Raw genomic sequence first — 226,034 nt, forward strand, 5'->3', positions numbered from 1 at the left:
GCTCTGGGCGGGCGTGCACATGTTCGCTTCCTGGCCGTCCTCGTACAGGGTATTCCACGCTCCATGAGGGTTACCCCAGACCTTGAGTCGGCTGAGGTTCCGTTAGGGCCGTTGGAGTTGGCAGCCGTAAAACACCAGAGTGAGATAGTCAAGATTCCCGATCTGATTGCGCTGGAAGAAAAGCTGGCTGAAATCGGCGTGATCTAAGCTCAAAGCCTGGTTTAAAACCAGGCTTTGGCATCTATTTTAAAAGTCCCCCCACAGCTGTTGAGCTACAGCGAGTGCTACAACAGGTGCTGTTTCAGTCCTGAGCACACGTGGTCCTAGCCGTGCAGAGACAAAGCCTGCACGTTTCGCTTCATTGACTTCATTATCAGTAAGACCACCTTCCGGACCAATCAGAAAGGCGAGGCTAGAAGGAGGCGTATGGGTGGTCATGGACTCTGCAACTGGATGGAGCACAAGCTTTAAGTCAGCCTCGGCCCTTTCAATCCATTCGGTTAGCGTGACGGGAGCATGAATGACCGGTAGGGTTGAGCGTCCGCACTGCTCGCAGGCGCTAATGGCGACCTGCTTCCAATGTAGAAGTCGTTTGTCTGCGCGTTCATCTTTCAACCGCACCTCACAACGCTCCGTCATGATGGGAGTGATTTCTGTGGCGCCAAGTTCTGTCGCCTTCTGGATTGCCCAATCCATTCTCTCGCCACGGGAAAGACCCTGCCCCAAGTGAATCCTGAGACTTGATTCGGCTAGTCCAGAAATACGCTCCTGTATATCTACCAGTACGGATCTTTTCCCTATATCGGTGAGCACCCCTTTGTACTCATGACCAGACCCATCGAACAGTTGAACAGCTGTACCGGGGGCAAGGCGTAGTACGCGTCCCATGTAATGAGCCTGAGCTTCGGGAAGCGTTTGTTGTCCGAGTGAAAGGGGGATGTCTACATAAAAGCGAGATAAGCGCATTGGGAGTCACAGATTCAGATGCAGTCACTGCCTATTATTACTGACCCACTGGCTGAAGGCACGGTCTGATTTGGTCAGGTAAAAGCTTGGGATGATGTCAGTGAAAGAGAGAAGAGCGTTGAGTGATACGGCTTAGAGACACGCCTTGACCTCGTCTGGCTCAAGGCGCAAGCGATAGGTTAAGCGGGCTGCTTGCCGGTTAGGGGCAGCTGGTTGAAATGAACACTGGCTAGACCATGTGTGATCAACGCACGAATATTGGCGTGATCATTTCCCTCAGGCGTTGCAATTACGCTGCGATAGTGTTCTCCAAAAGCCAATAATGCCTCTTGCGTTTGGAAGCCCTCCAACAGAGCTAAGGCCAAGGTTTTGCAAGAGCCTTCATTTTGACCGGCTGCGTTTTCCACTGGGCCGTTTACAAAGCCCTGTGGCGTGTAGTCATAGTGCTCCGTGATAAACGCTAATGTATCGGCGAATAGATGCTCACTACTGCGAAGCTGTGCGCGAAAGGCTTCCAGGGCAGTCATGGCTTAGCGTTCTCCTTGAAAGCAGCAGACTGTTCAGGGGTGGCCTCTTTTTGGTAGAGCGACTTCCACTCGGCATACGGCATTCCATAAATGGCTTCGCGCGCATCATCCATATTCAGCTCCATGCCTTTTTCGTCTGCTGCTGCTTTGTACCATTTGGACAGGCAGTTCCGACAAAAGCCTGAAAGGTTCATCAGGTCGATATTCTGCACGTCAGTACGTTTACGCAAATGCTCGACCAGTGTACGGAAGGCTGCAGCCTCTAGCTCAATGCGTTCTTGTTCAGTCATGGATTGATTCCTCCAGAAATGGATGCCTGTAGCAATCAGGCATTTTTTGAATGACGCAGGTGGCGGCCGCCATTGGCCGTAACCGTACTTCCTGTTGTATAGGTGGACTGCAACAAATACATCACAGCCTCAACGATCGGCGCTGCTCCAGGCTCATAAGGAAGCAATGCTTTTTTCAGCGTAGCTTCCTGATACTCAGCGCTGCTGTCTTCCTTGAAAATCAGGAGGCCGGGAGAGATTGTGTTCACCCTCACAGTAGGCGCCAGCCTTTCAGCAAACGAAAGGGTCATATTGCTCAACCCTGCCTTGGTAGCCGCATAAGCAATGTGATTCTTGCTGCCCCGAGAAGCACTATCGTCGCAAATGTGGATGATATCGGCACGGGAGCTGCTGAGCAGGAGGGGCTCCAGGGCCTGATTCAGGTGATACGGCGCTTCAAGGTGCACCTGATACATGGTCTGGAAATTCTGAAGTGAATCGTCCAACCACAAGGATGCATTATGGATAATACCGCGCAGGCTTTTGGCTTGGGTGACTACCTGATCGATAAGCCGTTGTCTGTCTTCGATAGACGTCAGATCTGCCTGGATAGGATAAACATTTTCTAGTGTTGTCAATTCGCCAGGATCGTTGCGGTAAGTGGCCACGATTTCATATCCCTGACGACTCAAGGCTTTGCTCAAGGCAAGACCGACTCGTTTATTAGCGCCCGTAATGATCAGCGGGGCAGCAAACGTGTGATGCATGGGATAGGGCTCCGACAGACGAAAGGACTGCCTGCATGAGGCTTCATACTCTGCAGACAGCTTTCGATTATCGCAAACCCTTTACTGTCGCGACATCATGATTGACGTGTCGTTACAGGACGAAGCGTCCTCTGGCGGACCTGTGAACCATTGCTATTCAGCCATCCAGAGAGCAGGCGTGTTACCCAGGGAATAAAAAGGCACACCATGATTGGGGTCAGAATCAGGGTGCTAAGCAATATTCTGGGTACTAGTGGTAAACCGGCCAACTGATCGCCTAACAGAGCATTGAATAACAGCGATACAGGAAAGAAAGCAAGCCAGACGGCAATGCTTTGCTTCCACCGAGGGGGCGCGCGGCGGGCGTCGCCAAACCAGGCATCAAGACCTTGTACGCGAAGCTCTTTTGGCCGCTCGAAGAGATCCTTGCCTTGCTCGAGCCAATGCTGGCGAGTAGAGGAATGTTCCCATTCACCCAGTGTCCGTTCATTCGAGAAGCGAAACACGATTTGGACTTCATTATCACCGGGTGGCGGGGTGAGGACACCTGACCCAAGATAGCCTTCGTAACACGTGGCCAAACGCTCACCTTCGCGGAGCCACTCCAAAAAATTGTCATAACAACCATCGGCTACGCGGCGAGCCACCATCAGAGTGACTGGGTGCGTCATAGAATTCTCCATATGCAACTGTCCGGGTAGGACGGTTCGATTACGCTAGTGCTGGGTAAGCGCTGCGGCTGAGAACTGGAAGCACTCGTTTTGGAGTGTTTCCATCACCTGAACATCAGGCTGTGCAAGCTTATACAAGGTTCATTCCATTTCCGTTAAACACAGATGAACTGGGCTAGACCTAAGTATTGGTTACCATTTCGGTGCAGGCTGCACAGTGTGTGAACAGAAAGGCAGCATGTTAAGGTTTAAATGTTCTAGTCATTAAGGAAAACTAATGAAAGTCGCCATCTTATGTGGCTCTGTCTATGGTACGGCCGAAGAAGTGGCCAGGCACGCCAAGCAGTTCCTGGAAGCGTCTGGACACGAGGTATGGCTTAATCCCCGAGCTGGCTTGGAGGAGCTTCTGGCTTTTGGTGCCGATGCTTTTCTGGCAATTACATCGACAACTGGAATGGGAGAGCTGCCGGATAACATTCAGCCCCTTTACTATGCTTTGCGCGATACCCTCCCTGATTGGCGTAATAAGCCGGCAGCTGTCATTGGTCTGGGAGATGCCAGTTACGGTGATACGTACTGTGGCGGTGGTATGCAGATGCAGGAGTTGTTTGCCGAGCTTGGGCTTCGGGAATTACTACCCATGCTAAAGCTGGACGCCAGCGAAACCGTTACACCCGAAACGGATGCAGAGCCATGGCTGGATCGTTTGAAGAGCGCCCTTATTAGCTGATCTGGAACCCATTACCACGCTTGCCCTTAGCGACAGACCTCTGTTTTGGTAGGCTCCGATTACTGCTGGATCATCCTGAGGAACGGCGCGCAGGTCTGGATCAGATATCGAGTTTTCCAAACGGCTCCAGACTGATCGCTTGCAGAAAGTCTAGCCAGGCTCCTGCGGCACGAGACAGGTACGCGCCACGTTGCCATATATAGGATGCATGCCCGCTGAGGTCTGGCTAGGCAAGAGGAGCGTGCACTGCGTTGGGGGCGTAGCAGCGTTGGCAAAATATAGGCTCAGCATATCGGTCTACAGCGTGGCCTGTATCGGTCTGTTGTAGGCAGGTCCGTGTTCGGCTCAACAAGCGTAGCCCCTAGGCTTTCTTCAAGAGAAGAATCTACTTGCTAGGGTTGGTTGGGTAGCATGAAGTACTCGAGTGCTTGCTGTGAGGCCGCCTTGGCATACGACTTCAACAAGCATACAAGTTGTTTGAACTCCATTTTGGAATGGTCCTGATCTTGAGAATTTACTATCTGAGATAGTAAAGCCGAGCGTATTCTTGAGGTCAGTTACATGTGATGGATGTCTTATGGTTCCCCGTTACATACGGACACTACTCGAATTAGCCGTACTGGTAGGCCTCTGGTGGCTAGGTGGGTGGTTGGGGCAGTACTTCGGTTTACCCATACCTGCTGGCGTACTCGGGCTGGCTATTCTTCTACTATTTCTTGCACTGCGTTTGATTAAGCCCGAGTGGCTGGAAAATGGTGCTCGCGTGTTGGTCGGCGAAATGCTGCTGTTTTTCATTCCAGCGCTCATGAGTCTGCTCGACTATGGTCCGCTCGTTCGAGAGGAGGGTATCCGTATTCTCATGGCCGTGTGTTTTAGTACGCTTTTAGTCATGATCAGCACAGCCTTGACGGTCGAGTGGATGTTTCGCCGCAGGAGTCGTCAGGATGCTTGATTTGTCTGGCGTGTTCTGGCTGGCGCTGACGTTGGGTGGGTATGTTCTAAGCCGGAAAATTTATAAGCGTATCAAGTGGTATGTGTTGGCACCTATTGTCTTTGTACCGACCATTCTTTATTTAATCGCCATTCCGACAGACACAAGTTATGCGCAATATTCTCATTACACAGGTTGGCTGATTAGCCTGCTTGGGCCGGCTACCGTGGCGTTTGCCGTACCGATTTGGCAACAGCGGCGTCTCTTGGTCCGCTACTGGCGCGCACTCCTGGCAGGAATTGTGGTAGGTAGCTTTGTTTCAGTCTTTAGCTCGTGGGCTTTGGCCCATTTGTTGGCTCTGGATGCGCCCGTCACGTTATCGTTGCTACCACGCTCAATTACTACGCCATTTGCCATGCCAATGTCCAAGGACTTGGGCGGGGTACCTGAACTTACGGCGGCTTTCGTTTTAATCACGGGTGTTTTTGGAGCAGTGGTTGGCAGCCTTTTATTACGCTTTCTACCTTTACGCTCTGCGTTGGCTCGTGGTGCGATGTTTGGCGTAGGCGCACACGGCGCAGGTACAAGCCGTGCTTATGAGGTAGGGATTGAGGAAGGGACAGTGGCAGGGCTGACAATGGTCCTGACAGGCTTATTCAATCTGCTGGGCGCTCAGTTGTTGATCTGGGTCCTTTGATAGAGTGGTGCGTCCTTGCACCGTGTCTATCCTTAAACTTTAAAGTGAGACACCAGGGTGTTCAGCTCTACGGCCAAGCGTGATAGCTCTTGGCTTGCGGCTGTGGTGTCACGAGCGCCCTCTGAACTCTGAACAGACAAGTCCCGAATGTTGACCAGGTTACGGTCCACTTCGCGGGCTACCTGTGCTTGCTCTTCAGCTGCGCTGGCAATAACAAGGTTACGCTCGTTGATTTCACTGATCGCGCGGGTGATCTCTTTCAAGGCTTCGCCCGCACGGCGAGCCACGTCCAAGGTAGAGCCGGCTCGGGTCGTACTGGAGTCCATGGAGCTTACTGCTTGTTCGGTACCACTCTGAATGCTCATGATCATCTGCTCGATCTCACGAGTCGACTCCTGGGTACGGTGTGCCAGGGCACGAACTTCATCTGCAACAACAGCGAATCCACGACCGGCCTCTCCTGCACGGGCGGCTTCGATGGCAGCATTAAGTGCCAGCAGGTTGGTCTGGTCCGCCAGGCCACGAATAACATCAAGCACCTTGCCAATATCACGTGACTGATTAGCCAGTTCGCCTACCAATTGTGCAGTGGTCTCGACTTCCGAGCTCATATGCTCAATGGATGAAACGGTTTCCAAGACACGGTCCTGGCCTTCCTGAGCAGAGCTTGCTGAGTGCTTAGAAGCCTCGGATGTGGTTATGGCATTACGCGCTACTTCTTCTACAGCAGAACTCATTTCAGTAACTGCTGTAGCCGCCATTTGAATCTCATCATTCTGCCGATTGAGCCCGCGCGCACTTTCGTCGGTGATGCTGCTGAGCTCTTCAGAGGCTGCAGCCAGTTGACTTGAGGAGCTGGAAATGCGCTCAAGGGTATGGCGCAGCCTTTCCTGCATCGTCCGCATAGCCATCAGGAGGCGAGCAGGTTCGTCCTTGCCCGTTACCTGGATCTGTTTGGTCAGGTCACCACTGGCAATGTCTTCAGCTGCACGTAGGGCCTGATCAACAGGCTGAACAATACTGCGTGTCAACAGCCAGGCCAGGATCACTGTCAGCAGAGCAACAATGACCAACAAGGTAATAGCAGTAGTGACAGAGGTTGAGTAACTTTTGGCTGCGTTCTGATTAGATTTTATCGTTGAGTCTGCATTAAGGGTGACGAGCTTGCCCAAAATGGTATTGATCGCATCAGAATTCTTTAGCAATTCTTCATTAAGTACGAGCCTAAGTTCGTCGAGTTGATTCGCAGAAGAGAGCTGCATCATTCGGTTCTTTAACTGAAGATAGTCACTCCACAGTTTTTGGAAGTCGCTGTACAGATTACGCTCATCCTCCGATGCAATCAGCTTCTCATAGCGTGTGCGTGCGGCTTCAACTTGCCCGGTACGCTGGTCAAACAGTGACAATGTCTTCTGCAGGTTTTCCGGCTCTCTGTTGATGAGCAGGCGATAGGAGAGCACGCGCAGGCGCAGGGTTAGCGATGTGATTTCATCCAGGCTGGTTACGCTGGGAAGCACATTTTGCTCAAAGTTAATACTGTTCTGGCGAATTTCACGCATCTGATAAAGCGAGAAAAGGCCCAGAATCAGGGTGAGTACGGCTATGAACGCGAACCCCAAAAAAGCGCGGGGTGCGATATTCAAGTTACGAAGAGTCATGGGATTGGTCCTGCCAGTCACAGCTTAAAGGAGATGTTTCGCTATCGGCTGTGCTTGTCAGGACTTGATGTCCGCTTGGCTGAGACGAGAGGTTTCTATCGTTAAGGTATGTTTCCACCGTATCAATGTAGACGGCGTCGACTGTCACCCAGGGCAGCCAGACGGCGGCTCAAGTGCAATTGCTCGGCTGGGTCATTGCTTAATAACAGCGCATGCTCAAGGTCATAGCGCTGAGCCTGGGGGCAGTCCAATCGGTTATACAGCTCGGCCCGAGCGAGATGATCCGAGACGCTGGGAGGGCCTATTTCCAGTACACGCTGCGCATCTTTTAGCGCTGCCAATAGCTGGTTATCAAACTCATGCAGTTGCCGGAGGTTTCGAGATAGCCTTTGAAGCAGCTCATGTGGCTGCGCAATATGCAGGTGCTGCGCTTGCAGCTGAGCATGTGGGCCAAACTGGTAAGCCAGCAGTCCGCGATAGTCCTTGGAGTAAAGCCGTCTTCCACTGGTAGGATCAAGCAGATGATCTGCATCAGGTACACGCAGTAAAAAATGGCCTGGGAAATTGACACCAACCAGGGGTATCTCCAGTCTACGGGCTAGCTCCATGGCAATTAGCGATAGAGAGAGCGGCTGCCCTCTACGACGGGCCAGCACCTTGTGTAGCAGCGCAGCCTGAGGCTTTAGCGGCCAGTCATCAGCATGAAAACCCAGCTCAATCATTCGACGCAGCAGCTGCTGCGCACGCTCGGCAGGCGAGCGTTGATCGTCAATGGCCGCATGGATAGAAGGAAGGATGTCCGCCAGAAGATGCTGAGCCATTTCAGGTTGAAAGGTCAGATCGTGTTCCGCAGCTATCCACAGTGCGGCTTCAAATACAGCAGGTGGCTCACGGTTGAGCGCATCCAGGCAGGCTTGGCGCGGTAATTCCATCGCAATCTCCCAAACCCATGCCCACAGCATGGCAAGCGCAGTCAAACAGTATCCAGATCACAAGGGATATGGAGCTTATTATGCTTAACAAGTTTAGACCGCTTCTCGGGATGCACCGCTCTGTTCGGATAAACAGAGCGGCAAGCGGCTCAAGGTCTATTTACCGAGCGGGGTGAAAAGCGCTTCGATATCGGCTTCTGACATCCGCCAGTCTGCTGCGTTTTCCTCTAGAATCCCTGCGGCAATACGAGATTTTTCATATTGTAGTTGCTGGATTTTCTCTTCCAGTGTGCCTCGCGCAATGAGCTTGTAGACAAAAACAGGTTTGTCCTGCCCTATGCGATAGGCGCGGTCTGTAGCCTGGCTTTCTGCCGCAGGATTCCACCAAGGATCGAAGTGAATCACTGTGTCGGCAGCGGTCAGGTTGAGTCCTGTGCCGCCTGCCTTAAGGCTTAGCAGGAAAACAGGAGCCTCACCGGACTGAAACTGCTCTACAGGGGTACGACGATCCTGGGTTTCGCCTGTGAGGGTCACATAGTCGATTCTTTTTTCGTCCAGAGACTGCTGAATTAAAGCCAGCATGGAGGTGAACTGGGAGAACAAAAGAACGCGGCTACCATTGGCCAGCAAGCCTTCCAGCAATTCCATTAAACCTAACAACTTTCCAGAAGACTTGGCTGGCGCATCGCTGCCGTTAACCAGTCGGATATCGCAGCAGACTTGGCGAAGTTTTAAGAGTGCGTCGAGTACAACAACCTGGCTCCTGGCCAAACCTCTCTTTGCTATTTCACTACGGACCTTCTCATCAAGCGCGACACGCACCGTTTCATAGAGGTCACGCTGGGGTTGGGTTAACTCAACCAGCTGGACAATCTCTGTCTTGGGCGGCAGCTCGCTGGCTACGCGTTGCTTGGTGCGACGCAGAATGAAAGGCTTCACACGTCCCTTTAATTGAGCAAGGCGCTGGGAGTCGCCATTTTTTTCAATAGGGGTGCGGTAATCACGCTTGAAGTCTTTTACATCGCCTAGCCAGCCTGGCATCAGGAAATGGAACTGAGACCAAAGCTCGCCCAGGTGATTTTCCAATGGCGTACCCGTCAGGCAGAGCCGGTGTCGCGTGTTCAGGCCGCGTGCTGCTTGGGCTGCTTTGGTTGCTGCATTCTTGATGGACTGTGCTTCATCCAGTACCAGGAGATGAAAGGAGAAGCTGGCCAGCTGCTCGGCATCGCGCGGCAATAGGGCATATGTAGTCAGAATAATGTCGTGCTCAGGTATCTGCTCAAACAGGCTACGCCGTTGGGCACCATGGAGTGCCAGCACCTTGAGTTCAGGTGTGAACTTTGCTGCCTCGTCTTGCCAGTTGGGTATCAGGCTGGTCGGCATGACGATCATGGCAGGGCTAGTCAGCCGGCCAGACGTTTTCTCGACGAGGATATGAGCCAAGGTTTGCAGGGTTTTACCAAGCCCCATGTCGTCTGCCAGAATCCCACCGACATCCAATTCGCGGAGTGCCTGTAGCCAAGCCAAACCATCGCGTTGATATGGCCTTAATTCAGCATGCAAGCTTTCAGGGATCTGTAGGGGAGACGCTGAGTAATGCCGTAGTCGCTGGGCAAAACTTCTGAGCTTTTCGCCGCCTTGCCACGTCAATGGAACGCTTTCTTCAAGCTCGGCAAGCCTTGCTGCATCCAGGTGAGACAGGCGTATCTGCTTGGTATCGGCTGGTAGGGATTGCCCATGTAGCTCCATGAGCGCTGCAAGCAACGGCTTTATTCTACCCAGAGATAAGGCAATGCGCGTCGGACGGCCTGTCTTGCGCGTGGCAGGGCTGTCTACCCGGAGCAACAGGCGCTCATCGTCAGAACGTCTGGCCAGTGCTCCTGGCTCGAATAGTTGAGGATCCCGTCGGATAAGATCGATCAGAATAGGTAGTAGGCTAACGCGTCGACCCTGTACAACGATACCAAGCTCCAGATCAAACCATTCATGATCAGGCGCCTCTTGAATCTCGCCATACCAGTCCTCTACCTTGGTAAGCTCGAAGGCAAACTCTGGACGAATATCTATCTGCCAGCCAGTCTCACGCAATTGAGGCAATGTGACCTCAATAAAGCGCAACCAACTTGAATCATCAGGCATTTCAAACATTTCGCCAGCCTCTTCAGGCAGTGCTGCGCTGCGCCGCGTTGCCACCCGAAGGCCTGCAGCGTGCAGTACCTGCCGTAAGTGCTGTTCGGCTTCATTATGGCGTGCCGGTAAGGTAGTCGAGGCGCTACGCCCTGGTACGGGTTTGCCAAATACCTTTTTGCCGTCATAGAGAAAGGCTAATGCGGCTCTATGGCGAGTGACAGGACGCATACGTGCGGTCTGACGGTCATAATCAACCTGAGTGTGACTACCCAAGGTCAGCAATGGCTTAGGCGGCTTGACAAGAGTGTCAACTGCCTCGACCGCTTCACGGCGTGGGGGCGGGTTGCCGGCCTGCTGGCGGCGTTCCAGCTCGAACAGCACCGCAGCCGTGTGCTTGCAGTTTCTACCGGCACCACATGTGCATCGGCCATCTACAAACCATGCTCTTAAGCCAGGCTTGAGCGTAATAGATTGGCGGTAATCCAATCCCGAAGGGCTGCTGCATAGGGCATAAATCAGCCCGTCAGCGGCCGATCTTATTTTGGCGTAGCCTTCCTGAGCATAGCGCCGCCCACGCTCATAGTTGCGCTCGGTAAAGGAGCCTTTCCAATCTTGCCAGTGCAGATGGTCGAAACGTAGACGCATATGAAGCCTGTAACACGAAGCACAAACGAGTAATTGTGCCACAGACAGAAAGCGTCTCCGTACTGAAGTCGCTCAGGTTGCTTAAATAGATACTAGGTGAGAAAAATAGTGCTGCCTATTTAACGGACCGGTCACTAATGAGCAGGTCTGTACTAGGCTTGGCTCAATCCTTCCACGCTTCAGGATTTACCAGATCGCGTGGTCGGCTACCGTTTAAGGCTGCTGTCAAATTGGAGACCGCACGCTCTGCCATCGCATATCGGGTTTCATGAGTGGCTGAGCCGATATGGGGGAGGGTAACTACATTTCTCAATGAAAATAAGGGTGAAGATGAGAGGGGTTCGTGCTCGAAGACATCTAAACCCGCACCTCGAATCTGCTGGTTGGAAAGCGCCTCTATCAGAGCTGCTTCGTCAACTACAGGGCCACGAGCAATATTAATGAGAATGCCGCTGGGTTTCATCAGCTTCAACTCTTGAGCGCCAATCATATGGAGAGTTGAGTCTGAGAGAGGTACTACTAGACAGACAAAGTCGGATTCCTGAAGGAGTGCTTCAAGGTCACGATATTCCGCCTGTAATTCGTTCTCTAACCCAGGTTTGCGGCTGGTTGCATGATACAGGATCTGCATGTCAAAACCGAAATGGCCGCGTTTGGCGATAGCAGCACCAATACGGCCCATCCCTACAATGCCCAGCGTCTTGCCGTAGACGTCCGTCCCAAAGTGTTCTTCACCTATACCTTTCGCCCACTGTCCTGACTTGGTATAGGCATCCAGCTCGGGTAGGCGGCGAGCCGTGCTCATCAATAAGGCGAACCCGAGGTCGGCTGTGGTTTGTGTAAGGACATCTGGGGTATTGGTTAACAGGATGCCTCGCTCTGACAGGTAAGGCACGTCATAACTGTCATATCCAACCGAGACGCTGGAGATTACTTCGATGTTTTCTGCGCTTTGCAGCTCATTACGGCCTAGCGTCTTGCTGGCGCCGATCAGACCATGGGCATGGGGAAGTGCATGGTAGAACTGCTCGTCAACATTGCCCTGAGTATCAATGATGGTAACGTTAAAAGCTTCGCTCAGCTGTTGAATCAATGGAGCAGGGAGGCGATTGTAGATAACAACATTCTTTCTCACGGGCAACAGGCCTCTAATCAAGTTTTATTTCTTCAGACTAGTCCAGCCGCAGCGTATTGAGGACGTATCGAGTAATCCGCCAGAAAATGCTCAAGCCGCTGTTGTTCTGGCAGCTCATTAAACGCAACGGCCAATGCTTCACGATGAATGCCTGTAGATGCTAACCACAGGCAGTCAATGTTGGCTGAAACAGCACCGGGTACGTCGGTTACCAATGAGTCACCAACAAAGAGTAATTTGGTAGCGCCTAATGTTGCCAGTTCGCGTTGAGCACAGAAAAAAGCATAGGGATCAGGTTTCCCGTACCAGCGTACGCTTCCTCCCAGCGAGGTGAAGTAGTCAGCCAATTTACCTGCCGCATAATAAGGCAAACCGCCCGACACTACGGTGCGATCGGGGTTAGCGCAGAGAAACGGCAAATGTGTAAAAGCCTTGAGTGGAGCTTGGCGAAGCGCCAGTTCTTCCTGAGGAAAGCTTCCAACACCTAATATCAATGACGCTTGTTGAATATCGGTTACAAAGCGGCTACGAATATGCTCGGGCCAATTGCTTTGACCTTCGCCTGGTCCCGTTAAGTAGATACCGCCATGAGCCAGCTCAGGCTCTTGATTAATGGCATCAATGGCTAGCTGTCCAGAGGTTGTTATGCCGGCAAATTGTTCTCGACCGATTCCCAGTTCGATCAAGTGATCCATCATGGAAGCAGCATCACGGGAGGCGTTACTCAGAAACCAGACAGGCTTGCCTTCGTTTACCCGTCTCATCAGCCAATTCTGCGCACCCGGAAAGGCATCATAGCCATCAATCAGTACCCCCCAGAGATCAAGAATGAAGCCATCGTACTGACCGCAAACAGCATCTAGGTCAGAATGGGAAATAACTTGCGGAAAGGAAGCGGAGGGCATCATGGAGGATTATGTCCTGATCGGGTTGCAAAAGCTAAAAGAGTGCAGAGTACCTACTTTAGCGACTGAGATCACTTAGGGTAGAAAGCACAACACCGGCGCTAGGCCGGTGTTGTTGAATCTGGAGACAAAAGAGTTCTTGTTTTTATTCGCTCTCTTGGCTCAGCTCAGAGCAATTAACGCGCTACCGCATTAGTGCTCTTGGTCTGTGGCGCGTCGACGCGACCGTAGACATCTTCGTAGCGAACAATATCGTCTTCGCCCAGGTAGCCACCTGATTGTACTTCAATGATTTCCAGCGGTACCTTGCCTGGGTTAGCCAGACGATGTACAGAGGTCATTGGCAAATAGGTCGATTGGTTTTCGGTCAGCAGGAACGTCTTGTCGTCGCAAGTAACCTGCGCTGTGCCAGAAACAACAATCCAATGCTCGGCGCGGTGGTGGTGCATCTGTAGAGACAGCTGAGCGCCGGGTTTAACAGTGATGCGTTTGACTTGGAAGCGCTGGCCCATATCGACAGAGTCGTAGGAACCCCAGGGGCGGAAGACTTCCAGATGGCTCTTGACCTCTTGGCGGCCTTGCTCTTCAAGCTTGTTGACCAGCTTCTTGACGTCTTGAACCCGGTCTTTATGTGCGATCATGACCGCATCTTTGGTTTCTACAACTACAACATCTTCAATGCCGATCAGCGAAACCAACTTGTTAGTACTGTGGACGAGGCAGTTACGGGCTTCGTGCAGAACCACGTCACCTTTAGTAACGTTACCTTCGCTATCCTTGTCATGCACATCCCAGATGGCCGACCAAGAGCCAACATCATTCCAGCCAGCAGACATTGGAACTACGCAGGCGCGAGTAGTTTTTTCCATGACGGCATAGTCAATGGAGTTGTCCGGGCAAACTGCAAAAGAGTTGCGGTCGATAATGATGTGATCGCCATCAGCTTGGCTGCGCTCAAGAGTAAGCAGGCAAGTATCATAGATGTCAGGATCGTGCAGTTTCAGCTCTTCCAGGAAGCGGCTGGCGCGGAAGATGAAAATACCGCTATTCCAGTAGTAATCGCCTGATTCCACATACTGAGTAGCACGGATGGCATCTGGCTTCTCTACGAAGCGTTCGACATGATTAACTCCCTCAGGCAGGTTAGCTGAGTGAGTAGCCTTGATATAGCCGTAACCGGTTTCCGGGCGTACGGCAGGAATGCCGAACAGCACCATTTCGCCTTTTTCAGCGGCTTCAGTGGCTGAGTTCAAGGATGCCTTGAATGCATCAATGTCTTCGATGACATGGTCTGCCGGCAAAACAAGCATCAGTTCATCTTTGCCGTCAGCGAGTAGTTTCATGGCAGCAATCGCTACGGCAGGCGCTGTATTACGGCCAAACGGTTCCATGATCAAAGACTGAGGTTTGCACTTAACGGCTTTGAGCTGCTCTTCAACAATGTAGCGGTGCTCGATATTGCAAACAATCAAGGGCTGCTGCATGCGTTCTTCGCAGGCCAGTCTTGAAATGGTTTCCTGAAATAATGTCTTTTCGCTTGTCAAAGCAAGAAACTGCTTTGGATACATTTTTCGAGATAGCGGCCAGAGTCGTGAACCGCTTCCACCGGAAAGAATCACTGGAATCATGGCATTCTCCTTCAGCGCATGCTGAGTTGTAGGTCGCAGTCCCTTCGAGCGGGACGAAGCGTCCGTGCTTCTAGTTCCTGCCTAGGCAGGGTTTGTGAAATAAAAATAAAAAGGTTAGCTAATTAATTAGCTGTTTTAGTTAAAAATTAGTTACAACTTATAGGCAGTACATCACCCGCAGGCTAATAGGCATTGAATTGCTATACCCAAATGATGCTCGGTACCGCTGATTGAATAATATTAAGGAAGATGGCTCGTTTGATTCCGTTGCGCCATCAGGGTCTTCATTGACAGAGTGCTCGTAAAAAAGTTCATTAACGCCTAGGCATTCAAAATGCCAAAGCAGGAATCAACTATAGTAACGCTAGTCCCTGTGAGACTTCATTTCCGTGAAACGTTCAGTAAAAATGATAACTTATTTTCCTTTTGTGATCTGGATCAAGCTAAGAGTAAAGGGCGGCTCATGGTGAAAGCTGCCAGGGTAGGAGGGATATTAGCCTTGAGACGCACAAAAAATCTTGACGGGCGTTCCGATGTAAGAAGAGGGAATCTGCTTGGTGGGTTCTATGGACGCAATGACTACATAAGTGCTACCAGCGGCCTCAAGTGTCAATGATGAGATTACTCCTGTCCTTGGTTCCTGTTCATTGAAGAGATAAAAGTCAACTGATGAGCCTGGTAGTACAAGGCGATACTCATCAAATTCAAATCTCCCTTCAATTTGTGAAAGAGCTTCGCTTCCTTTGATGATCCCGGCAGCCCCTTTGCCCAGCCGTTTTTGAGCGAATGCTGAGTCGATCATATGACTAACGGTAACATCGTCGTTGAAGCGATATGCCTCAATCAGATACTGGAGTGCAGATAGCTCTCTAGGCGCCAGATCGTAAAATGCACAGCCTACTCGACCTGTATCTCGATCGATGGATTTAATCTCAAATGTGACGTCAATAGCCAAACTAAGGGAGTTAATGGCAAAAAGCAGTTTGCCCTTTAAGCTATCGCCCGTATGGGCAGTAATTGCTTTTGAGGTAAAACTGAATCCGCCTGTGGAAAGCTCAAGCAATTGATGCTCCGTGCCTTCGCGATGAGCACCTTGATAACGGATCCTGGCGGGCAGCTGAACACGTAGATGCTGCCGTTGTGTAGAACTGGTGTCGGGCGCGTTCATTAGATCCATCTCCACTATAAAACCCTTATCTACGCTAACTAGAGCAGATAAGGGAAAAGTCAGCATGGTTAACATGCAACGTCAATATGGCTTAATAAAATTTTGTACTATCAACTTTTTAAACAGGGCTGTCTCTTAGGAAGACCAGTTTGTCTTGAGTAGAATACTTCTCGCTAAAGAAATAGCCCTCCAAATGAAAAGACTTTAGGTCAATATAATTTTTTAGTTGATTTTTTATAATATAACGCGTCATAAGTCCACGAGCTTTCTTTGCATAGAAGCTAATGATCTTGTACTGATCGCCTTTCAAGTCCCGGAATTCGGTATCGATAATACGGCCTTTGAATAATTTGCGTTTGACTGAGCTAAAATATTCATTGGAAGCTAGGTTAAGCAGGATGTCGTCGCCTTGGCTCTCTAATGCATGATTTAGCCACTGCGTGATTCGGATATCCCAAAAATCGTAAAGATCCTTGCCGCGTAGATTGTCTAGCTTGGTTCCCATCTCTAGCCGGTAGGGTTGCATGAGGTCTAAGGGCCTCAGGACGCCATAAAGACCAGACAGTATGCGTAGATGAGTTTGGGCAAAATCGAAATCAGCCTCGCTAAAGTCTTCAGCAGCCAGGCCGGTATACACATCCCCCTTAAAAGCAAGCAGGGCCTGTTTAGCATTTTCAAGCGTAAAGTCAGGAGACCAGCTGGTGAAGCGTGCGGCATTAAGGCCTGCAATCTTGTCTGACACGCTCATGAGCTTTGCAATATCAGCAGGAGAGAGTGTGGCGAGCTGTTTGATCAACGCTTGGGCATCGTCAAGATATTCAGGCTGTGTATAGCGCTGAGTGGCTGGAGGCGTTTCGTAGTCAAGGGTTTTGGCGGGTGAAATCACCATCAGCATAGCGTGGAGCTCCTTTCTATTGACCGCTCATTGTAGGCTGTGCCTAAAACGTAGCTCCAGTTGGAAAAAGCTATGCGGCATATGAAAGTAAGGGCGACGCTATAAACAGCGGACAAAACTTTAGCCCCAGATAGGCAACGTTTCCAGTGATATTGGTCGATAAGAAAAAAATGGTGCCTGTTTACATAAAAGGGGTTTTGCCTACTCAAAGATTAAGGTATTACCAAGATGTCCGCTGCACGAACGGGGTTGCCCTTGAGTTGCAGGCTTGGCCCTGAAACCCCGAGGTGTGGTGGCACCTTTCGCTGCGGAGCGCCGTATTGGCCTCCGTCGACTGGCCACAAGAATCCTGTTTGGATTCTCGATGAGGTGAACGAGTATGGATGATCATGGACGCTCCCGCCCCACCCAGCCCACCCTCTATGTGCTCGACACCAACGTACTGATTCACGACCCTAATGCGTTATTGAATTTTGAAGAACATCACGTCGCTATTCCAATGACGGTGTTGGAAGAGCTCGACAAGCTGAAAACCGGTAAACATAGCGTAGCGACCGAGTGCCGGCAGGCGATCCGGTTGATTGATACCGTTCTTGCCGAGGCATCACCTCAGGAGGTGGAAAAGGGTGTGCCGATACCTCGTGGTAAAGGCGAGGCAAAAGGTTACCTTTCTATCCTGATGAATAAGCGGGCAGCTCCCGTTACCTGGCTGCCTGATAACCACAACGATAACCGCATCATCAATCAGCTGGTTGAGCTGCGTGCTCACCATCCTGGTGAACGTGTAGTACTGGTTACTAAAGACATCAACATGCGCTTAAAAGCGCGAGGCTGCGGGATCGATGCAGAGGATTACCATACCGATCAGCTAGTCGATGATGTTGCCCTGCTATCGCGTGGATATCACACCCTGGAAGGGTCTTTTTGGGACCGCGTCAGCAAGGTCGACTCCAGGCAGGATGTAGGACGCGTCTGGCATCGGGTGCAGCTATCCGATAACTTGCCGCCAATCCATCTCAATGATTTTATCGTTGACGAGCAAGGGTTCGTTGGCTGGGTTAAAGCCATTCGAGACAATGAACTCATTATCCTCGATATGCATCAAGAGCCGTTACTGCATCAAGAGGCCTGGGGGCTTCGGCCTCGTGATATCTATCAGGGGCTGGCACTGTTTGCCTTGTTGGACCCTGACATTCACTTGGTAAACCTGACAGGGGCTGCAGGGTCAGGCAAAACCATCCTCGCCCTGGCTGCGGCTATTGAGCAGACCATGGTGACCAAGCGTTACCGGAGGATCATCGCGACACGTAGCGTCCAGGGACTGGATGAGGACATCGGTTTCCTGCCCGGTACTGAAGCAGAAAAGATGGAGCCATGGCTAGGCGCCATCACCGATAACCTGGAGGCACTGCATATGGACGATGAAAGTCCCCATGGTAGTGTTGATTATATCCTGAGCAAGGTGCCGCTTCAGTTCAAATCCCTTAATTACATTCGTGGACGTAGTTTCCAACAGAGTCTGATCCTGATTGATGAGTGCCAGAACCTCACGCCTCATCAGATGAAAACAATCATCACCCGTGCGGGTGCTGGATCAAAAGTAATTTGCTTGGGTAATCTGGCGCAGATCGATACGCCGTATCTGTCCGCTACCAGTTCAGGGCTGACTTACTTGAGCGAGCGTTTCAAAGGCTTTCCACATGGGGTGCACATTACATTGCAAGGCGTGCCTCGCTCGGTGCTGGCCGAGTATGCCGAAGCGCATATGTAATGCCTCTTGGCAGGAAACTGGTAAAGGACATGGCCAGTTTCCTGCTTATCCTGTTCGTCCATAGTAGAATCAATGGCCTCTGTATAACGGAAGGCCAAACATGCTGACCCATCTTGATTCCCAGGGCCGTGCCAACATGGTGGACGTTACTGAAAAGCAGGTAACGTTTCGTGAGGCTGTTGCTGAAGCACGAGTGCGAATGCTCCCTGAAACCCTGCAAATGATTCAGCAGGGCGGCCACCCGAAAGGTGATGTCTTTGCTGTAGCGCGGATTGCCGGCATCCAGGCAGCAAAGAAAACCCACGACCTGATTCCTTTGTGCCATCCGCTTTTGCTGACAGGCGTTAAAGTGGAGCTCATTGCATGCGAGCCTGACAGTGTTCACATTCAGGCGACCTGTAAATTGTCTGGGCAAACTGGGGTGGAAATGGAAGCGCTAACTGCTGCCAGCGTAGCGGCGTTAACGATCTATGACATGTGCAAGGCTGTAGACCGAGGCATGAGTATTGAGACGGTTCGTCTACTGGAAAAACGAGGCGGCAAGAGCGGCCATTTCAAGGTGGAGCATGACGCATGATCGAGGTGCACTATTTCGCGCGATACCGTGAAGCGCTGCAATGCGAGAGCGAGCGCGTTGAATGGCAGGAAAGCTTTGCCCAGTTGAATGATTTGCGTGCCTATCTGATCTCCAGAGGAGGGGTGTGGGCCGAGGTGCTAGGTGAGCGGAACCTGATGTGCGCGCGTAACGAAGAGCTATGCATGCCGGATGAGCCCTTGGTCGATGGTGATCAAGTGGCTTTTTTCCCGACCGTAACGGGAGGTTAAGCATGAGCATTCGAGTCCAGGCAGAAACTTTTGACCCAGGCGCCGAAACCGGTGCAATGCACGCGGCAAATGTGGGGGTTGGCGCTGTCGTAACCTTCATAGGCTACGTGCGTGATTTCAATGATGGGCTGGATGTGTCTGGTCTTTATCTTGAGCATTTTCCTGGTATGACGGAAAAATCACTTGCGAAGATCGCTCAGGAGGCAGCATCACGCTGGCCGCTGCTCAAGACCAATATCATTCACCGAGTAGGGCGCTTGGAGCCTGGCGAGCCCATCGTTTTTGTGGGAACTGCAAGCGCGCATCGCCAGGCTGCGTTCGAAGCCTGTGCGTTCATCATGGATTACCTGAAGACGAAGGCTCCCTTCTGGAAGAAGGAAGACACCCCCGAGGGCTCTCGTTGGGTTGAAGGCAAGAGTAGCGACGCCATTGCTGCCGAGCGTTGGAAGTAAGCTCAACGGCTTTGACAGTGCAAACCTGGAGGAGCCAATATGGTCTGGCTGTGTGCGATGGGCGCCATACTCGGGATGGTACTTGTAATGAGCCTTTGCCAGCTTTGGCAGTGGCTAAAACTGGCAAATAGTAATTTAGCCGAGGGACGGATCGTCCATCTGAAAGAAGACCAGACGTATCTGCTGACATTCAGCTATCAGGTGCAAGGCCAGCGCTATGACCTGAATTTCCTTGATACATTAATGGGATATTCTTCTTCCAGCTTGAAGGCTCTGGCCGAGCAGGTAAGCGTAGGCGACCGGATCAGGGTTTATTACTGCACCACCGATCCGTCGTTCTGCTGCGTGGGATTTAGGCCAACACACAAGAACATCGTTAAGGTCTGGTTGGTGAACCTGCTAGGGCCACTGGCGCCTTTCGGTTTCTGATCAGCGCACAGGGAGCAGAGCTTTTGACTCCGCTCCCAAGTCATCAGGAATGCTTGCGTGGAACCGGCTTAAGCAGTTCCGCTGGAGGCATTTCACATGCAATCTTACGACCTAGTAACGTTTCGATGGGCGGAAGGGCGAATGCGTCGTCCTCACCAGCAAAGCTTATCGACGTCCCGCTTGTACCCGCGCGACCTGTACGTCCAATCCGATGCACATAGTCATCCGGGTCCTCTGGAAGCGTAAAGTTGATAACGTGGCTGATGCCGTCGATGTGAATTCCTCGTCCCGCGACATCTGTTGCTACCAACACACGGATCTTGCCCTCGCGGAAGCCTTCCAGTGTTCTGATCCGCTTATGCTGTGGAACATCACCAGACATCTGTGCTGCGCTGATGCCGTCTTTGGTCAGACGCTCCTCGATATGGCGCACCTCATCCTTGCGGTTGGCGAAAACCATCACGCGCACCCAGTTATTTTGACTGATGAGGTTATAGAGCAGGCGATACTTATTATCGGAAGACACTGCGTATACGCGCTGGTCAACAGTCTCGCTGGCAACGTTTTCAGGCTCGATTTCCACAATAGCGGGATCGACAGTCCATTGCTTTGCAAGGTTCATGACATCTTCGGTAAAGGTGGCCGAAAACAGCAACGTCTGGCGTTCGCTCTTGTGAGGCGTCTGGCGGATGATCTGGCGGACCTGAGGAATAAAGCCCATATCGAGCATACGATCCGCTTCATCCAGAACCAGTACTTCTACCATATCAAGGTGGACTTCGCCGCGTTGATTGAAGTCTAGTAAGCGCCCAGGCGTTGCAACAAGGATATCGCAGAAGCGAGACTCAAGTTGCTTGAGCTGTTTGTCGAAATCCATTCCACCTACAAAGGCCATTACGTTGAGGCCTGTGTATTTAGTCAGGTCTTCTGCATCTTTTGCAATTTGTACAACTAGCTCACGGGTAGGAGCAATGATAAGTGCGCGTGGCTCCCCCATGTAACGCTCTTCAGGCGGTGGAGTAGTCAGCAACTGGGTAATTGTCGAAATCAGAAAGGCGGCTGTCTTGCCTGTACCTGTCTGCGCCCGGCCTATTGCATCCTGACCTTTGAGCGTAAAGCCCAGTACCTGTGCCTGAATAGGGGTGCAATAAGGAAAGCCCAGGTCATGAATAGCATGCATTAAGCTAGGGGCAAGGTTGAAGTCATGGAAGCGAACTTTGCCTTCTTTAGGATCTACTGCGAAGTCACCGAGCGCCCAGTTACTGACTGGAGGTTTACGCTCGCGTCGTGGTTTTGCGGATCGATTCGCTACAGGCCTTCCGCTCTCTTTTTTAGGCGGCCTGGGCTGACGTTCGATTGTCGCCTGAGTACTAGGTTGGGCCTGTTCAGGCTGTAGCGGGCTTTCGTCGCGCTGAAGGGGGGCGACCTTTTCAGGGGTGGGCTGAGGTGCTTGCGCATCTCCTTTGCCGAATAGTTTTTTTAGTGCCTTGAGCACGGTTTATCTCGTAATTTGAATAGGAATTAAGCCAGGAGTGTAAAGCAAGTTACGGGCCTGGCAAATGAGGCTTGATCGAGAGGAGGGGTGGGAGTGTTGCCTGTTTTAGCCGAACAGGCAATTTCTTCCGTTGCGCTTGGCTTCATAAAGCGCTTTATCTGCACGCTCTATGTGAGTCTCGAGCGTATCCTGTTTATGCATTTCAGCCAAGCCGATTGAAATGGTAACACCCGGTAATTTACCGGCAGGAGAGTAAAAGTCAGGAATGCTGGCAAGGCTTTCGCGCAGGCGCTCGCCAATCATGCGGGCTTCAGGCTTGTCCAGTTCGGGAAGCAGAATGACAAATTCCTCCCCACCGTAACGCGACATGCTGTCTTTAGGTCTTAACTGGGAGCGCAGAGTGTTCGCTACCATGCAGAGCGCATAATCACCTGCCAGATGCCCATAGGTGTCGTTATAGCGCTTGAAGTGATCCACGTCGAGCATTAGCAGGCAAAGTGGCTGCTGGTTGAATGCGCAACGTGTGCTCTCACGTTCATAGAGCTGTTCTAGACGTCTGCGGTTGAACAGGCCGGTGAGTGTATCGACATTCGCGTTGCGCTCGGTGTCCAGAATGATTCGGTTATTCTGGCGGACACGCTCGCACAGGATTTCAAGCAGATTCTGAGTGGTTTTCGGGGAGTGCTCCATCAGCTGGAACAAATCCTTACGGTGCAAGCCTATGACTTCGCAGACTTCATCGGCGATTACATAAGCCGTTGGCTTATGATTATCGAGAAAACTGACCTCACCTGCACAATCACCTTCGCTTAGAACCGATACAGGTTGATTGTCCAGCGACTCCAAATGAACCTTGAAGCGGCCTTGGACGATCATATAGAGATGGTGATTATGTTCACTAGGCGATAAAAGCATCTCACCTGGATTCAATACACGCTTGGTCAGTGTGCGCGCCAGTTTTTCAAGGTGCGAGAGATCGACATCTCGGAACAAGCGTAGATGGCGTATATGCTGAAGGTTTTCCTGCCACTGAGGAATAGCCATCATCAGCATGTTATTAAAAAGGTAAGAACAGCGCCAAAAGGCATAGTCGCTCCAAAACTACAGAAAGCGGACGTATAGAGATCACTTCTTGACTGAGATAAGTAAAGAAAGTTCTTTACCCATTGTTCGGTACTGTGAGCGTTATCTTGTTTTGTATATGAACTGGTACATAGGCTCAACAGTGATAGGTGTTGAGCCTATGTATTTAAGCTAGGCGCTCTTTTAGCCATTGGGCGATCAAAGCGATTTCTTCCTGAGTGACTTCGTGACCCATGGGATAGTCCTGCCATTGAACAGGTACCTGTTCCTTCGCGAGGAAGTCATAGGCTTCACGTCCCAGTCCCAGCGGCACGACATCATCCAGTGTGCCATGAATGCACAGCACAGGAATGTCTCGCTGAGCCTTATTATCTAGCGTTTCCTGAAAGCCCGGCGCATAAGTCGAAAGTGCCAACACGCCCCCCAAGGGCTTATGAGCAACAGCAAACGCAGTGTGAAACACAACTGCGCCACCTTGTGAGAAACCGGCCAATACAATGCGTCGGGCATCGATACCCATCTCCATTTGGTGCTTGATCAGTTCGTCCACATAGCGTGCTGATTCATCCAGCTGTGAATGGTCGATCGCACGTGCAGGGGACATGGCCAGGATGTCGTACCAAGACGGCATGGCCCAGCCACCATTGATACTCACCGGGCGTGAAGGCGCCTGGGGCAGCACAAAACGGGTCGTTGTGAGCGCTCGCTGCACTATTTCGGCCACTGGTTGAAAATCGTAACGATCTGCGCCCAAGCCATGCAGCCAGATAACGCATGAATCTACGGCGTTGGAGGGTTCAATGATCAGCGGAGTGATTTCAGGCATGTGTGCTCCATAAAAGTGCATTCTGATCGGCAGCGGTAACAAATGGTGCGTTAAAGAGATGTCGCATTTATATAACTTTCTGTATGGACTCAGTGGAGTTTACTAAGCCGCTTCGATTCTGCCATGTCGCTATAAGTGGTCCACCTTTTGCTATATCTGCAATGTGTGCTTTTCAATGCGCCGGCAGGTAACACAACCTTGTCATCTTGCTTGGTGTATTAAAGGCCACTCGGTCAAGCAAATAAAAACAAATTTTTCCAGCAGCGAGCCGAGAGCAAAGGGATTGAGCCTCTCAATTTCTCGAGAGTTCTTGCGATGTATACGTTGCTCTTGTGGCTGCGTACAAGCCCTAAAGGGCAAGCGGGACCGGATGCTGACTTTTATAACAACTGGAGGTTATCGATGAAAATGGTGAAATCCACCCTGGCGATTCTGACCACGGCAGCGGTACTGGGTGTCAGTGGCTTTGCCCATGCAGGTGCGACCCTGGATGCCGTGAAAAAGAAGGGCTTCGTGCAGTGCGGTATCAGTGATGGTCTGCCTGGTTTCTCCTATGCCGAGGCGGGTGGCAAATATGCTGGTCTCGATGTTGATGTATGCCGGGCAGTGGCGGCTGCCGTATTCGGTGATGCTGAGAAAGTCCGCTATTCACCATTGACTGCCAAGGAGCGCTTTACTGCGCTGCAGTCTGGCGAAATCGATATTCTTTCCCGAAATACTACCTGGACCAGTTCGCGTGACGCTGGCATGGGTATGAACTTCATAGGTGTGACGTACTACGATGGCGTTGGCTTCCTGGTTAACAAGAAGCTGGGCGTTTCCAGTGCCAAAGAGCTCGACGGCGCAACGATATGCATTCAGGCAGGTACTACGACCGAGCTCAACGTATCTGACTACTTCCGTTCCAACGGCATGAAATACACGCCGATTACATACGACCGTTCCGACGAGAGTGCCAAGTCGCTAGAAGCTGGACGTTGTGACGTGCTGACGTCCGACCAATCCCAGCTCTACGCTCAGCGTATCAAGCTGGCTAACCCGGACGATTACGTGGTTCTACCCGAGGTCATCTCTAAAGAGCCTCTCGGCCCAGCTGTGCGCCGCGGCGATGACGAGTGGTTTGCCATTGCCAAATGGTCCCTGTTTGCCATGATTGGGGCTGAGGAGCTAGGCGTGACTTCGGCTAACGTAGAAGAGATGGCCAAGAATGCCAAGAATCCAGACGTGGCTCGTTTGCTGGGCGCTGAAGGTAACTTCGGTAATGACCTGAAGCTACCAAAGGATTGGGCGGTGAAGATCGTGAAGCAAGTAGGTAACTACGGCGAGGTCTTTGAGCGCAATGTCGGCATGGGCAGCGCACTCAAGATCAAGCGCGGCCTAAATGCCCAATGGAACAACGGCGGCATTCTGTACGCACCGCCAGTGCGCTGATCTGCCTATCGCCGCGACCTGGTTAATAGCCAGGTCGCGGCGTTTTGTTTCATCGCATCTCGGAATACATCATGTCTAAATCTATAGGCACGTCTGGGTCGTTGATCAACGACCCGCGCGCTCGCGCCTGGGCGTTTCAGATACTCGCCATCGTGGTCGTCGCTGCGCTTGGCTGGTACTTGTTCAACAACACACAAACCAACCTTGAACACCGGGGTATTACATCCGGCTTTGCTTTTCTTGAGCATAGCGCAGGCTTCGGTGTTAGCCAGAGTCTGATTGATTACAATGAATCGGACTCTTATGGACGACTCTTTCTGGTCGGCCTGGCGAACACCCTTCTGGTATCCATCCTGGGTATCATCCTGGCTACGGTGCTGGGCTTTGTTATTGGCATTGCACGTCTTTCCCCTAATTGGCTGGTGCGCAAACTCTCTGCGATCTATATCGAGACCTTTCGTAATATTCCGCCGCTTCTGCAAATCTTCTTCTGGTATTTCGCTGTATTGCGGCTTGTTCCTGGACCTCGTCAGAGTCTCAGTTTCTTCGACGCGTTGTTTCTGAATAACCGGGGGCTGTACGTTCCAGCGCCTGTATCGGCAGACGGCATCGTACCCTTTCTAGTCGCGGTCGTTCTGGCTGTGGTAGCCAGCATTATCTTGGCTCGTTGGGTGAAGGTTCGTCGTGACAAGACGGGTAGAGGCTTTCCGCTGCTACTGACCAGTATCGTCCTGCTAATCGCTCTACCAGGTTTGGCAGCCCTGATATTTGGCGCTCCATTCCACTGGACCGTTCCAGAACTCAAAGGCTTCAACTTTCAAGGCGGCTGGGTAGTCATCCCAGAGTTGTTTGCTTTGTTGGTGGCGCTGTCCGTTTATACCGCAGCGTTTATTGCCGAAACGGTACGTTCAGGTATTCAGTCTGTGAGTCATGGCCAGACCGAGGCGGCTAACTCATTGGGTTTGAAGCCGAGCCGGACGCTACGCATGGTCATCATTCCTCAGTCCATGCGGGTCATCATTCCGCCGCTGACCAGTCAGTATCTCAACCTGACCAAAAACTCCTCACTGGCTGCTGGTATTGGCTATCCAGATATGGTGTCGCTGTTTGCCGGTACTGTGCTGAACCAGACCGGACAAGCGATCGAGACCATTGCCATTACCATGTCGGTGTATCTGGTTATCAGCCTGAGTATTTCGCTGTTGATGAACGTATACAACAAGCGAATGGCTCTGCGTGAGCGATAAGGGGCGATCATGAGTACACATACTTTCAAGCCGGATTTGCCGCCACCGAATCGCTCGATCGGTGCGTGGGCCTGGATGCGGGCTAATCTATTTTCCAGCGTGTTCAATACCCTGCTTACGCTGCTGGCTCTTTATTTGGTCTGGCTGCTGGTTCCGCCCATGATCAAATGGGCGTTTCTAGATGCCACATTCAGGGGAACTGAACGCTCCGATTGCACCCCGGGGGGCGCCTGTTGGGTGTTTATCAAGATGCGCTTTGGCCAGTTCATGTATGGGTTCTACCCACCGGAGCTGCGTTGGCGTGTGGATTTGACATTACTGCTTGCAATAGTCGGCACCGTACCGCTGTTCATCAAGGCCATGCCCAGAAAGGCAATTTATGGCATTGCTTTCTTGATCATTTATCCCGTCGTCGCCTGGGTACTGCTGCATGGTGGCGTGTTAGGCCTTGACGCAGTACCTACCAGCCGCTGGGGTGGATTGACGCTCACACTGGTCATTGCCTCCGTTGGTATTGCCGGTGCTTTACCGTTGGGGATATTTCTAGCGTTGGGACGTCGCTCGGAGATGCCTGCCGTACGCGTGCTATGCGTGACCTTTATTGAGTTCTGGCGGGGTATTCCGCTGATCACGGTATTATTCATGTCATCCGTCATGCTGCCGCTGTTCCTGCCGGAAGGCATGAGTTTTGACAAACTCTTGCGGGCGCTTATCGGTGTCATCCTGTTCCAGTCGGCCTATATTGCCGAGGTGGTGCGTGGTGGTTTGCAGGCGATCCCGAAAGGGCAGTACGAGGCGGCTTCAGCCATGGGATTGGGCTATTGGCGCGCCATGGGGCTGGTTATCCTGCCTCAAGCATTAAAGCTGGTGATCCCAGGCATCGTGAATACTTTTATCGCACTGTTCAAAGACACCAGTCTGGTGATCATCATTGGTCTCTTCGACCTGTTGAACAGCCTGCACCAAGCCACAGTCGACCCGGTCTGGTTAGGTATGTCGACCGAGGGCTATGTCTTTGGTGCATTAATTTATTGGGCTTTCTGTTTCGGTATGTCGCAGTACAGTCAGCGTCTGGAACGCCGTCTCGACACCAGCCATCGCAGCTAAGGAGCGAATCAGCATGAGTGAAAATGCCAAGTCTCTGGGCATCGGTGACAAGATCATGATCCAGATGCAGGACGTGAATAAATGGTACGGTCAGTTCCACGTACTTAAAGACATCAATCTAACCGTCCGTCAAGGCGAGCGAATTGTGCTTTGTGGCCCGTCAGGTTCCGGCAAGTCGACCACGATCCGCTGCATAAACCGACTGGAAGAACATCAAAAGGGCAACATCGTTGTGGACGATGTTGAGCTGAATGGTGACTTGAAAAACATTGAGGCTATTCGTCGTGAAGTCGGCATGGTCTTCCAGCATTTCAACCTGTTCCCCCACCTGACAGTGCTGGAAAACTGCACGCTGGCACCTATCTGGGTACGCAAGTTGCCCAAAAAGGAAGCCGAAGAAGTTGCAATGCATTATCTCAAACGCGTACGGATTCCAGACCAGGCTCACAAGTACCCTGGGCAGCTCTCGGGCGGCCAGCAGCAGCGTGTAGCTATCGCCCGCGCGTTGTGTATGAAGCCTAAGATCATGCTGTTTGATGAACCCACCTCGGCGCTTGACCCGGAAATGGTAAAGGAAGTGCTTGATACCATGATCGGCCTTGCCCAAGACGGTATGACCATGCTGTGCGTGACCCATGAGATGGGTTTTGCCCGGACAGTAGCAAACCGTGTGATCTTTATGGATAAGGGAGAGATTGTAGAACAGGCGCCGCCGGATCAGTTCTTCGATAACCCTCAAAACGAGCGTACCAAGCTCTTCCTGGGTCAAATTCTTCACTAATCAGCAGGAAACAAAAAAGGCGCCTCAGGGCGCCTTTTTATAGGGGTGTTCTTTTGATAAGAGAGGCACGAAAATATCTTATATTCCCTGACTAAGCGGCTTGCTGTACGTGGAAGCTTTACCTTCACCCTTGACCATGACTCACCCGCTACGCCCATGGTTCGTCTACCTGGTTCGGGCTGAGAATGGCTCGCTTTACTGTGGTATCAGCGATAATCCTCAGCGTCGCTTCAAGGCGCACCAGCACGGCAAAGGGGCGCGTTTTTTTCACTCAAGCCCTGCCAAGGCATTAGTCTATACAGAACCCTGTGTCGACAAATCTGCAGCGCTTCGCCGTGAGCGGGCTATCAAGAAATTGAAGAAGAGCGCCAAGGAAACCATGGTGGCCGCTCAGGAGGGGTAGGCCCTGAGGGTGAGTGCGGTTACTCTGGAGCTCTACAATAAGAGGAAGCGCTCATGACCGATCTCATCCTGCATCACTATTGGACCTCTCCTTTTGCTGAGAAAGTGCATCTGCTGATGGGCTTCAAGCAGCTGTCCTGGCGCTCTGTCATTATTCCTCGGATCATGCCAAAGCCCGATCTCACGGCCTTGACCGGCGGCTACCGTAAGACCCCTGTACTTCAAATTGGGGCCGATATTTATTGTGATACGGCGTTGATCGCGCAGCGGCTTGAACACGCCAAGGCCGCTCCTACGCTTTTTCCTGAAGGCCAGGAGTTTGCCTGTCGCGCCTTTTCGGCCTGGGCTGACAGTGTCGTTTTTCAGCATGCAGTAGCGTTGATCTTTCAGCCCGAGGTCATGGTGGAGCGCATGGCCAATGTTCCGCCTGAGCAAGCTCAGGCCTTCATGACAGACCGTAAAGCGCTCTTTGAGAAGGGGAATGCGCCTCGCGTCACGGCACAACAGGCCGCTCAACATTGGCCGACATTGATGAGGCGACTTGAAGAGCAATTAGCACGTAGTAGCGGCGAATATCTCTTCAATGCTCCGTCTATCGCCGATTTCTCACTCGCACATTGTCTCTGGTTCCTGAAGTCAGCCAGCCAGACTGCGCCCTTGGTAGACGCCTACCCTGAAGTATCCGCGTGGCTGGGCAGGGTGTTGGGTTTTGGTCACGGTACCCATTCCGATCTGAGTGCGGAGGAGGCCATACGCATCGCGCATGAGTCCGCACCTGCTCCTGTACCGGAGGGTGAGATGCTTTTGCCTGCTGGTCTGGTGCAAGGCACCCGTGTGGGCATTTCGGCACAGGAGTATGGGGTGGAAACAGTAGAAGGCGAATTGGTATACGCAGGAGTAGAGGAACTGATCCTAAGACGCGAAGACGAACGTGCCGGTACGGTACACGTTCATTTCCCCAGGATCGGTTTCAATATCGAGTATAGGACTGGCAGGCAGAGCAACCAAGGCTGGAGCTCTGCCTCGTGATTATTCCTTGCGACGCTTGATTTGATCTTTTAGCTGAGTAGGGACCTGTCGGATGATCAGGACGTCCTGAGACTCGTCGTACTCTACCTTTGAGCCGAGCAGGTGCGCTTCAAAGCTAATGGATAATCCCTCGGCGCGCCCGGTGAAGCGGCGAAATTGATTGAGGGTGCGCTTGTCGGCCGGAATTTCAGGCGCGAGGCCGTAATCCTTGTTACGAATGTAGTCATAGAACGCTTTAGGCTGTTCTTCGCTCATCAGCTCAGATAACTCATCCAGCGCAATCGGCTCACCGATTCGTGCCTGGGTGCTGGCATAGTCGACCAGTGTGTTGGTTTTTTCCTTGGCCTTTTCTTCAGGCAAGTCTTCGCTTTCTACATAGTCGCTGAAGGCCTTGAGCAGTGTGCGCGTCTCGCTGGGCGCGTCGATACCTTCCTGGCAGCCAATGAAGTCACGGAAGTAATCCGAAACCTTCTTTCCGCCTTTGCCTTTGATGAAGGAGATGTATTGCTTGGACTGTTTGTTGTTTCGCCACTCGGAAATATTGATGCGTGCGGCTAGATGCAACTGCCCCAGGTCCAAATGCTTGGCGGATGCCACGTCCAGCGTTTCGGTTACCGTAACACCTTCACTGTGGTGCAGTAGGGCAATAGCGAGATAGTCTGTCATGCCTTGCTGATAATGAGCGAGGAGCACATGACCGCCCGTGGAAAGATTTGAGCTTTCCATAAGTTGCTTAAGGTGCTCGACAGCCTGCTGACTGAATGCAACAAAGCTCTTGCCGCCGTCCAGGTATTCGTTGAGCCAGCCGCTAAAGGGATAGGCGCCGGACTCTTCATGGAAAAGCCCCCAGGCCTTGTTGGGCTTGGCGTTATAGCTTTCATTGAGGTCGGCCATCAGGTTTTCGATAGCTTGAGACCCCTCAAGCTCGGCATCACGAGCGTGCAGCGTGGCAGGCTGGCCGTCAGGTTTCTTGTCGATCAGGTGAACAATGGCGTGGCGAATGGGCATGGGACTCTCTATCAATGAAGCGCAGGCGACATTGCCGGGAAAATTAGATGTAGCCCATTAGTGTACCGCACCCGTGCGAATGGCTTAATTGGCATTCTTTAGCCAGCGCGTAAGGCGCCATTGCTGCTGGGTCTCTGGCGACAGAAATGTCCAGGCCACTAGGCGGCTGCGCTTCTGGCCTTGAGACATGTCAATCGTACGGATATCCACTGCGTTGGTACGTTTCAGGGTAGCTTCCAGTCCGTCGACATTGGACGCTTTGGAAACCAGCGTGCTGAACCAGAACACCTGTTGGCCATACCGTGCACTTTCTTCTGCCAGTGTACGTACAAAGCGCGCCTCACCGCCTTTGCACCACAGTTCGGCACCTTGACCGCCAAAATTGAGCACAGGCAACTTGCGCGTTGAGTCCAGTTTGCCTAGGTTTTTCCACTTGCGTCGGCTGCCGCTACGCGCTTCCTCCAAAGAGGTATGAAAAGGCGGATTGCAGAGGGTTATATCGAAGCGATCCTCTGGTGCGATGACGTTTTGGAACGTGCTGTTCGGTTCGGGCTGTTGCCTTAACGATATCGTCTTGGTCAACTGATTGCCTTGTAAAATAGCCTTGGCCGAGGCCAGAGCTGTAGCGTCTATGTCGGCGCCTACAAAGCGCCAGCCATATTCATGATGGCCAATCAGCGGATAGATGCAGTTAGCTCCAATCCCAATGTCCAGTGCCCCAACGTTCGCACCACGGGGGATGACGCCTCCGTTACTTTCGGCCAGTAGGTCGGCTAGAGAGTGGACATAATCGGCGCGCCCTGGAATGGGGGGGCATAAGTAGTCGTCCGGTATATCCCAGTGGGCAATTCCGTAATATTGCTGAAGCAAGGCACGATTAAAGACTTTGACAGCTGCCGGATCAGCAAAATCGATACTTTGCTTGCCGTAGGGATTGAGAATGACGAAAGATGCCAATTCCGGGCAAGCCTTGATCATCTTGGCGAAGTCGTAGCGTCCCTGATGGCGATTGCGAGGATGCAGGACGCCTTTATTGACGGTAGATGCGGCAGGGCGCTTGGGCGGCTGAGGCATGAAAAGGACTCGTACGATTAGGGATAGCCCAATAGGGTCTTTATGGCAGGGAGATTGGAAGTGATCCAGCGTTTGTCGATGGCGCCCCAGTTACGGATGACATAGCGCCCTGCCTGGTTGCGTGCGCCCTCGGTTTGCTCGAACACGCACTCAATGTCCAGATCACTCAGGGCGGCGAGGGTATCCTGTGCGGTACGCCTGGGCATGCCTGTCGTGTCCATTAGGGCGGGTACGCTCGTTGCAGTGCCAGAGTCGACCAGCCAGGCCACATACAGACGACGGTAGAAGCTCGTTTTGGTCTTGCTTACTTCCATTGTGCATTCCTTGAATGTCCATTGATAACAAACCAAAAGGCCCGCCTAAGCGGGCCTCCTGTGGCATTTAACCTTTACAGGCTGGCGATACGCTCACGCTGCTCGGCCAGTTTAGCGAGCGCCTGCTCGGCCTCGGCCAGCTTGGCGCGCTCCTTGGCAATGACTTCGGCGGGTGCCTTATCCACGAAACCGGCGTTGCTCAGCTTGCCTCCTACACGCTTCACTTCACCTTCCAGGCGCTGGATTTCCTTATCCAAGCGGCCTAGCTCGGCAGCTTTGTCGATCAATCCGGCCATTGGGACCAGCACTTCCATCTCGCCAACAAGCGCTGTGGCGGAGAGAGGGGCTTCTTCATCGGCAGCCAGAATGCGGATCGACTCGAACTTGGCCAGCTTCTTGAGCAGGGGCTCGTTTTCGCTCATGCGTCGCTGATCTTCAGCGCTGGCATGCTTGAGCAGAATGTCGATGCGCTTGGCCATGGAGATGTTCATCTCGCCACGAATCTGACGCACTCCTAGCATCAGCGCCTTGACCCATTCGATATCACCCTCAGCCGCGCTATCGATACGGGCCTCATTGGCAACGGGCCACGTCTGCAGCATGAGGGTTTCGCCCTGTTGGCCGGCAAGCGGTGCGATACGGTGCCAGATTTCTTCCGTAATGAAAGGCATGAACGGATGGGCCAGGCGCAGCGCAACCTCCAGCACACGTACCAAGGTACGGCGTGTGCCGCGCTGACGTTCAATGGAGGCGTTTTCATCCCACAATACCGGCTTCACCAGCTCCAGATACCAAGCGCAATATTCATCCCAGATGAATTCATAAAGCGCTTGAGTGGCCAAGTCGAAGCGGAACTGCTCCAACTGGCGAGTCACTTCAGCTTCAGTACGCTGCAACTGGGAAATGATCCAGCGGTCCACGGAAGACAGCTCAACCGGCTCATCATTGATTCCGCAATCTTTGCCTTCAGTATTTTCCAGAACAAAGTTGGCAGCATTCCATATCTTGTTGCAGAAGTTGCGGAAGCCTTCGACGCGACCCATGTCGAACTTGATGTCGCGGCCGGTAGAGGCCAGCGAGCAGAATGTGAAGCGCAGGGCATCGGTGCCGTAGCTGGCAATGCCCTCCGGGAATTCAGCCCGGGTCTGCTTGGCAATCTTTTCCGCCAGCTTGGGCTGCATCATGCCGCTGGTACGTTTCTGCAGCAGGCTCTCAAGGTCAATGCCGTCGACGATATCCAGCGGGTCAAGCACGTTCCCCTTGGATTTAGACATTTTCTGGCCCTGGCCATCGCGCACAAGGCCATGAACATAAACGGTTTTGAACGGAATCTGCCCAGTCAGGTGAGTGGACAGCATGATCATCCGCGCAACCCAGAAGAAGATGATGTCGAACCCGGTCACCAATACGTCGGTAGGGTGGAAGGTTTTCAAAAACTCGGTCTGTTCCGGCCAGCCCAGCGTAGAGAAGGTCCAAAGGCCCGAGCTGAACCAGGTGTCGAGCACGTCATCGTCCTGGCGCAGTACAGCATCGCCCAGGTTGTGTTTGCTGCGGACTTCCGCTTCATCGCGGCCAACGTAGACATTGCCTGCTTCGTCGTACCATGCGGGGATACGATGCCCCCACCAGAGCTGACGGCTAATGCACCAGTCCTGAATGTCACGCATCCAGGAAAAGTACATGTTTTCATACTGCTTGGGCACAAACTGGATAGCGCCGTTTTCCACCACCTCGATCGCTTTTTCAGCCAGCGGCTTGGTGGAGACATACCATTGATCAGTCAGCCAGGGCTCAATGACCGTGCCGGAGCGATCGCCCTTAGGCACTTTCAGCGCGTGGTCTTCAATCTTTTCCAGGAGGCCGGCAGATTCGAAGGCCGCTACGATGCGCTTGCGTGCCTCAAAGCGATCCAGCCCTGCGTATTCGGTAGGGATACCTGCGTCGACTTCGGTGTTTACGCTGCCATCCAGATTGAATATCTGTGCCGTAGCAAGGACGGCTGCATTCTTATCGAAGATATTGATCAGGGGCAGGTCGTGGCGCTTGCCAACTTCATAGTCATTGAAGTCATGGGCTGGCGTGATCTTCACGCAGCCAGTACCAAACTCCGGATCGCAATACTCATCACCCACGATCGGTATACGACGGCCTACGAGGGGAAGTTCGATGAACTTGCCTATCAACGCCTTGTAGCGCTCATCTTCAGGATGTACCGCTACAGCAGAGTCACCCAGCATGGTTTCCGGACGAGTCGTGGCAACGATCAGGTAATCCTTGCCTTCCGCCGTCTTGGCACCATCAGCCAGAGGGTAACGCAGATTCCACAATGAGCCTTTCTCATCGTGGTTTTCAACTTCCAGATCGGAAATGGCCGTATGCAGCTTGGTATCCCAGTTGACCAGGCGCTTGCCGCGATAAATCAGGCCGTCTTCATGCAGCCGGACAAACGCCTCCTTAACTGCTTCAGACAAGCCGTCATCCATGGTGAAGCGCTCGCGTGACCAGTCTACGGATGAGCCCAGTCGACGAATCTGGCGGGTAATGTTGCCGCCAGACTCGCTTTTCCATTCCCAGACTTTTTCCAGAAACTTCTCGCGACCTAGGTCGTGCCGGCTCACACCCTGCGCGCTCAATTGGCGCTCCACCACCATTTGCGTGGCAATACCCGCATGGTCCGTACCTGGCTGCCACAGGGTATTACGGCCCTGCATGCGGCGGAATCGGATCAGGGCGTCCATGATGGCGTTATTAAAGCCATGGCCCATGTGCAGGCTGCCAGTGACATTTGGCGGCGGGATCATGATGGTATAGGGCTCGCCGGAGCCCTGAGGCGCGAAGTATCCCTTGGATTCCCAAGTCTGGTACCAAGAAGTTTCGATGTCGTGTGGCTGGTAGGTCTTGTCCATGTACGTTGGCAAAGGCGTCTGAAGAGGGAAAGCCTTTGAGTATAACGGGGATAACGGCCAGGTGCGATTGATCGCAGCACTGACCATCTCGTGATCAGACAGGTTGGCGCTGTTTAATCAGCTCCTCAAGGCGAGCATCCAGGCGTTTTTGCAATTCAGCCTCAACTTTAGGCGCAAACTCATTAATGACCTGTTGAAGTATGAGGTGCGCCTCCCGGCGAAGGATGGCCTCTAAAGGCTCCTTGTCTTGAAAGGGGGCATGCTCCGGCTCGATCTGGTCGAGCAGGGGCGGAATAGCACTTAGCCGCTCGATAGACGGCACGACCACATCGGAAAGTACAGGAATACCATCCTGATCCAGTCGATCGGTAAGCATGGGAAGGTCGTGTTTATCCAATAACTGGCGGATCGATTCTAAGTCATTCATAAGGTGCGCTGGGCGAGGCGGGAGGTCTTTATCCATAATGATCAGACGCGCGGCAGACGATGGTCTTGTAAAGCATAGCCGCGCTCTCGATAAAAGCGGAAATTCTCACGAGCCGCTTTGCGTATTGATGCTTCTTCTATGACCAGTTCGGCAATTCTGCTGAAGCCGGCAAAAAAACTTGGGATACGAGTATCCAGGTTGATCAGCAATTCGCCTGTTCGCTCGTGACTGACATCGATGCCAAGTAAGACTGGGCTGTCTGGCTTGCTCTCAGCAAAATCGTGAGGCAGGAAGCTCTCAGGGCGAAAACTCCAAAGGCGCTCGTCCAATTGGCTGCGCTGCGCCTCATCAGTGCAGTGGATATAGGTTTGCATATCCTGCCGCCACGCTTTTTCAGCCAGGCGGCATGCAAACGTCAATCGGGCGTCGGGGTCGTCGCTGGGAAGAATGTAGAAGTCGACACGTGTCATGTCTGATTCCAGAGTATGGCTTGCAGCAAGTGCGCGACAGGGCTTGATAGTCCTGTCGCGGTGCGTTGAATCAGCCTTGGCTACGGTCTAGCAGATATTGCATTAGCAGCGGGACAGGACGGCCGGTGGAGGCTTTATCCTTGCCGCCGCTATTCCAGGCTGTACCGGCGATGTCCAGGTGGGCCCATTTGTAATTCTTGGCAAAGCGTGACAGGAAGCATGCTGCCGTAATGGTGCCTGCCTTGGGGCCGCCAATATTCGCGATATCAGCAAAGGGGCTATCAAGCTGCTCTTGATACTCATCATGCAAGGGCAGTTGCCATACACGGTCATCTGCCGCATCACCTGCTGCCTTGATCTGTTGAATCAGGTTTTCATCGTTACCTAGCAGGCCGGAAACGACAGAACCCAAGGCAGTGACGCAAGCGCCGGTCAGTGTGGCGATATCGATAACGGACTGCGGCTTGAAACGCTCGGCGTAGGTTAAGGTATCGCACAGTACCAAGCGGCCTTCGGCGTCTGTATTGAGGATTTCGACCGTTTGACCGCTCATGCTCGTGACGATATCGCCAGGACGCGTGGCTGTTCCGCTGGGCATATTTTCTGCACAAGCCAGCAGGCCTACCAGATTGATAGGCAGCTTAAGTTCCAGGGCTGCACGGAATGTACCCAATACGCTGGCCGCGCCGCACATGTCGTACTTCATTTCATCCATGCCCTGGCTGGGCTTGATGCTGATACCGCCGGTATCAAAGGTAATGCCCTTGCCAACAAGAACATGAGGGGCTACGTCTTTTGCTGCACCCTTGTATTGAAGAACGACCAGTCGGGGCGGCTGCTCGCTACCCTGCGCAACGGCCAGGAACGAGCCCATGCCCAGTTCGCGCATTTTCTTCTCATCCAGCACATCAACTTTCAGGCCGGTTTCCTTATGCTGCTTGCCTAATGCTTTTGCTTCGTCAGCAATGTAAGCCGGATTGCAGATATTGGGCGGCAGGTTGCCGAAGTCCTTTGCATAGGCGACACCCGCGGCAATAGCCTGTGCGTGAGCAAGTCCTCGCTCCATGTCCGCTTGGGATGCCTTATTTCCCGCCAGGATGATTTTCTTCAGGGCGCCAGATTCGGCCTTCTTACTCTTGAATCGGTCAAACACATACAAACCATCTGCCAGCGTCTCGACCAGCAGGCGGGCCTTTGCATAGCTATCACGTTGCTTGACAGGTACATCACCCAGGAAAAAGGCTGCATCAACGCCACCTAGGCCCTTAAGGACGCTCAATGCGGCGCTTATCAGTTTGCGATAGGCGCGATCACCCAATCCCTCTTCGGCGTTTCCAGTGCCTACCAGCAAAACGCGCTCAGCCTTGAGGCCTGCAAGGCCGGTCAGCAGAAGCGTCTGTCCCGGCTTGCCTGTAATATCACCGCGCTTGACGGCAGCACCCAGGGCGCCTGCGGTAGCGGTATCAACAGCGGCTGCCGAAGCGTCCATATAGCCATGTTCACCAACGGCCAGAACCAGCGTGGCTGTTTTCAATGTTTCCGGACTTGCACTTTTAACGAGAAATTCCATTACGAGAAGCTCCCCAAGACAAACGAGTAGGTTTGCAGGATAATGCCAGCTATTTTCGCCAGGGCCGCCTTGCGGGCTGCCTTGTGCGGGTCGGTTTAGCAACGGCGGCTAGTTTGAGCGTACGCGCCTGAGCCTGACAACCCTGGAGAGCCTTGTTTGATCGTCTTTCGTTATCTTGCACGTGAAGTTCTCACCACCATGGGCGCGGTAAGCGCCGTTTTGCTGGTGATAATCATGAGTGGTCGCTTCATTAAATATCTGGCTCAGGCTGCGCAGGGGATCCTGGATCCTGGTGCATTAATGATGATCATGGGGTATCGGATTCCCGGTTTCCTAGAGCTGATTCTACCGCTGGGCCTGTTTTTGGGGATTCTGCTTTCCTATGGTCGTCTGTACCTGGAAAGTGAGATGACTGTCCTCTCTGCTACGGGGATGAGCCAGCAGCGCCTCCTGGCCTATACCATGGCCCCGGCAGCGCTCGTTGCGCTCGTCGTGGCATGGTTGAGCCTGTCGTTGACGCCTATTGGCGTTCAGCGCGTAGGCGAGATCCTGAATCAGCAGGACGCCTTGACCGAGTTCGATACGCTAGCGCCTGGTCGCTTCCAATCACTGCGTAATGGCTCGCGGGTGACCTATACCGAAGCGCTTAGTAGTGATCGTACTCAGCTTTCAGGCGTATTTATTTCTGAAAAAAATGAAGCTAAGGGCGGAGCTGATAGTGGTATCGGCGTTTTGATCGCTGATAAGGGCCACCAGGAAATTCACCCAGATGGCAGTCGTTACCTGATCCTGGAAAATGGATTCCGCTATGACGGTACGCCAGGTCAGGCTGATTATCGCGCGGTTCAGTATGATACCTACGGGGTTTTGCTGCCCAAGCCGGAGGTCAGTACAGATGTAGGTGCACGTGAAGCGATTCCGACGCGTGACCTTATATCCAGTGACGATATTCGCCAGAAGGCTGAATTGCAGTGGCGGATTTCTATTCCGGTGCTGGTTTTTATCGTTACGTTGATAGCGGTACCGCTATCACGTGTCAATCCACGTCAAGGGCGCTTTCTCAAGCTCCTGCCGGCTATTCTGCTCTACATGGCCTACTTGTCCCTGCTAATTGCTGCCCGCGGCTCGCTCGATAAGGGCAAGCTTCCGCCTGCTATTGGCCTTTGGCCGGTTCATCTGCTGTTCCTTGCGTTAGGTTTACTGCTGGCCTTCTGGGCGCCGTTGCGCCTTTCCATGCGCCGCCGTGCTACGGAGAAAGGTCATGAGTAAGCTCGATCGTTATATAGGACGCTCGGTCCTTATCAGTATCCTGGCTGTTCTAGGCGTTATTCTGGGTCTGGCACTGCTGTTTGCCTACATCGACCAGCTAGGCGATCTCGATGATAACTATGGCGCTCTACAGGCCCTTACCTACGTACTGCTGACTGCACCTCGGCGGGCTTATGAGCTCCTGCCGATGGCAGCCTTGATTGGTTGTCTGATTGGTCTGGGCTCACTGGCCAGCAGTAGCGAGCTAGTTGTCATGCGTGCCGCAGGTGTCTCGCTGGCTCAGATTGTCTGGGCTGTGATGAAGCCCATGCTGTTAATCATGCTCGCTGGAGTGCTTATTGGTGAGTATGTTGCTCCTTGGTCTGAAAACGTTGCTCAGAGTAACCGTGCCATGGCGCAAGGGAAGGGTGATGCGCAAAGCTCCAAACATGGCTTATGGCATCGCCAAGGGCGTGAGTATGTTCATATCAACGCGGTGCTGCCCAACGGAGTCTTGTTTGGTATTACACGCTATCAATTCGACGAGCAGCGCCATTTGCTGTCAGCGAGCTTTGCCAAGCGGGCCGAGTATCAGGGCGATCACTGGGAGCTACAAACGATTTCCACGACTCACTTCCGTGATCGTCATACTGAAGTCGTAACAGCTCCCACAGAAAATTGGGACATTGAGCTGACGCCACAGATACTGGATACAGTCGTGATGGAGCCTGATGCCTTATCCATCTCAGGCTTGTGGTGGTATATCCATTACCTGGCGGAGCAAGGGTTAAATAATGCCTCTTACTGGCTGGCATTTTGGGGCAAGGTGTTCCAGCCGATAGTAACAGCAGCGCTCGTGTTGATGGCTATTTCATTCATCTTTGGCCCGTTGCGCTCGGTAACATTGGGTCAGCGTATCTTTACCGGGGTGGTGGTGGGGTTTGTATTCCGTATCGCTCAGGACTTGTTAGGGCCTTCCAGTCTGGTGTTTGGTTTCTCGCCAATGCTGGCGGTTCTGGTGCCCGCCGGTATCTGTGCATTGGCGGGTATATGGCTACTGCGTAAGGCAGGCTGACAAGCCCTTCTAAAAAGCCGAACACATAAGTGTTCGGCTTTTTTATGCGCGCTCTATTTGTACGGTTTATGGTCTGGCTGTTTGACGCCAAGTCAGACCAGCTTCGCTGGCGCTCATCGAGTAAAGACCTATCCCCAAGCATAAATACGAGAAAATAGCAGCTGCAAAAGGTAGGGCGGTCTGAGATAAGTTAAGGGTTGTGCCGCTATATTCGGATGCTCCAGATTTGCATGCCTAAGGTCTCACCCTGATGCATGAGGAAGCCCGAAAAAAGCAAAACTGATCGCCTGATTAGGCTTGTCAGTACAGGGTCTCTCCCTTAAATCTCCTCTTTCTCCCATGGCTTCAAGAGTGCTGCTACTGTCCAGGCAGCCAGTGTTCCCAAATAACCAGATGTCAGGCTGAAAAGAAGAATACAGTCATAGGTGCCAGGACTAGTTGTCTAGCAAGACTGGCAGGCGCCTATTCTTGGTACAGAAGAGCTGATGTGCGAGGCATGGGCGAGATGCAGGCGGCAGCTGTTACCGTTCTACTGCAGCATATGCCATGGCCTGATAGGTGCGATCTGCTTTGCCAGAGACTTACAGCAATACACCGTCCTGGGGTTTTAACGGTGGTGGTAGGTCGTGCTCACCCAGCAGTTCAAGCAGTGAAATTTCCAATCCTCTGCACATGGCGTTAAGCGGCAGATCATTTGGCATTTTGTCGAACGGGTCGGCTATCTGATCTCCAAGAGCATCAAGCCCGAAAAAGGTATAGGCCAGTACACATACTGCAAGTGGGGTGAACCATCCGATGCTATCTACCAGGCAGAACGGCAGTAGGAAGCAGTAGATATGGACAGTTCGGTGCAGCATCAGAATGTAAGGGTAGGGAATAGGCGTGTTTCTGATGCGCTCACAGCCGCCTAGTACATAGGAAAGGCGGCTTATTTGCTGATCTATGGAGCTTAGAAGTATCTCGCTGGTGTTGTGCTGGCGCACCATTCGACTGATATTCTGCCCAAGAATACCTAGTATCACGTTCGGTCTGTTGGTGGCTGCCAACACCTGCTTGCAGTCATGAGGCCCGAGCAGGCGCTTTAAATCAGCTTCTGGGTCATCGTTACGCAGATGATCACGTAGCGCATGGCTGAACGCGGTGAGCTGCAGAGCAATGGATCGTTGTTCGTCAGCTGTCAGGCCAGGTAAGAAGCTAAGTGTTTGCCGGACAAGGTTGCGCGAAACGATAAGTAGCTCTCCCCATAACGTGCGCGCTTCCCAAAAGCGTTGGTAAGCCACGCTATTACGAAAGCCCAGAAATATCGCCAGTGTCAGCCCCCAGAGCGTAAAGGGCGTAGCTGTCAAAATGACTTTGTAGTGATAAAGGGTGCCATGAGTCGCTACTACAAAGGAGCTAAGCAGTACTGTGTAGAGTACTCGCTTCCAGATAGCGGGGATGATGGAGCCTTTCAAGGAAAACAGCAGCACCCATAAAGACGGGGTCTGTGGGCGTACGATCATGCTAACCCTTCACGCAAATACAAATATAGGTAATCAAGCAGGTGACGCTAGCATTGGGAAATGTCACCGTAGAGACGTAAGGTTCTTTCCTGGATTTCTTCCTTTATCTCGTCAGCGACCGTCTTGAGTAAAACGGCATGATGCAGTTGAGAGGCGTGCAGATCCCGCTCGACAATAATGCCATGGGATGTCGTAACAATAACCCTAGCGAAATTCTCACCCCTTTCCAGGCATTCCACTTTACCTTCGCAGGCGAGTTGACTGACTAGCGCGGCCAGCAAGTTCTTCATGTCCATGTCCCCTGAGGTCTATCAGAATGACATGACTTCTGGTCCGTGAGTTCTTGCCGTTTAGCGGAAGAGAGTGGGAGAGGGATGCTTGGGAACTCATGCGGCGTAAAAAGCTTCGCTCAACATAATGTTTTTAGAAGGATATTGATAACCATAGCCTTAGTTCGGTCGTCTCAGCAAAGCGTGGTTTATTATAGGCGTACCGCTCACACGCCAGCATCTCCAAGGTATGAGTTTGTGCTACTAGAGTTATTTTCTCGGCTTGCTTGTATGTCACTCGCGAATAGCTTTCGCGCATCTTCATGACGCTCACAAGCCTTGGCCAGCGTAACGGCATGGTAGGTACCTAGCCCTAACATTTTGGCTTTACCGGCGAACCGGGACCGATAGCGCCAGAGCTTAGAGCCGTTGGGGTAATTCCGAGGCACAGCCCTGGTGCATCACCTGAGCATAAAGCTTCTCGCAAGGCTTAGCGTTCTTGATGGCGGTATCTGTGAGTGTCACAGTGATTGCCTTCAAGCTGCACCAAGCGTACCGCTCAGCTGAGAATGTGAGTAGAAAGTTTGACCGAACTCGATCTACTCACATTAGATTGGGCTTACAAGGGAAGGCTTGGGAATCATAGGCACAAAAAAACCGGCTCTAGGGCCGGTTCTTTTGATGTTTCGGGACTTGGTGGGAAGTCCTGAAAACTTTGTATGGTGCCTCGGGAGAGACTCGAACTCTCACTCTGTCGCCAGAAACGGATTTTGAATCCGCCGCGTCTACCGATTCCGCCACCGAGGCAATGGCGGCGCAGTATAGAGATGAGTTTGTTTCGAGTCAACGCTTTAAATGGTCATATTTCATCTCTTCCGGTAAGCTGTGCGACCTTTCGAGATGAGCCGGCATGCAAGTTTCTGATTTTTACTTTGAACTACCTGAATCGCTCATAGCACGCCATCCACTATCCGAGCGCCGCGCAAGCCGCTTGCTGGCACTGGATGGACCCTCTGGAGCGATCAAGCATCAGCAGTTTTCCGATCTGCTTGATTATTTGCGTCCAGAAGACCTCATGGTCTTCAACGATACGCGGGTCATTCCTGCGCGTTTGTTTGGGCAAAAAGCCAGTGGTGGAAAGCTTGAAATACTCGTCGAGCGTGTGTTGGATGAGTTCAAGGTTCTAGCTCATGTGCGTTCCAGTAAGTCTCCTAAGCCTGGCTCGTTGATCCATATCGAGGGCGGTGGCGAAGCGGAAATGCTGGCACGCCACGATGCACTGTTTGAGCTGCGCTTTGCAGAGCCTGTTCTAGGCCTTCTGGAGCGAGTAGGGCACATGCCGCTACCGCCCTATATTGATCGCCCGGATGATGAAGCGGACCGTGAGCGCTATCAGACCGTCTATGCTCGCAACGCAGGAGCTGTTGCTGCTCCTACCGCCGGATTGCATTTTGACGAGGCTATGCTGCAAGCCATTCGTGAAAAGGGAGTCGAGACTGAGTTTGTGACGTTGCATGTGGGAGCCGGTACGTTCCAGCCTGTTCGTGTTGATCGCATCGAAGATCATCACATGCATCGAGAGTGGTTACAGGTAAGCCAAGCTGTGGTCGATGCCGTTAAGCGCTGTAAGGCGCGCGGTGGACGGGTCGTTGCCGTAGGTACGACCAGTGTTCGTTCGTTGGAAAGTGCAGCACGTGATGGTCAGCTCAAGGCGTTCAGTGGTGATACGGATATCTTTCTTTATCCAGGAAAGCCTTTCCATGTCGTCGATGCGCTGGTTACCAATTTTCATCTGCCAGAGTCGACCTTGCTAATGCTTGTTTCGGCTTTTGCAGGTTATCGCGAGACAATGGCGGCATATGCCGCTGCCGTTGAGCATAAATACCGTTTCTTTAGTTATGGTGATGCCATGTTCATTACCCGTAACCCAATCGCCAAAGGGCCAGAGTCCTGAAATGAGCTTCATGAATTTTGAATTGCTGGCGACCGAAGGCCGGGCCCGTCGAGGCCGGCTGAGCTTTCCTCGCGGCGTAGTCGAGACCCCTGCCTTTATGCCCGTGGGTACCTACGGCACCGTCAAGGGCATGTTGCCACGGGATATCGAGGCGATTGGGGCACATATTATTCTGGGGAATACCTTCCACCTTTGGTTAAGACCCGGTGTCGAGGTTATTAACCGACATGGTGACCTGCATGACTTCATGCAATGGAAAGGGCCTATTCTCACGGATTCAGGCGGTTTTCAGGTGTTCAGCCTGGGAGCGCTACGCAAGATTAAGGAGGAGGGCGTCTACTTCGCCTCGCCGGTTGATGGCTCCAAGGTTTTCATGGGGCCAGAGGAGTCCATGGCGGTTCAGCGAGCACTAGGATCGGACATTGTCATGATCTTTGACGAGTGCACGCCTTATCCGGCCGACTTCGAAACAGCTAAGCGCTCCATGGAGCTATCGCTGCGCTGGGCTAAGCGATCACGTATTGCCCACGGCGATAGTCCTTCTGCGCTATTTGGCATCGTGCAGGGCGGGATGCATGAGGAGTTGCGCCTGCGCTCGCTTGAAGGGCTCGAAAACATCGGCTTTGATGGTTATGCCATTGGTGGACTTTCAGTAGGTGAGCCGAAAGAAGAAATGATCCGGGTTTTGGATTTTCTTCCGCCACACCTACCGGCCGACAAACCTCGTTACCTCATGGGTGTTGGAAAGCCGGAAGATCTGGTCGAAGGTGTGCGGCGTGGCGTCGACATGTTCGACTGTGTAATGCCTACGCGTAACGCACGTAACGGCCATTTGTTCATTGATACCGGTGTTCTCAAGATTCGTAATGCTGTTCACCGGCATGATGAATCACCATTGGACCCGACATGCGACTGCTATACCTGCCGTAACTTTTCCCGTGCCTATCTTCATCATTTGGATAAGTGCGGCGAAATGCTAGGGAGCATGCTGAATACAATCCATAACCTGCGTCACTATCAACGGGTGATGTCTGGTTTACGCGATGCTATTCAACAAGGTAAATTGGCCGACTTCGTCGATTCCTTCTACGCACGCCGCGGCTTGCCTACCCCGCCGTTGGCAGATTGATTTCCAGACTTTGCAACAGGAGTTATTGCAATGAGTTTTCTGATCCCCGCTGCCTATGCCCAGGAGACTGCTCCGGCGGCTGCCGCACCAGGTGGTGAATATATTCAGTTCATCTTCCTGATCGGCTTCGTGGTTATTTTTTACTTTTTGATCTGGCGTCCTCAAGCCAAGCGTGCCAAGGAGCATAAGAATCTGCTGGGCAATCTGCAGAAGGGTGATGAAGTAGTAACGTCCGGTGGTATTGCTGGGCGCGTAGTAAAGGTAGCGGACGATTTCGTAGTTATCGAAGTCTCCGATACTGTTGAACTCAAGTTCCAGAAAGGTGCAATTGCCGCTACGTTGCCCAAGGGCACGTTGAAAGCAATTTAATCCTACCTCTAGGTACATGTACGGGGCGCGCAAGGCGCCTCGTTTCTTAATCCGGGCGGTGTCATGCTCAATAAATATCCCTTATGGAAATACCTGCTGATTCTGGCAGTGCTGGTGATCGGCTTCATTTATTCTGCGCCTAATCTTTATCCCGATGATCCTGCTATTCAAATCAGTAGCTCAAGCACGGAACTGACGGTTAATCAAGCAGAGCTGGATAACGTTACCAAAGCTCTGGCCAGTGCCAATATCAACGTAAAAGCTGCCGGTCTGGCCGCTGATGGCAAGCGCGGCCTTATTCGACTGGCTAAGGCTGATGATCAGCTGCCGGCTCAGGATGTGGTGCGTAAAGCTTTGGGTGATGACTTTGTCGTTGCGCTTAACTTGGCGCCGACTACCCCCGAGTGGCTGCGTAATCTTGGTGCAAGCCCGATGAAAATGGGACTTGACCTGTCAGGTGGCGTTCATTTCCTGCTATCCGTTGATATGGACAAGGCTGTCGACGCACGCATAAAGGTCTATGACAGCGAGGTGAAAACACTGCTTCGTCGTGACCGCATCCGTTACCGCAGCTTGCCACAGCAGGGTAATGTCATACAGCTGGGCTTTGCTGACGCACAAGCTTTAGAGCAAGCGTCTGACCTGATCCGGAAGAGTTACAACGATTTTGTATTGACGAATGAAACGCGCGATGACCTTCAGGTGCTGCGTCTCGAATTGTCTCAGGCCAAGCTGACGGAAATTCGTGAATACTCTATCAAACAGAACCTGACAACTGTCCGTAACCGTGTAAACGAGCTGGGTGTTGCTGAACCGCTGGTTCAGCGTCAAGGCGCTAATCGTATTGTCGTAGAGCTGCCTGGCGTACAGGACACTGCCGAGGCGAAGCGTATTCTTGGCAAGACAGCAAACCTGGAGTTCCGTCTGGCTGCAACGCAAGATACGCCGCGCAGTGCAACAGAGAGCTTTGAGTTCCGTGAGGCGGGCCGTCAGTCCGTTCCGCTGGAACGTAGCGTGATTATTACCGGTGACCAAGTTACGGATGCCTCCGCAAGCTTTGATGAAAATGGTCGTCCGCAAGTAAACATCAAGCTGGATGGACATGGCGGTGATCTGATGAGTCGTGCCACGCGTGGCAACATCGGGCACAGCATGGCTGTAGTGTTTATCGAGCAAAAGCCCGTCACTCGCTATGAGCGTCAGTCTGTTAATGGTGTTGAAAAGGATGTGGCAGTCCCAAGCTTTCAGGAAGATCGCCGCATCATTAGCTTGGCTACCATTCAATCCACTCTGGGCAATAGCTTTCGTATTACAGGCCTGAACGGTCCAGGCGAGGCCTCTGAGCTTGCATTGTTGTTACGTGCCGGTGGTCTTGCGGCGCCTATGTATTTTGCTGAAGAGCGTACGTTAGGCCCAAGCTTGGGAGCGGATAATATTGCCAAGGGTATAGATGCTGCGCTTTGGGGGATGGCATTTGTATCCTTGTTCATTATCGTGATTTACCGCGTCTTTGGTGTAATCGCAACAGTGGCACTGGCTTTCAACATGGTTCTTCTTGTTGGCCTGATGTCTGTCCTCAATGCAACACTTACCCTGCCGGGTATCGCCGGTATCGTGCTGACAATGGGCATGGCGGTCGATGCCAACGTGCTGATCTTCTCGCGTATTCGCGAAGAGTTGGCTAATGGCATGCACGTGCAGCGAGCCATTCACGAGGGCTTCAGCCGGGCATTTAGTGCGATTGTTGATGCCAACCTGACCACACTGCTAGTGGGGGCGATCCTGTTTGCTATGGGTACCGGCCCGGTCAAGGGCTTTGCTGTCACTATGTCGCTCGGTATTTTCACCTCCATGTTCACAGCCATCATGGTGACTCGTGCAATGGTCAACCTGAGCTTTGGCGGCCGTAACATCAAGAAGCTGTGGATTTGAGGGAGCTGTGATGAAACGAACCATTAATTTTATGGGTATACGCAATATTGCGTTCGCCCTAACGCTACTGCTGACATTGATTGCCATTGGTAGTTTGTTTACCAAGGGGCTCAATCTTGGTCTGGACTTTACGGGTGGTACCCTTATTGAGTTGCGCTACGAAAAGGCAGCAGATTTGGGCAGCATTCGTACTCAGCTGGAGCATTCAGGCTTCAAGGATGCAGTTGTTCAAAGCTTTGGTGCGACCACCGATGTACTGGTGCGCATGCCCGGTGACGATGCCCAGTTAGGACAAAAGGTTGCGGCTGCGCTGCAGCAGGCCGCTAACGAAAATCCGGCTTCTGTTGTCCGCGTCGAGTTCGTAGGGCCTCAGGTGGGCGAGGAGCTGCGAGATCAAGGTGGCCTGGGCATGCTTCTGGCGCTGGGTGGTGTGTTGCTATACGTGGCCTTTCGCTTTCAGTGGAAGTTTGCGTTGGGAGCAATCCTTTCTCTCGTACACGACGTCATTGTTACTCTCGGCGTATTGTCCTTTTTCCAGGTAACGTTCGATCTGACCGTCTTGGCTGCAGTATTGGCCATTATTGGTTATTCATTGAATGACACCATTGTGGTGTTCGACCGGGTCCGCGAAAACTTCCGCGTCCTGCGTAAAGCGAGCTTGATCGATAACATCAACATTTCTACTACGCAGACATTGCTCAGAACCCTTGCAACATCAATCTCAACACTGCTGGCAATTACAGCATTGCTGGTTTTTGGTGGTGATAACCTCTTTGGTTTCTCTGTCGCCCTGTTTATTGGTGTGCTGGCAGGAACTTACTCGTCGGTTTACATCGCAAACGTTGTACTGATCTGGCTAAACCTGAACTCGGAAGACCTAATGCCTCCTGCAGCAAAGGAACTTGATGACAAACCTTGATGTCCAAGGCTTGGAATAAGGTGGATGCCTTGTTGGTAAATCAGGAGAGATGGACGTGAATAAATCGATGCTCGTAGGAACGGTATTGGGCGCAGTTCTGGTTACGGCTGGAGGTGCTGTTGCCTATGGTGTTTCAGATCGAGGTCCAAAGTTCGCTGAGGTCGTAACTGTCCAGCCGGTCAAGGAAACGATCAAAACGCCCCGTGAGGTCTGTAAGGATGTGGCGGTTACACACCGCCGCCCCGTACAGGATCAGCACCAGATTGCAGGAACTGCTATTGGTGCTGTAGTCGGCGGTTTGTTGGGTAATCAGGTGGGTGGAGGTAATGGGAAGAAGCTTGCCACTGTTGCTGGCGCTGTAGGCGGCGGTTACGTTGGTAACAAGACCCAGGAGCACATGCAGAACTCCGATACTTACACCACTACTCAAAAGCGCTGCAGTACTGTTACAGACACCAGCGATAAGGTAGTGGCTTATGACGTCAAGTATTTGCTGGATGGCAAGGTAGGACAGGTTCGCATGGACCGTGATCCTGGTAAGCAGATCCCTGTACAGGGCGGTCAGCTGGTATTGGCAGAGCAGACAGCTTCCGCTCAGTAAGAAAAACAGTATAAAAAAACCCGCCTCAAGGCGGGTTTTTTGTCGCTCACTATTAATCAATATATTCGAAAAGCTTCACTATTCTCTGAACGCCGGAAACGCTCTGGGCCACACTTGTGGCTAAGTTAGCTTCTTGGCGAGTAACAAGGCCAAGCATATAAACGATACCGTTTTCCGTGACTATCTTGATGCGCGAGGCAGGCACGTTGTTGTCGGTAAGCATCTTGCTTTTGATTTTGGTAGTGATCCAGGTGTCGTTGTTGCGAGCCAGTAAGGAAGAGGGCTCAAGCACCTGTATTTCGTTATGAACTAATTTTACGCGCTGTACATTGCGTGCAACCTGCTCAGCCTGGGCCTTTAGCTCCTGGCGCGGTGTCTGGCCAGCCAAGAGCACCACGCCGTTATAGCTGACTACTACAATGTGTGACTTATCCAGGTCGGGGTTGGCCTTGGATATATTTACTTTTGCCTTGGTCTCGATCAGCGAGTCATCGATTTTGCTGCCAATGGTTCGTGTACCCCGGTTGTCGGCTATGGGATCATCACGAGTAGCGCTTAAAACGCCACTGCAGCCGCTGAGTATGACGGTGAGGGCAAGGCAGGATAATGCCAAGCATTTTTTCATTCTTCACTCCCGAACAGTTGCTGATCTATCTGGTCGCACAGGCAGTGGATAACTAACAGATGCACTTCCTGAATACGTGCTGTCACCTTAGAGGGGACACGTATCTCTATGTCCTCTGGCAAAAGCAGTGAGGCCATGCCGCCTCCGTCTCGCCCGGTAAGCGCGACAACGGTCATCTCCCGGTCATGGGCCGCCTGTATGGCTTGAATCACATTGGCTGAATTTCCACTCGTGGAAATAGCCAGCAGTACGTCGCCTGGCTGGCCCAGTGCCCGTATCTGCTTTGAGAAAACCTCATTGTAACTGTAGTCATTAGCAATCGAGGTTATGGTTGAGCTATCAGTTGTGAGGGCAAGGGCGGGCAGGCTTGGGCGCTCACGCTCGAAGCGGTTAAGCAATTCTGACGAAAAGTGCTGGGCATCTCCTGCGGAACCACCGTTTCCGCAGGACAGGATCTTTCCTTCATTCAGCAGTGCATTGACCATTACCTGACTTGCGTGCTCGATATGAGGCACAAGAACGTCCACGGCTTGACGCTTGGTCTCAATACTGTCCAGGAAGAGTTTGGTAATGCGGGCTTGCGTGTCCATCGGGTTTGCTGACCTTGTGAAACTACTCAGGAATCGAATGCATTTTTGATCCATTCGAGATGTGAAGGTGTATTGCCGGCAGCTGGACTGAGCGCAACAACATCAAAGCGACAAGGGGATTTGGCCCAACGGGACTCGCTTTGAAGAAAAAGCTGTGCAGTTGCAATCAGACGTTGGCGCTTTCTCGCGTCAATGCTTTCAACGGCTCCGCCCCAGGCACTATGACGCCTGGAGCGTACTTCCACAAATACTACTGTATCCCTGTCGAGCATGACCAGATCAAGCTCGCCGCAGCGTCGAGACCAATTGCGCGTCAGCAATTTGAGCCCTTGCTCTTGTAAATAGGCAAGCGCCTGGTTTTCAGCCGCTTGCCCACTCTCGCGTGTTGTGATTTTCACAGCGTGCCGGGTTGTGAAACGGGCTGAACCTGTCCGTTAACAAACTGTGCCCAAGGCAGTTTGCGTACGACGCGCTGTGTTGGACTTAACGTCAATTCTCCTGAAAGCCCATTTATTTGCGTATTGGGTAAGGCTTTAAGCTGGGGTAGGCGTGTGGATAGCAAGTAGGCGTCTGCGCCCATGGCGTAGAGACGACCTAGGCTGCTAGACGCCTGCGGCCATTGAGTGACTACCTTGCGGCGAACGGGATCATTGGCGTTGAGTAGCCAGGGCGTTTCACAGAATTGAATTCCATTCAGATCCTGATCCTGGGCGGGATTACTGCTGCCGGAGTACAGGTGTGAAGTAGCATAGACGGGGATGTCGCCTGCGTATTGATACGCCAGGGTCGGCTTGATTTGACGAGCCTGCTGGGGCGTAGCGGCAAGAAAGATAAAGTCAATACTTTGCCCACCCTGACGGTTTTGCAGCAGACGCGTAATCTGGCGTGCCAACTCTACCGGCTGATCAATCCGCTCGGCGCCAAGCAGCATGCCGCCCTTTGCGCGCCACTCTTGATCGAAGGCCGCGAGTACGCGGTCGCCCCAATCGCCCCGAGGAACCATAGCTACTGCAGTATGCTTTCCTTCGTCGGCGGCACGACCAGCCGCTTCGCGCGCTTCGTCCTCTGCTGCCAGGCCGAACTGATAGAGCTGCTTCGGACCTGTCCCTTGGCTATCGCTATAGTTGAGCGCAAGGGTGGGTAAGGGGAGTTGCTGATGATCGCTCAGCTGCTTGACCAGATTCTTTTCTAGCGGACCAACTACCAGTTGAGCGCCGTCGGCCTTGGCTTGGCGATAAAAGTCGTCAATGGAGCGCACTTGGGTACTGTCGTAAAAGGATACGGCAGGAGGTGTTTGGCCGTTTTGCTGGCTTTCATAGAGCGAAGCCATGAAGCCGTCCTGTAGGGCCTTGGATACATTAGCCAGTTGCCCCTGTTGGGGGAGGAGCAGAGCGATATGCGTTAGTGGCTGCTGCTCTACAGTACGAAGCTTTTCGAGCGCTTGCGGAAGGCGAGAAGCAGCAGGGTGATTGGGGTTCTGTTTGCGCCAGTCCTCAATAGCGGCAAGCTGATCATCCAGCGAGCTATTTGAGAGAGTGATATTAGACAGGGCTAGCCAACCATTGAGCTCACTATTGCCTGGAACGGGTTGGAGTTGATCGGCTGGAAGGCTGGAAATCAAACTCCAGATGGCTTCGTGGTTAGCGCTGGCTTGGTCGCTTTTCAGGAGTGGGGCGATAAAGATGCGCTCTTTGGCTGCTGCCAGTATCTGATTATCGGCTTGCAGGGCGCGCGCTTTTACCATGGACACGCTGATTTGCTGTTCGACAGGCAGTTCGCCTAAGCGCTCAAAGCCTGGTTGCTGAAGTGCCTTCAGAGCCTCCTTTGGTTGATTTTCTGCCAGAGAAATTTCAGCACTCAGTGTGCCGGCATACACTTGAGGTACAGGCTTCAATTGTTGCAGTTGAATACTGCGTAGTATCTGTTTGGCCTGTGTAAAATTTTGCTGCTTATAGGCGATCTCGGCAGCCGAGAGGCGCAGCATATTTGCCTTCTCTGATGTATCGCTGCCCGCCTGCTCAAGCAGTTGCTGTATGTTGGCTTGGGGGATACGAGGCAGTTCGCCCAGCGTGTTGGAAGGCGAACTCGCACAGGCGGCGAGCAGGCTGATGAGTGGAACGCTAAGTAGCGTACGCAGGCGAACAGTCATGGCGTAATTCCTGGCGCAAATCAATTAATGGGCTGGATTGTAGCGAGTGCCGGTGAGCGGCGCGAATAGCGATGCCTCGAAACGCGTACAATGGATGCCTTTCTTGATACAAGAGTTTCATTATGAGTACTCCCGGCACGCTTTACATCGTTGCAACCCCCATTGGTAATCTGGAGGACATTAGCGCCCGGGCGCTGCGCATTCTGAAAGAGGTATCGCTGATTGCTGCCGAGGATACGCGCCATTCCTCGCGGCTACTTCAGCATTTTGGCATCAATACGCCGTTGGCGGCTTGTCATGATCATAATGAGCGCGAGCAGGGTGGGCGCTTCATTAATCGCCTGCTCGAAGGAGGAAGTGTCGCGCTTATCTCTGATGCAGGAACCCCGCTGATTTCCGATCCTGGTTTTCACTTGGTGCGACAGGCGCGTGCGGCGCATATTCCGGTTGTGCCGGTTCCAGGCGCCAGTGCTGTCATTGCTGCACTCTCTGCTGCGGGACTCCCGTCTGACAGGTTTATTTTTGAGGGTTTTCTTCCCGCCAAGACGACAGCGCGACGGAGCCGCCTGGACGCCCTGAAGCAGGAAGAGCGGACATTGATTTTTTACGAAGCGCCCCATCGCTTGATGGAAAGCGTTGAGGATCTCGCCGCAATTATGGGAGGCAACCGGATCGCTGTATTGGCTCGGGAGCTGACCAAGACCTTTGAAACCATCAAAGATGCGCCACTTGAGGAGCTGGTCGGGTGGATACGCTCTGATGCCAATCAGCAGCGAGGGGAGTGTGTTTTATTGGTCGCAGGCTATGAGTCGCCTGATAAGGACTCGCTAAGCCCCGAGGCTATTAGGGTTCTCAACATCCTGTTAGCTGAATTACCTCTCAAACGAGCGGCTGCAATCGCCGCCGAGATTACCGGAGAGCGTAAGAACATGCTGTATCAGCATGCTCTTGAGCAGCAGAGCAAAGAGTAAAAGTCAAGGTTGTTATACGCCTGGTATCTAGGTACCCTTGCGCCCGGAGAGTCGATCGGACAGTCGCTGCTCCTATTGCGCAAGCAACAGGAGGGGAGGAAAGTCCGGGCTCCATAGGGCAAGGTGCCAGGTAACGCCTGGGAGGCGTGAGCCTACGGAAAGTGCCACAGAAAACAACCGCCTAAGCGCGCAAGCGCCGGTAAGGGTGAAAAGGTGCGGTAAGAGCGCACCGCACGGCTGGCAACAGTTCGTGGCTAGGTAAACCCCACCTGGAGCAAGACCAAATAGGAATCCATAGGCGTGGCCCGCGCTGGATTCGGGTAGGTTGCTTGAGGCAGCTAGTGATGGCTGTCCTAGAGGAATGACTGTTCTCGACAGAACCCGGCTTACAGATCGACTCTCCACCCCCTTTCTTTCTCCCGCTTCACATACCTGCCCACAGTCCTATCTAAGAAATTACTTTAACTAGTCGACCCAATTAGTTGAGTTAATTTCCGTTTGTCGGAAAACTATGTTTCCCGCCGGTTCGCTAAAAGCCTCATAATTTCTGTAACTCCTTAGTCTGCAAGCCTTTTTGTGCAATGGGCTCGCCTTGACGGTGGGGGGAGCGCGTCAATATAGTGTGCCCGGTGGTACGAAGTGGTTAAAAGTGGGATTTAATGGTAGGGAAAGCCAGCCAAAGGAAGAAGCAACTTGTTCCGTGGAGCGAATGCCATCAGCCTTGACGCCAAGGGGCGCCTTACGATGCCAAGTCGGTACCGTGATGAGCTTCTAGAGCGTTGTGCCGGCCAGCTCATCGTGACAATTGATGCCATTGATACTTGCCTTTGCGTTTATCCCCTTCCCGAATGGGAAATCATCGAAAGCAAACTCCGTGAACTTCCATCTTTAAGAGAAGAAACACGTCGTTTGCAGCGTTTGCTAATTGGTAATGCCGTAGACCTTGAGCTGGATGGAAATGGGCGCTTTCTAGTGCCACCTCGCTTAAGGGATTACGCTCGCCTGGATAAGCGCGCTGTACTGGTAGGGCAGCTGAACAAGTTTCAGCTGTGGGATGAGGGTGCCTGGAATGGTCTGTGTGAAAGCGACCTCAAGGCAATCAAGGAACCCGGCGGTTTGCCGGAAGAACTGCGCGATTTGATCCTGTGAATATGACCACTACGTTCAGCCATGTCACTGTCTTGCTCGACGAAGCTGTCGAAGCGCTGGCTGTGCGTCCCGAAGGCCTTTATGTCGATGGCACATTTGGCCGCGGAGGGCATAGCCGTGCAATCCTTGCGCGACTTAAAAGCGGAAGCCTGCTTGGTTTCGACAAGGATCCTCAAGCGATCCAGTCGGGACAAGCACTGGCGGCCGAAGATGGCCGCTTTGTCATTGTGCAGCGCAGCTTTGCCGATATGGGCGAGGAGCTGTCGCAGCGCGCCTGGGCGGGACGTACGGATGGCGTGCTTCTCGATTTAGGCGTGTCTTCTCCGCAGCTAGATGATCCTGAGCGCGGATTCAGCTTTATGCATGATGGTCCTTTGGATATGCGTATGGATTCGTCTCGTGGCGTAAGTGCTGCCGAGTGGATTTCAACCGCGCCAGAAGACGAAATCAGCCGCGTCTTTAAAGAGTATGGAGAGGAGCGGTTTGCCAAGCGGATGGCCCGGGCTGTTGTGCAGCGTAGAGAAATTACTCCCTTTACACGTACAGCTGATCTGGCCCAGGTGCTGACTGACGCAAATCCTGCCTGGGAAAAAGGCAAGCACCCGGCTACGCGAGCGTTTCAGGGCATTCGGATTTTTATCAATAACGAGTTGGGTGATCTGGAAAGAGGGTTAGACGCCGCCTTTGAAAGCTTGGCTGTAGGCGGGCGGCTCGTGGTGATCAGCTTTCATTCCCTGGAAGACAGAATCGTCAAGCTCTTCATGCGTCGCCTGGCTAAGGGCGAGGCCGATAAGCTTCCACGAAATCTTCCCATACGTACACAGGCTTTCGAGCCTCGTGCCCTTTTGGTAGGCAAGCCTGTATATGCCTCCGAGGCTGAGTTGTCCATCAATCCCCGGTCCCGAAGCGCAATCATGCGTATTGCGGAGAAACTGCGATGAGTAGTCTCTTTGTAAAGCGTCTGCCCAAGGGCAGTATGACCATGCTGGTTCTTTTTATAGCCGTCCTGCTGTCTGCTGTTGCTGTTGCCTACAGCGCTCATTGGAATCGGCAGTTGCTTAATACGCTGTACTCCGAGTTGAGCGTCCGTGACAAAGCCCAAGCTGAATGGGGGCGTCTATTGCTTGAGCAAAGCACGTGGACGGCTCACAGCCGGATCGAGGCACTGGCTAGTGATCAGCTCAAGATGCGCATCCCTGATCCTGAAGAGATCAAGATGGTGTCGCCGTGATGAAACTGGAAGGCATTCAGCATCCATGGCGATTTCGCCTGGTTGTCCTTGGCTTGGCAGGTATGGTTTCCGCCATTGGTTGGCGTGTCGTTGACCTGCATGTCATTGATCGCGCCTTCCTGAAAGGACAAGGGGATGCTCGAAGCGTCAGAACCATTCCCATTGCTGCTCACCGTGGCTTGATTACTGATCGTAATGGTGAGCCGCTTGCTGTTAGTACACCCGTTAGCACAATCTGGATAAACCCCAAGGAGCTGGCGGGTGCCAAAGAGAAGTGGTCGATTCTTGCTGAGTCCGTAGGTCAGGCGTATGGCGGCTTGGCCAAGCGGTTGGAGCGGAACGCCAATCGAGAATTCCTCTATCTGGTCCGAGGAATAACACCAGAGCAAGGTGCGGCTGTAATGGCTACGGTCAAGCAGCACAAGATTCCTGGTGTTTATGACATTGAAGAGTTTCGGCGCTTCTATCCCGCTGGCGAAGTCGCGGCGCATGTTGTTGGCTTTACCGATATCGATGATCGTGGCCGGGAAGGTATTGAGCTGGCTTTCAACGATTGGCTGGCCGGTGTTCCTGGCAAGCGGCAGGTCCTAAAAGACCGTCGGGGCAGGGTTATTAAGGATGTCCAGGTCGCGAAGAATGCCAAGCCCGGTAACTCCATTGCCTTGTCTATTGATCTGCGTCTTCAATACTTGGCGAACCGTGAGTTGCGTAATGCGCTGGCACAGTTCGGCGCCGTATCCGGCAGCCTGACGATGGTCGACGTCAAAACGGGTGAGATTCTCGCCATGGTCAACCAGCCTACCTACAACCCGAACAATCGTCGCAGCCTGAACCCCGCCAGCATGCGCAATCGGGCCATGATTGATGTGTTCGAGCCAGGGTCCACAATGAAGCCGCTTTCAATGAGTGCTGCTTTGGAAAGTGGGCGCTGGAAACCATCGGACACGGTCAACGTCTATCCGGGCTATTTGCAGATCGGCCGCTATACGATCAAAGACGTTGCCCGCAGCCAAGGCCCGCTTGATCTGACAGGTATTCTGATCAAGTCCAGTAACGTGGGTATGAGCAAGATTGCCTTCGATATTGGTGGCGAAGCCATTTATAACACCATGCGACAGTTTGGTCTTGGGCAGGACACGGGGTTGGGTTTTCCCGGTGAGCGCGTAGGTAATCTTCCGAACTACCGTAAGTGGCATCCCGCTGAAACGGCGACGCTCTCATACGGCTATGGCCTCTCTATCACCGCCATTCAGCTGGCACATGCCTATGCCACATTGGCTAATAATGGAAGTTTTATCCCGCTTTCCCTGACACGCGTAGAGCGGTCTCCCGAGGGGTCTCAAGTTGTTCCCCAACAAGTGGCTAAAACCCTTCAGGGTATGCTGCAGCAAGTAATTGAGGCGCCTACCGGGGTGTTCCGTGCCCAGGTTCCGGGGTATCACGTTGCTGGAAAAAGCGGTACTGCACGCAAGGCAGCAGTAGGCGCTAAAGGCTATGCGCAAAACTCATATCGCTCTTTATTTGCCGGTTTTGGACCGACTAGCAACCCGCGTATTGCCATGGTGGTTGTCATTGATGAGCCCAGTAAGGGCGGTTATTACGGCGGTGTAGTTTCGGCGCCTGTCTTTAGTCGAGTCATGGCAGGTGCTTTGCGGCTTATGAACGTTTCACCTGACAACATTGCACCGCTGCCGGAGCAGGAGCAAGCCAGCGCTGCTGAAGTCCCTAATGGAGGGCGCGGTTGATGGAAGTACCTCTTGCCCAGTTAGTGCCGCAGGCCAGCAATGACGTTTCGGTAAAAGCACTTTGTCTGGATAGCCGACACGTCCAGCCAGGCTCTGTTTTTTTTGCAGTACCCGGTGGGGTGCGTGATGGACGTCTGCATATTGCTGAGGCAATTAGCAAGGGCGCGTCGGCAGTAGTTTATGAGGCGGACCAGGCTCCTGCTTTGCCTCCTGCTGCAGTACCTCTTGTTCCGGTTAAAGGGCTTGGTGCTCAGCTTTCTGCTATTGCTGGGCGCTTTTACGGCGAACCCAGCGCAGCGCTTACTCTAATAGGTGTTACCGGTACCAATGGTAAAACCAGTGTGACCCAGCTAATTGCCCAGGCCTGTGAACGCTTAAAGCAGCGTTGCGGTATCGTGGGCACCTTGGGCACAGGTTTTTGGGGAGCACTTGAGGCTGGCCGACATACAACACCCGACCCCTTTGCCGTGCAGGCCGGATTGGCCATGCTCAAGGATCAGGGTGCTCAAGCCGTTGCGATGGAAGTTTCGTCCCATGGGCTAGAGCAAGGGCGTGTAGCTGCGGTGCAATTCGATATTGCAGTGTTTACCAATCTGTCCAGAGACCATCTCGATTACCACGGCACTATGGAAGCGTATGCCGCTGCCAAGGCCAAGTTGTTTCAATGGTCTTCCCTACGCGCTCGGGTAATCAATATCGATGACAGCCAGGGCCGTCATTTGGCTGAGGCCAAGCACACCTCTCAGCTGATTACATTCAGTCTAGAAAATCCGGCCGCTACGGTTTGCTGCAAGCAAATCTCTTTTAGTGATGCCGGTATCCAAGCCGATCTAGTGACTCCTTATGGCGAGGCCAGGCTAGTCAGCTCGTTAATTGGCCGCTTCAATCTCAGCAACCTGATCGCCGTAGTAGGGGCCTTGCTAGGTATGGGCTTTACTCTGAGCGATATCCAGGGCGTCATGCCAGCGCTTCAGGGGCCAATCGGACGTATGCAGCGGTTGGGAGGCGGAGCGCAACCCCTTGTCGTAGTCGATTACGCCCATACCCCTGATGCACTTGAGCAGGTTCTCAATGCCTTGCGTCCTCACACTAAAGGGCGTCTGGTCTGCGTGTTCGGCTGTGGTGGTGATCGTGATGGCGGAAAACGCCCGCTGATGGCTCGTATCGCCGAGCGTTTGGCCGACGTTGTCATCGTTACCGATGACAATCCTCGTACAGAGTCCAGTTCTCGAATCATTGACGATATTCGTGCCGGCTTTAATGAGCCAGCACGTGCAACATTTATTGCCGCTCGCGATGAGGCTATTGCGTATGCCATCGAAATGGCTGCCTGTAACGATGTAGTGCTCATTGCTGGAAAAGGGCATGAGGACTATCAGGAAATCAATGGTATCAGGATGCCTTTCTCCGATTTGGAGCAGGCCGCTCGTGGGCTGGTTGCAAGGGGCGACAGCAATGCTTAAACCAATGTTTCTTCAGGATTTGACCGGCCCGCTTTCGGCTTTCCTGAAAGGACAAAATGTAAGTTTTACAGCAGTGTCGACTGACAGTCGTACGCTGGAGGCGGGACAGTTGTTTATTGCGCTGACAGGGCCTCGATTCGATGGCCATGCCTATTTGTCTAGCGTAGCGGCAAAGGGGGCCATTGCTGCACTGGTCGAAAAAGAGCAGCCCGACCTGGATCTGCCTCAACTGATTGTGAAGGACACGCGTGTTGCTCTAGGGCAGCTGGGCGAACTTAATCGGCTTTCTTTTGCGAGGCCGGTGATTGCCGTTACTGGCTCAAGTGGCAAAACAACAGTCAAGGAAATGCTAGCAGCCGTTTTGAGCACGCTGGGCTCGACCCTAGCGACCCAGGGCAACCTGAATAATGATCTAGGCGCTCCGCTGACACTGTTAAAGCTGGAGCAGGATCATCAGTATGCCGTTATCGAACTGGGCGCTTCACGCCTGGGCGAGATTGCTTATACCGTAGGGCTTACTCATCCGCATGTATCCATCATTACCAATGCGGGGCGTGCCCATGTAGGCGAGTTTGGCGGTGTCGAAAAAATTATCGAGGCTAAGGGTGAGATTCTGGAGGGATTGGCAGCAAACGGCACTGCCATCTTAAACCGGGACGATCAGGCCTTCGAAATCTGGAGAAAACGAGCCAAGGGTCGCACCGTTATCAGCTTTGGCCTGAATGACACGGCTATGTTCCGGGCTGTGGATGTCATGCGTGATGACCGTGGCTGCTCATCTTTCACGCTGGTTAGTCCGGCGGGCTCTGCTCACATTCAGCTGAACCTCCTAGGGGAGCATAACGTTGTAAATGCACTGGCAGCCGCCGCCGCTGCCCATGCCCTAGGTGTGGGACTTGAGCATATTGTCCAAGGGCTTGAAGCTCTACAGCCGGTTAAGGGGCGGACGGTAAGCAAGCTGGGCATCAATGGCTCCCGCGTTATTGATGACAGCTATAACGCTAACCCGGGATCCATGAAAGCTGCCGTCGATGTTCTGACCGGTTTTTCTGGTCGTACCATTCTTGTATTGGGTGATATGGGTGAATTGGGTGAGTGGGCTGAATCCGCTCATCAGGAAGTCGGTGAGTATGCGAAGGGCAAGGTTTCCGCATTCTATGCCGTGGGTCCCCTCATGAAGCATGCCGCTGAGGCCTTTGGTGCTAATGCCCGCCACTTTGATGACCAGGTTGCATTAATCGAGGCGCTGCTCCTCGAAGCAGCCTCCGAATCCACGTTTTTGATCAAAGGCTCGCGTAGTGCAGCGATGGATAAAGTCGTTTTAGCGCTGTGCAATAAAGATGTTGAGGAGAAACACTGATGTTGTTGCTGCTGGCGGAGTTCCTGCAACAATTCTATAAGGGCTTCGCAGTCTTTCAGTACCTGACCCTACGTGGCATTTTTGGTGTGTTGACAGCGCTTGTGCTTTCACTTGCCTTGGGGCCATGGATGATCCGTACCTTACAAATACGGCAGATTGGTCAGGCGGTACGTAACGATGGACCGCAGTCACACCTTTCAAAGTCTGGCACCCCTACGATGGGCGGTGCATTGATTCTGACATCGATAGGTATCAGTACTCTGCTTTGGGCGGATCTCAGCAACCGTTATGTATGGACTGTCCTGGCTGTCACATTCCTGTTCGGCGCTATTGGTTGGGTGGATGACTATCGTAAGGTAATCGAGAAGAACTCTCGAGGCTTGCCTAGCCGGTGGAAATACTTCTGGCAATCAGTGTTTGGCTTAGGAGCGGCGATCTTCCTTTATATGACTGCCAAGTCACCTATCGAGACAACGTTCATTGTTCCACTGCTGAAAAACATCGAAATCCCGCTTGGGATTTTCTTCGTTGTGCTGACCTATTTTGTCATCGTCGGATCAAGTAACGCCGTCAACTTGACTGATGGTCTAGACGGTTTGGCCATCATGCCGACTGTCATGGTAGGCGGTGCTCTAGGTATCTTTTGCTACCTCTCCGGTAACGTGAGGTTTGCCGATTACCTTCTGATTCCCTATGTAGAGGGGTCTGGTGAGCTAATTGTCTTTTGTGGCGCATTGATAGGCGCAGGGTTGGGCTTCTTATGGTTCAACACTTATCCGGCCATGGTGTTCATGGGGGATGTGGGCGCACTAGCCTTGGGTGCGGCGCTTGGGACCATCGCCGTTATCGTAAGACAGGAAATTGTGCTCTTCATCATGGGTGGTGTGTTCGTGATGGAGACCTTGTCAGTAATGATTCAGGTTGCCTCGTTCAAACTCACCGGCCGTCGCGTTTTTCGCATGGCACCAATACATCACCATTTTGAACTTAAAGGCTGGCCTGAACCGCGCGTTATCGTTCGGTTCTGGATCATCACCGTCATTCTGGTGTTGATCGGTCTGGCTACGCTGAAACTGAGGTAAGGCAACCATGAGTCTGATCGCTTCCGACCAGTTCCGCATCGTTGTAGGCCTCGGCAAGAGTGGTATGTCACTGGTTCGCTATCTGGCGAGCCAAGGCACCCCATTCGCTGTGGTAGACACTCGGGAAAATCCGCCTGAGCTGGAAACGCTGCGCATTCAATACCCATATGTAGAGGTGCGTTGCGGTGAGTTGGATGCTGATTTTCTAGGACGAGCAAGTGAGCTCTATGTGAGTCCAGGCCTTTCGCTACAGACGCCTGCTATCCAAAAGGTAGCGGAGCAGGGTGTCAGGTTATCGGGTGATATCGATTTATTCGCTCGTCTGGCCAAAGCACCTATTGTTGCGATCACTGGCTCCAATGCCAAAAGCACCGTTACAACGCTTGTTGGTGAAATGGCACGTAAGGCAGGTAAGCGAGTAGGTGTAGGGGGAAACCTTGGAACACCTGCGCTGGACCTGCTTGATGACAATGTCGAGCTGTATATTCTTGAGCTGTCCAGCTTTCAGTTGGAGACCTGCGAACGGTTAAATGCCCAGGTGGCCACGGTATTGAATGTCAGCGAAGACCATATGGATCGCTACAGTGGTATGGCTGCCTATCATCTTGCCAAACACCGTATCTTCAGAGGTGTTCATCAGGTAGTCGTCAATCGGGACGATCCTTTGTCTCGCCCATTGGTATCTGAGCAGGTGCCTTGCTGGACATTCGGATGTGGTCAGCCGGACTTCAATGGCTTCGGTCTACGTGAGCGTGATGGTGAGAAGTGGCTAGCTTTTCAGTTCACTCCGCTCATGCCTGTAAAGGACTTGAAGATTCGCGGGGCCCATAACCAGGCAAATGCCCTAGCTGCTTTAGCCTTAGGGCACGCAGCGGGGCTACCTTTTGAGCCGATGCTGGAGGCGCTTCGCGAGTTTTCAGGCTTGGCTCACCGTTGCCAGTGGGTCGGTGAGAGGGCTGGCGTTCATTATTACAACGACTCCAAAGCTACCAACGTAGGTGCTGCGTTAGCCGCTATTGAAGGATTGGGGAGTGACATCGCAGGCAAGCTGGTGCTGCTGGCAGGCGGCGATGGCAAAGGTGCTGATTTCGAGCCGCTCCGTAAGCCAGTAAGTGCTTTTTGCCGCGCAGTTGTTCTGCTGGGCCGGGACGCTGCGCGCCTGGCTGACTCCTTAAACTCAGATATCGCCGTTGTTCATGTCGCTACGCTAAAGGAGGCTGTCGAGAGGGCCGCACAGCTAGCCGAGCCAGGTGATGCCGTTCTACTGTCGCCGGCGTGTGCAAGCCTGGACATGTTCCGTAACTTCGAGGAGCGTGGGCGGTTATTCGCTCAGGCCGTGGAGACGCTCAATTGATGTTTCCTTTGCTGCGTCCTTACCCTTCTCCGCTAATCAGCCGAAACGGTATCGATGTTGATTTTCCCTTACTGGCTGGCTGCCTTGCTTTACTCGGCTTGGGTCTGGTGATGATCACCTCCGCCTCGTCAGAGGTGGCGGCGGCTCAGGCAGGGAACCCGCTGTATTACATGTTTCGCCATCTTATCTATTTGGCGATAGGAATCGTAAGTTGTGGAGCGATCCTTATGATTCCGATGGCCACCTGGCAGCGCTTTGGTGGAACCCTGCTAATTGCAGCTTTCGCCTTGCTGATCATGGTGTTGATTCCGGGTATCGGTCGTGAGGTAAACGGATCGCTGCGCTGGATCGGCTTTGGCTTCTTTAACATTCAGCCTTCTGAACTAGCCAAGGTGTTTGTCGTTATTTACCTGGCCGGCTATTTGGTACGGCGTGAGCAGGAGGTACGCCGTAGCTGGGCGGGCTTCTTCAAACCCTTCATCGTGCTGTTGCCACTGGCCATGCTTCTCTTGCGCGAGCCTGATTTTGGTGCCACGGTCGTAATGATGGGGGCGGCAGCTATTATGCTGTTCTTGGGAGGCGTAGGGCTATTTCGTTTTGTCTTGATGGTGGCCTTAGCTGTCCTGGCGGTATTCATTCTGGTTCAGACCCAGGAATACCGTATGCAACGTCTGATCACCTTTACCGATCCTTGGGCCGATCAGTTTGGCTCGGGCTATCAGCTCACTCAGGCCTTGATTGCATTTGGTCGAGGTGGCTGGTTCGGGCTCGGGTTGGGAAACAGTATCCAGAAACAGTTCTATCTACCTGAAGCACATACTGACTTTGTATTTGCTGTTCTGGCAGAAGAACTAGGGCTTGTCGGCGCACTGGCTACGGTGGGTCTATTCCTCTTCGTGTGCGTGCGTGGCCTTTACATTGGCTATTGGGCAGAGCAGGCCAAGCAATATTTTTCCGCTTACATGGCCTATGGGCTTTCCATGCTCTGGATTGGCCAGTTCCTTATTAACATTGGTGTGAATGTGGGGCTCCTGCCTACAAAAGGCCTGACATTGCCCTTTTTAAGTTATGGCGGAAGCTCGCTAATCGTTTGCTGCATCAGTATGGCGCTGTTGCTTCGGATCGAGTGGGAAAGACGTACGCTCATGAACGATGAAGAAGTTGAGTTTTCGGAAGAGGATTTTGCTGATGTCCGGTAATGTCCTCATCATGGCAGGTGGTACCGGCGGACACGTTTTTCCGGCACTGGCCTGTGCCAGGGAGTTTGAAAGCCGAGGGTATGCAGTGCATTGGCTGGGTACTCCTCGTGGTATTGAAAATGATGTTGTTCCGCAGGCGGGGCTTCCCTTGCATCGTATTACTGTTACCGGCTTGCGAGGTAAGGGCGTGCAATCCCTGTTAAAGGCGCCTTTTCAGCTTAGTGGTGCTCTGATGCAGGCCCTTGGCATCATGCGTACCCTTAAGCCGGTCTGTGTACTGGGCATGGGCGGTTTTGTCACTGGGCCGGGCGGCTTGGCGGCTCGCCTATCAGGCGTACCGTTGATCATTCATGAGCAAAACGCGGTTGCCGGCACGGCCAATCGCCTGCTTGCGCCTATCGCTAGCAAAGTATGCGAAGGCTTTCCGGCTACGTTTGCTGCGTCCTCTAAGCGATTGAGTACAGGTAACCCTGTTCGTAAAGAGCTTTTTCTACAAGCAGTACGGCCTTCTCTAGAAGGGCGCAAAGTCAACTTGTTGATTCTAGGTGGCAGTCTGGGCGCTGAGCCTATCAATAAGCTTGTGCCTGAAATGCTTGCTCAGGTCTCAGTTGGCCTGCGCCCTAACGTAAGACACCAGGCAGGGCGGCAACATGCTGAGGTGACCCAGGAGCGTTATAACGCCTTGAGCCTCGAGGCAGACGTAGTGCCATTTATTTCTGATATGGCTGAGGCCTATGCCTGGGCTGACCTTGTGATCTGTCGTGCAGGTGCCCTTACTGTAAGCGAGCTTACAGCGGCAGGCTTGCCAGCGTTTTTGATCCCGCTGCCTCATGCCATTGATGACCACCAGACACGTAACGGCGAATTTTTGGTGAACGAGGGCGCTGCTCTTTTGTTCCCGCAAAAAATGACTGATGCGACGGCTATTGCCGCACAGCTAACTGAGGTTTTAATGCAACCCGAACGATTGACTGCCATGGCCGCTCGTAGCCGTGCCCTGGCTAAACCTGACGCAACCCTAGCCGTGGTAGATGCCTGCCTGGAGGTTGCCAATGGTTAAATCTCAAAGTGCGATCCAGGCAGAAGTGCGTCGTATGCGTAGCATTCGGCGAATTCACTTTGTGGGAATTGGCGGGGTAGGCATGTGTGGAATTGCCGAGGTCCTACTCAATCTGGGATATGAAGTTTCCGGATCCGACCTTAAGGCTTCTCCTGTTACCGAGCGCCTGCAGCAGTTCGGCGCCAAGATCTATATTGGCCACAGCGCTGAAAACCTGGAGCGCGTGGATGTGCTGGTTGTTTCCAGCGCCATCAATAGATCCAATCCTGAAGTGGCTGCAGCCCTTGAAAACCGTATTCCTGTTGTCCCTCGTGCCGAAATGCTGGCCGAGCTCATGCGTTATCGGCATGGTATTGCCGTGGCAGGTACACATGGAAAGACCACGACCACAAGTCTGGTCGCTTCTGTACTGGCTGCCGAGGGGCTCGATCCTACCTTTGTGATCGGCGGTCGTTTGAATGCAGCAGGAACCAATGCTCAGCTTGGAACCAGTCGCTATCTTGTTGCCGAGGCTGACGAGAGTGATGCGAGCTTCCTGCACCTGCAGCCTATGGTCGCGGTAGTGACAAATATAGATGCGGATCACATGGATACGTACGAAGGGGACTTCAGCAAGCTCAAGAAGACCTTCATCGATTTCCTGCACAACTTACCGTTTTACGGGCTGGCTGTACTGTGCGTCGACGATCCAATCGTTCGTGAGATCATTCCTCAGGTTGCCCGTCCTACTGTGACATATGGCACCAGCGAGGATGCCGATGTCCGAGCAGTGGAGATTCGCCAGAAAGGTATGCGTACCTACTTCACTGTACTGCGCAATGGCCGCGAGCCGTTGGCGGTATCTGTGAATATGCCAGGTGTACATAATGTACTGAATGCGCTGGCAACTATTGCCATTGCAACAGATGAAGGGCTTAGCGATGACGCCATCGTAGCGGGCCTTTCCGAGTTCCAGGGGGTAGGTCGCCGCTTCCAGGTCTATGGCGACCTTCCTGTCGAGAACGGCAGCGTTATGTTAGTGGATGATTATGGTCATCACCCGCGTGAAGTTGCTGCCGTAATAAAGGCCGTACGTGGCGGCTGGCCTGAGCGCCGGTTAGTCATGGTTTACCAGCCCCATCGCTATAGTCGCACACGAGATTTGTATGACGATTTCGTACAGGTTCTTGCCGATGCCAACGTATTATTACTGATGGAGGTCTATCCGGCGGGCGAAGAGCCGATACCAGGTGCCGATAGTCGCCGTCTCTGTCATAGTATCCGCCAGCGTGGTCAGTTAGACCCAATCTATATCGAACGTGGTACCGAGCTTGCTCCTCTTATCAAACCTCTCCTGAGGGCTGGGGATATTCTCCTCTGCCAAGGTGCTGGTGATATCGGCACTCTGGCTCCGCAATTGATAAAAAGTCCTTTATTCAACTCTGATGCACTGAGGAAGTCGCTATGAGCGCCATCCTTAATCCAATGTCGATCCAGCCGGCTGATTATGGCCGGGTTGCCGTGCTGTATGGCGGCAAGAGTGCCGAGCGCGAAGTCTCCCTGAATTCGGGAAAGAGGGTGCTGGGTGCGCTACAGGCTGCAGGTGTTAACGCCTTCGGTATCGATGTTGGCCAAGACCTGTTACAGCGCTTGAGTGCTGAGCAGGTAGACCGTGCCTTTATCGTTCTGCACGGACGTGGCGGTGAGGACGGAAGTATGCAGGGCTTGTTGGAGTGCCTCGGCATACCTTACACCGGAAGCGGTGTATTGGCTTCTGCGCTGGCCATGGACAAATTGCGAACAAAGCACCTTTGGCTAAGTCAGGGCCTTTCTACGCCTAAATATGCTGTTTTGTGCAGTGAGTCTGATTGTCGAGCCGCTGCTAAGGAACTCGGGTTTCCACTAATCGTCAAACCCGCCCATGAAGGTTCCAGCATTGGTATGGCCAAGGTGAGCAGCGTCGATGAACTGATCACCGCTTGGCAGTCTGCCTCGACGTATGATTCGCAAGTTCTTGTTGAACAATGGATAAGCGGTCCTGAGTTTACTATCGCTCTTTTGGGCGATCAGGTGCTGCCGCCTATTCGTCTAGGTACTACCCATGCCTTCTATGACTATGAGGCCAAATACCTGGCATCCGATACTCGTTACCAAGTCCCTTGTGGCCTTGATAGTGAGCGAGAGTCGGAGCTTAAGGTATTGGCTCGTCGTGCTTGTGAGGTTGTAGGAACTGCGGGGTGGGCGCGTGTTGATGTGATGCAGGACGAGCAAGGTCGTTTCTGGCTGTTGGAAGTCAACACTGTTCCCGGTATGACTGATCACAGTCTTGTTCCCATGGCCGCTAAGGCTGCAGGTCTTGATTATCAACAACTTGTCCTGACGGTTCTGGCAGGCACTATGGAGTCGAGGGGCTAACATGGTCACGACACTTCGTCATACACAACCTGGATTAGGTCGCGTCCCGCTTCGCGGCAAGGTGCCGCCTCGAGGTGCGAGCCGCTTGGTAGAAAAGGAGCCTGTATCGGCTCGCCTGCCGAAGCCCAGCTTCAATCTCTTCAAGCGTGTGGCCTGGCCACTTTTGCTGGTAGGGCTTGGGTTTGGCACCTATGAGCTGTCGCAACAGCTACTGCCCTATGCGGATCGTCCAATTACAAAGGTTAATGTCGAAGGTGACCTGAGCTATATCAGTCGAGAGGCAGTGCAACAGCGTATTGCGCCTTATGCCGACGGAACGTTTTTTTCAATCGATCTAGCCAATATGCGTCAGGCACTTGAGCAGATGCCTTGGATTGCCCACGCAGAAGTTCGTCGGGTCTGGCCAGATGAAGTCGCTATTCATCTGGAGGAGCAACTTCCAGTCGCTCGCTGGGGGGATGAGGCCCTGCTGAACAACCAGGGAGATGCCTTTGCACCCAAGGACTTGGCTCATTACGACAACCTGCCACGACTCCACGGCCCGCAACGCGCACAGCAGCAGGTCATGCAGCAGTATCAGTTGTTCAGCCAGATGCTGCGCCCGCTTGGGTTCACAGTTACACGGCTGGAAATGCATGATCGGGGGAGTTGGTTCCTGACAACAGGCCAGGGCGTTGAATTGATTTTTGGTCGTGATGACCTTGTGGACAAGATGCGGCGCTTTGTCAAGATGTATGACCAAGTACTCAAGGATCAGATGGCCAATATTACTCGCATCGACTTGCGTTACCCAAACGGGCTGGCGGTGGCGTGGCGTGAGCCGGTAGCTCCCACAACTGTAGCCTCAGCCCGTGCCGAATAAAGAATTGAGGAGAATTCAACAAACATGGCGAACGTGCAGAGCGGCAAGATGATCGTCGGACTGGACATCGGAACCTCGAAGGTCGTGGCCTTGGTAGGTGAGGTGTCTTCTGATGGTCAGGTCGAAATTGTGGGCATCGGCACGCATCCTTCCCGCGGGTTGAAAAAAGGCGTAGTGGTTAATATTGAATCCACGGTTCAGTCTATTCAGCGTGCTGTAGAAGAAGCCCAGCTGATGGCGGGCTGCCGTATTCATTCGGCATTTGTAGGGATCGCAGGCAACCATATTCGTAGCCTGAACTCCCATGGCATTGTAGCTATTCGTGATCGGGAGGTTAGCCCTGCCGATATTGATCGTGTTCTTGATGCAGCTCAGGCTGTAGCGATACCAGCTGATCAACGGGTCTTGCACACTTTGGCTCAAGACTATGTTATCGACAATCAGGAGGGCGTACGTGAGCCGCTTGGGATGTCGGGCGTTCGCCTGGAAGCTAAAGTTCATGTAGTGACCTGTGCGGTAAACGCTGCGCAAAACATTGAGAAATGTGTTCGCCGTTGCGGGCTGGAAGTCGATGACATCATTCTGGAACAGTTGGCTTCTGCCTATTCCGTGCTAACAGATGATGAAAAAGAATTAGGTGTATGTCTGGTGGATATTGGTGGAGGTACTACTGATATCGCTATTTTCACGGAGGGTGCCATCCGCCATACCGCTGTCATACCGATTGCAGGTGATCAAGTTACAAATGACATCGCCATGGCGTTGCGAACTCCTACACAATATGCGGAGGAGATCAAGATTCGGTATGCTTGTGCTTTGGCGAAATTGGCTAATGCTGGGGAAACTATCAAGGTGCCCAGTGTAGGGGAGAGACCGCCACGTGAACTTTCACGTCAGGCATTGGCTGAGGTGGTTGAGCCGCGTTACGATGAACTCTTCACGCTTGTTCAGGCAGAGTTGCGCCGCAGCGGATATGAAGACCTGATTCCAGCTGGAATCGTATTAACCGGCGGCACTGCGAAAATGGAAGGGGCAGTTGAACTCGCCGAGGAGATTTTCCATATGCCGGTACGCCTTGGTGTACCGCAGACGGTCAAGGGGCTGACCGACGTTGTGCGTAACCCAATTTATTCAACAGGTGTGGGCCTGTTGCTCTATGGATTGCAAAAGCAATCCGACAACGTGCCGGTCATCACCGGTGGACATAGCAGTGACGAACCCAAGAATTCAGTCCTGGAGCGTGTTAAGCGCTGGGTCCAGGGCAACTTGTAATCAAATTCAATCGCGGCAGCAGTAGGCGAAAACCGAAAGGAAGAGAGGGGATTATGTTTGAGCTCGTAGACAATATTCCACAGAGCGCAGTCATCAAGGTCATTGGTGTAGGTGGTGGTGGCGGTAACGCCGTTAACCATATGGTGAAAAGCGGCGTCGAAGGCGTCGAATTCATCTGCGCCAATACTGATGCACAAGCGCTAAAAAACGTGAGCTCTCGTACCGTGCTGCAGTTAGGCCCTGGTGTTACCAAGGGGCTAGGCGCTGGTACCAACCCTGAAATTGGCCGCCAGGCAGCCATGGAAGATCGCGAGCGTATCGCGGAAGTCCTTGAAGGCGCTGACATGGTTTTCATTACCACAGGCATGGGCGGTGGTACCGGTACCGGTGCCGCTCCAATCATTGCTGAAGTTGCCAAGGAGATGGGCATCCTCACTGTTGCTGTGGTTACTCGCCCGTTTCCTTTTGAAGGCCGTAAGCGTATGCAAGTGGCTGATGAAGGTATTCGTTCCCTTTCCGAGTGTGTTGACTCTCTCATTACCATCCCCAATGAGAAGCTGCTAACCATTCTTGGAAAGGACGCCAGCCTACTCGCAGCCTTCGCTAAAGCTGATGATGTCCTGGCCGGTGCGGTTCGTGGTATCTCCGATATCATGCAGCGTCCTGGCTTGATGAACGTCGACTTTGCTGACGTTAAGACAGTCATGGGCGAAATGGGTATGGCCATGATGGGTACTGGTCATGCCAGTGGGCCGAACCGTGCGCGTGAAGCAACTGAAGCGGCTATCCGTAATCCGCTCTTGGAAGACGTTAATCTGCATGGTGCTCGCGGTATTCTGGTCAACATTACTGCAGGTCTGGATCTGTCCTTGGGCGAATACGCAGCAGTAGGTGAAATCATCGAGGACTTCGCTTCTGAGCATGCAACCGTCAAGGTCGGTGCGGTAATTGATCCAGAAATGCGTGATGAACTCCACGTTACAGTAGTGGCTACTGGTCTGGGTGCTCGTCTTGAGAAGCCAGTTAAAGTCGTCGATAACTCGGCCCAACAGGCTAGCGTTGCAACGCGTCAGGAACATGCTGCCGTAAACTACCGTGACTTGGATCGTCCTACTGTTATGCGTAGCCAGAACCATACAAGCTCTGCGGCTGCAGCAAAGATGAATCCGAATGACGATCTGGATTATCTGGATATTCCAGCGTTCCTACGTCGTCAGGCTGATTGAATAGATTAATCAATGCAATCCGTGTGATTAGTGGGAATTAATGGGCCGTTCTGTTATGATCGGCCCATTATTATTGACAACTATTCGCGATCAGCGATGAACGGCAACTGTCATGATTAGACAACGCACACTCAAGAACACTATTCGCGCTACTGGCGTAGGCCTTCACTCAGGGGAAAAGGTTTATCTCACCCTGAAGCCTGCCCCTGTAGACACAGGAATCGTGTTTCGCCGCATTGATTTAGATCCAGTCGTGGAAATTCGCGCCTGGGCTGAATATGTAGGCGAAACCACGATGTCGACCAATCTCATTCAAAATAGTGTCAAGGTCGGCACTGTGGAGCATTTGTTGTCTGCACTGGCAGGTCTGGGCATCGACAATGCGTATGTAGAATTGTCCGCCGCTGAAGTTCCGATCATGGATGGAAGCGCTGGTCCTTTCGTTTTCCTGATTCAATCCGCTGGGATTGAAGAGCAGGAGTCTGCAAAACAATTCATTCGTATCAAACGTGAAGTTAGCGTCGTAGACGGTGATAAGCGTGCGACGTTTGTGCCTTTTGATGGTTTCAAGGTTAGCTTTGAAATCGACTTTGATCACCCTGTGGTCAGTGGGCGCACTCAAAAGGCTTCCGTAGACTTTTCCAGCACTTCCTTTCTTAAGGAAGTAAGCCGAGCGCGTACTTTCGGCTTTATGCGTGATCTGGAATTCTTGCGTTCGCATAACCTGGCTTTGGGCGGTAGTGTAGAAAACGCTATCGTTGTAGACGAGCATGGGGTGCTTAACGAAGACGGTCTTCGTTACGAAGATGAGTTTGTAAAGCACAAGATACTGGACGCCATTGGTGACCTTTACCTATTAGGCAAAAGCTTGATTGGTGAGTATCGTGGCTACAAGTCCGGACATGCAATGAACAATCGTTTGCTGCGTGCCTTGATTGCTCAGCCAGATGCCTGGGAAGTTGTAACCTTCGAGGGCTCTAGCGATGCACCTATTTCTTACATGCGGCCAGCGGCTGCTGTGTAAGTAAAGCGTGTTAAAAAGCCACCTAAGGGTGGCTTTTTTATTGATCTGTCTTTTTCGGCTGCGCTCTACTGGCTAGTCGCTCAAGCGCTGCACGCAGTGAAGGATCCGAGATGCCCTCTGCAATCGACAGCAGGCTTTCTGCTGCTACATTTGAAAGTTCGCGCTTTGGACCTGGCTTTCGATTTGGGTCAGGGTTGGGCTTTACCTTGAACAATATCTTTTGAAGGGCTGCAAACTCTGAGGATTGTTGAAGCTGCCGCAGCAAACGACGTTGTTGATAGCGCAGCCGCGTGGCCCAATGTCCGTCTGTAATAATGAGAAGTAGACAGCCGTCTTGCCAAGTGGCGACCTTACAGTGTTCGCGCGCTGCCGGTTGCAGCTGTGCGTCAACCAGGCGTTGAAGTCGCTCAAGCCGCTCAGCCTGATACAGTAACGGTTTTAAGGGTTTAGCCTGCCGAAGTAAGGTGGCAGGCGCTACAGCAATAATTGGACGAAAAACCATGCGTGCGCACTCCAGACAGGGACGCGCATGGTAACAGATGAGCCTAAAGATACAGATAAACCTGTTTAGAAATCCGACCTTTGAGTGATGTCAACCTTTTCTCGTCGGCGTTTCCGAGTAGAATGCCCCATTGTCTTTTTGACGGCGCGGGCGATGGCACCGATCCGCCGCCCCCCATTTCTCCGAGTGGAAGACCCAAGTCGATATGTTTGCGCCTTTGTTAAAGAAACTCTTTGGAAGTAAAAACGAGCGAGAAGTAAAGCGCATGAGTAAGGTCATACAGACCGTCAATGCGCTGGAACAGCAGATTATTGGGTTGTCCGACGAGCAATTGCGTGCCAAGACGTTCGAGTTCAAGGAACGTCTTGCAAAAGGCGAGACACTGGACGATATCTTGCCTGAAGCTTTTGCCGTAACTCGCGAAGCGGGCAAGCGCGTGATGGGTATGCGCCATTTTGATGTTCAGCTCATTGGCGGCATGACGCTTCACGAAGGCAAGATTGCCGAGATGCGTACAGGTGAAGGTAAGACGCTGGTGGGAACATTGCCGGTGTACTTGAATGCCTTATCCGGTAAGGGGGTTCACGTTGTAACCGTGAACGATTATCTGGCTCGTCGCGATGCGAACTGGATGCGCCCCTTGTATGAGTTCCTCGGTTTAACGGTAGGCATCGTTTTACCGTTCCAACCCCCAGAGGAAAAGCGTGCTGCCTACGCCGCAGACATCACCTACGGTACTAACAATGAATTCGGCTTTGATTATCTTCGCGATAACATGGCTTTCAGTATTGAGGAAAAATATCAGCGTGAGCTGAATTTTGCCGTTGTTGACGAAGTGGATTCGATCCTTATTGACGAAGCACGTACTCCGCTGATCATTTCGGGTCAGGCTGAAGACAGTTCTCAGCTGTATATGCAGATCAATAAACTCATTCCTCGTCTTCAGCGGCAAGTCGAGGCTGTTGAGGGAGAGGAAGAGAAAGAAGGTCACTACACCATTGACGAAAAAACGCGTCAGGTGGAAATTACCGAGCTAGGCCATCAGTTTATCGAGGAACTGCTAACCCAGGCGGAACTGTTGGCTGAAGGTGAAAGCCTCTACTCAGCACATAACCTGTCTCTTCTTACCCACGTCTACGCAGGGCTTCGTGCACACAAGCTATTCCACCGCAATGTGGAATATATTGTTCAGGACAATCAGGTGTTGCTCATCGATGAGCACACCGGTCGTACCATGCCAGGACGTCGCCTGTCCGAAGGGCTGCACCAGGCGATCGAGGCCAAGGAAGGACTTCCAATCCAGCCTGAGAGTCAGACACTCGCTTCTACTACCTTCCAGAATTACTTCCGCTTGTACAACAAGTTGGCTGGTATGACAGGTACAGCAGACACCGAGGCATTCGAGTTCCGTCAGATCTACGGTTTGGATGTCATTGTGATTCCGACTCACCGGCCGCTGGCGCGTAAGGATTTCAATGACCTGGTGTATTTGACGCAGGAAGAGAAATACGCAGCTATCATCACTGACGTCAAGCAATGCCAGGCGTCAGGCCGTCCTGTACTGGTGGGTACTGCCTCGATTGAGAGCTCCGAGTACCTGTCCCAGCTGTTGCAGAAAGAGGGCATTGAGCACAAAGTTCTGAATGCCAAATACCATGACCGTGAGGCTGAGATTATCGCTCAAGCGGGTCGTCCAGGCATGGTAACGATTGCTACCAACATGGCTGGTCGTGGTACAGACATTCTCCTGGGCGGTAACTGGGAATCAGAGGTTGCTGCGCTTGAAGATCCTACTGAAGAGCAGATCGCTCAGGTAAAGGCTGAATGGCAGAAGCGTCATCAGCAGGTCATTGAGTCGGGCGGCCTACATGTGATTGCTTCTGAGCGCCATGAGTCCCGTCGTATCGATAACCAACTCCGTGGCCGTGCGGGTCGCCAGGGTGACCCGGGCTCCAGCCGCTTCTATCTGTCGCTTGAAGACAACCTGATGCGTATCTTTGCATCAGACCGTGTGAAAAACTTCATGAAAGCGTTGGGCATGGAAGCAGGCGAGGCTATCGAGCATCGCATGGTGACCAACGCCATCGAGAAGGCCCAGCGCAAGGTGGAAGGCCGAAACTTCGATATTCGTAAGCAGTTGCTTGAATACGATGATGTTGCCAACGAGCAGCGTAAGGTCATCTACCACATGCGTAACACCCTGCTTGAATCGCAGGATGTGGGTGAGACCATCAACGAGTTTCGCCGTGATGCATTGGCGCAAACCTTCAGCGCTCATATTCCGCCGCAATCCCTGCCTGAGCAGTGGGATGTTGCCGGGCTTGAAGAGGCACTTTACAACGACTTCGGACTCAAGCTGCCGATTCAGCAATGGCTGGATGAGGACGACAAGCTGTACGAAGAAACGCTTCGCGAGAAGATCCTTGAAGCACTTGTAGCTGCCTATCATGAAAAAGAAGATCTGGCAGGTGCTGAGGCGTTACGCAGCTTCGAGAAGCAGATGCTGCTGCGCGTCATGGATGATCTGTGGAAAGATCACCTGAGCACGATGGATCATTTGCGCCACGGTATTCACCTACGGGGTTATGCGCAGAAGAATCCGAAGCAGGAGTACAAGCGCGAGTCCTTCAATCTGTTCCAAGAACTCTTGGAAAACGTCAAGCGTGACACGGTTCGTGTACTGTCCCATGTTCAGGTTCGGCGTGAGGACGCAGCTGAGGAAGAGGCTCGGATGCGTCATGAAGCCGAAGAGTTGGCCAAGCGCATGCAATTCCAGCACGCCGAAGCGCCCTCCATCGCACAGCCTGAAGTACAAGCGCCGGAAGAGGGTGAAGACACTGTCGTGCCGCTTGAGCCTACACGTAACGAGCAGAAAATAGGTCGTAATGAGCCTTGCCCGTGCGGCTCCGGCAAGAAGTACAAGCATTGCCACGGTAAGCTGGACTAATGCCCGGCTGACGTGAAAGCGTTGTGATCCTATCGCCGCGACCGGCTTAGCCGCTCGCGGCGTTTCATTGTTAGCTACAGGAGAAACTTCATGGCTGTTGGTCTCGGCCCTTTGTCTACGTTACATCCTGTTCCAGGGTTTGAGCTTGGCATCGCTTCTGCCGGCATCAAGCGTCCGGGACGCAAGGATGTGGTTGTGATGCGTTGTGAAGAGGGTGCGCGGGTTGCTGGGGTTTTTACGACCAATGCATTTTGTGCCGCTCCGGTTGTTCTGGCGCGCAGGCGATTCGCAGGTAATGTGCGTTATCTGTTGACCAACACAGGTAACGCTAACGCAGGTACAGGCGAGCCAGGAATGGCAGCTGCAGAGCGTACCTGTCAGGCGCTGGCTGATTTAACGGGTGTAGATGCCTCAGCCGTTCTGCCATTTTCAACGGGCGTAATTGGTGAGCTATTGCCTGTTGAAAAGATCGAAGCAGCACTGCCAGCAGCGCTGGCTGATCTCAAGGCAGACAATTGGGTTCAAGCGGCTACCGGCATTATGACGACTGATACGCTGCCCAAGGGCGCGAGCCGGCAGTTCACTTTTGAGGGCGAAACCGTTACCGTGACGGGGATCAGTAAGGGCGCTGGAATGATTCGCCCTAACATGGCAACCATGCTGGGTTACATTGCGACAGATGCAAAAGTAGCCCAGCCGGTTCTGCAGGATTTGCTACGAGACGCCTCTAATAAATCCTTCAATCGCATCACTATTGATGGCGATACCTCTACCAATGATTGCTGCATGCTTATCGCTACTGGTAAGTCCTCGCTTCCTGAAATCGACAAGCCCGACGGTGAGCTTTTTACTCGCCTGAAGCAGGCGGTCTTTGAGGTTTCCATGGAGCTGGCCCAGGCTATCGTTCGTGATGGTGAGGGGGCAACCAAGTTTGTGACAGTCGAAGTCAATGGTGGCAAGAATCACCAGGAGTGCCTGGACGTAGCCTATGCGGTGGCGCATTCACCACTGATCAAGACAGCCTTGTTTGCCTCTGATCCCAACTGGGGGCGAATCTTGGCAGCGGTTGGGCGTGCGGGGGTCCCCGAGCTGGATGTCAGTCTGATCGATGTTTTCCTGGGCGATGTCTGCATTGCTCAAAAGGGTGGACGCGCCGCTACCTATACCGAAGCACAGGGCGCTGAGGTCATGCGTAGAGAAGAGATCGGTATTCGTATCGAGCTAGGTCGTGGTCATTGCAGTGAGACAATCTGGACGACAGATCTGTCCCATGAATACGTGAAGATCAACGCGGAATATCGTACCTGACGCGAAACGTTTCCGGTTTATAGAGGAATCGTTTCATAACGCGCCTCTCTTGTGCTCCTATAGTCATAAGATTATGGATAAGGAGAGGCGCGTGTCTCTTACCCTGGTTATCGGTAACAAAAATTATTCGTCCTGGTCGTTGAGAGCTTGGCTGGTCATGGAGCTTTCCGGTGCTGCTTATGATGAGGTTCGTATTCCGCTCTATACGCCAGACAGCCGCGCACGTTTAAGGCAGCATTCGCCGACTGGTAAAGTGCCTGTATTGAAAACACCTGACGGGGTGATTTGGGATTCTCTGGCAATTGCTGAATATATGGCCGAGAACTATGCCAAGGCAGAGCTGTGGCCTACTGACGCCTCTGCACGGGCTATGGCTCGTTCATTGTGCGCTGAAATGCACAGTGGCTTTTCAGCACTTCGTAACCATTTGCCTATGGATCTGAAGCGCCGGCAACGGCTGGCAACAATGCCTGCCGAAGCTGAAAATGATATCAAGCGTGTCTGTTCATTGTGGGCAGAGTGCCGTGAACGCTTTGGTGCGCACGGGCCTTTCCTGTTTGGGCGAGCCAGTATTGCTGATGCTTTCTATGCGCCTGTTGCCACACGTTTGAAAAGTTATTCTGTGTCCCTGCCGCCTGAAGCAGATGCGTATGTAGACGCCATTTACTCATGGCCTGCATTCCAGCACTGGCATGAGGAGGCATTGAAAGAGAAAGAGGTTATTTCATGAGTCGGGTTCATGTCGCGGCAGCGGTTATTCGCAATTCCCTGGGGCAGGTGCTGATTGCTAAGCGATCGAAGGATCAGCACCAGGGCGGTCTGTGGGAGTTTCCGGGTGGGAAAGTTGAGGCAGGTGAGGGTGTTCAAGCTGCTCTAGCTCGCGAGCTGAAAGAGGAGCTGGGTATTCATGTAGAAGCCAGCCGTCCGCTGATTCAGGTTTGTCATGACTATACGGACAAATCGGTATTGCTGGACGTGTGGGAGGTCACCGGATTTTCAGGCGAGGCGAAAGGACTTGAGGGTCAGCCACTGGCCTGGGTAAGGCCGCGTGAGTTGCCTGATTATGAGTTTCCTGAAGCCAATATACCTATTGTCAAAGCTGTCCGATTACCACGCTCTTATTTGATAACGCCTGGTGACCTTGAGCCAAAGGCACTACTTAATGGCATTGCCAGGGCATTGGATGCAGGTATTGAGCTGATTCAGCTGCGTACACCTGCCTCATTCGACCCTCAATACCGTGATCTCGCCGTAGATGCTCAAGGGCTATGTGCTGGCCGTGCTCAGCTGATGCTTAAGGGACCCTTGGAATGGTTAGGTGATTTCCCAGCTGCAGGGTGGCATATAACCAGCCAGCAATTACGTCGTTACGCTGCTAATGGAAGGCCTTTTCCTGAGCATCGTTGGTTGGCAGCTTCCTGTCATAACGCTGAAGAACTTGAGCTTGCCAAGCAGATGAATGTCGACTTTGTAACGCTTTCACCTGTCCAGCCGACCGAGTCTCATCCTGGCGCCCCTGTATTGGGCTGGGACGCTGCGGGAGAGCTGTTGAAAGGGTTTAACCATCCGACATACTTACTGGGTGGTCTAGGACCAGCTGACTTGTCTCGTGCCTGGGCGCTAGGCGCTCAGGGAGTAGCCGGTATCCGTGCATTCTGGCCCGCAGAGTAACGTTTGAATTCCGGTGCGGACAACGGCACCGGAGTCTAACGCTGTATGCCCGGCCCTTTGGTTCGCGAAGTGTCAACCAAGGGGGTAGGTAGTAGTAACTCACCAATTTCGCTGGCGCGGCGGGCAATCACTTTTTGTTTAAACACTTCAAGGATCTCAACCAGCACCTCGTCAAGGTCTGTCTGCCCTCTGGGTAAGCTTTCATCAAAGCTGCGATCAGCGATACGACTGGCCAATGCCTTGAAGTCACGCGACTGCAATCCACTTACGGCTTCATGAATCAAGCGATTGACAATGTCAGCAAGGGTGTTGTCGAGGGACTTAGCGAGGCGGTCTCCCATAGGAAGCCGCTTCAAGGATTTAATGTCTTCGTTTTCAGCTACTGCCGAGCTGATTAACTCGCTTACATAGCGATGTAACGTAGCCTGATTATGGGCATAGCTCTCATCGATCATTCGTTGTACCCGTGACGCGACAGCATCAATCAGTTGCTGTTTGCGCGGTCGAATGACGTCATCAATCACTCGGCTGGAAAAGTCATCTTGTGTACGCAGCTCTGCCTGTATCTCGCCAAAAATCTTGATCATGACGCGATCTGAAATTTCCTCCATTACGAGCTGATAGTAGTGGTTGATGAAGTTATAGAGGCGCCAATGGCGAATGTCGATGATGCCTAGGCGCTGCAGGCGAACAAGCAAGGAGACTATGCGCAATACCCGCAACAGACGGAAGCCTCCGAGGGGAATACAACCTAATACGTCATACCAATGGATGAAAGGATAGTAGTACCACTTGCTATGGCGATGCTCTGCGATAGCAATGGCCCAGCCCAGCAACACGTCGAGAATGAAAAAGGCAACAAAGCAGAGGTCTATTTTCTGGAAGTTTGCATGAATATGGCTAGCGTACCATTCATGTCCTGCGGGAGTGGCTAGCTCAAGCAGGCGATTCAGTGGGCCGATCGAATAAAGGCTGTCAAAAAGAATCAAGGCCAGGTTTGCACACACCAATACGATGATGAATCCATCCCAGGTGGCATGTAATCCTTCGCGGCGACGTGTTGGTGCAACAGCGATGGGCTCACCCATCGTTATGCTCCACATTCTGGATCGGTTTCCACAAACGCTCGGGAACATTTTGGCGTCTACCAATAATACGCGCTACGACAAAGAGCAGGTCTGAAAAACGATTCAGATAAGCCATCCCTATACCTTCGAGTGGCTCGCTGAGATTCAGTGTCTGGCAACGCCGCTCGGCACGTCGAGCAATGCTGCGTGTAGCATGGGCGAGTGCAACTGCGCGCGAACCGCCGGGTAGAATGAAATTCTTGAGGGGGCCCAGCTCTTCGTTCCAGGTATCGATTGCCTGCTCCAGCCGCTCAATCTCTTGTTGGTTTAGCGCGCGGTAGCCTGGCATCGCCAGCTCGCCACCCAGGTCAAATAGACGATGTTGGCAAGGGGCCAATATGTCAATGATGGCTGTCAGCTCCGGAGTGCGGGTCTGCTGGTCTTCCAGCTCTGCAAGCAAGACACCCAGCATGCTGTTGAGCTCGTCTACATCGCCAATGGCCTCAATACGTGGATGGTCTTTACGGACGCGGCTACCGTCTGCCAGACCGGTTTCTCCTGTGTCACCGGTTCGGGTGTAGATTTTTGACAGGCGATAGCCCATGTATAGACTCCTTGGTATCAGTTATTGCCTGCCTCTGGCTGATTAAGCGGCAGGCGCAAGGTAAAACAGGTGCCCTCACCAGGTCTGGAATGGACTTCCATTTGTCCCTTGTGGTTATTGGTAATGATGAAGTAAGACACTGACAGCCCCAGGCCGGTCCCTTGTCCTACTTCCTTTGTTGTGAAGAAGGGCTCGAAGATCCGTTTGCAGATCGACTCTGGAATCCCGATGCCATTATCTTCGACCTGGATTTCAGCCCAATCACCTCTGCGATAAGTGCGCAGCATGACACGCCCCGTTTCGCCTTCTTCCTCGTCATCACGTTGATGAATGGCTTGGGCAGCATTCTTCAACAGATTCAGGAGGACCTGCTCAAGTTCATTGGCGATAACAGGTACGGGACCTAAGTCAGGATCAAACTCGCATTCAATGTGAAGTGCCCGAAAGTCGAAGCCCTCTGCCAGATCAAAGTCATTACCGGCAATCTCGATAGCTTGATCGATCAGGGAGGGTAGGTCGCAGGCGACCATCTTGCGATTGCTTCGCCGGCTGAATGCCAACATGTGACTCACGATTTTAGCCGCACGGCTTCCTGCCTGATGAATTCCATCCAGTAGGCGAGGAATTTCCCGTCCTTCCAGATAGCAGGTTACATCCTCCAGCCCCACTCCACACTCTGCTGCCTGCTCGATGTTCTTGGGCAGTTCAGGCGAAAGCCGGCGGCGGATATTCTGGACGTTATGCAGGATTGCCCCGAGCGGATTATTGATTTCGTGCGCCATCCCGGCAGCCAGTCCACCGACCGACAACATCTTTTCCGACTGCACCATGAGTTCTTCCATATTCAGCCGTTGAGTGATGTCGTCGATCCGGATGACTACTCCTCGTCCAGCGCCTCCCATGAGTGGATAGAACGTCAATGTGTAATGCCTGGGCGCGTCTATCAGCGCCCAGGTTACACGCTCTACCTTTTCCACTCTCATGTGCTCTGCGGCACGGCTGAGTTGGGGGAGGAACGGTTTGATTGATGGAAAGGCCAAAAAAATAGGCTGGTTCAATGCTTCGTCCAGGTTTGTACCTGAGAGGTTGGTTGCTTCTTGATTCCATTGCGTGACATAGAACTGTTCATCGACCGCAATCAACGCTGAGGGCATGGAGTCGATGATGCTGTTAAGGTAGTTCTGAAAGCCAGTAAGCTTTTTCTCGATTTTGCCGCGCACCTGAACTTCCAGTTCGAGCTTTCGGTTTGAGCGGCGCGTTTCTTCGGCCAGGGTTTGTGCCTGGAGCACTGCGGATTGGGCATCATCCCGGGCACGCTTGAGTTGCTGTTCGCGACCTTCGATACGGGTCAGCATGGTGTTAAAGGCATCCGCCAGCCGGCCTATCTCGTCGTCGCTGCCCTTGCCAGCGCGTAGAGCGTAATTTTCTTCGCGAGTAACCTGGCGAGACAGCTCTTCCAATTGAAGGATCGGACGAGTAATGAGCAGGCGAATCTGTCTGGCTACAACAAACCAAAGCAGGAGGCTGAACACCAGAATAGCAATACTGGCTGTTAGCGTTCCGGTATAAAAAGCGCCAGGTAACTCGCTACTGGCAACCAGTAATAGATGTCCTGAGCGGCCATCCTCTTGAGGAAGGTCAATCAGCACATTCGTACGAAATTCTCGCAGGCGCCAGTTTTCCAGATCCGTGTAATGGGTCGGTAATTTGAGAAGCGTGCCGTTCTGTACTTCTGCAAGTAAATGGCCGTCCTGGTTATAGATAGCAGCCAGGCGCAGTGGGCTGTAATTATCGAGTCTCTGCAGCAGAGCCTCGGCTCGCTCTTTCGAACTTAAGGCTTCCTGACTCAGGCTTGGAATTGCCAGCAGCCGACCAACCGTCTGCAACGCTTGGGGCGTCATGTTTTCCTGTGATATCCAGTAGGCGGCAGAGATAAAAGTAATATTGGCTACCAACAGTACAGCGCTCAGCAGCACAAGAAGAGCAGCCAGCAGTTTCTGGCCAACCGGGAGATTTCTGAGTCGCTCGCGCAGAATCATGGCTTACATCGCTGCAATAGGAGCGGAAAGGGTAGCCTGCGCTTAGTCTACCGGCAATCCATGGGTTTCCAGATGATCCCTCAGTCGGCGATAGAGCTGTTCCAGTGTCTCCAGGATAAGTCCATGCCTCTGAGCCTCTTGCAAGGCATAACCAAGCAAAAAGCTGATCTCGGTACGGCGTCCATAGATAACATCCTGAAGCATTGATGAGGTGTTATCGGCAGTGGCGTCAATTACGGCCAATACGGCTTCCTGAAGCCCAGGAGCAAGATCCTCGTGTTCAACTGCCTTTAGTAACCTGCCAAGCTCATTGGTAATTTTATTGATTTCGTGAGCATGCGCATTAAGCTCGCCGTTACGGCAATTATAGAGCACCGTCAGAGGGTTGATGGCGCAGTTGATGGCAAGCTTCCGCCAGAGTTGGCTTTGAATATCTGCTGTCCATTGAACAGGTATGCCCGCTTCGTTGAGCTCACCGAGCCAGTCAGGCGTGTGTTCAGGGTGAATGGGGTCACCTAACCAGGTATGACCTTTTCCGGCTTGCACGATTTTAAAACCCGACTCGCGGAAGGCACCTTCTGTGCTACTTGCCAGTATGCAGCGCGCTCGTGGGATGCGCTCGATTACACGCTCCTGGCTGCCAATGCCGTTCTGTAGCAGAACCACTTCAGCACCTGGAACAAGGCGGGAGGCTACTGCCGCAACTGCATTCTCAGCATCATAGGCCTTGCAGGTCACCAGAAGGCGTCGGATAGGAGACGCATCCTGAGGTGTTTCAGCAGGTAATGGATAAAGACTGTCCTGTTCACCCTCACGTAAGGAAAGCCCTCCGGCAGTACGGTATTGAGCCAGGCGCAGGCGGTCCCGGAAAATCAGGCGTACCGGAGTGCCGGCTCGGAACAAGCGTGCCGCCCATAAACCTCCCAGACTTCCCGCTCCCAGAATATGCCAGCTCATGACGCTACACCTCGCTAATGAAAAGAGAAGGAATTCATTGCTCACGACTTGGCATGATGGAATTCCGGGTAATCGACCACAGTCGTTATAATGGCTGCCCCTTTTTGATCGTCAAGCCAGACGTACTCTCAAGCGTCTGGCCTACATGGAGATATGACATGCCTTCCTTTGATGTAGTGTCCGAACTGGATAAGCACGAAGTGACCAACGCGGTCGATAACGCAATGAAAGAGCTGGATCGCCGTTATGATCTGCGCGGAAAGGGTTCTTTCGAATTCAAAGAACTCACGATAACAATGACAGCGGAAGCCGATTTTCAGCTTGAGCAAATGCTGGAAATACTCAAGCTCAATCTGGCCAAGCGCAAAATCGATGTGCAATGCCTTGAACTCAAAGATGCCTATGCATCAGGCAAGGTGGTCAAGCAGGAGGCTACGTTGCGCGAAGGTATCGATAAAGAATTAGCCAAGAAGATTGTTGCTTCGATCAAGGACAGCAAAATCAAGGTACAAGCCGCCATTCAAGGGGAGCAGGTCCGTGTTACTGGCAAAAAGCGCGATGAGCTTCAGGAAGTAATTGCCCTGTTGCGCGGTCAGGAACTGGGCATGCCACTTCAATTCAATAACTTCCGCGATTGATTCCAGCTTCTTTCATGTAGTTCGTCTCAACGGAACCTTCGAAGTACCGGTACGTCGCACTTGGCGTGACTAACGGCTATTGGCCGGTCATTTCCATTGATTTACGGAGAATCTCACGATGGATTTTAGTACGCAGTTCGATCGCCTACTCAAAGCTTCTGAGGCATGGTTGCCGATCCTGCTGCAGTATACCGCTCAGCTATTGCTGGCCTTGATTACCTTGGCTATTGGCTGGTGGGTCATCAACAAAGTAACGAATAACATGGCCCGCCTGCTAAAAGCGCGTCGTGTCGATGCCGAGCTGCTTGGTTTCGTGGGTAGCCTGGCCAATATCGTGCTCAAGGTGCTGCTTGCCGTCAGCGTAGCCTCCATGATCGGTATTGCCACTACATCATTTGTCGCTGTGATTGGTGCGGCAGGCCTGGCGGTGGGCCTGGCCTTGCAAGGTAGCCTTGCGAACTTCGCTGGCGGGGTACTGATTCTTATGTTTCGGCCTTATCGGGTCGGCGAGTTCATCGAGACTCAGGGCGTCATGGGAACTGTCGAATCAGTCCAGATCTTTCATACGATCCTGCTGACTGGTGATAACAAGACTGTCACCATACCTAACGGCACATTGTCGAACGGCATTATCACTAATTACTCACGTCAGCCTAAGCGAAAAGTCATTTTCAATGTTGGTGTTGACTACGAAGCCAACTTACAGAAAGGGCGGGAGATGCTACTCAAGCTGACTAAGGATCCCCGTGTTCATCATGATCCTGCGCCTGAGGTTGTGGTCTCTGAGCTGGGCGACAGTGCCATTACCCTGTCACTACGCTTCTGGACCAACAGTGGGGACTACTGGCCGCTTATGTTCATGCTAAATGAGCGTGCACGCGATCAGCTGGCTGAAGTCGGAATCGGTATCCCATTCCCTCAGCGAGTTGTACACATGGTGTCGGAGAAACCTTCTGCTACCGAATGACAAAAAGCCCGCATTGATGCGGGCTTTTTATTGAGCGCTATGGCGTGGTGGGCTCGCCTGTAGCTTCCCGGCTTGGTGTCTTTCGTTGCTGTAACCAGAGCAGGGCGATCAATATCAAGGTTGGAATTCCCAACAGTGTCGTGATCATGAAAAACGATACGTATCCAACGTGCTCGACCATGCTGCCAGAATAGCCGCCTAGCAGACGAGGCAGCAGCAACATCAACGAGCTGAGCAGGGCATATTGGGTAGCAGAAAAGCGTAGGTTTGTAAGGCTGGATAAATAGGCAATAAAAGCCGAAGAAGCAAGGCCCGCACTAAAGTTGTCGCAGCAGATGGCAATGATGAGAAGCATCGTACTGGCACCTGTTGTGGCAATCAGGGCAAACAACAGATTGGTCAGCGCTGAGGCCAAGCCGCCTAGAAAGAGAATTGGCAGAATACTGATGCGAGCGGTCAGAACCCCGCCTGCAGCTGCGCCTAATAGCGTCATCACCACGCCAAATACCTTGCTAACCATAGCAATTGTTTCCTTGCTATAGCCAACATCGATATAGAACACGCCAGCCATAACGCCCATGACAGTATCGGACAGACGATAGGTGGAAATCAGTCCCAGCAGCATAAGTGCCTGCCAACGGTAGCGCTGGATGAACTCACTGACTGGCGTCAGAACTGGGCCCATGAGCTTGCGTCCCGAGCTGGACAGACAGATAAGAGTGATCGACAGGTACATCAGGCCTCGAGGCCAATAGCCTCCAAAAAAAGCCTGACAGCCGCCGGTGACAGCAATACACAGTACGATCAACACAATGACCGAGACCGCCTGGTGGGCAAAGTCGAAGCGGGGGACTTCGTTATCATTGCTGGCGGTTTGGTGCAGGTTCATGGGCTGACGAATCTGTTCCAACAGATCCTTGATGGGCTCATAGATTCGACGCCCCCAGGGAGATACACAGCCAGTGATAAACAACGCATATAAAATGGCGCGAGGCCAGGCGAAATCGATAACCGCATTAATCATGGCAGGTATCGAGATCAGCATGACCAGAACAAGTGCAACCGAAAGCAGTTGGTGATTAAAGCCAAAGCGCGAGTCGGCCAGCCCCATGGGCGCTGCCAGAGGAGGTTCGCGAATAAGAAGGCTGGTTAGCAGGCCCGGCAGTACCAGCAATGCAAAAAGCATATACGTAGTGGCCCAGGCCGACTGGCTGTAATTCAGTAAACTGGAGCCAAGCATTTCGGCGAGGAAGAGTGCTCCTGCGCTTGCTAGAAGGGAGGCGATTCGGTAACCGGTCATATAGCAGGCTGCCAGGGCCGCTTGCCGTGAGTCTTCTGCTATTTCGAGTCGATAGGCATCAACTGCAATGTCTTGTGTGGCTGATGAGAAGGCCACAACGACAGCCAGCGCAATCATAGCGCTCAGGTGGTACTGCGGGTTACACAGTGCCATGCCCACCAAGCCTATGCCGATGAGTATCTGCGACAGAACCAGCCAAGAGCGCCGACGTCCCAAGCTGCCAATGATCGGCAGGCGCCATTGATCCAGCATGGGCGACCATACCCATTTAAAGGCGTAGGCAAGGCCAATCCAACTGGCATAGCCAATGGTTTCGCGCGAGACACCGGCCTCCCTTAGCCAGACGGACAGAGTGGAAAAAACCAACATCGTCGGAAGGCCTGCCGCAAAACCCATTAGCAGCAATGCCAGACATGCAGGGGACTTGTACGTGGCGAGGGCTTCTCGCCAAAAGTTTCTGATCATGCGAACCGATATTTACAAAAACACACACTCTACTCGCAAGCCTCAAGTGGATTCCACCTATGCCGACGCATGTCCACACGATCGTTACGAAAAATGATGCCTTCAGCTAACAAACGCTGTCGTTGTTCTATTCCGGAAGGGGAATCCGAGGGCAGACTGATTCGCCCATCAGCCCCAATGACGCGATGCCAGGGAAGGGTTGTCCCCTCCGGCAAACGGGAGAGCGTTCGCCCTACCCATCGGGCTGCGCGTCCCAATCCGGCTAGTTCAGCCAGTTGGCCATAACTGACTACCTTTCCGGGCGGTATCACAGCCATGGCTCCGAAGAGCGCCGACTGGCGATTTTCAGGTGTAGCTGAATGCTCGAAAGGAGGCTGAATCATGCTGCTGAACTCGACGTATTTCAAAAAATAAGCAAAGAAATGCTGCGCCTGTGGAATTTATCAATAGAAATCAGTCATATGCGCTTGGCGTAAAACGCTGCGTATTTATTACCTAGCGTCATTCCTGCTCTCTTAACAAGAACCGGGCAATCGCAACCGGCTCATCTCTTTACAACGGCGTCTTTTATGTTGTCACGAACTCTCTTTTGCCTTGCCGCTTTTTCTGCCGTCTCCAGTGCCGCATTTGCGGACACGGTATGGTTGAAAAATGGTGACCGCTTGACCGGGACGATCAAGCTTTTAGACAGCAAGAAGCTATTGTTGCAGACCGATTACGGTGGCTCTATCCCGTTGTCCTGGGACAAGGTAGCTACGCTACAACGCGATAAACCCGTGTTGGTACAGCGCGGCGAATACGAGAGCAATATTGAGGTCAAGAGCCTCAAACCAGCAAGTCAGGGCCAGGTCATTGTCGAAACGGAACAGCAGGGCGTGCAGACCGTTCCTCTGGCTAGCATCAGTCAGATTGTGCCACCAAGGCCGCTGCTGCATGACTTTTCGTGGAAAGGTAATATCGATGCGGCATTGAATTACAAGCGTGCCGACAAAGATACCGACGACTACGATATAGATTTCAAGACCCAGGCACGGCATGGCATGTGGCGTCATAACGCCCAGGGTAGTTACGACCGCGAAAAGAAGGATGGAGCAGTCTCTACAGATAACTGGTCCCTTCAGTACGCACTGGATCGTTTCTTTAATGAAAGATTTTTCTGGCAGGGACGACTGTCCTATGACAGGGATAAGGTCGAAGAGATCTCTCGCCAGCGTAACATTGGTACAGGTCCAGGCTATCAGTTTTGGGATAACGAATTGGGTGCCTTCTCGCTGACAGCACTTCTGGCTCGTGCCGATTACCAATACCGTGATGGCGACAAGGACAGCTTTTATTCAGTGTCCATGAAGTGGGACTATAACCGTTATGTTTATGGCCAGACCGTCCAACTTTTCACCATAGGTGAGGTAGGACGCCCCTTGGACAATACGGCCAGCTTCAGCCTGGATACAGATGTAGGCCTTCGTTATAAGGTTACCAACTGGGCGTCTCTTAATCTGAAGGCGTCAAAACAGCTGGTCAGCGGAGCAAAGGGCAGTCTTAACGAAACTCAGTACAGCGCTGGTATCGGTGTGACGTGGTAATTGCGTATGTAAGGCGCCTTTAAGGCGCCTTTTTTATTGAACGCCTTAAGAGCCATACCTTGTAACACTCCTTTCTTTAATGCAAAAGCCCGTATTGCCTGGGTTCAAGCCCTTATTATCATTACCATTCCAAGGGCAAGGGTTGAATTAGTCGCTGGTCAACGCCACTTTGAAGCTTTGGTATGTTCGGGCCTTGGAGGCCCCAAAGGACACTGCGATGCGCAAATTCCTCTTTCTGTTTTTACTGTTTCCCCTGTTGGAGCTGGCCGTGATGATCAAGATCGGTAGCTCCATTGGAGTCGGCTGGACGTTAATCCTGCTGATCCTGAGTACCCTGACGGGCATAGGCATGCTTCGTGTAGCTGGTTTTACAACGCTCTGGCGGGCGCGTATGCGTATTGCCATGGGTGAGGTGCCTGAAAAGGAAATCATGCAGGGACTGACAATGGCTGTCAGTGGCTCTCTGTTTGTCCTGCCCGGTTTTATCAGTGATGTACTGGCTCTGCTGGTGCTTTTGCCGGTAACACGCAAGATGTTAATAGGCTCTGTAATGGCCCGGATCAACGTGCGTAGCGGCGGGCATACGTATCAGCATAAGCCTGGTGATTTTCATCAGGATCGCCAGCGCTCAGAGGGGCCTCGTGTGATAGAGGGTGAGTATGAGCGAAGGGATGATAAGAAGCCGTTTAATCGCTGAATTTAGAAAATTTTTTAGCTCTGCCCCTTGAAATGATTTTCTACAACCTCATGTAGCGGACACCGTAAGGTTCTTGCCGATGGCAGGCTGAATTCGCATTCCGTTCTGCGGGGTGCACCCGGCGAAGCCGGTTAAAACAAAACGGCCGGTGGTCTTCACCGGTAATTGGAAACGCTTACATATTAGGAGATACGACTATGAAGCTTCGTCCTCTGCATGATCGCGTCGTGATCCGTCGCAGCGAAGAAGAAACCAAGACTGCTGGCGGCATCGTGCTGCCGGGCTCGGCTGCCGAGAAGCCGAATCGTGGTGAAGTCGTTGCGGTAGGAACCGGTCGCGTTCTGGATAACGGCGAAGTTCGCGCTCCAGCCGTAAAGGTTGGCGACAAAGTAGTATTTGGCCCCTATTCCGGCAGCAACACCATTAAGGTTGATGGCGAAGAACTGCTGATCATGGCTGAGTCCGAGATCCTGGCTGTACTGGAAGGCTAATTGCCGATCCCTGTTTCCACCGAATTCGTTTAGAGGAAAAAGAACATGGCTGCTAAAGAAGTCAAATTCGGCGACTCCGCCCGTAAGAAAATGCTGGTCGGCGTAAACGTTCTGGCTGACGCTGTAAAAGCGACGCTGGGCCCGAAAGGTCGTAATGTTGTCCTGGATAAGAGCTTCGGCGCTCCGACCATCACTAAGGACGGCGTTTCCGTTGCCAAAGAAATCGAACTGAAAGACAAGTTCGAAAACATGGGCGCTCAGCTGGTCAAGGATGTTGCATCTAAGGCCAACGATGCAGCTGGTGACGGTACTACTACTGCTACCGTTCTGGCTCAGTCCATCGTTAACGAAGGTCTGAAAGCAGTTGCCGCCGGCATGAACCCGATGGATCTGAAGCGTGGCATTGACAAGGCGACCATCGCCATTGTTGCCCAGCTCAAAGAGCTGTCCAAGCCTTGCGCCGATTTCCGTGCCATTGCACAGGTGGGCACTATTTCCGCTAACTCCGACGAATCCATTGGTAGCATCATTGCTGAAGCCATGGAAAAAGTTGGTAAAGAAGGCGTTATCACCGTTGAAGAAGGTTCCGGCCTGGAAAACGAACTGTCTGTTGTAGAAGGCATGCAGTTTGACCGTGGCTACCTGTCTCCTTACTTCATCAACAAGCCAGACACCATGTCTGCTGAGCTGGACAACCCGCTGCTGCTGCTGGTTGACAAGAAGATCTCCAACATCCGCGAAATGCTGCCGGTGCTGGAATCCGTTGCCAAAGCTGGCCGTCCGCTGCTGATCGTTGCTGAAGACGTCGAGGGCGAAGCCCTGGCTACTCTGGTTGTCAACAACATGCGCGGTATCGTCAAGGTTGCTGCTGTTAAGGCGCCTGGCTTTGGCGATCGTCGTAAGGCCATGCTGCAGGATATCGCTATCCTGACTGGCGGTACTGTGATCTCCGAAGAAGTAGGCCTGAGCTTGGAAAGCACCGCTCTGGAGCACCTGGGTCAAGCCAAGCGCGTTGTGATCAACAAAGAAAACACCACCGTTATTGACGGTGCTGGTGTCCAGGTTGATATCGAAGCTCGCGTTAAGCAGATCCGTGCTCAGGTTGAAGAAACTTCTTCCGACTACGACCGTGAAAAACTGCAAGAGCGTCTGGCCAAGTTGGCTGGCGGTGTTGCCGTAATCAAGGTGGGTGCGGCTACTGAAGTCGAAATGAAAGAGAAGAAAGCCCGCGTTGAAGACGCCCTGCATGCTACTCGTGCAGCCGTTGAAGAAGGCGTGGTGCCTGGCGGTGGTGTTGCTCTGGTACGTGCTCTGCAGGCTATCGAAAACCTGAAGGGCGACAACGAAGACCAGAACGTAGGTATCACCTTGCTGCGTCGTGCGGTTGAAGCACCTCTGCGTCAGATCGTTGCCAACGCTGGTGGCGAGCCAAGCGTTGTGGTTGACAAGGTTAAGCAGGGCTCTGGCAACTACGGCTTCAACGCCGCTAGCGGCGAGTACGGCGATATGATCGAGATGGGTATTCTTGATCCAGCCAAAGTGACTCGTAGCGCACTGCAAGCTGCAGCTTCTATTGGTGGCCTGATGGTTACCACTGAAGCGATGATTGCCGATATCCCAGAAGACAAGGCTGCTCCGGCAATGCCTGACATGGGTGGCATGGGTGGCATGGGCGGCATGATGTAAGCCCAGCTCCTCAGCTGAAAAAGCCCGGCCATATGGCCGGGCTTTTTTATGACCGTAATAATTACAGTGCAGGCGTAGCGGAGGTGGCCTTTTCTGAAGAGGGAGTTGGGTGATAAAGCATTAGTCGATAAAAGCCCAGGCAGATCAGCCAATCGAAGAGCGCGGTCCATAGGTTGTGTGAAAGGAAGTGCGCTCCCTGCATCATTCGACCGACAGAAAAGACGCAACCCAGCGCAAGCGCCGTCGTTAAGGCAAGGCGTGCCAAGCGTGGACGACGGTCACGCAGAAAGAAATAGAACGCGAACAGCGTAAAGCCGCTGGAAGCATGGCCACCGGGCCAGCACAGGTTTGCTTTATTCGTGGCGGGGCGTTCTGACAATAGTGGGGAGTAAACCTGATTGCCCCCATATTGAACCAGACTCCAAGGGCAGGGGACGTCGGTTAGCTTTTTCAGCGGCATGACAATGGCTGTGCAAGTGCCCATGGCAAGCACCAGATACCCCAAAGATTTTCGCCAAGACTTCAATGGAGGCCAAAAAAGGCTCAGGATCGAGCCGGCAATCGCAATAAGGCCGATCAGAATAACAAGTTGTTTGGCTCGATCATGCAAAACATCCTCAAGGAATGCGCTGTGTCGCCCTATAAATCCTGTGCCTGGATCATAAAAGGCGTCTGCCAGGGCAAAGTCCAGGCGTGTGGGCTCAATACTTAATAAAAGAATCATTACTGCCAAAGGCAGACCCAACGCCCAGAAAAAGTTGAGCGGGCGAGAGTAAGCAGAAGCGTTCATGGGTATCCTAGAGGGAAGAAATTATTTACAGGTCAGGCGGCGTTTCGATCTAAACAGATCAAACAGGGCTCCCTGTACGGTGCGCTGTATCGTGTTATGCCCAAGTGAATGGGCAGTGAAAAAAATGTTAAACACGCCTGCGGTGCTATCACGAGGCAATGAGGTGAGTTCATGCGTATTCTGGTAGTTGAAGATAACCGCGATATCTTGAGTAACCTGATGGACTACTTGAGTCTCAAAGGTTATACGGTTGACTGTGCCCAGGATGGGCTTTCGGGCCTGCATCTGGCGGCAACTGAGCATTATGACCTGCTGATCCTCGACATCATGCTGCCAGGAATCGACGGGTACACGCTGTGTCAGCGTTTACGTGAAGATGCACGACGCGATACCCCGGTTATCATGCTAACAGCGCGTGATCAACTGGATGATCGCCTCAAGGGCTTCCGCTCTGGCGCAGACGACTATCTGGTTAAGCCTTTTGCCTTGTCGGAGCTGGCTGCTCGGGTTGAAGCGGTCATGCGCAGAACGCGGGGAGGCGGCCGACGCCAGTTGCAAGTGGCCGATCTTGTCTATGATCTGGATACGCTAGAGGTCAGCCGCGCCGGCAAGTCTCTCAAGCTAAATCCTATTGGTCTCAAGCTGCTTGCGTCCCTTATGCAAAAGAGTCCCCATGTAATCCGGCGAGAAGTTCTGGAGGAAACGCTTTGGGGTGATGACTGCCCTGATAGCGACAGCCTGCGTAGTCATATTCACCAGCTTCGCCAAGTCATTGATAAGCCCTTTGAAACACCCCTGCTTCATACCGTCCACGGTGTAGGCTATCGACTGACGAATGATGGTCATGGAGTATAAGCAGAGCCTTTTACGTCGAATTATCATTGCCTTTGTGCTGATGACTGCCGTGGTTGGCGGTCTGTTTTCTTTTGGCATTGTCGAAGTTGTGCATTTGGTCGAGGAGCAGTTGATCTCCGAAGACATGAGCAATGAGCTCAATCGCATGTTGCGAAGAGACATGCGAAACGGTGGCCAGCCTGTGCTGGATCCTGGCATGAAGCTTTATTACGCTCCTGAGAACGAGCCGCAGTCGTTGCCTCCCGATCTGGTCGGGCTCAAGCCGGGCTTTAGCGAAGTTAAGGAGAGCGGCCGTTATTACTATGCCTGGGTTCGTTTCCAGGACGGCCGGCATTACATTCTTTTGCAGGATCAGAGTGATTTCGAGCGACGAGAAAAAGCGCTTTACCGCGTCGTGCTCAAGGGTTTTTTACTAAGCGTTGCGCTATCAGGCCTGCTGGGCTGGTTGCTGGCGCGCCGAGTCATTGCTCCGGTCAGTCGTCTGGCTCGCCAAGTTCGTCACCGTGATCAAATGTTGTTGATGGCGCCGCCATTGGCCCCTGATTACACCAATGATGAGGTGGGAGAACTGGCAGCAGCATTTGATGATGCGTTAGGGCAGCTACGCGATGCCCTGACTCGAGAGCAGCTATTTACTAGTGATGTCAGTCATGAGCTGCGTACTCCATTGATGGTAATTGCTACATCGTGCGAGTTGCTGGCTGAGGACCCAGGCTTAAGCCCAAGGGGTAAGGCCCAGCTGCAGCGTATGATGAGTGCTACCGAAGAAATGCGGGATCTGGTGCAAACCTTCCTTCAGTTGGCTAGAGCGCAACGTGATGTAGCCGTGATTGCACCTCGCAGTTCGCTCACAACAATTGCTGATGAACTGGTGCAGCAGTGGCAAGGTGCGATTGAAGCGAAGGGGTTAACCTTAAGATATGAGCCCGGGCTTCATAATCCGCTACACACTTATAACGCTCCATTCCTGCGGTCAGTCATGAGCAATCTCCTGCGTAATGCTCTTCATTACACGGATTCCGGAGAGATTCGCCTGACGCTGGAAGAGACGGCGTTTACAGTTGAGGATACGGGCACGGGTATTCCCAACGCTCAGCATGACGAAGTCTTCAAGCCTTTCGTACGGGGCAGTGCAGGGCGAGGAGAAGGACTGGGGCTTGGTCTCTCTCTTGTCCATCGTATCTGCCAGCTGCAAGGCTGGAAGGTTGTATTGAGCAATCGTCAGCCCAACGGCTGCTGTTTTAGAGTCGAGTTGGCGCTACCGGAAGGCAGCAAAAGCGATTGACGTAATTTTCACATGACCTTGACCCTCATTTAACGGCTCGCTCCATAAGGTGGCTGCATCTGACTTATGGAGTGTCGCCATGAAATCCACGATTGAGCTTCCTTTTTCCGAGAAATATGACCGCGCGCATGCCGAGCAATATTTCAAGAAGCATCAGGATGGCTTGGCCCGCCGATTATCCCATTGGCGAGATGAGCAGCTTGCCCGTCGTGCCCTGAAGTTAGCCGGGCAGCCCAGTCTGGTTTTAGACCTACCCTGTGGCGCCGGTCGTTTTTGGCCTCTACTGGCCGAAAAGCAGAACCGGGTCATTATTGGCGCTGATAACTCGGCTGATATGCTGGCTGTTGCTTGTGCTTCTCAGCCTAAACATATCGTTCAGCGTGTTCGTACCCTGCAGACATCCGCCTTTGCCATCGATCTGCCTGATAACGCAGTAGACAGTATTTTCTGCATGCGTCTAATGCATCACATAAGTGACAGTGGTGACCGGCTGGAAATGTTGAATGAATTCAATCGTGTAACACGCGACACGGTCATTCTGTCATTATGGGTTGATGGTAATTTCAAGGCATGGCGTCGCAGGCAGCTTGAGGCCAAGCGACAGCTCCGCAATAAAAGCACGGGTTATCAGAATCGTATCGTTCTAAATACCGAGCAGGTCGAGCATGAGTTCGTACAGGCCGGTTTCAGTGTCGAAAAGCATCTTGATTTTCTGCCGCATTATTCAATGTGGCGTGTTTATATCCTAAGAAAGGTTTGATTATGTCCGATATGTCTTTCCCACAAGGTACAGCAGCATCAAAGGGTCCAGAGTGTTCCTTTGAAAACTGGTGGGGCATGTCGGGCGAGTGGGTTGAAGCGCCCAATGAGCGGCGGGGGGGAGAAAGTGGCGTCCAACGCATACGGATTGGTGACGGTACTATTGCTTACGCCAAACGTCAGGTAGGGCATATTTACCGAAGCCTGCGCCATCCATTTGGACGGCCAACCGCTTTACGTGAACGGGATGCCTTGGCCTCGATTGCTGCGTTAGGTGTTGGTGTGCCAGAACTTTTGTTCTGCGAAGCACGCCGGGACGGACAGGGCGGATGGCGTGCTCTTCTGGTCAGTGCTGAACTCAGTGGTTATGTCTCGCTTGAAGAGTGGTACGCCAGCGGGGATCAGGCGCGTTATGACCAGGCTGTCCGCAATGTCTTCCTGACGCAATTGGGCGCTATGTTGGCGCGCCTTCATAAAGCGCGCTGGCAGCACGGTTGCCTGTATGACAAGCATGTATTTCTGCGCACCCGCGAAGTAAATGGGCAAGTTGAGTTTGATGTTGCATTACTCGATCTTGAGAAGTGTCGTCGTCGTTTTTCATCGCAACGTGCCGCTCGGCGGGATCTTCTGCAACTTAAGCGCCATTCGTCGTTCAGTCATGCGGACTGGCAGACCTTGGTCTACGGTTACCAAGCAGTATTTGGCAAGGTCATCAAAGGGTTGCAGCCATGAACTTAACAATTACAAGAAGTCTGCTTTTAGTGGGTGCTCTCGGCGTTACAACAATGGCATTCTCAGCCTGGCACGAGCCGGGTGCGACAGTGGTCCAGGGACACGAAGGAATCGCCTATTGCCAGACACCGGCTAATGCCAGAATGGTTAAAGCGGTTCCGGCCGATGAGAATCTCATGCTGTTCTTGTATGGCATGTCTCAAAGCACGACAGGTGCTCGCTGATAATTAACGCTGCGAAGTACGGGAAAAGGGTTTTTATTCATTCAGAGCTCGGGCATGCTGTGAGTGTTTGATTTGATTACCTCGAGCAAAACCTATGGCTGATGGTATTTTTTCCCGGTGCAGCGTTCAAAGTCTTCTGGATACGGACTTTTATAAGCTCACTATGATGCAGGCTGTCCTGCACAACTATCCCAATGCGGAAGTCGAGTGGGCATTTAAATGCCGAAACAATGAGGATCTTCGCCCCTACGAAGCTGAGATCCGTGCCGAGATTGAACGGCTTGCCGATATTAGTATCAGTGATGAGCAGTTAGCGTTCCTCGAGCGTATCCCTTTTATCAAACCCGACTTTATCCGCTTTCTTCGTCTGTTTCGCTTCAATCCACGCTACGTGCACATTGGGGTTGAGAACGATGCCTTCAGCTTGCGCCTGCGAGGCCCGTGGCTGCATCTGATCCTTTTTGAAGTTCCTATTCTTGCTCTGATAAGTGAAGTGCGTAATCGCAATCGCTATCCGGACCAGAGCCTGGAGCAAGCCCGTGACCAACTCTATCGTAAGTTCGAATGGCTAAAGCAGGAGGCTAGCCCTACCGAACTGGCCAATTTCAAAATGGCAGATTTCGGTACGCGCAGGCGCTTTTCGTTCCCGGTTCAGGAGATGGTAGTCAAGGCGTTGAGAGATGACTTCCCTGGCCGTTTCGTAGGTACCAGCAACGTTCATTTAGCGCTGAGTCTGGGTGTAACACCACTAGGTACGATGGCACATGAGTGGTTCATGGCTCATCAGCAATTAGGGCCAAGACTGATTGACAGTCAGATTGCTGCCCTGGACTGTTGGGTGCGTGAGTACCGTGGGCTTTTAGGGATTGCCCTGACCGATACCGTGACCATGGATGCCTTCCTGCGCGATTTTGATCTGTATTTCGCGAAGTTGTTTGATGGCTTGCGTCATGATTCGGGTGACCCACTCACATGGGCCGAGAAGGCAATCAGGCATTACGAAAGCCTAGGCATTGACCCGATGAACAAAACGCTGGTGTTTTCCGATTCGTTGAATTTGGAAAAGGCCTTGGGCCTTTATCGTGCACTGAATGATCGGATCAAGGTAAGTTTTGGTATTGGCACCAACTTCACATGTGATTTACCAGGCGTTGCACCGATGAATATCGTGCTTAAGATGACGTCCTGCAACGGCCAGCCAGTGGCCAAGATCTCTGACGTGCCTGGCAAGACTCAGAGCGAAGATCAGGATTTCGTTTATTACTTGAAGCACGTTTTTCAGGTCGCTTCCTGATCAATAGACATGATGGGTACTACCAGGTACCCATCGTGCCTAATCAATGCAATAGCAGATGGTTGTCCCATAGGCCTGAAGGCAGTTCGAGCGGCTTCATCGTGATATTTACATTGCTGCAGTCATAATGGCGGCAACGCCCCTGACCTGATGTAACGATAAAGCCATCCTCTACTGCGCCAACGCCGGCGCAGTCTGGCAACGGCGCATCCAAGCGCAATTCGCCGCTGTCCACGTCCCAGATGAAAAAGCGATTGCCGCGAGGCGCTGTCAGGGCGACAAGTCTGAGTTCACTATGCACCGCTACGCTCGCAGTATAGTGGGCCATGGCCTGACGCTGTGGCTCGGCCACTGGAAACGCCTCAAAGGTCTTGCCAGGACGCTTGATGCCTAGCATGGCTGCGGCATCGGTCGCGGCCCCCATATACTGCTGACAAGCCAGGATAGTGCCGTCTGTAGCAATAGCCAGATGGCGAATGCTATTCATCTGCAAATCCAGGGTTTCCTTGGAAAGCAGCTCGCCTGAGCGGCTCATTAATACCAGGCTGGGCTCCATGGCATGGAGATTCATTTCTACACGGCTTTCAGCCTCGGTGCGAATACCGCCGTTGGCAACAACAAAGGTCTCGCCATCCGGCATCCAGGCTACTTCATGGGGCCCCAGGCCATGAGTGCTTAACTCATGCGTACGGGTCAAACGTCCCTCGTTGAATCGATAGGCACTTAGCAGGCCGCGGCCTGGATCTGTTGTGTCATTTTCAGTCGCGTAGAACCACTCACCGCTCGCATGGAAAACTCCATGACCATAGAAATGACGATCAGAAGGTGAGTCGAGCGTCTGGACAAGCTTCCCATCACGTAGGTCTATTACATAGCTCTGGGTACCTGGACGACGGGCTACGAAGACTGCGAAAGGCTCTTCAGGGTGCGTCACGATGGCATGGCACCGCTGGGCAACCTGAGTAACAAATACAGACTTGCCGTTGAGGCGATAACCAACGGCATAGTGGTGGCCATCTACGTCATCGCGGGCAGAAAGCAGCAGAGGCTCTTGATCGCCGGAAGCAAACGTCCAGCTGCCTAGACGTTGCAGGGTATGGAGCAGGCTACTAAGTACGGTTGACATGATAGGTACCCGGTGTTTTCAATCAATCGCCGTCATTGGCGTTGAACCCTAACTGGATGCCGAGAGCTTTGGCCAACTCGCTCTCATGGAGACGATGTACGGTATTAAGGCTGTCGTAGAACGCGTTGAGCTTGGCAATGCCGCCCTCGTCGCTGAGCCAGTGTTTCAGTGGCTGTTGTTGCAACTCAGCCAACTGTTTACTGCTATCGCCATAGGCTGCATCGATCTTGTCAGCTAGCGGCTTCTGTTCTTTGGGTAGTAACGCACGTAACCCTTTACCCTCTACACCGTTCCATAGTGTCTGGGCGCTGGCAAGGCTTGCTGCAATACTTAACAGTGAAGACTCACTGCGCCACGCTTCGGCCTGATACGGTTGAGGAATACCTTTGCTTTGGCGACCCAGCGGGACGGCCAGTTTTTTCTTCAAGCTGTCCAGCGCAGTGACCTGGACTCGCAGGAGGTCGGCAATAGCTTCCTGAGCATCGGCATAGCGCTGGTTCGGAAATTTGGAGAGCTGTGCCAGCATCCCATCGGTTTCCTTCCAGCGAGCCAGAATGCGCTGGGCCAGTTCCTGCTGATGCTCACTAATAGCAGTCAGGAGCGGGCAGTAACGTACCTTCTGCTCAGCATCGGCCAATTCAATGTTGCTGTCGAACAGAATATATTCATAAGCTGTCAGGCCCTGAACGACGACACTGGCTTTATCCAGCGTAGTTTTATCAACCTGTGGGTTGCTTTTAAGCAATTGCTCAACTTGACGGGCGACCAGATTCTTCTTGTCGGGGTAGAACTGTACCTGCCAGGCCGTATTGTTCTCAGCCAGCGGACCAATCAGTAATGGCTGCAATTCAGCCCAGGCCTTTTGCGCATTGAAAAAAGCCTCGCGCGCCTTGTTAAGATCCTCCTTGCCTGAGCAGAAGGCTACGGCGCTGGTTGCCAATGTGCGGTCGGCATCTACCCAGCGGGAGTACGCTGGTAACAACACCTGCTCGGCAAGAGCAGCGCTGGTCTGAGCCTGTTGATTCTGTGGCGAGCAGGCACCGAGTGCCAGGGCAAGACCGGTTAGCAAAAGCCGCGGGCGGAACATGTAACGCTCCTTATAACGAATTCAGAAAATCAAGCAGGGCTGTACGCTCTTCGGCATTGAGCCCCAATACGTTTTGCTTGGCCGTCTCGGCTTCCCCGCCATGCCAGAGAATGGCCTCGAGCAGGTTACGAGCACGACCATCATGTAAAAACTGCGTATGGCCGCTGACTTTCTGGGTCAGGCCGATCCCCCACAAAGGTTGAGTACGCCACTCACGGCCACTGGCTAAAAATTCGGAGCGATTGTCGGCCAGTCCTTCGCCCATGTCATGCAATAAAAGATCGCTGTAAGGGTGAATGGTCTGGTTGGCCAACTCGGGGACCTCTGCGGTGGCAGCGGTTTGGAAGGTTGGTATGTGACAGGCAGTACAGCCTGATGCATAAAATAAGGTCTTGCCTTGCAAGACGGAGGGCTTCTCAACGCCACGCCTGACAGGGACTGCAACGTTGCGCGTATAAAAGAGCACCATGCGGCGTATGTTGTCGCTAACTTCTGGATCACCGCCATTAGGCGCCTGCTTGCAGGCGGTTTGGGCCTCTGTACAATCGTCATTGGGAATCAGACTGGTAGTCAGACCCATGTCGCCGGAAAAGGCCGTAGCGTTTTGTTGGTCAAGGGTAGGTTGACCAGCTTTCCAGCCGAACCGACCCAGCATCGTCTTTTGCTCGGCAAAGCTCCAGACCCAGTTAGCACGCCCGGAAATACCATCCCCATTATCATCATCAGGGTCGGCATTCTTGAGGATGTCGTTTTCAGGGATGGCTTCCAGCAGGCCTAATCCGATCATGGGCGGCGCTACACGGGCAGAAAACTGAACATGCGGATGAAACGGGCCGTAGCCGAGATTTTCTATACGCAGTGTGGGCTTGCGCAAAGTGATCACCGTTCCATCCTTGAACGTGATTGGTATGTCTGTGTAATCGAATCTGACCTTGCCTTCTGGAGGGACGCCTGGAATAGCATTGTCTTGCAGCTGTCCGCCATAGGTAGGTTCAGGCACGACACCTAGTTTTTTCAGTGTCTCCTCATCCTGCGGTCCGCCCGGTATAGAAAGTCTGACCAGCATGGTAAATGCATTGGTAGCGTTTGGACCTGGCGGGTGTCCGCGGCCGTCCTTCAAATGGCAGCCCTGGCAGGCATTTGCATTGAATAAGGGACCCAGGCCATCTCGTGCCGTAGTGGAGGAGGGTGCAATGACCCACGGGTTGCGGAAGAAGCTGTTGCCCACGCTGAAGTCCAGGCGTTGGGCTGGCGTCAGATTGTTGGAAGGAAACGAGAACGCATTGGCGCTCTGGTCATTGACGCTGGCTGCTCCCGCTGACAGCGCTTCACCCGGTTCCGCACGGGTAAAACGAGGTGAGTCATCACAGGCGCTTAGAAGCAAAGCGAGAAGCACCAGGGAGCCCAGGCGGAAAGAAGCTGTTGTCATCAGAGGCAGACGTTATTATTCAAAAGATCAACCGGAATGCACTGAAGCCACGGAAGGCGGGGCCTGCCGTGGCTTCGTAAAGTACGCTGTGTTGTTAGGACAGATCAGAATTCGTGATCGGCGTTATCAGGCTTCAGGTCCTGGATACCCAGCTTGGCAGCAACCTGTTCAATGGAGCCGGTCTGCTTGACCAGTGCCTGAATGGCGTCGCGAATCTTTTGCTGATCGGCTGTGTTATCCGGAGCAATCATCTGATCGTAATGAACGCCATCTTTCTCGGCGCGATCGACAATAGCCTGCATTTTGGCCTGTGTGTCATCGAGGCTGGCCTTAAGCGTGGTATCTGCTTGCGGGTCGGCTTTGGCGACCAGTTCGGAAAGGCTCGGACCTTTCACCTCTGTACCGTCTATACGCTTGTACTGACCGAGGTAGACGTTACGAATGCCTAGCGCATCGTAGTAGAGGGTGTGGTGAGTATCGTCGCTAAAGCAGTCATGCTCGTCTTCAGTCGAATTGGCCTCAAGGGAGACCTTCATACGCTCACCAGCCAGTTCACCAAGTGACAGGCTACCCATGCCAAACAGCATTTTGCGGATGCCAGAGTCGGCACTTTCCTGCTCCAGGGTAACGCGATAGTTGTCAGGTACACCTGGCTTCCATTGGCCCGCCATGTATTCCAGATCGCTGACCAGCAGGTCGGTTACCGCTTTCAGGTATTCGCGACGGCGATCGCAATGACCACCTGTGCAACCATCACCTGCAAGATAGTCCGTTGCAGGTCGGTTGCCTGCGCCAGGGCCTGTCCCATTAAGGTCTTGCCCCCACAGTAGGAATTCGATTGCATGGTAACCCGTCGCCACGTTGGCTTCTGAGCCTGCCAGCTCATTCAAGCTAGCCAGTTTTTCGCCGGTAATTTCCTTGACATCAATCTTGTCTTCACCGATCTGAATTTCTTCATTGGCAATGATATTGGCTGTTGCCGCCGGGTTACCGGTCGCGTGTTGATAATCAGACGCCACGTAGTCGATCAGGCCTTCATCCAGAGGCCATGCGTTGAGCTGACCTTCCCAATCATCCACGACCGGGTTACCGAAGCGGAAAACTTCAGACTGGGAATAAGGTGCACGCGCTGCGATCCATGCCTCCCGAGCCGCTTTTAGTGTGGTATCGGAGGGGGCTGCCAGGAAGGCATCTACCGCTTTTTGCAGGTTTTGACCAGCCGTCAGTGCGTCACCAAATACGGCCTCAGCAATGTCAGCATAATTCTTGATTACGGCCTTGGCCGCTGCTTCATCCGGTTTCGCCGTCTGTGACGTTGCTGCTGAGGTGGCTGCAGGGGCTGCTGCTTGATTGGTGGGTGCCTGTTCTTTCTTGTCGTCGCCACAGCCTGCCAGGGAAATGGCGATAGCGAGGAGGCTTACGCTCGCCCAATGCATACGGGTCATTCCGGAATCCTTTTCTAAAATAGGGTACTCATCGCATGAGTCTGGAGAAAAGCTAGATAATAATGCGAAAGATTTTCATTTTTGAAAACCTTTTTCGCTTGTGGTCAGTGCTTTACTGGCACAACCCGTGAAAGGGGAAGGCCTTGCATGCGCCCTTCGATAAAGTCGGGCACCTGAGCGGCTGGAATGGGTTTACTGTAGAAATAACCCTGACCCTCATCACAGCCTTGCTCTACGATGTATGCTTCCTGCAGGTCGGTTTCCACGCCTTCAGCGATAAGCTCTTTGTTAAGGCTTTTCCCCAGTTGAATGATGGCGCGGACAAGAGGTGCATCATCTTTTTCATTGGTCAGGTCCTGTACGAAACTCTTGTCAATCTTGATCTTGTCCAGCGGTAGGCGCTTCAGATAGGCCAGAGAACTATAGCCCGTACCAAAATCATCCAATGCGATCAGCGCGCCAACTTCCCTGAGCCGGCGAAGTGTTTGTACAGCAGTGTCCACGTCTTCCATTAACGCCGTTTCGGTAACCTCAAGCTCCAACCGCTTGGGAGGAAGTCCATGGCGTAGCAGGAGCGATTGTATATAGGCTGGCAGATTCTCCTGCTGTAACTGTACGGCTGACAGATTGATGGCCATACGCAGTGACGTGTAGCCGCTGGCATACCAGATGTGCAATTGACTACAGGCTTGTTCAAGCACCCACTCACCCAGAGCTACAATACTGCCAGTGCGCTCGGCCAGCGGAATAAAGACATCTGGAGGAATAAATCCATGGGTTGGATGATTCCAGCGCAGCAGGGCTTCTACACCGCTGACCCGTTGGCTTGCGTAATCGATTTGAGGCTGGTAGACCAAATAAAGCTCCTGCCGTTTCAAGGCCTCGCGCAGGTCTTTTGCCAAGCCTCGCCTGAACCGAATGTCCTGATCCACGCTGGCAACATAGAACTTGTACCCGTTCTGGCCCTGAGTTTTTACCAGGGCCATGGTTTGTTCGGCGCGCTGCATTAGTTGGTCAGCGGTCTGGCCATCCTCGGGGTATAGCGTGATTCCGATCGAGGCGCTCAAATGGGCTTGATACTGCTCGACGTTGAAGGGTGAGTCGAGCGCATCCATGACGGCATGGGCCAATTCAGCCGCCTCGTCAGGCTGCTTGATCAGTTTAATAAGTGCAAAGCGGTCCCCGCCTAACCGCCCAAAGCCATCTACGTTTGGGCAACCGGCTCGTAGCCGTGTCACCAACTTGAGAAGAAGCCGGTCACCTACCTGATAACCGTATTGCTCATTGATACTTTTGAAATCGTCAAGGCCCAGGCATAACACGGCTACGTTATGGTTTTGCCGGTCTGCCTCGGAGAGGGTCCATTCAAGCTGGCCGTGAAAGGCCTGTCGGTTGGAAAGACCCGTCAGCAGATCATGCTGGCTGATACGCTGAAGACTATTGATGGCTTCTTCACGTAGTAAGGTGTTGCGCTCGATTGAGGCTAGCAATTGGTTAGCCGTGGTTATCCAGCGTCCTAACTCGTTGTGCTCATGTCCCTTAGGTAAGGGAAGGGATTTATACCCTGACTGACCTGGCTCAATCGAAGCCAGATGGTTTAATACCCGGGAAAGAGGACGTGTCAGAATCCAGTGGTAGACCAGGTAAAGTATCAATACCAGAATTAGAACACGAGCCAGAACCGATACCAGAATAACCGCTGTATTCCTTATGAGTCTCTGGCCGTAAGGCGCAGTGTCGACGGCGATGCGCAGGTCGCCGTAATACTCTTCATTCGGTGGGGCACCTGTGAGGCGAACACTGAAGCGTTGTTCCCGGCCAAAGAGCCAATCACTGAGCCAGCGTGTCGGGGTGTTGAGCAGTGGGCGGGAGTGCTCTGATAAAGGCACCTCGCCGGGTGAGCCTATGTAGGCCTCATGAATAGAGGGATGCTTGAACAAACCCCGGGTAACTTGCTCAGCCATCGTATCATCCAGACGGTAAATGGCCTGAGTAGCAGGGTCCTTGACCATGGACAGCGTCTGGTGTGCATCTGTCTGGATATGTTCTCGAATCTGCCTGGCTTCATAAGCGATCTGCACCATGCCCAACAGCAGCCCAATGAGCAAGGCTGTTGGCAGTGCCACAAGAAGCAGTTTCAACGACAAACTATGCCGAATGCTCAGCTTCACTCTATGCTCCTTTCCATGGATGGCTTGGCCTCCCATGCGCTACTGCAGGATGAAATGTTTAATAACCGAGTCTAGCTCCCTATCCGTAAAAGTAAGCATGGCTTAAAAAACAAAACCCGGCAAAAAAGCCGGGTTTTGTCGAGAGATACCAGAATCAGGCAGCGAAGTTCTTCGCTACGAAATCCCAGTTAACAGTGTTCCAGAAGGACTCAAGGTACTTTGGACGCAGGTTGCGGTAATCGATGTAGTAGGCGTGTTCCCATACGTCGATTGTCAGCAAAGGCGTATCGCCCGAAGTAATAGGGTTACCTGCGCCAATAGTACTGGCCAGCGCCAGGGAGCCATCAGCTTTCTTGACCAGCCAGGCCCAGCCGGAGCCGAATGTGCCGATAGCTGTTTTGGTCAGTTCTTCCTTGAACTTGTCAAAGGAGCCGAAAGCTGTAGCGATGGCGTCTGCCAGTGCGCCCGTAGGCTGGCCGCCACCGTTAGGTGTCATGCAGTTCCAATAGAACGTGTGGTTCCACACTTGCGCAGCGTTGTTGAAGATCGCGCCGGAGGACGTCTTGATGATGTCTTCCAGGCTTTTGCCTTCGTACTCAGTGCCGGGCACCAGGTTATTCAGGGCAGTCACGTAGGTCTGGTGGTGCTTGCCGTGGTGGAATTCCAGCGTCTCGGCAGAAATGTGCGGCTCGAGGGCATTCTTCTCATAGGGCAGCGGCGGCAATTCGAAAGCCATGGTTATCTCTCCATAATGTTTCGTCAGGGCATTGCACGGCATGGTCGACCGATCAGGCGCCGGTCTAACCAGCGGTCTGGCTCTAGGCTCAGGACCGCGGCGGGGGATCATAGCACTCGCTTCGTTAGCTCGCCATGTAACAAACCCGACAGAAGGTATCAGGTCTTATAAAGAATAAGCTGCACAGCTGTTAGCAGCATGACGGTTCCAATCGCTATATCGATCATGCGCCACACGCGAGGCTGGGTGAGATAAGGCGCCAGTCGTGCCGAGCCAATAGCAAGGCTGAAGAACCAGAGCGCAGAGGCGCAGCCTGCACCTACTGTAAAAGCCAAGGGCGCCGCCTGCTGGTTGCCGAGCGACCCGAGAACCAGAACGGTGTCCAGATAAACGTGAGGATTCAGGAGCGTGACGGCCAGAGTGATACCCAGTGTTTTACCCAGCGAGCGGGGAGCCGCCGCCGCGCTATAGAGCGCTTGTGACTTGAGGGCTCGTATGTAGGCACAGACACTGTAATAGAGTAAGAAAGTAATACCAGCCCATTTTAAAAGGACCATTAGCCAGGCATTTCCTGCCAAAAGAGTGGCTAGGCCAAACACGCCGATCGTTACCAGACTGATATCAAAGAACAAGCAAAGCGCTGCGACCGGCAGGTGATGCTCTCTACGCAATCCTTGAGCAAGAATGAACGTATTTTGTGCCCCAATGGCTATGATCAAGCCACCCATGGTCACGAGGCCTGTTAGGTAGCTCTGCCACATTTCAGTGTCCTGCAAGCTGAAATAGGGTAGCCATGGCAGCCTCTCCATCAGCCTCTGCTACGAATAAATGATCATGGTAGAACCCGGCTACAACATTGCAGCTGATGCCTTGTTGTGCCAATGCGTTTGAAAACGCGGCGGTCAACCCAACCGCTTCCAAGGCGGAATGAACGTTCAAAGTAATCCAGGCGGCCACATACGTATAGGATAGACTCAAACGGTCGGCATCCTGCCGAGCCAGAATAACGGTCATGCCTTCCTGTTCCCTAAAGGTTGCCAGGGGAGTGACGTCTACTGGCAGCTGTTGTTCACCCAGGGTACAAAACACATATTGTCCCGGGTTGAGCACAGGCTGCATCTGGCTTAGCAGTAGCGAAAGATCAGAGATAGCGCGGGACATGGACATTCTCCAGAAAAGAGTGGCAAGTCTGGAGAAGATCAGGCTATAAGAAAAACAAATAATGCTGATTAGTCATTAGTAAAACTGATGTTTGATTACAAGCTGTTGGCTGCGCTCGCAGCCGTAGTGGAGAAAGGGGGCTTTGAGCGAGCGGCTCAGGTGTTGGGTTTGTCGCAGTCCGCGGTATCGCAACGAATCAAATTGCTTGAGGCTCGCATCGGCCAGCCTGTTATCGTGCGTACGTCACCACCAACCTCTACCGAAGTCGGGCAAAGGCTGCTCAACCATGTTCAGCAGGTGCGGTTGCTTGAGCGTGATCTTCATGGTCAAGTACCTGGGCTTGATGACTCCAAAACAGTGGAACGGCTACGTGTGGCTATCAATGCCGATAGTCTGGCTACGTGGTGGGCTGCAAGTGTTGGCCCATTCTGTACCCGCCAGAGCCTATTGCTGGATCTGGTGGTTGAGGATCAGGATGTAGGGCTCAAGCGTATGCAGGCCGGGGAGGTTGCCGCCTGTGTGTGCGCCAGTCCCCGACCGGTAGCCGGGGCCCGGGCAGTGCTGCTAGGCGCGATGCGTTATCGGGCAGTCGCCAGCCCAGCGTTTCATGCTCATTATCTATCCGATGACATAACTGTCGAGCGCCTTGCTCAGGTGCCTGCAATCGTCTATGGGCCCGACGATCAGCTTCAACACCATTTTTTAGCGCGGCTGGGCTTTACCGGCCATTTCGATCATCATCTCTGTCCTTCTTCGGAAGGTTTCGTGAAAATGGTTGCCAATGGGCTCGGCTGGGGGCTTCTGCCTGAGTTGCAGACTCAAGCGGAGCGTGAGCGAGGCGAGCTGATTGATCTGGTGCCAGGACAAGTGATCGATGTGCCGCTGTACTGGCATTCCTGGCGTAACGGTGGTGATTTGCTGGCGGCATTGACTCGGCATTTGGAACGCCAGGCAGTTCGCTGGTTGGTAGCGACTTGACGGGGAGATCTAATGCGAATTCTGGTGACGGGCGCGAGTGATTACATTGGTGCACGCCTCGCCCTGGATCTATTGGCGGACAAGCATCTGGTGCGTGTTCATGGTCAGCCAGGGGATATGCTTGATGCTTTGGTCAAGCAGGGTGCTGAGTATATTCCCGGCGCTTTGACCGATACAGAGCAAGCCCGGCGACTGTGTGATGATATTGATGCCGTTGCACATTGTACTGATGGCATAGGCTATCTTTCTGCACACGCCATGGAGGCGAGTGTTTCCTTTATTGAGGCCTGTTTGCACATGCGGGTCTCGCGTTTAGTGTATCTATCTTCCAGTCATATTTATGAAGCAGGAGGGCAGGCGCTTAAGGAAGAGGATGTGCCTGCCAAGCCACGAACGGCCGAGGCGCAGCGGCGTTTACAGATCGAGCGTCTGGCGTTTACAGCATCAGAGTTCGGGTTGAACGTGATTGTCTTGCGACCGGCACAGGTTATTGGGCTGCCTGATAATGCCTGGGCGCCAAAGCTTGTCCAGCTCAACCGTCAAAAGCGTCTGCGTCAATCGAGCAATGGGCTTAACCGCTGGGACTTCACCAGCATGAATAGCCTATGCACGGCTTTGAGCGTAGCACTCATGACCGAACATCCAGATGCACTAAACAAGCCCTTCAATTTGAGTGAAGGCCAATCTCAACCGGTGTGGGATGTTGTCAATTATCTGATGCGTCGCCTGAAGTTGCCGGTGCTGAGTCAGGCTATGCCCCTTCTGCAGCCCAAGGTGTTGTTAAAAGATGTTATGGCGGCAATCAAATCCTCCAGAAAAGAACGCGAACCTGATCCCCTGCACCTTATGGATCGTGACTTTACGCTAGATATCAGCCGCGCTCGGGATATTCTGGGCTATCAGCCTCAGACCACCCTCTGGAAAGCGCTGGACGAATATATTGAAAACCGTTCCGCAAGGCGGTAACGCCGGACTGCTATCACTATGGCACCATTTGTATACTGGGCTTTTGAGGGCAAGCCTCGTGCCTGTCGGCTCATGCTTCTTTCACCAATGAAGGTCCGCTATGCGAAACGATTCATTTGATGAACTCGATAATGTACCCAGCCTGACGCCTGACAAGGACCTTAGCGAAGATTTCGGGCCTGCCAGCCATGGTCGACACCAGCGCCATGCGTCTGGCCATCAGGAGCGGGAGGTTAAGGAGGCCCATAGTGCTGCTGCCCATGAGCCTTTGCGGGCTTCGCGCGGTACAAAGCCTGCTCGCATCCCAAGTACAGGCCCTCTTTGGGCCTTGATTGCAGCCATGCTCATTGCACTAGCAGGGCTAGGCTGGTGGAGCCACCAGCAAATTCAGCTTATGCAGGAACAAGTGGTCGCAACCCAGGAAAACTTTGCACGAATCAGCGAAGAGGCTGCCGGCCGTCTTCAGGATATTTCAGGCAAGCTTGTAGCCACTGAGTCGAGCGGAACCTCCAGCCGGGAATCCTTGCTGCTGCGGCTCAAAAATATTGAGACCAAAATGGCAGACGTGGCGCGTCAGCAGCAAGCTGCAGTGGATGCTCAAAGTGCACTGGACAAGCGAATCGACCAGCTGGCTGCCGACTTCAAAACGCAGCAAAGTAGTGCATCCGATCTGAATGGTCGTGTCGCTGCCCTGGCTGATGAGCAAGCTGCCTTGAAAACTGCTCAAGGGGACTTAAAGCGCTTCAGCGATCAAATTGATTCGCTTGCAGCACAGAACAAAACGTTGCAAGCGGACATCGTCGCTCTCAAGAAACGGAGCGATCCTTCCAGTGCTATCGAAAGCTTGCAGCAGGATCTTCTTGTTCTACGCAGCGAACTGGACTCGCGTAGCAATAGTAGTGGGCCTGACGCAGCGTCATTCGACGCGTTTCGGGCTCAGACCGTACGCAATATCAGTACGATCCAGACTCAATTGCAGAATCTTCAGCAGCAACTCAATACTCACCGTTAAAGCGCTGAAGACATAAAAAGCCCCGCGTGTGCGGGGCTTTTTCGTTACAGCCGAGGATAGTCGATATAGCCTACTGGGCCTGGAATATAAAAGGTCTCCGGGTGAGGCTCGTTCAACATGGCCTGACGGGCAAAGCGCTCCGGCAGGTCAGGGTTGGCAATGAACGGAACACCAAATGCCACTGCGTCGGCTTTGCCGCTTTCCAGCCAGGCATTGGCACTGTCGTGGGTAAAGCGCTCATTGGCAATAAATACACCCCCAAAGGCCTCCTTGATTTTCGGGCTAATGCTGTCGCTTCCCTCAGCCTCACGGGCGCAAATAAAGGCAATGTTGCGTTTGCCTAACTCGCGCGCCAAGTAACCAAAAGTCTCGGCAGGGCTTTCATCACCCATGTCATGCAGATCGCAACGGGGGGAGAGGTGAAGACCCACGCGGTCGGCACCCCAGACATCGATACAGGCATCGGTCACTTCAAGCATCAGGCGAGCCCGGTTTTCAATTGAGCCGCCATACTGATCGGTTCGCTGGTTAGTGCTGCTCTGCAGGAACTGATCGAGCAGATAACCATTGGCCCCATGTACCTCAACACCATCGAACCCGGCTTTCTTGGCATTTTCAGCGCCCTTGCGGTAAGCCTCGATAACGCCAGCAATCTCTTCAGTTTCCAGGGCGCGTGGTGCTACATATTCCTGCTTGGGGCGTACCAGGCTGACATGACCTTTGGCAGCAATGGCGCTGGGTGCCACCGGCTTTTCATCATTGAGATAAAGCGGTGCGGAAATGCGGCCCACGTGCCAAAGTTGCAGCATGATTAGACCACCCGCCTTGTGAACAGCCGAGGTGATCTTTTTCCAGCCTTCAACCTGCTCGTCGGACCAGATACCAGGCGTATTCGGATAACCGACTCCCATGGGATGGACAGAGGTGGCTTCACTCAAAATCAAGCCGGCCGAGGCGCGCTGCGCATAATATTCAACCATGAGATCCGTTGGGATGCGGTTATCGTCCGCGCGGCAGCGCGTCAGCGGCGCCATGACAAAGCGGTTCGGCAATTCCAGCGCGCCGATTTTGATCGGATCAAACAGGTTGGGCATGGTAACGACTCCGTAGGTATGTCATTGACTGACGGCCAGACCGCTTTTCCGGGCTTGGCTGAAGGTCAGTAAGGTCAGAATCAGAGCAATCAAGGCCAGACCTCCCGCAGCCAGCGGAACGGTGGTCAGGCCAAGTCCGTGGGCGATAACGCTTCCTCCTACCCAGGCACCCAGCGCATTGCCAACGTTGAAGGCCCCAATATTCAAAGTGGAAACCAGATTAGGTGCGTCTTTACCAAAGGTAACCACATTGATTTGCAGGGCAGGAACAGCTGCAAACGCGGCGGCTGCCCACAGGAAAAGAGTAACTTCGGCGGCTACGACGTTATGACTGGTCCAGGCCAACAGGAAAGACACCATGGCCATGGCAATAAAAATACCAATCAGTGTTGTGGACAAGCGCCAGTCCGCCAGACGTCCGCCCACAATATTGCCCAGCGTAAGGCCTACGCCGATCAGCAGCAGTGTGCTGGTGACGCCGCGTTCTGACAGGTCCGTTACGTCGGTAAGCAGCGGTGTGATGTAAGTGAAGAGGGCAAACATCGAGGCAGAGAACATGACGGTCATCGAGAGGGATAGCCAGAAGCTTGCGCCCTTCAAGGCTGCCATTTCGCGTCGTAGGTCGGTTTTTTCCTGCGGTGCCTTGCTGGGCAGAACGAACCAGAGACCTATCAGCGAAAGTACGCCAATGAGGGAAACGGCTCCAAAGGTCGAGCGCCAGCCAGTAGCCTGACCAAGTGCAGTGCCCAACGGTACTCCCAGGACATTGGCTAGCGTGAGGCCTGTAAACATCAGAGCTACGGCAGAAGCTCGGCGATTAGCAGGTACAAGGCTGGCGGCCACCACTGAGCCAATGCCAAAGAATGCACCATGACACAGAGCTGTGATGATACGCGCCAGCATCAGGACGTTATAGTCTCCCGCCAAAGCGCAAAGCACATTGCCGATAATGAAAATGCCCATTAGAACAAGCAGAGCCATCTTACGTGGCCAGTTGGCCGTTACCATCGCCATAAAGGGCGCGCCGATTGCAACCCCTAACGCGTAACCGCTGACAAGCCAACCCGCTGTAGGGATGCTGACGTGAAGGTCATTGGCTACATTGGGCAGCAGCCCCATGATTACAAATTCAGTGGTGCCGATGGCAAAGGCGCTAAGCGCCAGCACTAACAATGAAGCGGGCATTGCATCTCTCTATATTCAATCAGGAAAAGGTTAAAGCTCGCGGCCTAGCTGTTCGACGAAAGCCTTGATTACATCTTCGTTGCGCTTGTAAAAGACCCACTGGCCCACACGCCGCGTTGTTACGAGCCCGGCACGTTGTAGTGTTGCCAGGTGAGCCGAGACCGTTGACTGGGAAAGGCCTGTTTTCTGGTCAATGAGACCTGCGCATACACCGATTTCCAGCGGGTGGTCCTGCTGGATGAAGTGTTTCTCCGGCTCGCGAAGCCAAGCCAAAATGTCTCTTCGGACAGGGTTGGCTATCGCCTTGATCAGATCATCGATATCCATAATGTTCATATATCGTTTTATTGCGATACAGCGAACCTTATATCGAAACAACACGATATACAACAGTGCTTGGCTAGCTAACGCTGATTGCTGAAAGAGCACTGTGTTGAAAAGGGAAGGGTAGCGGAGTAGCGCGTTACCATTTAGCGGCTTCGTTCAGGGATGAGTGTATTTATCAACTAGTCTTGTGCATTTGGTCAGCCGTTTCGCTGAAGCGAATTGATTATTCGTTCTGATACCGGTAAACCGCTCTTTCGCCATGAGTTTATTAGGATATTCATGCGAGAGCATGGCTGCTCATGGCTAGTCTTTCTGTGAAAAGAATTGTTTCACAGGTCCGTTAGAAGTTGGAGAAGTTCATGGCGTCTATAAAGCGTCCTTTGATTCTGGCACTGGCCGGTGCACTACTGGCAGGGTGTGCATCCAGTAATCCTTACGAAAACCAGGGCGGTAGTGGCGGGTCCCGAACCGCGACCTATGGTGGCCTGGGCGCACTGGCGGGCGCTGTAGCCGGTGCCGCCATCGACCACAACCACCGTGGCAAGGGTGCGCTGATTGGCGCCGCGGCCGTAGGCGCTGCGGCCGCAGGCTATGGTTACTATGCTGATCGCCAGGAAGCCGAGTTGCGTCGCCAGATGCAAAACACCGGCGTAGAGGTACAGCGGCAAGGGGATGACATCAAGCTGATCATGCCGGGCAACATCACGTTTGCTACAAACTCAGCTGATATCGCCGGTAATTTTTATAAGCCGTTAAACGATCTGGCAACATCCTTTAAGCAGTTCAACCAGAACAGTGTTGAAATTGTGGGCTATACCGATAGTACAGGCAGCCGTGCTCTCAATATGGATTTGTCCAATCGACGTGCTCAGAGCGTAGCGAATTACCTCGTCGCTCAGGGCGTTGATGCTTCACGCGTCAGTACGCGCGGCGCTGGGCCCGATCAACCCATCGCGACCAATGCTACTGCAGATGGCCGTGCCCAAAACCGTCGTGTTGAAGTCAATCTGAGGCCATTGCCTGGTGCAGTGACCCAGTAAGTGTGTGTATCCGTGATGCTACCGTTTAGCGGAATCTGGTAGTGTCACGGGTTGGTCAATAAAATGGCGCTGTATTTTTGGTGTTCTGGATAATAACCTTATCGCCAGACCTCGGTTCTATTAATGGCATGCAGTTAAGTCTTGCCGAGTGCTCGAAGGGAGGAGTTGTATTCAGTGCAGTACGAACTGAAAGGAGGCGACACGGAAAGTCCAGCTCCTCATACCAATCAAGGGCCTGTGCTGCTCGTTGTCGATGACCGAGTAGAAAACCTCATGGCTATGCAGGCGCTGCTTGAAATAGAGGACTGGCGTGTCCTGACGGCCAACTCGGGTGAACGTGCCTTAAGATACTTGCTTGATGAGCCTATCGATCTCGTGCTGCTGGATGTGCAAATGCCCATCATGGATGGCTTTGAGGTGGCTCGGATGATACGCAGCAATTTGCGCACCCGCTTTACGCCGATCATTTTCGTCTCTGCCGAGGCTCACTCCTACGAGGCAGTCCTCAGAGGATACGCTACGGGTGCGGTGGATTACCTGTTAAAGCCGGTTGATCCGAATATCCTACGGCATAAGGTTCGATCTCTTCTCGAGCATGAACGTAATCGTCGAGAGCTCCTGCAGCTGAGCCAGCAACTGGAGCTCGCCAAGGCATTCAGCGATTCTCTGCTCGATAATGCGGCCGAAGGTATTCTGGTTGTTAATGAGCACGGCCTGATCACTTTTGCCAACGCGGCCATTGCCCGCATGCTCAAGCGCAATATCAGTGATCTTGTGAACTCTGAGTTCATGGCCCATCTGCATAATCCTGATCTAGGGGATAGCTGGTCTGACTCCACATTCATGGAGCACTACGAAAAGCGTGAAACCTATCGTCTGCACGATGCTTGCCTGAGTACATCCCGGGGCGCCTTACTGCCAGTGGCCCTTTCCTGCGCACCCCTGCCACGCATGCAGCGCGCCATGGTGATGATTGCACTCGACATGTCGATGATGCGCGAGTTGCAGGATCAACTGGAGTCGCAGGCGGTTACTGATGCCTTGACCGGTTTGCTCAATCGTCGGGGCTTCAACCAGACGCTTGAAGCGGCCCTGGCCCGTACCGGACGTAACGGCAAGCGTATGGCCGTCCTCTATATCGATCTGGACGGTTTCAAGAAGGTAAACGATTCGCTTGGCCATGAAGCGGGTGATCGGGTGCTATGCATGATTGCTGAGCAACTCAAAACCTGTATGCGCCCATATGATGTATTGGCTCGTATGGGCGGTGACGAGTTCACCGCATTACTCGATACCCTGGATCATGCTGAGGACGCAGCCCGTGTGGCCGAAAAGCTGCTTGATTTGATGACCAAGACGCACAGCATCGATGGAGTGGAAGTCAGCCTGGGTGCGAGCATTGGTATCGCCAGTTACCCTGAGTGTGGCCATAGTGTCGATGGGCTGCTGCGCTCTGCCGATATTGCCATGTATGAAGCCAAGCGGGGCGGGCGGCAGCAGTACCGTTTCTTCTCGCCAGAAATGAATGGCCGTGCCCGTTCACGTCTCATGTTGGAAGAAAGCGTACGTAATGCGATCGACAACAACGATTTCGTACTGGCCTATCAGCCCCAGGTCTATCTGAAAAACGGCAAGCTGCGAGGCTTTGAGGCCTTGTTGCGTTGGGAGCACAACGTAGCGGGCAAGGTTTCTCCAAATGTCTTCATCCCGCTGCTGGAAGAGACCCGGCTGATCAATCGCATCGGAGACTGGATCTTCCGCGAAGGCGCCATGAAACTCCAAAGTCTTACCGAAATATATGGCAACGGACTTTTGCTAAGTATCAACCTGAGTCCTGTTCAGTTCGGTATGCCACAGCTAGCGGAACGCCTCCGGCAGATCATCGACAGTTATGGGTTGCGGCCAGATCAGCTCGAAATTGAAGTAACCGAAACGGCTCTGATGCACGACATTGATTACACCCGTTCCCAGCTGGCACAACTGCGGGCGCTTGGAGTTCGAACGGCAGTGGATGATTTTGGTACGGGGTATTCCTCTCTGGCTTACCTTCGTCACTTTGAGCTCGATACGCTGAAGATAGACCAGTTGTTTATCGCCAACATGCTGGATTCACCACGTGATGCCGCAATTGTCAGTACTATTCTTGAGCTGGGGCGTAACCTGGGGCTTGAGGTTGTGGCTGAAGGTGTCGAAACGCTGGAGCAGCGAGAATGGCTACTTGAGCACGGCTGCGAAATCATGCAGGGTTTCCTGGTATCCAGACCGCTTAACTCCGATGTGACTCAACACTTTCCCGAGCGTGTGGACTGGAGCAGTCGCCGGCCCGCCTACCCGTTATAGGAGTGTCTTCGCTCACACTCCTTGAGTGAGTGGGGAACTCGCCGTTATGACGGGTGCCGTATAAGCCATACCGTGATTGGATCAGGTCTGGTTGGTCTACCGCTGCTCGGTCTTTTGGATAAGCAAGCCTTCAAGAGGTTTACTCCAGGACTGCGCCGTGAGTTGTCCTACTGAGCCAGACAGACTCTCAGGAGAGCTCATGCGTGCACTTATCCTTGCCCTTACAATAGCGTTCAGTCCCCTTGTGCTGGCGGACTGGCAGGTTGACTCAAGCTATTCACGAGTGAGCTTTGTAACCGTTAAACGCGGTAATAAAGCTGATGTTCAATACTTTTCGACTGTAACGGGTGTGATTGATCAGCATGGCCGTGCTCGGTTGGCGCTTCCATATGAGTCGCTTGATAACACCTTGGCGCTACAAACCGAACGGATGCGCGAAGTTCTGTTTAAAGCAGATCAGTACCCGGAAGCAATCATTACCAGTCAGATCGATCTGTCCACCTGGGAGCAAATGCCAATAGGGAGCATTCGCCAGGAAAAGATGGATCTTGAACTTGAACTCAACGGCCAGAAGCAGCGCTTGAAAGCAGATGTGTCAGTCACCCGCATTGGAGAGACAATGGTGCAGGTCAGTACCCTGCAACCTGTGTTGGTCAAGGCAGTAGACTTCAGTCTGACGGAGGGGTTGGACAAGCTCAAGGAGATTGCCAGCATCCCTTCGATTACGCCTGAAGTGCCTGTCGTTGTGCTCCTGACCCTTCGCCAAGTGCCTACACCTACTTGATCGGTAGGTTTCCCAGGAGTGTCATCATGCCAGGTGCAGTCTATCCATGGCGCGAACAGAACCAATATGAGCTTCTTGTTGATGGGGGGCATTTCTTTCCCGCCATGCTGGACGCCATAGCCAAGGCGCAGCGCAGTATTGATATCGAGCTTTATCTGATAGAGAAGGGTACTTGTGCAACAGCTTTGATGGAGGCTTTGATTGAGGCGGCGCACCGTGGAGTAACGGTCCGTTGTCTTTTTGATGGCTTTGGCACCCTTAAGATGGACGAAGCGCACCGAGTGCAGTTAAGCGAGGCTGGTGGCCAAGTGCGCGTGTATAACCCGGTAGGTCTATGGCATGGCTGGCGTAACCTTTACCGGGATCATCGTAAGCTCCTGATTGTGGATGAGTCATTGGCCTTTGTTGGTGGAAGCGGGGCGACCAATGATTTCTGGACGCCAGGAGAAGAACTCTGCCAGTGGCATGAAGTGATGGTCAGCATACGCGGACCTCTGGTCTCCGACTGGATAAGCCTGTTTAGACGTCAATGGGAGGCGTGCTATCAGCGCCATGCCTGGAAGCCAGAGGCCAGTCGAGGCCGTATTCAGGTCCCCAGACCGCCTCAGGCCAATTCCAGTCTGGGACGGGTAGCCTACGCGGATGCGCGTCAGCATCGGGATATCGTGTTGTCCCTGGTTCGAGCCCTTATTGTTGCAAAAGAACGTATCTGGTTCGCCACCCCATACTTTTTACCGTCTTGGCGAGTCAGACGGGCGCTGCGCAAGGCTGCCCAGAGAGGCGTTGATGTGCGCCTGATCCTGACCGGCCGGCATACGGACAACCCCCCTGTACGTTTTGCGGGGCAGCGTTATTACCCACGCTTGCTTAGGGCAGGCGTCAAAATTTATGAGTATCAGCCTCGGTTTTCCCATCTCAAGATGGTTCAGGTTGATCAGTGGGTCAGCGTAGGCTCGTGCAATTTCGATTATTGGAACCTGCGTTTCAACCTGGATGCCAATCTGGAAGCGATTGATCCGGCGCTGAGTCAGGCAGTCAGTGAATGCTTCCTCGCAGATTTTCAGCAAAGTCGTGAAATTACGTTGCAGAGCTGGCGTGATCGTCCCTTGTGGAAGCGTTTGCGTGAGCGCCTTTGGGGCACCTTGGACCGTCTGGTATTGACTGTTCTGAGTAAGCGTAAGTCTTGAGTGAGGCAGACCGTGCATTTTTTAAAGCGATACACTAAGCAGCTTGCAGTAAGGAGTGAGCGTAATGCTCAAACTAGAAAAACAACGATTCATTGGACTGGAGTGGCTTCGCTTCCTGATGGGTCTGTACGTGGTCATTTACCACACCATTCATTTTTACCCTGAGCGAAAAACCGTTCCATTGCTGGACGAGCTGACCAGTATGGGCTTTTTTGCGACCAGTACTTTTTTTGTGCTATCTGGTTTTTTGTTGGCTCATGTCTATCTGACCGATAACCAGATGCGCGAACCTGCCAAGAGCTTTTGGGTTAAACGGTTCTCCAATCTCTATCCCATTCATATTTTTGCCCTCTTGTTTTCCATGGTCGTCGTAACCTGGATCGGCTTCATGGCGATACCGCCCGATGGTGCCAAGGCCAGTGTTCGGTTTGTAGTCTATGACACTAACGAGGTACTGGCCCGAACCCACCCGGAGCTGTTTCAGCACTACATGACCAATCTTGAGCTTGCCTTCAATGGGCTGCTTCAGATGACTATGCTGCAAGCCTGGAACCCGTATTACCTCACCTTTAATGCACCGCTCTGGTCCATTTCGGCGTTATTCTTTTTCTACCTGGTATTTCCGTATGCAGCACCACGCCTCATGCGTGCGCGTAACAAATGGGGTGTGCTTGCCGTTATTGGTCTCTGCTACCTGATTCCTCCTATCCTGGTGATTTGGAGCCAGGACTATGGCATGCCTTATACCGGTCTGTTGCAGCGTGTCCCGCTGCTGCGTTTGCCGGAATTTCTGGCTGGTATCGTGCTGTATGGCATCTTTCGCCAGCAAAGCGAGCAGGGTGCCCAACCAGGCCCCAAGGTTCGCTTGGCGATGACCGGCTATCTTCTAATAACGTTTGCTGTAGCCACCGCGCTGTTTACCCACGGCCCCAAGTTCTGGTACTTCCTGCTTCATAACGGTTTGTTATTGCCCTCCCAGCTGGTACTGGTTTACCTCAGTGCACTGGCGCAGGACCCCAAGAGTCAATGGCTCAAACATTGGTCACCGCGACTGGGCGCTGCTTCGCTCTCCATGTTTGCCCTGCACGTGCCGCTGTCAGGGCTGTTCATGACACTTGAGAAGTGGATCATGGGTGACTTTCCATTATGTTTTACTGACTGGAACGCTTGTATCGAAGCTGCTGGTCATGTGGAGAGTGCTATCGAGGTATACGGGATTTTCCTGCTACTGGTTATTCTTATCTGTGTTCTTTTCCAAGAGCAGGCTGTAGCGCCTACACGGCGATGGTTGATCAGGCACCTGTTGCCTAAAGTGGAAAAGACCAAGCGCCTGCCTACGTGAATCCAGAGATTTTCTGAGGCCAAGGCCTATCGGGGAACTGCCGTTAGGCCTTTTGCTCGAACAACAGGCGAACCCATCCCTGGAAGGAGGCTGTTATGGCGGCAAAGAAGATTCTCATGCTGGTAGGCGACTTCATCGAAGACTACGAGGTAATGGTGCCTTTCCAGGCATTGCAGATTGCTGGGCATCAGGTAGATGCCGTCTGCCCAGGCAAGGCGCCTGGGGATACGGTGCAAACCGCCATTCATGACTTTACTGGCGAACAGACCTATAGCGAAAAGACAGGCCATCGCTTCACCCTGAATGCTGACTTTGCCAAAGCGCGTGTAGAGGATTATGACGCCTTGGTAATTCCTGGAGGACGTGCGCCGGAATACCTTCGCGTCAATGAACAGGTGCTTGATCTGGTAAGGGGCTTTTTCAGTGCTGACAAACCGGTCGCTGCCCTGTGCCACGGTCCGTTGATTCTGGCGGCCGCGGGTGTACTCAAGGGCGGGGTTGAATGTAATGCTTATCCTGCATGCGCGCCTGATGTGAGAGGGGGAGGCGGGACCTATATCGAGCTGCCGATGGAGGGTGCCCATGTCAGTGGCAAACTGGTAACCGGCCCGGTATGGACTGCACATGTAGAGTGGCTGCGCAAGTTTCTTGAGGTGCTGGGTACACGTATCGAACCCTGAGCAGATATCTAGACATAATAAAGCCCGGCTTAACCGGGCTTTATTATTGACCCTAAGCCCTTAAGAGACCTCAACCGCCAGGCTTTCAGCGATTTTCTTCTGCCAGATCTGTGGTCCGGTGTTATGCACGGACTCGCCGTTGCTGTCTACAGCAACGGTAACCGGCATGTCCTTGACCTCAAACTCGTAAATCGCTTCCATGCCCAGCTCCGGGAAGGCCAGAGTCTTGGAAGCCTTGATCGCCTGAGCTACCAGATAGGCTGCACCGCCAACGGCCATCAGGTAGACCGCTTTGTTGTCCTTGATTGCCTCAATGGCAATTGGACCACGCTCGGACTTCCCGATCATACCTAACAGGCCCGTCTGCTCCAGGATCTGGCGGGTGAACTTGTCCATGCGGGTCGCAGTGGTCGGACCTGCCGGGCCAACTACCTCATCACCAACCGGATCAACCGGGCCCACGTAATAAATGAAGCGGCCCTTCAGGTCTACAGGCAGGGTTTCGCCCTTGTTGAGCATATCAATCATGCGCTTGTGCGCAGCATCACGGCCAGTCAGCATCTTGCCGTTGAGCAGCAACGTCTCGCCCGGCTGCCAGCTCAACACTTCTTCCGGCGTTACGGTATCCAGGTTTACGCGACGTGCAGAGGGGCCGGCTTCCCAGACTATTTCCGGATAGGCATCCAGTGGTGGTGCCTCCAGTGCAGCCGGACCTGAGCCATCCAGAATGAAATGCGCATGGCGGGTCGCTGCACAATTTGGAATCATGCAGACTGGCAAGGACGCAGCATGGGTTGGGTAATCCTTGATCTTGACGTCCAGAACGGTCGTCAGTCCACCCAGACCCTGGGCGCCGATACCCAGTTGGTTGACCTTCTCGAACAGCTCCAGACGCAGCTCTTCAATACGGTTCTGCGGGCCGCGAGCCTTAAGTTCATGGATATCGATTTCTTCCATGAGCGACTCTTTAGCCAACACAGCAGCCTTTTCAGCCGTGCCGCCAATGCCAATACCCAACATGCCGGGAGGGCACCAGCCCGCACCCATCGTGGGAACGGTTTTAAGTACCCAGTCGACGATGGAGTCGGACGGGTTAAGCATGGCCATCTTGGACTTGTTTTCGGAGCCGCCGCCTTTGGCTGCCACATCGACTTCAACCTTGTCACCGGGAACAATGCTGTAGTGGATGACGGCCGGGGTGTTGTCCTTGGTATTTTTGCGCGCACCGGCCGGGTCAGCCAGGATAGAGGCACGCAGGACATTTTCCGGTAGGTTGTAGGCGCGGCGAACACCCTCATTGATCATGTCGTCCAAGCCCATGGTGGCACCGTCCCAGCGGACGTCCATGCCGACTTTGACGAAAACGGTCACGATACCCGTGTCCTGGCAGATCGGGCGGTGGCCGGTCGCACACATGCGCGAGTTGATCAGGATCTGGGCCATGGAGTCGCGTGCGGCAGGAGACTCCTCGCGCAGGTAGGCCTCATGCATGGCCTGAATGAAATCCACGGGATGGTAATAGGAGATGAACTGCAGGGCGTCAGCAACGCTCTGGATCAGGTCATCCTGCTTGATCACGGTCATGTACGCGCTCCTTATAAGGCTATCTGTACTGCGCGGTTCTCGTGTCTCGTCCGTGGCGTCGTTTTGGGGCAGGCGGAGATCGTCTGCCTACGAAAAGCAGCGTCAGGGCGCGCAGTTCCGACTTCCAACACTGAGAAAAAGAAGTTTGGAACCACGTCTACGGTGTAGCCGACACGACAAAGGCGGGGCAGTATAGCGCTATGGGACGCTTGAGCGAAGCCGACCAGTTGATAAGGAAATACATCACAGAAACAGAGTAAAATGCTGGCTAATCGCTATGCCATGGATCGGGTGTCGTCGTCATGTGGGATCTTACTGCTAGGCGTAGCATTAATGCGTCTGCCATCGGGTATCAGGCGTTACCACTGGCTGTGGTCGCGCTAGCCTTGCTTCCTTTGCTGCTGTCTACGGCTGTAGGCTTCTATTCATATTCCATCACCACCTTTTTTGCTGACACGCTGGGCTTTCTTGCAGGGGTGGGTGCGATGACAGCGATAATTGTCTGGTTTGGCGGCAAGAATATGAAAGCCTTGCCACTCGAACCCTACATCATCATCTCGATCCTGTTTCTGACGTATTCGCTAACCCATATCATGCATTTACGAGGCACCTTTCTGGCGTTCTATGCACTTGTATTGATGTTGGGTATTTTCCAGATACGGTTGAGTGCTTTTGTACGCTGTGCGGTGCTGGCATACAGTGCTTATGCCGGCCTGTGCTTATGGATAGCTCTGGACCCGCAGGATAGCCGGACAGTAAAGATGATGATTGTCCAGAATGTCATACTGGCCATTGTTCTGTTTTCGATGGTGCTGTTTGCCCGCTATCACCAGCGCATCCGCTACCAACTCAAGGCTCGCTGGGACGACCTGGAGCGGCATCAGGAGGATCTACGTCATGTGATGCGCCAGTTGGAAGCTCAGGTAATCACTGATGAGCTGACAGGGCTGCGTAATCGCCGGTACTTCCTGCAAATAGCCAATGAAGCGCTTCATCGGCTGGGGCATGGCCGGATGCACGGGCTGGCATTGATCGATATGGATTTTTTCAAACAGATCAATGATCAGTTCGGGCATGGGATAGGCGATCTGGTCCTTAAGACATTCGCTGATGTAGGTGTCGCCTGTTTGCGCGAGCAGGACGTTCTTGCGCGCTACGGTGGCGAAGAATTTGTATTGCTGTTGCCTTTTAGCGATCCGCAGCAGCTGGTAGGGTGCTGTGAGCGTTTGCGTCAGGCATTTTCAGAGACGGTATTCGAGCATGCTGATCTGGGCACGTTAACCGTTTCGATTGGTATGAGCCTTGTCCTGACCGGGCGTACATTGGATGAGTCATTACTGCTGGCCGATCAGGCGCTGTATCGCGCCAAGCGCAATGGCCGTAACCGCTGTGAAATCTCATGGGAGAGTTAACGTGCCTAAGCTCGAGGTAGGGGCATCAGCCTGGGCAGTCGAGTCAGGCAGCAACCTACTCGATAATCTGCTCAGTGCAGGCCAGGTGGTCCCGTTCAGCTGTCGTGCAGGCAGTTGCCATGCGTGTCTGGTTCGATGCCTTGAAGGGTATGTGAAGGACGCTTTGCCTGATGCGCTGACCGCTGAAGAGCGTGCGGAAGGCTGGCGGCTTGCCTGCCAATGCCAAATCGCCGGGGACCTTCGGGTCGCGGTCTTTGATCCTAAAGTGGATGGCATCCCGGCAACACTGATAGCAGTCGATTGGCTAAGCGTGGATGTGGTTCGCTTACGTGTGCAGCCCGAGCGCCCTGTACGCTATCAACCTGGCCAATCCATAGTGCTGTGGGTCGGCGGCATTGCTCGTTCCTATTCCATTGCCAGCTTACCCGGCGAAGCAGTCTGGCTCGAATTCCATATCGACTGCGGTCGTCCAGGTCGTTTTTGTGAGGTCGCTCGTGGTTTTACGCCGGGCGACAAGTTGAGTTTAGGCGCACTTAACCCCAGTGCCTTGCACTATCCAGCGGACAGGCCTGATTCCCCACTGCTATTACTGGCGTCCGGTTCAGGATTGGCGCCGCTTTGGGGCATTCTGCACGAGGCCTTGAGGCAGGAGCATGCGGGGCCTATAACGATCGTACACAGGGCTCGTCAGGGGGGCGAACACTATCTACGGACAGCATTGGATGCATTGGTTGCCGAGCACAATGGTTTGAGTGCTGAATATCTGGATAAAGAGACATGGGAGTCCTGGCTCAAAGGATTTTGGCTATCCAGTCGGCACACGGTTACGCTGGCTTGCGGTAGTCCGGTTTTTATCGAGGCCGTGTCCAGGCGGCTATTCATGGCAGGATTGCCGCGAGGGCAATTGTTGACGGAAACGTTTGTGTCCAAGGCCATTTAGCCTTCAATAAAAAAGCCGCCCGAAGGCGGCTTTTTTACAGGTTACATCAGACGAGCAGATCACCGACACGGTACATCTTCATGGTGTTGGTGCCATCACGCTTGGTGTAGCTGTCACCCTTGGTCAAGATGACCCAATCGCCACGTTCCACGATACCGCGCTTGAGCAATTCATCTACCGCCGCTTGGCTGACTTTATCAGCTGCCATCGTTCTGGGGTCGAACGGAATGGTATAGACGTTGCGGAACAGAACGGTACGCGCTTGTGTCATGCGTGACGAGGCGAAAGAGAAAATCGGAACAGAGGAGCGCAGGCGAGACATGATCAGCGGGGTGTAGCCGCTGTCGGTCAGGCTGATGATCGCCTTTACGCCTGGGAAGTGGTTGGCTACATAAATTGATGCCAACGCGATACTTTCATCCCAACGGGTAAAGGTCTGTCCCAGGCGGTGGCTGGACAGCTTGCTGGTGGGCTGCTTTTCCGCACCGATACAGATACGGGCCATGGCCTTGACGGCTTCAACCGGGTAAGCACCGGCAGCGGTCTCTGCCGACAGCATGACGGCATCGGTGTTATCAAGCACGGCGTTGGCAACGTCGGACACTTCGGCACGCGTCGGCATCGGGCTGGTAATCATCGACTCCATCATTTGCGTAGCCGTGATCACAGCTTTGTTGAAGCGACGGGCATGGGAAATGATGCGCTTCTGAATGCCCACGAGCTCGGCATCGCCAATCTCAACGCCCAGGTCGCCACGGGCTACCATGACGGCATCACTGGCCTGGATCAGACCATCCAGGGCTTCGTCGTTGGCAACAGCTTCAGCGCGCTCGATCTTGGCGACCAGCCACGCCTTGCCGCCGGCCTCTTCCAACAGACGACGAGCCTCGTGCATGTCGTTTGCATCACGCGGGAAGGAGACTGCGAGGTAGTCCACTTCCATGGAGCTGGCAAGCTTGATGTCTTCACGGTCTTTATCCGTCAGGGCCGGTGCAGTCAGGCCGCCGCCACGACGGTTGATGCCTTTGTGATCGGACAGCGGACCACCAATCAATACGACGGTGTGCAGTTCATTGGCGGTTACGCCTTCGACACGCAGGACGACACGGCCATCGTCAAGCAGCAGTTCATCGCCTACATGGCAGTCGGTTACAAGACCTGGATAATCGATACCAACAACTTCCTGAGTACCGGCATCACGTGGATGAGCAGTGGACAGGCGGAAGGTTTCGCCTTCTTTGAGTTGGATACGCTTTTCAGTGAACTTGGCGATGCGGATCTTGGGACCCTGAAGATCGCCCAGCAGGGCTACATGGCGGCCATGCTTGGCAGCCAGTTCGCGTACCAGCTGACCCCGGGCGCGGTGTTCGTCTGGAGTTCCATGGGAAAAGTTCAGGCGGGCCACGTCGATGCCGGCAATGATGAGCTGCTCGAGCACTTCGGGCGAATTGCTGGCTGGGCCAAGGGTGGCAACGATTTTGGTACGGCGATAAATCATTCAGGTTTTCCTTTCAGATGGTTTCAACCGTGATCGGCAATGAAACAGGCCGAATCTAACGTTTGGCTTCAAAGGCTACTGTGCATTGTAGCCTTGCTGAGCGCTCAGTCACATGAAAGGTTTCATCTACGTGCGGCAATCTTGAAAAGTGATGCTTGAATTTAACCAGTAAGCTGCGCTTCAGGCCTGAGCAGGTCTGCCGATAACCCGGCAACGGAGGATCAACCATGCGTCATATCTTATTTTCGCTTGTAGTCGTGTCATTGGTCGGCTGTACAGGGGCGTCCATGAATCGTCACATGGACAAGGCCTATGATGCCTATACTGATGGCGACTGCGACCGGGTTATGCTGGAATTGTCCCAGGCTGAACGCAGGAGTCGTGCTCGCCCCTGGGTGCAGCCGGAAATCTCTATGTTGCGCGGTCAGTGCCTTGAGCGGCAAAAGTTGTACGTCGATGCGGTGGAAACCTATCGCTTTATCGAAAGGCGTTACCCAAACAGTGAGTATGCGTATCGGGCTCGAGCCAGAATCGACACGCTGACTCAGCTGGGTCTTGATGGTTCGAGACCGGTAATCATTCAGCCGCAGCCGCTCAAACCGCTAACGGCTAAGTAAAGATGCCCTTTTGCATGCTTCTGGTTATGCTTGTGGTCTGATGGATGCCGGTTGGAGCGGCATCAGATTGCAGTGACTTCCGGGATGGGTCCATGAAACAGAATCGTCATATCGAGCGCCATCAGTTACCGTACTTTCTGAAGGTGTTCAACCGTTTCACTGACAGGCCCATGGGCTATCTGGGCAATATTTCCCTGGACGGGATGTTGCTGATCAGTCAGCTTCCCTTGCTGGTCGGCGCCAAATTCGAGTTGCGTCTAAAAGTGCCCGGCCAGGACGGTCAGCTACATTTCATCGACTTTGATGCCAGCTGCCAGTGGAGCCGTGAAGACGTGACGCCAGGGTATTACGATTCGGGCTTTTCCATCTCGGCGCCGCCGCATGAGTTCACCGAACTGGTAGAGTCGCTGCGTAACTACTTCAGCTTTCATCCCATGCAGCAGTCCGTTTAGGCAGGCGGGCGCTGCAGGGCATATCTGGCGGCTCAGAGGCTTCCGGCACGTTTCCAGGTGAGATACTGATTGACCAGTTCAGGACCTAGTGCGGCCGGACGTGTATCGAGCAGCGGAACGCCATAAGTCGAGAGACGTTCATGTAATGATTCTCGGGCTTGGCGATAATCCATTGCTCCGCAGTACTCTAGTGCATCCTCGTAGGTTTCTACAGCCTGTTGTACACGCGTATCAATGACCTCTTCGCGTAGGCTGGCAATCAGGACACGGTGCTGGCGACAGAGGTGGCCAAGGGCAAATTTCAAATCATCGTCGTCCTCGTCACGCAGGTTAGTAACCAGTACGATCAAGGCACGACGTCGCTGATGCGTGAGCAACTGCTGGACGGCTGAGCTGTAATCTGCAGGCGTGAGCGTGGGTTGGAGGTCATAGACGGCATTAAGCAGCCGTCCCAGTTGGCCATGGCCCTTGGCAGGTACCACGTGCCGCGGTTGCTCATGGGCAAACGTACTGATGCCTACGGCATCGCCTTGACGAAGGGCAACGTGCGCCAGTAGCAGGCACGCATCCAATGCCTGGTCGAAGTGAGACAGTTCACCATCCTGGCTGCGCATACGGCGGCTGCAGTCCAGAAGTAGCAGGATCTGCTGGTCACGTTCTTCCTGATACTCCCGAGCAATAGGCATCTTTTTACGTGCAGTGGCTTTCCAGTCCATTTGCCGCAAGGTATCACCCTGGCGAAACTCACGTAGCTGATGAAACTCCAGTCCCAGGCCGCGCCGTGGCTTCTGCCTCACACCCAGTTGGCCGAGCCATTGCTCGCCGGCCAGGGGTGACGCTTTATAGAGACGGGCAAAGTCAGGGTAGACCCGCGCCTCACTATGTTGCGCCAGACGGTGGCGAACCCGCCATAGCCCCAATGGACTCGGCACGATGCAGTCGCAGGCAGGAAAGATAACGTGTCCCCGTGCCAGAGGGCGAATCCGGTAATGCACCTGAGTGTGCTGGCCAGGCTTGAGCGTGGCTTCAAGAGGTAGATGCTCATGAGTTATGGAAGCAGGAACATGATCGAACAGTACGACAGAGTGTTCGCGCAGGTAGGAGTGATGCAATGTAAGTTGAACTTCACTCCAGCGTCCCAGCGATAACTGGCCCGGGAGCGTATGCTCCAGCGTTGGGCAAGCCCGTCGGTAAGTGCTGACGGCATCAGCGCCTGCGATCAAGAGAAGCGCGAGCAAAGCGCCCCACCAGGCGGAGTTCAGGGTGTCAGGTGCAGGCAGGTCCAGCGCCTTGAGCATGCCTAGTATCAGCGCTACCCCGAACAGGCCCGTCAGAATCAGCAGTAAACGTCTGGAGGGTTTCATAGATGTGGACGTCAGAGACGAGGTGCGGGGGATTGATCAATGATTTGTCGCAGTACCTGGTCGACCGTAACGCCATCGATTTCAAGCTCGGCCGATAAGCGAATTCGGTGACGTAGCACGGGCAGGGCACAGAGTTTCACGTCGTCTGGTAGAACGAATTCTCCTCCTCGCAGCAGAGCACGTGCCCGAGCGCCGCGAAGCAGAGCAATAGAAGCGCGCGGACCGGCACCCAGCATTATGCCGGGCCAGTTGCGGGTTGAGCGGGCCAATCTCACGGCATAGTCGAGTACCTGATCATCCACTGGCAAATCGGCTGCAATCTTTTGTATGGCCATGATTTCCTTGGCTTGCAGTAACGGGCGTAGCGGAGTGACATCCAGCATGTCGCTGCGGGTCGAGCGAGTGACTTGTCTGACCAGGGCGCGTTCGTCTTCCTCGCCGGGATAGTCGATGTAAAGCTTGAACATGAAGCGGTCCAGCTCGGCCTCAGGCAGCGGATAGGTGCCTTCCTGCTCTATCGGATTCTGGGTGGCCAATACCATGAACGGCTGCGGGACCGGTAGGGCCCGGCCTTCTAACGTGATCTGCCGCTCCTGCATGACCTCAAGTAATGCCGCCTGGGTTTTTGCCGGCGCGCGGTTGATTTCGTCTGCCAGTAGCAGATGGGTAAAGGCAGGACCCTTGCGCAACTTGAATTGCTCGGTAGCCAGGTCATAAATGGCATGGCCGGTTATGTCGCTGGGCATCAGATCTGGTGTGAACTGAATGCGCGCAAAACTGCCCTCGAAACAACGTGCAAGGGCACGGACCAGCAACGTTTTACCCAGCCCGGGCGCGCCTTCAATCAGGACGTGTCCACCTGCGAGCAATGCGGTCAGGACATCGTCAATCACAGCGCTCTGGCCAATCAGTGCCTTGTTGAGGGCCTGTCGTAGGGACTGGGCGAGGCTGCTGGCACGATGACGTTGCGCGGAGTGGTCAGGAGGCGTGGGCGTCACGGTAGGCTCAGTCATGGTGTGTTCCTTGATAAGGCAGCGAGGAAGGCGTACCAAGAGTCATAGTGCCTTCCTGATACGTTGCAGATTTGCAACGCGGCGCGTGAAGTCGATCGGAGAGAGTTTTTCAGAGGCCAGCGGGCGCATGGTCTGGCTGATTTCCTGGGGCGACAAGCGAGCCAGTCGGCCTAAAAGTCGCCACTGTTCGGCGACAGGTAATCGCTCAAAGCCAGGGTGACGGCGTCGGGCGTGTTGCTGAATATCTTTCTGTAACAAGGTGATCAGGCTGACCAGCCCAGAATGGCGGCGGATGAATTCGGCGCTGGCCCGCATATGTTCACTCAGCTGACGACGACCGAGAGCAGGACTCGGTAAGGCTGGTCCTAGACGCTGCGCTGCCTGCCATAACCAGAGCGCCAGAAGCAGGGCTGATGCGGCCAGCGTTTCAGGAAAATAGCGTGTCAGAAGTGTGACAAGGCTGTCTTTATCCGCGCGATATAGCAGGGTGACATCGCTGTCCTGGGTGATGTACCAGAGTAACCAGGCATTGTCGTATTCCCCGATATGGGTGTTCTGCCAGATCCATGCGTCTGTCATGACGGTGATCAGGCCGTTCCCCCAGGGCAGCTGCATCATGTGCGTAGCCGCCTCACTGTTGGCCCAGGACTGGGCTAGGTTTTTAGCGTCGTACAGGTGAAATTCGTCATCGAAGCCGATATAAGCCGGCTCCTGTTCGTTTTCCAGATAGAGCTTGGTCAGCTGCGCCCATTTTTCGGCAGGAGCAGGTTCTTCATCCTGCTTGTCCGCCTCCTCATCGTCCAGGTCGCGGGTTAGTAATTGTTGTACGCCAATGGCGTCAAGCAGGAAGTCTCCGCTTTTTTTACTGTTCTCATCCCACAGCTGCTCGGCTACAAAGACAACATGCCCGCCTTGACTGGCCCAATCCAGCACTTGCTGGCTCTGGGCAGGCGACATGCGGTCTCGCTCGGCGAGCAGTAATAGCGTGTGATCTATCGCAGGTAATCCATTGAGTACGGTAAAGGAGTCGCTGTGTTGAACCTTGACGGACCGTTCTCTTAGAAACCGCTCTGCCGCCAGGTACGGATTGTTTCGAGCCTCGGGGCTGGGTCCGGCATCCTTTAGTGTTTCAGTGAGGGTTACGTATTTCCAGGCCCATAGCCCGGCCAACAGTACAGTTGCCAGTATCAGACCAGCCCAGAGCATTGGCCGGCGTGTCATGCAGGCACCTGTGAATTGAACAGGATACGCCACTGATGGCACAGCGCTTTGAGCGTTTCCTGAGTTGGCATCTGGTGACCATAAGCAAGCCGTTGCCACTGCATCGTCACGTTATGCAGATAATCAACAATGTCTGCTCGCGGCATTGATTTGCTGAGCTCAAGAATCTCACCTTCTGTGTGAGCCTCTTTCAATGGCAGATGGAAGTCATGCAGTAGGTGGCTTAACAGACCTCGATAAAGCAGCCCTAGGGCTTTACGAGGCTCTTGGTGCCATAACCGCTCGGCTTCGCCCGGAATGTCGTCAGGTAGGCTGTTTGGAGCGACTTCCAGGCCAAATAGCTGATGAGGCGTATCGATAGGAGAGGTGGGCTTGGCTGTGGTCCGGCGAGTAAAAAGCTTCAGCCAGACGCGGTAACGCCAAATCAATAAGCCAGTGCCCAAGACCAACAAGGTCCATAGTAAAACTTCGAGAAAACGTGCGGCATGCGCGAGAAGCACTTCAAGGTCGCGCCAGTGCATGCCCTGTGATTCCGCTGAGGACTTTTTGTCTTTACCCTGCTGACCTACATGCCATTGGAGCTGAGTGTGCTCATTTTTGAAGGGCGGACTCGCCAGAATGGCACTCATATGCTGCCGTGCGACTTGGCTATTCAAGGGCTGATTCAGTAAATGAGGCGCATCCGGGCCTGCCACTTCCTGGGGGGGTAATGGGCACATCGCTGGAGCTGTAATTTCTTCTGCCAGGGCAGGTGGCGGCAATAGCAGCATGCCTACAACGCCAACCAGAACCAGTAGATGCACTGCGCCCATCAGACGCTGGCGCAGGCGCCGGAAAACCAGTTCGATATCCCAAGCCTCCAGCGCTGTACGCCGGTTAAGATAAAGACTGAAACCGCACGCCACATAGACAGGCTCCCATACCAGAAGAACCAGCGCATAGAGCAGGTTTGTAAGGTGTTCGATCCAGAGCAGACCATGAGCTTCGACATCAATCAGCTTGAGCCAGTCGAGTTGCTCAACGATCTGTGATGGAATGAAGAGGTAGATCAGGCCCAGCAGTCCTACGTAAAGCGCCATTTCGATATGAGCGCCCACAATGGTTAGCCAGGAGGCTGCCTGCGTATTTTCTTGGGTCAATATGCGAACACGCGCCTGACGTGTGGCACCAGACAACCCTTCGAGCTGCTGTACAGGCAGTAGAAAACTGCGCTTGGGCGTAAAGCGTCTCCACAGCAGACTGGAAAGTAATTGCACCTTCAAGAACTGCGGATAAACGGTTAGCGCCTGCCTGACAGTAATCGTCTCGCCAAATAGTGCTCTGGACAGAATATGCAGAGGTAGTCGTTCGAACAACGGCTTCAACCACCAGAAAACCAGAATAACAACAGAGGGATAGTTCCAGAGAGCAGCTGTTAGCAAGGCCAGAACAGGAAGGGTGAGTAGGGCCCAACTGATCATCAGTACACGCAGGTGCTCACGTGCGAGTCTTACGCCCAGGTCTAGTGCTTCCCACGGACTGCGAGGGCGTATGACCGCCTGGCTTTCAGTCAGGCGCATGTCGACTTTTTCCTGCCAGAGCGAAGTAACTACCAACGGCCAGCCACAATAGCGCGCCTACGCTGTACTTGATCGCTGAGCTAAGCGCGGCGCTGGACGACCAATAGGCTTCGACAAAAGCGGCCAGCGTTAGCAGGATGAATACACCAGCGATCAGGCCAGCACAAGGTTTGGCTGCATGGCGAAGGGCATCGCTGCGGCGCAGTCGACCCGGCGCAACCAAGGCCCAGCCCAGCTTTAAGCCTGCTGCTCCAGCCAGCGTAATCGCCGTCAGCTCAAAAGCGCCATGCCCTACGACAAAGGGCCAGAAGGTAATACCTGAACCCAGTTGGGTCAGGTAGCCCGCTACCGCCCCGATATTGAGTCCGTTGAATAATAGAAAGAACAGGGTCCCCAGGCCATATAACAAGCCGCCTGCAAACGTTTGAAAGGCGATACCTATATTGTTGCGAATGTAATAGCCGAACATCTGCCAGTCCTGGCTGCTGGCCCGCTCAGGCAGGGCCCCTATGCGTGCGGCGTCCGGTCTGTACATGCTTTCCATGTTGGCGACCTGTGCAGGGTCAAGCAGGCTATAAACCAGGTTAGGTGCGTAATAGACTACTAACCCCATTACCAAGAGGCTGCCATAAAAAAGGATGCTCGCTGCGGCGACGAACTGCCACTCTGCCCGGACCAGGTGCGGAAAGTCCGCTAGCAGAAACCCCAGGAGCCGCTGCTTGATATTGCCCGGATGGCGATAAATGAGTTGATGACCACGCAAGGTAAGCTGGTGTAACTGCTCGATTAGTTGCGGGCTGTAACCGCGGGCCTGAGCTAGGGCCAGGTGTTGGCACAGGCGGCGATAGTTGGCCACAAAGGCCTTGCTGTTTTCCAGCGAGGTTGTCGGGCTGCGTTTTTCCAGCATAGAAAGCTGCTCGTTAAAGCGGTCCCATTCGGCTTGGTAACGCTGTTCGAAGGGCGCCTGCCTCATGTATGAGCTCCTAGCAGGGCTTGAGCGATCCGGTTCAGGCGCGCACTTGCTTCGCTACGTTCAACACCCAAGGGCTCTGCCAGCAGCGCGGCCAGCTCTTCCCGGCGGGACATGGATAATCCGTTCTGGCGTTCAGCAAATGCCAGGATGGCCTGTTGCTCAGCCAGCCCCAGCGTAAAGGGCGGTGCCAACGGAATGACCTGCGGCATGGCAAAGCGGGCATGTACGCGCTCCTGATGAACGACCAGCGTGCCAGCTACCAGATCTCCCAAGCGTTTGAAGTTAGGATGCAGGAGACTGCTCAGGATACCTATGGCATAACCAAAGGGCAGGAGGTCCACAACACGCAATAGATTGCGTAACAGCGAGCCAGCCCAGCCCACTGGGGTGCCGTCGTCATTCAGTACGCGCAATTTCATGAGCTGCTTGCCTGGCGAGCGGCCCTGATTGAGCACCTCGAACAACACCATGTACCACCAACCGATCAGAAATGTCAGTAGGGCGATCAGGCCAACCCCTATATGCCCCAGAAAACCGAGCACAAGATAGGCAAGCCCCAAAATAACACCTCGAATACCCAGGTCGATGGCATAGGCCAGAGCACGAGGCACGACACTGGCGGGACGCAGCATCAGGTCGATAGCTTCCGGCGTTTCGACGCGTAAGAGTGTATCGAGCGGGAGTGACATGGATGCGGATGAGCCTTCTCTAGTGTAGGTCGGCACAAGAGGTTGCTCGGCGTTCACACGGTGTCATCAGATGAGAACCCCTGAGCAGGCTGGAACGAGAAAAATAACCAGTCAGCAGGCAAGCGCTTCAGCAAATCATCACTCCTTTGATAAGGTCATCATCCAAGCATAGTGCGTCTATGCACATTAACCCTGTTTGGTTAGCCTGGCGCGCATTAGAAGCGCCTTAATGGACAGGCTGCCGCCAGGTATCTTTGCATGTTATTGATCTAAGGACATTCGTGTCGTCGCAGCCTGCGACGTGATAAGCCTAGCGACCCATCAGGCGTATAGGCAACTGAAAAATCCAGAGTGCTCGACTTGAGGCGCTGATAGCTAGGAGAGCTTTGTCGTGAGCCGCACCATATTCTGGTATGACTTCGAAACCACCGGGACCAATCCCCGCTGCGATCGTCCACTGCAAGTGGCAGGGTTGCGTACGGATGAGGACCTTAATATTGTTGGTGAGCCGCTCAATCTGTACTGCCGATTGGGCGACGATATCCTGCCACACCCAGCAGCCTGTCTGATTACAGGTATTACACCCGAGCGTCTTGAGCGCGAAGGGCTTCCCGAGGCCGAGTTCATGGCCCAGCTGCATGCCCATATCAGCCAGCCGGGCACCTGTACAGCCGGATACAACACGCTGCGCTTCGACGATGAGGTGACCCGGCATAGCCTGTATCGAAATTTCTACGATCCGTACGCACGGGAATGGCAGGGCGGAAATACTCGCTGGGACCTGATCGATCTGCTGCGCGCTGCCTATGCGCTTCGGCCAGAAGGTATCGAGTGGCCCCAGGATGACGATCGGGTGACCTTGAAACTTGAGCGTCTTTCCGAAGCTAATGGTCTAGACCATGGGCAGGCGCATGATGCGCTGTCCGATGTCCAAGCCACTATTCAGTTAGCGCAACTGGTGCGTGACCGACAACCACGGCTCTACCATTTTTTGTATCAGCTCAGGCACAAGCGTTCAGTATTGGAACACATCACCTTACTTAAGCCGTTGGTTCATGTATCCGGACGGTTTTCAGCTGAGCGCAATTTTCTTTCCATTGTATTACCGCTGTGCTGGCATCCACATAACCGTAACGCCTTAATTGTCTGCGATCTTCATCTGGACCCAACCCCTATATTAGAGCTGGATGTTCAAACATTACATAAAAGGCTCTATTCCCGGCGCGAGGATTTATTAGCCAATGACGAACTGCCAGTACCACTTAAGCTTATTCAAATAAATCGCTGTCCGGTGTTGGCGCCGTTGGCTGTTCTAAGAGAAAAGGACCAGGAAAGACTGCAAATAAATATGCAGATGTACAAGCAGCGCGCCGCTCTTTTGCAAAGTAAGGCAAAAATATGGCGGGACAAATTGTCGCAGCTTTATCAAATAAAGACCGAAAAGGCAGTCCTTGATCCTGAACAGCAGCTGTACAATGGCTTTATATGCGAGAGTGATCGACGCTTATGTGACGAAATTCGAAGCTGCGATCCTGCAAAGTTGGTGGATAAAAGGTGGTTATTTGCAGATGAACGTTTGCCGGAACTTTACTTCCGTTATAGGGCCCGAAACTTTTCTCATACACTAACGGTAGAAGAGCAGGGGCGTTGGCATTCATTCTGCCATAATCGTTTGGTGGATGGTGAATGGGGCGCTCCCAATACCTTATCTTCTTTTGAAGAGACTCTGCACGCATTGGCGCAGACGGCCAGTGAGTCTCAGCAGGCCCTGCTGAATGCATGGCGGGTACATGCACAGCAGTTAAGAAGTCGGTTCGGGGTTTAAAAGCTTTAAACAACATATAAAAAACGCCAGCAATGCTGGCGTTTTTTATATGTGCCCTATGGATATCAGTCGAGCAGGGTGGCCCAGCTCTCGACGTCATCGGCGCCCCACTTGGCTTTCCACTCTTTCAATGTTTTGTGGTTGCCGCCTTTGGTTTCAATAACTTCACCCGTGTGCGGATTCTTGTATTGCTTTACTTTACGCGCACGCTTAGTGCCACTGCCCTGAGTATTCTTAGCATTACCACGAGTGCCACGAGTGTTTTTGGCATCAGTGTCAAGAATGGCGATGATGTCACGCAGGGACTTGGAGTATTCACCCATCAATGCGCGTAGCTTTTCTTCGAATTCCAGTTCTTTTTTTAGCTTGTCATCTTGAGAAAGATTACGCAGGCGCTCCTGCAATTCTTTAATGGCTTCTTCAGTGGCACGGTATTCATTGATAAGGGACATACATTTACCTGCAATGCAAGGGCTGGTCTTTTTTTAATGATAGTGTTGGCGTAACAACAAGTAAACCCACTATTAACTTTTTGCAAGCATAAAACAAGTTAATAGGGTCGATAATGTTCAACTAACATTAAAACTTAAGTGCGGTATTCGTCGCCTGAAGCCGATGGCTGCTGAAGTTTTTCGTGCGCAAGGCTAGAATGGCGGCCTCCGTTTTTTCGAGGTTGTTTTATGCGCACTTTTCGTCTGGTGATCGCCTGCCCGGACGGCGTAGGTATAGTGGCCAAGGTAAGTAACTTTCTGGCGACTTATAATGGTTGGATCAGTGAGGCCAGTCATCACTCCGATACCGAGAGTGGCTGGTTCTTTATGCGCCATGAAATACGTGCCGACTCTTTACCCTTCGATTTGAAAGGTTTTTATCAGGCGTTTGCGCCAATAGCCAAAGAGTTTTCCATGCAATGGCGCATTACCGACTCTGCTGTTAAAAAGCGTGTCGTACTTATGGCCAGCCGCGAATCCCATTGTTTGGCCGATTTACTTCATCGCTGGCACAGTGGTGAACTTGATTGTGAAATCCCTTGTGTTATTTCCAACCATGATGCATTACGCAGCATGGTTGAGTGGCATGGTATTCCTTATTTTCATGTACCCGTCGACCCAGCCGATAAGCAACCGGCCTTTGCCGAAGTGTCCCGGCTGATCGATGAGTATCAGGCTGATACCGTAGTATTGGCGCGTTACATGCAGATCCTGCCACCGGACTTGTGTCAGCGTTATGCTCATCAGGTCATTAATATCCATCACAGCTTCTTGCCATCGTTCGTGGGAGCCAAGCCTTATCATCAGGCCGCCAAGCGAGGCGTAAAGCTGATTGGTGCAACCTGCCACTATGTAACCGAAGAGCTGGATGCTGGTCCGATCATCGAGCAGGATGTGGTGCGCATTACCCATCGTGATGAGGTCGAAGATATGGTTCGTCTTGGCAAGGATGTCGAAAAGATGGTGCTGTCGCGTGGCCTGCGTTATCACCTGGAAGACCGTGTGCTTGTGCATGGTAACAAGACGGTAGTCTTCAACTGATGCATTCTGAGGTTCTATGAGTGATCCCTTCGAGCGCGGTGCGGCTTATCCTCCTCCTACCCTGGGGGAGGGATGTACACTTCGCTACGATCCGGATGCGCTCACCGAGGACAGCGGCACCGATTTTCCGGGTGCCGCTGAACTCTGGGAGACGATGTTAAATACGCCTATGCCTGACGAAAGCGAATCAGGCGATTGAGCAAGGGACGCCCCGCCAGATGGATGAATACCGGGGCGCCTGCTATGAGGTAGAAGTAATACGTTACGGCTCGCCAAATCAGAATGGCAGCCGCTGCTGTTGATTTTCCGACCATGGGTGTAAGGAGCGCACCTGATGCCAATTCTGCACCGCCTGCACCGCCAGGCAGCAGGCTCGCCTGTCCTGCGGTCAGCGCCAGCATCTGTATAAGAAAGGTCCAGGCCCAGGGAATGACAGCCCCTAGACCAACTAATGTAATGTACAAAACACTGTTACGAAGTAGCCAGTGCAATGCCGTTAAGCCAAATACTGCCGCCAAGGTGGAGTGAGGCATTCGCAGGCTTTCTTTCAATGCATTACGAAAGCGCAATACCTTTCGGCCCCAGCGCACGCGTCGGGACTGTTTTATGCCCAGACGCTTCATGATCCGGCCATTGCTGCGCAAAACGGCGCGGTGAAAACGCGCCAGCCCAAAGAGCAGAACAATAGCTCCCGTCATCAAGGCGGCAGTGCCTCCCAGTAGCCAACCTACATGAGGGTTAAGCGCGTGAAAGAGGGCATAAATCAAGATTCCGATCAGTGCGCAGACGAAAAATAGCAAGTCACTAATATGATCCACTGCAAACACGGCGGTGGCTTGAGCTGGACGTACGCCACGCCGCGCGAGAAGCGCCATCATGGTAAACGGGCCGCCCGCGCCGCCAGGTGTGGCACAGATAGCGAACTCGGTTGCCATCACAATGGCCAGGGAGCGAAGGTGAGTCGTGCGGTGTAAGCGTTTAAGGAGTAAACGTAGGCGAATTGCATTGATGTTCCAGCACAGCACAATCATGCCAAGCATGAGCAGCAGCAGGTCGAGCGGAAAGCCTCGTAACTTCCCTAGCAGCCCGGTACCGCCTAACAACAGCGGGATAAGTGCTGCTGCCAGTAACGCACTGAGCAGCAGCCAGACGCCACGGCTCATGCCGCGAGACGCTCGTTGAGGTAGTGCCGGTTGAGCCAGTCGATTTTGTTGATTGGCGCACGTCCGTCCGCCATCAACCGTTTGAGCAGCCCCAGCCAGTAATCCCTCGAAAACTCATGCCGCATGTCGACTGGATGCAGCCCAAGACGGAGCAGGGGAGCCTCTCGATGACGGCGAGCAGCTTGCTCGCTTACGAGCCAGGACATACCTCTGCGCCACGGGCTTCTGGCGCTCCAGACCAGCCCGGGTGCCTCTATTTGGCGGTGGTCAGGTAGCAGGTAGAAATGCTGGGGGTCGCTGGTATAGCGCAGATCGGTCTGGCTCAGGGCGCGGCGTGTTCCTTCGCTCATTAGCCAGGCCGGCGCAACAAAGCCATGCAGCGGCCAGCCAAAGCGCTTGAACAAGGCCATACCTTTTTCAATACGTTCACGGGCCTGTGCTTCATTGAGCGTATAGAATTCACCTTCATAGGTGTAAACCCTGCGCATGAACCAGTCACGAGGGTTCGTAGGCGCTGGGGCATCATCACAATGGAAGTGACCATGAAGCGACAGCTCATCGCCACGCGCCAGGCGCTGATCCATAAGCCTGATGAAGTCAGGATGCTGATCGATCGGGTTACGATGATGGAAGTCGGGGACGACCAGCAATGTCATAGGCACATTGCCCAGTGCGTCCACCGCCTCTATGAAGGGTTGGTAATCGTTCCAGGTTTCTGGTGCTACATCATGTAGCACCAGCATAACATTGCGTTCACCCATGTGCAGCTACCGGCATTTCAGAGGTGCCGAGCACAGCATGATAATGAGACAAGAGACCCGCGACTACAGTATCCCAAGAGTGGTGGGCTTCTACATGCTGACGGGCTTGGCGGCCCACAAGACGGGCATCGTCTTCAAACAGTTCGCGTACAGTGGCAGCCATCGAAGCTGGATCATGGGGCTGACAGAGACGCCCGGTATTGAAGGGAACAATTTCGCCTAAGGCGCCTGCCTTGACGGCGACAACGGGAATACCGCAAGCCATGGCTTCAAGCGCGACCAAGCCAAAGGTTTCCTGATGTCCGGCATGGAGCAGGACATCACAGCTGGCAACCAGGCGCGCTACTTCAGATGCCGGACGGAAACCATTCATGACGGTGACGTTGTCGGGTACATGGCTGGGCATGTTCGAGCCTACCAAGAGCAGGTGATAGGGCTTACCCAGTTGACGGGCCGTTTCCAGTAGGATGGGCAGGTTCTTTTCCCGCGAGCCTCGGCCGGCAAATACCATCAGGCGAGTAGAGTCATCCAGTCCTAGCTCGCGCTTTAAGGTGGAGTCCCGCAGTGATGGGTGGAACGTTTCAAGATCCACGCCTAACGGCTGGGCATAAACATTGTTTACCCCCATGCGCTCAAGCTTTTCAACCATGACCTTGCTGGGCGCCAGGACACGATCAAAACTGCGATACAGCCGCGCAATATAAGTGCTCATGTTGCTACCAAACCACGAACCTAGCCGGTTACTGGCCAGCAGTGGAAGGTCTGAATGGTAGAAGCCAATCACGGGAACATCCAACCGGCGCCCTGCATCCAGGGCGGCCCAGGCCGTCATGTAGGGGTCACCTACTTCAATCAGGTCAGGTTGCAACTCCCACAATACATTGCGCCACGGCCCGCGTCGGACCGGAAAGCGATAACCCTTTCCAAATGGCAAGGGAGGTGAGGGAATCTCATAGATTCCTCCGTTCTGTCGATAGCTTTCCCCAGGGACAAGCACGCTGTGCTGGACTCCGGGGTAACGACGTAAACGGCGGTGTTTGGCATCGATGTATGTGCGCACACCGCCGCTGGCAGGTGCATAAAACATGGTCATATCAGCAATATGCACGATGGAGCTTCCTCCGTTCGGCTTCTTATAAGAACCGTCTGAAACTACCGGCATGGGCGTTGTGGGTATGAAAGATAATATTGGCTCATGCGTTCAGATGTTCTCTCCCTGTGCCCATGAATGGACCATTACAGTAAAAAGACGTTCGCTAAGACCTCGTTCTAGAGCAGAGGCTTTCGCTTCGCTGACTATTATTCAGTCAGCTGGCAAGCGCAGCGGAGCGCCCTGCGGCTATAACCACAGGGCGATCTACTCAAGGGAAGTAGCAGACGACGTGTTTCAATCCAGACCGAACGTTAATAGGCGCTGGCGTGATCAAGCGTGCTGATATCTTCGGCGCTCAGTTGGAGGTGGGTGGCTTCAGCCAGTTCCCTGAGCTGCTCAAGAGAGGTAGCGCTGGCAATGGGTGCCGTGACACTGGGACGCGCCATGAGCCAGGCAAGGGCCACACGAGCAGGGGTTGCATCATATTCTTCGGCTACCTCATCCAGGGCAGAAAGAATCGTAACGCCTCGCTCGGTCATGTATTTTTTGACGGAGTCGCTACGAGCGCCCTTGATATCGTCCTTGGTGCGGTACTTACCAGTCAGGAAGCCGCTGGCCAGCGAGTAATAGCTAATGACGCCCAGCCCCAACTCCTGTACTACAGGCTCAAGGTTCTTTTCATAGTCTTCACGCTCATAAAGGTTGTAGTGCGGCTGAAGACTGATATAGCCCGGAATACCGAGACGCTGAGAGATCTGGTGCGCCTCACGCAACCGCTCGGCACTGTAATTGGATGCTCCAATAGCACGGACCTTGCCTTGCTCGACCAGCTTAGCCAAGGCATGCAGGGTTTCTTCCAAAGGGGTATCGGGGTCGTCGATATGGGTCTGGTACAGGTCGATATGATCGGTTTGCAGGCGCTTGAGAGAATCTTCCACTGCCTTCTGGATGTAGTCGGCGCGCAGACCTTTCTTGCCGTCGCCCATATCCATGCCGACTTTGGTAGCTAGAACAATCTGGTCACGCTTGCCGCTCTTCTTGAGCCAGTTACCAATGATGGTTTCCGATTCACCACCCTGATTGCCGGGTACCCAGCGTTCATAGACATCAGCCGTATCGATAAAGTTAAGTCCCTGGTCGATCAGCCCATCGAGCAGGATGAACGACTTGGCTTCATCAAGCGTCCAGCCAAATACGTTTCCACCCAGGGCGAGCGGCGAAACGTGTAGGCCGGATTGACCGAGTTGACGTGTGCTCATGGTGTCCTCCTTTTAACGACAATAAGGGCAATTCGCAGCCAAGCGGCGAACAGACCTCAAAGGAGGTGTGACTAAAGTGAACGAGGATCGTTCTTGGAGCACATGTAAGAGAGGGAAATACAGGAAGGAGTAAAGCCCCGATCAGGGATCGGGGCAAAAGAGCATTACTGAGCTTGGGATACGGCACGGTTCAGGGCGCTGAACAATGCACGAAAGCTGGCTGTCGTCAGGTTTTCATCGATACCGATACCATGCAGTGGACGACCACCGCCCAGGCGTACCTCGATATAGGCAGCTGCCTTGGCATTGGCGCCAGCGCCAATGGCATGTTCGTGGTAGTCCATAACCTCGATCTGAACCGGCAGCGCTGACACCAGCGCTTCCAGTGAGCCATTACCGGTACCCTGCCATTGCTGGATTTCACCGTTGGCCATGACCTCAACGCTGACCGCACTGATACCGTTTTCTTCCTGCAGGCGATGACGCTTGAGCTGGTAGGGCGAAACGGCCTTCAGGTATTCATTATCAAGCAGATCGTAGATTTGCTGCGCAGTCATTTCCAGGCCCAGGCGATCGGTTTCTTTCTGAACGACCTGGCTGAATTCGATCTGCATCCGGCGCGGCAGGGTAATGCCGTATTCCTGTTCAAGCAGGTACGTGATACCCCCCTTGCCAGACTGACTGTTGACACGGATGACAGCCTCATAGCTGCGACCAATGTCGGCAGGATCGATGGGCAGGTAGGGTACCTCCCACAAAGTATCGGGTTTCTGCTGAACGAAGCCCTTGCGGATGGCATCCTGATGCGAGCCTGAAAACGCGGTATGTACCAGATCGCCCACATAGGGATGGCGAGGGTGTACCGGCAGCTGGTTACACTCTTCAACGACCTTGCGCACCGCATCAATATCGGAGAAGTCCAGTTTGGGATCGACGCCCTGGGTGTAAAGGTTAAGAGCTAGTGTGACAAGGTCAACGTTACCGGTGCGCTCGCCATTGCCGAACAGACAGCCCTCAACTCGGTCCGCGCCAGCCATCAACCCCAGCTCGCTGGCTGCAACGCCGGTTCCACGATCGTTATGGGTATGCAGACTGACAAGAACACTGTCGCGACGGTTCACATGACGGCAGAACCATTCGATCTGGTCTGCGTAAACATTTGGTGTCGCCGCCTCGATGGTGGCAGGCAGGTTGAGGATCAAGCGGTGCTGAGGCGTTGGCTGGAACACATCAATCACGGCATTGCATACTTCGACGGCAAATTCCGTTTCAGTAGAGCTGAACACTTCAGGCGAATACTCGAAGCGCCACTGCGTCTGCGGATTGGCATCAGCCAGGCGCTTGATCACACGCCCCGCGTTGACAGCAATTGCCTTGACGCCTTCCTTATCCTGATTGAAAACAATACGGCGGAAGCTGGGCGCACAGGCATTGTAATAATGAACAATTGCCTGCTTGGCGCCTTTCAGCGATTCGAAGGTACGTTCGATCAGGTCTTCTCGTGCCTGGGTCAGTACCTGAATAGTGACATCATCGGGAATATGGCCGTTTTCGATCAGCTCACGCACAAAGTCGAAATCAGTCTGTGATGCAGAAGGGAAGCCCACCTCGATTTCCTTGACGCCTACCTGTACCAGCGTCTTGAAGAAACGCATCTTCTTTTCGCTGTCCATGGGTTCAATCAGGGACTGGTTTCCGTCACGCAGGTCTGAACTCAGCCAAATAGGCGCCTCGGTAATGGTCTTGGATGGCCAGGTCCGGTTGGGTAAGTCGATGGTGGGAAACGCGCGGTATTTCTGAGACGGATCTTTAAGCATGGCCATGAGGATAATCCTTTAGTTCTTGTTTCTTTCCGCGACCGTAGGAGCGGTGCCATAGTGGGAACAGCCGGTCTTTCATCGCTGATGAGTGCGCGTTTGAAGATCTGCGGCAAATAAAGTCGATGCGTGTCGAGTTCAGGGTCGCAGTCGCGGACTGACCAGACGCAGGCAGGCGTGTTGCCGTAGCAGGATGAGGGTATGCGCAATGTTCATACCCTCAACACTAGTGAGGATTGGATTGAATGGCAAGCGGCTTTAAAAAATTGGTATAAATCACTAATTATAAGACTTTATAGCAATAAAAATTTGTAAAAAGCATTTTTGTAGATATTTTTGGAGGGCTTGCATGCTGAGTCGAGCCAATAGGTTAGGTACACCTCTTCGCTCGGGAATATCAAACATGCGACCATACCGGTTCATGTGTATGGGAAGCTGATACGTGATACCGCAGAAGCGCTCGCGACGTTGTGCCTGGCTTGGCCTGTTTGCCATGGTCATGGCGTTCATTGCGCCCGTTGCATCCCAGGCGCTGGCAGCCAGGCATTCCCATGAGCATTATGGCATGGTCCAACATATGGCCAGCCATCACGCTGTGCCCAGGGCGTTGTCGCATGCAAACGAGCAGCACTGGACTTACGTTTTTGAGCAGTGCGGTTATTGCGATCTGCTTTTCAGCAGTCCCCCGCTTTCATCTGAATTCATCACACGTTTGGCAAGCACGCCGTCTAACAGTGGGTTATATCAAGGCCTGATTGCGCCTGGTTTTGCGCGCTTGCCTCTTTTTTTAGGCGCCATGACACGAGCGCCACCTAAAGATGCTTAAGCATCCTTATGTCTTGTGCTGCCTTAGTGGCAGCGTAATTCTGTTTTGCTCACGCTGGCGTTCTAACGTCTGTAAGGTATTTTCATGCGTATTTTGCTAAGTCTGGTTGCTGCCTTGTTTCTCGCTCCATGTGCCATGGCACATGAGTACGAAACGGGACAGTTGCACATTGATCATCCCTGGTCGCGTGCTACGCCTCCTGGTGCGCCCACCGGAGCGGTTTATTTCGCTATACACAACCACGGCCAGCAGGCGGATCGCCTGTTGAGCGCCGACTCACCTGTAGCGGCGAGTGCCGAATTGCATACTACGGTCAACAAGGACGGAATGATGGGTATGCGGCATATGGAGCAGGGCGCCGAGATAGCCTCTGGTACCGAGTTGCGGCTGGAGCCTCAAGGCAATCATTTGATGCTGGTAGGGCTCAAGCAGCCTTTGGTCGCAGGGCAGCGCTTTCCACTAACGTTGCACTTTGAAAAGGCGGGTGACGTTAATATTGAGGTCGCTGTTCAGGACGATGCACCTGATGCTCATGAGCATCATCACCAGCATTGACGCTCTTTTTGAATAGATCCTTGAAGCCTGTTTGAAGCACCACAGCATTAATTGCCGGATATTCAGGCAGGTTTCAAGGCCTTCCATGAGCACGAAGCAGAGTATGGTGTGAGCCTGGCGCTAGCGCAGAGTTAGAGGTCAAGGCCAAATAACGCCAACGCCAACGCCAACGCCAACGCCGCTAGGGGTCCAGAAAAAGCCATGCGCCGCACTACAAGGGATAGAGGCGTTGCACTTGGCTAGCTTCCTGGCGTGTGCCTCCCGATACCCATAGCCTTGGATAGGCTGATCCGTTAAGACAGGTACCGGACTTTGGCATCCATGAGCAGGTGCCAGTCAGGCTTCCTGTTCGTGTGTACCATGCTCGGTTTGAGCTTTTTGCTCGGCAATTTTCTGGACTTCCGCCTCGTAAACCCGGTCCATGACGCTTGGACGTTTTCGCCAAGGCTTGCGATCAGGAGTCGATTGAGCAGCGTAGGTGGTGATTTCTCCACCATAGATATTTTGAAAACGCTGGGCCTGGCGTTCCAGTTCAGCGCGAAGTTCTTCTTTCGTCACGTTATTAAAATCTTCACTATTTTGTTGTAGTCAAGGCGGTTGATACACGCTCAGGACGAGCGTGTATTGCTACTGACCGCACGAGTCGATGGCCAAGTTGAAAAGATATTGAAGCGGCCATCAGGCTAAGCCTTATTTATATAAGGCCTGAACGGTCTTGTCACCTATTCTTAATGTATTGCGTTAGTTGTCCGCCCTAATTAATGGGGCCTTTCGAAACACTTTCCAACTATGGAAACGCTTTAAAAGGGTGCGACTCCGCTTAATCATGCTTGAAAGCGGTGCATACCATAACGGGTGGCCAGCGGTTAGAGCCCATGCTAGAGCGCTTGTTCCCTAGTATAGAGCGAGTTGGCATCATTTTTTCTTATCTATTTCTCAAAGCGTGGCTATGTGCCTGTAAGTCTTGACTCTACATGCGCCTCGATGCGCCTGGGTAACGAAGCCTGAGCAAGTGTTTTCACAACACTCGTTCAGGTTTTTTTTTGGAGCGGGAAAATGCTGCGCAAGGTCTTATCAGTTGGCGCTTTATTATCTACAGACGGCACTTACCGCCACATGGGCCGAAATGCACTGGCTGGTGCTGAGCATGCGATTGCCGAACTCAATGAAGGTGGCCAGCTAGACTTTGAGCTTCGCCTGCAGCATTTCAATCCTGCGGGCAAGCCGGAGCGCTACAGTGAGGGGTTGGCAGAGTTGCATGAACGTGGGGTCCGGCATGTATTCGGACCGATCACTTCGGCCAACCGCAAAGACATTATTCCTGATCTTGAGCTGCATGGCAGTCTGCTCTGGTTTCCGTGCCCCTATGAGGGTTTCGAGAGCAGCGAAAGCGTTTTGTATCTTGGGGGGTGCCCTAACCAGACGCTGATTCCCTTGCTACATTTCGCGATCGAGGCGTTTGGCGATCGAGCCATGTTGGTCGGCTCCAACTATGTATGGGCCTGGGAAAGTAACCGAATCGCCCGTGAAGTTATGGATGTAGCAGGTGGAGCGGTCTGTGCCGAAAAGTATTTTCACCTGGGCGTGACTGCATTTGGCGAGATAATCAAGGGGTTGCTCAGGAACAATCCGTCATTTGTATTGAATAACCTGGTTGGCGAGTCGTCCTACGCGTTCCTTCGTCAGCTAGATAGGGCCTGTGTTGAGCATGGTGTACGTCTGCCAGTGCTCAGCTGTAATTTTACTGAAGGAGAGCTGGCAGAGCTCGGACACCTGCAGGCCTTGCGGCTATTTTCCTGCGGGCCTTATTTCGAGTCGGTCGATCCTGCGTTCAGCCTACGGCAGCGCCGCCGGCATGGGCCGCATCCTTATTCACATTATTACGCCTGCACGTACGCCGGGGTACATCTCTTGGCTGAAGGCTGCCGGAGAAGCGGCAGCGATGCGCCAGCAGAGGTCTGCAAGGCCTTATATGCCAGGCCTGTGAAGACAGCATTGGGTCATTTACAGGTTTCACCTCGGAACAACCACACCAGCCTGCCGTGCTACATCGCCGAGCTTGAGGGGGAGCGCTTCATGATCCGGCATATCGAGCCTGAGTTGCGTGAGGCAGACCCCTACCTGACCGCGACTGACCTGAGCGCCTTTCATACCCGGCGGCATGTTGCGCCATCCCGTCACTTGAGGATTGTTAAATGACTCCGCTAAAGCGCCCCGATTTCGAAAACACCCGCTTGCTGCTGGTGGATTGTGACGAGCGCGCCCAGGCAAGCCTGCAAAAAAGTCTGCAGCGCCTGGGAATTGCGGCGTCTGTAGTGGCGCAAGATACCGAAACCTGCTTAAGCGATGTGTTGGCACTGATTGTGGAGTTGGATCAGTTTGCAAGCCATCAACTGGTAGCCGCCGCCAATGGGCGTGGTATTCCGGTTATTGCGTTGACCCAGCACGAAACCTTGTCCCAGATTCAGCGTGCTCTGGATCTGGGCGCGACCGCCGTGCTGAACAAGCCTATTACTCAAGGCTCGGTCTACACCACACTGATGATGGCAATCGGGTTGCGGGATCGCTTGCGGTGCGAGCAACAGAAAACCGCCGCGCTGCAAAGCAAGGTGGACAGCCGCCCCTTGGTTGCCCAGGCGCTGGCGTGGCTGATGGTCGAGCTGGAGATCACAGAGACCCAGGCCTACGAGCGGATCAGGCACTTGTCGATGCAGGCCAATCGGAGCCTGGAGGAGATCTGCCTTGATCTGACGCAAGCGCATCGGCAGGACTCGCGGGAGGCACGTTCATGACCGCGATGCTCACCTTGTGTCGCCGTCCCTCTGTGGTGGTCGCATTGCTGTTCATTGTGGCAGTGGTGCTGCTGGCTGTTCTGGCGCCCTGGGTAGCGCCTTACGATCCCTCGGAGCAGTTTATTGAGGGATTATCCCTGGAGGGCGCGCCGTTATCGCCGGATGCGACCTATTACCTGGGGACAGACCTCTTGGGCCGCGATCTACTGTCACGTCTGCTCTACGGTGCACGAACCTCCCTGTTCATTGGGTTGTTGGCCAATGGTATTGCCGTTCTGATCGGCACGCTGGTGGGGTTGACGGCGGGGTTCGTGCGAGGTTGGCTGGGTACAATCCTGATGCGGTTTACCGACCTCATGATGGCTTTTCCAGCCCTGTTACTAGCTATCGCCTTGGCGGCTATTTTTCAGCCCAGTGTATGGATCGTGGCGCTGGTGATTGCCATGGTGAACTGGGTGCAGATTGCCCGGGTGATCTATTCAGAAACCGTATCACTCTCTGCCAGGGATTTTGTCGAGGTTGAGCGCACTCTGGGTGCCAGCTCCATGCGCATTCTGTTTTCGCATTTGTTGCCGCATCTGGTGCCGACAATTCTGGTCTGGGCCACGCTAGGTATTTCTACCACGGTACTGCTAGAGGCAACGCTGTCATTTCTAGGGGTAGGCGTTCAACCGCCAACACCGAGTTGGGGCAACATCATTTTCGAAAGCCAGACGTATTTCACCTCAGCGCCCTGGTTGGTGCTGTTTCCAGGGGCGGCCATCGTGCTCTTGTCGCTGTCGTTCAATCTGGTCGGCGATGCGCTGCGCGATGCCTTGGACCCGACGTTAAGGGGGAGAAGCTGATGTTGGCCTTTATGACAAGGCGAGTCCTGTACTCCTTGCTGATTCTGCTTGGAGTAACGCTAATAACCTACTTGCTTCTATTTATGCTGCCGGCAGATCCGGCGCGGCAGATTGCCGGGCGTAGTGCAACACCGGAAGTGGTTGAAAACATTCGGCATCAGCTGGGATTAGACCTGCCATTTTATCAGCAGTACTTCAACTACCTGATGGGGCTCTTGCACGGTGATCTGGGGCGCTCTTTCATTCAGCGATCGGAAGTTTCCGAGCTGATCGGCTCGCGCCTTGCGCCCTCGTTACAGCTCATGGGGATGGGCATTCTGTTCGAGCTGATCATCGGAATCGGGTTGGGCATTATTGCTGCGCTCAAGCGAGACTCGTTTGCCGATCGACTGCTGATGGCATTTTCCTTCATCGGGGTGTCGTCACCGCAATTTATCGCCGCGATGCTGTTCCTGTACTTCTTTGCAGTAAAACTCGACTGGTTTCCCATGGGAGGCTACGGCGAGTTTCGCCACATTCTATTGCCCGCCCTGACGCTCGGGCTCCTGGGCAGTGGCTGGTACTCACGCATGGTGCGCTCCTCCATGATCGAGGTATTGCATCAAGACTTTATCCGTACAGCCCGCGCAAAGGGGCTGAGTCGAGTGCGTGTGGTATTTCGCCATGTGCTTCCTAACGCCATCGTACCCGTCATTCCCATGATCGGAATCGACATTGGCATCTTTATGGGTGGGCTGGTGGTTGTGGAGTCGGTGTTCGGCTGGCCGGGCATCGGTCAGCTGGCCTGGCAAGCCATTCAGCAAGTAGACATTCCCGTCATCGTTGGCGTTACGACCGTCTCGGCCGTGGCGATTGTATTGGGCAACCTGCTGGCCGATCTGGTGATTCCGCTGGTTGATCCTCGTATCGATGTGAAAAAACATTAATAACACTGAAAAAGAGGCAGGAGCACATGAGAAGGAAGGCACTATCCTTGGCCGTTGCGGCCACGCTGTTTGCTGGCAACCTGCTGGCGGCCGAGCCCAAGACAGGCGGTGAGGCAGTTATTACCTATCAGAACGATATAGCCACCCTGGACCCGGCGATTGGTTACGACTGGCAGAACTGGTCGATGATCAAGAGCCTGTTCAACAGGCTTGTTGACTACAAGCCAGGCACAACGGAGTTGGTCCCTTCACTGGCTGAAAATTACACCATTTCCGATGATGGCACCGAATACACCTTCACGTTGAAGAAGGGCGTCAAATTCCATAATGGCCGCGAAATGAAGGCCAGTGACGTGAAGTATTCCCTGGAGCGTACGGTCAACCCGAAAACCCAGAGTCCAGGGGCCGGCTTCTTCTCGTCCATTCAGGGCTATGAGGACATGACGTCCGGCAAGAGCCAGACGCTGAGTGGGGTTACAACGCCAGACGACTATACCGTCAAGATAACGTTGAACCAGCCCAACGCTACCTTCCTTCACATCATGGCGATCAACTTCGCTTCGGTCGTGCCAAAAGAAGCGGTCGAGAAGTGGGGGGCGGATTTTGGCAAGCATCCGGTTGGCTCTGGCGCCTTTGAGTTGGCTGAGTGGAAGCTGGGCCAACAAGTAGTGTTCAAGAAAAACTCCAATTATTTCCAGCCCGGCGTGCCATACGTAGACAGCATCAAGTTTGAAATCGGCCAGGACCCTACTGTTTCTCTGATGCGTTTGCAAAAAGGCGAAGTGGATATCGCCGGAGATGGTGTGCCGCCTGCACAGTTCCTGCAATTCAAGAACAATCCGCAGCAGAAAGACCTGATGGTCATCGGTGACCAATTGCAGACAGGGTATCTCACGCTGAAGACCACACTGCCGCCATTCGACAAGCTTGAAGTTCGCAAGGCGGTGAACATGGCGATCAGCAAAGAGCGCATTGTTCGCATCATCAATGGTCGCGCCAAGCCTGCCAATCAACCGCTACCACCGGCCATGCCAGGTTATGACGCCGCATTCAAGGGCTATCCTTATGACGTAGAGGGGGCCAAAAAGCTCCTGGCCGATGCGGGCTTTCCTAATGGCTTCGATACCGAGTTGTATGTGATGAACACCGATCCGCAGCCGCGCATCGCCCAGTCGATTCAGCAGGATCTGGCCAAGGTAGGCATTCGCGCGCAGATCAAATCCCTTGCACAGGCCAACGTGATTGCCGCGGGTAGCGAAAAGGACAAGGCTGCCATGGTGTGGTCGGGAGGCATGGCCTGGATCGCCGATTTCCCGGACCCCTCGAACTTCTATGGTCCGATTCTGGGATGCGAGGGCGCTGTGGCCGGAGGCTGGAACTGGGCGCTGTACTGCAACAAGACGCTGGATGCCGAAGCGAAGCGAGCCGATTCCATGGCCAAGCCCGAGCAGCAGGCTGAGCGAATCGCCTTGTGGAAAAAGATTTTTACCGACGTCATGGCTGATGCGCCATGGGTACCGATCTTTAACGAGCAGCGCTTTACCGTACGCTCAGCCCGTATGGGGGGTGACGATGCGCTGTATGTCGATCCCGTCCATGTCCCCGTTAACTATGACTATATATGGGTGAAGTGAATGTGCCAGAACTGCGTGGTTAAAACGATCCACAGCATCAACAATCATTTCGGTTGGGATAACAGCCTTGAACCCACGGCTCGTGTAGCGCCGGGTGCCGAGCTGGAATTTCAATGCCTAGATTCCTCCGATGGGTATTTCACTCCAGAGTCAGTTGTAGCTGATGTTTCCACGATGCCTTTTGACAAAATCAATCCGGTCACCGGCCCGATTTTTATCGAAGGGGCTCAGCCAGGTGATGTGCTCAAGGTAACAATTGACAGTTTCAAACCCTGCGGCTTTGGCTGGACGGCAAACATCCCGGGCTTTGGCCTGTTGGCGGACCAGTTCAAGGAGCCCGCTTTAACACTGTGGCACTACGACAAGGACAGCCTTGCACCGGCCGCGTTTGGCCAGTTTGGCAAGGTGCCACTCAAACCATTCGCCGGCACGATCGGTGTGGCTCCAGCGGCGGCTGGGCTGCACTCCATTGTTCCCCCACGCCGGGTAGGCGGCAATCTGGACATCCGTGATCTGGCTGCCGGCACGACGTTGTATCTACCGGTGGAAGTGGAGGGCGCGCTGTTTTCCATGGGTGATACTCATGCGGCTCAGGGTGATGGCGAGGTGTGCGGAACAGCCATTGAAAGCGCCATGGACGTAGTGGTGAAACTGGACCTCATCAAGTCTATGCCACTGGCTGCACCGCGGTTCAGCACGCCAGGGCCGGTGACCCGCCATCTGGATACTGCTGGATACGAAGCCTTTACCGGAGTGGCGCCAGACCTCATGGACGCTGCTCGCCAAGCGGTCAGCAGCACGATCGATTGGCTCTGCCGCGAACACGGTATGCCTGCAGAGCAAGCCTACATGCTGTGTTCGGTCTGCGGTGATCTACGCATCAGTGAGGTGGTGGATATGCCGAACTGGGTCGTGTCGTTCTACTTCCCGAAAGTGGTTTTTAACTGAGGTAATGCCATGACTGCCGAGACGTCCCGGCCTTTGCTGTCGGTTGAGCACTTATCCATCGAGTTTGGAAACAGGCGTGTAGTAAACGACCTCAGCTTTGCCCTGCATAGCGGCAAGACCCTATGCATCGCTGGGGAGTCCGGCAGCGGCAAGTCCCTGACCTCGTTAGCGATCATGGGGCTGTTACCGAAGATAGCCCGCGTACCCAGCGGGACTCTCTTGTTTGAGGGAAGAGATCTGCTTGCCCTACCGGAGCGGCAGATGCAGCAGCTGCGCGGTAAAGAAATCGGCATGATCTTCCAGGAGCCGATGACTTCGCTAAATCCCTTGATGATGGTGGGGCAGCAATTGGAAGAGACGGTTCGCCGGCACGAGCCGGTCAGCCGTAGGCAGGCGCGGCAGCGTGCAAAGGAAATGCTTGACGCGGTGCGTGTGCCGCATGTCGATAAGCGGCTTGTGCAGTATCCCCATGAGCTGTCTGGCGGTATGCGGCAGCGAGTGATGATCGCCATGGCAATGGTGTGCCGCCCTCGTGTTTTGATTGCTGACGAGCCTACTACAGCACTGGATGTCACTATTCAGGCACAGATTCTTGAGCTGATGCGTGAGTTGCAGCGTGAGTTTGATACCACCTTGTTAATGATCACCCATGACATGGGCGTCGTCGCTGAAATGGCCGATGAAGTGGTCGTCATGAATCAGGGGGTAATGGAGGAGCATGCACCGGTGCGTGATCTTTTCAACGCACCTCAGGCGGCTTATACCCAGAAATTATTGGCTGCTGTGCCGGTATTGGGAACAGCGCCCAAGCCTGAATCTCGAGCAGCGCAGCCTGTAGTTCTTGAAGTAACGGATCTTACGGTGCGTTTTCCGCTGCGGAGCGGCTGGTTCGAGGAGGCCCGAAACGTTCATGCCGTCGAGAACGTAAGTTTCAGCCTGCGCCAGGGCGAGACGTTAGGCATTGTAGGAGAAAGCGGCTGCGGAAAGTCTACGACAGGCAAGGCGCTAATGAGCATGCTGGCGTATGACGGTAGCGTGAAGCTTTTGGGGCGCGAGCTGAATGGCTTGAAGGGCGAAGCGCTCAAGCCGGTACGGCAGGATATCCAGATGATCTTCCAGGACCCTTATGCCTCGCTCAATCCACGCAAGACTATTCTGGATCTGGTAGGCGAACCGCTTTTGATACACGGCCAGACGGATTTTTCACAACGCAAAGCGCGTGTAGCCCAGCTATTGGAGCAGGTCGGTTTACCGGGCGAGGCCATGGAGCGCTATCCGCATATGTTCTCTGGCGGGCAGCGACAGCGTATTTGTATTGCTCGTGCGCTGGCACTTAATCCCAAGGTCATTATTGCGGACGAATCCGTGTCGGCGCTTGATGTATCCGTACAGGCACAGGTACTTGATCTGCTGGAGCGGTTACAGGAAGAGTACCAGCTGAGCTATGTCTTTATCTCTCATGACATGGCTGTGGTTGAGCGTATCTGTCATCGCGTAGCGGTGATGTTTTGTGGCCAGATCGTAGAGATTGGACAGCGTGATCAGGTATTGGGAAATCCGCAGCATCCTTACACACGCCGGCTACTTTCGGCAGTGCCTATGCCCGATGTCGATCACCGAAGGGATTTCAAAGCCCTGCTCAAGGAAATTGAAACGCCTGATCCGATCAAACCACGCGGATATGAGGCTTCAGTGCAAAATTATCGGGCAGTAGACCTTGATCATCTGGTAGCTGTTTAAGTCTTTGATTGACCTGGGGTCATGGCTCTGGTATCTGTACGCATATACAGCTATTTGAGCGTCAGGTATGTCGATCACCGTACTAGGGCGAAGCGAACGGCTTCGTCATTTGCTGCCCGAAGCAGACTCGCTGCGGATCAGCGGTTTCCAGTCTGCCGCGGGTGAGTGGGAAGAAAACGCTATCTCGCTGGACCGGCTGGTGGGGTTAGGCGAATCACCGATCTGGGTTGTCATGGTCGATGATGAAAGTTTGTTGGAATTCGGAATTTATCCGGGAGACCGGCTGATTATCGATCGGGCAGCGGAATGCAGGCCGGGGCATCTGGTCATTATGGATGTAAATGGTCAATACGAGGTTCGCCGTCTCACGCACGATAATCAGGGCGGCCGCCTCCTATTAGGTGGACATCGCCAGGCACGCCCGATCAGCTACGGTCGGGACGAGCCGCTGGATGTTTGCGGAGTGGTGACGTTTGTTCTTAGCTACGTGGCGCAACCGGCTATGTAATCGGTTCCCAAACGGCTGTCGGTAGTAATGGCGCTAACGCGCCAGCCACTTTTCCAGTTCTGCTACATCATTTCCGGCACCGGCCGCCCGGTTTTCGGACAGGCGCCAGTACAGCTGAGCCATGGCAAGGTAAATCGCCTCGCTGGGGCGATCCTTCTGGGCAAAGGCTGCGATTTCCTCCATTTCTGCTACCCAGCGATAGGCTTTCGGGTACATGTCGGGCAGTTTTTCGTTGGCCCATTCATACAGCATCGGCTGGCTGCACTTGAGCTCATCCCGAAGGGCCTGCCCGGAGCCGCTGCGCTCGGCAGCTTGGATCATGGCAGCAAGAAGACCCGTAAGCCCTTTAGTGATGCCTGCGTAGCTCATCTTGAGCCCTGAGGCGGCGCCAATGGGCGCTTCCAATACCTTTACCGGAAGGCCGTAATCGTTAAGCTGAGCAAAGCGCGACGCATGTTCGCCTGAGGCATAAAAGGAGGGACAGGTTCGCTCAGGAGAGGGGGGCGTGCCAAAAATAGCCGCATCGACGAAGGCGCATCCTGCATCGGTAATCGTTTGGCCAACCTGCTCAACGGTGGCGGGAGCAATGGCATTACAGTCTACATAAACTGTTTTCTGGGTACGGCCCAATATGGGAGCCAATTCTTGCGCCAGCAGTAACGCTTCGGAGGGCGGTACAATGGAGAGCAGGATATCCGCTTCGCCCAATTGCTCCTGCTCGATTTCACGCAGCCCCGCAGCTGCGGCGCGCTCTCGGGTAGCAACGCTGCGGCCTGCCAATGTAGTGCAGACATCCAGGCCGTGGTCGCGTAAATAGCGGCCTACAGCAGCACCCATGGAGCCTGGGGCGATCAAGGCAACGGTCAGCGTCATGGTTCATCCTCGTCAGTTGTTATTGGTTTCATTCCTAGCTGATCGGCCAAATCCTGCAAGTCGCTGGCAACCAGGTCCCACTCGCCCAACGGGTGTTCAACCGGACCGTTGATCCCCTTTTCAAGGGGGCGTTGGATAAAGGCAGTACGCAAGCCCAGTTCGCTAGCTGCCTGCAAGTCGTTGTTGTGGGCAGCGCACAGCATGACGCGTTCGGGCTCTACGCCTAATAAGGTGCAGGCGCCAAGGTAACATTCGGCATCAGGCTTGTAGTGGTTGAACAGATCGGCACCGAATACCATGTCCCAAGGCAAGCCACCGTGGCGGGCCATATTGACCAGCATGGCGACATTGCCATTGGACAAGGCGCTTATGCTGTAGCCCTGTTTGAGTCGAGTAAGGCCGGGAACAGCGTCTGGCCAGGGGTCGAGGCGGTGCCAGAGTCGATGAATCCAGTCCACTTCAGCCTTGGTCAATCCGACCAGACCATGTTTGGGCAGCAGCTCTTCAAGCGTCACGCGATGCAAATCGTCGAGAGGCATCCAGGGGAGGGTACGTTCGCGAACCTGCTCCATCAATGGGCCATAGGCTTCGCCTCGCCAGGCATCGACAAGAGCAGGCCAGTTAGCCTTGAGGCCATTTTTCTCGCCGAAGGATTCAAGTGAGGCGATCAAGCTGCCCCGCCAATCCACTACGGTGCCAAACACATCGAATAAAAGTGCGTGTACTGTCGTCTTCATTGCGAACTCATCGCCTGCGTAAGAAGTACCTATTGTCTTGACGGAGGGATATGCGGCGCAGTTCCCTAATCTTTAGCCTAGGAGCACCATGAACCTCTGCGATTACACCCATTGGGTATTTGATATGGACGGCACATTGACCGTTGCCGTGCATGACTTTGCAAAAATCCGACGTGTCCTGGAGATACCACCCGAGGCAGACATTCTTCACCACTTGGCTTCTCTGCCAGAGGCAGAGAGCAGGGCTAAGCACGCCTGGTTGCTTGAGCATGAGCGCGAATTGGCTGTAGGGTCCAGGTCTGCCCCTGGGGCGGTCGAGCTGGTCAGGGCTTTATGCGAGCGCGGTTGCCGCATCGGCATCCTGACACGTAATGCTCAAGCGCTGGCTTACATAACGCTGGAAGCCATTGGCCTTGCAGAGTGTTTCGATCGGGCAGAAGTGCTTGGACGGGACGAGGCACCCCCAAAGCCGCATCCGGGCGGGTTACGTCACTTCATCGAACGTTGGCAGGTAAAGCCAAGTGATGTTGTGATGGTGGGCGATCATAGAATCGATCTTGAATGTGGCCGTGCGGCAGGCACGCGTACCGTACTGGTAAACGCGCCGGAGAACATCTGGCCAGATCTGGCAGATGATCATGCGGTGGATTGTTTTGCTCTGGCGCAGCGCATTGCTCTGGCGTGAGTGAGTGGGGTACCGAGTGGGTACCCCACTGTTCGCGTTATAGACGAGACGCCGTAAATGTATCGCAGCGCTCGACGGCGCCGTTATCAAACCCGGTCCTGAACCAGCGGGCCCGTTGTTCGGAGGTGCCGTGGGTAAAAGAGTCTGGAACGGCACGTCCCTGGGCCTGCTCTTGCAGGCGGTCATCGCCGATGGCGTGAGCGGCATTAATGGCTTCTTCAAGGTCGCCGGGCTCCAGCCAATGAAGGCGTTTCTGGGCATGGTTCGCCCAGACGCCGGCATAGCAGTCTGCCTGTAATTCCAGGCGAACAGATAAGCCCTGCGCGCCCTGAGCAGGCATGCCGCGTCGCTCGGCAGCCTGCATCTTTTCGGTGGTGCCGACCAGATCCTGCACGTGGTGGCCGACTTCATGGGCAATTACATAGGCACGGGCAAAATCACCTGCCGCCGAGAAGCGGCGCTCCATCTCATCGAAGAAGGAGAGGTCCAGATAAACCTGTTGATCGGCTGGGCAGTAGAATGGCCCGGTTGCCGCGCTGGCGGAGCCACAAGCCGATTGCACGTGGCCATTGAAGAGGACCAGTTTGGGCTGTTGGTAGTGCTGTCCATGCGCTGCAAAGATCTCACCCCAGGTATCCTCGGTATCACCCAGGATGGCGCGAACAAAATCTACCTGTCTGGAGTTTGTATCCGGCGCCTGAGTTTGCTGAGCTACCTGCGCACCGCCGCCTGAGCCTGTCACCATACCCAATACCTGCAGCGGGTCCTGGCCTGTCACCAGGCTGAATACTACGACCAACAGAACCCCGCCAATCCCCAAGCCACCGCCGATTTGCAGCCCGCGGCCACCGCCCCCGGTGGCCTGCTCAACGTTATCGCTACGTCGCCCTTTACCCCAATCCATCTCATCGCCTCGCTTGATCGATTTGTGGGTGAGACCACGGGCATTTGGCAGAGTGCGACAATATATTACGAAGCGCAGTTACCTGAGGTATGAGTCACGTAGACGTCCGCAGCTCGACCACGCATTCGGCGCGAGACAGCAAATGGACGTGCCCACCCACCCGCACCGCGCCTTGTTCTTCTACGCAAACATCGATTCTGCTGGGGCGTCCGGTAAAGCCTCCCTGGTGAATGACGAAAGGCTGCCCAACGCTCTGGCACCCGTGGCGGATCAGGTAGGCTGCGGCTGCACCGGCGGCACTACCCGTAGCGATATCCTCCACCAAGCCGGCATTATCCCAACTGCGGCCTTCGCCACGTTCGACGTCCAGTACGTATACGAACGCTGCGCCAATGGCATGCAGGCGCGCCTCCAGGTCATCCACGGTGATCCGGGCATGAGCCAACTGACTGCCTTTGACAGGCAGGATCAGATAGGGGAGCCCTGTGCTGACAACCGTGGCTGGATAATCAGCATTCAAATCCCTCAGCCTTAACGAAAAGGCCTGGGCAAACCATTGGCTTTGCTGCTGATCGAGTTGTTGCCCCCAGTGGGCAGGGCCTTGGTTCATCTCGGCGTAATAGCTTGTAGCGGTGCGATGAGTGACCAGCGTAACGGTCTTTTCTGCCAGCTCGATCTGCCAGGTTTCCTGCTCTGCCTGTCCTTGCTGGTGATGAAGCAGGGCAGCAGCGCCAAACAGTGGGTGTCCGGCAAAGGGCAGCTCTTCTTCCATTGTAAAAATGCGCGCGCCAAACGTGTTTGGCTGCGCCTGTGGCTCAAGAAAGATAGATTCGTACTGACGCAGTTCCTGAGTCAGTTTCTGCTGCGTACTGACAGGCAGCCCGGTAGCGTCCGGAAAGATAGCGACACCGTTACCTGCAAGCGGACGATTCGCAAAAACATCGGCATGCCAGTAAACCAATGGTGGCATAGGAGGCTCCTAACAAGGGTCGGTGAGTCCAGGTAAGGCTACGTGTGCACGAGGCCCAATGCCAAGCTGGTAATCGGCACGGCTCATCTTTGTCTCATGTGGATGCCTGGCATCCCATTGTGGAGAATAATCATGTTGAAAGGCACAGCACTTATTGTCGGCGTGACGGGCATTTCTGGCTACAACCTGGCCAATGTGCTGATATCCAGTGGCTGGACGGTATATGGGCTAGCCCGCAAGCCCTCCAGCCAAGAGGGAGTGATTCCTGTAACCGGTGACCTGCTTGACGAGCAGTCCCTGACCGAAGCCTTAAAAGACCTTCCCATTACCCACGCCTTCTTTTGTACCTGGACCCGCCGTAATACCGAAAAGGAAAATGTCGAGGCCAATGGCGCCATGATGCGTAACCTCTGCAAAGCGCTAGAGCATGCGCCACTTCAGCACCTAGCATTGGTAACAGGGACCAAACATTATCTGGGTCCCTTTGAAAGTTACGGCCAGACGGCCGCCGAGACGCCCTTTCGAGAAGATAATCCTCGTCTGCCTGGCGAGAATTTTTACTACACCCTGGAAGATATCCTCTTTGAACACGCCGAGCGCCGTGGCTTTAGCTGGAGTGTGCATCGCTCCCACAGCATGATCGGCATGGCGCGTGGCAGTAACGCCATGAACATGGGCGTGACCCTGGCTATCTATGCCAGTATCTGCAAGGAAACCGGTCGCCCCTTCGTATTTCCAGGTTCAAAGGTGCAGTGGAATGGCCTGACGGATATTACGGATGCTGGTCTGCTGGCGCGGCAGATGGAGTGGGCAGCACTCTCGCCGAGCGGGCAGAACCAAGCGCTCAATACCGTCAATGGTGATGTGTTCCGCTGGCGCTGGATGTGGGCTCAGATTGCGGAGTTCTTTGGTTTGGACGCTGCGTCCTGTCCTGATGAGCGTCAACCGCTGGAGGAACAGATGAAGGACATCGGGCCAGTATGGGAGGAGATAGCGCGCCGCCACGAACTGGTCGAATCCGATGTAAGCAAGCTAGCGTCCTGGTGGCACAGTGACGCAGACTTGGGTCGCGAAATTGAATGCCTGAACGACATGACCAAGAGCCGCGACTTGGGCTTTCTGGGTTACCACGATAGTCGGGCATCGTTCATCGATCTGTTCACCCGTTTAAGAGCGGAGCGGATTATTCCCTGACCACTGGTCACCGCATTTGCACCTCCTGTGTGTCTAGGTGCCCAACCATAAGCACACATACAAGAGCCAGGAGGTGCCCAATGAAAAAGACATTCGCCATAGTGACTTTGGCAGGCCTGCTTTCTACGTCTGCCTTTGCTCAAACCGGCCCAGCCGATCCTACATCCCCAACAGAACCCGTAACACCAGGGCCTAGCGTAAACAGTAATGATGTGACCCCTGGAGCCGATTCAGGCAGCTCGCCTAACAATGGCAAGGGAGTCAGTACAGCGCCTGGTGGCATGAGTGACAGCACACGGCCTGAGACGATGGATCACGGTACCCATCGTGAACAAGGCAACCATACCGGCACAGGCGCTGGCATGGGAATGGACAGTAATACCAATGGTACCGGTGCCGGCTCAACGCCAGGCATGGGGCCAGCAGCCAATACAGGCAAGAATCCCTGATCGCAATAGCGCACTAATAAAGCCCGCACCAAGCGGGCTTTATTTTAGGGCAGTCATGTTGTCAGGCGTATCGCTTCAAAGTGTTCGCTTGGCGTCATGATTTGCTCGCGTGCGGCTATCAATGGCAGGTCACGGCTACCCGGGACAGTCCGCGCTACCAGGGCATAAAGTGTGCTGACGGCATTGGCAACAGCATCGGGTGTGCTTAGGCCGCTCAATAGATGCCCCAGTAATACAGACGAGAACACATCACCCATACCGTTGGGCAATGGCTGCAATTCGATATAGGGTGTCTGTACGATCCAGGCGCTGCGAGCAGTTACTGCTAACGTACTCAGTTTGTCGAGCGGTAGATCTGGTGTTCGCAGGCTGGTGATAACAATGGTCTCCGGGCCTGGACATTCACGTGTGCTCAGCAGTCCACGGGCAGCCTGTATCGCCTCTTCGGTAGACGCCAGCGATGATCCATACAGTAGCTCGAATTCATAATGGTTCGGCGTAATCAGACTGGCCTGCTCGATGGCCCGTCGGCGCAGGAACTCAGGAATCCCCGGGCGTACGAAAACACCTCGGCCTACATCGCCCATCACGGGATCGCAAAGATAATGCACGCCCGGCTTGTTTTTGCGAAGTTCCTGAACCACGGACAGGATCACTTCACCAATGGCTGCATCACCCAGATAGCCCGAGAGCACGGCATCGCAACGCGCCAGGATGCCACGTGCTCTTAATCCATCAAGCACATCGTAAATGTGCTCAGGTGGAAAGACCTGTCCTTTGAACTCGCCGTATCCCGTATGGTTTGAAAACTGCACGGTATTAACGACTACAGGCTGTATGCCCAGCAATTGCAGTGGCAGGGTCGCCGCCGCGTTGCCAACATGGCCATAGGCAACGTGGGATTGGATGGAGAGTACCAGAGGAGGGTGGCCGAGCGTCTCGGAAGCCATAGGGTTACAGATCCTTATCCAATAAAGGAGGCGTTGTAGTGATTATGAAAGGGACATGAGCCGTTAGTGCCGTGCTACCACATCTTCCCCACCATCTCTCTTGAGACCCAGTACCTCATAAGTATCCTTTCGGTCACCCATCTCCATACCGGGGGAGCCCATGGGCATACCAGGTACAGCTACGCCGAGCAGGTCAGGGCGCTGGCGAAGGGTCAGAATATCGCGGGCAGGTACATGTCCTTCAACGAACTTTCCGTCGATCACGCCAGTATGGCAGGATGAAAATCGCGGCGGTACGCCCAACCTGGCCTTAAGTTCGCTCATGTTGGGTTCTGTGTGATCATGAACAGTAAAGCCATTTTGTTCCAGATGCTTGATCCATTGGCTACAGCAGCCACAGTTGGGATCGCGATATACATCAATCGTCAAGGGCTCGGCTGCGTGAACTGTGCTGCCGAGCAAAGCGGCGAGTAGAACTAGGCGGCGCATGCAAAGGTCTCTTTCGGGTTGGTATGCAGGCAGCATAAACTCATGGTCGCTCAAAGAGCAGGAGGCATTGAGTCTTTCGCTGTGCAAAATGCTTCCGTTTGTTTAGGACTGTTCGAAAAGGGGCGACGCTTGTTGCCTTTTCGGATGGATCTGTCTGGCTTCGCCCATGCGGCTACACCCCAAGGGAGAACAGGGGATGTTTTACACGCGTTTTGCTCGTGCGGTTCTGGTCGTTCAGACTCTGGTCTGGGCGGGTTTAGCGCTGGCCTATTGGTTCAGGCCCTATGAAATGACTAATGCCAGTGGGGTTCTGCTCATGGACTCCGCCTCGGTCACTGAAATCCAAGTCTTCTATGGCGGCTTGCAGTTCGGGCTGGCTTTATTTACTGGCTTTGCTGTATTTCGCCCGCACTTGGTACGGGCTGCCTTACTGCTGATCGTCTTCTTGCAATTGTCGACTGCCAGTGTTCGCCTCATTGGTGCCTTGCTGGCAGATGCAGGTGAGGCCAACTTTGACTGGTACAGCCAGCTGTACAAGATTGTCATTGCTATCCTGGCCATTGTAGCGCTGCGCCTCCTGGACCGCTGGAATCGTATGCTGGACGAGCGCTATGGAGATTACGAGGACGACTAACGCTTAGCTGGCCGAAGCCTGCGCTGTAGCATGAGGGGCTGGTTGAAACATCAGCCCTCCGGCCAGAATCAGTCCAGCACTAGCCAGCCATAGTGCCGGACCAAGCCCACCACTGATGTGACTGCTGACAGCCGCCAGCAAAGGGCCCAGCAGTTGGCCGCCGGCGAACGCCGCTGTCAGTAGCCCGGCATTGCGGTGAGGAGTTTCCGGGGCTAACTCACGGCTATGCTGCATAACCAGTTGCATGAACGCCAGGAACGGCCCTCCACACAGCAGTACGCCAAGAAACAGTGCGCTCATGCCAGGTAGCAGGCAGAGCAATACGCCTGCGGCTTGGAGCCATAAGGTAGCAATGAGCCAGCGACGCGTAGAGCCGGGACGCTGACGACGAAAGCTGGCCAGTACCACGCCAAGTGCAGCAGCTAAACCAAATGCAGGCCAGAACAGATCCGCTACCCACTCGCCATGGAAGCGCGCCGTAGCCATTTGGGAAAGAAACGTAGCCGGAACGATATAACCCATGCCTACCAGGGCATAGGCGGCTGTCAGGCGAATCATGCGTGGCGAGATCGGCTTGTTCGAGGTGGCCACATGACCAACAGTTGCTTGCGGTAGTGCGGGTAAGACAGCCAGCGTCATGACCAGAGCGACTACTCCATAGATTAGCCACAGTGTGGCCGAATTCTGGCCGTTCAAATTGGCAACCAAGGCCAGCAGGCCGCTAAGTACGATCCCTACGCCCGGACCTGCGAATACCAATGCGCCCAGTCTTGGCTTGTTTGCCTGGGCGGCTACGCCCTGGCTGAGCCCTGTGACCATTACCAATACCCAGGCACTGGCCAGGCCCGCACCAAAGCGAAGCAGGGCATGCGGCCAGAACCCTTCAGCCCAAACGGAGAGGAGCGTTAGGCTTACACATAACCAAAGACCGGTAATGAGCCGAAAGCGAGTTCGGCGAGCGAAAAAGGCATCCAGGGCACCTACCAGATAACCCAGGTAATTAGCCGCGGCGAGCAGCCCTGCAGCCGTAAGGTCGACCTGTCCTTCTGCGATCAGGTGGGGGAGTTGTGGTGTCAGTGCGAAGCGGCCGATGCCCATAGCAACCGACAGGGCCACGAGGCAGGCAAGTAGACGATGCAGGGCAGTCATGAGAAATCCCTATGCAGATTCTTAAATAATGCATAGAGGGTAAGGCTTGTTAGGATTCTCCAAAACTGAATAAATAAGAACAGGTTATTCACTAAAAGAGAACAGTTATGGAATTGGCTGAACTGCGTATCTTTCAGGCGGTCGCCGAGACAGGATCCATTGCACGTGCAGCAGCGTTGCTGAACAGGGTTCCCTCAAACCTTTCGACGCGCTTGCGTCAACTGGAAGACAAGCTGGGCGTGGATTTGTTTGAGCGCGAACGCCAGCGGCTGCACTTATCTCCAGCCGGGGCCGTGCTTTTGGGATACACCCAGCGGCTGTTTGCGCTGGCAGATGAAGCCCGAGCGGCTGTGCAGGAAGGTGCCCCCGCAGGTGCCTTTATATTAGGATCAATGTACAGCACGGCCGCCATTCACCTCCCAGCCATGATTGCTGCCTACCATCGGCGCTATCCCAGCGTAGAACTGCAATTACAGACAGGCCCCAGCGGCGAATTGATCGATGGATTGTTACAGGGACGATTGGATGCGGCTCTGGTCGACGGACCTGCCCGCCATGAAGGCCTGGAGGGCATGCCGCTCTTTGAGGAGCCTATGGTGCTCGTAACAGGCGCTGATCATCCTTTAGTCACTTCAGCAGCCGATGTAGCAGGACGCCCTGTCTTTACATTCCGAACCGGCTGCTCCTATCGGCTGCGGCTGGAGGCTTGGTTCGCGGCCACCGGCGGTGCGATGGGGCCTATTATGGAGATCGAGTCCTATCACAGCATGCTGGCCTGCGTGATTGCCGGCGGTGTCGCCATGATGCCCAAGGCCATGCTGGATAGCTTGCCAGGGCGTGAAAGCGTAGCGTGTCACCCGCTCGAGGCGCGTTTCGCTACCGCCACCACGTGGCTCATGTGGCGTAAAGGACGACAGGGTGCCAACCTCAAAGCGTGGATTACCTTGCAGAGTGAGGTGCCCAGTGCACCTGTCGAGCCTCTTGGTATTTGAAATTAGTATGATGAATGCGAAACTGCACAGGCCGTTGAACAAGAATAAAGGCGCGCTTTCTCATGCGCTTTGAGAAAAGGATTGAGAAAATCATATGATCAAAATCGCCATCGTCGGATTCGGCAAGATCGCTCAGGACCAACACCTGCCTGCCTTGCAAAAGAATTCGGACTATCAGCTCGTTGCTGTCGCCAGCCGTAATACCTCTCTTGATGGCGTAGCCCATTACAAGACACTTGAAGCGTTGCTCGACGCTATGCCAGAGCTGGATGCCGTTTCTCTGTGCGCGCCACCCGCGGTCCGCTATGCACAGGCTCAGCTGGCCCTTGCTCGTGGCAAACATGTGTTTCTGGAAAAGCCACCAGGTGCGACTTTAAGTGAAGTGGAAGCATTATCCGAACAGGCTAAAGCGGCAGGTAAGACCCTGTTCGCCAGTTGGCACTCCCGCTATGCCCAAGGTGTTGCGCCGGCCAAGGCGTGGCTTGCCGACAAGACCATCAAGTCTGTGCAAGTAAACTGGAAGGAAGACGTGCGTGTCTGGCATCCTGGGCAGGCCTGGATTTGGGAGCCGGGTGGCATGGGTATCTTCGATCCAGCCATTAATGCCTTGTCCATCGTGACCGAAATTCTGCCCAAGCCGTTCTTCCTGAAACAGGCGGCCCTGCAAGTTCCGGAAAATTGCCAGACGCCGATCCGCGCACAATTGGAGTTCAGCTACGAGGCTGGTGCTGCTATCCAGGCTGACCTCGATTTCCTGCAGACAGGGCCGCAGACATGGGACATTCATGTCGAGACCGATAAAGGCACGCTGAAATTATCCAAGGGTGGCAGCCAGCTTTACATCGATGGCCAGCTCGAAAAAGAGGGGCCGGACGAGGAGTATTCTGGTCTTTATGCACGCTTTGCCGAGCTGGTAAAAAGCGGCCAATCCGATGTGGACGTTGCACCGTTACGGCATGTGGCGGATGCGTTCATGTATGGTCGCCGTGAGACCGTCGAACCGTTCCACGAAGACACGTAAGTGTAGGAAGCCGGGCAGGATAACTGCCCGGCTTCCTTTTAGCGGCGCTCCAGCAGAACGCCGCTTTCCATGTGATGCGTCCAGGGAAACTGATCAAACAAGGCGCAACGCACGATACGGTGAGTGTCATGCAGCTGTACGATATTCGCGGCCAGCGTTTCCGGGTTGCAGGAGATATAAAGAATACGGTCGAAGCGGCGTGTCAACTCGCAGGTATCGGGATCCATGCCTGCACGAGGCGGATCGACAAAGACGCTTCCAAAGGCATAACTCTTTAGATCGATACCCGCCAGGCGGCGAAACGGGCGCACCTCATTGAGGGCCTGGGTGAGTTCCTCTGCAGACAGGCGTACTAACGTTACGTTATCGATTTCATTATCTGCCAGGTTTGCCAGTGCAGCATTGACAGACGATTTGCTGATCTCGGTAGCCAGTACCTTGCGGACCCGGGTAGACAGCGGCAGCGTGAAATTGCCGTTGCCACAATACAGTTCAAGCAAGTCATCGTCCCGCTCGCCCAGCGCATCATAGGCCCAGCTCAGCATCTTCTGATTGACCGTTCCATTAGGCTGAGTAAATGCACCTTCCGGCTGGCGATAACGGTACTCACGGTTGGCGATGGTCAGCTTTTCATTGACGTAATCCTGACCCACTACAATTCGTTTGCCACGCGAGCGCCCGATAATATTCACGCCCAGTTCGGCGGCCAGGCATTCTGCGGCAGTTTCCCAGGCATCGTCCAACGGACGATGGTAGGCAAGAGTAATAAGTGCATCTCCTGACAAGGTCGTCAGGAACTCTACCTGAAACAGTTTAAATGAGAGCGTCTCGCTAGCCTGCCAGGCTGCCTTGAGGCGAGGCATCAGCTCATTGATAAGCGGACTCGCAATCGGGAAGCTTTCGATCAGGATGGGCGTGTACTTGTCGCCTTGTTCGAACATGGCGTAATGCCGTTCGCCTTCTTCACGCCATAGACGAAACTCGGCGCGCAGTCGGAAATTCGCGAGGGGCGAGTCGAATACTTCAGGTTCGGGTGCATCGAATGGAGCCAGCAGCTCGATAAGACGAGTCTTTTTCGCCATTAGCTGCGTTGCATAATCTGCAGGCTCGAAGGAGGGAACATTCATGGTCAGCTCAGTGAACGTAGTGGGCTTTTCAGCTAGGGTGGAGGCAAGGCTGTACTTAGCCAATGCCATTAGTCTGAGAGTTTTCTCGGGCCGAGGCCTCAGGTAAAACCCTAAGGCAACGGCTTGTCGCTACGCATCGTCAAGACTGATCAGGCAGTACCACTGCCTTACAGCTAAAAAGGGTGAGCCAGGCTCACCCCGGTGTTCAATATCAGGCGTTGAACCAGCCTAATTTGATGACGAAGAGAATGGATAGGATGATCAAGGCGATGTTCAGGTCACGCGTACGGCCTGACAATAGTTTGATAACCGTCCAGGAGATGAAACCAAACGCGATGCCGTTGGCGATAGAGTAAGTCAGTGGCATGGCCAGTGCAGTGATTAGAACCGGTGCGGCGGTGGTCAAATCATCCCACTCAATCTCCGCCAGACCTGAAGCCATCAGTACTGCGATGAAGAACAGGGCCGGCGCCGTGGCAAAGGCAGGAACGCTGCCAGCCAGTGGCGCAAAGAACAGAGCCAGCAGGAATAGCACTGCTACAGTAACAGCGGTCAGACCTGTACGACCACCAGCACTGACGCCCGCAGCAGATTCGATATAGCTGGTCGTGGTGGACGTGCCTAGGAGGGAGCCAAACATGGCGGCGCTGCTATCAGCAATCAGCGCCCGGCCCATCTTGGGCAGATGGCCATCCGGGCCCATGAGACCGGCACGCTTGGCTACGCCAATCAGCGTACCGGAGTTATCGAACAGGTCTACAAACAGAAAGGCAAAGATCACACTGACCAGGCCGATGTCCAGCGCACCCTTTATATCCAGTTGCAGAAAGGTGGGGGCCAGAGAGGGTGGCATGGACAGCACGCCACCAAAGGGCGTGACACCAATAGCAATAGCTGCCACGGTGACCGCTAGAATACCGATCAGTACAGCGCCGGTTACGCGACGTGCTTCCAGTGCAACAATCAGGAAGAAACCCAGAACTGCCAGGATCGGGCCGGGTTTGGTCAGATCACCCAGGCCTACCAGCGTAGCGGGGTTGTCTACCACGATACCCGCGCCCTGAAGGGCAATCAGTGCCAGAAACAGGCCAATACCTGCTGCAATGCCCGAACGCAATTCCAGTGGAATACTGTTGATGATCCATTCGCGGATGCGAAAGATCGACAGGATGAAGAACATCAATGCTGACAGGAATACTGCACCCAGAGCCGCCTGCCAGGTGTGCCCCATATGTAGCACGACGGTATAGGTAAAAAAGGCATTGAGGCCCATTCCCGGTGCCAAGGCGATAGGGTAGTTGGCAATCATGCCCATGATGGCAGAGCCAATGGCAGCCGCCAGACAGGTAGCAACGAATACCGCGCCTTTATCCATGCCTGTCTCACCGAGGATGCTCGGGTTGACGAATAAGATGTAGGCCATGGCCAGAAAGGTCGTCACACCTGCCAGCAGCTCCGTACGCACATTCGTGCCATGGGCCTTGAGTTGGAAGAGTTTTTCCAGCATGGAAAAGGCTCCGAATAAGTTGAGGTCAGCGAAGGGCGCGCATCATAGCAGGTCCCTCGGCTGATGTTCCTGTCTGTGTTCCTTCCCGAATATTTAAGCGACCAAACATGGACTGGAAGAATTACGTGATAATCATTATCATCTTTCACGAAATTTTGACATTTGTGAAAATAACGTGAAATAAGGGCTAGTCATGCGAGAGAAAGATACTTCGGTCAGCAGTCTTCCTTACAAGACATCAATAGGCTTGGCACTGGCTTCGTTATCGGGACTGACTCATGGACAAGCTGCAGAGCAGGCGCCGCAGGAGCTGGATAGTCTGACCGTAACGGCTGATGCAGAAGGGGAATACCAGACGCAGAAGCTTTCCTCGGACAAGTACACACAGCCCCTACGTGACGTGCCACAAAGCATCACGGTAGTCCCGCAGGCAGTAATCGAGCAGCAGAACGCACAGACGCTTGAGCAGGTACTGTCCAATGTACCGGGAATTACGTTCAGCTCGGGTGAGGGCGCGGGTGGTGTTGGGGATAGCATCAATATCCGTGGCTTTAACAGCGGCAATTATGGCGGCTCGAACGTTTATCTGGATGGTGTACGTGACTCTGCTTTTTATACCCGCTCCGAGATGTTCAATACCGAGCAGGTTGAAGTCGTAAAGGGCTCCAGCTCAGCAGCCTGGGGCGCAGGTGTTATTGGTGGCGCTATAAATATGGTGACCAAAACGCCTAGTCTTCATGAGTTCAATCGTGTCACTGCCGGGGTGGGAACGGCAGAGTACAAACGCCTCACACTGGATACTAACCATGTGCTCGACGAAGACAGCGGTACCGCGTTTCGGTTGAACCTGGTTGGACACGAGTCGGGCGTCAACGGACGTGACTGGATCGAACGGGATCGTTGGGGTATTGCGCCCTCGCTTGCCTTTGGACTCAATACCGATACGCGCAATATCCTTACCTATGAGCACCTGGAAGACACCGGTAACTACGATTACGGCATTCCGACCCTGCATGATGGGAAGAATCCTCGGCAAAGTGGTGGTCATCCAGGCCGAGTACCTGGGGTCAAGTGGGACGGATACTTTGGCTACCGTAACCTGGACAAGGAAGACAATCGTATCGACCGCGCAACCTGGCGGTTTGAGCATGACTTCAATAGCAGCGTCTCGTTCAGCAACCAGCTTTCATTCAATCAGCTTCAGCGCAGCTATGTTGTGACGACACCAGGTGGTGACTTCTCGCTGCAAGCGGGCGGGAACGGCTCGCTACGTCGTTTGCGCGGTTCGGCGCGTCATACCGATAACCAGACCGTAAGTGATCAGGCTAACGTTACATGGCGCTTCGATACTGCAGGTGTTGAGCATACGCTCGTAACAGGGCTGGAATATACGCGTGAAGACCTCCAGTACAAGACTGGCAGTCTGCGTTATGGTGCTCAGAACAATATCTTCGCCGTTAATCCGGGCAGTCCTCCCTCCAAGTTTGTCGGTTCCCGTGAGATCGCTTATACCGGCGAGATCAACGCTGAGTCGGAAACCAAGGCCTATTACCTGATCGACACCCTGAAGTTTTCCCCTCAGTGGCAATTGGATGTGTCGGCTCGACAGGATCATTGGAAGGCGCGCACTACGCGTGATCGCTCCCGGACCTTGGGCGCGGCAACCGGTACGCTAAGCGACTGGACAGATGCAGCAAACGTCAGTCAGAAGGAAAAGCTCTTCAGCTATCGTGGCGCCCTTAGCTATAAGCCTGTCGATAACGGCACATTCTACGTCAGCTACGGCAACGCCAAGCAGCCTGGATCCATTCAGATTGCAACAACAGGAAGCCTGGGTGAGAACGGACTTTCCCCCACTAAAGGCAAGACCTATGAAGTGGGCACCAAATGGGACCTGATGCACGAGCGGTTATCACTCACGGCTGCGCTGTTCCGTACCGACCTCGAAAGTACGCAATACGACGGTGATGATGAATTGGGTAACGCCTTTAACTCAAAATACCGTGTTGATGGTTTTGAGCTGGGTGCTTCCGGCAACATCACGGACAAGTGGTCAGTATTCGGCGGATATGCGTACATGAAGAGCAAAATCCGCAGTTACAGCTCCGTGAACAGCAGTGCCGACTTTGCTAACCCCAACGCCAGTGAAGAAGGAATTTCGCTACCCAATACGCCGCGTCATTCGGCCAGCCTCTGGACCAGCTACGCCTTGCCGCATCAGGTCACGGTCAGCTATGGCGTCAACTATGTGGGTGAGCGCTATATCGCCTTGGGGCGTGCTCAGGCCATTACGAGTGAGCAGCGTGTGAAAGTGCCTGATTACGTGGTGCACAATGCCGCGGTGGACTGGCAGGCAACGTCTGATCTGTCTCTGCGCCTCAATATCGTCAATCTGTTCGACAGGCATTACTGGCGTCAGTACAACGGCCGTGGCTTTGGTGTTCCCGGCGAAGGGCGCGGTGCTCAGCTGACAGCCGAGTACAGCTTTTGAGGAAGCGGCATGCGCGGGTAAACGCTGACACCCTGTTGCGTTTTGGACTGGAGGATCCGCGGCGGCTCGCCCGGCTCCTCCTGCAGGGTGCTGGGCGTGGTGTGCCCGAGGCGCAGGCGCGCCTCGGGCAAATCCTGCTCGATGGTAATGGTATTCAACGTGACCAACGGCTGGCACTGCATTGGTTTCGTATTGCTGCCCGTAATGGTCATGTAGAGGCCATGAACATGGTGGGGCGCTGTCTGGAGAATGGTTGGGGCTGCAAGGTTGACCTTCCTGCTGCAGCACAGGCTTATGCGCAGGCGGCCCGGCAAGGGCTCGACTGGGGGATGTACAACTATGCCAACCTGCTGACGCAGGGGCGTGGTGTACCCAGGAACCGCACCGCCGCGCTATCGCTTTATCGTCAGGCGGCCAGGCAAGGCCATGCCAAATCAATGAATCTGGTAGGGCGCTTTTACGAGGAAGGGTGGGAAGTGCCGGTGGATATGGAAGAGGCTGCACGCTGGTACTTGTCTTCCGCTCAGGCAGGCGATTTTCGAGGACAATGCAGTCATGCTGCCTTGCTGGCCCGGCAGGGTCGGGTGGATGAGGCCGTGTTATGGCTACGTCAGGCCATGCGCACCGCAACGCCAGGCTTTTTGCAAAAGATCGCCGAAGCACTCGCAGTTTCCGATATAACGCCCTTGCGTGCCCTGGCCGCAGAAATTCATAACCACTGCGTGCGGATGATGAGCGCTCAGTCATCAGCCTCCAGGGGTGTGGCTGACCCCTCATTACCGCCTGCCTTGCGTTCTGACTCTTGAGGAGTTGTTTATGCTGGTGCATATACCCGGCGTGTTTTCACCTGACGAAGCCCGTGAAATCCAACATGTCTTACAGCGTGCCAAATGGGGCGATGGCAAGGTAACAGCAGGCCATCAGTCAGCTAGAGCCAAGCACAACATTCAACTACCCGAAGATGATCCGGTCGCGATCGAGCTGGGAAACCAGATCGTTCAGCGCTTGAGCCATCACCCTACCTTTGTTTCGGCAGTGTTGCCGCGAAAGGTTTTTCCGCCTCTGTTCAATTGCTATAAGGAAGGTGGGTCTTTCGGGTTTCATATCGATAATGCCATCCGAGCGCTGAAAGGACATCCAGAGCGAGTCCGTACGGATGTTTCAGCAACGCTTTTCTTTTCTTCACCTGAGACGTACGACGGCGGCGAACTGGTTATCCAGGACACCTATGGTGAGCAGCAGGTAAAGCTTCCTGCAGGTGATATGGTCATCTACCCCTCGACCAGCCTGCACCGGGTTGCGCCGGTGACGCGTGGTGCACGTATCGCCAGTTTTTTCTGGACCCAGAGTCTGGTGCGTGACGATGGTCACCGCCGTCTCCTGTATGACATGGATCAGGCCATCCAGCGCCTTACCCGCGATGTACCCGATCATGAGGCTCTAATTGCATTGACCGGGACCTATCATAATCTGCTCCGGCAGTGGGCTGACGTTTAACCGTTGAGGCGTTTCCTCAGCGGTTGCGGTGCGGCTGATACCCTGTGACGTCATCCCCTGCATTGCGTGCCAATCCAAAGCTGTCTATTACACTCAGCAAGCCTATCAAGCCGATAACGATAAACGCTGTGTGGAAATCCGTAAGCTGCGCAGTGGTGTGATTATTCCAGTCCATCGATGCCCTGAGAGCCAGTGCGCCAATAGCTACACCAATACCAGTTGATAACTGAAATACCGTACTAAACAGTGTAGAGGCGTCGCTCATATTGGGTTTGGGAACATCGGCAAAGGCAAGCGTGTTGTTGGCTGTGAATTGCAGCGAGCGTGCCATACCGCTTACAAATAGCAAGACCAAAATGGCGGGTAGGGGCCAGCGCTCGGATAGCAGGGCACAAAGTAAGAGTGTCGCGGCGCAGAACAGGCCGTTGACGATTAATGTTCGTCGTAGACCAAACAGCCGCATGACTGGTGTAGTAAATATCTTCATGAACAGATTCCCGGCAAACAACGCCAAGAGAATCAGGCCGGCATGAAAGGCATTGAAGCCAAAGCATAGTTGGAACATCAGCGGTAGCAGAAAGGGAACTGTGTTGATGCTGATACGAAACAGGGTGCCGCCATACAAGGACACTCTGTAGGTTTGAATGCGCAGGTTGGAGAGATCAATCAGCGGGTGCTCTTGTTGGCGCATATGCCAGACAGCCAGTCCACCCAATATAAGGCCAGTCAGTATCCATACCAGGTTGCTACCCAACGTATCGTGTCCTTGGCCAATCTGCTCCATGCCGAACATAAGTGTAAGGCAGGCGCCGCCCACCAAGAAAAAGCCAAACCAGTCTAATGGTGCACGGCGTGTTTCAGTACCCGTCGGAATCATGCGCAGGGTCAGAACCAGGGCAATCATCCCAAGAGGCAGGTTAAGGTAGAAAATCCAGCGCCAGGAGGCATAGGTAGTAATCAGCCCGCCTAAGGGTGGCCCCAGAACAGGTGCAATCAGACCGGGCCACGTAATAAAGGCAATGGCTTTGACCAGATCCTTTTTTTCTGTAATACGCAGTACTACCAAACGTCCCACAGGCACCATCATTGCGCCGCCAATACCTTGCAGCACCCTGGCACCAATAAATTGCTCAAGTGTCTGGGCAATGCCGCATAACAGCGAGGCCAGTGTGAAAACACCAATAGCACTCGCAAAAACGCGGCGAGCGCCAAAGCGATCAGCAATCCAACCGCTTATTGGAATGAACACGGCCAACGCCAGAATGTAGGCACTAATGCCAACGTTGAGATCGACTGCCGAGCGTTGGAACGACTCGCCCATCTGTGGAAGCGCCGTTGCAATGACCGTGGCGTCCAGGTTTTCCATAAAAAAAGTAGCAGCTACCAGTAAGGCTACGAAAGTCGACTGGCGTTTGGAGTAAGGCATGAGCAAGACATCGGAAAATAGACCAACAGCATCCTACAGGCATCGCTAAGGGTCGGTACAGGCAGATATTGATCGAAGAGGCGCAAAGGGTCTAATTTCAGCGAAGCGGCTGATAAAAGCTCGTTAATTTCTGAGAAATCATATCTATCTGTATGATTTTTAATAGATTGCTAACGGTTAACTTCAGAGTGTTGACGGATAACAGTGCTGAACAGGCTGGAGGCCGCGTCGTTGCTGGATTTTGGCTTCTAAAAAAGACGTGCATTTTGTCGGATTTCGATTTGTCAAGGCAGGATTTCTTGATACTGTATGCGTGTACAGTATCAAGGGTATTCGTAATGCAGAATGATCTGTTCCACTCTGATGAAATCCTGCTTGAACTGAACCTGCGCCAGGAAAATGAACTGCTGCGTAAAGAGCTTGAGCAGCAGAAGCACACTATCGAAGGATTGAACGAGTCATACGCCGAGGCGTTGGGACGTATCGAGCAACTTCAAGCGCGTCTGGGGCTTTGGTCGCCCAGCCTGCGTGGCCGCAAGACCTCTAGAACGCTGCATCAAGCAGGCGTCTGAGCAGTGTCAGGCACACCTGAACGCTACTCATAATAAGTATCCATTTACCTGCTGAACTAAAGGCGTTACGGCATAGCTGATGACGCCTTTTCTCTTATCCAGATCCTATGTAATACCAGCCTTATTATAGGCTTTGCCTGTCTTTCCTTTCTCGATAAATAATCAGGAGATAGCTGAGTGTAGGTTTTTGGAAAGTATAGGCAGCATGCGGGTGGGCAAAGCTGTTTAAAGAGCACGACATTGCAGATAGTTATCAAGCTGTTGTGAGGTGCCGTTACTGAACGGCAAGGGGCTGTAATGGCTATAGCGCTGACGCCATTAAGTGTACTGTCTCTTTCTAATGGGGCATAACGTGAAAAACAAGCGCGACTCTGGTTAGGAGCGCTTGGCTAGTTCCTGTCGACAATTCAAAGAAAAGCATTCAGCCAATTCAACCCTTTAAAGGGCCTTGTTCAGCCTCAATTCAAACGTTTTTTAGGGCTCAGTTTTTACCAATCTCCTTAATGGAGGTAACAAACTGATACGCTTGCTGTTTTTCGAACCTATGCTTTGCACTAAGGTATGCATGTCTGACAGCAGGAGGTTCCATGATTCGCGCTTTGCTCGCCGTTGCGGATGGTAATGAAGATATCGAAACCGTAACACTGATCGATGTACTGCGTCGTGCTGGCATTGAGGTGCTGGTAACCAGTATCGAGGCGCGTCGCCAGATTACGCTGGCCAGAGGTACTCGCTTGATGAGCGATGTAACCTTGCTGGAAGTGCAGGCCATGAGTTTCGACTTGATCGTCTTGCCTGGAGGCATGCCGGGCGCTCAACGGTTGGCTGAGTCCACAGCGCTGCGCCACTTCATGCGTCGACATGTAGAGCAGAACAGGCTTTACGGGGCGATTTGTGCTGCACCTGCTGTCATTCTTGAGCCTTGGGGGCTGGCCGATGGGAAACGTATAACCTGCTATCCCAGTTTTATTGAGCAAATAAAGCACGGGCAATATGTCAACGAGCCCGTTGTTGTTGATGGTCTGTGTGTTACCAGTCAGGGTCCTGCTACGGCCCAGGCATTTGCCTTGGAACTGGTCAATCAGCTGTTAGGCAAAGAGCAGCGCGACACAATTGCAGAAGCGCTGTTGACACCATTTTGACAGTGCTTTTGTGCGCTGTCATGGATCAACGGTGCACCTAGGCAGTGCCGTCAGAGGCTTCGTCGTGCCGGCCAAGTAATGGCGCAACGACTTGGTCATTAGCCGGCTCTGAAAGTGCTTTCATTACGGAAATGCCCTGGCCGGCATCAATGGCCAATCCAAATCGTATGGTGTCTATCACGCGCTGGACTTTTGCCGGATCTGCCAGTTGTTCTGCAGTAATGATACGGCGGATTTTCGAGCCGTTCTTGTCTGTAAGAATCAGCGTGACGCTACCTTCCAGATTTTCGATCAGAAAATTGATGCTGAAATCCGCTTCGAACGCGTGTGCAATGGATTGCAAAGGACTCACTGCCATGATGTTTTTTCCTCGCTGCCTTAATGCACAGCTCAAACATAATGAGGTCTTTGCAAGAACTGAGCCTTCAGGCAAAGCCATGTGTATCCAGTACGAATAGTTGTTCTCTAGTGAAGCGGTGCACTGAGTCTTCCATCACATCTTGCTAGGGATTTACGATGAACCCTTGGCTGAAGCTTCCAGTCGTATTCCTGAAATAGACATCCAATCGATGCCTTTCATAAAAAAAGAGTGACGCTCAGATCGCTCCCCTTTACGACCGTGAGGCCTTTATGAATGCGACTCCTGCTCGCCAGCTTCGGCCCGATGCCGGTGCTGATACCCATACGATTTCCCTGAATATTAACGGCAAGCAGCATGAGCTGGCTGTCGAGCCGTGGACGACATTATTAGATTTGTTACGTGAACATCTGGACATGACTGGCACCAAGAAAGGGTGTGATCATGGCCAATGTGGTGCCTGTACCGTTTTGGTTAACGGAACGCGTATTAACTCCTGTCTGAGCCTGGCCGTCATGCAGGATGGTGCAGAGGTCACCACCATTGAGGGGCTAGCCAATGGCGATGACCTGCATCCTATGCAGGCTGCTTTTGTTGAGCAGGACGCTTTTCAATGCGGCTACTGCACGCCTGGGCAGATCTGCTCTGCGATTGGCATGATCGCGGAGGGCAAGGCACAGACGCGTGATGAAATCCGTGAACAGATGAGCGGCAACCTTTGCCGCTGCGGTGCCTACAACAATATCCTCGCCGCCATCGAGCAGGCTATACCGGCATGCAAGGGAGGGCTTCGGGAATGAATCGCTTCAGCTATTCAAAGCCACAGCAAGTCAACGATGCCATCCAGCAATTGAGTGATACAGGCCGCTTTATTGCCGGTGGCACTAATTTGCTTGATCTAATGAAAGAAAACGTGGCCCGTCCCGACCAGCTGGTCGACATCAATGCCTTACCTTTACGGGAGATCGAAACGACTCAGGCCGGTGGCTTGCGTATCGGTGCATTGGTCAAGAACTCGACTGTGGCGTACCACCCTGACGTCGAACGCGTATACCCATTGCTGTCTCAAGCTATTCTGGCTGGTGCTTCGGCGCAGCTGCGCAACATGGCCTCCACAGGAGGCAATCTGCTCCAGCGCACTCGCTGCTATTACTTCTATGACATTGGCACGCCTTGTAATAAGCGCGAGCCGGGCTCGGGGTGTGGTGCGCTTAATGGTCAAAACCGCATCCATGCAATCCTGGGGCATAGCGATCAATGCATTGCCGTTCATCCGTCTGACATGGCTGTTGCCCTGGCTGCATTGGAAGCGACGGTTCATGTATCCGGCCCGGATGGCGATCGTGTGATCCCGATGAGCGAGTTTCATCGCCTACCAGGTGATACACCGCACCTGGATACCACTCTAGGACAGCACGAGCTCATTACTGCGGTTGAGTTGCCACCTAGAGGGTTTGCTGAAAACTATGCCTACGTGAAGATCAGAGACCGGGCATCTTATGCCTTTGCGCTGGTTTCTGTGGCCGCAGCGCTGGAGCTTAACGGCAATACCATAGGGACTGCCCGTATCGCCTTGGGCGGTGTTGCCCATAAACCTTGGCGTAAACCTGAAGCTGAAGCGTTGCTGGCAGGCAAGCCTGCCACTGAAGAGAACTTTCGAGCTGCTGCAGAACTGATCCTGCAAGGCGCACAGGGATTCGAACACAACAGCTTCAAGATTGAATTGGCCAAGCGCGCGATCGTTCGTGCCTTGAGCGAGGCTGCTTCAGGAGTGAATGCCAAATGACAGCTTATCTAGGAAAAGCCGTTTCCCGAGTTGACGGGCCACTCAAGGTAACGGGTAAAGCGCTTTATGCAGGTGAATTCGGTACTGCTGATCTCTGTACAGGTTATGTAGTCAACAGCTCTATCGCCAAGGGCCGTATCTTGAGTATTGATACTCAGGCAGCGCTCAGCGTTCCGGGTGTACTGGACGTCATCACTCATGAGAACCGTCCCGAGATAGCCTCGTATAACGAAAACTACACTGACATGGATGCAGCAGACGGCAAGCACTTCCGTCCACTCTATAACGATCGAATCTTGTTCAATATGCAGCCCGTTGCGCTGGTAGTGGCGGAAAGCTTCGAGGTTGCTCGTTATGCAGCTTCGCTGATCCGAGTGGACTATGAGGCTGAGCCGCATCAGGCAGACCTCTACGCTCAGCGCAGCAATGCCCACAAAGCACCGACACCCATGCCACCGGATCGGGGCGATGCTGACAGCGCCTGGGCAAATGCACCGGTTAAGATCGAGGCGGAATATCACTCACCCGCTGAGTTTCATAATCCGATGGAAATGCATGCCTCTACCGTCATCTACAGCACGGATGGCAAGCTGACCGTCCATGACAAAACACAGGGCGTACAAAATAGCGCTCAGTTCATTTCCAATATCTTTGGCTTGCCTGATGGAGATGTTCGTGTCGTAACGCCTTTCGTCGGTGGCGCGTTCGGTTCTGGTCTTCGCCCGCAGTATCAGTTGGTATTGGCGACCATGGCGGCGCTCAAGCTCAAGCGCTCTGTTCGGTTAGTCTTGTCCCGCGAACAGATGTTCTCATTTGGCCATCGTCCTGAAACCATCCAGCATTTCAGATTGGCATGTGATCGGGAGGGCAGGCTGGTCTCTACAATCCACGAAGTAATAGGCGAGACCTCAAGCTTTGAGGACTTTACCGAGATGGTAGTGGTCTGGTCCGCCTCTCTGTATCAGTGCCCTAATCTAAGGCTGGATTACAAACTGGCTCCTCTTGATCTCTACACCCCTCTGGATATGCGTGCACCGGGCGCTGTTCTGGGTATGTATGCACTTGAATCCGCCATGGATGAATTGGCCTATGCGGCCAACATTGATCCGCTGGAGTTTCGTATTCGCAATTTTACGGATATCGATCCGGCCTCCAACAAGCCTTACTCCAGCAAAGAATTGCTTGAGTGCTACCGGCAGGGTGCCGAACGATTTGGCTGGTCCAAGCGTAGCCAAGAGCCCCGTTCGATGCGTGATGGCAAGCAGTTGGTAGGTTGGGGCATGGCTACAGGTGTCTGGGAGGCCATGCAAAACCCTGCCAGTGCCAAAGCAGTAATCAATATTGATGGCAGCTTGGTGGTTTCCAGTGCGACAGCTGATATTGGAACTGGCACTTACACCGTCATGACTCAGATTGCAGCGGAAGTTTTTGGGCTGCCCTTGGAACAGGTGACGTTTAAGCTGGGTGACTCGATTCTGCCCAAGGCGCCTCTGGAAGGAGGCTCCTTTACCGTTTCTTCTGTTGGTTCCGCTGTTAAGCAGGCATGCGAAACCCTTCAACAGCAGCTGCTGGATCAGGCCAAGGAAGAGGATCAATCGCCCTTCAGCAACCTTGAATTGGACGGCGTCGTTTTCGAGGATGGCGAGATTTATATCAAGGCCGCACCTTCCGAGCGCGTCAAGATTGCCGATCTTTTGAAAAAGGGAGGCACCCCAAGCATGGAGGCTTCCGCTACAGCTTCTCCCAAGAAAGAACGGGACGATTACACGACGGCTACCCACTCTGCTGTATTTGTAGAGGTAAAAGTCGACGAGGACTTTGGCACCATTCAGGTCAGCCGTATGGTTAGTGCTATTGCGGCAGGGCGGGTGTTGAGCCTTAAGCCCGGGCGTAATCAAATTCTAGGTGGGATGGTCTGGGGCATCGGAATGGCCATGCAGGAAGAGGGCATGCTTGATAAGGATCTGGCGCGCTGGATGAACCACAATATTGCCGAGTATCACTTCCCTGTGAATGCCGATGTGCATGACCTGGACGTCATATTTGTTGAGGAGCACGATGAGGTCGTTAATCCGCTCGGTGCCAAGGGAATAGGCGAGATCGGCATCGTGGGTGTTGCCGCTGCTATTGCAAATGCGGTTTATCATGCAACAGGTAAGCGTGTTCGTGATCTGCCGATTACGCTGGATAAAGTCTTCGAGTAAAAGACTGAACGCAAAAAAGCCCGCTTTTAATAGGCGGGCTTTTTTATGGATACTGCTTTGTATCAACGCTGGTTTTCTTCTTCGATCTGCTCTTTGTAGGCGACCGCATCGGCTTGGGAATGATAAATGCCGACCAAGTGGCCTTCCTGGTGAACATCCCAGACAGACAAGCCTAGCGAACGGGCCTCTTGAGACATATGGTTTTCGTCACGCTCAGTCACTGTAATAGTCATTGTCTTTCTCCTTGGTTAAAAGGGCAAACAAGGCAGCTAGCACCCTGATCATTGATCAGTTAGCCAAAGAGACCAAGCTGCTTAATTGCAATAATCTGTTACATTTATAGCGACAATATGTCGCATGCTCGACTGGCGGCGTAGAGCCTGTTAAAAAAGCAGGCAATAAAAAACGCGTCTTACCATGCGATAAGACGCGTTCTAATAGAGCTTGATGGCTTAGCCTTGCTGACCTTTTACCGGCTTGCCATCAACGGAGCCATCTTCCAGCATGATCTGGTATTCCTTACCGTCGGTTTCCATCTGATACAGACGGACCAGCAGATAATCCCAGTTTTTGGCAAACCATAGTTCAGTCTTGCGGTTACTCTTGGTAGGGTCTCGCACGCGCTCAACCTTGATGGCATCGATCAGACCCACCTTGGTGCGTACACGCTCCTCACCAATTACCCGGAAGTCATACGTGTCGATTTCATCGCCATCGACCACCTGATAACTCATGCTTTTCTTACCGTCGGCTACATCATGCTGTAAGAGTAGCTGGTACGTGGATTTGTCTACCAGGCCACGATCCAGCGGCAGATTGACGGCATGACCTTTTTCGGAGCCAGTAACTTTCTTGGCAGTCCAGTCAAACGTCAGCTTGCTTTCACGGCTTTTGCCCAGGCCGTGCCGCGAGTAGTTGTAGCTTGTAGGAAGAAAGACTCCGCCCTCATAGCGGAACGTACTGGCTTCGGTCAGGCCTGCCACTAACATGGAGGCACTAAATTCAAGCTTCCAATTACCGTCCTGTTGTTGGGTCAGATGCCGCTCGGCTGAGCCGCTCATGGGCATCTGCTTCCAGTCGGCGGTGTAACTGGCGTCAAAGGGTTTAAGGTCGAACGCATGGGCAGGCAGGGCCAGCGCAAATGCGATCAGGCACAACAATCGTCGCATGGGGATGTTTCTCCTAGGATCGAATGACATGTCCAGTATCCGGCAACAGCTGGTCATCTAGTTCAGCGCCTCGTTCAGTCAAGCGCAGCCGCCCTTGGGCGAACCAGCTAACAGCCAGAGGATAAATCACATGTTCCTGTTCGTGAACGCGCTGTGCCAGTGTTTCCGCGGTGTCGCCGGCATGGATGGGAACAACGGCCTGTACGACTACTGGGCCGCCATCAAGCTCTTCGGTAACGAAATGAACACTACAACCATGCTCCAGATCACCTGCGTCCAGGGCTCGTTGGTGCGTACGTAGACCGGTATAGAGCGGCAATAGGGAAGGATGGATATTAAGCAGGCAGCCCTTGTAATGGGTTACGAAACGTTCAGTCAGAATACGCATGAACCCAGCCAATACAAGCAGATCTGGCTCGAAACGATCTATCAGTTCGATAAGAGCTGCATCGAACGCTTGACGATCAGTAAATTGCGTATGATCAAGAGCGTGCGCTTCGATACCTGCTTGTCGAGCACGCTCCAATCCATAGGCATCCGCGCGGTTGGAAACCACCGCGCGGATTTGGATAGGCGTATCCGGCCTGGCCGAGGCATCGATTAGCGCCTGCAGATTGCTGCCGGCGCCAGAGATCAAGACCACGACATTACAGCGTGCAGGCATTAGTGAGTCTTCAGGTTATTCAGCACAACGCGTGGCGCGCTTTCTTCGCAGGCATCGATCCGGCCAATTACCCAAGGTTGCTCGCCAGCATCACGTAGCGTGCTTAGTGCTTTTTCGACATGCTCTTGCGCGACGCAGATGACCATGCCAACACCACAGTTCAGGACCCGGTGCATTTCTGTCTCGTCTACGTTGCCCTGCTGTTGCAGCCAGTCGAATACGGCTGGACGCGTCCAGCTGTTTACGTCAATGACTGCTTGAGCTCCCTCAGGTAATACGCGTGGGATGTTTTCAAGCAGGCCACCGCCAGTAATATGCGCCATGGCTTTTACCGCGCCTGTATCCTTGATCAGCTTGAGCAATGGCTTGACGTAGATACGTGTCGGAGCCATCAGAAGATCGGTCAACGGCTTGCCTTCGAGCTGAATGGTCTCGATATCGGCACCGGCTACTTCGATAATCTTGCGGACCAGGGAATAACCATTGGAGTGTGGGCCGGAGGAGGGCAGCGCGATCAACGCATCGCCGGTCGCTACCTTGGAACCGTCGATGATTTCGGCTTTTTCCACCACACCTACGCAGAAGCCGGCCAGATCGTAATCTTCACCTTCGTACATGCCCGGCATCTCGGCTGTTTCGCCGCCAACCAGTGCACATCCAGCCTGCTCGCAACCTTCGCCGATGCCGGTGACTACCTGAGCGGCTACGTCAACATTCAGTTTGCCAGTGGCGTAGTAATCCAGGAAAAACAGGGGTTCGGCGCCGCAAACAACGAGGTCATTCACGCACATGGCAACCAGGTCGATACCAATGCTGTCGTGCTTTTTCAGGTTCATCGCCAGGCGAAGCTTGGTGCCGACACCGTCTGTGCCTGATACCAGAACCGGCTGCTTATAACCGGCCGGGATTTCACAGAGGGCACCAAAACCACCGAGGCCGCCCATGACTTCCGGGCGGGCAGTACGCTTGGCGACGCCTTTGATGCGTTCAACCAGGGCTTCGCCTGCGTCGATATCCACACCGGCGTCCTTGTAGCTCAACGAGGGTTGCTTGCTCATGAATCCAGGCCTTTTAAAAATGCTGCGAAACAGGCTATGCCGCGGGCACAGCTTTTGAGAGGCAGCGATTTTACCAGAAGCAATCGAGAAACGGCGGTTCCTGACGTTGCACTCTCTGCCATGATCTAACCTTGTCAGGCTTATTCAGCTTTTATTCAGTCACAAAGGACCCTTTAGCTGTAAAGCACGGTCTGATTTCATTGTGATGTTGCACATAACCTGTCCCCAGGCTTGCCGCCGGGCAGGGCGCCTTTTAAGGTATGCCTCTTCGTTCCTGCTTGCCGAGACTTTACATGCGCCGTTTTGCCTTTCTGCTTACGCTCTGCCTGCCCTTGCTGAGCCAGTCTGCTTCAGCAGCCTTGGTGGAAGGTCTTTACCAAGTACGCGAGCCAGTTACCTCCCAGCAACCCGCTGAGCGCGACGCTGCGCTGAGGCGCGCCTTGCAGGATCTGGTGGTTCGATTGACCGGTGATACAAATGCCGCCCAAAACGCTACGTTATCCGAGTCGGTCAAGAATCCCCAGCAGTTGATTACTCAATACAGTTTCGACGCAGGCCCGCCCGCGGTGCTGGTCGTTAACTTTGATCCTGTATCTGTTAACCGTGCCCTGACGCAAGCAGGTCTCCCTATCTGGGGGGCCAATCGCCCCTCTGTCATGGTCTGGTGGTTGAATGACTCTGATGGTGGCAGCGCTCTGGTTGGCGACAGCCAGCCTGCTGCTGCTCCGCTGCAACGGGCAGCCCAAGACAGCGGATTGCCGCTGGTCCTACCGCTGGCCGACCTTAGCGAACAGTTAGTAGGTACGGCTGAAAATATCGACTCCGGTAAACCAGACGCCTTGAGCGAGGCCTCCAAACGTTACAACAGTGATGTCCTGCTTGCTGTTCATGCCAGGCAGTCTGGTGGCTCATGGCAGGCTCAGTGGCGTATGTGGCAAGGAAGTAACTCGGCCCAAGGCACTGCTCAGGGGGCCGATCCTGATGCCTTGGCCAGCACCATTATGCAGGAGCTGAGTACGCGTCTGGCCAAGCAGTTCATTACCAAGCCAGGTTCTACCCAAGCACTGACACTGGTCGTTGATAACGCTAATTTCGAGCGCTACTCTCAACTTCAAAAGCTGCTTGAACCTATGGGTGCCCGGCTGCTGAAGGCAGAGAACGGGCAGCTTCGCTATCAGCTGACGGCTAATCCTGATCAACTCCATGCTCAGCTGGGGTTGGCTAATCTGGAGCAGTCATCTGCACCGGTTGATGCCAACGCACCTGTTGCTGCACCCGCCGCGCCCAGCGCCTCTCAATCGCCTGCATCCGCACAGCAGGTGCTTTATTATCGCTGGCATTGATCTGCCGCCTCGCTAAGGAATGGCGTTATAACAAGCAGATCCTGTAATTGATCCAAGCCGCCCGGCTCGCGTCTGGCGGCTTTCTTTATGCACGAATTATCTAGCGAGAAATAAACATGACGACACGCCGCTGGTATGTCATAGGCGGGCTGGCCGTTTTGCTGTGGTTGTTACATTCAGTACAGCCCATTCTGTCTCCCTTCTTGATCAGTATGTTGCTGGCCTACCTGGGTGATCCCCTAGTGGATCGCCTGGAGCGATGGGGGCTCTCCCGTACAGTGGCTGTGCTTGCAGTGTATTTAGCCTTTTTACTGGTTTTGCTGGGCATGCTGCTTGTTATCGTGCCTATGCTGGTTAGACAGTTCATCCGCCTCTATGAGCTGATGCCGGCCATATTGGACTGGCTCCAGTTCACGGCATTGCCCTGGATTCAAATAAAGCTGGGACTGGCGGATAGCTTCTGGCGCTTTGATCGCATCAAGGCAGTCTTGACCAGCCATCTGGATCGTACAGGCGATATCGTAGGTATTGTCCTTGCCCAGGCGACCTCTTCAAGCCTTGCCCTGTTGGCTTGGTTGGGGAATACATTATTGATTCCAGTCGTAAGCTTTTACCTGTTACGCGATTGGGATGTGATGGTTGGTAAGCTCAGAGGCCTGCTCCCACGTCGACACGAAGGCTTGGTGACACGGCTGCTCAGTGACTGTCATGAGGTGCTGGGCGCCTTCTTGCGAGGACAGCTCATGGTCATGCTTGGACTTGGGATCATTTATGCCGGCGGGCTGATGTTGGTGGGGCTTGAGCTGGGCCTATTGATTGGCCTGCTGGCAGGGCTTGCCAGTATCGTCCCGTATATGGGATTCGCGGTCGGTATCACCGCTGCCATGGCAGCCGGATTCTTCCAGTTTGGTCTCGACTGGTATCCCCTGTTAGGTATTCTCGCTGTATTTGTCTTCGGACAGATGATCGAGGGAATGGTGTTAACGCCACTTTTGGTTGGGGATCGTATTGGCCTGCATCCCGTTGCGGTCATCTTTGCTGTTCTAGCGGGTGGTCAACTGTTTGGTTTCAGCGGTATTCTTCTCGCGTTACCCGTGGCCGCCGTCTTGATGGTTGTGCTGCGCCATATCCATGATTTGTATAAACTTTCCGACCTTTACTCCAAGCCCGGTCAACCTAAATCCAGCGAGCCGCCAGACACGGCATGAAACCGATACAGTTACCCCTGGGTGTGCGTCTGCGTGATGACGCCACCTTTGCCAATTATTATCCCGGCGCCAATGCAGCGGCGCTGGGTTATGTCGAGCGCCTATGTGAGCTGGATGCAGGTTGGGCCGAAAGCCTTATCTACCTCTGGGGTACCGAGGGTGCTGGGCGTAGCCATTTAATGCAGGCTGCCTGTCTGCGTTTCTATCAAATGGGAGAGCAGGCTGTTTACCTGCCCATGGCCGAACTCTCTGGGTACGGAACTGCACTGTTTGAAAACCTTGAACAGTGTGAGCTGGTTTGTCTGGATGATCTGGATGCTCTGGCAGGTAAGCGTGAGTGGGAAGAGGCGATGTTTCACCTCTTCAATCGTGTGCGAGATGCAGGAAAGCGACTCTTGCTGTCCGGTTCCAAGCCTCCACGGTCTCTACCCATCAAGCTGCCGGACCTCAAGTCGCGGCTTACCATGGCGCTGGTCTTTCAGCTTCAGCCTCTGTCGGACGAAGATAAGCTACGTGCACTGCAATTGCGCGCCTCTCGGCGAGGTCTGCATCTGAACGAAGAAGTAGGGCGCTATATCCTGACACGCGGCTCGCGGAGCATGAGTTCCTTGTTTGACGTACTGGAGCGCCTGGATCATGCGTCTTTGCAGGCTCGTCGCAAGCTCACCATTCCCTTCGTTAAAGAAATCATGGATTGGTGAGTCGCGACCTATCTACCGCTATGCAACTAAGCGCATCAACGCTGTTGCTCTAATGTTCTGGCAGTCGTCGCAAGACGTTTGCCTAACGCGCGGCATAAAGCGATTTCATGCTCATCGAGTGCCCGCTTGCCATCCGTACCGGCAAAATGGCTAGCGCCATAAGGTGTGCCGCCCCCTTTGGTCTCAAGCAGTGCGCTTTCGCTATAGGGCAGTCCCGTTACCAGCATGCCATGGTGAAGCAGAGGCAAAAGCATGGAGAGCAGGGTGCTTTCCTGGCCGCCGTGTAGGCTCGCTGTGGAAGTGAAAACCGCCGCCGGCTTCCCTACCAGTTCGCCCGTTAGCCAAACGCTGTTCGTACCATCCAGAAAGTACTTCAGCGGCGCTGCCATATTACCGAAACGTGTAGGGCTACCCATAGCCATACCACTGCAGTGCCGCAGGTCATCCAGGCTGGCATACAGCGCACCTTCCTGCGGGATATCTGGGGCGGTCGCTTCGCATACAGTCGAGACGCTGGGGACGGTCCTTATACGCGCCTCCATGCCACCCATTTCTACGCCACGAGCAATCTGCTGAGCCATTTGGGCGGTAGCACCGTGGCGGCTGTAATAAAGCACTAAAATATAGGAAGCACTCACGGCAGTATCTCCAGGACTTTTTCGGGCGGACGGCCGATGACCGCCTTGTCGCCTACGATCAGGATAGGACGTTCGATTAGTTTGGGGTGGGTCGTCATCGCTTCAATCAGGCGTTCTTCCGAGAGGCCTTCATCAGCGAGGCCAAGGGCTTTGTATTCCTCTTCGCCGGTACGTAACAGCTGCCGCGTCGGAATATTCAACTTACGCAGAATATCTTTGAGCTCTGTTGGGGTAGGAGGCGTTTCAAGGTAGCGAACCACATGCAGGTCCAGCTTTTTTTCCTGCAGCAATTCGAGAGCACTGCGGGACTTGGAGCAACGAGGATTGTGGAAGAGTATCGATTCGCTCATTGAAAAGGTCGCATCGTTATGGAAGTGACAGCTATTCTAACGGGCCTCCGGTGGTCTGAACGAGCTTTGTACCGGGTAATTGGGTTCACGACGATTAACGCACGCTGAGGAAAGAAGATGCGTCAGCGCCTAAGCGATACATTTGAGTGGGGCCGTTTTCTGGTCAAACGGTTTCTGAGCGACAGAGCGCCCAACAATGCGGCCGCTCTGACATATACCACTCTGTTTGCTGTTGTCCCCATCATGACAGTGACGTTTGCAATGCTTTCGACTATTCCCGCCTTTCAGGGGACGGAGGAGCAAATACAGGTCTTTATTTTCCGTAACTTTGTTCCTTCGACAGGCGAAACCCTGGAAGAGCATCTGCGTGGGTTCATCGAGCAGGCACGCCATCTGACATGGCTGGGCGTTGCATTGTTGGCAGTGACATCCTTGACCATGCTCGTAACGATCGAGAAAACGTTTAACGATATCTGGCGGGTTTCTCAGCCGCGCAGGGGGATGTCCAGCTTCCTCTTATACTGGGCAATTCTTAGTCTTGGGCCGCTTCTCTTAGGTGCAGGCTTTGCCATTAGTACGTATATCGCTTCGCTGTCGATGATGTCTGGCCGATACGCAATGATGGGAACCGCTGTCCTGCTTAAGTTTATGCCGCTGCTCTTTAGCATGGCGGCTTTCACATTACTTTATGCAGCAGTACCTAATACGCGTGTTCCACTCAAACATGCCTTGGTGGGAGGCATCTTTACTTCGGTATTATTCGAGGCGGCCAAGTCGCTGTTTGGCTTGTATGTCATGTTTTTTCCGGGCTACAAGCTGATCTATGGTGCCTTTGCGACCATTCCGCTCTTTCTGGTTTGGATTTACGTATCCTGGCTGATTGTTCTTTTCGGCGCTGAGCTGGTTTGCAATCTTTCATCATCCAAGCAATGGCGTCGGCAGCCGATACCAACCTTTCTTGTGTTATTAGGGGTGCTTCGTGTCTTTCTGGATCGCCAGCAGACAGGTTCCTCGCTTGATCTCGTCGAAATCCAGAAAAGCGGTTGGAAACTACCTGAAGATCAATGGCAGCCGATCCTTGATTTTCTCAAGAAAGAAAAATTGGTGTGTCATGCCAGTAATGGCAAATGGGTACTGTGCCGTGATCTCAATACATTCACACTGACGCAACTGATGGAAAAGAGCCCATGGCATCTGCCGGGCCCGGATCGTCTTCCCGCAGTCGAACGCTGCACAGGCGACTGGTATCCTCCCTTGGTTGAGGCGCTTAAGCAGCTTCATGACCAACGAGATCGCCTGCTGGGCGGCAGTCTCGCTCAGTGGTTAAAGCCTGAGCCCAAATCAATTCCTCTTATGGAGTCAACGTGATTACCAAAGCATTACGTGTCGGCCTGTTCGCCGTTAGTTTGTTGCTGGTAGCCTGTGCGCCTGACCACGGGAACGATCAGTATGGACACAAGATTGACAGCGCTCAGCTTGAGGGGCGGTGGTTGGTTATTAATTACTGGGCAGAGTGGTGTGGGCCTTGTCACAAGGAGATTCCTGAGCTCAACGCCTTGGCTAAAACCAATCCCGAAATAAGAGTACTAGGCGTTAATTATGATCATCTGGAGGGGGATTCCCTTCTTAAAAGTACGGAAAAGATGGGTATTCAATACACCGTTTTCCAGGATGATCCAGCTACGCTTTTTTCGTTGCCTGTTAGTAACGTACTCCCGGCTACTTATCTGGTTGACCCGCAGGGTCAGTATAGAGAAAAGCTTGTAGGCGAACAGACAGCTACAGCCATACAGGCACGTATCGCTGAATTGGAGAAGAAAGGGCAGTGAGCAGGCTGGCAAAGCATATTTACGTCGACGGGGTGGTGCAGGGCGTTCATTACCGGGAAAGCACCCGGGAAGAGGCGGAGCGTCTAGGCATCACTGGCTGGGTAAAAAACTTGAGCGATGGACGTGTCGAGATAAAGGCAGAAGGAGAGCCAGAAGCGCTGGAGCAATTTCTGGTATGGCTTCATCATGGTCCTGCCCATGCACGTGTTAATCAGGTAGCAATTCAGGATCATTCCCTGTTAGGTCTGAATGACTTTATAGTCCAGCGCTAAGGTTTTACGGATGCTTACTGCGTAATTGTCCTGTGTGTTCCGGTCGCTTTGGCTAGTGCCTCAACAAACTCTTTTTGCAGATCCGGATCATTTTGGCTTAGCTCAATCAGATTCTGTTCCAGCTCGCTGGATTCTTCCTCCAGCCCTAATTCTGATAAGCGCTTTACGCGATGAACCCAACGGGAAACATCATCCTCCTCAAGGTCATCATAAATAAGCTCATGAGCTTCCAGGAGCTTGCTGCGCAGGTTACGGCTTACGGTAAGCGTACGCTCGGCCCTGGCATTGTCTTCAGGAGCCGTAACGCTAATATCGAGCTTGCCAACTCCGCTGATGTCCTGGCCTGCAAAAGGATCTTCAAGAAGATTCAAGCGCAAAAAGCCGTTTGGATCAGTTAGCAGCTCATAGCGAGCCTTGCCTGCTCTGATCTCAACAGGGCGCTCCGCCCATGGGAGGCTGGTGTACTCCACTCGCTTGTCGAGCTGCTTCTCATCGATGCTGGCCAGGTTTTGCTCGGAGCGGCCGTTGGACGCAACGTTCATGAACGGATTAAGTCCATCCAGCCCGTATACGACCAGTCCATGGGTCGCGCTTTCAGGAAGGCTGCCGAGAAGGGGGACATTAAGTATATTGGCGCCTATGCCTGCCACTAGCGTCACAGCGCCTAGCGGGATCTCATAAAGCTCCCGCCAGGGCTGATAAGGTGTATACCGATCGTAATGGCGCGTGACTTCAAAGTCCGTCACTTCATACTGGTGTTGATCAAGTACCTTTATACGTCGCTGTGGTAACTCAAGTACCTCTTTTTCGCCAGCATTGATCTGCAGGCTGTGTTCAATCAGCTTACGATCGACACGTTCCTCATGCTCACTGCGTTGCGGTAGATGATTGGCGCAACCAGAAAGCACCGTCACGCCGGCCAGCGTGACGGGAAGGAGAAAAGAAGTACTTCGTACAGGCATGGCGTGGCTCAGCGATTAATGCGTGCTTCCAGAAATGGCAGCAATTCATCGATCGGCACGTTCTGGTTGTCCTGCTCGCGGCGTCCTTTGTACTCATAAGTACCTTCGGCCAAGCCACGATCACCTACCACGATCCGATGAGGAATGCCGATCAATTCCATATCAGCGAATTTGACGCCGGGACTCGTCTTTTTGTCACGGTCATCCAGCAGGACTTCATAACCAGCAGCTGTCAGCTGCTGATAAAGCTGATCTGTTGCTTCCCGTACACGCTCGTTTTCGTATTTCAATGGGATTAAGGCAATGTGGAACGGGGTAAGCGCGTCAGGCCAGAGGATGCCCCGCTCGTCATGATTTTGCTCAATAGCAGCCGCCACAACACGTGACACGCCGATGCCGTAACAACCCATAGTCAGCTTGACAGGCTTTCCTTGTTCGCTCAGAACAGTCAGGTTCATCGCTTCGCTGTACTTGGTGCCAAGCTGGAAGATATGACCTACCTCGATACCACGCTTGATGACCAGGGTGCCTTTGCCATCTGGGCTTGGGTCACCCGCAACGACATTGCGCAGATCAGCGACTTCAGGTAGTGGTAAATCACGCTCCCAGTTCACGCCAAAGTAGTGCTTGTCCTCAATGTTTGCACCTGCCGCAAAGTCACTCATCATGGCAACCGAGCGATCAATAATGCAGGGCATCGGAAGGTTCAGCGGGCCTAAAGAGCCGGGACCTGCACCGATAGCCGCACGAACTTCAGCCTCGGTAGCAAATACCAGGGGGGCGGCGACAAGCTCATGATTGGCTGCCTTGATCTCGTTCAGTTCATGATCGCCACGAATGACCAGCGCAACCAGCGCGCCTTCTTCTACGCCATGCACAATCAATGTCTTGATTGTCTTTTCAATCGGCAGATTAAACTGTTCGACCAGGGCTGCGATGGTCTTGGTATCAGGTGTGTCGATCAGGCGAAGCTCTTCGGTAGCCGAACCGCGTGAGGTTTCACGAGGCAGTGCTTCGGCCTTTTCAATATTGGCGGCGTAATCGGAGCTTTCGCTGAAAACAATATCGTCCTCACCAGAGCCAGCCAGTACATGGAACTCATGGGAGCCACTGCCACCAATAGAGCCGTTATCGGCTTGAACAGGGCGGAAATTCAACCCGAGCCGAGTAAATACGTTGCAGTAAGCCTGATACATCCGATCATAAGTGTCTTGCAGCGACTCCTGAGTCATGTGGAAGGAGTAGGCATCCTTCATGACGAACTCACGCCCGCGCATCAGGCCAAAACGGGGGCGAATTTCATCCCGAAACTTGGTCTGGATTTGATACATATTGATCGGCAGCTGCTTATAGCTGTTGAGCTCGTTACGTGCCAGATCGGTAATGACTTCCTCGTGGGTTGGACCTACGCAAAAGTCGCGCTCATGGCGATCCTTGAGGCGGAGCAGTTCAGGGCCATACTGCTCCCAGCGGCCGGACTCCTGCCAGAGTTCTGCGGGCTGGATGGCTGGCATCAGCACCTCTAGTGCGCCAGCAGCATTCATCTCTTCGCGTACAACCGTTTCGACCTTGCGTAGCACGCGCAAGCCAAGTGGCAGCCAAGTGTAAAGGCCTGAAGCCAGCTTGCGGATCATACCGGCGCGTAGCAGGAGTTGATGGCTGATGACAACGGCATCAGAAGGCGTTTCTTTCAGGGTAGAGAGAAGATACTGGCTAGTACGCATGAGGGCAGGTCTTTTCTGATCAGCGAAAACTGCATTGTACGGTGGGCTTTCGTAACCGTACAGGCGAGAGGAGCAACCGCCATAGGGAAGTGCACGCAGCGGTAAAAATAAAATGCCCGGCATGGCCGGGCATTTTAAATGTTGCTGATGATTTCTGTATTACAGAATGCTCAGCGGGTACTCCACCATCAGACGGAACTGGTTGGTATCGGTGTCAGCATAGTCGCTGTTGGAGCGGTGGAACGCTTGGCGTGCCCGAATAGAAAGATCTTTGGCTGGGCCGCTTTGAACAACATATTTGGCTTCCAGGTTCCACTCGTGGTGTTTGCCATCTTCCCCATATTGACCTGCATAAGCTGAGTTAAGGCCAGTACGGGTGCCGTCAGCGTCATACCCTTTGACATAGCGAGTCATGAAGCTCAGGCCAGGAATCCCATAAGAAGCCATGTTTATATCATAGCGGGCCTGCCAAGATTTTTCGCCAGGGCCGTTAAAGTCAGAAACATGAATGGAGTTCGCGAGGAAAATCGAGTCGCCTCCACTGTTTTCTTCGCCAACGCCCACATAGTCAAATGGAGTGTTGCCATGCACTTTCTGATAGGCCAAGGTGAACGTATGAGCATCCAACGAATAGGCTGCAGCCAGCGACCAGGTGGTGTTGTTAATAGCACCGGCCTCAGCACGGCCTTCATCCAGTGTGCGATAGATATTGAAATCGAACGTCAGCGCCTGCTGATCACTCAATGGAAGTGCATAGTTTACGTTGCCGTAATACTGGCGCCAAATATCTTTGAACTCGGAGCCGTATAAGCTAACGCTTAATCCATCCGCCAGGTCATAGCTGCCGCCCAGATAATCAACATCCTTGGCATCGATACCCGTATAAGCGGTTCTTAAGGGCTCACGGTTGCTTTGTCCGCGAGGACCAGTGCCAGAAGTGAAGTGCCCAGCCTCAAGCTTCAGGCCTTCGATTTCACTGCTCAGCAGGTTAAAACCTGTGGCAGTTTGCGGGAAAATACGGGAACCGCCAATGGCAAATACCGGAGCGGTAGGAGCCATCTGGCCATACTTCAATACGGTGTTGGATACACGTAGCTTGACCGCGCCGCCTACGTGTTCCCAGTCGTCGGGAGACTTACCATCATCATGGACTGGAACGTTACCAGCACCATTGTAGCGCTTGTCGAGTTTCAAGCCGATATTGGCGAACAGATCAACACCAAAGCCGACCGTGCCTTGTGTATAGCCGGATTGGAAGTTAGTCAGTAGTGCGTGTGACCAGTCACGGCCATCGCTTGCGCCGTTCTTGCCATCATGATTGAAGTAGTAGTTGCGGTTGGTCAGGGTCAGACTGCTGTCTTCAATAAAGCCTTTGGATTCTGACTGCTGACTGGCGAATGCCATCTGGGTCGTCCCTGCCGCTACGGCGAGGGCGATGACGCTCCACTTCATCACTTGCATTATGATTGCTCCTTTGGATTGAAATATCAGTCATCGTTAAACGTGACTGGTTGTTCTTGTTGGTGCCAACTTATAGCACTCTAGTGTCAGGCTTGAAAGTTCCCATCGGATTTTTATGGGCTCTTTCTATAATTTTTTAGAATCAGAAAGATGCCCTATCAACCTCATCCGGATTGATAAGAGTTCCCCCTTATAAGATGGTCGAACGCTAAGCAAGGAGTGTGCACAAAGTGCTATTAGTGGATTATCAGATGGATAATCAAGGACTTATGTTTTAATCCTGCACTTTTTTAATGCGTGCATCCTAAGTGATCAGCCTTTTTGAACCACTTTGGTGCGCGTGAGTTGATATCCGTTCCGTTTTGGTTAGGAAGGTAACTATGTTTGATCTTGATGAGCGCCTTGGAGCGGATACTGTAGAGATAGGTAATTTTTCACTGTGCAAAGTCCTGTTAATGAAGGACGCCAACTATCCATGGCTAATTCTTGTACCAAGACGATCAAGCATCAGTGAAGTATTCGAGTTGTCTGCACACGATCAAATGCAGCTGATGGAAGAGTCTGCATACGTTGCGCAATGTTTAAAGGCCTATTCCAATGCAGTAAAAATAAACATCGCTACATTGGGAAATATAGTTAAGCAACTACATATTCATATAGTGGCTCGTTTTGAGGATGACATGGCTTGGCCAGGACCCATTTGGGGTAGGGGACCTGCAAAAGCATATAGTGAGGGTGAGCTTGAAAAGCGTCTGGCCGACCTCAGGTCTCTTTTTGCTGAGAAATGGGAGGGTGATAAGCATGACGGTTGAAGAGCGAATCAATGAGTTGGAAATGCGGCAAGCGTTTCAAGACGATCTGATACAAACCTTGAATGACATCATTGTCGAACAGCAACGGTCGCTGGATCGAATGAAGCTTCAGATTGAGGAGTTGGCTAGAAGGCAGGCTGAGATAGCTGTATCGCAGGGAGCAGTTGAGGACGAGGCTCCGCCACCGCATTATTAATGTGTATACAGGCGGCTCCCTTGAGAGCCGCCTGTCAAAAGCAACTAGCGTGCAAACGATACAGTTACGTCTTCTGCCTGAAGTCCCTTGTCTCGCTGAATAACGGAAAACTCAACGCGTTGGCCTTCTACCAGGACGCGATGGCCTTCGCCTCGGATAGCACGAAAGTGAACGAAAATATCGTCACCTTGATCGCGCGCGATAAATCCGAATCCTTTCGATGTGTTGAACCATTTCACAGTGCCTATTTCACGGCCTGCTGCAGGTATCGCTTCCTGTAGGTTCTGCCGTCCCTTTCTGTATTTATGATGGCTTTCCGTCCTCGACGATTTAAAGGCCGCAAACAGTTTGATCAACGTTGCGATCATGGCAATCGGCAAGCTGATGCTGACGAGAGGCGGTAATCCTGGAAAGGCATCAGGTGCCAGCAGTTCCAGTGCTTGAAGGCATGCGGCTGCTATCAGCAGCGTTGAAGTAATGGTTTGCGTAGCTCCCTTATTTTTGCTGCTGACGGAAGGAGTCGTGATCAGCAAGAGAAGACCAAGAAAAGCCATATGCAAGGCTTCATGATGATGAAAAAAGCTGGGTTTATCTGCTTGTAGAGAGGAAACCACGGCTATCGAGAGTGCAATTGCACCAGACGCAATGTGAACAAGTGTAAGCGTATTCAATGATGTCACCTTGGAGAAATAGCAAGTCGATCGCTGTTGTTGCCTGAAACGCGTGGCTATGAATGATCGACCTATGCGCAGATACGCACAGTGGTATTTAACCGTAAAGGTGAAAGCTACTCAATCAATGGCCTGATGATGCCATCAGAGAATGAGTGCAGAAAAAGAAAAAGCCCGGCGCAAGCCGGGCTTTTATCAGTTGGCCAGCAGGCTGCGTAGCATCCAGGCTGTCTTTTCATGCGTTTGCATACGCTGAGTCAAAAGGTCAGCAGTCGGCTCATCGCTGACCTTCTCCACGATTGGGAAGATTCCGCGAGCGGTACGAACGACTGCTTCTTGGCCCTGAACGAGCAGGCGAATCATTTCCTGTGCTTCAGGAATCCCTTCCTCTTCCTTGATGCTGGATAGTCTGGCGTAGGCTGAATAGGTGCCTGGCGCGGCAAACCCCAATGCGCGGATGCGCTCGGCAATATCATCAACAGCGGTGGCCAGTTCGGTGTACTGAGTTTCGAACATGGTATGCAGGGTGTTGAACATCGGCCCTGTTACGTTCCAGTGAAAGTTATGGGTCTTCAGATACAAGGTGTAAGTATCTGCAAGCAGGCGAGAAAGCCCGTCTGCGATGGCTGCACGATCTTGCTCAGCAATTCCGATGTTAATTTCCATACCGCTCTCCTTTGGCAGTGATGTTTACTTGAAAATGAGCCTAACACAGGCTTTTAGAATTGGAATGTCTGCGAGGGCCTTTCAAGCAACCTCGATCGAAAAGTCAGTCTAGGATCTTAAAAGGCGACCAGCTTGTTAGAGGTCGGCTGCGTCAGGCTTGGTAATTGTTATAGAATCGCCTACTGACCAAGAGAAACAAGATGGGAATACAGTCTTTGGCTGGCTTTACGTTGCAGCAGTTCTGCGAGACGTGCCTGTGAATGATGCTTGCTCCCCATCTCTTAATTCCGGACTCAAGAGAAGCGAAACACAACCATGATGCGCAGCCATTATTGCGGCCAATTGAACGAGAGCCTGGACGGCCAGGAAATCACCCTTTGCGGCTGGGTTCACCGCCGTCGCGACCATGGAGGCGTTATCTTCCTGGATATACGTGATCGGGAAGGTCTGGCTCAGGTCGTGTTCGACCCGGATCGGGCAGAAACCTTTGCCAAGGCCGACCGTGTTCGTAGCGAATACGTTGTCAAAGTAACGGGGAAGGTTCGTCTGCGTCCTGCCGGCGCGGTCAATCCTAATATGGCCTCGGGAGCCATCGAGGTGCTGGGTTATGACCTTGAAGTGTTAAACCAGGCCGAGACACCACCGTTCCCGCTGGATGAATACTCCGATGTGGGCGAGGAAACACGTCTGCGCTACCGCTTTATTGACCTGCGCCGCCCCGAAATGGCTGCCAAGCTCAAGCTGCGCTCACGTATCACGTCCAGTATTCGCCGCTATCTGGACGAGCAAGGGTTTATGGATGTGGAAACGCCCATCCTGACTCGCGCAACGCCTGAAGGCGCTCGTGATTATTTAGTCCCTAGCCGTACTCATCCCGGTAGTTTCTTTGCTCTGCCGCAGTCGCCTCAGTTGTTCAAGCAGTTACTGATGGTGGCTGGTTTTGATCGTTATTATCAGATTGCCAAGTGCTTCCGCGACGAAGACCTGCGTGCAGACCGTCAGCCTGAATTCACCCAGATCGATATCGAGACCAGCTTCCTTGATGAAAAAGACATCATGGGTATCACGGAGGGTATGATCCGCTCCTTGTTCAAGGAAGTGCTGGATCTGGAGTTTGGCGAGTTCCCGCACATGACCTTCGAAGAAGCCATGCGTCGCTATGGCTCAGACAAACCGGACCTGCGTATTCCGCTGGAGCTGGTCGATGTAGCCGATCTGCTCAAAGATGTCGACTTCAAGGTATTTGCCGGCCCGGCCAATGATCCCAAGTGCCGTGTAACCGCTCTGCGTGTCCCGGGTGGCGCCAGCATGCCCCGTAAGCAGATCGACGATTACACCAAGTATGTAGGTATCTTTGGCGCCAAGGGTTTGGCCTATATCAAGGTCAACAACCGCGCCCAGGGCGTTGAAGGCCTGCAGTCACCTATCGTCAAGAACATCGCAGAGCCAAGCCTGAACGCCATTCTTGACCGTGTTGGTGCAGTGGATGGGGATATCGTCTTCTTTGGTGCGGACAAGGCCAAGATCGTCAGTGACGCGCTGGGCGGCCTGCGTATCAAGCTGGGCCATGACCTGAATCTGCTGACCTGTGAATGGGCACCCCTGTGGGTCATCGACTTCCCGATGTTCGAAGAAAACGATGATGGCAGCTTCTCTGCACTGCACCATCCGTTCACATCACCCAAGTGCGCACCGGAAGAGCTTGAGGCCAATCCCGCTGCTGCCCTGTCTCGTGCTTATGACATGGTGCTCAACGGCACTGAGTTAGGCGGTGGCTCGATTCGTATTCACCGCAAGGATATGCAGCAGTCTGTCTTCCGTGTACTGGGGATCAGTGAGGACGAGCAGCAAGAGAAGTTTGGCTTCCTGCTTGACGCCCTGAAGTATGGTGCACCGCCGCATGGTGGTCTGGCATTTGGCCTGGATCGTCTGGTGATGTTGATGACTGGCGCGCAATCCATTCGTGAAGTCATTGCTTTCCCGAAAACCCAGAGTGCTGCAGACGTCATGACTCAGGCACCTGGCGCAGTGGATGCCAAAGCGCTACGCGAGTTGCATATTCGTCTGCGTGAGCAGCCAAAGGCTGAGTAATTGATCAACCGGGCAGCCGTAGGGCTGCCCTTTGTCGAAAAGTGGTTTGGAGTTCGTTATGGCGGGTCATTCCAAGTGGGCCAACATTAAGCACCGCAAAGAGCGGCAGGACGCCAAGAAAGGCAAGATTTTCACCAAGATCATTCGCGAGCTGACAGTGGCAGCCCGGCAGGGTGGTGGCGTTCCAGCGGATAATCCACGTCTTCGTCTGGCTGTAGATAAGGCGCTTACAGCCAACATGACGCGTGACACCATTGACCGTGCTATCGCACGAGGCGCAGGCGCCAACGAGGGTGATAACGTCGAAGAGCTAACCTACGAGGGATATGCGCCGAGTGGTGTGGCGCTCATCGTAGAGGCCATGACGGATAACCGTAACCGTACGGCTGCCGAAGTGCGTCATGCCTTTAGCAAATGTGGCGGTAACCTCGGCACTGATGGCTCAGTAGCCTACATGTTCGAGCGCAAAGGGCAGATCAGCTTTGCACCCGGCGTTGACGAAGATGCACTCATGGAGGCCGCGCTCGAAGCGGGGGCTGATGATGTAGTGAGCAATGATGATGGGTCCGTCGATGTCTTTACATCGTTTAGTGACTTCATTGCTGTAAACGAAGCATTGGTTGCAGCCGGTTTCAAATCCGAAGCTGCCGAAATCTCCATGATTCCCTCCACGACAACGGCGTTGGATCTGGAGACTGCCCAGAAAGTGCTTAAGCTTATCGATATGCTGGAAGATCTGGACGATGTACAGAATGTGTACTCCAATGCGGAAATTCCAGATGATGTCATGGCGCAGCTAGGCTAAAAGGTCTGATACCCCTATAGTGTTAGCGCGTTACAGGGGTGGCTGCTACTGGATAGGTATAAGCCTCCTTAAAGCAGTCACCTTTCTCCCGCCTGGTCTGGGAAGGATATATAGATGACCCTGGTACTAGGCATCGACCCTGGTTCTCGAATTACCGGATTTGGTGTGATTCGAGATACGGGTAAAGGGTGTGAATATGTAGCCTCTGGCTGTATTCGTACAGGTAATGGCCCTCTGCATGAGCGTTTGCAAATCGTTTACAGAGGGGTGCGGGAAGTCATTGGGCTGTATGAGCCAGTCACTATGGGTATCGAGCAGGTATTCATGGCGCGCAATGCCGACTCTGCTTTAAAGCTGGGACAAGCTCGAGGTGCAGCCATTGTGGCCTGCGCGGAAGCAGGGCTTGAAATAGCCGAATACACGGCTACCCAGGTCAAACAGGCAATCGTAGGTACAGGCGCTGCTGATAAGCAGCAAGTCATGATGATGGTCATGCACTTGTTAAAGCTGAAGGAAAAGCCTCAGATCGATGCTTCCGATGCCCTCGGAATTGCTCTTTGCCATGCCCACACGCGCCAGAGTCTTACCCCTCATGGGCTTCTAGGGGCTCGCCGGCGCAGTGGTCGCCTGCGTCTTTAATAGGTGTTTTTGTGATTGGACGTCTTCGCGGTTCTCTGGCTGAAAAACAGCCGCCGCATGTAATCATCGATGTCAATGGCGTGGGTTACGAGCTGGAAGTTCCCATGACGACATTGTATCGCCTCCCGTCGCTGGGTGAGCTGGTTACCTTGCATACGCATTTAGTTGTACGTGAGGATGCTCACCTGCTTTATGGTTTTTTTGAAAAGCGCGAGCGGGAGCTCTTTCGAGAGTTGATCCGCTTGAATGGGGTAGGGCCCAAGTTGGCTCTGGCGCTTATGTCTGGCTTTGAGGTAGATGAGTTGGTGCGCTGCGTACAGGCTCAGGATGCATCCGCCTTGGTCAAGATTCCTGGTGTTGGCAAAAAGACTGCTGAACGCCTGCTGGTCGAGCTTAAGGACCGCTTCAAAGCATGGGAAAGCCTGCCATCCATTGCGCCGTTAGTTATGGAAGCAACCGCTGGTAAGGCCGTCATAACAGCTGAAACCGATGCGGTTAGTGCTCTGGTATCGCTTGGGTTCAAGCCGCAGGAAGCCAGTCGGGCTGTGTCGGCTGTTGCTGAAGAGGGCCTCAGTAGTGAAGACCTGATTCGTCGTGCCCTTAAAGGCATGGTGTAAACATGATTGAACCAGATCGTCTGATTTCTGCCTCGGGCCGGGATCGCGAAGAGCAACAGGATCGTGCCATCCGGCCGCTCAAGCTGGCCGAGTACATTGGCCAGCCGGTCGTGCGTGAACAGATGAGTCTGTTCATTCAGGCAGCAAAAGGCCGAGGCGAGGCGCTTGACCACACACTTATCTTCGGACCGCCAGGGCTCGGCAAGACAACGCTTGCCAATATCATTGCTGAGGAAATGGGCGTTGCTATTAAAAGTACGTCTGGTCCCGTGCTTGAGCGGCCAGGAGACCTCGCGGCTCTACTGACCAACCTAGAGGCTGGAGACGTTCTTTTCGTAGACGAAATCCACCGCCTTTCGCCTGTCGTGGAAGAAGTCCTTTATCCTGCAATGGAGGACTATCAGCTCGATATCATGATCGGTGAAGGTCCTGCCGCCCGCTCGATCAAACTGGATCTGCCGCCTTTTACATTGGTTGGCGCCACTACGCGTGCTGGCATGTTGACGAATCCGCTAAGGGATCGGTTCGGTATTATCCAACGCCTGGAATTCTATAGCGTAGAGGACCTTGCAAGTATCGTTACGCGATCTGCCCGAATCCTGAACTTGGCAATTGAGCCTGAGGGCGCAGTAGAGATTGCCCGTCGTGCCCGTGGTACGCCTCGTATTGCCAACCGGCTGCTGCGACGTGTTCGGGACTTTGCTGAGGTTCGAGCGCAGGGACGTATCAGTCATACGATCGCAAACCAGGCTTTGGACCTGCTGGATGTCGATGCACGCGGCTTTGATCATCAGGATCGTAGACTTCTATTGACCTTAATCGACAAGTTCGACGGTGGTCCCGTCGGCGTGGATAGCCTTGCTGCTGCAATCAGTGAGGAGCGTCACACCATCGAAGATGTCCTGGAGCCGTATTTGATTCAGCAGGGCTATATCATGCGTACGCCAAGAGGGCGGATGGTGACCCGCCATGCCTACCTTCATTTTGGTTTGAATGTGCCCAAGCGTATGGGTCCAGGAACCGTGCCTGATCTTTTTGAGGAAGATAATAATTAATTGCAACTGCAAGTATTTCTGATTGGCAAATTGAAGGCTTGGTTCTAGAGTATGCGCGCGCAACATGTGACTCAGCCGTTCTCGCTGCGGTGTCGAGTGTATTACGAAGACACCGATGCAGGAGGCATCGTTTACTACGTCAACTATTTCAAATTCATGGAACGTGCTCGTACCGAACGGTTACGGGCTTTGGGTTTTGTTCAATCGCGCTTGGCGGAAGAAAATATCCTGTTCGTCGTGCATTCAAGTGAGGCGCGTTACCATGCGCCTGCTCGACTGGATGACGAGCTGGAGGTCAGTGCTCGGGTTGTTGAATTGAACCGGGCCAGTCTGCGTTTTCATCAGCAGGTGACGCGGCGAGCCGATAACGTTCTGTTATGCGAAGGATATGTGACGGTTGCGTGTGTACGTTCAGACAACTTCAGGCCCAGGGCAATTCCTGAGGCCATGCGAACAGTATTCGCGAGCGATTCGGACTCAATTTAAGCAGGAGATTTAGCGTGGAACCAACTGTTGACCATTCCTCCATGTGGAGCCTTGTGAGCAATGCCAGCTTGGTAGTTCAGCTGGTCATGCTGACACTGGTAGCGGCTTCCGTAGCATCATGGGTCATGATTATCCAGCGTGCCAACGCCATTCGTGCAGCCAAGCGTGCACTGGAGGCTTTTGAAGAGCGTTTCTGGTCGGGTATCGATCTGTCAAAGCTTTATCGTCAGGCTGGCAGCAACCCTGATCCAGACTCAGGTGTTGAACAAATTTTTCGTGCAGGCTTCAAGGAGTTTTCCAGACTGCGTCAACAGGCTGGAGTAGACCCAGATGCGGTAATGGAAGGTGTCCAGCGCGCTATGCGTGTTGCCATTTCTCGCGAGGAAGAAAAGCTTGAGCAAAGCCTGCCTTTCCTGGCTACCGTTGGTTCCACCAGTCCGTATATCGGCTTGTTCGGTACTGTTTGGGGCATCATGAACTCATTCCGTGGCTTGGCCACTGCTCAACAAGCTACATTGGCAACTGTTGCTCCAGGTATTGCGGAAGCTTTGATTGCAACAGCCATTGGCTTGTTTGCTGCTATTCCGGCAGTGATTGCGTATAACCGCTTTGCCGCGCGCTCGGAGACATTGATCAGCCGGTACTACACATTTGCTGATGAGTTCCAAGCCATTTTGCATCGTAAAGTCCATACCAGCGACGAGTAATAGGTATCACCATGGCCAGGGGTAGACACAAGCGCAAGCCAGTCGCCGAAATGAACGTAGTACCTTACATCGACGTAATGTTGGTATTGCTAGTCATTTTCATGGTGACTGCGCCTATGATGAATCAAGGCGTCAAGGTTGACCTGCCAAATGCGGACAGCCAGCCGCTACCGCAGGATAACAATAAGCAAATATTGACCGTCTCCATTAAGGCAGACGGTACGTATTACTGGAACGTTGGGAAAGAAGTTGAAACGGAGCAGCAGCGTGATAGTGCTAACGCTGTTGCGTTGCCCCAGCTGACAGATCAGGTCTCCAAAATCATGCGGCAAAGGCCAGATACGCAAGTCTTCATTCGCGGTGATAAGGCTGTTAACTACGGGGTAGTAGCAGCAGCGATGGGCGGCTTGCAACAGGCGGGCGTGCCCAATGTCGGGTTAATCACCGAGGCGCCTTGATGCAAGACCGTGAGCGTTCTCCTTCCGAGGGCTATTTTTGGCCCGTTGTTTGGGCCTTAGTTCTCCATGTTGTTATTTTTGCAGCCTTGTTTGTAAGTTGGGCTATGGCGCCTGAGTTACCTCAGTCCAAGCCCATTGTGCAAGCCAAGCTAGTTCAATTGAAATCCAAGAGTCCGGCTCAAGTACAGACAGAGCAGAAGTTGGCTGGAGAAGCCAAAAAGACCTCTTCTCGTCAGTACGAAGTCGAGCAAATGGAGCAGAGAAAAGCAGAGCAGCAGGCTCAAGCCGCTGCTGCGGCTGCAGCGGCGGCTAAGGCTGCGGAACAAAAGAAAGCTGAGGACGCTCGAAAGGCGCAGCAGGTAGAAACTGCCCAGAAAGCCGCTGAAGCTAAGGCAGAGGCGGCAAAAGCCGAAGCCGCGGCAAAGGCGGAAAAAGCAGCGCAGGAAAAGGCGGCTGCTGAACAGCAGCGCAAGTCCGAGTTAGCGAAAAAACAAGCTGAAGAGGCTGCTCAAAAGAAAGCAGCGGCTGAAGAGGCCAAGAAGAAAGCAGCAGAAGAAGCGCAAAAGAAAGCGGCTGAAGCAGCTGAGAAAAAGGCAGCTGCTGACGAAGCCAAGAAAAAGGCAGCGGAAGACGCCAAAAAGAAAGCAGCTGAGCAGGCCAAAGCCAAGGCTGCTGAAGATGCTAAGAAAAAGGCAGCTCAGGCGGCTGCGCGCAAGGCGGCAGAGGATAAGAAGGCTCAAGCCCTGGCTGAACTTCTTTCCGATGATACGCAACGACAGCAGGCAATGGCTGATGAGGTAGGCGACGAGGTAGCTTCGAACTTCGATGACCTTATCGTGAGTCTGGTCAGCGAGCAGTGGCGGCGACCGCCGTCGGCGCGCAATGGCATGAGTGTCGAAGTACAAATTGAAATGTTGCCTGACGGGACGGTTACCAACGCCAGCGTGACTCGATCTAGTGGTGATTCGGCCTTCGATAGTTCGGCCGTTGCTGCCGTACGTAACGTAGGACGTATACCTGAAATGCAACAGCTTGATCGCCCGACGTTTGACCAGCTTTATCGCAAGCGTCGCATTATCTTCAAACCGGAGGATTTGAGTCTGTGAATAACCTGATTCGTATCGTTCTGCTAGGACTTGTATTCCTGGTAGGCGCTGCCCAAGCTGCCGATCCCCTTGTGGTATCCAGTGGTAATGACAAAGCCATTCCAATTGCAGTCGTGCCTTTTGGATGGCAGGGTGGTCAGCCGCTTCCCGATGACATGGCCAATATCATTGGTAACGATCTGCGTAACTCCGGCTCGTTTTCTCCGATTGATCGTCAGAACATGCTTAGCCTGCCGACTCAGGCGAGTGAAGTTGCTTACAAAGATTGGCAGGCGCTGGGTGTTAGCTATGTGTTAATTGGCAATATCGTGCCCAGTGGCGGTCGCTTGCAGATCCAGTACGCGCTGTTCAACATTGCCACGCAGCAACAGGTCATGACCGGTAGCGTAGGAGGGAGTACTGATCAGCTACGCGATATGGCTCACTACATTGCTGATCAGTCATTCGAAAAGTTGACTGGCATCAAGGGGGCTTTCTCTACCAAGCTGCTGTATGTCACGGCTGAACGCTTCTCTCAGAACAATACTCGCTATACCCTGCAGCGCGCTGACTATGATGGTGCACGCTCTGTGACGCTTCTACAGTCACGTGAGCCTATCCTTTCTCCTCGATTTGCTCCTGACGGAAAACGCATTGCTTATGTTTCGTTTGAGCAGCAACGTCCACGTATTTTTCTTCAGTACGTAGATACAGGCCGCCGTGAGCAGCTCACTAATTTTGAAGGCTTGAATGGCGCTCCAGCGTTTTCCCCAGACGGTAATCGCCTGGCATTCGTGTTGTCACGTGACGGTAACCCTGAGATTTATGTGATGGACCTGAATTCTCGTCAGATCCGTCGTGTCACTAACGACTCATCCATTGATACCGAACCCTTCTGGGGGCGTGATGGACAGACTATTTATTTCACTTCGGACCGCTCCGGAAAGCCGCAAATCTATAAAACCAGTGTTAACGGTGGTGGCACAGAGCGCGTTACATTCGTAGGCAACTACAATGCAAACCCGAAATTGTCCGCAGACGAAAAAACGCTGGTGATGGTGCATCGTCAGGAAGGGTTCACGAACTTCCAGATTGGTGCTCAGGATCTTCAGCGCGGAAGCGTCCGCGTGCTCTCTAACACGAGTCTTAACGACTCGCCTACTGTTGCACCCAATGGCACCATGGTAATCTACGCGTCCCGCCAGCAGGACCGAGGCGTACTAATGCTTGTATCCATCAATGGACGTGTGCGTATTACGCTACCCACCACCCAAGGCGATGTTCGCGAGCCTTCTTGGTCCCCTTACCTGAACTGACGGCAATATAATCTGTTCTATATAAAACACTTTGCGGTTCTTTAGGAGTTAACGATGGAAATGCTGAAATTCGGCAAGTTCGCTGCTCTGGCTTTAGCCATGGCCGTTGCAGTAGGTTGTTCTTCGAAGGGTGGTGATGCTTCTGGTGAGGGTGCTGGCGCAGGCGCTGGCGCGGTTGATCCAAACGCAGGTTATGGTGCTAACGCCGGTGCTGTTGACGGTAGCATGAGCGATGAAGCGGCTCTACGTGCGATTACCACGTTTTATTTCGAATACGACAGCTCCGATCTGAAGCCAGAAGCTATGCGTGCTTTGGACGTACATGCTCGCGATCTGAAAACTAGTGGTCAGCGCGTTGTGCTGGAAGGTCATACTGACGAGCGCGGTACTCGTGAGTACAACCTGGCTCTGGGCGAGCGTCGTGCTAAAGCTGTTCAGCGTTACCTTGTGCTACAGGGCGTTTCTCCGGCTCAGTTGGAACTGGTTTCCTATGGTAAAGAGCGTCCTGCTGCTATCGGTCACGACGAGCAGTCCTGGGCTCAAAACCGTCGCGTTGAGTTGAAGAAGTAAGATTTATGCCGAAGCGCCTGTTTACACTGACATCGTTAGCTCTGTGCACTTCTTTTGCATGGGCACAGGTACCGGTTCAGGAGGGGGGTTATAGTGGGAGCGGTTCTACTCCCGGCTATAATACCCAAGGCGCGCCCTATGCAGGTGACGGGGGCGCTAGCGCTCCCGTCTCTGCTCAGGGGCAGCTCTTTATGCAATTGCAGCAAATGCAAGATGACATTGCACGCCTGCGTGGTCAGGTTGAAGAGCAGCAAAACGAAATCAATCAGCTGAAGCAACAAGGTCTGGAGCGCTATCAAGACCTTGATCGCCGAATTTCTGCCAGTAGTGCTGCCTCTGGGGCATCTTCAGGCGCTGCCCTTGGTAGCGAGTCTGGATCCGCTGCAGGCGCTATAAATGCAAATGCTGCACCCACCCCTCCAGCCTCCCAGGCGAGTAGTGAGCCTGGCGATCCGGCCAAGGAAAAGCTTTATTACGATGCTGCCTTTGATCTGATTAAGGCAAAGGATTTTGCTAAGGCAAGTCAGGCATTTACAGCATTTTTACGTAAATATCCCAATAGCCAATATGCAGGTAATGCCCAATATTGGTTAGGCGAAGTCAATATGGCTTCTGGAGATTTACAGGCAGCAGGACAGGCGTTTGCGCGCGTGAGCCAAGCCTATCCGAACCATCCTAAAGTTCCAGATTCTCTTTACAAGCTGGCGGGTGTTGAACAGCGGCTTGGAAATCGAGACAAGGCCAGGGTTATGTACCAGCAGGTCATTTCGCAATATCCTGGCTCTTCTGCTGCACAATTAGCCCAGCGTGATCTTAAAAACCTGCCCTAAAAGCAGGTTTTTTCGTTAGAATCCGCCCCCCTTTTCCGCAACGGAGGCGGACGGCCTGTATCGCTGTCACGCCCGTGGCCTATATGCAACAAAACACTCTGCGTATTACCGAGATTTTCTACTCGCTGCAGGGGGAAACACGAACAGCTGGATTGCCAACTGTTTTCGTGCGCCTAACCGGCTGTCCCTTGCGTTGCCAATATTGCGATACGGCTTATGCCTTCAGTGGTGGTCAGATTATGACCCTGGAGGATATCGTTGAGCGTGTCGCTCAATACAAGCCTCGTTATGTTTGCGTGACGGGAGGCGAACCCCTTGCTCAGCCAAACTGCCTACCTCTGCTTGAGCAGCTATGTGATGCTGGTTATGAAGTATCACTTGAAACCAGTGGTGCGCTAGATGTAGCGCCTGTAGATCGGCGTGTTATTAAAGTTGTTGATTTAAAGACGCCTGGATCTGCTGAGGTTTCTCGTAACCTGTATGAAAATATGGATCATCTCACGTCAAGTGATCAGGTGAAGTTCGTGATTTGCTCTCGTGAAGATTACGATTGGGCTGTATCCAAATTGATTCAATACCGTCTGGATGAGCGTGTAGATGAGGTGCTGTTTTCTCCTAGTCATCAGCAGGTAACCCCACGTCAGCTAGCTGAGTGGATCGTGCAGGATAATCTTCCAGTACGGTTTCAGTTGCAGTTGCACAAGATTCTTTGGAACGACGAGCCAGGACACTGATATGAGCCAGAAAAAAGCCGTTATTTTACTATCGGGTGGCCTGGACTCTGCCACTGTTGTCGCCATGTGCCGTGCTGAGGGCTTTGCCTGCTATACGATGAGTTTTGACTATGGGCAGCGTCATAGGGCAGAGCTAAAGGCTGCCGAGCGCGTAGCAAGTCAGCTGGGAGTGGTGGAGCACAAAGTGATCGGGTTGGATCTGAATGGCATTGGTGGCTCAGCGCTAACCGATGACGCTATTGATGTGCCAGAAACGCCTAGTGAGGGTATTCCTGTTACCTATGTGCCAGCACGTAATACAGTTTTTCTCTCGCTGGCTCTGGGGTGGGCAGAAGTGCTTGAAGCCCAGCATATTTTCATTGGCGTTAATGCAGTTGACTACTCGGGTTATCCAGATTGCCGACCTGAATTTGTCGAGTCCTTTGAGCGTATGGCTAATCTTGCAACCAAGGCGGGTGTGGAGGGTAACGGCTTTAAAATCGTTGCGCCGCTTCAGTTCATGTCCAAGGCTGAGATTATCCAGTGCGGTGCTAAGCACGGAGTAGATTACTCATTGACTGTTTCCTGCTATCAAGCCGACGAAGCTGGGTATGCCTGTGGCCGATGTGATAGCTGCCGCTTGCGTGCAGAGGGATTTCGAGCAGCTGGCGTTGAAGATCCGACACGATATTTTTGAAAAAAATTTGCGCTAGGGTATTGATTCTTCAGAAGAAATCATTATTATAGCACTCGCTTTCGGGGGTCGTTAGCTCAGTCGGTAGAGCAGTTGGCTTTTAACCAATTGGTCGTAGGTTCGAATCCTACACGACCCACCATTTTCCTCTCCTAGCTGTTTCGTTAAGTCACCGTTTCTCTGGTGATGCACTCCTTCTGTCTATTTAGCGTTTGGGTGTAGCGAGCATGTCGCAAATCTCGGAACGACTTCTGGTTCAAGCCCATCTCGCGGCTAAGCAGCCTAAATCCTTAAGCCCTGAAGAAATAAAGCGCTATCGCCGCGACATTGCTGCGGAGCTCAAAGCGCGTGACGCCGTTTTGCTGGCTCATTACTATACAGACCCCATTCTGCAAGCGTTGGCTGAAGAAACCGGCGGATGTGTAGCCGACTCGCTTGAGATGGCACGCTTTGGCAACCAGCATTCGGCTTCCACCGTTGTAGTGGCTGGGGTGCGCTTTATGGGGGAAACGGCCAAGATTCTCAATCCCGAGAAGCGGGTGCTCATGCCTACTCTAGAGGCAACCTGCTCGCTGGATATAGGCTGCCCAGCCCAGGAATTCGCTGCGTTCTGTGATCAGCATCCTGAGCGGACGGTGGTGGTCTATGCCAATACATCCGCAGCGGTAAAGGCTAGGGCAGATTGGGTTGTGACCTCTGGCTGTGCATTAGAGATCGTTGAACATCTGATGGATAATGGCGAGCCTATCTTGTGGGCGCCTGATCGCCATCTGGGACGTTATATTCAACGTGAAACAGGCGCTGACATGTTGCTGTGGGAGGGGGCGTGTATCGTTCATGAAGAATTTAAATCTTCTCAGCTAACAGATATCAAGGCACTTTACCCCGATGCGGCTGTGTTGGTTCATCCTGAATCTCCCGAAGCTGTCATTGAGCTTGCTGACATGGTTGGCTCGACTAGCCAAATGATTAAAGCTGCACAGACGATGCCCAATTCGACCTTTATTGTGGCAACGGACAAAGGCATCTTTTATAAGATGCAGCAGCTTTGCCCTGATAAGGTTTTCATTGAAGCTCCCACTGCTGGCAATGGTGCTGCTTGTCGTAGCTGCGCACATTGCCCTTGGATGGCTATGAATACGTTAGAGCGCACGCTTGCTTGCTTGCGAGAGGGAAGCGGGGAGGTTTTGGTTGATTTATCTCTGATACCTAAGGCTGTAAAGCCGCTCAAGCGGATGTTGGACTTTACTCAGGCGGCAAGGTTAAAGCAGGCAGGAAATGCCTGACAGGCATTTCCTGATTTGTACGCCTACTACTTCATTATTTCTTCGGCGGTCCGCTTTTGCGTAATCATTTCCTGCTGGCGTGCATCAATCCGTGCGGCTAGCTGGAAGTTGTTTGAGGCACGCTGCTTTGCAAACCCTAGCTGCTGTATGGCCTGATCGTAATCACCCGTCAGAGCAAAATATTCTGCACGAGCCTGATGAACCTCTATTAACTGTCCTGCTTGGCCACGGACTTCAGCAGCTCTGTACCAGACATCGGGGTCAAGTGGGCGACCTTTAAGCACCTTGTCCAGCAAGGCGCTGGCATCTTTGGGCTTGTTAAGCTTAATCAGTAGATCGGCTTGCAGCATGCTGACCGCGAAGCTGTCGGGATACATTTCCATCATCCTCTGCGCGCGCTTCTCAGCATCAGGCAGCCGGTTGTTGGTAATGTCGAGTTCTATCTGGGCTAGGTTGTATGTCACATCATTTGGCGAGGCGTCCAGCAGTGGCTTCAGCGTGTCGCGTGCTTCATTTAGCTGGCCAAGGCGAGTTAAGCCAACTGCAAGGCCATAACGTGCTGCTTCTAACTTTGGATTTTCGTCCAGCATCGCACGGAAACGCTTGACTGCGATGCCCGGAGTTTCCTCAAAAAGTAGCTGAACCCTTGCGCGCATCAACTGGTATTGCAAGCTGTCTTCACGTCCGCCTGCAGGATATTGGTCGGCACGGTTACGGGTGTCTGCAACACGGTCCTCCGTTACTGGGTGGGTAAGAAGAAACTCAGGCGGCCTTTGATCGTAACGGTACTGTCTAGCTAGTCGGCTAAACATATTGGGCATACCGCGTGGGTCATATCCGGCTTTGGCCAGATTGATCAGGCCTACTCGGTCCGCTTCCTGTTCGTTCTGACGCGAGAAGCGGAGCTGACTTTGTATTGCAGCGGCCTGCGTAGAGGCAATCGTCGCAATGCCCGCATCACCACCGCCAGCAGCGGCCGCTACAATGCCAGCGAGCATGGCTGCCATTAACGGTAACTGCATACGCTGCTGATTTTCTATGCCCCGTGCAAAGTGCCGCTGACTTAAGTGCGCTAATTCGTGCGCGAGGACACCTGCATACTCCGATTCGGTTTGGGCATATAAGAATAAGCCTCCGTTAACGCCTACGACGCCTCCAGGAGCAGCAAAGGCGTTGATTTGGGGATCTTTGATCAGGATGAATACGAGACGATGATCCTGGATCTGGCTTGTCTCGGCCAATCTGTAAACGCTACCTTCCACAAACTGCTTGAGTTGCGGATCGGTTAATGTCGTGACTTGCCCTCGCAGCATGCTCAGCCATGTGCGGCCAAGCTGAAATTCCTGCTCAGGAGAAACGACTGAAGAGCTTGCGTCCCCTAGTGACGGCAGATCAACGGCTGCAGGAGCGGGCACGGAAATTAGGCAAGACAGACTAAAAAGGGCAGGGCGCAGAAATTTCATAATGGCGCTCATGACTGCAAAAGCCTTACTTTATCTGTCCCGATAGCTGCTGCCTAGCGATGAAAGGCTACGAGCGTTATCCTTGGGTTTTAAGGAGTTTTTCATGAGTGAGTCCATTGCCTACACCGGGCCATCCGATGCGGAGCTGGATGCCAGCGGGCTGAGTTGTCCATTGCCTTTGTTGAAGGCTAAAATGGAGCTGAACCGCTTAGCATCTGGCTCAGTTTTGAAAGTCACCGCTACAGATGCCGGCTCACAACGGGACTTTAGAACGTTTGCCCAGCTATCAGGCAATGTACTAATCGGCGAGCAGGTAGAGGAAAGCGTATTTCACTATTGGTTACGCAAGGCCTGAGGCAAAGGGAAGGCAAGGGCCTTCCCCAAGGCTAGCTGTTCAAAGCCTGGGCCGCTGCCAAGACTTCTTCAACATGCCCAGGAACCTTTACCCCGCGCCATTCGCGACGAAGAATTCCGTGCTTGTCGATCAGGAAGGTGCTGCGGTCAATTCCCATGTACTCCTTGCCATACAGTTTTTTCAATTTGATCACATCAAACAGAGCGCAAAGCGTCTCTTCTTTATCGCTGATCAGATCGAATGGAAATGCCTGCTTGGCTTTAAAGTTTTCATGAGACTTGATGCCGTCGCGGGAGACGCCAATCACATCAGTATTGGCAGCCTGGAAAGCCTCATAATGATCTCGAAAGCCTTGGCCCTGGGTCGTGCAGCCTGGTGTACTGTCTTTGGGATAGAAATACAGTACGACCTGTCGCCCTTTGAGCGTGTCGAGTGTGACATCTTTTCCACCTGTAGCCAGACCTGTGAAGCCGGGCACGGGTTGATCAATAGTAACTGTCATATTCGCGTTCTTTACTCGGCTTGAATCACGGATTTTGAGGGCGCCAGGGTTCAATCAGCGCGTCAAGGTTCAGGGCATCCGCAAAGTCTAGAAATTGATCACGTAACCAGCTGATTTGAGTGCCAGCCGGCAGGATGACCGTAATGGTCGCGGTGAGCATGGTGCCGCCTGTTTGTGGCGCTTGATAGGTATCGCATACCAGGCTTTCCACTTCGATCTGGTGGTCTGTAAAAAACTGGCAGAGCTCGGTGAGAATATCTGAGCGATAGGCCGCACTGACATAAACGACGTACGGTAGAGCTTGTGCTCGATTTTCCAGCGCTGCGCTACGTGTTACGCCAATCGTGAAACCCTGTTTTTTTGCAAGGGAGGGGAGGCCGGACTCCAGACGGGCCAGACCGTCCCAGTTACCGGATACCTGGAGGATCAGCGCGCTGAATTCGCCGTGTCGGCTTAGACGGCTGCTGACAACCGCACAGCGGCTTTCCAAACACGTGCGATAGAGCACGTTGGTCAGCTCCATAGGGCTGGAGCCCAGCGCACTGATAACTAGAAATTGCTCACGAGGCGGTGGTGTAGCAGACATTCAGTGTTTCCTGATGATGAAACCGGTTGGCCGGCCAAAACTGAAGGGTAGCGAAAAGCGCGTTATTGGGGAATGCCTTACCGGAGCTTGGCTTGTGTAAGGCTGGTGGCGTCAGTACCATTACGGCTCTCTTTTCTCGGCAGGAGCGGTTGCATGATCACAGGCAGTATGGTGGCGCTGGTCACGCCCATGGATGCACAGGGGCATCTGGACTGGTCCAGCCTGACCAAGCTGGTTGATTTTCATCTGACCGAAGGCACCAATGCCATCGTTGCGGTCGGAACAACTGGCGAGTCCGCCACTCTGGATGTAGAAGAACACACCGAAGTCATTCGGCGAGTGGTCAAGCAGGTTGCTGGACGCATTCCTGTTATTGCCGGCACAGGAGGCAACTCCACGCGTGAAGCTATCGAGCTGACTCAGGCTGCGAAGGACGCGGGGGCAGACGCCTGCCTGCTGGTTACGCCTTATTATAACAAACCTACCCAGGAAGGCCTGTATCAGCACTTCCGGCATATTGCTGAGTCCGTGGCTATTCCTCAAATTCTTTATAACGTACCTGGGCGTACGGCCTGTGACATGCTGGCCGAAACGGTAGAACGCCTGTCGACGGTTCCCAATATCATTGGCATTAAAGAAGCTACTGGTGACCTGCAGCGCGCCCGTGACATTCTAGACCGCGTAAGCAGCGACTTCATGCTGTATTCTGGCGATGATGCCACCGCTGTCGAGCTGATGCTGATGGGCGGCAAAGGCAATATTTCGGTTACAGCCAACGTGGCACCGCGTGATATGAGTGAGCTTTGCGCTGCTGCCTTGCGTGGTGATGCCGAGACTGCTCGTGCGCTTAACGAAAAACTGATGCCTCTGCACAAGAACCTGTTCATCGAGTCCAATCCCATTCCGGTCAAGTGGGCTCTGCATGAAATGGGAATGATGCCTGAGGGTATTCGCCTTCCTCTGACTTGGTTGAGTCCGCGCTGTCACGAGCCGCTTCGCCAGGCAATGCGTCAGTCCGGTGTGCTGGCCTGATGGAGAACTTACGCATGAAGCGACTGGCTGGATTAACAACTCTTGCCGTGGTAATCAGCACAACCAGTGGTTGTGGTTGGCTATGGGGTGAGCACGGTTATTTCCGTGACCGCAGTAATGACTATCTGGAGTCACGTCAAGCGGCACCGATGCAGGTTCCGGCTGATGTACAGGCCAAGTCTCTGCAGCCTTTGCTGCCAATTCCTGCAAATGTAGCGGATACCCAGGACCGTCCTACCGAATTCGAGGCTCCGCGTCCTCAGTCTCTGACCGTCCAGGCTGACACTGGCAGTTATAGTCTGCAGCGTAATGGCAAGGCTCGCTGGATCGTGGCTCAGAAGCAGCCAGCTGAAATCTGGCCGGTTGCCAATCAGTTCTTTACTGACAACGGCTTCGTCATTGGTGAGGCGCGTCCGCAGACAGGTGAGTTCGTCACTCGCTGGCAACCCTTAACGGACCTGACTACGCCATTGGCACGCAGCTTGAGCACGGGCGGTGGTCTCGAGCCAGGCTCTGAAACACGCATTCGCGTACGTATCGAGCCAGGGGTTTCCAACAATACCAGTGAAGTGTTTGTACAGAGCCAAACGCGCAAAACGGGTAGCAGCAGCGAGCCGAACTGGTCTTCTCGTTCCGATACCTCGCCCTTTGATGCGGCCTTGCTAAATGAAATGGCAACCAGTTTGGCCAGTGCCGATTCTCAAGGTGGTTCGGTATCTCTATTGGCTGCTGGTTCCTACGATACGCCGGAGCGTGTCTCCTATACGAGAGATGGTAACGGCGACCCGATGTTGAGCCTGACAAGCGATTTTGATCGCGCCTGGTCCAGTGTCGGCCGCGCCCTGGAAGGCGCTAACATACGCGTTGACGATATGGACCGTAGCCTGGGTGTGTACTACATCAATCTGGCTGAAGGTGCACGCAAGCCTAATGAAGGCAAGCCCGGGTTCTTTAAGCGTCTGTTTGGTCATGAACCCTCCAAGGAAGAGGAAAGCGCTCGTGCGGAGCGTTATCAGGTTCGTCTGACCAATGTAGGCGATGCTGTCCAAGTCACGCTGGATAAAGACATCAACACCGTAGCGCCAGCCGATATGGCCGAGACGGTGCTGAAAAAGCTACAGACGAGCATGCAATATGCGCTTCGCGGTCCTGGGCAGCGGGAGTCGGGGGAATTCAACCCTGGTTCACAGCCATAACACCTACATACTGATCGATTGTGGTTTTCCGCTACGTGAAACGATAAGACGTCTGGCTAGACTGGGCGTCGAACCTACACAGCTCGATGCCATTCTTGTCACCCATGAACATTCTGATCATGTTCATGGGGTCGAGCTGTTGTCGCGTCGTTATGGAATTCCAGTTTATCTGACCGAGGGCACTGCGCGCGGTTTGCGTAAGCCTATCGCCTCCACGAGCGTATTGGCGGCAGGGTGCACTCTGGAGTTAGAAGCCCTTGAGATCAAAAGCGTTCCTGTCTCTCATGACGCATATGATCCGACGCAGTTTGTTTTCTTTGATGGCAGGCGTCGCCTGGGTGTGCTTACCGACCTGGGTGAGGCTACAACGACAGTATTGGAGTGCTATCGTGATCTGGACGCTTTGGTGATCGAGGCAAATCATGACCGGCAACTGCTGGATGAGGGGTTGTATCCCTATTTTCTAAAAGCGCGTGTAAGCGGATCACACGGTCATTTAAGTAATCAGCAGGCGGCCTCGCTGGTTTGCCGCTTGCAATGCGATGCCCTGCAGCATCTTGTATTGGCGCATCTGAGTGAAAAGAACAATCGGCCGCATCTGGCTCGGCAAACGTTCGTTGACACCTTGGGGTGTGATGCGAACTGGCTGCAGGTCGCCGATCAGCACGAAGGCCTTGGTTGGCAGCTCATTGCCTGAACCTTCGATTATTCAAAAGCGGAGCCATCATGGAAAAACGCACCGAACTCTACCGCGGCAAAGCCAAGTCTGTATTCACGACGGATAACCCGGATCGTCTCATTCTTCTCTTTCGTAATGATACGTCCGCGTTTGACGGTCAAAAGGTAGAGCAGCTGGATCGTAAAGGCATGGTGAACAACAAGTTCAATGCCTTCATCATGCAACAGCTCGAGGCGGCAGGGATTCCAACCCAGTTCGATGCGCTATTGTCTGACAATGAGTGCATGGTTAAAAAACTCGATATGATTCCTGTCGAGTGTGTAGTTCGCAACTACGCTGCTGGTAGTCTGGTACGTCGTCTGGGGGTCGAGGAAGGGCTTGAGCTGTCTCCGCCTACGTTTGAGCTGTTCCTCAAGAATGATGCTCTGCATGACCCCTTCATCAACGAAACTCACGTCTATGCGTTTGGCTGGGCTACGCCTGAACAACTGTCTCGCATGAAGGCGCTGACGTTCGAGGTTAACGATGTGCTGAAAAAGCTATTCGATGACGCAGGGCTGCTGTTGGTCGATTTCAAACTGGAGTTTGGCGTACATCACGGTGAGATCGTGCTGGGCGACGAATTCAGTCCTGACGGCTGCCGTCTCTGGGACAAGGAGACCCGCAAAAAGATGGACAAGGACCGCTTCCGCCAAGGTCTAGGCGACGTTATCGAAGCCTATGAAGAAGTGGCTAACCGCTTAGGCGTACCGCTGTAAGATTACAGGTACCCTCTGCAAGCGCCTGATAATGGTAGAAATTTTGCAGTCAAGGCTTCGCCTGACGCGTTTCAGCTGTTATCATGCGTTGCATTGGAGAGGTGCCGGAGTGGCCGAACGGGACGGATTCGAAATCCGTTGAGTCAGCAATGGCTCCTAGGGTTCAAATCCCTATCTCTCCGCCATACAAAAAGCCCTGCAGTTATTCCTGCAGGGCTTTTTTATTGCAGTCGAATTTAGACCAAATTATTTTCTTTTTTCCAAGCCTCGAAGTGTTCGAATTCAACACTTATGTCCTGACCTTTCTCAACGGACTCTTGCATTGAGCGAATGCGAATTAAGCGTTCATGCATGGCTTCCGGGATATCGAGACCTTCTTCCTGACGCGCTTTTATTTCGTTTGCACCTTCGTCCAAGGCGTTGGCAAGGTGCTGTTTCATGTCTGCGATGTGGTTCGAGGTCGTATCGGTCATGGGAGCTCCGGTAGTGGGTTGTATGGTCCATCCTGGGTGAAGGCAGCTCAGCATGAGTTCCCAGGACGTTCATGAGTAACCAGGTAGCCCAAGGCATGCGGTTAAGCTTGCCTTGAGTTAACTTTATTAACGTTGCGCTTTAGCGGGTTGCTGCTGATAAAGATCGAGTAATTTCAAGGTGACGCCGTTAGTCCAGCCAAAGCCGTCCTGTAGCTCATATTCCCCTCCGCCGCCTCCCTGGCTTGAACCTTCTACGTCATACTTTTCGACCAGTTTGTGCTCTTTGGCAAACAGGGTTTGCACTTGATTGAGGAAGCTCTGGCCGATACTTTTTGCTACCGCTTCGTGGCCATAGCGACGGAGGCCCTCCACGGCAATCCATTGAAGCGGAGCCCAGCCATTGGGGGAGTCCCATTGCTGACCGTTATGGATTTGCGTAGTGACAAGCCCACCGGTTTTAACCAGATTTTTTTCAACGGTCGATGCGGTTTGCCGGGCTCTATCGGAGTTGGTGATTCCTGCATAGAGAGGGTAGAGCGTGGCGGCTGTGATCTGATCGCTGAGTTGACTCTTCTTCCAATCGTAGTCAGCGTAATAGCCCTTGTTGTTCCACAGATGCTTCTCTATGGCAGCCTTCCGTGCCTCTGCACGCTGGCTGTAGCGTTGCGTACAAGTCGCCATGGCGTTCTTTTCACAGGCAACTGCAATTGTGGTTTCCAGATGGTAGAGAAGGCTGTTGAGGTCTACCGGAACAATAGCGGTTGTACGAATAGTCGCGAGATTTTTTCCATCTCCCAGCCAGCGTGATGTGTAGTCCCAGCCACTTTCTGCTCCAGCCCGTAGGTCCCGGTAGACTTCACTGGCTGGACGCTCAGGCGCTTTGGCGGCTGTCTCCTTGTCCTGCATATAGGACTCTTGGCGAGGTGTATCGCTAGCGTCCCAGTACCGGTTGAATAATGTGCCATCGGCCAGACGGACAACGTGTTGGGCCGCTTCGCCAGGCTTGAGCGTCTGCGAGCCTTCCATCCAATAGGCGTATTCCTTCTGCAGCTGAGGGAGATAACGACGATAAACCTCATCACCCTCCGTCTTTGCTTCCAGTTCGACCATGTAAGAGAAGAAGGGCGGCTGTGAGCGACTCAGATAATAGGTGCGGTTGCCATTAGGGATATGGCCGTAGGTATCGATCAAGTAGGCAAAGTTATCCAACATCTGGCGTGCCAGCTGCTTTTGTCCACTCTCTAACAGGCCGAGCATGGTGAAGTAGGAGTCCCAGTAATACAGTTCCCGGAAGCGACCGCCAGGAACCACATAGGGGTAGGGCAACGGTAGCATGCTGCTATAGGCCGGAACTGTTTCGTAATGACGTGTTAGCACAGGCCAAAGATTATCGATATGGTGACGGATGTCAGTGCCTGTCTGAGGGATTTGGGTTTCGGCAGGACCTGAGAATTCGAAGTTATCCGCTATGAAGCGTTTAAGGTCAAAACCTGGACTGTCCCGGTGCGCCAGATAATCTGCCCGGATATGTGCAGGTGGGTTGAGTGGAAGGGCATCGACAAAATGTTTTTGATCGTCGAACAGCCATTGCTGCTGGACCGCGGTAAATAACTCCGGATAAGCCTGATCTGGTGGGAGTGCCTTGTGCTGTTGGGCATTTTGGTAGCTCCACATTTCAGGCCTGTCTACTGAGGTAGCACAAGCGCCAAGCAATGCAAGTGAAGTCGAAAAGGCCAGGAGCCGGATGGATCGATAAGCGTTGGGAGTAAGAGGAGATATCATGGAAAGCCCATTCTGATCAGTCTGAACATCGACCGATTGATCCCTAGGCAAGTTCTTTCAGGCGGAGCTGGTTTTTTGCTCAAATGTTTAGAGCCGTTTTAAAACATTGGCCATAAATAGTTTTTTTCTTTGAAAGTGATTTACGCTTTTTTAACAAATAGCAATATGCCATTAGGTATGATAGGGGGACTTTGCCTTCTATGTGCCTGATCAATGCATTTCTCTACTGTGAGCTATCGCTATTTGAAAGCCGGTACCATTTATCAGGTAGAGATCGATTCGCCTGCCTCAGGCAGTACGCAGGATATCTATGAGGCTGTTTTTCGCCATTTGGTTAACTTTGAAAGCGAACCGATCATTGTGGCGATGGTAGTTAATAACGGTGGTAAGACTGTTATTCAAAATAAGCACTTTGAACCCGATATTAAGGTAACCCACGTGGTCTCGACCATTGAAACGCTCGAGATTTGCATGGATTATGAAAATTGGATCGAAGTCATTTTGCTTCCTCTGCCTTAAAGCTGACTACGCTCATTGCTTTCCGCGCTTCTCATATCAAGGCCTGATCTGACGTTTCATTGACGCCACATGTTTATCTTGTGGCATCCTTTGGCTTTCCAGCCTTCAGGATGCTTCGATGAACTCTACAGGTATCGTAATCGCTGCGGCACAAATCACACCCGTTGCCCACGACATCCAGGCTAATGTCGAACGCCATATCCATGTGGTTGAGTTGGCCTCTCGGCACGGGGTCGACTTTCTTGTCTTTCCTGAGTTGTCACTGACAGGGTATGAGCGAGAGGCGGCTGGCCGAAATGCATTCTCGCCCAGTGATCCCCGTCTGTTACCTCTACGTGAAGCTGCTGTTCGAGCAGGAATATCAGTCTTGGCAGGTATGCCGTTGGAGTCATCTGGAAAGCCCTTTATTGCGGCGCTAGTGCTCAGCCCTGGCCGAGACGACCTGTTGTATACCAAACAATATTTGCACGAAGGCGAAGAGTTGGTGTTCCAGCCAGGAAGTGGCGGGCCGATGGTGTCTCTGAAAAATGAGCACATAGCCTTGGCAGTATGTGCTGATACAAGTCGGCCCGAGCATGCTGCGCGCGCAGCTCAAGCGGGTGCTTCTCTCTATATAGCCAGTGCCTTGATTACCGCAGGCGGGTTTGACACTGATACTACTCAGCTAAGGTCTTACGCACAGACCTATGGCTTTCCCGTCTTGATGGCTAACCATGTGGGCGAAACAGGCGGATGGCTTACTATCGGGCGTAGCACGTTCTGGTCGGCTGAAGGTGAGGTGATCATTCAGGGACCACAAGACGGTGAGGCGCTGATTGTTATCTCAGGTGAGGGCTCCATGTGGCAAGGGCACGTGGTTCTGCTTGATTGATACGGCAGGCCTGTTCGTATCACGCCTTCACACTTAAACCTATACAAAAGCCAATTAACGTAAGTTTGAAGTGAGTCATCTAGCGATTGGCGAACGTCTCACCTACCACTATGAAGGAGCTCCCATGCGCACCGCTTTGTCTGTTCTGGCAATACTCACAAGTATAAGTATGACGCAGCAGGTTTTTGCAGATGAAGTGAAGTGCCCATACGGTAAGCCTGTTGTGTTTGCTGGCCCTAACTGGGAGAGCGGCATGTTTACCACTGAGGTGCTGCGCTTTGTGGTAGAAAAAGGCTACGGCTGTAAAACCGATGCGATTCCTGGCAATACGGTAACGCTGGAGAGTGCATTGGCGCAGAATGATATCCAGGTAACAGGCGAGCAGTGGGCCGGACGCAGCCCATTTTGGCGGGAGGCTGAAAAGGCCGGCAAGGTATTCGCCGTCGGTGAAACAGTCAAGGGAGCTACGGAAGGGTGGTGGGTTCCAGAGTATCTGGTAAAAGGTGATCCCACCCGGGGTATTGAGGCCAAGGCACCAGAGCTGAAATCTGTAAGCGATTTGCCGCGTTACAAGGATTTATTTAAAGATCCTGAATCGCCTGACAAAGGTCGTTTCTATAATTGTCCGACTGGCTGGACCTGCGAGATCGTCAATACACAGAAACTCAAGGCATACGCGCTAACGGACAGTTTTACGAACTTCCGTACGGGCACGGGACCAGCCCTGGATGCAGCTATTAGCACTGCTATCCGCAGAAGAGAACCAATTGTTTTTTACTACTGGTCGCCTACGCCACTAATGGGCCGTTTTAAACTGATACAGCTTGAGGAGCCGCCGTTTAGTCAACAGGCCTGGGAAACCCTGGCTGATCCTAAGAATCCCAATCCGCTACCGTCCCGCTCATTGCCTGCAAAAATTACGATTGGTATTTCAAAGGACTTGCACGACAAGGCTCCCGAGCTTGTGCAGCTGTTTGAAAGCGTGCAAATACCACTTCCGCTGTTCAACAGTGTGCTAGCTGAAATGTCGGAGAAGCATAAAGATGCCGACACCATGAGCCTGGCCTTTTTCAAAGAACATCGGGATATCTGGTCTACCTGGCTTCCGGCCGATGCGGTTGACCGAGTAGATGCCGCCCTGAAATCACAGTGAGTATTTATTCGTGACCTCATTAGCCACATTGCCTATGTACGTTGCGCCTGAAGCAGTACGCGAGGCCAGTCAGACCTTTGTTGAGCAAATACTGGATCGCCTGGATATCCATGAGCGTGATGAGGCACCTGTCGATCTTATGGCGCAGTGGTCCTCACCGAATCTGCTGTTTTCTCAGAGCTGTGGTTATCCGCTGATGACGCGCCTACGCGATAAAGTGCAAGTCATTGCAGCGCCTTGTTATGACCTTGAGGGCTGCGAAGGCTTCCAGCATTGCAGCTTTATCGTGGTCCATGCCGATGATGAGCGCGATACGCTGGATGCTTTTCGAGGTGCGCGTGTGGTCATTAACGCGCTGGATTCCAACAGTGGTATGAATTTACTGAGGTTGGCGGTAACGCCACTGGCTGAAAAGGGCCGGTTTTTTAGTGAGGTCAAGGCCAGCGGCGCTCATGTAGAAAGCCTGGAGTTGATTGGACGTGGCGAGACAGAGTTAACCGCCATTGACTGCGTCACATGGGGATACCTTGAGCGTTATATGCCAGAAGCGCTGGCGCGTACACGAATCCTCACGCGTACCGAGCTGACACCTGCTTTGCCAATCATTACCGCAGCGTCGCGCAGTCGAGAAGAGGTACAACGTATCCTGCATGTATTGAATGAAGTTTTGCAGGAACAACCCGCATTGGCCGGTACGCTCGCCATTCGGTCATTTATGCCGGCGTCTTTTGAGGATTATCAAGTAATTCTTGCTCAGCGTGATCAGGCGGTAGCCGCCGGATACCCTATCATCGCCTAAATATAATCGGACAGGCTTGTACCGTTTCGTTGTTGTTTTTTGAAACTGCAAAGGGCATCCAGGCTCAAACTAGCCGCTTCGATAGATAACGACTGTTCACGCCGGTAAGCGTGTGGATGCTAAGGATGCAGATCATGAAGTCAAGAAATGGCCTGGCTATAGGACTGTTGGCGCTGGGGTTGAGTGTGAGCAGCGCACAAGGAGCAGGTTGGTGCGAGTCTGGCAAACCAGTCAAGTTTGCCGGTGTGAATTGGGAGAGCGGAATGCTCCTCACTGAGCTGATGTCGATTGTCTTGAAGGAAGGCTACGGTTGTAAGACTGACAGTATTCCAGGCAACTCCATTACGCTGGAGTCTGCGCTTTCCAGTAATGATATCCAGGTGTTTGCTGAAGAGTGGATCGGTCGTAGTGAAGTTTGGAACAAGGCGGCTGATGCAGGCAAAGTGGTAGGCGTAGGGGCTCCTATCAAGGGCGCGACGGAAGGATGGTACGTGCCGCGCTATCTGATCGAAGGTGAAGACGCCAAGGCTCCGGATCTCAAGGCCATTAGCGGGCTTTCTAAATACGCCAACTTGTTCCGCGATCCAGAGGAGCCTGGGAAGGGTCGTTTTTATAACTGCCCAGCCGGTTGGACATGCGAGCTGGAAAATACCGAAATGCTCAAGCGCTATGGGCTGGACGATACGTTTACCAACTTTCGTCCTGGTACAGGACCAGCGTTGGATGCAGCTATTGTATCGGCTGTAAAGCGTAAGCAGCCCATCCTGACCTACTACTGGTCACCTACGCCTCTATTGGGGCGGGTGGACCTCGTTAAGCTGGACAGTAAGCCAGGCGATGAGAGAGCCATAACGGTAAAGGTTGGGCTATCCAAACCTTTTCATGAGAGTGCCCCTGAGCTTGTTGCCGTTCTGGAGAAGGTCAATGTACCGATCGATCTGCTCAATAAAACATTGGCAGACCAGGCGGAGCGTAAGCAGGACGCACCTACTGCTGCCAAAGCGTTTCTAAAGGCACATCCCAAAATCTGGCACGCCTGGGTTGATGCGGCCGCTGTACAGAAAATCGAGGCCTCTCTATAGGCTTTCGCCATGTCATGTGAAGGACCGGCCCATCTCCCGGAGTTGGCCTTCACCAAACGGGCACGCGTATGTTTCCTGACAATCTTACGTTTTCTATTGCCAACTGGGTCAATGGCTGGGTAGATGCTCTGGTCGCCAACTACGGTGATCTGTTCCGCCAGGTTTCTGACACCTTGTTGCTGGCAATCGTCCAGCTTGAAAGCCTGTTGCGGGCTACACCTTGGTGGCTGATTCTGCTGGTTGTTGCTGTTGTGTCCTACCACGCAACTCGGCGTGTTCTGTCGACTGTGCTTATTACCGGGTTGTTATTTTTAGTAGGAGCCATGGGTTTGTGGGACAAACTCATGCAAACCTTGGCGCTAATGATGGTCGCTACGTTGATTGCCGTATTGATCGGTATCCCTTTGGGCGTTCTATGTGCTCGTAGCAATCGGTTGCGTACGGTATTGCTACCACTGCTGGATATCATGCAAACGATGCCTAGCTTTGTGTATCTCATTCCTGTGCTGATGCTATTTGGGCTCGGTAAGGTACCGGCTATTTTTGCCACTGTTATCTACGCGGCACCACCGTTGATTCGCTTGACCGATCTGGGAATTCGGCAGGTAGACAAGGAGGTCATGGAGGCTGTCAATGCTTTTGGTGCCAATCGCTGGCAGCAGCTGTTTGGCGTACAGCTTCCACTGGCCCTGCCAAGCATCATGGCAGGCATCAATCAAACCACCATGATGGCACTGTCGATGGTCGTAATCGCCTCGATGATTGGTGCGCGCGGGTTGGGTGAAGAAGTCCTGGTCGGTATCCAGACACTCAACGTCGGTAAGGGGTTAGAGGCAGGACTGGCGATTGTGATTCTCGCGGTCGTGATTGATCGCATTACTCAGGCTTATGGGCGCTCACGCTATGAGGGCGAGCGATGAAGATTCAGCTCGATAGCGTCTATAAAATATTTGGCCGACGCGAGGCCGCTGCACTTGAGTTAATCCGTCAAGGTCGGGATAAGGATCAGGTGCTGGCGCAGACTGGGTGTGTCGTTGGGGTCAACGGACTTTCTTTGTCTATTGAGGCGGGTGAAATATTCGTGATCATGGGCCTGTCTGGCTCAGGAAAGTCGACTCTCGTACGGCATCTGAACCGCCTGATTGACCCTACTAGTGGTTCCATCCTCGTCGATGGCGAGAATATTCTCGCTTATGATATGCAACAGCTCAGGCACTTCCGACGCCACAAGATCAGCATGGTTTTTCAAGGCTTTGGGCTGTTACCTCACAAGACTGTCCTGGGTAATGTGGCCTATGGTTTGAAGATACGCGGTGAGAGCAAGCCTGTACGTGAAGCGCACGCCCAGCAATGGATCGAAGCGGTAGGCCTTAAAGGATACGAGCGCAAATGGCCTCACCAGCTGTCGGGGGGTATGCGCCAGCGAGTCGGACTGGCCAGGGCATTGGCTGCCGATACGGAGATCATTCTCATGGATGAAGCATTCTCGGCGCTTGATCCATTGATCCGGGCCGAGATGCAGGATCAATTGCTTGAACTGCAGCAGCGCTTACACAAGACCATCGTGTTTATTACCCATGACCTGGACGAGGCGGTAAGGCTGGGAAATCGTATTGCGATTATGCGGGACGGCCAGGTGATTCAGGTTGGAAGCCCTCAGCGCATTCTGAATGAGCCGGCAGACGATTATGTCGATCGCTTCGTTCAGCGATACCGAAACCGCCACAATCCTAGCCTGAACCTGCCAGGCTCAATGATTAGAAACAAAACAAATATTTAATACGACAAAAAATTCACATCTTTCTCTTGGCTATAGTTCAGGGTAACCGGGTGCCTTTATTGTTATATCGGCACCTCAACTCTCCTATTTTTGAGAAGAAGGTTCATGGATTACCTGCAGCAGCTGATTTCCGACCCAACAGCCTGGATAGCGTTAGCCACACTGATTGCAATGGAGGTTGTGCTGGGCATCGACAACCTGATCTTTATTTCCATCCTGACAAACAAGCTTCCCGAGCAGCACCGGCAAAAGGCCAGGCGGATCGGGATCGGCCTGGCACTTATCATGCGGCTAGGGCTTCTGGGGACCATCGCATGGATCGTTCAGTTGACTGAACCCGTCATCGAGCTGTTTGGTAACGGTATCTCATGGAAGGACATGATCCTGATTGCTGGCGGTCTCTTCCTGCTTTGGAAGGCCACCAAAGAGATTCACCATAATGTGGATCCTGATCCGGAAGGCGACATGTTCGAAGGCAAGAGCGGCGAAAAAGCCGTTACCCTTGGGTTTACCGCTGCCATTATTCAGATTCTCATGCTCGATCTGGTTTTCTCCGTCGACAGCATCATTACTGCTGTCGGGATGACTGAGCATTTACCCATCATGATTATCGCCGTGATCGTCGCGGTGACTGTGATGTTGTTGGCAGCTGATCCGCTGGCGCGTTTCATCAATAACAATCCCACGGTTGTTATGCTGGCGCTGGGCTTTCTGATCATGATCGGTATGACGCTGATCGCTGAAGGCTTTGGCGCTCATGTGCCCAAGGGATATATCTATGCTGCCATGGCATTCTCGGCTGTTATCGAGGGCCTGAACATGCTGTCTCGCCGCGCAAAGCGCAAGCGCTAGATCCTTTAAAGCCGCGCGAGAGTTTCCTCGTCTTCCCGTAGTGCGTCTCTGACCGCTACGGGTTTTTTGTGCCTGCCGGAAAAGAAATGATTCCGCTGGCACGCATGCACCGTTGCACGCTGCCTATCAGGCGCGTGTCGGGCATCGTATTAGGAAAGGTGTAGGGCGGGAGGGGATCAGGCGCTGATAGCTTTGCGTGCACGTTCAATAACAGATTGCAGACGTGTCGGGCAGCTGTATTCCTCACGGTAAAGTCGCTGAGTATGGCGAGCAACACCATATTCATTGACGATGATGAATGAAAAGCCTTTCTTGCTCGGCGCAGCGATCACACAGTCGAACGGCGCGAAAGCAGAGGAAAGCATTTGTATGGCGGTTTGGGTTTGCTGATATGTATTCATAATCTTCTTTTAGTTGAATCACGTGACGCGCTTATGACAGCAGCGGCGTCAATTTGCTGCATTGATAACCTGCCTTAGCAAGTTTTTTGCCAACTTTTCCCATTAAGCTAAGTGGCTGAAGGGAAAAAGTCTCTTTCTCATGTGCTTCAAATTGCTTCAGCACAGAGGTGTGCATGCTTTCTGAAGTGAACCATTTCAAGGCAACGTTAAAGGACAGTGAGCTGCTTTTGTGCGGTATGTTCTTGAAGACTAGCCTTTATAGGCCTTTCGGCAAGGTATTTACCGGCATAAGAACGCTACGCTGTTTGGCATGCGCTTCGCACTTCCTCTCAAGTCCATGACCAAGCGGGGAGAGTGAAATGAGCGAGACGAACGCAAGCGCGAACGACTATCCGTTAAGTGAAGTGCCTATGTCAGCCCGTAAGGGCGTCTGGTCGACAGCCTTGGTATTGCTCGGCTTTACCTTCTTTACCGCGACGATGTTTGCAGGCGGTAAGATCGGTACGGCTTTCGATTTCAAAACCATGCTGAGCGTGATTGCAGTAGGCAATCTGCTGCTTGGTCTTTATGCCGCCTTGCTGGGGTACATTGCCTATCGAAGCGGCCTTAACTCTGTTCTGATGGGCCGGTTCTGCTTTGGCGAAGTAGGAAGCAAGTTGTCTGATCTGGTGTTGGGATTCACGCAGATTGGCTGGTATGCCTGGGGCACGGCGACGGCGGCAGTCGTGCTGGGTAAGTTTCTGGGATTGCCCGAAGGCATTGTGTTGCTGCTGATGGTGGTCTTCGGTTTTGGCTTTTGTGCCACTGCCTGTATCGGCTACCGAGGATTGGAGATCCTGTCCTATGTCGCCGTGCCTGCCATGTGTGGCCTGCTGGCATTATCCATGTGGGTTGCAACACAAAAGGTCGGTGGACTGGAAGGTCTGCTGGCAATACAACCAGGCAACACGATGAATTATAGCATGGCGCTGACATTAGTGTTTGGAACATTTGTCAGCGGGGCGACACAGGCTACCAATTGGACGCGTTTTGCGCGTACCGGAAGAATTGCCGTCTTAGCTAATCTAGTAGGTTTCTTTGTTGGCAATGGCTTGATGGTATTGGTCGGCGCTTATGGTGCCATCGTATATCAGCAGCCGGACGTAGTGGAGGTGCTCTTTCTGCAAGGCTTCACGCTAGCGGCTGTAGCGATGCTCATGCTCAACCTTTGGAGTACACAGGACAACACCATCTACAACTTCGCTGTGGCTGGATGCAATCTGGTCCGCACAGACCGTCGGCGCATCGTCACTCTGGCAGGTGCCTTCATAGGGACGTTGCTTGCTACGCTAGGCATGTACGATTTCCTAGTTCCTTATCTGATTATATTGGGTACGGTTATTCCACCCATTGGCGGCGTGATTGCGGCTGATTTCTTCTATCGTCACAAGGGCCGTTATCCCATCCTGGCGACTGCCAGCTTGCCCAAGTTCAATTGGATTGGGCTCTCGGCTTATGGAATGGGTGTTTTGGCAGCCTTTTTCTCTCCCTGGTTGGCTCCCGTGGTCGGCATCGGTGCGGCAGCATTCGGGTACATCATGCTGTATAGCCTTACAAATGCCCGCGTATCGCTTGGTGCCCGTGCACGGGCATAAGCTGAAACCTATCCAGGCCAGATACCCATCATGACGAGCATCTGGCCTTTTGCTTGAGGAATCCGTCAATGAAAATTATCAATGCGCGGCTGCGAGGTCAGCAAGGGCTCTTCACCCTGTGTCTTCAAGGCGACAAAATTGCTGCGATCGAGCCGCAGGATGTTCTTGCCGATCCGGCTTGTGTCGAAACGCTTGATGCACAAGGCAATCTGGTTATTCCCCCTTTTGTCGAGCCGCATATTCATCTGGACGCTACCCTTACAGCAGGCGAGCCGCGGTGGAACATGAGCGGCACGCTGTTCGAAGGGATTGAGTGCTGGGGGGAGCGCAAGACCACCATTACTCACGAAGACACCAAGTCTCGGGCTAAGCAAACCATCAACGCCCTGGCTGCCCATGGTATCCAGTATGTTCGTACGCATGTGGATGTAACCGATTCCAGTTTGGCGGCCTTAAAAGCCATGCTGGAGATACGAGAGGAAACACACCATCTGGTCGATATGCAAATCGTGGCGTTTCCTCAGGAGGGTATCGAGTCCTATCCCAAGGGCCGAGAGTTGATGGAGGAGGCTATTCGGTTGGGCGCCGATGTAGTCGGTGGTATTCCTCATTTCGAATACACCCGGGAACAAGGTGTAAGTTCCGTCAAATTCCTGATGGATCTAGCGGAGCGCACGGGATGTCTGGTAGACGTTCATTGCGACGAAACAGACGATCCTCACTCCCGCTTTCTAGAGGTTTTGGCTGAGGAAGCGCGTAGCCGTGGAATGGGCTCGCGCGTCACTGCCAGTCATACCACGGCCATGGGCTCCTATGACAATGCCTACTGTTCAAAGCTGTTTCGTTTGCTGGGGCGTTCGGGCATCAGTTTTGTGTCTTGTCCAACCGAGAGTATTCATCTGCAAGGTCGCTTCGATACGTTTCCCAAGCGACGGGGCGTAACACGTGTCAACGAACTGTTGGAGGCGGGCATGAATGTATGCTTCGGACAGGACTCCATCGTTGATCCGTGGTATCCGTTGGGCAACGGTAACATCCTCAGGGTATTGGAAGCAGGCCTGCATATCTGTCACATGCTTGGTTACCAAAACCTGCAAAGCGCGCTGGATCTGGTTACGGTAAACAGTGCCAAAGCTATGCAACTAGAGGATCGTTATGGGCTTGGAGTAGGACGTCCGGCCAACCTCCTGATTCTGTCAGCAGGCTCAGATTATGAAATGGTAAGAAGCCAGGGCCTTCCGCTTGTTTCTATTCGTGCTGGCAAAGTGATAATGACGCGACGTCCCGCTGAAGTCACTTTATCGGCGTAATGGAGTGTCTGGATTAACAAATTTTTAGTCTTTGGCTGATGCCTAATCCTAAAAGAACAGCATCAGTCAAGCACTAATATCCAGCACTTGTGCACAAGCACTAACGGACTTGTCAAGCGCTTCGCTTAAACAGTTATGAAAATATTTAGAATGATTATTTTGGTATAAATAACTGATTTATAAGGATTTTTTAGATTGGTTAAAAAATGGACAGTTTAATGCAACCCCCCATTTCATCTAGCTTACAGGACATTTCCACCAACTTTTCTACAGAGTTATCCACAGCTTCTGTGGATTAACCCTGTAGACCGCATCACGCTTGGCTTCATCAAAATGCAAGAATTTTTTTGCATTATTTCGATTGGGTTTTTATTACCTAATGATCCTGTTACCGATAGATCACCGTAAATTCAGATAGCGGCTAAGCAGCGCGCGCAAGGCGGCTGGCTTTATGGGTTTAGGGAGAAAGTCCAGGCCTGCCGCGTGTACTTCACTGATGCGATCCTGGTGTGCATCTGCACTGATTACTAAGCCTGGTAGAGGCGTATCAAGCCGCATTCGAAGCCATGCCATCACTTGTGGGCCGGTATTGCCATCATCCAGATGAAAGTCCACCAGTGCTATCTGCGGTTTTATACCCTGCATCAGTAGGGCCTCGCATTCCTCTTGATTGCGTGCTGTATAGACCTCACAGCCCCAGCGGCTAAGAAGACTTTGCATGCCGGTTAGAATACTTTCTTCATTATCAATACAAAGTACCGGTGCGCCTCGTAGCGGTTCGCTGGTTTGCTCATGCACTGGCTGCAGAGCGGGTTCGGGCGACACCTGAGTAGCAATAGGAACTGATACGCTAAATACGCTTCCTTTACCTGGCCAGGAACGCACCTCAATAGGGTGGCCTAATACCTTGCAAAGGCGATCAGCAATGGCCAATCCCAAACCCAAGCCTTTCTCTGCCCGTGTTTGGTGGCTGTCGAGTCGTTTGAATTCCTCAAAAATGACCTGTCGCTTATCTTCTGGAA

Annotated in this window: 227 protein-coding genes, 3 tRNA genes, 1 other RNA gene and 1 pseudogene (2 of these 232 only partly in view); 137 read left to right on the forward strand and 95 right to left on the reverse strand. The window is 53.3% G+C overall.

All coding sequences use genetic code 11. The features are described 5' to 3' along the window. Positions 1-207: the 3' portion of a chemotaxis protein CheW gene (locus IEX86_RS07150; RefSeq protein ID WP_188865445.1), read on the forward strand. The gene continues 273 nt to the left of window position 1, outside the view; the window shows 207 of its 480 coding nt (coding positions 274-480); its start codon lies beyond the left edge, outside the window; its stop codon occupies positions 205-207. A gap of 39 nt (positions 208-246) precedes the next feature. On the opposite strand, the gene IEX86_RS07155 is transcribed toward IEX86_RS07150, so the two are convergent. From IEX86_RS07155 to IEX86_RS07175, 5 genes are all read right to left on the reverse strand, one after another. Then, entirely contained in the window at positions 247-966 is a 720-nt protein-coding gene (locus IEX86_RS07155) for a 16S rRNA (uracil(1498)-N(3))-methyltransferase (RefSeq protein WP_188865446.1), read from the reverse strand. 179 nt (positions 967-1,145) lie between these two features. Next, positions 1,146-1,493: a HopJ type III effector protein gene (locus IEX86_RS07160; RefSeq protein ID WP_188865447.1), complete on the reverse strand. Its 348-nt coding sequence runs from the start codon at positions 1,491-1,493 to the stop codon at positions 1,146-1,148. Continuing rightward, a complete protein-coding gene (locus tag IEX86_RS07165; RefSeq protein ID WP_188865448.1) occupies positions 1,490-1,783 on the reverse strand; it encodes a DUF1244 domain-containing protein in 294 nt (97 codons plus the stop codon). Before IEX86_RS07165 ends, IEX86_RS07160 begins: the two co-directional genes overlap by 4 nt. Positions 1,784-1,818: 35 nt before the next feature. Further along, complete coding sequence (gene folM / locus IEX86_RS07170; RefSeq protein WP_188865449.1) at positions 1,819-2,529, reverse strand: dihydromonapterin reductase; 711 nt, start codon at positions 2,527-2,529, stop codon at positions 1,819-1,821. A 95-nt stretch (positions 2,530-2,624) separates the two neighbouring features. Then, positions 2,625-3,200, reverse strand: a complete 576-nt coding sequence (locus IEX86_RS07175) for a putative antibiotic biosynthesis monooxygenase (RefSeq protein WP_188865450.1) — start codon at positions 3,198-3,200, stop codon at positions 2,625-2,627. A 277-nt stretch (positions 3,201-3,477) separates the two neighbouring features. Here IEX86_RS07175 and IEX86_RS07180 point away from each other — a divergent pair, with 277 nt between their 5' ends. From IEX86_RS07180 to IEX86_RS07190, 3 genes are all read left to right on the forward strand, one after another. Further along, a complete protein-coding gene (locus tag IEX86_RS07180; RefSeq protein WP_188865451.1) occupies positions 3,478-3,930 on the forward strand; it encodes a flavodoxin in 453 nt (150 codons plus the stop codon). 577 nt (positions 3,931-4,507) lie between these two features. After that, positions 4,508-4,882, forward strand: coding sequence for a CidA/LrgA family protein (locus tag IEX86_RS07185; RefSeq protein ID WP_188865452.1), 375 nt, complete (start codon positions 4,508-4,510; stop codon positions 4,880-4,882). Further along, complete coding sequence (locus tag IEX86_RS07190; protein ID WP_188865453.1) at positions 4,875-5,558, forward strand: LrgB family protein; 684 nt, start codon at positions 4,875-4,877, stop codon at positions 5,556-5,558. Before IEX86_RS07185 ends, IEX86_RS07190 begins: the two co-directional genes overlap by 8 nt. A 32-nt stretch (positions 5,559-5,590) precedes the next feature. Here IEX86_RS07190 and IEX86_RS25630 read toward each other — a convergent pair whose 3' ends face one another. The 9 genes and pseudogenes from IEX86_RS25630 to yaaA form a co-directional block, all read right to left on the reverse strand. Further along, positions 5,591-6,469 carry a methyl-accepting chemotaxis protein gene (locus IEX86_RS25630; RefSeq protein ID WP_373290414.1) on the reverse strand — a complete coding sequence of 293 codons (879 nt, stop codon included), beginning with the start codon at positions 6,467-6,469 and terminating at the stop codon, positions 5,591-5,593. Continuing rightward, positions 6,449-7,216 (reverse strand): annotated as a pseudogene (locus IEX86_RS25635) (MCP four helix bundle domain-containing protein); the annotation flags it as partial. The gene IEX86_RS25630 and the pseudogene IEX86_RS25635, both read right to left, overlap by 21 nt. Before the next feature lie 122 nt (positions 7,217-7,338). Then, on the reverse strand, positions 7,339-8,148 hold the full coding sequence (locus tag IEX86_RS07200; protein WP_188865455.1) for a SirB1 family protein: 810 nt from the start codon (positions 8,146-8,148) through the stop codon (positions 7,339-7,341). A gap of 156 nt (positions 8,149-8,304) precedes the next feature. Next, positions 8,305-10,923, reverse strand: coding sequence for a DEAD/DEAH box helicase (locus IEX86_RS07205; RefSeq protein WP_188865456.1), 2,619 nt, complete (start codon positions 10,921-10,923; stop codon positions 8,305-8,307). A 163-nt stretch (positions 10,924-11,086) separates the two neighbouring features. Then, the gene (locus IEX86_RS07210; RefSeq protein WP_188865457.1) at positions 11,087-12,058 is read right to left on the reverse strand and encodes a 2-hydroxyacid dehydrogenase; all 972 of its coding nucleotides are present in this window, start codon (positions 12,056-12,058) and stop codon (positions 11,087-11,089) included. Between the two features lie 32 nt (positions 12,059-12,090). Continuing rightward, positions 12,091-12,966: a TIGR01459 family HAD-type hydrolase gene (locus IEX86_RS07215; protein ID WP_188865458.1), complete on the reverse strand. Its 876-nt coding sequence runs from the start codon at positions 12,964-12,966 to the stop codon at positions 12,091-12,093. Positions 12,967-13,139: 173 nt separating this feature from the next. Then, positions 13,140-14,591, reverse strand: a complete 1,452-nt coding sequence (locus IEX86_RS07220) for a mannose-1-phosphate guanylyltransferase/mannose-6-phosphate isomerase (RefSeq protein WP_188865459.1) — start codon at positions 14,589-14,591, stop codon at positions 13,140-13,142. A gap of 493 nt (positions 14,592-15,084) precedes the next feature. Further along, a complete protein-coding gene (locus tag IEX86_RS07225) occupies positions 15,085-15,759 on the reverse strand; it encodes a PilZ domain-containing protein (protein ID WP_188865460.1) in 675 nt (224 codons plus the stop codon). 118 nt (positions 15,760-15,877) lie between these two features. After that, complete coding sequence (gene yaaA / locus IEX86_RS07230) at positions 15,878-16,654, reverse strand: peroxide stress protein YaaA (protein WP_188865461.1); 777 nt, start codon at positions 16,652-16,654, stop codon at positions 15,878-15,880. A 379-nt stretch (positions 16,655-17,033) separates the two neighbouring features. Between yaaA and IEX86_RS07235 the strand changes: the two genes are divergently transcribed. From IEX86_RS07235 to IEX86_RS07255, 5 genes are all read left to right on the forward strand, one after another. Next, a complete protein-coding gene (locus tag IEX86_RS07235; RefSeq protein WP_188865462.1) occupies positions 17,034-18,425 on the forward strand; it encodes a PhoH family protein in 1,392 nt (463 codons plus the stop codon). A 100-nt stretch (positions 18,426-18,525) separates the two neighbouring features. After that, positions 18,526-19,002 (forward strand): cyclic pyranopterin monophosphate synthase MoaC, encoded by a 477-nt coding sequence (gene moaC, locus IEX86_RS07240; RefSeq protein WP_188865463.1) that lies wholly within the window; start codon positions 18,526-18,528, stop codon positions 19,000-19,002. Next, positions 18,999-19,250 (forward strand): MoaD/ThiS family protein, encoded by a 252-nt coding sequence (locus IEX86_RS07245; protein ID WP_188865464.1) that lies wholly within the window; start codon positions 18,999-19,001, stop codon positions 19,248-19,250. Before moaC ends, IEX86_RS07245 begins: the two co-directional genes overlap by 4 nt. 2 nt (positions 19,251-19,252) lie before the next feature. Beyond that, a complete protein-coding gene (moaE, locus tag IEX86_RS07250) occupies positions 19,253-19,702 on the forward strand; it encodes a molybdopterin synthase catalytic subunit MoaE (RefSeq protein WP_188865465.1) in 450 nt (149 codons plus the stop codon). 39 nt (positions 19,703-19,741) lie between these two features. After that, positions 19,742-20,131 carry a DUF3592 domain-containing protein gene (locus tag IEX86_RS07255; RefSeq protein ID WP_188865466.1) on the forward strand — a complete coding sequence of 130 codons (390 nt, stop codon included), beginning with the start codon at positions 19,742-19,744 and terminating at the stop codon, positions 20,129-20,131. A 43-nt stretch (positions 20,132-20,174) separates the two neighbouring features. Here IEX86_RS07255 and rhlB read toward each other — a convergent pair whose 3' ends face one another. The 3 genes from rhlB to IEX86_RS07270 form a co-directional block, all read right to left on the reverse strand. Further along, entirely contained in the window at positions 20,175-21,626 is a 1,452-nt protein-coding gene (gene rhlB, locus IEX86_RS07260; RefSeq protein WP_188865467.1) for an ATP-dependent RNA helicase RhlB, read from the reverse strand. Between the two features lie 105 nt (positions 21,627-21,731). After that, complete coding sequence (locus IEX86_RS07265; protein ID WP_229685292.1) at positions 21,732-22,670, reverse strand: GGDEF domain-containing protein; 939 nt, start codon at positions 22,668-22,670, stop codon at positions 21,732-21,734. 205 nt (positions 22,671-22,875) lie between these two features. Then, entirely contained in the window at positions 22,876-23,535 is a 660-nt protein-coding gene (locus IEX86_RS07270; RefSeq protein ID WP_188865469.1) for an alpha/beta hydrolase, read from the reverse strand. A gap of 402 nt (positions 23,536-23,937) precedes the next feature. Here IEX86_RS07270 and IEX86_RS07275 point away from each other — a divergent pair, with 402 nt between their 5' ends. From IEX86_RS07275 to IEX86_RS07300, 6 genes are all read left to right on the forward strand, one after another. Continuing rightward, on the forward strand, positions 23,938-24,966 hold the full coding sequence (locus IEX86_RS07275; RefSeq protein WP_188865470.1) for an amino acid ABC transporter substrate-binding protein: 1,029 nt from the start codon (positions 23,938-23,940) through the stop codon (positions 24,964-24,966). A gap of 71 nt (positions 24,967-25,037) precedes the next feature. Next, positions 25,038-26,213 carry an amino acid ABC transporter permease gene (locus IEX86_RS07280; RefSeq protein WP_188865471.1) on the forward strand — a complete coding sequence of 392 codons (1,176 nt, stop codon included), beginning with the start codon at positions 25,038-25,040 and terminating at the stop codon, positions 26,211-26,213. Between the two features lie 9 nt (positions 26,214-26,222). Further along, the gene (locus tag IEX86_RS07285; protein ID WP_188865472.1) at positions 26,223-27,320 is read left to right on the forward strand and encodes an amino acid ABC transporter permease; all 1,098 of its coding nucleotides are present in this window, start codon (positions 26,223-26,225) and stop codon (positions 27,318-27,320) included. A 13-nt stretch (positions 27,321-27,333) separates the two neighbouring features. Continuing rightward, positions 27,334-28,101 carry an amino acid ABC transporter ATP-binding protein gene (locus IEX86_RS07290; RefSeq protein ID WP_308423875.1) on the forward strand — a complete coding sequence of 256 codons (768 nt, stop codon included), beginning with the start codon at positions 27,334-27,336 and terminating at the stop codon, positions 28,099-28,101. Between the two features lie 136 nt (positions 28,102-28,237). Further along, on the forward strand, positions 28,238-28,504 hold the full coding sequence (locus IEX86_RS07295; RefSeq protein ID WP_188865878.1) for a GIY-YIG nuclease family protein: 267 nt from the start codon (positions 28,238-28,240) through the stop codon (positions 28,502-28,504). Positions 28,505-28,557: 53 nt separating this feature from the next. Next, positions 28,558-29,532 (forward strand): glutathione S-transferase family protein, encoded by a 975-nt coding sequence (locus tag IEX86_RS07300; RefSeq protein WP_188865473.1) that lies wholly within the window; start codon positions 28,558-28,560, stop codon positions 29,530-29,532. Here IEX86_RS07300 and yejK read toward each other — a convergent pair whose 3' ends face one another. The 7 genes from yejK to IEX86_RS07335 all read right to left on the reverse strand — a co-directional run bounded on the left by yejK (position 29,533) and on the right by IEX86_RS07335 (position 37,301). Next, a complete protein-coding gene (gene yejK, locus IEX86_RS07305) occupies positions 29,533-30,540 on the reverse strand; it encodes a nucleoid-associated protein YejK (protein ID WP_188865474.1) in 1,008 nt (335 codons plus the stop codon). It abuts the gene before it with no gap. An 84-nt stretch (positions 30,541-30,624) separates the two neighbouring features. Beyond that, a complete protein-coding gene (gene rlmF / locus IEX86_RS07310) occupies positions 30,625-31,614 on the reverse strand; it encodes a 23S rRNA (adenine(1618)-N(6))-methyltransferase RlmF (protein ID WP_188865475.1) in 990 nt (329 codons plus the stop codon). A 17-nt stretch (positions 31,615-31,631) separates the two neighbouring features. Then, positions 31,632-31,928 (reverse strand): winged helix-turn-helix domain-containing protein, encoded by a 297-nt coding sequence (locus IEX86_RS07315; RefSeq protein WP_188865476.1) that lies wholly within the window; start codon positions 31,926-31,928, stop codon positions 31,632-31,634. A 74-nt stretch (positions 31,929-32,002) separates the two neighbouring features. Beyond that, positions 32,003-34,834, reverse strand: a complete 2,832-nt coding sequence (locus IEX86_RS07320) for a valine--tRNA ligase (RefSeq protein WP_188865477.1) — start codon at positions 34,832-34,834, stop codon at positions 32,003-32,005. A gap of 94 nt (positions 34,835-34,928) precedes the next feature. Beyond that, positions 34,929-35,261, reverse strand: coding sequence for a DNA polymerase III subunit chi (locus tag IEX86_RS07325; RefSeq protein WP_229685282.1), 333 nt, complete (start codon positions 35,259-35,261; stop codon positions 34,929-34,931). Positions 35,262-35,302: 41 nt separating this feature from the next. After that, entirely contained in the window at positions 35,303-35,731 is a 429-nt protein-coding gene (locus IEX86_RS07330; RefSeq protein WP_188865479.1) for a DNA polymerase III subunit chi, read from the reverse strand. A gap of 70 nt (positions 35,732-35,801) precedes the next feature. Beyond that, on the reverse strand, positions 35,802-37,301 hold the full coding sequence (locus tag IEX86_RS07335) for a leucyl aminopeptidase (RefSeq protein WP_188865480.1): 1,500 nt from the start codon (positions 37,299-37,301) through the stop codon (positions 35,802-35,804). Between the two features lie 156 nt (positions 37,302-37,457). On the opposite strand from IEX86_RS07335, the gene lptF reads away from it, so the two are divergent. Both lptF and lptG read left to right on the forward strand, forming a co-directional pair. Next, positions 37,458-38,570 carry an LPS export ABC transporter permease LptF gene (lptF, locus tag IEX86_RS07340; RefSeq protein WP_188865481.1) on the forward strand — a complete coding sequence of 371 codons (1,113 nt, stop codon included), beginning with the start codon at positions 37,458-37,460 and terminating at the stop codon, positions 38,568-38,570. Then, a complete protein-coding gene (gene lptG / locus IEX86_RS07345) occupies positions 38,563-39,624 on the forward strand; it encodes an LPS export ABC transporter permease LptG (protein WP_188865482.1) in 1,062 nt (353 codons plus the stop codon). The genes lptF and lptG overlap by 8 nt, the downstream gene beginning before the upstream one ends. A gap of 581 nt (positions 39,625-40,205) precedes the next feature. On the opposite strand, the gene IEX86_RS07350 is transcribed toward lptG, so the two are convergent. The 4 genes from IEX86_RS07350 to IEX86_RS07365 form a co-directional block, all read right to left on the reverse strand. Continuing rightward, entirely contained in the window at positions 40,206-41,126 is a 921-nt protein-coding gene (locus IEX86_RS07350) for a bestrophin family protein (RefSeq protein ID WP_188865483.1), read from the reverse strand. A 47-nt stretch (positions 41,127-41,173) separates the two neighbouring features. Continuing rightward, positions 41,174-41,416 carry a hypothetical protein gene (locus IEX86_RS07355; protein WP_188865484.1) on the reverse strand — a complete coding sequence of 81 codons (243 nt, stop codon included), beginning with the start codon at positions 41,414-41,416 and terminating at the stop codon, positions 41,174-41,176. 206 nt (positions 41,417-41,622) lie between these two features. Beyond that, a complete protein-coding gene (locus IEX86_RS24985; RefSeq protein WP_229685293.1) occupies positions 41,623-41,775 on the reverse strand; it encodes an Arm DNA-binding domain-containing protein in 153 nt (50 codons plus the stop codon). Between the two features lie 340 nt (positions 41,776-42,115). Continuing rightward, positions 42,116-42,202 (reverse strand) — tRNA-Leu (locus tag IEX86_RS07365). 103 nt (positions 42,203-42,305) lie between these two features. Here IEX86_RS07365 and queA point away from each other — a divergent pair. From queA to IEX86_RS07395, 6 genes are all read left to right on the forward strand, one after another. Beyond that, positions 42,306-43,349 carry a tRNA preQ1(34) S-adenosylmethionine ribosyltransferase-isomerase QueA gene (gene queA / locus IEX86_RS07370; protein WP_188865485.1) on the forward strand — a complete coding sequence of 348 codons (1,044 nt, stop codon included), beginning with the start codon at positions 42,306-42,308 and terminating at the stop codon, positions 43,347-43,349. Positions 43,350-43,359: 10 nt separating this feature from the next. Then, a complete protein-coding gene (gene tgt, locus IEX86_RS07375) occupies positions 43,360-44,478 on the forward strand; it encodes a tRNA guanosine(34) transglycosylase Tgt (RefSeq protein ID WP_188865486.1) in 1,119 nt (372 codons plus the stop codon). A gap of 30 nt (positions 44,479-44,508) precedes the next feature. Then, complete coding sequence (gene yajC, locus IEX86_RS07380; RefSeq protein WP_188865487.1) at positions 44,509-44,847, forward strand: preprotein translocase subunit YajC; 339 nt, start codon at positions 44,509-44,511, stop codon at positions 44,845-44,847. Positions 44,848-44,910: 63 nt separating this feature from the next. Then, positions 44,911-46,779, forward strand: a complete 1,869-nt coding sequence (gene secD / locus IEX86_RS07385; RefSeq protein ID WP_188865488.1) for a protein translocase subunit SecD — start codon at positions 44,911-44,913, stop codon at positions 46,777-46,779. A gap of 10 nt (positions 46,780-46,789) precedes the next feature. After that, on the forward strand, positions 46,790-47,698 hold the full coding sequence (gene secF / locus IEX86_RS07390) for a protein translocase subunit SecF (protein ID WP_188865489.1): 909 nt from the start codon (positions 46,790-46,792) through the stop codon (positions 47,696-47,698). A 55-nt stretch (positions 47,699-47,753) separates the two neighbouring features. After that, complete coding sequence (locus IEX86_RS07395) at positions 47,754-48,299, forward strand: glycine zipper 2TM domain-containing protein (RefSeq protein ID WP_188865490.1); 546 nt, start codon at positions 47,754-47,756, stop codon at positions 48,297-48,299. Positions 48,300-48,351: 52 nt separating this feature from the next. Here the strand turns inward: IEX86_RS07395 and IEX86_RS07400 are convergent, their stop codons facing one another. Genes IEX86_RS07400 through IEX86_RS07415 form a run of 4 tightly spaced genes read right to left on the reverse strand, consistent with a single transcriptional unit; the run spans position 48,352 to position 51,663 of the window. Next, positions 48,352-48,924, reverse strand: a complete 573-nt coding sequence (locus tag IEX86_RS07400; protein WP_188865491.1) for a BON domain-containing protein — start codon at positions 48,922-48,924, stop codon at positions 48,352-48,354. Then, positions 48,921-49,514 carry a phosphoheptose isomerase gene (locus IEX86_RS07405; protein ID WP_188865492.1) on the reverse strand — a complete coding sequence of 198 codons (594 nt, stop codon included), beginning with the start codon at positions 49,512-49,514 and terminating at the stop codon, positions 48,921-48,923. The genes IEX86_RS07400 and IEX86_RS07405 overlap by 4 nt, the downstream gene beginning before the upstream one ends. A 26-nt stretch (positions 49,515-49,540) precedes the next feature. Continuing rightward, the gene (locus tag IEX86_RS07410) at positions 49,541-49,912 is read right to left on the reverse strand and encodes a YraN family protein (RefSeq protein ID WP_373290407.1); all 372 of its coding nucleotides are present in this window, start codon (positions 49,910-49,912) and stop codon (positions 49,541-49,543) included. Then, a complete protein-coding gene (locus IEX86_RS07415; RefSeq protein ID WP_188865493.1) occupies positions 49,909-51,663 on the reverse strand; it encodes a penicillin-binding protein activator in 1,755 nt (584 codons plus the stop codon). Before IEX86_RS07415 ends, IEX86_RS07410 begins: the two co-directional genes overlap by 4 nt. A 122-nt stretch (positions 51,664-51,785) precedes the next feature. Between IEX86_RS07415 and rsmI the strand changes: the two genes are divergently transcribed. The 18 genes from rsmI (at position 51,786) to lpxC (ending at position 71,055) form a co-directional block, all read left to right on the forward strand. Beyond that, positions 51,786-52,634, forward strand: coding sequence for a 16S rRNA (cytidine(1402)-2'-O)-methyltransferase (rsmI, locus tag IEX86_RS07420; RefSeq protein WP_188865494.1), 849 nt, complete (start codon positions 51,786-51,788; stop codon positions 52,632-52,634). Between the two features lie 47 nt (positions 52,635-52,681). Continuing rightward, positions 52,682-53,039, forward strand: an RNA gene (rnpB, locus tag IEX86_RS07425) — RNase P RNA component class A. A 288-nt stretch (positions 53,040-53,327) separates the two neighbouring features. Then, positions 53,328-53,783, forward strand: coding sequence for a division/cell wall cluster transcriptional repressor MraZ (mraZ, locus tag IEX86_RS07430; protein ID WP_188865495.1), 456 nt, complete (start codon positions 53,328-53,330; stop codon positions 53,781-53,783). A 2-nt stretch (positions 53,784-53,785) separates the two neighbouring features. Next, positions 53,786-54,724, forward strand: a complete 939-nt coding sequence (rsmH, locus tag IEX86_RS07435; protein WP_188865496.1) for a 16S rRNA (cytosine(1402)-N(4))-methyltransferase RsmH — start codon at positions 53,786-53,788, stop codon at positions 54,722-54,724. Then, positions 54,721-55,014, forward strand: coding sequence for a cell division protein FtsL (gene ftsL, locus IEX86_RS07440; RefSeq protein ID WP_188865497.1), 294 nt, complete (start codon positions 54,721-54,723; stop codon positions 55,012-55,014). The genes rsmH and ftsL overlap by 4 nt, the downstream gene beginning before the upstream one ends. Then, complete coding sequence (locus IEX86_RS07445) at positions 55,014-56,759, forward strand: peptidoglycan D,D-transpeptidase FtsI family protein (protein WP_188865880.1); 1,746 nt, start codon at positions 55,014-55,016, stop codon at positions 56,757-56,759. The genes ftsL and IEX86_RS07445 overlap by 1 nt, the downstream gene beginning before the upstream one ends. Beyond that, on the forward strand, positions 56,759-58,222 hold the full coding sequence (locus tag IEX86_RS07450) for a UDP-N-acetylmuramoyl-L-alanyl-D-glutamate--2,6-diaminopimelate ligase (RefSeq protein ID WP_188865498.1): 1,464 nt from the start codon (positions 56,759-56,761) through the stop codon (positions 58,220-58,222). The genes IEX86_RS07445 and IEX86_RS07450 overlap by 1 nt, the downstream gene beginning before the upstream one ends. Then, a complete protein-coding gene (locus IEX86_RS07455) occupies positions 58,215-59,582 on the forward strand; it encodes a UDP-N-acetylmuramoyl-tripeptide--D-alanyl-D-alanine ligase (RefSeq protein WP_188865499.1) in 1,368 nt (455 codons plus the stop codon). The genes IEX86_RS07450 and IEX86_RS07455 overlap by 8 nt, the downstream gene beginning before the upstream one ends. After that, positions 59,582-60,664, forward strand: a complete 1,083-nt coding sequence (mraY, locus tag IEX86_RS07460) for a phospho-N-acetylmuramoyl-pentapeptide-transferase (RefSeq protein WP_188865500.1) — start codon at positions 59,582-59,584, stop codon at positions 60,662-60,664. Before IEX86_RS07455 ends, mraY begins: the two co-directional genes overlap by 1 nt. Positions 60,665-60,671: 7 nt before the next feature. Then, on the forward strand, positions 60,672-62,018 hold the full coding sequence (gene murD, locus IEX86_RS07465; protein ID WP_188865501.1) for a UDP-N-acetylmuramoyl-L-alanine--D-glutamate ligase: 1,347 nt from the start codon (positions 60,672-60,674) through the stop codon (positions 62,016-62,018). After that, positions 62,018-63,217 carry a putative lipid II flippase FtsW gene (gene ftsW, locus IEX86_RS07470; RefSeq protein WP_188865502.1) on the forward strand — a complete coding sequence of 400 codons (1,200 nt, stop codon included), beginning with the start codon at positions 62,018-62,020 and terminating at the stop codon, positions 63,215-63,217. Before murD ends, ftsW begins: the two co-directional genes overlap by 1 nt. Continuing rightward, a complete protein-coding gene (gene murG / locus IEX86_RS07475; protein ID WP_188865503.1) occupies positions 63,207-64,277 on the forward strand; it encodes an undecaprenyldiphospho-muramoylpentapeptide beta-N-acetylglucosaminyltransferase in 1,071 nt (356 codons plus the stop codon). Before ftsW ends, murG begins: the two co-directional genes overlap by 11 nt. After that, positions 64,270-65,724: a UDP-N-acetylmuramate--L-alanine ligase gene (gene murC / locus IEX86_RS07480; protein WP_188865504.1), complete on the forward strand. Its 1,455-nt coding sequence runs from the start codon at positions 64,270-64,272 to the stop codon at positions 65,722-65,724. Before murG ends, murC begins: the two co-directional genes overlap by 8 nt. After that, positions 65,721-66,671, forward strand: coding sequence for a D-alanine--D-alanine ligase (locus IEX86_RS07485; RefSeq protein WP_188865505.1), 951 nt, complete (start codon positions 65,721-65,723; stop codon positions 66,669-66,671). Before murC ends, IEX86_RS07485 begins: the two co-directional genes overlap by 4 nt. Before the next feature lies 1 nt (position 66,672). Then, positions 66,673-67,533, forward strand: a complete 861-nt coding sequence (locus IEX86_RS07490; RefSeq protein WP_188865506.1) for a cell division protein FtsQ/DivIB — start codon at positions 66,673-66,675, stop codon at positions 67,531-67,533. Between the two features lie 24 nt (positions 67,534-67,557). After that, positions 67,558-68,805, forward strand: coding sequence for a cell division protein FtsA (gene ftsA, locus IEX86_RS07495; protein ID WP_188865507.1), 1,248 nt, complete (start codon positions 67,558-67,560; stop codon positions 68,803-68,805). A gap of 53 nt (positions 68,806-68,858) precedes the next feature. Beyond that, positions 68,859-70,031: a cell division protein FtsZ gene (gene ftsZ / locus IEX86_RS07500; RefSeq protein WP_188865508.1), complete on the forward strand. Its 1,173-nt coding sequence runs from the start codon at positions 68,859-68,861 to the stop codon at positions 70,029-70,031. Positions 70,032-70,143: 112 nt separating this feature from the next. Then, positions 70,144-71,055, forward strand: a complete 912-nt coding sequence (gene lpxC, locus IEX86_RS07505) for a UDP-3-O-acyl-N-acetylglucosamine deacetylase (RefSeq protein WP_188865509.1) — start codon at positions 70,144-70,146, stop codon at positions 71,053-71,055. 37 nt (positions 71,056-71,092) lie between these two features. On the opposite strand, the gene IEX86_RS07510 is transcribed toward lpxC, so the two are convergent. Continuing rightward, positions 71,093-71,557 carry a DciA family protein gene (locus IEX86_RS07510; protein ID WP_188865510.1) on the reverse strand — a complete coding sequence of 155 codons (465 nt, stop codon included), beginning with the start codon at positions 71,555-71,557 and terminating at the stop codon, positions 71,093-71,095. A gap of 205 nt (positions 71,558-71,762) precedes the next feature. Here IEX86_RS07510 and secA point away from each other — a divergent pair, with 205 nt between their 5' ends. The 4 genes from secA (at position 71,763) to IEX86_RS07530 (ending at position 77,483) form a co-directional block, all read left to right on the forward strand. Further along, the gene (gene secA / locus IEX86_RS07515; protein ID WP_188865511.1) at positions 71,763-74,504 is read left to right on the forward strand and encodes a preprotein translocase subunit SecA; all 2,742 of its coding nucleotides are present in this window, start codon (positions 71,763-71,765) and stop codon (positions 74,502-74,504) included. A 90-nt stretch (positions 74,505-74,594) separates the two neighbouring features. Beyond that, positions 74,595-75,812, forward strand: a complete 1,218-nt coding sequence (argJ, locus tag IEX86_RS07520) for a bifunctional glutamate N-acetyltransferase/amino-acid acetyltransferase ArgJ (protein WP_188865512.1) — start codon at positions 74,595-74,597, stop codon at positions 75,810-75,812. Positions 75,813-75,903: 91 nt separating this feature from the next. Further along, positions 75,904-76,542 carry a glutathione S-transferase family protein gene (locus tag IEX86_RS07525; RefSeq protein ID WP_188865513.1) on the forward strand — a complete coding sequence of 213 codons (639 nt, stop codon included), beginning with the start codon at positions 75,904-75,906 and terminating at the stop codon, positions 76,540-76,542. Next, positions 76,539-77,483 (forward strand): Nudix family hydrolase, encoded by a 945-nt coding sequence (locus tag IEX86_RS07530; protein ID WP_188865514.1) that lies wholly within the window; start codon positions 76,539-76,541, stop codon positions 77,481-77,483. The genes IEX86_RS07525 and IEX86_RS07530 overlap by 4 nt, the downstream gene beginning before the upstream one ends. A gap of 35 nt (positions 77,484-77,518) precedes the next feature. Here IEX86_RS07530 and IEX86_RS07535 read toward each other — a convergent pair whose 3' ends face one another. Genes IEX86_RS07535 through IEX86_RS07550 form a run of 4 tightly spaced genes read right to left on the reverse strand, consistent with a single transcriptional unit; the run spans position 77,519 to position 82,150 of the window. Beyond that, positions 77,519-78,571, reverse strand: coding sequence for an ion transporter (locus IEX86_RS07535; protein WP_188865515.1), 1,053 nt, complete (start codon positions 78,569-78,571; stop codon positions 77,519-77,521). Further along, on the reverse strand, positions 78,564-79,154 hold the full coding sequence (locus IEX86_RS07540; protein ID WP_188865516.1) for a cob(I)yrinic acid a,c-diamide adenosyltransferase: 591 nt from the start codon (positions 79,152-79,154) through the stop codon (positions 78,564-78,566). Before IEX86_RS07540 ends, IEX86_RS07535 begins: the two co-directional genes overlap by 8 nt. Before the next feature lie 17 nt (positions 79,155-79,171). Beyond that, positions 79,172-81,193, reverse strand: coding sequence for a sensor histidine kinase (locus IEX86_RS07545; RefSeq protein WP_188865517.1), 2,022 nt, complete (start codon positions 81,191-81,193; stop codon positions 79,172-79,174). Between the two features lie 42 nt (positions 81,194-81,235). After that, positions 81,236-82,150 carry a putative 2-dehydropantoate 2-reductase gene (locus IEX86_RS07550; RefSeq protein ID WP_188865518.1) on the reverse strand — a complete coding sequence of 305 codons (915 nt, stop codon included), beginning with the start codon at positions 82,148-82,150 and terminating at the stop codon, positions 81,236-81,238. 158 nt (positions 82,151-82,308) lie between these two features. On the opposite strand from IEX86_RS07550, the gene IEX86_RS07555 reads away from it, so the two are divergent. Both IEX86_RS07555 and IEX86_RS07560 read left to right on the forward strand, forming a co-directional pair. Next, entirely contained in the window at positions 82,309-82,788 is a 480-nt protein-coding gene (locus tag IEX86_RS07555; protein ID WP_188865519.1) for a YajQ family cyclic di-GMP-binding protein, read from the forward strand. A gap of 118 nt (positions 82,789-82,906) precedes the next feature. After that, a complete protein-coding gene (locus tag IEX86_RS07560; protein ID WP_188865520.1) occupies positions 82,907-83,755 on the forward strand; it encodes a mechanosensitive ion channel family protein in 849 nt (282 codons plus the stop codon). A 37-nt stretch (positions 83,756-83,792) separates the two neighbouring features. Here IEX86_RS07560 and IEX86_RS07565 read toward each other — a convergent pair whose 3' ends face one another. Together IEX86_RS07565 and IEX86_RS07570 are read right to left on the reverse strand one after the other, a co-directional pair. Then, the gene (locus IEX86_RS07565; RefSeq protein ID WP_188865521.1) at positions 83,793-85,520 is read right to left on the reverse strand and encodes an AmpG family muropeptide MFS transporter; all 1,728 of its coding nucleotides are present in this window, start codon (positions 85,518-85,520) and stop codon (positions 83,793-83,795) included. Positions 85,521-85,549: 29 nt separating this feature from the next. After that, positions 85,550-85,903, reverse strand: a complete 354-nt coding sequence (locus tag IEX86_RS07570) for an MGMT family protein (RefSeq protein WP_188865522.1) — start codon at positions 85,901-85,903, stop codon at positions 85,550-85,552. A gap of 186 nt (positions 85,904-86,089) precedes the next feature. Between IEX86_RS07570 and IEX86_RS07575 the strand changes: the two genes are divergently transcribed. The 4 genes from IEX86_RS07575 (at position 86,090) to groL (ending at position 89,977) form a co-directional block, all read left to right on the forward strand. Then, a complete protein-coding gene (locus tag IEX86_RS07575) occupies positions 86,090-87,103 on the forward strand; it encodes a DUF481 domain-containing protein (protein ID WP_188865523.1) in 1,014 nt (337 codons plus the stop codon). A 217-nt stretch (positions 87,104-87,320) separates the two neighbouring features. After that, positions 87,321-87,800 (forward strand): FxsA family protein, encoded by a 480-nt coding sequence (locus IEX86_RS07580; protein ID WP_188865524.1) that lies wholly within the window; start codon positions 87,321-87,323, stop codon positions 87,798-87,800. 197 nt (positions 87,801-87,997) lie between these two features. Then, entirely contained in the window at positions 87,998-88,291 is a 294-nt protein-coding gene (locus IEX86_RS07585) for a co-chaperone GroES (RefSeq protein WP_188865525.1), read from the forward strand. Positions 88,292-88,336: 45 nt separating this feature from the next. Next, positions 88,337-89,977 (forward strand): chaperonin GroEL, encoded by a 1,641-nt coding sequence (groL, locus tag IEX86_RS07590; protein WP_188865526.1) that lies wholly within the window; start codon positions 88,337-88,339, stop codon positions 89,975-89,977. Positions 89,978-90,038: 61 nt separating this feature from the next. Here groL and IEX86_RS07595 read toward each other — a convergent pair whose 3' ends face one another. After that, the gene (locus IEX86_RS07595) at positions 90,039-90,767 is read right to left on the reverse strand and encodes a phosphatase PAP2 family protein (RefSeq protein WP_188865527.1); all 729 of its coding nucleotides are present in this window, start codon (positions 90,765-90,767) and stop codon (positions 90,039-90,041) included. Positions 90,768-90,938: 171 nt separating this feature from the next. Between IEX86_RS07595 and IEX86_RS07600 the strand changes: the two genes are divergently transcribed. The 6 genes from IEX86_RS07600 (at position 90,939) to pncB (ending at position 95,916) form a co-directional block, all read left to right on the forward strand. Beyond that, positions 90,939-91,622: a response regulator transcription factor gene (locus tag IEX86_RS07600; RefSeq protein ID WP_188865528.1), complete on the forward strand. Its 684-nt coding sequence runs from the start codon at positions 90,939-90,941 to the stop codon at positions 91,620-91,622. Beyond that, entirely contained in the window at positions 91,612-92,907 is a 1,296-nt protein-coding gene (locus tag IEX86_RS07605; protein ID WP_188865529.1) for a sensor histidine kinase, read from the forward strand. The genes IEX86_RS07600 and IEX86_RS07605 overlap by 11 nt, the downstream gene beginning before the upstream one ends. Positions 92,908-92,986: 79 nt before the next feature. Beyond that, positions 92,987-93,667, forward strand: a complete 681-nt coding sequence (locus IEX86_RS07610; RefSeq protein WP_188865530.1) for a class I SAM-dependent methyltransferase — start codon at positions 92,987-92,989, stop codon at positions 93,665-93,667. A gap of 2 nt (positions 93,668-93,669) precedes the next feature. Continuing rightward, positions 93,670-94,398 (forward strand): lipopolysaccharide kinase InaA family protein, encoded by a 729-nt coding sequence (locus IEX86_RS07615; protein WP_188865531.1) that lies wholly within the window; start codon positions 93,670-93,672, stop codon positions 94,396-94,398. Continuing rightward, positions 94,395-94,622, forward strand: a complete 228-nt coding sequence (locus IEX86_RS07620) for a hypothetical protein (protein WP_188865532.1) — start codon at positions 94,395-94,397, stop codon at positions 94,620-94,622. Before IEX86_RS07615 ends, IEX86_RS07620 begins: the two co-directional genes overlap by 4 nt. Before the next feature lie 94 nt (positions 94,623-94,716). Next, positions 94,717-95,916 (forward strand): nicotinate phosphoribosyltransferase, encoded by a 1,200-nt coding sequence (pncB, locus tag IEX86_RS07625; protein WP_188865533.1) that lies wholly within the window; start codon positions 94,717-94,719, stop codon positions 95,914-95,916. Positions 95,917-95,959: 43 nt separating this feature from the next. Here pncB and IEX86_RS07630 read toward each other — a convergent pair whose 3' ends face one another. The 8 genes from IEX86_RS07630 to IEX86_RS07665 form a co-directional block, all read right to left on the reverse strand. Next, positions 95,960-97,042 carry a DUF1513 domain-containing protein gene (locus IEX86_RS07630; RefSeq protein WP_188865534.1) on the reverse strand — a complete coding sequence of 361 codons (1,083 nt, stop codon included), beginning with the start codon at positions 97,040-97,042 and terminating at the stop codon, positions 95,960-95,962. Positions 97,043-97,064: 22 nt separating this feature from the next. Then, entirely contained in the window at positions 97,065-98,129 is a 1,065-nt protein-coding gene (locus IEX86_RS07635) for an imelysin family protein (RefSeq protein WP_188865535.1), read from the reverse strand. A gap of 10 nt (positions 98,130-98,139) precedes the next feature. Further along, positions 98,140-99,558 (reverse strand): di-heme oxidoreductase family protein, encoded by a 1,419-nt coding sequence (locus IEX86_RS07640; protein WP_188865536.1) that lies wholly within the window; start codon positions 99,556-99,558, stop codon positions 98,140-98,142. A gap of 104 nt (positions 99,559-99,662) precedes the next feature. Further along, positions 99,663-101,003, reverse strand: a complete 1,341-nt coding sequence (locus IEX86_RS07645) for an imelysin family protein (protein ID WP_188865537.1) — start codon at positions 101,001-101,003, stop codon at positions 99,663-99,665. Positions 101,004-101,107: 104 nt separating this feature from the next. Beyond that, positions 101,108-103,174 (reverse strand): putative bifunctional diguanylate cyclase/phosphodiesterase, encoded by a 2,067-nt coding sequence (locus IEX86_RS07650; RefSeq protein WP_188865538.1) that lies wholly within the window; start codon positions 103,172-103,174, stop codon positions 101,108-101,110. A gap of 154 nt (positions 103,175-103,328) precedes the next feature. Further along, positions 103,329-103,910, reverse strand: a complete 582-nt coding sequence (locus IEX86_RS07655; RefSeq protein ID WP_188865539.1) for a superoxide dismutase — start codon at positions 103,908-103,910, stop codon at positions 103,329-103,331. 158 nt (positions 103,911-104,068) lie between these two features. Next, positions 104,069-104,671: a LysE/ArgO family amino acid transporter gene (locus tag IEX86_RS07660; RefSeq protein WP_188865540.1), complete on the reverse strand. Its 603-nt coding sequence runs from the start codon at positions 104,669-104,671 to the stop codon at positions 104,069-104,071. Position 104,672: 1 nt separating this feature from the next. After that, the gene (locus IEX86_RS07665) at positions 104,673-105,071 is read right to left on the reverse strand and encodes an ACT domain-containing protein (protein WP_188865541.1); all 399 of its coding nucleotides are present in this window, start codon (positions 105,069-105,071) and stop codon (positions 104,673-104,675) included. An 87-nt stretch (positions 105,072-105,158) separates the two neighbouring features. Between IEX86_RS07665 and IEX86_RS07670 the strand changes: the two genes are divergently transcribed. From IEX86_RS07670 to IEX86_RS07680, 3 genes are all read left to right on the forward strand, one after another. Next, the gene (locus IEX86_RS07670; protein WP_188865542.1) at positions 105,159-106,049 is read left to right on the forward strand and encodes a LysR family transcriptional regulator ArgP; all 891 of its coding nucleotides are present in this window, start codon (positions 105,159-105,161) and stop codon (positions 106,047-106,049) included. A 12-nt stretch (positions 106,050-106,061) separates the two neighbouring features. Further along, a complete protein-coding gene (locus IEX86_RS07675; RefSeq protein ID WP_188865543.1) occupies positions 106,062-107,015 on the forward strand; it encodes an NAD-dependent epimerase/dehydratase family protein in 954 nt (317 codons plus the stop codon). 100 nt (positions 107,016-107,115) lie between these two features. Next, the gene (locus tag IEX86_RS07680; protein ID WP_188865544.1) at positions 107,116-108,027 is read left to right on the forward strand and encodes an ATPase; all 912 of its coding nucleotides are present in this window, start codon (positions 107,116-107,118) and stop codon (positions 108,025-108,027) included. Positions 108,028-108,071: 44 nt separating this feature from the next. Here the strand turns inward: IEX86_RS07680 and IEX86_RS07685 are convergent, their stop codons facing one another. From IEX86_RS07685 to IEX86_RS07695, 3 genes are read right to left on the reverse strand one after another with little or no spacing between them, the layout of a single operon-like run. After that, positions 108,072-109,121 (reverse strand): alkene reductase, encoded by a 1,050-nt coding sequence (locus IEX86_RS07685; RefSeq protein ID WP_188865545.1) that lies wholly within the window; start codon positions 109,119-109,121, stop codon positions 108,072-108,074. 21 nt (positions 109,122-109,142) lie between these two features. Further along, positions 109,143-110,306, reverse strand: a complete 1,164-nt coding sequence (locus IEX86_RS07690; RefSeq protein ID WP_188865546.1) for an MFS transporter — start codon at positions 110,304-110,306, stop codon at positions 109,143-109,145. 30 nt (positions 110,307-110,336) lie between these two features. Further along, positions 110,337-110,633: an ArsR/SmtB family transcription factor gene (locus tag IEX86_RS07695; protein ID WP_188865881.1), complete on the reverse strand. Its 297-nt coding sequence runs from the start codon at positions 110,631-110,633 to the stop codon at positions 110,337-110,339. Between the two features lie 359 nt (positions 110,634-110,992). Here IEX86_RS07695 and IEX86_RS07700 point away from each other — a divergent pair, with 359 nt between their 5' ends. The 6 genes from IEX86_RS07700 (at position 110,993) to IEX86_RS07725 (ending at position 118,006) form a co-directional block, all read left to right on the forward strand. Further along, positions 110,993-111,673, forward strand: coding sequence for a YiaD family glycine zipper/OmpA-like lipoprotein (locus IEX86_RS07700; protein WP_188865547.1), 681 nt, complete (start codon positions 110,993-110,995; stop codon positions 111,671-111,673). A gap of 186 nt (positions 111,674-111,859) precedes the next feature. After that, positions 111,860-114,013: a putative bifunctional diguanylate cyclase/phosphodiesterase gene (locus tag IEX86_RS07705; protein WP_188865882.1), complete on the forward strand. Its 2,154-nt coding sequence runs from the start codon at positions 111,860-111,862 to the stop codon at positions 114,011-114,013. Between the two features lie 199 nt (positions 114,014-114,212). Further along, on the forward strand, positions 114,213-114,797 hold the full coding sequence (locus tag IEX86_RS07710; protein WP_188865548.1) for a YceI family protein: 585 nt from the start codon (positions 114,213-114,215) through the stop codon (positions 114,795-114,797). 26 nt (positions 114,798-114,823) lie between these two features. Then, positions 114,824-115,984: a phospholipase D-like domain-containing protein gene (locus IEX86_RS07715; RefSeq protein WP_188865549.1), complete on the forward strand. Its 1,161-nt coding sequence runs from the start codon at positions 114,824-114,826 to the stop codon at positions 115,982-115,984. Between the two features lie 64 nt (positions 115,985-116,048). Next, positions 116,049-117,326 carry an acyltransferase family protein gene (locus IEX86_RS07720; protein WP_188865550.1) on the forward strand — a complete coding sequence of 426 codons (1,278 nt, stop codon included), beginning with the start codon at positions 116,049-116,051 and terminating at the stop codon, positions 117,324-117,326. Between the two features lie 95 nt (positions 117,327-117,421). After that, a complete protein-coding gene (locus IEX86_RS07725) occupies positions 117,422-118,006 on the forward strand; it encodes a DJ-1/PfpI family protein (protein ID WP_188865551.1) in 585 nt (194 codons plus the stop codon). Between the two features lie 60 nt (positions 118,007-118,066). Here the strand turns inward: IEX86_RS07725 and IEX86_RS07730 are convergent, their stop codons facing one another. Continuing rightward, positions 118,067-119,590 carry a fumarate hydratase gene (locus IEX86_RS07730; protein WP_188865552.1) on the reverse strand — a complete coding sequence of 508 codons (1,524 nt, stop codon included), beginning with the start codon at positions 119,588-119,590 and terminating at the stop codon, positions 118,067-118,069. A 302-nt stretch (positions 119,591-119,892) separates the two neighbouring features. Between IEX86_RS07730 and IEX86_RS07735 the strand changes: the two genes are divergently transcribed. Then, on the forward strand, positions 119,893-121,002 hold the full coding sequence (locus IEX86_RS07735; protein WP_188865553.1) for a GGDEF domain-containing protein: 1,110 nt from the start codon (positions 119,893-119,895) through the stop codon (positions 121,000-121,002). 1 nt (position 121,003) lies between these two features. Continuing rightward, on the forward strand, positions 121,004-121,942 hold the full coding sequence (locus IEX86_RS07740; RefSeq protein ID WP_188865554.1) for an iron-sulfur-binding ferredoxin reductase: 939 nt from the start codon (positions 121,004-121,006) through the stop codon (positions 121,940-121,942). Positions 121,943-121,988: 46 nt separating this feature from the next. Here the strand turns inward: IEX86_RS07740 and pyk are convergent, their stop codons facing one another. Next, on the reverse strand, positions 121,989-123,440 hold the full coding sequence (pyk, locus tag IEX86_RS07745) for a pyruvate kinase (RefSeq protein ID WP_188865555.1): 1,452 nt from the start codon (positions 123,438-123,440) through the stop codon (positions 121,989-121,991). Positions 123,441-123,667: 227 nt separating this feature from the next. Here pyk and IEX86_RS07750 point away from each other — a divergent pair, with 227 nt between their 5' ends. After that, positions 123,668-124,057 (forward strand): tetratricopeptide repeat protein, encoded by a 390-nt coding sequence (locus IEX86_RS07750; protein WP_188865556.1) that lies wholly within the window; start codon positions 123,668-123,670, stop codon positions 124,055-124,057. A 92-nt stretch (positions 124,058-124,149) separates the two neighbouring features. Then, positions 124,150-124,509 (forward strand): PilZ domain-containing protein, encoded by a 360-nt coding sequence (locus IEX86_RS07755; protein ID WP_188865557.1) that lies wholly within the window; start codon positions 124,150-124,152, stop codon positions 124,507-124,509. 32 nt (positions 124,510-124,541) lie between these two features. Here the strand turns inward: IEX86_RS07755 and IEX86_RS07760 are convergent, their stop codons facing one another. The 6 genes from IEX86_RS07760 to IEX86_RS07785 are packed head-to-tail and all read right to left on the reverse strand — an operon-like array spanning position 124,542 to position 131,328. Further along, positions 124,542-125,873: a DUF58 domain-containing protein gene (locus IEX86_RS07760; RefSeq protein WP_188865558.1), complete on the reverse strand. Its 1,332-nt coding sequence runs from the start codon at positions 125,871-125,873 to the stop codon at positions 124,542-124,544. 11 nt (positions 125,874-125,884) lie between these two features. Next, positions 125,885-126,886, reverse strand: a complete 1,002-nt coding sequence (locus IEX86_RS07765; protein WP_188865559.1) for an AAA family ATPase — start codon at positions 126,884-126,886, stop codon at positions 125,885-125,887. 42 nt (positions 126,887-126,928) lie between these two features. Continuing rightward, positions 126,929-128,107, reverse strand: a complete 1,179-nt coding sequence (locus IEX86_RS07770; RefSeq protein ID WP_188865560.1) for a DUF4350 domain-containing protein — start codon at positions 128,105-128,107, stop codon at positions 126,929-126,931. Next, a complete protein-coding gene (locus tag IEX86_RS07775) occupies positions 128,104-129,666 on the reverse strand; it encodes a DUF4129 domain-containing protein (protein WP_188865561.1) in 1,563 nt (520 codons plus the stop codon). The genes IEX86_RS07770 and IEX86_RS07775 overlap by 4 nt, the downstream gene beginning before the upstream one ends. Beyond that, positions 129,653-130,639: a stage II sporulation protein M gene (locus IEX86_RS07780; RefSeq protein WP_188865562.1), complete on the reverse strand. Its 987-nt coding sequence runs from the start codon at positions 130,637-130,639 to the stop codon at positions 129,653-129,655. Before IEX86_RS07780 ends, IEX86_RS07775 begins: the two co-directional genes overlap by 14 nt. After that, positions 130,636-131,328: an RDD family protein gene (locus IEX86_RS07785; protein ID WP_188865883.1), complete on the reverse strand. Its 693-nt coding sequence runs from the start codon at positions 131,326-131,328 to the stop codon at positions 130,636-130,638. Before IEX86_RS07785 ends, IEX86_RS07780 begins: the two co-directional genes overlap by 4 nt. 391 nt (positions 131,329-131,719) lie before the next feature. Between IEX86_RS07785 and sbcB the strand changes: the two genes are divergently transcribed. Continuing rightward, a complete protein-coding gene (gene sbcB, locus IEX86_RS07790) occupies positions 131,720-133,153 on the forward strand; it encodes an exodeoxyribonuclease I (protein WP_188865563.1) in 1,434 nt (477 codons plus the stop codon). Positions 133,154-133,218: 65 nt separating this feature from the next. On the opposite strand, the gene mvaT is transcribed toward sbcB, so the two are convergent. Then, positions 133,219-133,605, reverse strand: a complete 387-nt coding sequence (mvaT, locus tag IEX86_RS07795; RefSeq protein WP_188865564.1) for a histone-like nucleoid-structuring protein MvaT — start codon at positions 133,603-133,605, stop codon at positions 133,219-133,221. A gap of 228 nt (positions 133,606-133,833) precedes the next feature. Here mvaT and purU point away from each other — a divergent pair, with 228 nt between their 5' ends. Next, a complete protein-coding gene (gene purU / locus IEX86_RS07800; RefSeq protein WP_188865565.1) occupies positions 133,834-134,685 on the forward strand; it encodes a formyltetrahydrofolate deformylase in 852 nt (283 codons plus the stop codon). A gap of 16 nt (positions 134,686-134,701) precedes the next feature. Further along, complete coding sequence (locus IEX86_RS07805; RefSeq protein WP_188865566.1) at positions 134,702-134,884, forward strand: hypothetical protein; 183 nt, start codon at positions 134,702-134,704, stop codon at positions 134,882-134,884. On the opposite strand, the gene gpgF is transcribed toward IEX86_RS07805, so the two are convergent. From gpgF to leuA, 5 genes are all read right to left on the reverse strand, one after another. Next, positions 134,853-135,848, reverse strand: coding sequence for a glucosaminyl phosphatidylglycerol flippase (gene gpgF, locus IEX86_RS07810; RefSeq protein WP_188865567.1), 996 nt, complete (start codon positions 135,846-135,848; stop codon positions 134,853-134,855). The genes IEX86_RS07805 and gpgF overlap by 32 nt on opposite strands. Continuing rightward, positions 135,845-136,609, reverse strand: a complete 765-nt coding sequence (gene gpgD, locus IEX86_RS07815; RefSeq protein ID WP_188865568.1) for an N-acetylglucosaminyl phosphatidylglycerol deacetylase — start codon at positions 136,607-136,609, stop codon at positions 135,845-135,847. Before gpgD ends, gpgF begins: the two co-directional genes overlap by 4 nt. Continuing rightward, positions 136,602-137,717: an N-acetylglucosaminyl phosphatidylglycerol synthase gene (gene gpgS / locus IEX86_RS07820; RefSeq protein WP_188865569.1), complete on the reverse strand. Its 1,116-nt coding sequence runs from the start codon at positions 137,715-137,717 to the stop codon at positions 136,602-136,604. Before gpgS ends, gpgD begins: the two co-directional genes overlap by 8 nt. Before the next feature lie 296 nt (positions 137,718-138,013). Continuing rightward, positions 138,014-138,961: an aldo/keto reductase gene (locus IEX86_RS07825; protein WP_188865570.1), complete on the reverse strand. Its 948-nt coding sequence runs from the start codon at positions 138,959-138,961 to the stop codon at positions 138,014-138,016. 164 nt (positions 138,962-139,125) lie between these two features. Beyond that, positions 139,126-140,784 carry a 2-isopropylmalate synthase gene (gene leuA / locus IEX86_RS07830; RefSeq protein ID WP_188865571.1) on the reverse strand — a complete coding sequence of 553 codons (1,659 nt, stop codon included), beginning with the start codon at positions 140,782-140,784 and terminating at the stop codon, positions 139,126-139,128. A 436-nt stretch (positions 140,785-141,220) separates the two neighbouring features. On the opposite strand from leuA, the gene IEX86_RS07835 reads away from it, so the two are divergent. Further along, entirely contained in the window at positions 141,221-141,604 is a 384-nt protein-coding gene (locus IEX86_RS07835) for a DUF2946 domain-containing protein (RefSeq protein WP_188865572.1), read from the forward strand. Positions 141,605-141,688: 84 nt separating this feature from the next. Further along, the gene (locus IEX86_RS07840) at positions 141,689-142,159 is read left to right on the forward strand and encodes a copper chaperone PCu(A)C (protein ID WP_188865573.1); all 471 of its coding nucleotides are present in this window, start codon (positions 141,689-141,691) and stop codon (positions 142,157-142,159) included. Between the two features lie 336 nt (positions 142,160-142,495). Here the strand turns inward: IEX86_RS07840 and IEX86_RS07845 are convergent, their stop codons facing one another. After that, a complete protein-coding gene (locus tag IEX86_RS07845; RefSeq protein WP_188865574.1) occupies positions 142,496-142,717 on the reverse strand; it encodes a hypothetical protein in 222 nt (73 codons plus the stop codon). A gap of 498 nt (positions 142,718-143,215) precedes the next feature. Here IEX86_RS07845 and IEX86_RS07850 point away from each other — a divergent pair, with 498 nt between their 5' ends. From IEX86_RS07850 to IEX86_RS07885, 8 genes are all read left to right on the forward strand, one after another. After that, on the forward strand, positions 143,216-144,358 hold the full coding sequence (locus IEX86_RS07850; protein WP_188865575.1) for a transporter substrate-binding protein: 1,143 nt from the start codon (positions 143,216-143,218) through the stop codon (positions 144,356-144,358). Beyond that, positions 144,355-144,951, forward strand: coding sequence for an ANTAR domain-containing response regulator (locus IEX86_RS07855; protein ID WP_188865576.1), 597 nt, complete (start codon positions 144,355-144,357; stop codon positions 144,949-144,951). Before IEX86_RS07850 ends, IEX86_RS07855 begins: the two co-directional genes overlap by 4 nt. After that, positions 144,948-145,796 (forward strand): ABC transporter permease, encoded by an 849-nt coding sequence (locus IEX86_RS07860; protein WP_188865577.1) that lies wholly within the window; start codon positions 144,948-144,950, stop codon positions 145,794-145,796. The genes IEX86_RS07855 and IEX86_RS07860 overlap by 4 nt, the downstream gene beginning before the upstream one ends. Further along, positions 145,796-146,722 (forward strand): ABC transporter permease, encoded by a 927-nt coding sequence (locus tag IEX86_RS07865; RefSeq protein ID WP_188865578.1) that lies wholly within the window; start codon positions 145,796-145,798, stop codon positions 146,720-146,722. The genes IEX86_RS07860 and IEX86_RS07865 overlap by 1 nt, the downstream gene beginning before the upstream one ends. A gap of 26 nt (positions 146,723-146,748) precedes the next feature. Beyond that, entirely contained in the window at positions 146,749-148,356 is a 1,608-nt protein-coding gene (locus tag IEX86_RS07870; protein WP_188865579.1) for an ABC transporter substrate-binding protein, read from the forward strand. Then, positions 148,357-149,304, forward strand: coding sequence for an acetamidase/formamidase family protein (locus IEX86_RS07875; RefSeq protein WP_188865580.1), 948 nt, complete (start codon positions 148,357-148,359; stop codon positions 149,302-149,304). A 9-nt stretch (positions 149,305-149,313) separates the two neighbouring features. Next, complete coding sequence (locus IEX86_RS07880) at positions 149,314-151,044, forward strand: ABC transporter ATP-binding protein (protein ID WP_188865581.1); 1,731 nt, start codon at positions 149,314-149,316, stop codon at positions 151,042-151,044. A gap of 67 nt (positions 151,045-151,111) precedes the next feature. Then, complete coding sequence (locus IEX86_RS07885; RefSeq protein ID WP_188865582.1) at positions 151,112-151,552, forward strand: S24 family peptidase; 441 nt, start codon at positions 151,112-151,114, stop codon at positions 151,550-151,552. Positions 151,553-151,585: 33 nt separating this feature from the next. On the opposite strand, the gene IEX86_RS07890 is transcribed toward IEX86_RS07885, so the two are convergent. Both IEX86_RS07890 and IEX86_RS07895 read right to left on the reverse strand, forming a co-directional pair. Next, positions 151,586-152,425 carry an NAD(P)-dependent oxidoreductase gene (locus IEX86_RS07890; RefSeq protein ID WP_188865583.1) on the reverse strand — a complete coding sequence of 280 codons (840 nt, stop codon included), beginning with the start codon at positions 152,423-152,425 and terminating at the stop codon, positions 151,586-151,588. Next, the gene (locus IEX86_RS07895; protein ID WP_188865584.1) at positions 152,422-153,162 is read right to left on the reverse strand and encodes a haloacid dehalogenase type II; all 741 of its coding nucleotides are present in this window, start codon (positions 153,160-153,162) and stop codon (positions 152,422-152,424) included. The genes IEX86_RS07890 and IEX86_RS07895 overlap by 4 nt, the downstream gene beginning before the upstream one ends. 88 nt (positions 153,163-153,250) lie before the next feature. On the opposite strand from IEX86_RS07895, the gene IEX86_RS07900 reads away from it, so the two are divergent. Next, positions 153,251-153,847 carry an HAD family hydrolase gene (locus tag IEX86_RS07900; RefSeq protein ID WP_188865585.1) on the forward strand — a complete coding sequence of 199 codons (597 nt, stop codon included), beginning with the start codon at positions 153,251-153,253 and terminating at the stop codon, positions 153,845-153,847. A gap of 37 nt (positions 153,848-153,884) precedes the next feature. Here the strand turns inward: IEX86_RS07900 and ypfJ are convergent, their stop codons facing one another. Further along, entirely contained in the window at positions 153,885-154,751 is an 867-nt protein-coding gene (ypfJ, locus tag IEX86_RS07905; RefSeq protein WP_188865586.1) for a KPN_02809 family neutral zinc metallopeptidase, read from the reverse strand. A gap of 94 nt (positions 154,752-154,845) precedes the next feature. After that, the gene (locus IEX86_RS07910; protein ID WP_188865587.1) at positions 154,846-155,721 is read right to left on the reverse strand and encodes a PhzF family phenazine biosynthesis protein; all 876 of its coding nucleotides are present in this window, start codon (positions 155,719-155,721) and stop codon (positions 154,846-154,848) included. Between the two features lie 135 nt (positions 155,722-155,856). Between IEX86_RS07910 and IEX86_RS07915 the strand changes: the two genes are divergently transcribed. Both IEX86_RS07915 and IEX86_RS07920 read left to right on the forward strand, forming a co-directional pair. After that, on the forward strand, positions 155,857-156,915 hold the full coding sequence (locus IEX86_RS07915) for an SDR family oxidoreductase (RefSeq protein ID WP_229685295.1): 1,059 nt from the start codon (positions 155,857-155,859) through the stop codon (positions 156,913-156,915). 80 nt (positions 156,916-156,995) lie between these two features. Then, positions 156,996-157,364, forward strand: coding sequence for a hypothetical protein (locus IEX86_RS07920; RefSeq protein ID WP_188865589.1), 369 nt, complete (start codon positions 156,996-156,998; stop codon positions 157,362-157,364). A 53-nt stretch (positions 157,365-157,417) separates the two neighbouring features. Here the strand turns inward: IEX86_RS07920 and pdxY are convergent, their stop codons facing one another. Beyond that, positions 157,418-158,314 carry a pyridoxal kinase PdxY gene (gene pdxY / locus IEX86_RS07925; RefSeq protein WP_188865590.1) on the reverse strand — a complete coding sequence of 299 codons (897 nt, stop codon included), beginning with the start codon at positions 158,312-158,314 and terminating at the stop codon, positions 157,418-157,420. A gap of 63 nt (positions 158,315-158,377) precedes the next feature. Further along, complete coding sequence (locus IEX86_RS07930) at positions 158,378-158,803, reverse strand: DUF411 domain-containing protein (protein WP_188865591.1); 426 nt, start codon at positions 158,801-158,803, stop codon at positions 158,378-158,380. A gap of 196 nt (positions 158,804-158,999) precedes the next feature. Between IEX86_RS07930 and IEX86_RS07935 the strand changes: the two genes are divergently transcribed. Continuing rightward, complete coding sequence (locus IEX86_RS07935) at positions 159,000-159,437, forward strand: DUF4345 family protein (RefSeq protein WP_188865592.1); 438 nt, start codon at positions 159,000-159,002, stop codon at positions 159,435-159,437. 3 nt (positions 159,438-159,440) lie between these two features. Here IEX86_RS07935 and IEX86_RS07940 read toward each other — a convergent pair whose 3' ends face one another. Continuing rightward, positions 159,441-160,586, reverse strand: a complete 1,146-nt coding sequence (locus IEX86_RS07940; RefSeq protein ID WP_188865593.1) for a YbfB/YjiJ family MFS transporter — start codon at positions 160,584-160,586, stop codon at positions 159,441-159,443. 107 nt (positions 160,587-160,693) lie between these two features. Between IEX86_RS07940 and ptrR the strand changes: the two genes are divergently transcribed. Then, positions 160,694-161,578: a putrescine utilization regulator PtrR gene (gene ptrR, locus IEX86_RS07945; RefSeq protein ID WP_188865594.1), complete on the forward strand. Its 885-nt coding sequence runs from the start codon at positions 160,694-160,696 to the stop codon at positions 161,576-161,578. A 94-nt stretch (positions 161,579-161,672) separates the two neighbouring features. Beyond that, positions 161,673-162,599 carry a Gfo/Idh/MocA family protein gene (locus tag IEX86_RS07950; RefSeq protein WP_188865595.1) on the forward strand — a complete coding sequence of 309 codons (927 nt, stop codon included), beginning with the start codon at positions 161,673-161,675 and terminating at the stop codon, positions 162,597-162,599. 38 nt (positions 162,600-162,637) lie between these two features. Here the strand turns inward: IEX86_RS07950 and trmA are convergent, their stop codons facing one another. Together trmA and IEX86_RS07960 are read right to left on the reverse strand one after the other, a co-directional pair. Continuing rightward, positions 162,638-163,726, reverse strand: a complete 1,089-nt coding sequence (trmA, locus tag IEX86_RS07955; RefSeq protein WP_188865596.1) for a tRNA (uridine(54)-C5)-methyltransferase TrmA — start codon at positions 163,724-163,726, stop codon at positions 162,638-162,640. A gap of 211 nt (positions 163,727-163,937) precedes the next feature. Next, a complete protein-coding gene (locus IEX86_RS07960; protein WP_188865597.1) occupies positions 163,938-165,233 on the reverse strand; it encodes an NCS2 family permease in 1,296 nt (431 codons plus the stop codon). Positions 165,234-165,426: 193 nt separating this feature from the next. On the opposite strand from IEX86_RS07960, the gene IEX86_RS07965 reads away from it, so the two are divergent. From IEX86_RS07965 to IEX86_RS07975, 3 genes are read left to right on the forward strand one after another with little or no spacing between them, the layout of a single operon-like run. Then, on the forward strand, positions 165,427-167,724 hold the full coding sequence (locus IEX86_RS07965; RefSeq protein ID WP_188865598.1) for a TonB-dependent receptor: 2,298 nt from the start codon (positions 165,427-165,429) through the stop codon (positions 167,722-167,724). Further along, entirely contained in the window at positions 167,721-168,530 is an 810-nt protein-coding gene (locus IEX86_RS07970) for a tetratricopeptide repeat protein (RefSeq protein WP_188865599.1), read from the forward strand. Before IEX86_RS07965 ends, IEX86_RS07970 begins: the two co-directional genes overlap by 4 nt. Positions 168,531-168,540: 10 nt before the next feature. Beyond that, positions 168,541-169,221, forward strand: a complete 681-nt coding sequence (locus tag IEX86_RS07975; protein WP_188865600.1) for a Fe2+-dependent dioxygenase — start codon at positions 168,541-168,543, stop codon at positions 169,219-169,221. 16 nt (positions 169,222-169,237) lie between these two features. On the opposite strand, the gene IEX86_RS07980 is transcribed toward IEX86_RS07975, so the two are convergent. Then, positions 169,238-170,647, reverse strand: a complete 1,410-nt coding sequence (locus IEX86_RS07980) for a DHA2 family efflux MFS transporter permease subunit (protein ID WP_188865601.1) — start codon at positions 170,645-170,647, stop codon at positions 169,238-169,240. Between the two features lie 338 nt (positions 170,648-170,985). Here IEX86_RS07980 and IEX86_RS07985 point away from each other — a divergent pair, with 338 nt between their 5' ends. Then, positions 170,986-171,219, forward strand: a complete 234-nt coding sequence (locus tag IEX86_RS07985; RefSeq protein ID WP_188865602.1) for a hypothetical protein — start codon at positions 170,986-170,988, stop codon at positions 171,217-171,219. Positions 171,220-171,806: 587 nt separating this feature from the next. Beyond that, complete coding sequence (locus tag IEX86_RS07990; protein WP_188865603.1) at positions 171,807-172,361, forward strand: DJ-1 family glyoxalase III; 555 nt, start codon at positions 171,807-171,809, stop codon at positions 172,359-172,361. Positions 172,362-172,398: 37 nt separating this feature from the next. Here the strand turns inward: IEX86_RS07990 and IEX86_RS07995 are convergent, their stop codons facing one another. Beyond that, positions 172,399-172,719, reverse strand: coding sequence for a DUF3509 domain-containing protein (locus tag IEX86_RS07995; protein ID WP_188865604.1), 321 nt, complete (start codon positions 172,717-172,719; stop codon positions 172,399-172,401). Positions 172,720-172,991: 272 nt separating this feature from the next. Between IEX86_RS07995 and IEX86_RS08000 the strand changes: the two genes are divergently transcribed. Genes IEX86_RS08000 through IEX86_RS08010 form a run of 3 tightly spaced genes read left to right on the forward strand, consistent with a single transcriptional unit; the run spans position 172,992 to position 176,709 of the window. After that, on the forward strand, positions 172,992-173,519 hold the full coding sequence (locus tag IEX86_RS08000; protein WP_188865605.1) for a (2Fe-2S)-binding protein: 528 nt from the start codon (positions 172,992-172,994) through the stop codon (positions 173,517-173,519). Further along, positions 173,516-174,505, forward strand: a complete 990-nt coding sequence (locus tag IEX86_RS08005) for an FAD binding domain-containing protein (RefSeq protein WP_188865606.1) — start codon at positions 173,516-173,518, stop codon at positions 174,503-174,505. Before IEX86_RS08000 ends, IEX86_RS08005 begins: the two co-directional genes overlap by 4 nt. After that, complete coding sequence (locus IEX86_RS08010) at positions 174,502-176,709, forward strand: xanthine dehydrogenase family protein molybdopterin-binding subunit (RefSeq protein WP_188865607.1); 2,208 nt, start codon at positions 174,502-174,504, stop codon at positions 176,707-176,709. Before IEX86_RS08005 ends, IEX86_RS08010 begins: the two co-directional genes overlap by 4 nt. A gap of 62 nt (positions 176,710-176,771) precedes the next feature. Here the strand turns inward: IEX86_RS08010 and IEX86_RS08015 are convergent, their stop codons facing one another. The 4 genes from IEX86_RS08015 to purM all read right to left on the reverse strand — a co-directional run bounded on the left by IEX86_RS08015 (position 176,772) and on the right by purM (position 179,600). Next, positions 176,772-176,942: a hypothetical protein gene (locus IEX86_RS08015; protein WP_188865608.1), complete on the reverse strand. Its 171-nt coding sequence runs from the start codon at positions 176,940-176,942 to the stop codon at positions 176,772-176,774. A 219-nt stretch (positions 176,943-177,161) separates the two neighbouring features. Further along, positions 177,162-177,878, reverse strand: coding sequence for a DUF3108 domain-containing protein (locus IEX86_RS08020; protein ID WP_188865609.1), 717 nt, complete (start codon positions 177,876-177,878; stop codon positions 177,162-177,164). 13 nt (positions 177,879-177,891) lie between these two features. Beyond that, positions 177,892-178,542 (reverse strand): phosphoribosylglycinamide formyltransferase, encoded by a 651-nt coding sequence (purN, locus tag IEX86_RS08025; RefSeq protein ID WP_188865610.1) that lies wholly within the window; start codon positions 178,540-178,542, stop codon positions 177,892-177,894. Further along, positions 178,542-179,600: a phosphoribosylformylglycinamidine cyclo-ligase gene (purM, locus tag IEX86_RS08030; RefSeq protein WP_188865611.1), complete on the reverse strand. Its 1,059-nt coding sequence runs from the start codon at positions 179,598-179,600 to the stop codon at positions 178,542-178,544. Before purM ends, purN begins: the two co-directional genes overlap by 1 nt. A gap of 293 nt (positions 179,601-179,893) precedes the next feature. Here purM and IEX86_RS08035 point away from each other — a divergent pair, with 293 nt between their 5' ends. The 3 genes from IEX86_RS08035 (at position 179,894) to hda (ending at position 182,852) form a co-directional block, all read left to right on the forward strand. After that, positions 179,894-180,943, forward strand: a complete 1,050-nt coding sequence (locus tag IEX86_RS08035) for a DUF2066 domain-containing protein (protein WP_188865612.1) — start codon at positions 179,894-179,896, stop codon at positions 180,941-180,943. Positions 180,944-181,059: 116 nt separating this feature from the next. Further along, positions 181,060-182,151, forward strand: a complete 1,092-nt coding sequence (locus IEX86_RS08040; protein ID WP_188865613.1) for an AI-2E family transporter — start codon at positions 181,060-181,062, stop codon at positions 182,149-182,151. Further along, positions 182,148-182,852 carry a DnaA regulatory inactivator Hda gene (hda, locus tag IEX86_RS08045; protein ID WP_188865614.1) on the forward strand — a complete coding sequence of 235 codons (705 nt, stop codon included), beginning with the start codon at positions 182,148-182,150 and terminating at the stop codon, positions 182,850-182,852. The genes IEX86_RS08040 and hda overlap by 4 nt, the downstream gene beginning before the upstream one ends. Positions 182,853-182,887: 35 nt before the next feature. On the opposite strand, the gene wrbA is transcribed toward hda, so the two are convergent. Together wrbA and arsC are read right to left on the reverse strand one after the other, a co-directional pair. Next, positions 182,888-183,490, reverse strand: coding sequence for an NAD(P)H:quinone oxidoreductase (gene wrbA, locus IEX86_RS08050; protein ID WP_188865615.1), 603 nt, complete (start codon positions 183,488-183,490; stop codon positions 182,888-182,890). Further along, positions 183,487-183,840, reverse strand: a complete 354-nt coding sequence (gene arsC, locus IEX86_RS08055; protein ID WP_188865616.1) for an arsenate reductase (glutaredoxin) — start codon at positions 183,838-183,840, stop codon at positions 183,487-183,489. The genes wrbA and arsC overlap by 4 nt, the downstream gene beginning before the upstream one ends. 117 nt (positions 183,841-183,957) lie before the next feature. Between arsC and IEX86_RS08060 the strand changes: the two genes are divergently transcribed. The 3 genes from IEX86_RS08060 to IEX86_RS08070 are packed head-to-tail and all read left to right on the forward strand — an operon-like array spanning position 183,958 to position 185,941. Next, positions 183,958-185,208 carry a YihY family inner membrane protein gene (locus tag IEX86_RS08060; protein ID WP_188865617.1) on the forward strand — a complete coding sequence of 417 codons (1,251 nt, stop codon included), beginning with the start codon at positions 183,958-183,960 and terminating at the stop codon, positions 185,206-185,208. Next, complete coding sequence (locus tag IEX86_RS08065) at positions 185,205-185,669, forward strand: TlpA family protein disulfide reductase (RefSeq protein ID WP_188865618.1); 465 nt, start codon at positions 185,205-185,207, stop codon at positions 185,667-185,669. Before IEX86_RS08060 ends, IEX86_RS08065 begins: the two co-directional genes overlap by 4 nt. Further along, entirely contained in the window at positions 185,666-185,941 is a 276-nt protein-coding gene (locus tag IEX86_RS08070) for an acylphosphatase (RefSeq protein ID WP_188865619.1), read from the forward strand. The genes IEX86_RS08065 and IEX86_RS08070 overlap by 4 nt, the downstream gene beginning before the upstream one ends. A 14-nt stretch (positions 185,942-185,955) precedes the next feature. Here the strand turns inward: IEX86_RS08070 and IEX86_RS08075 are convergent, their stop codons facing one another. The 3 genes from IEX86_RS08075 to IEX86_RS08085 form a co-directional block, all read right to left on the reverse strand. Beyond that, on the reverse strand, positions 185,956-186,903 hold the full coding sequence (locus IEX86_RS08075) for a hypothetical protein (protein ID WP_188865620.1): 948 nt from the start codon (positions 186,901-186,903) through the stop codon (positions 185,956-185,958). An 8-nt stretch (positions 186,904-186,911) separates the two neighbouring features. Beyond that, positions 186,912-188,627 carry a proline--tRNA ligase gene (locus tag IEX86_RS08080; protein WP_188865621.1) on the reverse strand — a complete coding sequence of 572 codons (1,716 nt, stop codon included), beginning with the start codon at positions 188,625-188,627 and terminating at the stop codon, positions 186,912-186,914. 159 nt (positions 188,628-188,786) lie between these two features. After that, on the reverse strand, positions 188,787-190,088 hold the full coding sequence (locus IEX86_RS08085) for an OprD family porin (RefSeq protein WP_188865622.1): 1,302 nt from the start codon (positions 190,086-190,088) through the stop codon (positions 188,787-188,789). Between the two features lie 380 nt (positions 190,089-190,468). Between IEX86_RS08085 and IEX86_RS08090 the strand changes: the two genes are divergently transcribed. Continuing rightward, positions 190,469-190,900: an HIT domain-containing protein gene (locus IEX86_RS08090; protein WP_188865623.1), complete on the forward strand. Its 432-nt coding sequence runs from the start codon at positions 190,469-190,471 to the stop codon at positions 190,898-190,900. After that, entirely contained in the window at positions 190,890-191,096 is a 207-nt protein-coding gene (locus IEX86_RS08095) for a SlyX family protein (protein WP_188865624.1), read from the forward strand. Before IEX86_RS08090 ends, IEX86_RS08095 begins: the two co-directional genes overlap by 11 nt. A 44-nt stretch (positions 191,097-191,140) precedes the next feature. On the opposite strand, the gene IEX86_RS25640 is transcribed toward IEX86_RS08095, so the two are convergent. Both IEX86_RS25640 and IEX86_RS08105 read right to left on the reverse strand, forming a co-directional pair. After that, entirely contained in the window at positions 191,141-191,767 is a 627-nt protein-coding gene (locus IEX86_RS25640; RefSeq protein ID WP_373290408.1) for a cold-shock protein, read from the reverse strand. Positions 191,768-191,962: 195 nt separating this feature from the next. Next, complete coding sequence (locus tag IEX86_RS08105; protein ID WP_188865625.1) at positions 191,963-192,433, reverse strand: Dps family protein; 471 nt, start codon at positions 192,431-192,433, stop codon at positions 191,963-191,965. 315 nt (positions 192,434-192,748) lie between these two features. Here IEX86_RS08105 and aspS point away from each other — a divergent pair, with 315 nt between their 5' ends. The 16 genes from aspS to nadA all read left to right on the forward strand — a co-directional run bounded on the left by aspS (position 192,749) and on the right by nadA (position 205,785). Beyond that, a complete protein-coding gene (gene aspS / locus IEX86_RS08110) occupies positions 192,749-194,524 on the forward strand; it encodes an aspartate--tRNA ligase (RefSeq protein ID WP_188865626.1) in 1,776 nt (591 codons plus the stop codon). A gap of 58 nt (positions 194,525-194,582) precedes the next feature. Then, positions 194,583-195,329, forward strand: coding sequence for a YebC/PmpR family DNA-binding transcriptional regulator (locus IEX86_RS08115; RefSeq protein WP_188865627.1), 747 nt, complete (start codon positions 194,583-194,585; stop codon positions 195,327-195,329). 114 nt (positions 195,330-195,443) lie between these two features. Beyond that, entirely contained in the window at positions 195,444-195,968 is a 525-nt protein-coding gene (ruvC, locus tag IEX86_RS08120) for a crossover junction endodeoxyribonuclease RuvC (RefSeq protein WP_188865628.1), read from the forward strand. An 11-nt stretch (positions 195,969-195,979) separates the two neighbouring features. After that, a complete protein-coding gene (ruvA, locus tag IEX86_RS08125; protein ID WP_188865629.1) occupies positions 195,980-196,585 on the forward strand; it encodes a Holliday junction branch migration protein RuvA in 606 nt (201 codons plus the stop codon). Positions 196,586-196,587: 2 nt separating this feature from the next. Next, the gene (gene ruvB, locus IEX86_RS08130; protein ID WP_188865630.1) at positions 196,588-197,640 is read left to right on the forward strand and encodes a Holliday junction branch migration DNA helicase RuvB; all 1,053 of its coding nucleotides are present in this window, start codon (positions 196,588-196,590) and stop codon (positions 197,638-197,640) included. A gap of 51 nt (positions 197,641-197,691) precedes the next feature. Next, positions 197,692-198,126, forward strand: a complete 435-nt coding sequence (gene ybgC / locus IEX86_RS08135; RefSeq protein ID WP_188865631.1) for a tol-pal system-associated acyl-CoA thioesterase — start codon at positions 197,692-197,694, stop codon at positions 198,124-198,126. A 14-nt stretch (positions 198,127-198,140) separates the two neighbouring features. After that, positions 198,141-198,833: a protein TolQ gene (gene tolQ, locus IEX86_RS08140; RefSeq protein ID WP_188865632.1), complete on the forward strand. Its 693-nt coding sequence runs from the start codon at positions 198,141-198,143 to the stop codon at positions 198,831-198,833. Between the two features lie 11 nt (positions 198,834-198,844). Then, a complete protein-coding gene (gene tolR / locus IEX86_RS08145; RefSeq protein ID WP_188865633.1) occupies positions 198,845-199,291 on the forward strand; it encodes a protein TolR in 447 nt (148 codons plus the stop codon). After that, positions 199,288-200,397 (forward strand): cell envelope integrity protein TolA, encoded by a 1,110-nt coding sequence (tolA, locus tag IEX86_RS08150; protein WP_188865634.1) that lies wholly within the window; start codon positions 199,288-199,290, stop codon positions 200,395-200,397. Before tolR ends, tolA begins: the two co-directional genes overlap by 4 nt. Further along, complete coding sequence (gene tolB, locus IEX86_RS08155; RefSeq protein WP_188865635.1) at positions 200,394-201,692, forward strand: Tol-Pal system beta propeller repeat protein TolB; 1,299 nt, start codon at positions 200,394-200,396, stop codon at positions 201,690-201,692. Before tolA ends, tolB begins: the two co-directional genes overlap by 4 nt. Before the next feature lie 54 nt (positions 201,693-201,746). Further along, entirely contained in the window at positions 201,747-202,262 is a 516-nt protein-coding gene (pal, locus tag IEX86_RS08160; RefSeq protein WP_010795178.1) for a peptidoglycan-associated lipoprotein Pal, read from the forward strand. Positions 202,263-202,267: 5 nt separating this feature from the next. Further along, a complete protein-coding gene (gene ybgF / locus IEX86_RS08165) occupies positions 202,268-203,092 on the forward strand; it encodes a tol-pal system protein YbgF (RefSeq protein WP_188865636.1) in 825 nt (274 codons plus the stop codon). Between the two features lie 83 nt (positions 203,093-203,175). Continuing rightward, positions 203,176-203,826: a 7-carboxy-7-deazaguanine synthase QueE gene (queE, locus tag IEX86_RS08170; RefSeq protein WP_188865637.1), complete on the forward strand. Its 651-nt coding sequence runs from the start codon at positions 203,176-203,178 to the stop codon at positions 203,824-203,826. Between the two features lies 1 nt (position 203,827). After that, positions 203,828-204,502 carry a 7-cyano-7-deazaguanine synthase QueC gene (queC, locus tag IEX86_RS08175; RefSeq protein WP_188865638.1) on the forward strand — a complete coding sequence of 225 codons (675 nt, stop codon included), beginning with the start codon at positions 203,828-203,830 and terminating at the stop codon, positions 204,500-204,502. A gap of 63 nt (positions 204,503-204,565) precedes the next feature. Beyond that, positions 204,566-204,641 (forward strand) — tRNA-Lys (locus IEX86_RS08180). An 85-nt stretch (positions 204,642-204,726) separates the two neighbouring features. Beyond that, complete coding sequence (nadA, locus tag IEX86_RS08185; RefSeq protein WP_188865639.1) at positions 204,727-205,785, forward strand: quinolinate synthase NadA; 1,059 nt, start codon at positions 204,727-204,729, stop codon at positions 205,783-205,785. 26 nt (positions 205,786-205,811) lie between these two features. Here nadA and IEX86_RS08190 read toward each other — a convergent pair whose 3' ends face one another. Further along, positions 205,812-207,248, reverse strand: a complete 1,437-nt coding sequence (locus IEX86_RS08190; RefSeq protein WP_188865640.1) for a M48 family metalloprotease — start codon at positions 207,246-207,248, stop codon at positions 205,812-205,814. A 103-nt stretch (positions 207,249-207,351) separates the two neighbouring features. On the opposite strand from IEX86_RS08190, the gene IEX86_RS08195 reads away from it, so the two are divergent. Further along, a complete protein-coding gene (locus IEX86_RS08195) occupies positions 207,352-207,603 on the forward strand; it encodes a sulfurtransferase TusA family protein (protein WP_188865641.1) in 252 nt (83 codons plus the stop codon). A gap of 31 nt (positions 207,604-207,634) precedes the next feature. Here the strand turns inward: IEX86_RS08195 and IEX86_RS08200 are convergent, their stop codons facing one another. Together IEX86_RS08200 and IEX86_RS08205 are read right to left on the reverse strand one after the other, a co-directional pair. Beyond that, on the reverse strand, positions 207,635-208,105 hold the full coding sequence (locus tag IEX86_RS08200) for a peroxiredoxin (protein WP_188865642.1): 471 nt from the start codon (positions 208,103-208,105) through the stop codon (positions 207,635-207,637). A gap of 25 nt (positions 208,106-208,130) precedes the next feature. Beyond that, on the reverse strand, positions 208,131-208,691 hold the full coding sequence (locus IEX86_RS08205) for a glycine cleavage system transcriptional repressor (RefSeq protein ID WP_188865643.1): 561 nt from the start codon (positions 208,689-208,691) through the stop codon (positions 208,131-208,133). 153 nt (positions 208,692-208,844) lie between these two features. Here IEX86_RS08205 and dapA point away from each other — a divergent pair, with 153 nt between their 5' ends. From dapA to IEX86_RS08230, 5 genes are all read left to right on the forward strand, one after another. Further along, positions 208,845-209,723 (forward strand): 4-hydroxy-tetrahydrodipicolinate synthase, encoded by an 879-nt coding sequence (dapA, locus tag IEX86_RS08210; protein WP_188865644.1) that lies wholly within the window; start codon positions 208,845-208,847, stop codon positions 209,721-209,723. A gap of 14 nt (positions 209,724-209,737) precedes the next feature. Further along, positions 209,738-210,919, forward strand: coding sequence for an NlpB/DapX family lipoprotein (bamC, locus tag IEX86_RS08215; RefSeq protein WP_188865645.1), 1,182 nt, complete (start codon positions 209,738-209,740; stop codon positions 210,917-210,919). Continuing rightward, positions 210,858-211,616, forward strand: a complete 759-nt coding sequence (locus IEX86_RS08220) for an MBL fold metallo-hydrolase (protein WP_188865646.1) — start codon at positions 210,858-210,860, stop codon at positions 211,614-211,616. Before bamC ends, IEX86_RS08220 begins: the two co-directional genes overlap by 62 nt. A 29-nt stretch (positions 211,617-211,645) precedes the next feature. After that, positions 211,646-212,356: a phosphoribosylaminoimidazolesuccinocarboxamide synthase gene (gene purC / locus IEX86_RS08225; protein ID WP_188865647.1), complete on the forward strand. Its 711-nt coding sequence runs from the start codon at positions 211,646-211,648 to the stop codon at positions 212,354-212,356. Positions 212,357-212,451: 95 nt separating this feature from the next. After that, positions 212,452-212,541 (forward strand) — tRNA-Ser (locus tag IEX86_RS08230). A 51-nt stretch (positions 212,542-212,592) separates the two neighbouring features. Here the strand turns inward: IEX86_RS08230 and IEX86_RS08235 are convergent. Beyond that, a complete protein-coding gene (locus tag IEX86_RS08235; RefSeq protein ID WP_188865648.1) occupies positions 212,593-212,829 on the reverse strand; it encodes a hypothetical protein in 237 nt (78 codons plus the stop codon). A gap of 126 nt (positions 212,830-212,955) precedes the next feature. Continuing rightward, positions 212,956-214,611 carry an alpha,alpha-trehalase TreA gene (gene treA, locus IEX86_RS08240; protein WP_188865649.1) on the reverse strand — a complete coding sequence of 552 codons (1,656 nt, stop codon included), beginning with the start codon at positions 214,609-214,611 and terminating at the stop codon, positions 212,956-212,958. Between the two features lie 213 nt (positions 214,612-214,824). On the opposite strand from treA, the gene IEX86_RS08245 reads away from it, so the two are divergent. From IEX86_RS08245 to IEX86_RS08280, 8 genes are all read left to right on the forward strand, one after another. Then, on the forward strand, positions 214,825-215,130 hold the full coding sequence (locus IEX86_RS08245; RefSeq protein ID WP_188865650.1) for a hypothetical protein: 306 nt from the start codon (positions 214,825-214,827) through the stop codon (positions 215,128-215,130). Positions 215,131-215,248: 118 nt separating this feature from the next. Next, positions 215,249-216,001 (forward strand): carbon-nitrogen hydrolase family protein, encoded by a 753-nt coding sequence (locus IEX86_RS08250; protein ID WP_188865651.1) that lies wholly within the window; start codon positions 215,249-215,251, stop codon positions 215,999-216,001. 124 nt (positions 216,002-216,125) lie between these two features. Then, complete coding sequence (locus IEX86_RS08255) at positions 216,126-217,154, forward strand: ABC transporter substrate-binding protein (protein WP_188865652.1); 1,029 nt, start codon at positions 216,126-216,128, stop codon at positions 217,152-217,154. A gap of 10 nt (positions 217,155-217,164) precedes the next feature. Continuing rightward, complete coding sequence (locus IEX86_RS08260) at positions 217,165-217,953, forward strand: phosphate/phosphite/phosphonate ABC transporter substrate-binding protein (RefSeq protein WP_188865653.1); 789 nt, start codon at positions 217,165-217,167, stop codon at positions 217,951-217,953. A gap of 134 nt (positions 217,954-218,087) precedes the next feature. Beyond that, positions 218,088-219,035: an ABC transporter substrate-binding protein gene (locus tag IEX86_RS08265; protein WP_188865654.1), complete on the forward strand. Its 948-nt coding sequence runs from the start codon at positions 218,088-218,090 to the stop codon at positions 219,033-219,035. A 68-nt stretch (positions 219,036-219,103) separates the two neighbouring features. Then, complete coding sequence (locus IEX86_RS08270; protein WP_188865655.1) at positions 219,104-219,955, forward strand: ABC transporter permease; 852 nt, start codon at positions 219,104-219,106, stop codon at positions 219,953-219,955. Then, the gene (locus IEX86_RS08275; RefSeq protein WP_188865656.1) at positions 219,952-220,815 is read left to right on the forward strand and encodes a quaternary amine ABC transporter ATP-binding protein; all 864 of its coding nucleotides are present in this window, start codon (positions 219,952-219,954) and stop codon (positions 220,813-220,815) included. The genes IEX86_RS08270 and IEX86_RS08275 overlap by 4 nt, the downstream gene beginning before the upstream one ends. 105 nt (positions 220,816-220,920) lie before the next feature. After that, positions 220,921-221,667: a TerC family protein gene (locus tag IEX86_RS08280; RefSeq protein ID WP_188865657.1), complete on the forward strand. Its 747-nt coding sequence runs from the start codon at positions 220,921-220,923 to the stop codon at positions 221,665-221,667. A 176-nt stretch (positions 221,668-221,843) separates the two neighbouring features. On the opposite strand, the gene IEX86_RS08285 is transcribed toward IEX86_RS08280, so the two are convergent. Next, positions 221,844-222,068 (reverse strand): hypothetical protein, encoded by a 225-nt coding sequence (locus tag IEX86_RS08285; protein WP_188865658.1) that lies wholly within the window; start codon positions 222,066-222,068, stop codon positions 221,844-221,846. Positions 222,069-222,427: 359 nt separating this feature from the next. On the opposite strand from IEX86_RS08285, the gene codB reads away from it, so the two are divergent. Both codB and codA read left to right on the forward strand, forming a co-directional pair. Continuing rightward, entirely contained in the window at positions 222,428-223,702 is a 1,275-nt protein-coding gene (gene codB, locus IEX86_RS08290) for a cytosine permease (RefSeq protein ID WP_188865659.1), read from the forward strand. 68 nt (positions 223,703-223,770) lie between these two features. Next, positions 223,771-225,012 (forward strand): cytosine deaminase, encoded by a 1,242-nt coding sequence (codA, locus tag IEX86_RS08295; RefSeq protein WP_188865660.1) that lies wholly within the window; start codon positions 223,771-223,773, stop codon positions 225,010-225,012. Between the two features lie 399 nt (positions 225,013-225,411). On the opposite strand, the gene IEX86_RS08300 is transcribed toward codA, so the two are convergent. After that, positions 225,412-226,034: the final stretch of a PAS domain-containing hybrid sensor histidine kinase/response regulator gene (locus IEX86_RS08300; RefSeq protein ID WP_188865661.1), read on the reverse strand. The gene runs 2,854 nt beyond the window's last position; only the last 623 of its 3,477 coding nucleotides appear in the window; the start codon falls outside the window, past its right edge; the stop codon is at positions 225,412-225,414.

The sequence above is a fragment of the Pseudomonas asuensis genome (assembly GCF_014646755.1).
Taxonomy (GTDB): Bacteria; Pseudomonadota; Gammaproteobacteria; order Pseudomonadales; family Pseudomonadaceae; genus Chryseomonas; species Chryseomonas asuensis.

Excerpts from the sequence above, each read along its gene's own strand:
- IEX86_RS07155 (WP_188865446.1), bottom strand. The coding sequence starts at position 966 with ATGCGCTTATCTCGCTTTTATGTAGACATCCCCCTTTCACTCGGACAA.
- IEX86_RS07160 (WP_188865447.1), bottom strand. The coding sequence starts at position 1,493 with ATGACTGCCCTGGAAGCCTTTCGCGCACAGCTTCGCAGTAGTGAGCAT.
- IEX86_RS07165 (WP_188865448.1), bottom strand. The coding sequence starts at position 1,783 with ATGACTGAACAAGAACGCATTGAGCTAGAGGCTGCAGCCTTCCGTACA.
- folM (WP_188865449.1), bottom strand. The coding sequence starts at position 2,529 with ATGCATCACACGTTTGCTGCCCCGCTGATCATTACGGGCGCTAATAAA.
- IEX86_RS07175 (WP_188865450.1), bottom strand. The coding sequence starts at position 3,200 with ATGACGCACCCAGTCACTCTGATGGTGGCTCGCCGCGTAGCCGATGGT.
- IEX86_RS07180 (WP_188865451.1), top strand. The coding sequence starts at position 3,478 with ATGAAAGTCGCCATCTTATGTGGCTCTGTCTATGGTACGGCCGAAGAA.
- IEX86_RS07185 (WP_188865452.1), top strand. The coding sequence starts at position 4,508 with ATGGTTCCCCGTTACATACGGACACTACTCGAATTAGCCGTACTGGTA.
- IEX86_RS07190 (WP_188865453.1), top strand. The coding sequence starts at position 4,875 with ATGCTTGATTTGTCTGGCGTGTTCTGGCTGGCGCTGACGTTGGGTGGG.
- IEX86_RS25630 (WP_373290414.1), bottom strand. The coding sequence starts at position 6,469 with ATGGCTATGCGGACGATGCAGGAAAGGCTGCGCCATACCCTTGAGCGC.
- IEX86_RS07200 (WP_188865455.1), bottom strand. The coding sequence starts at position 8,148 with ATGGAATTACCGCGCCAAGCCTGCCTGGATGCGCTCAACCGTGAGCCA.
- IEX86_RS07205 (WP_188865456.1), bottom strand. The coding sequence starts at position 10,923 with ATGCGTCTACGTTTCGACCATCTGCACTGGCAAGATTGGAAAGGCTCC.
- IEX86_RS07215 (WP_188865458.1), bottom strand. The coding sequence starts at position 12,966 with ATGATGCCCTCCGCTTCCTTTCCGCAAGTTATTTCCCATTCTGACCTA.
- IEX86_RS07220 (WP_188865459.1), bottom strand. The coding sequence starts at position 14,591 with ATGATTCCAGTGATTCTTTCCGGTGGAAGCGGTTCACGACTCTGGCCG.
- IEX86_RS07225 (WP_188865460.1), bottom strand. The coding sequence starts at position 15,759 with ATGAACGCGCCCGACACCAGTTCTACACAACGGCAGCATCTACGTGTT.
- yaaA (WP_188865461.1), bottom strand. The coding sequence starts at position 16,654 with ATGCTGATGGTGATTTCACCCGCCAAAACCCTTGACTACGAAACGCCT.
- IEX86_RS07235 (WP_188865462.1), top strand. The coding sequence starts at position 17,034 with ATGGATGATCATGGACGCTCCCGCCCCACCCAGCCCACCCTCTATGTG.
- moaC (WP_188865463.1), top strand. The coding sequence starts at position 18,526 with ATGCTGACCCATCTTGATTCCCAGGGCCGTGCCAACATGGTGGACGTT.
- IEX86_RS07245 (WP_188865464.1), top strand. The coding sequence starts at position 18,999 with ATGATCGAGGTGCACTATTTCGCGCGATACCGTGAAGCGCTGCAATGC.
- moaE (WP_188865465.1), top strand. The coding sequence starts at position 19,253 with ATGAGCATTCGAGTCCAGGCAGAAACTTTTGACCCAGGCGCCGAAACC.
- IEX86_RS07255 (WP_188865466.1), top strand. The coding sequence starts at position 19,742 with ATGGTCTGGCTGTGTGCGATGGGCGCCATACTCGGGATGGTACTTGTA.
- IEX86_RS07265 (WP_229685292.1), bottom strand. The coding sequence starts at position 22,670 with ATGGCTATTCCTCAGTGGCAGGAAAACCTTCAGCATATACGCCATCTA.
- IEX86_RS07270 (WP_188865469.1), bottom strand. The coding sequence starts at position 23,535 with ATGCCTGAAATCACTCCGCTGATCATTGAACCCTCCAACGCCGTAGAT.
- IEX86_RS07275 (WP_188865470.1), top strand. The coding sequence starts at position 23,938 with ATGAAAATGGTGAAATCCACCCTGGCGATTCTGACCACGGCAGCGGTA.
- IEX86_RS07280 (WP_188865471.1), top strand. The coding sequence starts at position 25,038 with ATGTCTAAATCTATAGGCACGTCTGGGTCGTTGATCAACGACCCGCGC.
- IEX86_RS07285 (WP_188865472.1), top strand. The coding sequence starts at position 26,223 with ATGAGTACACATACTTTCAAGCCGGATTTGCCGCCACCGAATCGCTCG.
- IEX86_RS07290 (WP_308423875.1), top strand. The coding sequence starts at position 27,334 with ATGAGTGAAAATGCCAAGTCTCTGGGCATCGGTGACAAGATCATGATC.
- IEX86_RS07295 (WP_188865878.1), top strand. The coding sequence starts at position 28,238 with ATGACTCACCCGCTACGCCCATGGTTCGTCTACCTGGTTCGGGCTGAG.
- IEX86_RS07300 (WP_188865473.1), top strand. The coding sequence starts at position 28,558 with ATGACCGATCTCATCCTGCATCACTATTGGACCTCTCCTTTTGCTGAG.
- yejK (WP_188865474.1), bottom strand. The coding sequence starts at position 30,540 with ATGCCCATTCGCCACGCCATTGTTCACCTGATCGACAAGAAACCTGAC.
- rlmF (WP_188865475.1), bottom strand. The coding sequence starts at position 31,614 with ATGCCTCAGCCGCCCAAGCGCCCTGCCGCATCTACCGTCAATAAAGGC.
- IEX86_RS07315 (WP_188865476.1), bottom strand. The coding sequence starts at position 31,928 with ATGGAAGTAAGCAAGACCAAAACGAGCTTCTACCGTCGTCTGTATGTG.
- IEX86_RS07320 (WP_188865477.1), bottom strand. The coding sequence starts at position 34,834 with ATGGACAAGACCTACCAGCCACACGACATCGAAACTTCTTGGTACCAG.
- IEX86_RS07325 (WP_229685282.1), bottom strand. The coding sequence starts at position 35,261 with ATGAATGACTTAGAATCGATCCGCCAGTTATTGGATAAACACGACCTT.
- IEX86_RS07330 (WP_188865479.1), bottom strand. The coding sequence starts at position 35,731 with ATGACACGTGTCGACTTCTACATTCTTCCCAGCGACGACCCCGACGCC.
- IEX86_RS07335 (WP_188865480.1), bottom strand. The coding sequence starts at position 37,301 with ATGGAATTTCTCGTTAAAAGTGCAAGTCCGGAAACATTGAAAACAGCC.
- lptG (WP_188865482.1), top strand. The coding sequence starts at position 38,563 with ATGAGTAAGCTCGATCGTTATATAGGACGCTCGGTCCTTATCAGTATC.
- IEX86_RS07350 (WP_188865483.1), bottom strand. The coding sequence starts at position 41,126 with ATGATCGTACGCCCACAGACCCCGTCTTTATGGGTGCTGCTGTTTTCC.
- IEX86_RS07355 (WP_188865484.1), bottom strand. The coding sequence starts at position 41,416 with ATGAAGAACTTGCTGGCCGCGCTAGTCAGTCAACTCGCCTGCGAAGGT.
- IEX86_RS24985 (WP_229685293.1), bottom strand. The coding sequence starts at position 41,775 with ATGTTAGGGCTAGGTACCTACCATGCCGTTACGCTGGCCAAGGCTTGT.
- queA (WP_188865485.1), top strand. The coding sequence starts at position 42,306 with ATGCAAGTTTCTGATTTTTACTTTGAACTACCTGAATCGCTCATAGCA.
- tgt (WP_188865486.1), top strand. The coding sequence starts at position 43,360 with ATGAATTTTGAATTGCTGGCGACCGAAGGCCGGGCCCGTCGAGGCCGG.
- yajC (WP_188865487.1), top strand. The coding sequence starts at position 44,509 with ATGAGTTTTCTGATCCCCGCTGCCTATGCCCAGGAGACTGCTCCGGCG.
- secD (WP_188865488.1), top strand. The coding sequence starts at position 44,911 with ATGCTCAATAAATATCCCTTATGGAAATACCTGCTGATTCTGGCAGTG.
- secF (WP_188865489.1), top strand. The coding sequence starts at position 46,790 with ATGAAACGAACCATTAATTTTATGGGTATACGCAATATTGCGTTCGCC.
- IEX86_RS07400 (WP_188865491.1), bottom strand. The coding sequence starts at position 48,924 with ATGAAAAAATGCTTGGCATTATCCTGCCTTGCCCTCACCGTCATACTC.
- IEX86_RS07405 (WP_188865492.1), bottom strand. The coding sequence starts at position 49,514 with ATGGACACGCAAGCCCGCATTACCAAACTCTTCCTGGACAGTATTGAG.
- IEX86_RS07415 (WP_188865493.1), bottom strand. The coding sequence starts at position 51,663 with ATGACTGTTCGCCTGCGTACGCTACTTAGCGTTCCACTCATCAGCCTG.
- rsmI (WP_188865494.1), top strand. The coding sequence starts at position 51,786 with ATGAGTACTCCCGGCACGCTTTACATCGTTGCAACCCCCATTGGTAAT.
- rsmH (WP_188865496.1), top strand. The coding sequence starts at position 53,786 with ATGACCACTACGTTCAGCCATGTCACTGTCTTGCTCGACGAAGCTGTC.
- ftsL (WP_188865497.1), top strand. The coding sequence starts at position 54,721 with ATGAGTAGTCTCTTTGTAAAGCGTCTGCCCAAGGGCAGTATGACCATG.
- IEX86_RS07445 (WP_188865880.1), top strand. The coding sequence starts at position 55,014 with ATGAAACTGGAAGGCATTCAGCATCCATGGCGATTTCGCCTGGTTGTC.
- IEX86_RS07450 (WP_188865498.1), top strand. The coding sequence starts at position 56,759 with ATGGAAGTACCTCTTGCCCAGTTAGTGCCGCAGGCCAGCAATGACGTT.
- IEX86_RS07455 (WP_188865499.1), top strand. The coding sequence starts at position 58,215 with ATGCTTAAACCAATGTTTCTTCAGGATTTGACCGGCCCGCTTTCGGCT.
- mraY (WP_188865500.1), top strand. The coding sequence starts at position 59,582 with ATGTTGTTGCTGCTGGCGGAGTTCCTGCAACAATTCTATAAGGGCTTC.
- murD (WP_188865501.1), top strand. The coding sequence starts at position 60,672 with ATGAGTCTGATCGCTTCCGACCAGTTCCGCATCGTTGTAGGCCTCGGC.
- ftsW (WP_188865502.1), top strand. The coding sequence starts at position 62,018 with ATGTTTCCTTTGCTGCGTCCTTACCCTTCTCCGCTAATCAGCCGAAAC.
- murG (WP_188865503.1), top strand. The coding sequence starts at position 63,207 with ATGTCCGGTAATGTCCTCATCATGGCAGGTGGTACCGGCGGACACGTT.
- murC (WP_188865504.1), top strand. The coding sequence starts at position 64,270 with ATGGTTAAATCTCAAAGTGCGATCCAGGCAGAAGTGCGTCGTATGCGT.
- IEX86_RS07485 (WP_188865505.1), top strand. The coding sequence starts at position 65,721 with ATGAGCGCCATCCTTAATCCAATGTCGATCCAGCCGGCTGATTATGGC.
- IEX86_RS07490 (WP_188865506.1), top strand. The coding sequence starts at position 66,673 with ATGGTCACGACACTTCGTCATACACAACCTGGATTAGGTCGCGTCCCG.
- ftsA (WP_188865507.1), top strand. The coding sequence starts at position 67,558 with ATGGCGAACGTGCAGAGCGGCAAGATGATCGTCGGACTGGACATCGGA.
- ftsZ (WP_188865508.1), top strand. The coding sequence starts at position 68,859 with ATGTTTGAGCTCGTAGACAATATTCCACAGAGCGCAGTCATCAAGGTC.
- lpxC (WP_188865509.1), top strand. The coding sequence starts at position 70,144 with ATGATTAGACAACGCACACTCAAGAACACTATTCGCGCTACTGGCGTA.
- IEX86_RS07510 (WP_188865510.1), bottom strand. The coding sequence starts at position 71,557 with ATGGTTTTTCGTCCAATTATTGCTGTAGCGCCTGCCACCTTACTTCGG.
- secA (WP_188865511.1), top strand. The coding sequence starts at position 71,763 with ATGTTTGCGCCTTTGTTAAAGAAACTCTTTGGAAGTAAAAACGAGCGA.
- argJ (WP_188865512.1), top strand. The coding sequence starts at position 74,595 with ATGGCTGTTGGTCTCGGCCCTTTGTCTACGTTACATCCTGTTCCAGGG.
- IEX86_RS07530 (WP_188865514.1), top strand. The coding sequence starts at position 76,539 with ATGAGTCGGGTTCATGTCGCGGCAGCGGTTATTCGCAATTCCCTGGGG.
- IEX86_RS07535 (WP_188865515.1), bottom strand. The coding sequence starts at position 78,571 with ATGGGTGAGCCCATCGCTGTTGCACCAACACGTCGCCGCGAAGGATTA.
- IEX86_RS07540 (WP_188865516.1), bottom strand. The coding sequence starts at position 79,154 with ATGGGCTATCGCCTGTCAAAAATCTACACCCGAACCGGTGACACAGGA.
- IEX86_RS07545 (WP_188865517.1), bottom strand. The coding sequence starts at position 81,193 with ATGATTCTGCGCGAGCGACTCAGAAATCTCCCGGTTGGCCAGAAACTG.
- IEX86_RS07550 (WP_188865518.1), bottom strand. The coding sequence starts at position 82,150 with ATGAGCTGGCATATTCTGGGAGCGGGAAGTCTGGGAGGTTTATGGGCG.
- IEX86_RS07555 (WP_188865519.1), top strand. The coding sequence starts at position 82,309 with ATGCCTTCCTTTGATGTAGTGTCCGAACTGGATAAGCACGAAGTGACC.
- IEX86_RS07560 (WP_188865520.1), top strand. The coding sequence starts at position 82,907 with ATGGATTTTAGTACGCAGTTCGATCGCCTACTCAAAGCTTCTGAGGCA.
- IEX86_RS07565 (WP_188865521.1), bottom strand. The coding sequence starts at position 85,520 with ATGATCAGAAACTTTTGGCGAGAAGCCCTCGCCACGTACAAGTCCCCT.
- IEX86_RS07570 (WP_188865522.1), bottom strand. The coding sequence starts at position 85,903 with ATGATTCAGCCTCCTTTCGAGCATTCAGCTACACCTGAAAATCGCCAG.
- IEX86_RS07575 (WP_188865523.1), top strand. The coding sequence starts at position 86,090 with ATGTTGTCACGAACTCTCTTTTGCCTTGCCGCTTTTTCTGCCGTCTCC.
- IEX86_RS07580 (WP_188865524.1), top strand. The coding sequence starts at position 87,321 with ATGCGCAAATTCCTCTTTCTGTTTTTACTGTTTCCCCTGTTGGAGCTG.
- IEX86_RS07585 (WP_188865525.1), top strand. The coding sequence starts at position 87,998 with ATGAAGCTTCGTCCTCTGCATGATCGCGTCGTGATCCGTCGCAGCGAA.
- groL (WP_188865526.1), top strand. The coding sequence starts at position 88,337 with ATGGCTGCTAAAGAAGTCAAATTCGGCGACTCCGCCCGTAAGAAAATG.
- IEX86_RS07595 (WP_188865527.1), bottom strand. The coding sequence starts at position 90,767 with ATGAACGCTTCTGCTTACTCTCGCCCGCTCAACTTTTTCTGGGCGTTG.
- IEX86_RS07600 (WP_188865528.1), top strand. The coding sequence starts at position 90,939 with ATGCGTATTCTGGTAGTTGAAGATAACCGCGATATCTTGAGTAACCTG.
- IEX86_RS07605 (WP_188865529.1), top strand. The coding sequence starts at position 91,612 with ATGGAGTATAAGCAGAGCCTTTTACGTCGAATTATCATTGCCTTTGTG.
- IEX86_RS07610 (WP_188865530.1), top strand. The coding sequence starts at position 92,987 with ATGAAATCCACGATTGAGCTTCCTTTTTCCGAGAAATATGACCGCGCG.
- IEX86_RS07615 (WP_188865531.1), top strand. The coding sequence starts at position 93,670 with ATGTCCGATATGTCTTTCCCACAAGGTACAGCAGCATCAAAGGGTCCA.
- IEX86_RS07620 (WP_188865532.1), top strand. The coding sequence starts at position 94,395 with ATGAACTTAACAATTACAAGAAGTCTGCTTTTAGTGGGTGCTCTCGGC.
- pncB (WP_188865533.1), top strand. The coding sequence starts at position 94,717 with ATGGCTGATGGTATTTTTTCCCGGTGCAGCGTTCAAAGTCTTCTGGAT.
- IEX86_RS07630 (WP_188865534.1), bottom strand. The coding sequence starts at position 97,042 with ATGTCAACCGTACTTAGTAGCCTGCTCCATACCCTGCAACGTCTAGGC.
- IEX86_RS07635 (WP_188865535.1), bottom strand. The coding sequence starts at position 98,129 with ATGTTCCGCCCGCGGCTTTTGCTAACCGGTCTTGCCCTGGCACTCGGT.
- IEX86_RS07640 (WP_188865536.1), bottom strand. The coding sequence starts at position 99,558 with ATGACAACAGCTTCTTTCCGCCTGGGCTCCCTGGTGCTTCTCGCTTTG.
- IEX86_RS07645 (WP_188865537.1), bottom strand. The coding sequence starts at position 101,003 with ATGACCCGTATGCATTGGGCGAGCGTAAGCCTCCTCGCTATCGCCATT.
- IEX86_RS07655 (WP_188865539.1), bottom strand. The coding sequence starts at position 103,910 with ATGGCTTTCGAATTGCCGCCGCTGCCCTATGAGAAGAATGCCCTCGAG.
- IEX86_RS07660 (WP_188865540.1), bottom strand. The coding sequence starts at position 104,671 with ATGTGGCAGAGCTACCTAACAGGCCTCGTGACCATGGGTGGCTTGATC.
- IEX86_RS07665 (WP_188865541.1), bottom strand. The coding sequence starts at position 105,071 with ATGTCCCGCGCTATCTCTGATCTTTCGCTACTGCTAAGCCAGATGCAG.
- IEX86_RS07670 (WP_188865542.1), top strand. The coding sequence starts at position 105,159 with ATGTTTGATTACAAGCTGTTGGCTGCGCTCGCAGCCGTAGTGGAGAAA.
- IEX86_RS07675 (WP_188865543.1), top strand. The coding sequence starts at position 106,062 with ATGCGAATTCTGGTGACGGGCGCGAGTGATTACATTGGTGCACGCCTC.
- IEX86_RS07680 (WP_188865544.1), top strand. The coding sequence starts at position 107,116 with ATGCGAAACGATTCATTTGATGAACTCGATAATGTACCCAGCCTGACG.
- IEX86_RS07685 (WP_188865545.1), bottom strand. The coding sequence starts at position 109,121 with ATGCCCAACCTGTTTGATCCGATCAAAATCGGCGCGCTGGAATTGCCG.
- IEX86_RS07690 (WP_188865546.1), bottom strand. The coding sequence starts at position 110,306 with ATGCCCGCTTCATTGTTAGTGCTGGCGCTTAGCGCCTTTGCCATCGGC.
- IEX86_RS07695 (WP_188865881.1), bottom strand. The coding sequence starts at position 110,633 with ATGGATATCGATGATCTGATCAAGGCGATAGCCAACCCTGTCCGAAGA.
- IEX86_RS07700 (WP_188865547.1), top strand. The coding sequence starts at position 110,993 with ATGGCGTCTATAAAGCGTCCTTTGATTCTGGCACTGGCCGGTGCACTA.
- IEX86_RS07710 (WP_188865548.1), top strand. The coding sequence starts at position 114,213 with ATGCGTGCACTTATCCTTGCCCTTACAATAGCGTTCAGTCCCCTTGTG.
- IEX86_RS07715 (WP_188865549.1), top strand. The coding sequence starts at position 114,824 with ATGCCAGGTGCAGTCTATCCATGGCGCGAACAGAACCAATATGAGCTT.
- IEX86_RS07720 (WP_188865550.1), top strand. The coding sequence starts at position 116,049 with ATGCTCAAACTAGAAAAACAACGATTCATTGGACTGGAGTGGCTTCGC.
- IEX86_RS07725 (WP_188865551.1), top strand. The coding sequence starts at position 117,422 with ATGGCGGCAAAGAAGATTCTCATGCTGGTAGGCGACTTCATCGAAGAC.
- IEX86_RS07730 (WP_188865552.1), bottom strand. The coding sequence starts at position 119,590 with ATGACCGTGATCAAGCAGGATGACCTGATCCAGAGCGTTGCTGACGCC.
- IEX86_RS07735 (WP_188865553.1), top strand. The coding sequence starts at position 119,893 with ATGTGGGATCTTACTGCTAGGCGTAGCATTAATGCGTCTGCCATCGGG.
- pyk (WP_188865555.1), bottom strand. The coding sequence starts at position 123,440 with ATGATTTATCGCCGTACCAAAATCGTTGCCACCCTTGGCCCAGCCAGC.
- IEX86_RS07750 (WP_188865556.1), top strand. The coding sequence starts at position 123,668 with ATGCGTCATATCTTATTTTCGCTTGTAGTCGTGTCATTGGTCGGCTGT.
- IEX86_RS07755 (WP_188865557.1), top strand. The coding sequence starts at position 124,150 with ATGAAACAGAATCGTCATATCGAGCGCCATCAGTTACCGTACTTTCTG.
- IEX86_RS07760 (WP_188865558.1), bottom strand. The coding sequence starts at position 125,873 with ATGAAACCCTCCAGACGTTTACTGCTGATTCTGACGGGCCTGTTCGGG.
- IEX86_RS07765 (WP_188865559.1), bottom strand. The coding sequence starts at position 126,886 with ATGACTGAGCCTACCGTGACGCCCACGCCTCCTGACCACTCCGCGCAA.
- IEX86_RS07770 (WP_188865560.1), bottom strand. The coding sequence starts at position 128,107 with ATGACACGCCGGCCAATGCTCTGGGCTGGTCTGATACTGGCAACTGTA.
- IEX86_RS07775 (WP_188865561.1), bottom strand. The coding sequence starts at position 129,666 with ATGCGCCTGACTGAAAGCCAGGCGGTCATACGCCCTCGCAGTCCGTGG.
- IEX86_RS07780 (WP_188865562.1), bottom strand. The coding sequence starts at position 130,639 with ATGAGGCAGGCGCCCTTCGAACAGCGTTACCAAGCCGAATGGGACCGC.
- IEX86_RS07785 (WP_188865883.1), bottom strand. The coding sequence starts at position 131,328 with ATGTCACTCCCGCTCGATACACTCTTACGCGTCGAAACGCCGGAAGCT.
- mvaT (WP_188865564.1), bottom strand. The coding sequence starts at position 133,605 with ATGTCCCTTATCAATGAATACCGTGCCACTGAAGAAGCCATTAAAGAA.
- purU (WP_188865565.1), top strand. The coding sequence starts at position 133,834 with ATGCGCACTTTTCGTCTGGTGATCGCCTGCCCGGACGGCGTAGGTATA.
- IEX86_RS07805 (WP_188865566.1), top strand. The coding sequence starts at position 134,702 with ATGAGTGATCCCTTCGAGCGCGGTGCGGCTTATCCTCCTCCTACCCTG.
- gpgF (WP_188865567.1), bottom strand. The coding sequence starts at position 135,848 with ATGAGCCGTGGCGTCTGGCTGCTGCTCAGTGCGTTACTGGCAGCAGCA.
- gpgD (WP_188865568.1), bottom strand. The coding sequence starts at position 136,609 with ATGGGTGAACGCAATGTTATGCTGGTGCTACATGATGTAGCACCAGAA.
- IEX86_RS07825 (WP_188865570.1), bottom strand. The coding sequence starts at position 138,961 with ATGAGCACACGTCAACTCGGTCAATCCGGCCTACACGTTTCGCCGCTC.
- leuA (WP_188865571.1), bottom strand. The coding sequence starts at position 140,784 with ATGGCCATGCTTAAAGATCCGTCTCAGAAATACCGCGCGTTTCCCACC.
- IEX86_RS07840 (WP_188865573.1), top strand. The coding sequence starts at position 141,689 with ATGCGTATTTTGCTAAGTCTGGTTGCTGCCTTGTTTCTCGCTCCATGT.
- IEX86_RS07850 (WP_188865575.1), top strand. The coding sequence starts at position 143,216 with ATGCTGCGCAAGGTCTTATCAGTTGGCGCTTTATTATCTACAGACGGC.
- IEX86_RS07855 (WP_188865576.1), top strand. The coding sequence starts at position 144,355 with ATGACTCCGCTAAAGCGCCCCGATTTCGAAAACACCCGCTTGCTGCTG.
- IEX86_RS07860 (WP_188865577.1), top strand. The coding sequence starts at position 144,948 with ATGACCGCGATGCTCACCTTGTGTCGCCGTCCCTCTGTGGTGGTCGCA.
- IEX86_RS07865 (WP_188865578.1), top strand. The coding sequence starts at position 145,796 with ATGTTGGCCTTTATGACAAGGCGAGTCCTGTACTCCTTGCTGATTCTG.
- IEX86_RS07870 (WP_188865579.1), top strand. The coding sequence starts at position 146,749 with ATGAGAAGGAAGGCACTATCCTTGGCCGTTGCGGCCACGCTGTTTGCT.
- IEX86_RS07875 (WP_188865580.1), top strand. The coding sequence starts at position 148,357 with ATGTGCCAGAACTGCGTGGTTAAAACGATCCACAGCATCAACAATCAT.
- IEX86_RS07880 (WP_188865581.1), top strand. The coding sequence starts at position 149,314 with ATGACTGCCGAGACGTCCCGGCCTTTGCTGTCGGTTGAGCACTTATCC.
- IEX86_RS07885 (WP_188865582.1), top strand. The coding sequence starts at position 151,112 with ATGTCGATCACCGTACTAGGGCGAAGCGAACGGCTTCGTCATTTGCTG.
- IEX86_RS07890 (WP_188865583.1), bottom strand. The coding sequence starts at position 152,425 with ATGACGCTGACCGTTGCCTTGATCGCCCCAGGCTCCATGGGTGCTGCT.
- IEX86_RS07895 (WP_188865584.1), bottom strand. The coding sequence starts at position 153,162 with ATGAAGACGACAGTACACGCACTTTTATTCGATGTGTTTGGCACCGTA.
- IEX86_RS07900 (WP_188865585.1), top strand. The coding sequence starts at position 153,251 with ATGAACCTCTGCGATTACACCCATTGGGTATTTGATATGGACGGCACA.
- ypfJ (WP_188865586.1), bottom strand. The coding sequence starts at position 154,751 with ATGGATTGGGGTAAAGGGCGACGTAGCGATAACGTTGAGCAGGCCACC.
- IEX86_RS07910 (WP_188865587.1), bottom strand. The coding sequence starts at position 155,721 with ATGCCACCATTGGTTTACTGGCATGCCGATGTTTTTGCGAATCGTCCG.
- IEX86_RS07920 (WP_188865589.1), top strand. The coding sequence starts at position 156,996 with ATGAAAAAGACATTCGCCATAGTGACTTTGGCAGGCCTGCTTTCTACG.
- pdxY (WP_188865590.1), bottom strand. The coding sequence starts at position 158,314 with ATGGCTTCCGAGACGCTCGGCCACCCTCCTCTGGTACTCTCCATCCAA.
- IEX86_RS07930 (WP_188865591.1), bottom strand. The coding sequence starts at position 158,803 with ATGCGCCGCCTAGTTCTACTCGCCGCTTTGCTCGGCAGCACAGTTCAC.
- IEX86_RS07935 (WP_188865592.1), top strand. The coding sequence starts at position 159,000 with ATGTTTTACACGCGTTTTGCTCGTGCGGTTCTGGTCGTTCAGACTCTG.
- IEX86_RS07940 (WP_188865593.1), bottom strand. The coding sequence starts at position 160,586 with ATGACTGCCCTGCATCGTCTACTTGCCTGCCTCGTGGCCCTGTCGGTT.
- ptrR (WP_188865594.1), top strand. The coding sequence starts at position 160,694 with ATGGAATTGGCTGAACTGCGTATCTTTCAGGCGGTCGCCGAGACAGGA.
- IEX86_RS07950 (WP_188865595.1), top strand. The coding sequence starts at position 161,673 with ATGATCAAAATCGCCATCGTCGGATTCGGCAAGATCGCTCAGGACCAA.
- trmA (WP_188865596.1), bottom strand. The coding sequence starts at position 163,726 with ATGAATGTTCCCTCCTTCGAGCCTGCAGATTATGCAACGCAGCTAATG.
- IEX86_RS07960 (WP_188865597.1), bottom strand. The coding sequence starts at position 165,233 with ATGCTGGAAAAACTCTTCCAACTCAAGGCCCATGGCACGAATGTGCGT.
- IEX86_RS07965 (WP_188865598.1), top strand. The coding sequence starts at position 165,427 with ATGCGAGAGAAAGATACTTCGGTCAGCAGTCTTCCTTACAAGACATCA.
- IEX86_RS07975 (WP_188865600.1), top strand. The coding sequence starts at position 168,541 with ATGCTGGTGCATATACCCGGCGTGTTTTCACCTGACGAAGCCCGTGAA.
- IEX86_RS07980 (WP_188865601.1), bottom strand. The coding sequence starts at position 170,647 with ATGCCTTACTCCAAACGCCAGTCGACTTTCGTAGCCTTACTGGTAGCT.
- IEX86_RS07985 (WP_188865602.1), top strand. The coding sequence starts at position 170,986 with ATGCAGAATGATCTGTTCCACTCTGATGAAATCCTGCTTGAACTGAAC.
- IEX86_RS07990 (WP_188865603.1), top strand. The coding sequence starts at position 171,807 with ATGATTCGCGCTTTGCTCGCCGTTGCGGATGGTAATGAAGATATCGAA.
- IEX86_RS07995 (WP_188865604.1), bottom strand. The coding sequence starts at position 172,719 with ATGGCAGTGAGTCCTTTGCAATCCATTGCACACGCGTTCGAAGCGGAT.
- IEX86_RS08000 (WP_188865605.1), top strand. The coding sequence starts at position 172,992 with ATGAATGCGACTCCTGCTCGCCAGCTTCGGCCCGATGCCGGTGCTGAT.
- IEX86_RS08005 (WP_188865606.1), top strand. The coding sequence starts at position 173,516 with ATGAATCGCTTCAGCTATTCAAAGCCACAGCAAGTCAACGATGCCATC.
- IEX86_RS08010 (WP_188865607.1), top strand. The coding sequence starts at position 174,502 with ATGACAGCTTATCTAGGAAAAGCCGTTTCCCGAGTTGACGGGCCACTC.
- IEX86_RS08015 (WP_188865608.1), bottom strand. The coding sequence starts at position 176,942 with ATGACTATTACAGTGACTGAGCGTGACGAAAACCATATGTCTCAAGAG.
- IEX86_RS08020 (WP_188865609.1), bottom strand. The coding sequence starts at position 177,878 with ATGCGACGATTGTTGTGCCTGATCGCATTTGCGCTGGCCCTGCCTGCC.
- purN (WP_188865610.1), bottom strand. The coding sequence starts at position 178,542 with ATGCCTGCACGCTGTAATGTCGTGGTCTTGATCTCTGGCGCCGGCAGC.
- purM (WP_188865611.1), bottom strand. The coding sequence starts at position 179,600 with ATGAGCAAGCAACCCTCGTTGAGCTACAAGGACGCCGGTGTGGATATC.
- IEX86_RS08035 (WP_188865612.1), top strand. The coding sequence starts at position 179,894 with ATGCGCCGTTTTGCCTTTCTGCTTACGCTCTGCCTGCCCTTGCTGAGC.
- IEX86_RS08040 (WP_188865613.1), top strand. The coding sequence starts at position 181,060 with ATGACGACACGCCGCTGGTATGTCATAGGCGGGCTGGCCGTTTTGCTG.
- hda (WP_188865614.1), top strand. The coding sequence starts at position 182,148 with ATGAAACCGATACAGTTACCCCTGGGTGTGCGTCTGCGTGATGACGCC.
- arsC (WP_188865616.1), bottom strand. The coding sequence starts at position 183,840 with ATGAGCGAATCGATACTCTTCCACAATCCTCGTTGCTCCAAGTCCCGC.
- IEX86_RS08060 (WP_188865617.1), top strand. The coding sequence starts at position 183,958 with ATGCGTCAGCGCCTAAGCGATACATTTGAGTGGGGCCGTTTTCTGGTC.
- IEX86_RS08075 (WP_188865620.1), bottom strand. The coding sequence starts at position 186,903 with ATGCCTGTACGAAGTACTTCTTTTCTCCTTCCCGTCACGCTGGCCGGC.
- IEX86_RS08080 (WP_188865621.1), bottom strand. The coding sequence starts at position 188,627 with ATGCGTACTAGCCAGTATCTTCTCTCTACCCTGAAAGAAACGCCTTCT.
- IEX86_RS08085 (WP_188865622.1), bottom strand. The coding sequence starts at position 190,088 with ATGCAAGTGATGAAGTGGAGCGTCATCGCCCTCGCCGTAGCGGCAGGG.
- IEX86_RS08090 (WP_188865623.1), top strand. The coding sequence starts at position 190,469 with ATGTTTGATCTTGATGAGCGCCTTGGAGCGGATACTGTAGAGATAGGT.
- IEX86_RS08095 (WP_188865624.1), top strand. The coding sequence starts at position 190,890 with ATGACGGTTGAAGAGCGAATCAATGAGTTGGAAATGCGGCAAGCGTTT.
- IEX86_RS08105 (WP_188865625.1), bottom strand. The coding sequence starts at position 192,433 with ATGGAAATTAACATCGGAATTGCTGAGCAAGATCGTGCAGCCATCGCA.
- aspS (WP_188865626.1), top strand. The coding sequence starts at position 192,749 with ATGATGCGCAGCCATTATTGCGGCCAATTGAACGAGAGCCTGGACGGC.
- IEX86_RS08115 (WP_188865627.1), top strand. The coding sequence starts at position 194,583 with ATGGCGGGTCATTCCAAGTGGGCCAACATTAAGCACCGCAAAGAGCGG.
- ruvC (WP_188865628.1), top strand. The coding sequence starts at position 195,444 with ATGACCCTGGTACTAGGCATCGACCCTGGTTCTCGAATTACCGGATTT.
- ruvB (WP_188865630.1), top strand. The coding sequence starts at position 196,588 with ATGATTGAACCAGATCGTCTGATTTCTGCCTCGGGCCGGGATCGCGAA.
- ybgC (WP_188865631.1), top strand. The coding sequence starts at position 197,692 with ATGCGCGCGCAACATGTGACTCAGCCGTTCTCGCTGCGGTGTCGAGTG.
- tolR (WP_188865633.1), top strand. The coding sequence starts at position 198,845 with ATGGCCAGGGGTAGACACAAGCGCAAGCCAGTCGCCGAAATGAACGTA.
- pal (WP_010795178.1), top strand. The coding sequence starts at position 201,747 with ATGGAAATGCTGAAATTCGGCAAGTTCGCTGCTCTGGCTTTAGCCATG.
- ybgF (WP_188865636.1), top strand. The coding sequence starts at position 202,268 with ATGCCGAAGCGCCTGTTTACACTGACATCGTTAGCTCTGTGCACTTCT.
- queE (WP_188865637.1), top strand. The coding sequence starts at position 203,176 with ATGCAACAAAACACTCTGCGTATTACCGAGATTTTCTACTCGCTGCAG.
- queC (WP_188865638.1), top strand. The coding sequence starts at position 203,828 with ATGAGCCAGAAAAAAGCCGTTATTTTACTATCGGGTGGCCTGGACTCT.
- nadA (WP_188865639.1), top strand. The coding sequence starts at position 204,727 with ATGTCGCAAATCTCGGAACGACTTCTGGTTCAAGCCCATCTCGCGGCT.
- IEX86_RS08190 (WP_188865640.1), bottom strand. The coding sequence starts at position 207,248 with ATGAAATTTCTGCGCCCTGCCCTTTTTAGTCTGTCTTGCCTAATTTCC.
- IEX86_RS08195 (WP_188865641.1), top strand. The coding sequence starts at position 207,352 with ATGAGTGAGTCCATTGCCTACACCGGGCCATCCGATGCGGAGCTGGAT.
- IEX86_RS08200 (WP_188865642.1), bottom strand. The coding sequence starts at position 208,105 with ATGACAGTTACTATTGATCAACCCGTGCCCGGCTTCACAGGTCTGGCT.
- IEX86_RS08205 (WP_188865643.1), bottom strand. The coding sequence starts at position 208,691 with ATGTCTGCTACACCACCGCCTCGTGAGCAATTTCTAGTTATCAGTGCG.
- dapA (WP_188865644.1), top strand. The coding sequence starts at position 208,845 with ATGATCACAGGCAGTATGGTGGCGCTGGTCACGCCCATGGATGCACAG.
- bamC (WP_188865645.1), top strand. The coding sequence starts at position 209,738 with ATGAAGCGACTGGCTGGATTAACAACTCTTGCCGTGGTAATCAGCACA.
- IEX86_RS08220 (WP_188865646.1), top strand. The coding sequence starts at position 210,858 with ATGCGCTTCGCGGTCCTGGGCAGCGGGAGTCGGGGGAATTCAACCCTG.
- purC (WP_188865647.1), top strand. The coding sequence starts at position 211,646 with ATGGAAAAACGCACCGAACTCTACCGCGGCAAAGCCAAGTCTGTATTC.
- IEX86_RS08235 (WP_188865648.1), bottom strand. The coding sequence starts at position 212,829 with ATGACCGATACGACCTCGAACCACATCGCAGACATGAAACAGCACCTT.
- treA (WP_188865649.1), bottom strand. The coding sequence starts at position 214,611 with ATGATATCTCCTCTTACTCCCAACGCTTATCGATCCATCCGGCTCCTG.
- IEX86_RS08245 (WP_188865650.1), top strand. The coding sequence starts at position 214,825 with ATGCATTTCTCTACTGTGAGCTATCGCTATTTGAAAGCCGGTACCATT.
- IEX86_RS08250 (WP_188865651.1), top strand. The coding sequence starts at position 215,249 with ATGAACTCTACAGGTATCGTAATCGCTGCGGCACAAATCACACCCGTT.
- IEX86_RS08255 (WP_188865652.1), top strand. The coding sequence starts at position 216,126 with ATGCGCACCGCTTTGTCTGTTCTGGCAATACTCACAAGTATAAGTATG.
- IEX86_RS08265 (WP_188865654.1), top strand. The coding sequence starts at position 218,088 with ATGAAGTCAAGAAATGGCCTGGCTATAGGACTGTTGGCGCTGGGGTTG.
- IEX86_RS08270 (WP_188865655.1), top strand. The coding sequence starts at position 219,104 with ATGTTTCCTGACAATCTTACGTTTTCTATTGCCAACTGGGTCAATGGC.
- IEX86_RS08275 (WP_188865656.1), top strand. The coding sequence starts at position 219,952 with ATGAAGATTCAGCTCGATAGCGTCTATAAAATATTTGGCCGACGCGAG.
- IEX86_RS08280 (WP_188865657.1), top strand. The coding sequence starts at position 220,921 with ATGGATTACCTGCAGCAGCTGATTTCCGACCCAACAGCCTGGATAGCG.
- IEX86_RS08285 (WP_188865658.1), bottom strand. The coding sequence starts at position 222,068 with ATGAATACATATCAGCAAACCCAAACCGCCATACAAATGCTTTCCTCT.
- codB (WP_188865659.1), top strand. The coding sequence starts at position 222,428 with ATGAGCGAGACGAACGCAAGCGCGAACGACTATCCGTTAAGTGAAGTG.
- codA (WP_188865660.1), top strand. The coding sequence starts at position 223,771 with ATGAAAATTATCAATGCGCGGCTGCGAGGTCAGCAAGGGCTCTTCACC.